We start from the raw sequence: 164,783 nt of genomic DNA, 5'->3' as shown, positions 1-164,783 counted from the left end.
CCAGCCACAACCAACCCGCAGCCAACGACGAAGCCCACCCCCCAGCAGACACCCGAACCCCGCCAACTCCGGCCACCCCAAACCCCCCAAGGGGCGCGGGGAACTGCGCGCCCAGCCACAACCAACCCGCAGCCGAGCCCAAGCCGAACCACAGCCCCCCAGCCCCCGCCCCCCAGCGGAGCGCCTACGCGTTCTTGAACTCCTGCCGCTGCCGACCCAACCCCTCCACCTCCAGCTCGACCACGTCCCCGCCCCGCAGATACGGCTTCGGCTCCGGCTGGCCCATGGCGACGCCGGCCGGAGTGCCGGTGTTGATGACGTCCCCGGGGTACAGCGTCATGAACTGGCTGACGTAGCGGACGACTTCCCCCACCGGGAAGATCTGCTCGGCCGTGGACCCGTCCTGCCGCAGCTCACCGTTGACCCACAGCCTCAGCCGCAGCGCCTGCGGATCCGGCACCTCGTCCGCCGTCACCAGCCAGGGGCCGAGCGGGTTGAACGTCTCGCAGTTCTTCCCCTTGTCCCAGGTCCCGCCCCGCTCGATCTGGAACTCCCGCTCGGAGACGTCGTGCGCCACCGCGTACCCGGCGACGTGCGCGAGCCCGTCCTCGGCCGACTCCAGGTAGCGGGCCGTACGCCCGACGACGACGGCCAGCTCCACCTCCCAGTCGGTCTTGGTGGACCCGCGCGGTACCAGCACGGTGTCGTTCGGCCCGACGACCGTGTCCGGGGCCTTGAAGAAGACGACGGGCTCACCGGGCGGCTCGGCGCCGGTCTCCCGGGCATGGTCGTGGTAGTTGAGCCCGATGCACACGATCTTGCCGATCCGGCCGAGCGGGGGCCCGATCCGCAGCCCCGCCGCGTCCAGCACGGGCAGCTCACCGGCCTCGGCCGCCGCCCGGACCCGGCCGAGCGCGCCGTCGTCGGCGAGCAGGGTGCCGTCGATGTCGTCCACGATCCCCGACAGGTCCCGCAGGGTCCCCCCGGCGTCGAGCAGCGCCGGGCGCTCCGCCCCGGCCGTACCGACTCGCAGCAGCTTCATCGTCACAATCTCCCTCGATCGCGGGCGCCCGGCGGATGGGTGCAGCCATCGCAGGACTGGTCGATCCTCCAAGTCCACTGTCCAGTCCGCAAGACCTTGTTCAGGTACTGGACCGTGCGCAGTCAGCCGGCGGCGGCCATGGCACCGGCCTCGGCGCCGGCGGCGGACCTGCGCGCCTGTGGCCGTCGGGAATAGCCTGGAGGAGCGGCACCGCGACCGGACGGACCCGTTCCGACGCGCTCCGGTCCGACGCGATCCACGGGTGACGTGGGAGCAGGGGGACGCAGAACCGCGGGGGACGTGACGAGGGAGGCGTAAGCCATGCCCTGGAATCTGAACGGCACGTATCTGGAGAGCTGCAACTGCGACACGGTGTGCCCCTGCACCACCTCGGGCCTCACCGCACCGGCCGACCACGAGCGCTGCCAGGTGACCTTCGCCTTCCACGTGGACAGCGGGAACGTGGACGGGGTGGACGTCGCCGACCGCAACGTCGCCGTCTTCATCGACGCGCCCCGGGTCATGGCCGACGGCGGCTGGCAGGCGGCGCTGTACCTCGACGCCTCGGCGGACGACGACCAGGCGGACGCGCTGGGCAAGGTCTTCTCCGGGCAGGCCGGCGGGCCGATGGCGGCGCTCGCCCCGCTCGTCGGCGAAGTCCTCGGAGTGGAGCGCGTCCCCATCGACTACCGCGACGACGGCCGGCGTCACTCCGCGCGGGTGGGCGACGCCATCGACATCGAGATCGAGGACCAGATCGCACCGCAGTTCGGCGAGGACGGTCCGGTCATGGGCCTCACCGGCATGTTCCACCCGGTGAACAGCACGCTGACCATCGCCCGCTCCCGCCGCGCGACGGGCAGCGGCGTCCACGGCCGGTCCTGGGACTTCTCCGGAGGCAACGGCCACTCGGCGCCCTTCACGTGGTCCGCGTGACCGGTCGGCCGGTCGCCGTCGGCAGCAGGGCGGCGGCCCCCTCCGCGCTGCTGCTGGTCGCGGCGGCCGCCGCCTGGGTCTGGCTGGTGACGCGCTGGGGCGGCACGCCGGCGATGCCCGGCACCATGGGTCTGGGCCTGCCCGCATTCCTGGCCGTGTGGACGCTGATGACGGCGGCCATGATGCTGCCCGCGACGGCGCCCGTGGCCGGGCTGTACGCCCGCACGATCGCCGCTCACCGGGTCCCGCGCATGGTCGCCTTCACCGTCGTCTACCTGCTCGTCTGGACCGCGGCCGGGCTGCCCGCCTACGGTCTGGCCGCCGCCCTCGGCCGGGTGACGAGCCTGCCCGCCGTGGCGGGGACCGCGGCGGCCGCGGCCGTCTTCGCGGTCAACGGCGTCTACCAGCTCACCCCCCTCAAGGACCGCTGCCTGGCGAGGTGCCGCTCGCCGGTCGGGACGATGCTGCGCTACGCCTCGTACCCGCCGCCCTGGCGCGACGTTCGCGCCGGACTGCACCACGGGGCCTTCTGCCTGGGGTGCTGCTGGTCGCTGATGCTGGTGCTGGCGGCCTTCGGCGTGATGAACCTGTGGGCCATGGTGGTGCTGGCCGCCGTGATCTCCGTCGAGAAACTGGCTCCGGCCGGCCACCTGGTGGCCCGCGCCGTGGGCGTCACCTCGCTCGCGCTGGCCGTCGCCGTCTTCTGGGTTCCGGCGCTGGCCCCGGCCCTCACCGGCGGCGGCATGACCGGAATGTGAGGGCGCGGGCCTCGCCCGCCGGCCACCCACGTACTCCACCCGTGTCACCGGTCGGCAGTACGGTGTCACCCATGCGCCCCGACACGCCTGCCGAGAACGTCGACCACAACGCCGAAGCGGCACGCCTGGAGCGGATCGCCGGCATGTACCCCGAGGACGCCGAGGCCCTGCTCCTGCGCGCCGCGGCACACCTGGAACTGTCCGGCGACCGCCCCGCCGCGACCACGCTCTACGACCGCCTGCTGTCCTCAGCGGACGGACTGGACGACCCCCACCTCGTCCGCGCCCTGAAGGCCTCGAACCTCTGGGAGTACGACCACGAGGCGGAGGCCAGGGCGATCATCGACGGCATCCGCGCGTCGGCTCCCCGCAACCCGGCCCCCTGGGTGATCGTCGCCGAGTCCCTGGAGTCGCACGACGAGCTGGAGGCGGCGGAGGAGACCTTCACGCAGGCGGCCGGCCTCCTCCTGCCGGACGGCACCGAACCCCCGTACGCCACGCACCCCCTCCTCTACGGCCGCCACCGCGTCCGCCGCATGCTGGGCCTGCCCCACGACCACTGGGACACCCTCGCGGACACCCTGCACACCTCCCCCGTCTCCCTGGACGAGCTCCACGACCCGAAGCGGGTCTGGTCCCTGGGCTCGGACAACCCGGCGGAGCTGGCCGCGGAGATCTCCCGCCTCAACGCCGAGCTGGGCGCCTACCGGGAGGCGCTGTCCCGTCCCTTCCCGGTGGCGGTCCTGCACTGGCCGGCGGCCGAACTGGCGGAACTGCTGGCGGCCTACGCCGACCTGGCCACCGAGTACCCCTCCCACGACGCCCACCTGGCGACCATAGAGGCCTCCCTCCGCGAACTGGCGTCCTCGGGCACCCCCAACCTGGGCATCGTCACCGGCACGGTCCCGTCCTACGAGGCCTTCGCCGCCTCGGAGGGCACGAGCCCGTCCGACCCGGCCCTCCTCCCCCAGTACGCCACGACCCTCGCGGCCCGCGGCCGAGCCATCGCCTGGCCCCCACAGCGCACGGCCTCCTGCTGGTGCGGCTCGGGCGAGGCTTACGGCGAGTGCCATGGAGCCTCGGAGCCGACGGCAGCCGTATAAGGGGTCAAGCCTGACGGAACGAGGTGTAGGGGGCGGATCCGGCCATGCCCCAATCCTGGCTGGCCAGTTACGTCCTCTTCGCCGCCTTCTGGATGTCCGTCGGTGCCCATGCCGACCGGCGCATCTTTGGTCTCTGGGTCGACTCGACGTGTGGGGCCTGCGAAACCTAGCCGTGTCGGTCTTGGCTACTGCGGCGATCACTACTCAGTGGGGCGCCTCGTGGTGGTGTCTCATTCACGGGTGCGGGTGGCCGGTGAATCGCCCAGCCCAGCCCGGGACGAGTCCCTCTTCACGCGGCAGTCAGGAGCTTTGCGATGGGCCCACGGCTAAGCGTGCAGGTGACCAGCAGTCCCTGACGGCTGTGTGCGCTCTGACTAGCCCCGGACTACCCTCGCCTCTGTGTCAGAAGATCTCACGTGGGACGCTCCGGAAGGCTCCTGGGCCTCGTCTGCGGCCCGGCGTCGAAACATGCAGGCCATTCGCAGCCGTGACACAAAGCCGGAGAAACTTATCCGGCAGCTAGTCCACGCTCAAGGATTGCGCTACCGCGTCGCCGCACGGCCGTTGCCAGACCTTCGCCGGACGGCAGACATGGTATTCCGCCCGGCCAAGGTCGCTGTATTCATCGACGGCTGCTACTGGCACGGCTGCCCGGAACACTATGTTCCACCACGCACAAACCCCCGCTACTGGTCCGAAAAGGTCTTGCGTAACGTCCAGCGGGATCGCGACACAGATCAGCACCTTGAGCAGGCCGGGTGGCTCGTACTTCGCTTTTGGGAGCACGAGCCACCAGAAGTTTGCGCCACTCAGATCGCCGATACGGTAACTGCTAGGCGATCCGGCGCAAGACGCACCTAAACCAGCAACTCCATCTGCCGCAAAGAATTTTCCGCTAGGCTGCTCTCTTCGGTATCCATCACATACGCTTCGAGCAGATCATCACGATGCTCGGGTCGCAGCACTGCGGCGATCGATCGTCCGACGGCTTCAGCAACCGGGGGCGGGAACGCGTTGCCGACTTGACGGTATCGAGCCGTCTTTTTCCCCTGGAAAATCCAGCCCTCCGGAAATCCCTGGATCTTGGCTGCCTGCTGAACGGTCAGCATGGGCCCAGCATCCCTGAAGAGGTCCCGCTCAGGCGCGCACTGGTCAGGGTCATTCGCGACACCCATAGCATCCACCCCCAATGCGCTCCAGGCACGCTTCGCCCTGGTAGGCCCTAGGTCAGCGCCGCCATGCTTCCGCGATCCACCCACCAAGGTAGGCGCGATGAACTTGCCGTAGGCTTTATTATGCCAGGCATTGTAAACGGATTCACCCGTCCGCTCCCCTGGCTTAGCAAGTTCACCCCTCTCATTGTTGTCCCAGTACGCCCAGCAGCGCTCATACATGCTTTCATTCAGAGCGCCGAACACTGTCGCTTCGTCACCCTCAAGCCTGAGAGGCCATTCAAATTCCGCGCCAGCTTCTGCAGCATCTTCATGGATCGCGACAAGAATAGCCCTGGGTCGGAGCTGAGGGACCCCGAAGTAGCGTGCATCCATCCTGCGCCAGACGCTACGCATGACGCCATTCTGCTTCTCAGTCGACCAGTGGTCTTCGACTTTGGGGACCAGGTAGCCGTAGTTCCGCAGTTCATTAAGGATAAATCTGCGGTAATCGATGAAAACCTCCGGAGGCTCAAGAATCCCCCGCACATTTTCAATCATAATGGCCTTGGGCTTAAGCTTCTTGATAATTTCCAGGGCCGCCGGGAAAAGGTCTCGCTCGTCATCTTTACCCAACCTCTTCCCCGCCAAAGAAAACGGAGGACAGGGGACACCGCCGGCCAGCAAATCCAAGTCGCCCGGTGAGATGCTTAGCGCCTTAAGCTCCCGAGAATTGAGGAAATCATTTACGTCCATGGGAGCGAGAGAAGCAGCCTTCTCCGACGTCCATCCAGGCCAGGCCCCGACGTTTGCCTTGAGAGTCTCGACTGCGTGCGCGTCCCACTCGACGAGAGCCAAGTGATCGAAACCTGCCTTGTGCAGCCCAACGGCTTGCCCGCCAGCCCCCGCGCAGATCTCGATCGAGGTCAGTGACGGGGTGAACTGCGGACGCTGAGGGCCGCTGGCGCGCATGGCGCTCCTCCTGGTGGCTCATGGATCGTTCCGTCAAGTGCCCGTGATCAACCGCCGGCCACTTGACATCAAGAGTTTCCCACTTCCGCGCCCTTGCGGGGAACAAGCCTGCAAGCGAGGGCCCGGTCATGACCGGCCCTGCCAGATCGAGCCGGGCCGGGAAACCAAAGTACAGAACCTACCTAGTCCCTATGTGCCGAAGCAAGGCTTCGATATCGCTTGGCGCCAGCCCCGCCGCAACCGACGGTTCCTCTTCCAAGTCAGCAAGCTGCTGCACCGTAGGGTCGTCCAGGATGCGCCCCATGAACTCAAGCTTCTGGTCAAGACGCACCTCCACCACCTCATCGACGGTGTCGCGCGCAGCAAGCACCGTAACCCTGGTGTCCGTCTCCGGTGCCAGTCCAAGGCGATGGATCCGGTCCAGGCTCTGCAGGAAGCGCCCTGCCATGAAGTCCCGGTCAACATAAACTGCGTCGTGACAGACATGGTGAAGGCTGATGCCCTCACCCAGTGTCGCGGGGTTGGAGATGAGCACCATGCAGCCCGGGTCCTCGCGGAAGCGGCGCAGTTGCTCCTCCCGGTCCGCCGTACCTCCGTAGACCACGGCCGGGCCGTACTTCTCCAGCATCCTTTCCAAGGTTGTCAGGCTGCGGACGAACGTCGTCCAGACCAAAGTCTTGCGTCCCCGGGCAGCGTTTTCGGCGACGATGGTCACCGCTTCTTTGTACTTGGGGGAGAGTTCGTAGTCCGGGAGGTTCTGCATCAGCGAGTACAGCGAGCTGTCCTGAGGTATGTCCAGCGGGGGCAACTGGTACGCCAACGGCTCATAACGGCTGGCTCCCTCCAGCAGGAGAGCCGGGCTCGTCGCCGCCATAAGCAGCCTTAGCGCCGTCTTGCCCAGCGCACTGAGATCGTCCCGCGCTGTGCCGTTGCTCACACCGCCCACCAGTGAGTCGTAGATCTCTTTGTGCAGCGGCGGCATGTCCACGTACCGCATTCGCAGTTGCATGGGCGGCAGGCCCAGCTCCTGCTTGGTGGTTCTGGTGAACAGAGGCCGAAGTACGGAACTGGCGTACGCGAGGTCACCGCCCGCCACGGCCTGGACAACGGTGCGCTGCCCGTGGCCTGGCCACACGAAGCCAAGCAGGTTCTCTAGATCCTTGGAGCCGTTTGGCGCCGGCGTGCCGGTAAGGATCATCCGCCGTGCCGCAAGGGGACCCAGAGCCATGCACGCGGCACCATACGTGCCTCTCGCACCAAGCTTCATCCTGTGCGCCTCATCAAGGATGATCATGGAAGGGGCGGCCTTCAACCAGCCGGCGAGTCTCGGCAGGGAGCGGTCCAGACGCTCATAGTTGACGATGAGAACCTCGGCCCACTGGTCCATCGAACCGTCTAGCACGTTCGTACGCAGCGGATATCTGAGACACACCGCCGTCTCATATTGCCAGGACTCATACGCCGACTTCGGGCAGACCACCAGCAGTCGGCTGACTTTCCCCTGTTCCTTCTGCGCTGCATAGACCGCCAGACCCACGCGAGTCTTCCCTGCGCCTGGCACACTGAAGTTCGCCCCGTGCTGCAGCGACAGAAGCTTGGCGATGTCCCGACGCTGAAACTCACTTAGCTCCGCCTGCCAGGTGTCTCCCAGCAGGTTCGGCACCGCGTCCGGAGTGACCTCACCGCGCGCTTCCGTACCCGCGAGCCGCGCCTGCACCGTGTTGGCGTCCTGTATGACACCGGACACCAGGTCGCGCAGTTCCGGAGACCACTCGACGCCAGTGTGATGCGGCCATCCACTGAGAGCGCCCAGGTTGGCTAGCAGTTCATCGAGAGCGACCGACGCACTGAGCGGGCTCATCTGGCCGCCCGTGCGAAAACGGGCAACCAGTTGGACGAGGTCCTCGCGGTATTCGTCGGTGGTCCTCAGAATGACCTGGGTCCGCGTCTCATCGAATCCGAGACGCAGGGAGGTTCCGGCCGAGTCCGTCACCGCGACTCCTCCGACGACACAGCCTTGAGCAGCCAGGCCACCCCGTCGCCGGGAGTGGGCAGCCCACGGCCGGCCTGTTGAGCGAGCTTGCGCAAACTGCTCCGCAACTTGAGGACCGCCTCGTCGAAGGCTTCTTCGTCCAGGCTGCGGGACGTGCGGGCTTGAACTAGGTCCATGACGCACTGGTCGATACTCGCACTCGCTTCCGCCAGCCGGGCCGGCGCGAGCTGCTTGCGCTTACGCAGTCGCGCGCTACGCCCGGCGGCCTCGATCGCCTCGTCGAACGCCTTCCTGGCGTCGTCGAGAACGGCCTGGCTCTTCCCCTTCTCGCTGTCGGCCAGGCTTCCTCCCGAACTGCGCACGGCAGCGGCGGCCCTGAGAAGCCCATCGTTGAGCGCCCGCGCCTCCGAGACAGCCGAGGAAGCACCCGGAACCGTCAGCCCCAGCCCAGGAATGGGTACGGCGTCCTCGCCGCTCACCTCGGTTCTTAGGAGGCCTGGCAGCGTGTCAGCAAGGTAGTCCTCCTTCAGGAACTCCTCGTCGATGTGCCTGACGTCTGTCTTGGAGAAGTCGAGAAGGATCGCAGCCAAGCGCCACTCCTTGAGGATCTCCGCCTGGTCACGGTCGACGCCCTCCAACTTCACGTACAGCCGGTGCAGTTCCTTGAGACGCTCCTGGGCACCTTCCCAGTCGACCAGACGCAGCGCTACGCCCCCGCCGCTCCTGCTGCGGTCGATCAGTTCCTTGATGGTGCTGAGAATCCACCGTTCCTGGTGATACGTCTTCACCAGGATCCGGAACTCCTTGGCGATCTGCTCGGGCGTTCTGCCTAGCGACGCCTGCTCTTCCATAGCGAGCAGCCGGTTGATGTACGTGTAGTCACGGCGGTGATCCATCCGCAGCTGCAGCGACAGCTCGACAGCGTTGATGTCGGCCCAGGTGAACGACTCAGGAAGCACCCCCACTCGCATCGTCTGTACGCGAAGGTCCCGTAGCGCCACCGCACGCGTATTGCCGTTCACCAGAATGCCCTGGTGGGTAACGAGCCCGGGATCGTTCTGCCCGAACTGCTCCAGGCTCTCCTTGAGCTTGTCGAAGTCGGGATCGCGCAGATTGGGATCGGTGGGCGAGGCCTTGAGGAGGAACGTGAGGTACTCCTGGCTGTCCTGCGTCCAGGGGTCCTTATCAAGTGCCTCATCGGCGTCCGCGTTGTGGCTGCGCTGGGCACGGATTCTGTGCGTGCCCGGGTTGAGGTACAGTCCGCTGAGCGGAAGGTCGATCACCTCTACATGGGCATGCTGTTCGTTCCAGTCAACCCTTACGGTCTCCCTGGTCCCACCGGCGGCCTTGGCTTCCTGGACCTTCTTCTTGATCAGTTCACTGAACTCGGCCGCTCTCGGCGGCGGCGAAAATTCCCTCAGCACTGTTTCTCGTCCCTCTGTCTTCGCTGTTCTGCGCTCAGTCGTCCATGCCGTCAGCCGCGTCGGCATCGTCGAGCGCACCGGCGACGGCCTTTCGGGCCTCTTCGGGCAGGGTCCGGTACAGACCCCACAACCTGTCGATCGGCTCCGGCGACCGCCGGTCAGCAGCGATCCAGCCGGCCAGGATCCGCCTCTCCATCGGTGACAAGTCCTCGACGAGTTCAAGCAGCGCCTCCAGGTTCACCTCACGGTCGCCGCTCCCCGAGCCGCACCGCTTGCATTCGGTGACCAACTGATGCTCCTCTGACCCGTCAGCCAGCACGACCTTGCGGCGTGCGACGTTCAGCACAGCCTGCGTCACGTCATCGTCGCCGTACTCCTCACCTGACGCGATGCCACAAGACCGGCAGAGGTAGCCGTCCGCCTGGAACACTTTCTGCCGCTGTGCCGCGGTGAGGCTGTTTTTGTGCCTGGGTGTCTTCGCCTGGCCCGGGATCCAGACGTCAGCGCCCCGGGAGACAAACCGCTGTTCGTCCTGCTTAAGCGACGGGTCATCGCGGCTGAAGTCAATGCGCCAGCCGTAGTCACGCAACTGCCGGATGCGTCGGTCGATCTGCGCAACATCGGAGAAGGCGGAGCGCAGATCGGCCTTCGTGAAGATGTTGCCCTCCCCTACCTCAGTGGCGAGCCACAGCGCGGCACGCGCCATGCTTCCGACCTTGCGGTTCCCGTCCAGCTTCTTCTGCCACGACGGCAGTGACATCCAGCACCTCCGGATCGTTCACATCACATACCGCCTTGAATGCCCACATCAAGAGCGAACGGTATGCAAGCGGAATACGCCCCCCACTAACTGGCGGTTCCCAACAGCTCTCAGTCTTCCACTGCAACCCGAATGAACGTCCAGCCCCAGCACACTTGCTCAGCAACTAGCAAGGGCGCACCGTCAGCCCCATGCACAATGGCGCCCGAGGGCGGCAGCGTTGATGGAACGTCGACGGTGAGGCGGAGAGGAACGGACATGGCACGTGCTGGAGTTGCAACAGGCACAGCCAAGTGGATGGACAAGCAACTCCACAGTGACGTACGTCCACACATGCGGAATCTCGCCGAGGCGCTGCAAGCGCTCTGTCGGCATCTGCTTCCTGACAAAGTGGCCAGAAGCACAGGAAGGCGGCTGACTCAGGCAAAAGCCGCCAGCCGCATACACTGCTGCGAGAGTTCTTTGTCCAGGTTTCTGAGGGGACAATCCCTACCGGACCTGGCAATCGTGAAGGCGCTACACAGAGCCGCGTGCTCTGACGCTGGCAACGAACAGGCCGTCAGCGTGACCATCGAGGCGCTGACACTGCTGCATGAGAAGGCAGAAGCGGAACGGAATCGCCGGGGCGATGAGAGGCTGACTGCTGAGGTAGACGCTCTGACCGAGCAGTTGCAGAGAGCGGAGTCCGATCGCAGGACTCTCCAGCAAAAGGTCGCAGAGTTGGCCGCGCTGCGCGACGAGATCGCCGATCTGAGAGGAGCGGTCAAGGAGCTCAAGGCCATCAGAGCCGGCTTGCAAGCGCGTCTTGCGGCACGAACCTCACCGGGTCCGCTGCCGGTCCCCCGCCGCAGGGGGGACCGGCAGCGGATGCGAACAGATGTTGCCGCCGTACGCAGTCTGGCCGCACAAGCGGGGAGGCTCGACATGGAGGGCCGGGCAGAAGTCGCGCTTAGGCTGCTGCGTCGATCCACGGAAGTCCTTAACCCACTGGAGACGGCGGAAGTTCTCCTGCTCCTGCGTCACCGACAGCATGACGAACTCGCCGACAACCTCATTCACGTCTACGGTCGCGACCAGGGCGACCAGGATGTGCTGCACGTGGCACTAAGCCTGCACGAACAGGGCTCCTTTACAGACGTCGGCGCGATACTGCATGCGGCGCTGGAGTGACCGCCGGCTCAGCCGCGCTGACGGGTGCGGCTGAGCTGCCGGCATCGGCCTATGCCGCCTCTGCCTCGAAGTGCATCTGGGCCCGGTCCAGCACGTCATCCGGGTCTAGGCCGCGTGCGGACGTCCAGTGCAGCAGATCGGCGATCAGCTCGACCGCTGACTCCTCCAAGACCACTTCACACCGCCCCGGCCAAGCTGCCCCTCCGCGCTCTCGATAGTTCTCCAGCGCGCCGACTGCACGCTCCATCCGCAGGCGCACGGCCCCAGAGCCCAGCTCGATCTCACACCACACGGACTTGCCCAGTGCTGAGACGACAGTCCCCCAGTCCACCGACATTGCAGCGAGCATGTGTAGCCCGCGGCCGCACTCCGCGTCGCAGTCGGCGATGCGCGGAGAGGGCAGGGAGCGGCTCTTGTCGTGCATCTCAACGCGCAGCCGCTCGCCCTTCCACTCAAGAATCAGGGCCGCTGGTGTGCCCTCACCCACATGCTTGATGACGTTCGTCGCCAACTCCGTTACGACGAGCTGGGCCGCATCGCTAACTGCTGGCACGCCCCACTGGCCGAGCTGCGTGTCGGCTGCTCGCCGCAGCAGGCGTACTTCCGCCGGCAGTGCCTCAAAGGGCAGCACACAGCGGCGCTGGCAGTCCTTGGTCTCGATGGCGGGCATAAGCACTTCTCCCTCCCGTGCCACACGCATGCTGCGCCTGCCGTGTCGGAACGGCTGCATCGCGTAGCTGTCCGTCACCGAGGATGCCAGAGAGAACTCTCAATATGTAACTTCTCATAGCTCTCTATCGAGTGAATCGCATAGTGGCTCGACCACGGGGTTACCTAGCCTGTTCAAGCCCCGAGCGACTGCCCGGGTTACGCGCTGGAGGAGTTCCATGTCCGTAAGGGCCACCACACGTCGCCGTCAACTCGGAGCCACGTTGCGCAAGTTGCGTGCTCGTAAAGGCATGACCCTTGAAGAGGCGGGCGGGCTGGTCGGCGTATCGAAGGCAACGGTCAGCCGCTATGAGACGCAGGCGGGGCCGGTGAAGTGGATCATCGTTGACGCACTCTGCCGACAGTACGGAGCTACTGACTCCGAGCGAGAAACTGTCGTGAAGCTGGCCAAGGACGCCAAGCAGCAGGGCTGGTGGAGTTCGTTCGCCGACTCCATCCCGGAGAGCATGAACCTGATGCTCACCCTTGAGGACGAGGCGGTACGTGAGGACCACTTCTCCTGCGTCTACGTCCCGGGCCTTCTCCAGACCCGCGCATACAGCACCGCGCTGCAGAAGGCCAACGAGATCCCCTTGGAGCCGGCAGAGATCGAGCGGCTGGTGGACATCCGCATGAAGCGGCAGGAGATTCTCACCCGGCCGAAGCCGTTCCGGCTGTGGGCCATCCTCGACGAGTCCGTGATCCGCCGGGTCGTGGGCTCGTCCGAGACCATGAAGGAGCAGCTCGGGCGGCTTCTCGAAGTCAACGAGTCGCCGCATGTCACCCTTCAAGTGCTGCCGTTCTCCAATGGGGCGCACGGCGCCGCTCTCGGCAGCTTCGTGATCATCGGCGGTACTGAGTCAGCTCTTGACGTGGTCTACGTGGACTTCCACACCGGCTCCCTCTTCCTGGAGAAGGACGAGGAACTGGAGCGATACAGACTTGCGTTCGAGTACCTTCGCGCACAAGCGTTGGACATGGAGGCTTCCTCCACCCTGATCCACCGCGCACGCAAGGAGCTCTAGATGCCTTTCCGTCCTTTCGCCCCTCACGAGTTCGCGTGGTTCAAGTCGTCTTACAGCGGTGCGAATGCAACCGAGTGCGTTGAGTGCGCGTACGCCGACGACGGCACGCTCGTCCGTGACTCGAAGCGGACGGATGGTCCCGCATTGAGAGTGAGTGGTGAGACTTGGCGCTCGTTCATAAACGCTCTGACACGGGGCTCGCTCGGATAGACCCAAGCAGGCATCGCGGATTGCGCACGCGGCCCGCCGGCCTCCCGCCGTGCGAGCCGGGCCAGTCGTGTCGGGGACACAGGTCCGCTGGCTGAGGGCCTGCCGGTCCCGTTCTCAGTCTTGGTTGTTCGGCGTGGGATCGTCGTCCGGCGTCGTGGGCTGTGAAGGCTTCTTGGTCTGGCCGGGGGCGCTCGGGTTGGCGGAGGGCGGGTGGGATGTGTTGCCGGGCTGGTGAGCGGAGGGGCTTTGGGGGGCGGGGGCGGTGCTGCTGGTGTCGGGGGACGTGTCGGGCGTCGTCGCCGTCCGGGAGGGCGAGGGGAGGGTCCTGGAGGCGGGCTGGGCGTGGGAGGCGGCCGGAGTGGGCGGGCCGGAGGCCCCGGGGGTGGGCCGGGTGGGTGTCGAACCGATCGGCCGGGAGGCCGGGCGGGGGGCGGCCGGCGGGGCGGTGTTGGACTGGCCGCCGGGTATCGCCGTGCCGGCCTTGCCGCCCTTGCCGGGCGCCGGGTGGTCGGGGGTCGTCGCGGTGGAGGTCGCGTCGGCTCGGTCCTGGCTGGTTCCGCCGGCGCCCGGGGACATGGAGAAGGCCGTGCCCAGGGTCACCGAGAGGGCGGCCAGGGCCGTGCCCACCGCCAGGCGGCGGCTGTGCCGGCGGCCGTCGGCGGCCCTGGCGGGCTGTCGTCCGGTGGCCGCTGCCGCGGGTGCGTCCGCGCGGCCGGGGCGGGCGGCCGCCGTCCTCAGCTTCTCCGTGCGGGCCGGGCGGGTCGCCGCCCCGCCCGGCGCGTGGGCCGCGGAGGGCGCCGTGACCGGCAGCGGGCGCGGGGCGTTGTGCGCGGTCAGGGCCGCGAGGGTACGCGCGCACTGCTCGGCGTCGGGGCGTGCCGCCGGGTCCTTGGCGGTCATGGCGCGCAGCAGGTCCGCCAGTTCGGGCGAGATCCAGGCGGGAAGTTCGGGGGCGCGCAGGAGTCGGGCGACCGCGGCCTCCAGGGGGGTGCCCGGGTACTCCATTGTTCCTTTCAGGCATTCCAGCAGGACCAGGCCGAGCGCGTAGACGTCGGCGGCCGGACCGACGCACCCGCCCTCCACCTGCTCGGGAGCCAGGTAGGCGGCGGTGCCGGTCAGCACGTCGGGGGCCGTCTGGCGGGTGGCGTCCGCGAGGAGCGCGATGCCGAAGTCGGCCAGGTGGGGTTCGCCGGCCGGGTCGAGCAGGACGTTGGACGGCTTGACGTCGCGGTGCACGATGTCGGCCCGGTGGACGTGGGCGAGTGCCCGGGCGAGGCCGGCGCCCAGCGCGGCCACGCGCGCCTCGGGCAGCGGGCCGCTCTCCAGGACGCTGTGCAGCGTGGGGCCTTCGACCAGTTGCATGACCAGGTACGTACGGTCGTCCTGGCGGCCGGAGTCGTAGACCGTGACCAGCCCGGGGTGCTGGAGGCGGGCCAGGAGGACGGCCTCCGCGGTGAGACGGTCCTCGGTCTGCGGGCCCGGGCCCGGCCGGAACACCTTGACGGCCACGGGTCGTCCGAGGCGCGTGTCGACGGCCTCGTAGACGTCGGCCATGCCGCCCGATCCGATTCTCTCGCCCAACCGGTAGCGTCCGGTCAGGACGTGAGGGGACCCCGGTTCCGCTGCGACCGGCGCGGGGGCCGGCGGGACTGCCGTTCGGCTGGCCTTCATCTAAGTCTCCGTTGCTGTCACCTCGTGCCGGGCTCGGCCATGGGCCGTACTTCGAGCCGGGTACCCGAGCACGTGTCAGGTATCCGGACGAAGTCGCGGGTTCGGAGTACGTCGTGGCGGTGGCCGGGGTCCGCCGGGCGGCCGGGACGTGAAGTACGTCCAGCGGCCGGGGCATGAAGTACGCCCGGCGGCGGGGCGTGAAGTACGCCCGGCGGCCAGGCGGTCGAACGGCCGGGGGCCACCGCTAGGCTCTCGGTGCATCCTGTGACGAAGAGCCGATACGGGGGTTCCGCGATGAGCGCGACCGTCACCGCCGTCAGCAGCAACGGCGCGTACTCCTTCACCAAGCCCAACCGGGAGCGGATCACCCTGCTCGCCGGCCTCGGGGTCGAAGGTGACGTGCACGCGGGGGTGACGGTGAAGCACCGGTCGCGCGTCGCCCAGGACCCGACGCGGCCGAACCTCAGGCAGGTGCACCTCATCCACGAGGAGCTGTTCGAGGAGGTCGGGGCGAGCGGGTTCCAGGTGGCGGCCGGGGAACTGGGCGAGAACATCACCACCCGGGGGATCGATCTGCTGGGGCTGCCCACCGGGGCGCTGCTGCGCATCGGTGACAAGGCCGTCGTGGAGGTGACCGGGCTGCGCAATCCGTGCCGACAGATCGACGACTTCCAGCGCGGGCTGCTGAAGCAGGTCGTGGGGCGCGACGCGGACGGGCGCGTCCGGTACCGGGCCGGGGTCATGGGTGTGGTGAAGGTGGGCGGCGTCGTGCGCGCCGGGGACGCCATCTCCGTGGAGCTGCCCGACGGGCCGCACCGGGCGCTCGAGCGGGTCTGACCGTCCGGCCGCTCGACCGCGTGGGCGGTGCCGGGCGCCGCCGTCGGCCGTCGCCGGGTGGACGACGGTGGTGGTGGTGCGGCGCCCGGAAGCGGTGGGGAGGCCGGGAAGCAGGCCGGAGTGAGCTATGCCGTCGCGGCGAGGTCCGCGCGGCCGAACAGCAGGGCGTAGCCCGGGGGGAGCTGGCTGAGGACCCGGGTCGTCAGGGGCTCGCCCACGGTGTCCGCCAGGACGCCGAGGACCGAGGTGACGTCCCAGCGGGCCGTGGCCGGGGTGGCGTCCTCGTCGAGGTGGTCCGCCACGGACTCGACGAACTCGCGTGCGGACACCGGGGTGTTCGCGGGGATCTGGGCGGCGACCAGGGTGCCCGCCTGCCTGGGCAGGGCCTGTGCGAGGGCGACCCGCTCCTCACCGGTCACGTGGCCGCCCAGGGCGGTGAGGACGGTACGGGTGACTCGCTCGGCCTCGGCCGTCGTCGGGTACTGACCGGCCTCGCGCACCGCCTCGGTGAGTTCCTCCCAGCGCGCGTCGTCGGCGCCGGACTCCGGGGTGAGCGGACGCAACGACGAAGCCGCGGCGGGAGCGGGGGCGGGGATGGTCGTTCTCGGCTGCGGGGTCGTCACGGTCATCGTGGTGGATCCTCCTCGGGAACACTTCGGGACACCGGAAGCCCGGTACCCCCTGACGCGGCGTGCATGGGCTGCAATTCGGCCAAAGTGCGGCAAGTGGTGGCATGCGGTCCGCGCTGCCCGCGCTGCCGGTGCGGTCGATGGAGTCCGTGCCGCCGGTGCGACGCGGGCAGTTCATGCGGCTCATGAGCGCCCTGCGGCTGATGTGGGACGTCGTCCGCCCCTGGCGCGGCGGGCCGGTGAGCGGCCAGGCAGGGGCGAACGGCGGCGCCCCGGGCCCCCGTCGGGGGTCACGGGGCGCTTGGGATGCGGCCGGGTTTCGGTCAGCCGGTGATCTGCTTGCGGTCGCTGTCGCCGCCGCTGATCCGGATGCGGCGCGGCTTGGCCTGCTCGGCCACCGGGATGCGCAGGGTCAGGACGCCGGCCTCGTACGAGGCGTCGATGCGCTCAGTGTCGAGGGTTTCGCCGAGGAACAGCTGACGGGTGAAGGTGCCGGCCGGGCGCTCGGCGACGATCATCTCGGCGTCCTGCGGAGCGGGGCTGCGACGCTCGGCGCGGACGTTGAGGACGTTGCGCTCGACGTCCAGCTCGATCGTCTCGGGGTCGATCCCGGGAAGGTCGAAGTGGACCAGGAAGTCGTCACCGGAGCGGTAGGCGTCCATCGGCATGGCCGTCGGGCGGCCGGCGGTGGCGGGGGCGCCGAAGACCTGCTGTGCGAGTCGGTCGAATTCACGGAACGGGTCCGTACGCATGAGCATCACGGCTCACTCCTCTCATCAGGTGCCGGGGTGCGATGCCCTACGCCTTCTTATATAGCCCGAAGCCGGAAAGTTGACAAGCCTCGACTCAGCTACTCGGAGCCGAACGGGCGCGCGCTAGTCTCGGGCCTGGTGTGAACGCAGACGAATCACACCAAGACGACACCAAGACGTGACGACGTACATGGAGGCAGCTCATGGCCAGGGTTCCCAGCGCGGTGGTCGCAGCGACCGGGCTCGTCGGCGGATACGGCGTCGCCCGCTGGACCGGGAAGCGGCAGCTCGGCGGGGCCGTCCTGGCCGCCGCCGGGGCCGCCGCCGCGCAGCAGTGGCGCAGGCGGGCGGGCGGGAAGGCCGCCGGCGCGCTGACCGCCGGGTACGTCGCCGCGTTCGCAGGGTCGCACCCGCTGGCCAAGAAGGTCGGCGCCTGGCCGTCCGTCCTCGGCGTCGCGGGCGTCGTCGCCCTGGCCTCCTGGGCCGTCGCCGACCGACGCGGCTGAGCCGGCGGCCCGGCTGAGCGGTACCGGCCGGGGGCGGCCGGGACCGGCCGGGCGGCTTAGGAAACACGGGCGAGCAGAGGGACCGACCGACCGGGCGAGCACAGGGGCCGACCGAACGGGCCGGACCACGGCCCGGGAGGGCCGGGCGGCCCTGACGGAGTCGAACGGCGGCGTCCTGGCCCGTCACGGCCTCCCCGGCCGCGCGGCCTCCGGCACCACCCCCGCCGTCTCCCCCGCCTCCGAGCCAGCCACCACCCCCGAGCCCGCCCCCGCCCCCGCGCCGGACCCCGCCGGCCGGAACGACCGCCGGTACGCCTGCGGGCTGGTCCCCACCACCCGGCGGAAGCGTTCCCGGAAGGCCGTCGGGGAGCCGAAGCCGGCCTGCACCGCGATCCGCTCCACCGGGTACGGGGTCGTCTCCAGCAGGTACTGCGCCCGCCGCACCCGCGCCCGGTGCAGCCACTGCAGCGGTGTCGTACCGGTCTGCTCGCGGAAGCGGCGGTTGAGGGTGCGGCTGCTCATGCGGGCCCGCACCGCGATCTCGTCCAGGGTGAGTTCGCGGTCGCAGTTGTCCTCCAGCCAGGTCAGCAGCGGCTCCAGGGTCGCGCCGGCCGGCGCCGGGGGCAGGTCGTGCACGATGAACTGGGCCTGCCCGCCCTCACGCTCCAGCGGCATCACGGACATCCGGGCGGCGTGCGCGGCGACCGCCGAGCCGTGGTCCCGGCGGATCATGTGCAGGCACATGTCCAGGGCCGCGGCGGCGCCCGCCGAGGTCAGGAACTGGCCGTTGTCGACGTAGAGGACGTTCGGGTCGACGGTGATCCCCGGGTACCGCTCCGCCAGCTCCCGCGCCGCACGCCAGTGGGTCGTGGCACGCAGCCCGTCCAGCAGCCCGGTGGCCGCGAGGACGAACGCGCCCACGCAGATCGACGCGACGCGCGTGCCGTTCGCCGCCGCCGCGCGCACCGCCTCCGTCACGCCCGGCGGGAGCGGCAGCGCCGGGTCGGCGACGCCCGGCAGGACGATCGTGTCCGCGTCCGCCAGCGCCTCGATGCCGTAGGGCGCGCGCACCGCGAAGACGCCTCCGCCCGCGCTCACCTCCCCCGCCCCCGACCCGGCCCCGGGCGAGCAGACCCGCACCCGGTAGGCGGCGCGGCCGTCGGGCAGCCGGGCCCAGCCGAAGGCGTCGATCGGGACGGAGAGGTCGAACGGGATCACCTGGTCCAGCGCCAGGACGGCCACGGTGTGCATGGCGGGAACGTAGCCGTACGCCGGGTTCCCGCCAACTCGTGGAGCCGGGCCCCGTCCTCTTGTACCCGTCCGGAGCCGGGCGGCGAGAATCCGTTGGGTACTGGCAATCCGGCCACTGCCGCGTGATCGCCGGGGCCGCCTAGCCTCCTGCCGTGACCAAGTTCCTCCTCGCCGTCCACGTCATCGCCGCGATCGTCGCCATCGGGCCCGTCACCGTCGCCGCGAGCATGTTCCCGCCCGCCGCCCGCCGCGCCCTGACCGCACCGGACGACGACCGGGCCGCCGAGACGCTGCGGCTGCTGCACCGGATCTGCCGGGTGTACGCCGTCGTCGGTGTCGTCGTCCCGGTCTTCGGGTTCGCCACCGCGAGCGGCATGCACGTGCTCGGCAGCGCCTGGCTGATCGTGTCCATCGCCCTCACGGCGCTGGCCGCCCTGGTGCTGGGCGCGCTGGTGCTGCCCGCCCAGAGCGCGCTGGTGGAGGGCGGCGGCAGCCGTGGGAACACCGCACGGCTCGCCATGTTCACCGGCGTGTTCAACCTGCTGTGGGCGGCCGTGACGGTGCTGATGATCGTGCGGCCGGGATCCACGACCGGAGCGTGAGGTCGGGCCCCGGCCCCACCCGGCCGCGGCGTCCGGCCCGCACACGCTCCGCCGGGGCCGAGCCGGCCCGCCAGGGCCCGTCCTACAGCTCCGCCTGGCCCGCGCCCTTCAGCGTGTTCAGGTCGAAGACGTCGCCCATCTTGGCGAAGCCCAGGTCACTGGGGTGCAGATGGTCGCCGGAGTCGTACTCGGGGCGCAGCCGGCGCGCGTCGTACGGGTCCCGCAGGGCCTGGTCGAAGTCGACCACCGAGTCGTACACCCGGCCCGACCGGATCTGCGCGTTGACCTCCCGGCGCACCTCCTCGCGGGCCGGCGTCCAGCCGCGGTGGCCGTAGAACGGCATGAGGGTCGCGCCGGCCACCCGCAGGCCGCGGGCGTGCGCCTGGCGGACCAGGGTGCGCAGGCCCTCGGTGATCCGGTCCGGGTCGGCGAGGGCCGGATTGCGGAGGATGTCGTTGATGCCGAGGTCGATGACGACGACCTTCACCCCGGTCCGGGACAGCGCGTCCCGGCCGAACCGGCCGAGCCCGCTCTGGTTCTCCGCCGGACGGCCGAGACCGTCCGCCAGCACCTGGTTGCCGCTGATGCCCTCGTTGACGACGCCGTAGCGCGGCAGGGCCGCACCGCCCGCCACCGCCGTGTGCAGCCGGCCCGCGAGGACGTCCGTCCAGCGGCGGTTGGCGCCGACCGTGGACGTTATGCCGTCGGTGATCGAGTCGCCGAAGACGACCACCGTGCCCGTCGCCTCGTTGCTCAGCACGTCAAGGCCCGTCAGATAGCGCCAGTAGGGCGTCTGTTCGGTGTAGGCGGCGCCCGTCGCGTCCTCCGTGCGGTCGCCCTGGGCGACGTACGACAGCTGCTGCGCGTGCGGGTGGTAGGTGACCGGGCCCGAGGGGGTCGGCGAGTACGTGGTGACCAGCACGTCCGAGCCGTGCGGGATCACCACCTGCACGGCGTCGCTGGACACCTGGCCGCCGGCCGGGATCACCACGCTGGTCACGCCGTCGAAGGTCAGCCGGCGCATCGTCGCCGCGTCGGCCTCGGCGGTGCCGTGACCCGCCGCCACGGCCAGGGAGGCGTGCGTGATGGGCAGCGGGGACTGGCCGTAGAGGTTGGACAGCGTGATGCGGGCACTCGTCCCCGCGGTGCTCGCGTGCACGACGTTGCGCACCGAACGGCCGGCCAGTCCGGCGGTCTCGGTGCCCGGCTCGCCGCCCACGGGCGCCGTGGACCAGGCACCCACCCAGGTGCCGGTCGACGCGGGAGCGACGGAGGAGCCGTGGCGCGGGCGGCCGCCCGCGAAAGTGCTGGTGGAAGTGGTGTCGCCCGTGGCCACCGTGACGTAGATGGCTGCGCACACGGCCACGGTCAACGCGACCAGCGCACTCAATACGGCATAACCATGACGCTTGGTCATGCTTGCGTTGTTCTCCTCGGGAGATGGGAGCCCAGGGCTCCGATCCGGATGGATCCATGATGAGTCATGGGTCCGGGAGACCTGACAGGACCCTGCCCGAACCCCCCTGCGGACAGACGCCGGGAACTTGTGTTTCGTTCCGGGAGTCGGTCAGGAAGGGACAATTGTGCGCGGGATCACCGCACAGGCGGACTACGGGTGGAGCTGATGGAACGCACCGAGACACGAACAGCGGACCGGACGACGGCACAGCAGGCCGCGTCGCACCGGACCATGACCGCCTTCACCCCCGCCGACGAGGAGCGGCGGCGCGGCGTACGGCAGATGAAACTCACCGCGACCGGACTGCTGCTGTTCGTCGCCCTCGTCTACGTGCTCGCCAGACTCGCCACGCACCAGGGCGCCGGGCCCTGGGCGGGATACGTCGGCGCCGCCGCCGAGGCGGGCATGGTCGGCGCGCTCGCCGACTGGTTCGCCGTCACCGCCCTCTTCCGGCACCCCCTCGGGCTGCCCATCCCGCACACCGCGATCATCCCCACCAAGAAGGACCAGCTCGGCGTCTCCCTCGGCGAGTTCGTCGGCGAGAACTTCCTCTCGCAGGACGTCGTGCGCCAGCGCCTGAGCGCCGTCGGCATCGGCAGCCGGCTCGGCACCTGGCTCGCCGAACCGGAACACGCCGACCGGGTCACCGCCGAGCTCGCCACCGCGCTGCGCGGCGCCCTGACCGTCATGCGCGACCGGGACGTCCAGGCCGTCGTCACCGAAGCCGTCACCCGGCGGGCCGACATCCAGGAGATCGCGCCCGGCCTCGGCAAGATGCTCGAACGGATCGTCGCCGACGGCGGCCACAAACGCGTCGTGGACCTCGTCGTCGCCCGCGCCCACGACTGGCTGGTGCTGCACCGCGCCGACGTGATGACCGCCGTCGAGGGCGGAGCGCCCGGCTGGACCCCGCGCTTCGTCGACAAGAAGGTCGGCGACCGCGTCTACAAGGAACTGCTGCGCTTCGTCACCGAGATGCGCGACATGCCCTCCCACCCGGCCCGCGGCGCCCTCGACCGCTTCCTCACCGACTTCGCCTCCGATCTGCAGTCCGACACCGACACCCGCGCGCGCGTCGAACGCCTCAAGGCCGACATCCTCGGCCGCGGCGAGGTCCAGGACCTGATCGCCTCCGCCTGGACGGCCGTACGCTCCATGATCGTCGCGGCCGCCGAGGACGAGCGCAGCGAGCTGCGGCTGCGGGTGCGCGCCGCCCTGCTCTCGCTCGGCACCCGGATGGCGAGCGAACCGAAGGTGCAGCGGAAGGTCGACGGCTGGGTGGAGGGCGCCGCCGTGCACGTCGTCACCACCTACCGCAAGGAGATCACCTCCCTCATCACCGACACCGTCGCCGGCTGGGACGCCGAGCACACCACCCGCAAGATCGAGGCCCACATCGGCCGCGACCTGCAGTTCATCCGCATCAACGGCACCGTGGTCGGCTCACTGGCGGGCCTGCTCATCTACACCCTCACCCGCGCCGTGGGCGCCTGAGACCGGGCCCCCGCGCCCGCTGCCGCCGCCGCTCCTCCCCCGGGCCCGCGCCGGGCCTACTCCGGCGCCGCCCGGGCACCCGTATCCCGTCCTTCGACGTGGAGGGGAGCCCATGGACACAGCCGCAGCACCGGCACCGCGAAGCGGCCGGACCATCACCACGAACATCCCGGCCCGGCTCGACCGCCTGCCCTGGTCCCGGTGGCACTGGTCGATCGTCATCGGCCTGGGCACCGTATGGATCCTCGACGGCCTCGAGGTCACCGTCGTCGGCAACATCGCCAGCCGGCTGTCCGAACCGGGCAGCGGGCTGAGCATCAGCTCCGGGCAGATCACCGGCACCGCCGCCGCGCTCTACGTGGCCGGCGCCTGCGTCGGCGCGCTGTTCTGGGGCCGGCTCACCGACCGCTTCGGCCGCAAGAACCTCTTCATGATCACCCTCGGGGTGTACCTCGCGGCCACCGCCCTGACCGCGGTGTCCACCGAGGCCTGGTGGTTCTTCCTCTTCCGGTTCCTCACCGGCTTCGGCATCGGCGGCGAGTACGCGGCCATCAACAGTGCCATCGACGAGCTCATCCCCGCGAAGTACCGCGGCCGCGTCGACCTCATCATCAACGGCAGCTTCTGGCTCGGCGCCGTCGGCGGCTCCCTGCTGTCGATCCTCGCCCTCAACACCGACCTGCTCCCCGCCGACATCGGCTGGCGCCTCACCTTCGCCCTCGGCGCCGTCCTCGCGCTGGTCATCCTCCTGGTGCGCAGGCACGTCCCGGAGAGCCCGCGCTGGCTGCTCATCCACGGCCGCGACGCGGAGGCGGAGGACATCGTCACCGGCATCGAACGCCAGGTGCGCGACGAGAAGGGCGAACCCCTCGCCGAGCCCGAGGGCGAGCTGGAGATCCACCAGCGCAAGAACGTCACCTTCGTCGAGATCGCCCGCACCGTCCTCGGCCGGTACCGCAAGCGCGCCGTCCTCGGCTTCTCCCTCTTCATCGGCCAGGCCTTCCTCTACAACGCCATCACCTTCGGCTTCGGCGCCATCCTGACCAAGTTCTTCGACGTGCCGGCCGACCACACCGGCTACTACTTCGCCGTCATCGCCATCGGCAACTTCTGCGGCCCGCTGCTGCTCGGCCACCTCTTCGACACCGTCGGCCGCCGGGTGATGATCTCCTCGACGTACCTGCTGTCCGGCCTGCTGCTGTTCGGCACCGCCTGGCTCTTCGACCGCGGCTCCCTCAGCGCCGGCACCCTCACCGCCTGCTGGTGCGCGGTGCTCTTCTTCGCCTCCGCCGGCGCCTCCAGCGCCTACCTGACCGTCTCCGAGATCTTCCCGATGGAGACCCGGGCGATGTCCATCGCCTTCTTCTACGCCATCGGCACCGCCGCCGGCGGCATCAGCGGCCCGCTGCTCTTCGCGGACCTCACCAACACCGGCAAGGTCGGCGACACCGTGCTGGCCTTCCAGATCGGCGCGGGCCTGATGTGCGCCGCCGGCCTCGTCGCCGCGTTCCTCGCGGTGAACGCCGAACGCCGGTCCCTCGAGGACATCGCCCGCCCGCTGACCGCCGCCGCGGGCAAGGCCAAGGTGGCGGCCCGCCCGGCCCGCGGCTCCCAGGGCCCCTCGGCGCCGCCGGCGGCCAGCAGGCCCTGACATCGGCCCACAGGCCCGCACGGCGGCCGGCGCTCACGCCGGTCAGCGCCCGCGCGGCATGAGGCCCCCGGGGTCCGGCACCCGTACAGCCGGTCCCCGGGGGCTTCGTCCGTCAAGGGATACTGGCCCCCATGACCCGCCTGATCCTCGCCACCCGAAACACCGGAAAGATCACCGAACTGAGGGCGATCCTCGCCGAAGCAGGCCTCCCCCACGAGCTGATCGGCGCCGACGCCTACCCCGACATCCCCGACGTCCGGGAGACCGGCGTCACCTTCGCCGAGAACGCCCTGCTCAAGGCCCACGCCCTCGCCCAGGCCACCGGCATCCCCGCCGTCGCCGACGACTCCGGTCTCTGCGTCGACGTGCTGAACGGCGCCCCCGGCATCTTCTCGGCCCGCTGGGCGGGCGCCCACGGCGACGACAAGGCCAACCTGGACCTGCTGCTGGCGCAGCTCTCCGACATCGCGGAGGAGCACCGGGGCGCCCACTTCGCCTGCGCGGCGGCGCTGGCCCTCCCGGACGGCACGGAACGCGTGGTCGAGGGACAGCTCAGGGGCACCCTGCGGCACGCCCCGGCGGGCACGAACGGCTTCGGCTACGACCCGATCCTCCAGCCGGACGGCGAGAGCCGCACCTGCGCGGAACTGAGCCCCGACGAGAAGAACGCCATCAGCCACCGCGGCAAGGCGTTCCGGGCGCTGGTGCCGGTGGTGCGCGAGCTGCTGGGCTGACACGCCGAAGCCCCCCACCTCGGCTGCGCGGGTGGGGGGCGGTGCGGCGGTGCGGCCGGTGGGATTCGAACCCACACGGGTGTGAACCCACTGGGACCTAAACCCAGCATGACTGCCAGTTCCATCACGGCCGCCTGAGGCGCGGCCTACTCTACTGTGCCGCCCCGCGCACCGTCCGCCCCGCGGCGGCAACTGCCCGCCGCCGTAGGGCCGGGGGGCCGGACCTCAGATCCCGAGGTCCTTGATGATCTTGGCGACGTGGCCGGTGGCACGGACGTTGTAGAGGGCTCGGTCGACCTTGCCCTCCTCGTCGACGATGACCGTGGAGCGGATGACGCCCATGTAGGTCTTGCCGTAGTTCTTCTTCTCGCCGTAGGCGCCGTAGGCCTCGGTGGTCTTCTTGTCCGGGTCGGCGAGCAGCGTGATCCTCAGCGACTCCTTCTCGCGGAACTTGGCCAGCTTCTCCGGCTCGTCCGGGGAGATGCCGATGACGTCGTAGCCGGCGTCGGCCAAAAGGGAGAGGTTGTCGGTGAAGTCGCAGGCCTGCTTGGTGCAGCCGGGGGTCAGCGCCGCGGGGTAGAAGTAGACGATGACCTTGCGGCCCTTGTGGTCCGACAGGGACACCTGGTTGCCGTCGGCGTCGGGGAGGGTGAAGGCGGGGGCCACGTCGCCGGGCTGGAGTCGCTCGCTCATCGCTCCAGCGTAACGGGGGGCGTTGCGGTGCGGCCTGACGGGGAACTGACAGACTGTCCAGGACAGCATCAGCAGACTTCGGAGGCCGTACGGTGGCGGACACGTCGGACACCAGAACCCCGGCAGAGATCGAGGCGGACATCAGGCGCCGCCGCGAAGTGCTGGCCGAGACGCTCGACGAGATCGGGGTGCGGGTGCATCCGAAGACGATCGTCGGGGATGCCAAGGCCAAGGTGGCCGCCAACATCGACCACACGGTCGGACGTGCGTACGTGCAGGTCAACCGGGTGGTGAGTGAGGTCAGGGCGCAGTTCGTGGACGAGCGGGGCGCACCCCGTCTGGAGCGGGTGGTGCCGGTGGCGCTGGTCGCGGTGGGGCTGGTCGGCCTGCTCGCGCTGGGTGTCCGGCGGCGCGGCCGCTGAGCGGCTCGGCGACCCGGGCTCGTACGGGCGTGCCGAAGGCAGGTAGGTTCGAAGCGTGAGCGCCAACAGAAACGTGCAGAGCACCCCCCATCACGACAAGCTGCCCATTCGGATGCTGCATGACCGGGTGCTGGTCAAGCAGGAGACGGGTGAGGGTGAGCGGCGGTCGGGCGGCGGCATCCTGATTCCCGCGACGGCGGCGGTCGGGCGGCGGCTGGCCTGGGCCGAGGTGGTCGCGGTCGGTCAGAACGTGCGGACCGTGGAGCCGGGTGACCGGGTCCTGTTCGACCCGGAGGACCGGGCCGAGGTCGAGGTGCGGGGCGTGGCGTACGTGCTGATGCGGGAGCGGGATCTGCACGCCGTGGCCGCGGACCGGTTCGAGGGCTCGGAGGACTCCACGGGCCTGTACCTCTGAGGTTCAGGACCTCCGGTGTTCCGGACCTCCGGGGTTCCGGACCTCCGGAGTTCGGGGCAGCCGGCTCCGGCCGGCCGTGAGTGCGGGAGAGGGCTGGTGACCATGGTCACCAGCCCTCTCCTCGTGGTTTTGCTATGTTCGAAGGAGCCCGACGAGACGCGCCGTACCGGGATGCAGGCAAAGACGACGCACCAGTGATGGGTTCGTCTGCCGGAGGTGTGTCGTCGTGGCGTGGGTTCTGTTGATTGTCGCCGGTCTGCTCGAGGTGGCCTGGTCGGTGGGGATGAAGTACACCGACGGTTTCACCAGGCTCGTGCCGAGCGTGCTGACGGGTGCCGGGATCGTGGCCAGCATGGTGCTGCTGTCGTACGCCGCCAAGTCGCTGCCGATCGGTACGGCCTACGGCGTGTGGGTCGGGATCGGGGCGGCCGGGGCGGCGGTGCTCGGCATGGTGGTGCTGGGTGAGCCGGTCACCGCCGCCCGTGTCTTCTTCGTGTGCCTGCTGCTGGTCGCCGTGGTGGGGCTGAAGGCGACCAGCGGTCACTGAGGAGCGGTCCTAGGGCTGGCCCCCGGTGGCCCCGGTGTCGGTGCCGCCGCCCGTGTCGAGACCCCCGGTGTTGCCGCCGGGTGTGCCGCCGCCGGTGTCCGTTCCCCCGCCCGTGGTCGGGCTTCCGTTCGTGCTCCCGCCCGTGGTGGTTCCGCCGCCGTCGGCGGTGTTTCCGCCGGTGGTGGTGCCGCCGTCGGTGGCGGGGGTGCCGGTGCCGCCGCCGGTGGTGCCGGGGGTGCCGGTGGTTGTGCCGTCGGTGCTGGGGGTGGAGGTGCCGTCGGTGGGCGTGCCGGTGGTGCCGCCGTCGTCCTGGCCGCCGATGCTGGGGTCGGCGGAGGGGTCGGCGGGGGCCTCGGTCCGGTCGGCGCCCGGCTGGAGCTGGAGGTCGAAGTCGCTGACCGGCTTCCCCTTCAGCGCGTCGCGGGTGTACTGGGCCCAGATGGCGGTGGGCGGGCCGCCGCCGTTCATGCGGGGCTGGCCCAGCGCGTAGTACAGCGACTTGTGGGCCGCGGTGACCGGGTCCTGGCCCATGACGGAGACCACGGTGGCGAGTTCCGGGGTGTAGCCCGCGAACCAGGCGGCGGTGTCCTCCTCGGCGGTGCCGGTCTTGCCCGCCGCGGGACGGCCGGCGGCCTGGGCGGCGACGGCGGTGCCGTTGTCGACGACGCTCTGCAGGATCGAGGTGGTGGTGTCGGCGGCCTCGCGGGTGACGGCCCGCTTGGTCTGCCGCTGGGGCAGCTCGACCTGCTGGGTGCCGTCCTTGGTGACCTTCTCGACCATGGTGTACGTGGCGCGCTGGCCGTGGTTGGCGAGCGTGGCGTAGGCCTCCGCCATGTCGAGGACGCTGGCGGTGGCGGTACCGAGGGCGATGGACGGGTAGGGCTGGAGGTCCTTGGTGTGCTCGGGGATGCCGAGTTCGACGGCGGTCTGCTTGACCCTGTCGGGGCCGACGTCGACGGCCATCTGCGCGTAGACGGCGTTGACGGAGAGGTCGGTGGCCTTGCGGACGGGGATGTCGCCGTAGGACTTCTCGTCCTCGTTGGCGGGGTTGTAGGCGCCGCCGGGCCAGCCCTGCACGGGGCGCCTGGTGGTGCCGTCGTAGACGGTGTTCGGGGTGATGGGCCGGCCGTCCTGGGTGGTGGAGCTGTTCTGGACGGCCGAGGTGAACACGAAGGGCTTGAAGGTGGAGCCGACCTGGAAGTCGCCCCGGGTCGCGCCGTTGGTGAACTGCTTCACGTAGTCGATGCCGCCGTACATGGCGACGATCTTGCCGGTCCTGGGGTCGACGGAGGCGCCGCCGGCGCGGACGTAGTTGTCGGCCTTGCGGTTCTTCTTGTCGAGCTTGGAGATGAGCTGGTCGTCGACGGCCTTGACGAAGGCGTTCTGCCGGTTCTTCTGGATGGTGGTGGTGATGCGGTAGCCGCCGGCCGCGAGCTGGTCGGCGGTGACGATGTCGTTGCTGATCAGGTACTGCCGCACGGCGTCGACGAGGTAACCACGCTGGCCGGACAGGCCGTTGGGCACGGTCTGGTCCCTGGGTGTGGGGAACTTCAGGCCCGCGCGCTCGCCCTTGCCGAGCCAGCCCTCCTTGACCATGCCGTCCAGGACATAGTTCCAGCGGGCGACGGCGGCGGACTTGTTCTCGGGGTGCGCGACGACGTCGTACTCGCTGGGGGCGTTGACGAGGGCGGCGAGGTAGGCGGCGCGGGCCGGGTCGAGGTCCGCCGCGTCCTTGCCGTAGTAGGCCTGCGCCGCGGCCTGGATGCCGTAGGCGCTGCGGCCGAAGTAGCTGGTGTTGAGGTAGCCCTCGAGGATCTCGTCCTTGGACTTCTCGCGGTCCAGCTTGATCGAGATGAAGAACTCCTTGGCCTTGCGGGTGACGGTCTGTTCCTGGCCCAGGTAGTAGTTCTTCACGTACTGCTGGGTGATCGTCGAACCGGACTGCTTGCCCTTGCCCAGGGCCGTGTTCCAGCCGGCGCGGAGCATGGCCTTGGGGTCGACCGCGGACTCGGAGTAGAAGTCGCGGTCCTCGGCGGCGAGTACGGCGTGCTGGGCGGCCTTGGAGACGTGCGCGAGGCTGACGTTCTCGCGGTTGACCTTGCTGTCGCGGGTGTCGCGGGCGAGCTGGGAGCCGTCGGAGTAGAGGTAGACGTTGCTCTGCTTGGTGGCCAGGGCGTTGGCGGACGGGATCTGCACGAGCGAGTAGCCGAGGAAGAGCAGGCCGATGATCAGCATGACGCCGATCACGAACGTGCTGAGCAGCATGCGCCAGGTGGGGAAGAGGCGGCGCCATCCGGTCCGCTTGGGACGCTTGGGCTTCTTGCCCTTGCCGCCTCCGTCTCCGGTGCCGCCGCCGGTGCCGCCGCTGTCCGCGAGGGCGGTGGTGGCGGGTTCGGTGTCGGTGGTGTCGGTGGCGGTGCTCCTGCCGGCGGCCGCTGCGGCGGTGGCGCCGGCGGCCGCGGCCGGTCCGGCCTTCGCCGCGCCGCCACTGGCCATCGCGGCCCGGGCGCCCTTGGCCGCGCCGCTCGCCGCGCCGGCCTGACCTCCCTCGGCGGCGCCGCCGGCCATGGCGGCGCGGGGGCCCTTGCCGGGGCCACCGGGGGTGCCGGGCCGGGCCGCGTCGCCGCGCGCACCGGCCTGCGCGGCGCCACCGGCCGCGCCGGCTCCGGGGTTCTTCCGGGCGCCGGCGGCCGCACCGGCCTGGGCGCCCGCCGCGGTGGTGCCGGTGCCCGGCTTGGCCGGCTCCGGCGTGCTGGGGGCCTTGACCTTGCGGAGGACCTGGGTCGTCTCGGGCGCCTGGGCGTCCGCGGGGCCCTGCGGGCCGCCGGACGGCTTGCCGCCGTCGGCCTTGCGGGCGGCGTCGCCCTTGCGGGCGGCGTCGGCGCCCTGGGCGGCGGCGGAGGCGCGGGATGTGTCGACGCGCCGGAGCACCTGGGTGCTCTCGGCCGCTTCGGACTCCTGGGCCCCGGACGCCTTCGGGCCCTTGGACCCGGCGGACGGCGACTGCGCGGCCTGGCCGGGCACCCCGGGACTCCGGGTGGCGGCGGACCGCCCGGCAGCGGTGTCCTGGGCGCCGTCGGCCTTCGCGGAGCCCCGCGACGGGCCCGCCTGACCGGGCACACCGGGACGCCGGGGCACGGCGGAACGCCCGGCCCCCTGCCCCTCGGAGCCCTCACCCTCACCGGACCGCGCCGGCTGCCCGGCCGCGCCGGACCTGTCCGGCGCCTGCGGCTCGCCCGACTGCTGCGGCACACCGGCGCCCCGGGACCCGCCGGAACGCCCAGCGGTCCCCCGGTCCCCGGCGCCGTCGCCGGACGCCTCGGACTTCCCCGACTGCTGGGGCACACCGGGCCGCTGCGAGCCCCCGGCACTCTCGGCCCCGGGCTTCCGGGACCCCTCACCCTTGCCCGGCGCCTGCGGAGGCACACCGGGGCGCCGGGCGCCCTCGGACGTCCCGGATCCCTGCGGCCTCACCGGCCGCTGGGGCAGGCCGGAACCCGGGGACCCGGCGGAACGCTCCGCTCCCGGCCCTCCGGCACCCTCGCCCTTGCCGGGCTCCCGGGACTTCCCCGACTGCTCGGGCACGCCGGGGCGCTGCGGGCCCTCGGCCGCCTGCTGCCGGGCGCCCCCGGCCTCGCCGGACGCCCGCGGGGGCACGCCGGGGCGCCGGGGGCCGGACTCGCGGCCCTCGGCGGACTCGGGCTTCCCGGGCTCGCGTGACTGCCCGGCCTGCTGGGAGGGCAGGCCGCCCTGGGGCTCGCCGGGTGTCCCGGCGCCGTTGCTCCCCTCGCCCGTGCGGCCCTTCCGGCCCAGTTGGGCGGCCAGGGCCGCGCGGCGGGCCCGGGCGGCCTGGTCCACGCCGGCGCCCGGCGAGGGCTGACCGCCGGAGGCGGGGCCGGCCTGGTTCCCCTGGCCGCCGCGAGCCGAGCCGTCCCGGCCCCGGTCCTGGCCGGAACCGGCTCCGGTGCGCTCCGGCTCCGCCCTGCCCGGGCGGTCCGCGTCCCCTCCCTGTTCGCGCTTGCTGCCCAGGTCCCGGTCGTCGCCGTCCCCGGGCCGGGTGTTCCCGGTGGCACCGCCGCCGGCCTCGCCGGGTCGGGCGGGCCCTGCAGCCGGCCTCGGTCGTCCCGGCGCCCCGCCCTTGTTCGGCTGCTGCGGCTGCGGCTCGTCGCTCATGTCGTGCACGGACTCCTGTTTCGCGTCGTACGTTTCCCGTACGCCTCGTACGCCTCTGCGGCCCCCAGTTTGAAGACTCTCGCACCTGGCGATCCGTTCCCGGATTCCGGCACGCTTCCGGCACGAAAATGCGTGGCCGGCCGCCGGGCCTCCGGACTAGGCTCCTGCGCTTCGGTGTCGAGCGGTCCGGGGAGGTTGACTGGCGTGGGCGCGGGACGGTTGTACGCGGCCGTCGCGACGGGGGGATTCAGACGGTACGCGACGTATAGGGCGGCCACGGCGGCAGGGGTGTTCACGAACACGGTCTTCGGACTGATCCTCGTCTACACCTATCTGGCGCTGTGGGACGCGAAGCCGCACCTCGGGGGCTATGACCAGGCGCAGGCCGTCACGTTCGTCTGGCTGGGGCAGGCTCTGTACGCGACGCTGGCGATCCAGGGGGGCGGCTTCGAGACCGAGTTCATGGAACGCATCCGTACGGGTGAGGTCGCGATCGACCTGTACCGGCCGGTGGACCTGCAGATGTGGTGGCTGTCGAACGACCTGGGCCGGGCGCTGTTCCAGCTGCTCGGACGCGGGGTGGTCCCGTTCGTCTTCGGGGCGCTGGTCTTCCCGACGGCGCTCCCGCACGAGGTGGGCACCTGGCTGGCGTTCCTGGTCGCCGTGGCGCTCGCGATGGTCGTCAGCTTCGGGATCCGCTACCTGGTGGCGCTGACCGGCTTCTGGCTGATGGACGGCACGGGGGCGCTGCAGGCGCTGATGGTCACCGGCATCTTCTGCTCGGGGATGACGCTGCCGCTCAACGCCTTCCCCGGGACGCTCGGCGAGGTCGTACGGGCGCTGCCGTGGGCGGCGCAGGTGCAGGTGCCGGCGGACGTGCTGATGGGGACGGCCGATCCGCTGCCCTCCTTCGTCTTCCAGGCGGTGTGGGCGGTGGTGCTGCTGGCGGCGGGGCGGCTGGTGCAGAGGGCGGCGGCCCGGCGGGTGGTGGTCCAGGGTGGGTGAGTACGACACGGTGCGCGGGCAGGACGCGGTGCGTGAGCGCGACGCGGTGCGCCGGCAGGACGCGGTGCGCGGGCGCGACAGGGCGGGTGGGTACAACCCGCTGGCCGAAGGGCTGCGCGCCTACCGGCTGATCGCCGGGATGTGGATCCGTTCGACGCTGACCTACCGGTTGTCCTTCGCGCTGACCGCGTTCGGCGGGCTGGTGGTGACCGGCCTCGACTTCGTGACGATCATGCTGATGTTCTCCAGGGTCGACGTCCTCGGCGGCTACTCGCTGCCCGAGGTGGCGTTCCTGTACGGGCTGTCGGCGACGTCCTTCGGCATCGCGGACCTGGTGATGGGGTCGGCGGCCCGGCTGGGCACCCGGGTGCGCGACGGCACGCTGGACACCCTGCTGGTGCGGCCCGCGCCGGTGCTGGCGCAGGTCGCCGCCGACCGGTTCGCGCTGCGGCGGGTCGGCCGGTTCGGCCAGGGGGCGCTGGTGCTGGGCTACGCGCTGGTCGCGTCGGACGTCACCTGGACGCCGGTCAAGGCGCTGATGGTGCCGGGGATGGTGGTCTGCGGCGGGGTGATCTTCTGCGCGGTGTTCGTGGTGGGCGCGGCCTTCCAGTTCGTGGCGCAGGACGCGTCCGAGGTGCAGCACGCGTTCACGTACGGCGGTCAGACGCTGCTGCAGTACCCGCCGACGGTGTTCGGCAAGGAGCTGGTGCGGGGCGTGACCTTCATGTTCCCGCTGGCCTTCGTCAACTGGGTGCCGGCCGCCTACGTGCTGGGCAGGCCGTATCCGCTGGACGGGCTGCCGGAGGGGGCGGCGTTCGCGCCCCCGCTGGTGGCGGCGGTGTGCTGCGCCGCAGCGGGGCTGGCGTGGCGGGCGGGTCTTCGGTCCTATCGGAGTACAGGGAGTTGACGGTGGACGCGTTCATCGAGGTGGACCGGGTCGAGAAGGTCTTCGACGTGCGGCGCAAGACCGGGTTCATGAGGCGGGAGCGGCGGCAGGTGCGGGCGGTGGACTCCCTCTCGTTCACCGTGGCGCGCGGCGAGATGGTCGGTTACATCGGTCCGAACGGGGCCGGGAAGTCGACGACGATCAAGATGCTGACCGGGATCCTCACGCCGAGCGGCGGCCGGCTGCGGGTGGCGGGGATCGATCCGTCGCGGGAGCGGACCCGGCTGGCGCACCGGATCGGTGTGGTGTTCGGGCAGCGGACGACGCTGTGGTGGGACCTGCCGCTGATCGACTCCTACCGGCTGGCGCACCGCATGTACCGGATCCCGGACGCCCGTTACCGGGACAACCTGGACCGGTGCGTCGAACTGCTGGAGCTGGGCGACCTGTTGGACGTGCCGGTGCGGCAGTTGTCGCTCGGGCAGCGGATGCGCGGCGACATCGCCGCGGCCCTGCTGCACGATCCGGAGGTGCTGTACCTGGACGAGCCGACGATCGGCCTGGACGTGGTGTCGAAGGCCAAGGTGCGGGGCTTCCTGAAGGAGCTGAACGCCGGGAGCGGCACGACGGTGCTGCTGACGACGCACGATCTGCAGGACATCGAGCAGTTGTGCTCGCGGGTGATGGTGATCGACCACGGGCGGCTGATGTACGACGGCGCCCTGGCCGGGCTGCACGAGGCCGGGGAGGGCGAGCGGACGCTGGTGGTGGATCTGGAGCGGGAGCTGCCGCCGATCGAGGCGCCGTCGTGCCGGGTGGTGCGGGTGTCGGGGCCGCGGCAGTGGCTGGCGTTCCCGGCGGGGCAGTCGGCGGCGCCGCTGGTGGCGCACATCGCGGCCGAGTACCCGCTGGTGGACCTGTCGGTGCGGGAGCCGGACATCGAGGCGGTCATCGCGAAGATGTACGCGGAGAAGGCGGTCTCGTAGGCTGCTGCCATGACCGACGACGCAGTCCCGGACCTCCGGGCGTCCGACGCCGACCGTGAGCGGGTCGCCGAGGTCCTGCGCGACGCCCTCGCCGAAGGCCGCCTGGACATGGGGGAGTTCGAGGAGCGGCTGGAGGCGACGTACCAGGCGCGTACGTACGGCGAGCTGGCGCCGATCACCCGTGATCTGCCGGCCGGCGCCGCCGCGGCGCCCGCCGCGGTCTCCTTCAGCAAGGCGCCCGCCGGGCAGGACGGCTGGGCGGGCCGGATCGTCGGGGGCGAGGGTTCCTCGGCGGGCGGGTTCGCGGTGCTGTCGGGGTTCGAGCGCAAGGGCCGCTGGACGATGCCGAAGCGGTTCAACTGTTTCGCCTTCATGGGCGGCGGCGAGATCGATCTGCGGGAGGCGTACTTCGCGGACCGCGAGGTGGAGATCAACTGCGTGGCGGTCATGGGCGGGGTGCAGGTGATCGTGCCGCCGGGGGTCGAGGTCGTGGTGCGGGGCGTCGGCGTGATGGGGGGCTTCGAGCACCCGAGGGACGACGGTCCGCCGGAGCCGGGCGCGCCGCGGGTGATCGTCGGCGGCTTCGCCTTCTGGGGCGGGGTGGGCGTCGAGCGCAAGGTGACGCGGGCCGAGCGGCAGCGGCTGAAGGAGCAGCGCCGGCGGGAGCGGCTGGAGCGCAAGGAGGCCCGGCACGAGCTGCACCGGGCCCGGCGCGAGGACCGGCGCCGGTACTAGCCGCGGCGCCCAGGCACCGTCAGCCCCGGACGGCGTGCAGGCGCGCCGCCCCGGGGGGTAAGGCGCGCCCCCAGAACCCGGACTGTCCCCACCTAGGAGGTGCACACCTTGGTCAGCTCGCCGGCGGCGTCCGTGACGGGGCTGACGTCGGGTGTGCGGTCGCCGTCGGCGATGGCGGCGCGGACGTTGCCGACGGCTTCGGAGAGGTCGTCGACGGCCTTGTTGACGTCGGCGTCGTCCGTCTTGTCGCCGATCCTGCGGAGGTTCTTCTCGATGGAGTCGAGGGAGGCGTCGGCCTGAGTGGGGTCGTCGCCGGCGTTCTCCACGGCCTGCTGGAGGTCGGTGACGCTGTCGGCGATGGAGTCGGCGGTCTGTACGCAGTCCAGGGCCTTGTTCACGGCGTCGCAGCCGGTGGTGAGGCCGGCGGTGAGCGCGGCGGTCGCTACGGCGGCGGCGACGGCGGTGAGCCGGCTTCGGCGTCGGCTGGCGGCCATGGTGGTGTGTCCCTCCCCTGGTACGGCTGGCCGGGCGCACAGTGCTGAGCCGTGCGCCCGTACCCATACGGACGTCGGGGAGGGTGCGGGGGTTGCCCTCGCGGGGCGGGCTCTTTGGCGGTCCCTTTACTTTGCCAGGGTGGCGTCCAGCGCCGCCCGCTGGGCCGCGGCGAGTTCGCCGCAGCCGTTGACGGCGAGGTCGAGCAGGGCGTCGAGTTCCTGGCGGGCGAAGGGCTGGGCCTCGGCGGTGCCCTGGACCTCGACGAAGCGGCCGTCACCGGTGCAGACGACGTTCATGTCGGTCTCGGCGCGCACGTCCTCCTCGTAGCAGAGGTCGAGCAGGGGCACGCCGCCGACGATGCCGACGGAGACGGCGCTGACGGTGCCGGTGAGCGGCTGCCGGCCGGCCTTGATCAGCTTGCGGCCCTGGGCCCAGGCGACGGCGTCGGCCAGGGCGACGTAGGCGCCGGTGATGGCGGCGGTGCGGGTGCCGCCGTCGGCCTGGAGGACGTCGCAGTCGAGGACGATGGTGTTCTCGCCGAGCGCCTTGTAGTCGATGACGGCGCGCAGAGAGCGGCCGATGAGCCGGGAGATCTCGTGGGTGCGGCCGCCGATCCTGCCCTTGACGGACTCGCGGTCGCCGCGGGTGTTGGTGGCGCGGGGCAGCATGGCGTACTCAGCGGTGACCCAGCCCTCGCCGCTGCCCTTGCGCCAGCGCGGGACTCCGTCGGTGACGGAGGCGGTGCAGAGGACCTTGGTGTCGCCGAAGGAGACGAGGACGGAGCCCTCGGCGTGCTTGCTCCAGCCGCGTTCGATGGTGACCGGGCGGAGCTGTTCGGGGGTGCGGCCGTCGATTCGAGACATGCGCCGAGCCTATCCGCACGCGCGGAAGGGGCCCCTCCCGCGTCGGGAAGTGCCCCTTCCAGGTGAACCGGGAGGCTCACATCATGTCTTCGATCTCCGCGGCGATCGGGTCGGCGTCGGTGCCGATGACGACCTGGATGGCGGTGCCCATCTTCACGACGCCGTGGGCGCCGGCGGCCTTCAGGGCGGTGTCGTCGACGAGCGAGGGGTCGGCGACCTCGGTGCGGAGCCGGGTGATGCAGCCCTCGATCTCCTCGATGTTGTCGATGCCGCCGAGGCCGGCGACGATCTTCTCAGCCTTGCTGGCCATGTTGCTTCTCCCTGATCCGAACCGCTTTGTCGCAGTAACCCACAGTTGGCCCATCTTCGCGAGCGGTCGTGCGGTACGTGCCCAATGATGGCGATCACCACAGCGGAACCGTCCGCCGACTGGTCTACACCACCGGAGGGACGGTCGCCAAACCGGCTTGCGCGCCGAAGGATTCGGCCGCCGGGCCGGGGTGCGAGGCCGAGCGGTTCAGGGAGGACCCCGATGAGCGCCGACAGCGCCGAGAGCACCGCCCGCCCCGCGCGCGTACGGCTGCAGCGGCTGTACCAGGGCCTGCAGAAGATGGGCCGCAGTCTGCAGCTGCCCATCGCGGTGCTGCCGGCCGCGGGCATCCTGATCGGGCTGGCCCAGCCGGGCGTGGTCGGCGCGGGGGGCCTCGGCTGGACCACGGTCTCCAAGGTGATGCTGGGGGCGGGCGGCGCGCTGCTCGACGGCTCGCTGGGGCTGCCGCTGCTGTTCTGCGTGGGCGTGGCGATCGGCATGGCCAAGAAGGCGGACGGCTCGACGGCTCTCGCGGCGGTGGCGGGGTTCCTCGTCTACTACGGGGTGCTGCACGAGTTCCCGCAGGACTGCCCGGCCGGCTCGAAGGCGGTCGAGCACGTCGGCTGTCAGGTGGGGAACGGGACGGTGACGGCCTTCACCTTCCAGAACCCGGGCGTCTTCGGCGGCATCGTGATGGGCCTGCTGGCCGCCTTCTTCTGGGCCCGCCTCCACCGCACCCGGCTGGTGGACTGGCTGGGCTTCTTCAACGGCCGCCGGCTCGTGCCGATCGTCATGTCGTTCGTCGCCATCCTCTTCGCGGGTCTGTGCCTGTGGGTCTGGCCGCCGGTCGGCGCCGGGCTGGAGGGCTTCGGCCAGTGGCTGCGCGACGCGGGGTCCTGGGGCGCGGGGCTGTTCGGCGTGGCCAACCGGGCGCTGCTGGTGATCGGGCTGCACCAGTTCCTGAACGTGCCCCTGTGGTTCCAGTTCGGCAGCTACACCACGCCGGACGGCACGGTGGTGCACGGCGACATCAACATGTTCCTGTCCGGCGACCCGGACGCGGGGCAGTTCACCTCGGGGTTCTTCCCCGTCATGATGTTCGCGCTGCCGGCGGCGGCGCTGGCGATCACGCACTGCGCGCGGCCGGAGCGGCGCAAGGAGGTCGGCGGGCTGATGCTGTCGGTGGCGCTGACGTCGTTCGTGACGGGCATCACCGAGCCGCTCGAGTACTCCTTCCTCTTCGTCGCGCCCGCGCTGTACGCCGTGCACGCGGTGCTGACCGGGGTCTCGATGGCGGTGACATGGGCGCTCGGCGTGCACGACGGCTTCGCCTTCTCGGCCGGTCTGATCGACTACGTCATCAACTGGCACCTGGCGACGAAGCCGTGGCTGATCATCCCGGTCGGCCTGTGCTTCGCGGCGGTGTACTACGCGGTCTTCCGCTTCGCGATCACCAGGTTCGACCTGCGGACACCGGGGCGGGAGCGGGCGGAGGAGGTGGAGGACGTCACCAAGGCGTAGCCGCCCCGCAGGGGCACTGCGAGTAGCGCGGCGGTGACGGGAATCGCGGGTTCCTTACACCGCCTTCATCGTGCTACAACAGGTCTACACCACTGAGTGGTGTAGACCAGAGACGCCGCCGTCCTCCCTCCCCACGCACGGGCGGCGCCATGCCCACATGGAGGAAGTTGTGACCACGGCCAGCGCCGCTCCCGCGGCCGAGAAGAAGAAGGGCGCCGGCACGATGGCTGTGCTGCAGCGCATCGGCCGCAGCCTCATGCTGCCGGTGGCGGTGCTGCCGGCCGCCGCCCTCCTGGTGCGCCTCGGCAACACCGACATGCTGGGACGGCCGTCGTTCCCGACGTTCCTCACCAAGATAGCGGGCTTCATGGCCGCCGGCGGGAACGCGATCCTCGACAACATGGCGCTGCTGTTCGCCGTGGGCATCGCCATCGGCTTCGCCAAGAAGTCGGACGGCTCGACGGCGCTCGCGGCGGTCGTGGGCTACCTGGTCTTCAAGAACGTGCTGGGCACGTTCACCGACAAGAACCTGCCGAAGGTGGCGACCGCCGTCGACGGCAAGGTCGTCATGGTGGACGCGCCGGTGGACGCCAAGGTGCTCGGCGGTGTGGTCATGGGCATCGTCGTGGCCCTGATCTACCAGCGCTTCTACCGCACCAAGCTGCCCGACTGGGCGGGCTTCTTCGGCGGCCGGCGCCTGGTCCCGATCCTGTCGGCGTTCGCCGGCCTGCTCCTCGGCATCGTGTTCGGCTACATCTGGCCGGTCCTCGGCACGGGTCTGCACAACTTCGGTGAGTGGCTGGTGGGGTCGGGCGCGGTCGGCGCCGGCATCTTCGGTGTGGCCAACCGCGCGCTGATCCCGATCGGCATGCACCACCTGCTCAACTCGTTCCCCTGGTTCCAGGCCGGCGACTACCACGGCAAGAGCGGCGACATCGCCCGCTTCCTGGCCGGCGACCCGTCCGCCGGGCAGTTCATGACCGGCTTCTTCCCGATCATGATGTTCGGCCTCCCGGCGGCCTGCCTGGCGATCGTGCACTGCGCCCGCCCGGAGCGCCGCAAGGTGGTCGGCGGCATGATGTTCTCGATCGCGCTGACCTCGTTCGTGACCGGTGTGACCGAGCCCATCGAGTTCACCTTCATGTTCATCGCGCCGGTCCTGTACGGCATCCACGCGGTCCTCACCGGCGTCTCGCTGGCGCTGACCTGGGCGCTGGGCATGAAGGACGGTTTCGGGTTCTCGGCGGGCGTGGTCGACTTCGGGCTGAACCTGGGCATCGCGACCAACCCCTGGGGCCTGGTGCTGGTCGGCCTGTGCTTCGCGGCCGTCTACTACGCGGTCTTCCGCTTCGCGATCGTCAAGTTCAACCTGCCTACGCCGGGCCGCGAGTCCGACGAGGAGTTGGCGGAGCTGCAGAAGGCCGAGGCCAAGTAGCCTCCCCCGCACGGCGAAGGCCCCCGGAACCGATCGGCTCCGGGGGCCTTCTCCGTCGTCTGCCGGGGCGTCAGATCTCGTACGTCGCCGCGGGCGCCGCCAGGTCCACCCGGCCGGTGAAGACCTCACGGGCGTGGGTCAGGTTGAGCTGGGGGTCGGTCCACGGCGGGATGTGGGTGAGGACCAGGTGGCGGGCGTTCGCGCGGGCCGCCGTCTCGCCGGCCTCCCGGCCGTTGAGGTGCAGGTCCGGGATGTCTTCCTTGCCGTGCGTGAACGCGGCCTCGCACAGGAACAGGTCGGCGTCCCGGGCCAGCTCGTCCAGCGTCCCGGTGACGCCCGTGTCGCCGGAGTACGTCAGGACCTTCCCGCCGTGCTCGATCCGGATGCCGTACGCCTCCACGGGGTGCCGCACCCGCTCGGTGTGCACGGTGAACGGGCCGATCTCGAACGTCGAGGGCTTCACCGTGTGGAAGTCGAAGACCTCGCTCATGGAGGAGGCGGAGGGGGTGTCGGCGTAGGCCGTGGTCAGGCGGTGCTCGGTGCCCTCGGGGCCGTAGACCGGCATCGGGGCGCAGCGGCCGCCGTCGAAGCGGTAGTAGCGCGCGACGAAGTAGGCGCACATGTCGATGCAGTGGTCGACGTGCAGGTGGCTCAGGAAGATCGCGTCGAGGTCGTAGAGACCGCAGTGGCGCTGCAGCTCGCCGAGGGCGCCGTTGCCCATGTCGAGGAGCAGCCGGAAGCCGTCGGCCTCGACGAGGTAGCTCGAGCAGGCCGATTCCGCGGATGGGAACGACCCCGAGCAGCCGACGACGGTGAGCTTCATGAAGCAGAAACCTCCGTTGGCGGAAGGCGGCGGACGGGGAGCCGGCGAAAGGGGCCGGGGGCAGGGCAGACGGGGGTCGTGCGGTCCGTCGAGCGTAAGGCGCGAAAGCGCGGGTCGCTCCTCCGCCAGGGGCCGTTGTGGGCGAACTCACCTGTGCTGTCACCGGTTCGGCTGGACCCAGGGGCGCATAAGAACGGAAGAGGGCGCGCAATGCCGGGCGCGCGCCGGTAACGTCGTCCTCATGGACACGTCCTGGTGGCTGGCGCTCGCGGCGGTGGTGCTGCTCGCGCTGGTCGCCACACTCGTCGACGGCTGGGGGCGGGGCCGGCGGCCCGGCGGGCGCAGGCTGCGGCCGCCCGGACGCCCCGGGACCCGGGACCGCTCCCGGACGCGCCCGCACCCCGGCGACATCTGGTGGGCGAACGTGCCCTACGAGGACCGCGCGGAGTCCAAGGACCGCCCCTGCCTGGTGCTGGCGGTGCGCGGCAACCGGGCCACCGTCGCGAAGATCACCAGCAAGTACCACGACGAGCGCGCCGGGGTGATCCCGCTGCCGCCCGGCGCGGTCGGCGACGCGCACGGGCGGCCCAGCTTCCTGCAGACCGACGAGCTGCGGGAGGTGCCGGTGGGGGACTTCCGGCGCCGGGTGGGCGTGGTCGACCCGGTGCTGTGGGACCAGGTGCGCCACCTCGCGGGCTGAGCCGCGCCGGGCCGGCCGCGGGGCGGCTACTGCTGCCGGACCGTCACCGTGACCTTCCATTCCTGGACGCCCTCGCAGGAGACCTGGCCGGTGGCGGTGGGCTCGGGGCACATCGGCCGGGAGGACGTCAGTTCCGCGGTGCCGGCGGCCGCCGCGCGGTAGGCGGCGGTGGCGTCGCCCGGCTGGATGACGAAGCCGGAGTTGATCGCCTCCAGGGCGGTGCCGCTCGCCGCGACCGGCTTCCAGGGGCGGTCCTTGCTGCCGTCGAGGGTGAGCCGCAGCTCGCCGCCCTTGGTCAGGCAGAGGGTGCGGCCGTCGTCGGCGGCGGTCAGCTCGGCGTGGGAGACGCACCCGCCGGACGGCGGTGTGCCGGTCGCCGACGGTGACACCCTGCCGCTGCCGCCCCCGGTGTCGTCACCGCCGTCCCCGCCGCTCTGCGAGCCGCAGCCCGCGAGGAGCAGGGCGGCTGCCGCGAGGGCGAGGGTCGTCGTTCGACGCATGGGGTCCGCCTTTCGTCCGTGGCCGGCCGTCCGGCCGCTGGTACGGATGTGACGTACCACCGGCGCGGACGGATCCCGCGTGCGGAGGGCGGAATTCCCCTCGGGTGGCGAAACCTATGCCCAGAGCTGGCCGTGCAGCGTCTCGATGGCCTCTTCGGTGGTGGCGGCGGTGTAGACGCCGGTGGAGAGGTACTTCCAGCCGCCGTCGGCCACGACGAAGACGATGTCGGCGCTCTCGCCCGCCTTGACCGCCTTCCTGCCGACGCCGATCGCCGCGTGCAGGGCGGCGCCGGTGGAGACGCCCGCGAAGATGCCCTCCTGCTGGAGGAGCTCGCGGGTGCGGGTGACCGCGTCGGCCGAGCCGACCGAGAAGCGGGTGGTGAGGACGGAGGCGTCGTAGAGCTCGGGGACGAAGCCCTCGTCGAGGTTGCGCAGGCCGTACACCAGGTCGTCGTAGCGCGGCTCGGCGGCGACGATCTTCACGTCCGGCTTGTGCTCGCGCAGGTAGCGGCCGACGCCCATGAGGGTGCCGGTGGTGCCGAGGCCGGCGACGAAGTGGGTGACGGAGGGCAGGTCGGCGAGGATCTCCGGGCCGGTCGTGGCGTAGTGGGCGCCCGCGTTGTCCGGGTTGCCGTACTGGTAGAGCATCACCCAGTCGGGGTGCTCGGCGGAGAGTTCCTTGGCGACGCGCACGGCGGTGTTGGAGCCGCCGGCGGCCGGGGAGGAGATGATCTCGGCGCCCCACATGCCGAGCAGGTCCCGGCGCTCCTGCGAGGTGTTCTCCGGCATCACGCACACCATGCGGTAGCCCTTGAGCTTGGCGGCCATGGCGAGGGAGATGCCGGTGTTGCCCGAGGTGGGCTCCAGGATGGTGCAGCCCGGGGTCAGCCGGCCGTCCTTCTCCGCCTGCTCGATCATGTGCAGGGCCGGGCGGTCCTTGACCGAGCCGGTGGGGTTGCGGTCCTCCAGCTTGGCCCAGATGCGGACGTCGTCGGACGGCGACAGCCGCGGCAGGCGCACCAGAGGGGTGTTGCCCACCGCGGCCAGCGGGGAGTCGTAACGCATCGGGATCAGGCCATGCCACCGGCGACGGCCGGCAGGATGGTCACGCTGTCGCCGTCGGCCAGCTTGGTGGAGATGCCGTCGAGGAAGCGGACGTCCTCGTCGTTGAGGTAGACGTTGACGAAGCGGCGCAGCTGCTCGCCGTCCACGATGCGGGCCTGGATGCCCGGGTGCCGGGACTCGAGGTCGGCGAAGAGCTCGGCGAGGGTGTCCCCGGTGCCCTCCACCGCCTTCTGGCCGTCGGTGTACGTGCGGAGGATGGTCGGGATGCGGACCTCGATGGCCATGGCGTCAGGGCTCCTGTCGAAAATGAGTCAGGTCGGTGGGCGCGACAGCGCGGGCGTCTCATGTACGCGGAGTGGGCGCCGCCGGCTCACGGCCGTACGGCGGCAGAGGCGTGCGTCAACAGATGGCGCTTGCGAGCCTGCACAGGTCGACGTGCAGCCGCGCCACGAGCAGCGTGCCCGGCGTCTTGTCGCTCACGTCTCGGTCAACCATGAGGTCATCGTATCGATTCCCGCCCCCGCACCCGGAGTGCCGTCCCACACTTCGGATGGCCCTCGGCCACTGGCTGAGACCGCCGGGATCGGCGCGCCCGCCGGAGCGCCGGTCAGTACGCCTGCACGACCTTGACCTCCTCCTCCGTGACCTCGCCGTCGAGGATGCGGAAGGAGCGGAACTGGAAGTCGCCGAGGCCGTCGGCGTCGGCGGTGGAGACCAGGACGTAGTGGGCGCCGGGCTCGTTGGCGTAGCCGATGTCGGTGCGGGAGGGGTAGGCCTCGGTCGCGGTGTGGGAGTGGTAGATGACCACCGGCTCCTCGTCGCGGTCGTCCATCTCCCGGTAGAGCTTGAGCAGGTCCTGGGAGTCAAACTCGTAGAAGGTGGGCGAGCGGGCCGCGTTCAGCATCGGGATGAAGCGCTCGGGGCGGCCGGCGCCCACCGGGCCCGCGACGACGCCGCACGCCTCGTCCGGGTGGTCCTCGCGCGCGTGGGCGACGATCTGGTCGTGGAGGGCCTGGGTGATGGTCAGCATGGGGGCCAGGATAGGCGGACGGGCCGCCCCGTACCGAGGTCCGGTACGGGGCGGCCCACATGGTGGACGCCCTGAGCGGTGGCGGCCGGGACTGCCACGAGTACTCCCGGCGGCCGGACATCCTGGGGGAAGGTTTCTCCTAGGCGGTCAGCCGACCTTCTCGTACGTCCGCTCGTCGCGGTCCGCGATCTGCGGGGCGCGGGACTTCAGGACCATCCAGCCGATGCCGAGCGCGACCGCCCAGCCCGCCATCACGTAGAGGCAGACCCGGGAGTCGGCGTCGTAGGCGATCAGGCCGGTGACGAAGAGCAGGAACACGATGGCGATGTAGGAGCACACCGCGCCGCCCGGCGCCGGGAAGGAGGAGGCGGGCAGCCGGCCCGCGACGACCGCGCGGCGGTAGATGACGTGGCTGACCAGGATCATCAGCCAGGTCCAGATGCCGGCCGCGGTGGCGACGGAGGTGACGTAGCCGAAGGCCTTCTCCGGGACGACGTAGTTCAGGACCACGCCGATGCCCATGAAGAGCACCGAGACGGTGATGCCGAGCGCCGGGGTCTTGCTGGCCGACAGCTTGCCGAAGGCCCGCGGGGCCTCGCCGTTGTCGGCCAGGGTGCGCAGCATGCGGCCGGTGGAGTACATGCCCGAGTTGCAGGAGGACAGGGCCGCGGTGAGCACCACGAAGTTGACGATGCCCGCGCCGGCCGGGATGCCGATGACCGCGAACGCCTTCACGAAGGGACTGACGCCCTCGGCGAATTCGGTCCACTTGACCACGCAGAGGATGACGGTCAGGGCGCCGACGTAGAACAGGGCGATGCGCCAGGGCAGGGTGTTGATCGCCTTCGGCAGGGTCTTCTCGGGGTTCTCGGACTCGCCCGCGGTGACGCCGACCAGCTCGACGGCGAGGTAGGCGAACATCACGCCCTGCAGGGTCATCAGCGAGGAGCCGACGCCCTTCGGGAAGAAGCCGTCGAACTGCCAGAGGTTCGCCACGTGCGCGGTGTCGCCGGCGGCGCTGAAGCCGAAGGTGAGCACGCCGAGGCCGATCACGATCATGCCGATCAGGGCGGTGACCTTGACCATGGAGAACCAGAACTCGATCTCGCCGAACAGCTTGACCGAGATCAGGTTGGCCACGAACAGGACGACGAGGAAGACCAGGGCCGTGACCCACTGCGGGACGGCCGGGAACCAGTAGTTGACGTAGATGGCCGCGGCCGTCAGCTCGGCCATGCCGGTGACCACCCACATCAGCCAGTACGTCCAGCCGGTGAAGAAGCCGAAGAACGGGCCGAGGAACTCACGGGAGTACTCGGCGAAGGAGCCGGAGACGGGGCGGTAGAGCAGCAGCTCGCCCAGGGCCCGCATGATGAAGAAGATGATCGCGCCCGCGAGCGCGTACATGAGGATGAGACTGGGGCCCGCCTTGGCGATGTTCGCCCCGGCGCCCAGGAACAGGCCGACGCCGATGGCGCCGCCGATGGCGATCATCTGGACCTGACGGCTGCCGAGCCCGCGCTCGTACCCCTCTTCGGGGGCTTCTGTGACCCTCTCGGAGGCCATGTGTGGTGCGCCTTTCTCCATGCCGACCCGGACCTTTCGTCGGCCCCGGATCGGGTTTCGATCCCCCCGGATGATGGAGTTGGGCGGGGTTTCGGGAACCCGCCCGTGCCTGGCCGGCGGTTGCCGGCTCGGTGGCGCACCCGGCCGGACATGGGTGGTGTCGGCCGGGCGGTCGTGAAGATTTATCACGGCCGCAATATTGGGCACAGGGGGCGGTTGTGACGCACCACACAGGAAGAAGCGGACAAAGAGCGCTCGAACGCGTGAAAACCGGCCACCACGGTGACGCGATCGTTATCCGGATTTGAGTGTCCTTTGAGCGAACACGAAATCAGGATGATCAGGGCATCAAGGTCGTCACGAGGGTTTCCTGGAGCCCGCCGAGCCACAGATAGGCCATCACCATCGGCTTGCGCGGGTCGTCGTCCGGCAGCCCGTAGAGCAGCTCGGTGTCGTCCTCGTCGGTGATCTCCAGCCGGGCGCCGATCGCCAGGCGGAGGTCGTTGAGGGCGCCGAGCCACCAGCGCGACTCGTCCGGGGTGAGCTTGAGGACCGCCCCGCCGGCATCCGCCGCGTTCAGCGCGTCGAGGGTGCGGATGACCGCGAGAGCGTTCTCCCGCTTGCCGGCGCGCAGGTCGTTCTCGGTGTAGCGGCGGAACTCGGCGGAGTGCGCCTGTCGCTCCTCCGCCTCGGCCGGGGAGGCGGGCGCCCGCTCCGGGTCGCCGTAGGCGTCGGGGAAGAGCCGCCTGAGGACCGGGTCGGCGGGCGGCTCGCTCGGCCCCTCGGCGAACAGCTCGGCCAGCGGGTCGCCGCCTGCGTCCTCGGCGGGGCCGGGGCCGATGAGCTCGAGGAGCTGCACGGCCAGCGACCGGATGATGGAGATCTCGACGTCGTCGAGCGCGACGGCCGCGCCGCCGCCGGGAATCGGTTCGAAGGTTCCGGGCATGGAGGGGATCGCTACTTCCGGTCCTGCTGGAGGGTGGCCCACAGTCCGTAGCCGTGCATCGCCTGCACGTCGCGTTCCATCTCCTCGCGAGTGCCGCTGGAGACGACCGCCCGGCCCTTGTGGTGGACGTCGAGCATGAGCTTGGTGGCCTTGTCCTTCGGGTAGCCGAAGTAGGTCTGGAACACGTAGGTCACATAGCTCATGAGGTTGACCGGGTCGTTGTGCACGATCGTGATCCAGGGGACGTCGGGCTCGGGTACGGCGAAGACCTCCTCCGCCGACTCGGTGCGTTCGATCTCTACGGGCGCGGGTGACGTCACACAGCCCATGCTGCCACGCGGGCCAGTATTCGTCACACTGACGAAATGGGGGTACGATCCTGCCATGAACACAGCGGACCTTGGGCTGCCGGTGGACGTTCCCTCGACGGCGCTCTTCACGGACCAGTACGAGCTGACGATGCTGCAGGCCGCGCTGAAGGCCGGTACGGCCGAGCGGCGCAGCGTCTTCGAGGTCTTCACCCGGCGGCTGCCCCCGGGTCGCCGCTACGGCGTGGTGGGGGGCACCGGACGCGTGCTGGACGCGGTCGAGAACTTCCGCTTCGACGAGGACCTCCTCGGCTTCCTGCGGCAGCACGGCATCGTCGACGAGGAGACCCTGAAGTGGCTCGCCGGCTACCGCTTCAGCGGTGACGTGTGGGGTTACCCCGAGGGCGAGGTGTACTTCCCGGGCTCGCCGATCCTGCGGGTCGAGGGCTCCTTCGCCGAGTGCGTGCTGCTGGAGACGGTGATCCTCTCGATCCTCAACCACGACTCGGCGATCGCGGCCGCCGCGTCCCGGATGGCCTCGGCGGCCGGTGACCGGCCGCTGATCGAGATGGGCGCCCGCCGCACCCACGAGCTGGCCGCCGTGGCCGCCTCCCGGGCCGCCTACGTCGGCGGCTTCGCGACCACCTCCGACCTCGCGGCCGGCTTCCGGTACGGCATCCCGACCGTCGGCACCTCGGCGCACGCCTTCACCCTGCTGCACGACCGGGAGCGGGACGCCTTCCAGGCCCAGGTCGACTCCCTCGGCCGGGGCACCACGCTCCTGGTGGACACCTACGACGTCGCCGCGGCCGTCCGCACGGCGGTGGAGGTGGCCGGTCCGGAGCTGGGCGCGGTGCGCATCGACTCCGGGGACCTGCTGCTCGTCGCGCACCGGGTGCGGCAGCAGCTCGACGAGCTGGGCGCGACCGGCACGAAGATCGTCGTCACCTCCGACCTGGACGAGTACGCCATCGCCTCGCTCGCGGCGGCGCCGGTGGACGCGTACGGCGTCGGCACCCAGCTCGTCACCGGCTCCGGGCACCCGACCTGCTCGATGGTCTACAAGCTGGTCGCCCGGGCCGAGTCCGCCGATCCGGCGGCGCCGATGGTGCCGGTGGCGAAGAAGTCCACCGGGGGCAAGACCTCCGTCGGCGGCCGCAAGTGGGCGGCGCGCCGGCTGGACCGGGACGGGATCGCGGAGGCCGAGGTCGTCGGCACCGGGCCGGTCCCCGCCGAGCTGGCCGGACGGCAGCTCCTGGTGCGGCTGATCGAGAACGGCGAGGTCGCCGCGCGCGAGCCGCTGGACGTGGCGCGCGAGCGGCACATCGCGGCACGCGGCGCGCTGCCGCTGTCCGCCACGCAGCTCTCCCGGGGCGAGCCCGTGCTCCCGACGGAGTACGTGCAGGGCGGGTCGGGTAGCTAGAAGCAGGACAGACCGTTCGCTCCCCCGTCCGTCGGCCCCCTCCCGCGGGGACCGTGAAGTCTCTAGGCTCAGTTACTCAACCGGACAGTCGAAGGACACCCACCATGCGCCGCGCCTTGATCGTCGTAGACGTGCAGAACGACTTCTGCGAGGGAGGCAGCCTGGCGGTCACCGGCGGCGCCGACGTGGCCGCCGCCGTCACCGAGCTGATCGGGCAGGCGGCGGGCACCGGCTACCGCCATGTGGTGGCCACCCGCGACCACCACATCGCGCCCGGCGGTCACTTCGCCGACGACCCCGACTTCGTCCACTCCTGGCCCGCGCACTGCGTCGCGGGCACCGAGGGGGTCGGCTTCCACCCGAACTTCGCACCGGCCGTCGCCTCCGGCGCGGTGGACGCGGTCTTCGACAAGGGCGCGTACGCGGCCGCCTACAGCGGCTTCGAGGGCGCCGACGAGAACGGCGTCCCGCTGGCCGAGTGGCTGCGCGCCCGGCACATCGACGAGGTGGACGTGGTCGGCATAGCCACCGACCACTGCGTCCGGGCCACCGCGCTGGACGCGGCCCGCGAGGGCTTCCGCACCCAGGTCCTGCTGGACCTGACCGCGGGCGTCGCCCCGCAGACCACGGAGCGGGCCCTGGAGGAGCTGCGCGCGGCCGGGGTGGAACTCACCGGCAAGCCGGTGGTCGGCGGCTAGGAGCCGTCCGGCATTCGCGCCGGATCAGCCCGCAGCGTCCGGTGCCGCGCATCGCGAGGCGGAGGGCCGCCGTGGTACTGGATGTACCTGGGCGTACCCGACGACGTGCGCCCGGGGGCGGGCTCAGCCGCGCCGGGCCACGGCGGGGGCGGGTGTGCGCAGCAGGGCGCGGATCGGGTGCCACAGCTCGGTCACCGCGACACCGCCGTCCGGTGCCGTGCGCCATATGAGGCCGTCGGGGTGGTGCAGCACCGCCGTGATCTCGTCCGGGGTCGGCGGGGCGGTGTTGCCGCGCAGGTAGATCGCGCGCAGGCCCAGGTTGCGCAGCCTGGTCAGGGCTCGGGCGCGGTTCTGGGCGTGCACCAGGACGCGCACCCCGGCGGGGCCGCCGGCCGGGCTGGGGCTGGGCAGGTTGAGTGCCACCACCACCGTGCCGTTCGGCAGTTTGCTGAAGCCTCCTGCGGCCATGCGGTCACATCCCCGTTCCGGTCGGTGTCAATAAGCGATCCACAGGACGCACCTAAACACGATCGGCGGCGACCCGCCAGGGGGTCACCGCCGATACGCTTTTGACCTGCGGATATATCCGCTACTTCACCGCCGGGCCGACCTCGAGGTCGATCGTCGAGCCGCCGTGGGCCTGCTTGACGATCTTGATCTTGGTGTTGGTGTCAGTGATCTTGACGCCACCGGTCGGGTTCGCCGGGTCGTAGTAGGTGCTGGTGTGGTCGTTGAAGACCGGCACACCCTTCTGCGACTTGATCTTGAGCGCCTTGTCGGCCTTGTGCAGCGTGATGCCGTCCGTGGCGTCCAGGCTGAACGGCGAGTCGTAGGCCTGGATCCGGTTGCGCAGCAGCGTGCCGTCGGACCACTTCAGCGCCTTGTAGTGCGCGTCCACGGGCAGGATCAGACCGGTGCCCGGGTGGCTGTTGACGTTGGTGTTGTTGTCCGCCTGGGAGGTGTCCCACTTCCAGATCAGCAGGCCGTTCTGGTACGGGTAGTGCTCCACCCAGTCCGGGCGCGACGAGAAGCCGAAGTTGTACGGGCCGACCTTGAGGGTCTTGTCGTACGACACGTACTGGCGGTTCTCGGCGATGTAGTACTGGCTGTAGTCCCTGGTGAAGGACGCGCCGACGCGGGAGAAGCCGTTGGCGGTCCAAGCGGGGTCCGCGGACTCGGCGTTGTCGGAGAACACCGGCGTGCCGTCGGCGGTCACCGTGATCTCGTCGGCCGTGAAGCCCTTCAGGGCCACGCCGCCGTCGGTCTGGTAGCGGAAGCGGAGCTGGATGTTCTGGCCGGCGTAGGCGTCCAGCGGGTACGACAGCTTCTTGTAGCCGGCGACCGTGCCGGTCAGGGCCGGCTTGTCGGAGGCGTCACGCGGGATGGGCTGGCCGTCCACCGTGCCGTCGATCGCGGTCCAGTTGGCGCCGCCGTCGGTCGACACCTCGGTGTAGAGGAAGTCGTACTCGGACTCGATGTCGTACCAGCCGTCGAGCGAGAGGGTGGCGGACTTCTTGCCCGTGAGGTCCACGGAACGGGTCAGCGTGTTCTTGAGGTCGTCGCCGCTGCCGCTCCACCACTGGGTGGCGCCCTCGGCCGGGGTGACGATCTCGGTCTTCACGGCCTTCTTCGGCAGCGAGACCACCAGCGCCTGGCGGTACTTGGTGTTGTACTCGGCGACGCCCAGCTTGTGCCACGACTTCACGCCCGCCTTGGCGGTGTCGTAGTTCAGCCAGCCGAGCTGCAGCTTGTCCCAGGCGTTCATGTCGCCCGGCATGTCGCCGATGGCCTCCTTGCCGGTTCCCAGCCAGGAACCGGAGGACATCAGCGTCCAGAAGCCGGTGGAGTTGTCGCCGCCGGCGGTGTCGTACTCGTCCGGCAGACCGAGGTCGTGGCCGTACTCGTGGGCGAAGACACCGAGGCCGCCGTTCTCCGGCTGGATGGTGTAGTCGCCGACCCAGACACCGGTGTCGCCGACCTGCGTGCCGCCGAGCTTGTTGTCGCTCGGGCCGGTGGCGCCGGCGTCGGTGCCGAAGGCGTACCAGCGGTGCGCCCAGATGGCGTCCGTGCCCTGGGCGCCGCCGCCCGCGGACTCGTCCTCACCGGCGTGCACGAGCTGGAAGTGGTCGACGTAGCCGTCGGGCTCGTTGAAGTTGCCGTCGCCGTCGTAGTCGTAGCGGTCCCACTGGTCGTACTTGGCCAGGTCCGCCTTGATGTCGGCGTCGGACTTGCCGGCCTTCTTCTGGTCGGCGACCCAGGCGTTGAGGCCGTCGCGGACGACGTTCCACACGCTGGAGCAGTTGGTCTGGCCGCAGGCGTTGTTGCCGTAACGGGCCTCGTTGTAAGGGACCTTGACCCAGTCCGAGACCTCGCCGTCCACGGAGTAGCGGCCCGAGGACTGCTTCTCGTAGTACTTCTTCAGCGACTCCGTCTTCGAGCCGGTGCCGAAGTAGAGGTTCTGGAAGTGCTTCTGGTTGTAGTCCTGCTGCCAGGCCGTGGAGTTGTCCTTCTTGCGGTCCGGCTTGGCGATCGTGTTGTGCAGCGGGCCGGCGGTGCCGCCGTACCGCGGGTCCGTCTGGTCGCCGAACTCCACCAGGATGGTGAAGATCTTGTCGGTCTTCTCCCGGCTCAGCTCGACGTACTTGCTGTCGCCCTTCTTGCTCTTGAGCTGGACGACCTTCGAGCCGTTGCGGTCCTTGGCCTTCGCCTTGCCCGCTATGAGCTGGTTCAGGGCCTCCTGACGCTGGGCGCGCTGCGTCTTGCTCAGCGGGCCGTCGAGGTCGTGGGCCTTCTGGTTCACCGGGGCCGGGTCGTGCCGGTTCGCGGCTGCCGACGAGGGCTGGGTGCTCGCCTCGGCGACCGCGAAGGTCGCGTAGGTGGCGGAGGCCGTCGCGAGCGCCACACCGATGGCGGCGACTCTGAACGTCCAGGGTCTGCTGGTCACTTGAGTTCCTCCCCCGCGCCGCGCGCACGGACAGGGGGTTCCCGGTTCATGGAGAGTTCCGTGCGCGCACGTTCAACGCGTGTATCAAGTGACGTAATTTGACTAGAGGTTTAGAAGAAAAAACAGACCTTGACTTGAGCAGGACAAGTGCACTATGCGGAGACGAGGTTCGCTTTACGAACGCCTCGGGGTGTCGGCCGACGGGCGCGTGGGACCGTCCGCTTGCCGGACCCATGACTCCGTGCGCCCCCTGTGCACCGGTACTGTGGGTTAGGTCATGCTTACCGGGCGCGCGGCTCGGGCATGCACCGCGAAGAGAGTCGAACGGCACCCCGAATCCCCCGAGATGTTTCCGAGGACACGATTGCCATGCCTCGTCCGACCGCCGCACAGCTCGCCTACGGTTCGTGCACCGTGATCCTGTCGACACTCGCCATGCTGCTGCTGTCCCAGGCGAGTTCCGGCCTCGCGGTCTCTGTCATCGCCCTGGCCGCGCTGGCCCTGGGGCTGCTCGTCGCGATGACGGTCCCCCTGCCGGGGGCGCGCGCCGCCGAGCGGCCGGCCGAGCCGGCGCGGGAGGGCGAGCGGGTCCCGACCAGGCTCTGAACGACGCACACGCGAGCGGCGGATCCGTGGCGTCCACGGATCCGCCGCTCGCCGCCCCGCGTCCCTCAGCGGGTGCTGACCTCCACCGTCTTGGCGGCCTTGTCGTGCAGCCCCTGCTTGTACGGCTTGTCGAAGTAGCTCCAGCCGCCGCAGATCACCGTCCAGACGCAGGCGCAGCAGAAGGCGAACGGCAGCCACAGCACCAGGGCGCGGATCAGCGAGGTCTGCGTCGAGGGCGTGGCGCCGTCGTTCAGGTTGGCCACCCGCATCCCGAGCCACTTCTTGCCCAGGGTCTGCCCCGACCTGGCGATCAGGATCGTGTCGTAGGCGACGTAGAGGACCGCGGCGACCAACGACTGCCAGAGCGACCGGCCGACCTCGGCCCGGTTGCCGTTCACGTCGTACTGGTGCACGCCGAGGGGCCAGGTGACCAGCCAGACGGCGATGCCCACGAGGATCATGTCGATGATGCGGGCGAGGGTGCGCCTGCCGTTTTCGGCGAGCGGGGGCATGCCGGCGAGCGGGTCGGCGTGGCCGCCGTACGGGCCGCCGCCGTAGGGACCTCCTCCCCCGTAGGGGCCGCCCGCGCCGTAGGGGCCGCCTGCGCCGGGGGGTCCGCCTCCGTAGGGGCCGCCGCCGTGGGGCTCACCGCCGCCGTAGGGGGGCGGCTGCTGTCCGCCCCAGTGCGGCGGGGGCTGCCCGCCCTCGCCCGGGGGCGGCTGTCCGCCGGGCGGCGGGGGCTGCCGGTCGCCGGGCGGGGTGTCGTACGGCGAGCCCGTCCTCCCCGGGTCCGACGGGGGCCGCTTCTGGAACGGGTCGTCCTCGGGAGGCTCGGCTCCGGAGCCGGGGGGCGGTTCACTGCTCATGGCCCGAGTGGACCGCGAACGCACCGGCTCCGCACCCGGCGGACGGCCGTACGGGGTACGGGGTACGAGGTACGGGGCAGCCGTCAGTCCGCGACGAAGGTGTGGGCCGCCTTGTCGTGCCAGCACTGGCGCCAGGGCCGGTCGAACAGGCCCCACAGCACGCCGATCAGCCCGATCCCGAGCAGGCCGGGAACGCTGTAGACCAGCCAGCGGCGCAGGGCCGCGCCGAACGCGGGAGGCTCGTGCGCCTCGATGTCCCGGACCTCGATCCCGCACAGCTTCTTGCCGAGCGTACGGCCCCACCTGGCGGTGGGCAGCACCTCGTACAGCACGCCGAAGACGAGCAGGATGCCGACGACGATGGCGAGCGCGGTGCCGGTCGTGCCGTCGATCAGCCAGACGGTGACGGTACGGCCGGACAGCCTGGCCTCGTCGATCTTGTCCTGGATGTGGTCGGCCGCCCGGGTGCCCAGCGGCACGGCGGCGGCCGCGGTGACGGCGCCGACGACCAGGTTGTCGACCAGCCGGGCCGCGAGGCGTTTGCCGAGGCCGGCCGGGCGGGCCGCGGCCTGCCGGCGGGCCGCGGCCTGGAACACGTCGTCGACCGGCGGCTTCCACGGCGCCACGGGCTGCTCGTCCGATCCCCCGGCCAGCCGGTGCACCTGCTGGGGCCAGGAGGCCTGGCCGCCGCCCGGCCCGGCGGTCAGCGGGGTGCCGGACCCGGCGGACCGCCCGGGCGCCGACTGGTGGGGAACGGCCTGCTGGGGCGCGGCCTGCTGATGTCCCGTCTGCCGCGGTGCGGTCTGCGGGGAGGCCGCCTGCTGGGGCACGGCGGGGGCCGCGGCCGCCGGGGGCTGGGACCCCTGCGGGGACTGCGCGCCCGCACGCGCGGCGGCGGCCTTCCCGGCGCCGAAGCCGGGACCCCCGGCCGGGCCCTGGGCACCGGTGCCGGCGGGACCAGCCGGCCCCGCCTGCGGCGCCACGGCCGGCCCCTGGGGGTTGAAGGCACCGGAGGCCGCACCGGGGCCAGGGGCTCCATGGCCCGGGGCTCCGGGTCCCGTGGCGGCCGGTCCGAAACCGGGGGCGCCGCCCGCGTGCGGGCCGGCGGACGCGCCGGACCGCCCGCCCCGGGCGGGGTTCGGCTCCTGGCCCGGCACCTGACGGAAGGTCATGGTGCCGGAGTCCTGGACGGCGGCGGGGCCGGGGACCGGACGCCGGAAGATGAAGGTGCCGCTGGGGTCGGGCTCGTCGTCGGCCGGCGGGATCGACGCCGTGCCGTCGGTACGGGCCGCGTGCCCGGCCGGCTGGGACGGGGGGTCGGCGGGGACCCTCGGGTCGGCGCCCCAGGCGGACGCCTGCGAACCGCCGGACCACTCCCCCGCGGGCTCCGGCTGCGGGTCCTCGTCGAAGAAGTGCGGGCCCGTCTCCTCCACGGCCGGGACCGCCGGGCTGAACCCGGGCGGCGGAGCGAGCGGTTCACCGTCCCGCGGCGCCGGCCGGCTGGTGCCCGGCACCCAGGAGGCGCCGTTCCAGTACCGGACGTAACCGGGGATGGACGGGTCCGGGTAGTAGCCCTCGCGGGGCCTGTCGTCACCGGGGGCCGGGGTTGGGGCGCTCATGTCCGTCGTCCCGTATCTGCTCGGGGGTGGTAAGGGGCTCCACATCTATCAGACCGGGGCATCCCGCACCGCCAGTCCCGCCGTACCCACCCCTTTCCGGGCAACGGCGTGCACGGATCCGCGCACCGGATCGGGGAAACTTCCCCGGACCCGCGTAATGGCCGCGCCCCTGTCCCCTCTCCCCCTGCGCGGGCCCACGTCCGAGCGGCCCCGGAAGAGAGGAAACACAGGTCATGCAGCAGACCGTGGTGGAACGGGAGCTGGAGATCCAGCTCGTCCTGTCGCCCGGGCGCAGCGTCCCGGTGCCGGCCCGGCTCGGTTACCGGTCCGGCGACCCGTACGCCGTGCACCTCACCTTCCACACCGACTCCGAGCACCCCGTCGAGTGGACGTTCGCCCGGGAGCTCCTGGTGGAGGGGGTGTTCCGGCCGTGCGGGCACGGGGACGTGCGGGTGTGGCCGACGAAGGCGGAGGACCGCGGCGCCGTCCTGGTCGCGCTGAGTTCGCCGGACGGCGACGCCCTGCTGGAGCTGCCGGCCACGCCGGTGTCCGCGTGGCTGGAGCGGACGCTGCGGGCGGTGCCGCCGGGCACCGAGGACGGGCGGCTGGGCATCGACGACGAACTCGACGAGCTGCTCGCCCGGTGAGGCCCGGCGGCTCAGAAGAGCTTGCCCGGGTTGAGGATGCCGAGCGGGTCGAAGACCCCCTTCACCGCGCGCTGCATCTCCACCCCGACCGGTCCGATCTCCCGGGCCAGCCACTCCTTCTTGAGCACGCCCACTCCGTGCTCGCCGGTGATGGTGCCGCCGAGTTCCAGACCCAGGGCCATGATCTCGTCGAAGGACTCGCGGGCCCGCCGGGACTCCTCGGGGTCCTGGGCGTCGAAGCAGACGGTGGGGTGGGTGTTGCCGTCGCCGGCGTGCGCGCAGACGCCGATGGTCAGGCCGTACTTCGCGGCGATCCGCTCGACGCCCTCCAGCATCGCGCCGAGCTTCGAGCGGGGCACGCACACGTCGTCGATCATCGTCGTGCCCTTGACCGCCTCCAGCGCGGTCAGCGAGAGCCGCCGGGCCTGCAGCAGGAGTTCGGACTCGGCGGCGTCGTCGGCGGGCACCACCTGGGTGGCGCCGGCGGCCTCGCACAGCGCGCCCAGGGCGGCGAGGTCGGCGGCGGGGTCCGGGGTGTCGAACGCGGCGAGCAGCAGCGCCTCGGTGGTCTCCGGCAGGCCCATGTGGGCGAGGTCGTTGACCGCCTTGACGGTCGTACGGTCCATCAGTTCGAGGAGGGACGGCACGTGCCCGCCCTCCATGATCCGGCAGACGGCGTCGCAGGCGGCGGCCGAGGAGGCGAACTCGGCGGCCAGCACGAGCTGCTGGGGCGGCTTCGGCTTCAGCGCCAGCACGGCCCGCACGACGATGCCGAGGGAGCCCTCGGAGCCGACGAAGAGCCGGGTCAGGTCGTAGCCGGCGACGCCCTTGGCGGTGCGCCGGCCGGTGGACATCAGCCGGCCGTCGGCGAGGACGACGTCCAGGCCGAGCACGTACTCGGCCGTCACCCCGTACTTCACGCAGCACAGGCCGCCGGACGCCGTGCCGATGTTGCCGCCGATGGTGCACATCTCCCAGCTCGAGGGATCCGGCGGGTAGTACAGGCCGTACTTCTCCACCTCGCGGGAGAGCGCCGCGTTGACGACGCCCGGTTCGACGACGGCGATCCGGTCGACCGGGCTGACCTCCAGGATCCGGTCCATCCGCGTCAGGGACAGCACGATGGAGCCGTCGGTGGCATTGGCGCCGCCGGACAGTCCTGTGCGGGCGCCCTGCGGGACGACCGGGACGCGCAGCTCGGTCGCGGTCCGCATGACGTGCCGCACCTCCTCCACGGTGCGCGGCAGCACGACCACGGCCGGGGCGCCGGAGGGGCAGAAGCTCGCCATGTCGTTTGCGTAGGAGGCCGTGACGTCGGGATCGGTCAGCACGGCCTCCGGCGGCAGGCCGGCCAGCAGCAGGTCGGTGAGGTTGCTCGTCACTTCGTCGCGGGGCGCTTCGATACGGCTCACGATCACAGCGTGACACCCGGGGCCATCGGTGTGAACCCCGTCCGTGCCGCCCTTGGGCCACCCGGATGTGCCCGGCGTACTGCCGCACAGTGAACCGTATGGAGATCCGACAGTACGGCAGCTCCGGCCCCGGTCCGTCCGCGGCGGCCGGGCCGCCTCCGCCGCGCCGTTCCCGGCGTCTGCTGCGGCGCCTGCTGGTCACCGTGCTGGCGGGCTCGGCCGCCGCGGGCGGGGCGCTGATGCTGCTGCCGCACGAGCCCGCGGCACCGCGGCGGGCGGCGCCCCCCGCCGCGGGGCCGCGGGCGCAGGCGCCCGCGCTGACGGCGGCCGCGGTCACCACCGGCGTCCCGGCCGCGCTGCCGGACCTCGCGGCGCTCATCGGCCGGCAGGAGAGCGCGGTGCGGGCGCGGCCGCGGGACGCGCGGGCCTGGGCGGTGCTGGGAGCGGCGTACGTGCAGCGGGGGCGGCGGGCCGCCGACGCGGCGGACTATCCGCGGGCCGAACGGGCGCTGCGGACCGCGCTGGACGCCGCCGGCACCCGGCCGGCCGAACGGGCGGCGGCGCTGGGCGGGCTGGCCGCGCTGGCGAACGCGCGGCGGGACTTCCCGGCGGCGAAGGGGTACGGCGAGCAGGCGCTGAAGCTGACCCCGAAGAGCTGGCCGGCGTACCCGCCGCTGATCGAGGCCTACACCGGGCTCGGCGACTACGAGGCGGCCCGGGGCGCCCTGGACAAGCTGCTGCGGCTGCGCACCGCGGCGGCGGACCGGCCGGCGGTGATGGCGCGGGCCTCGGCCGTCTACCGGGACCGTGGCTGGCGCGAGGACTCCGTGGCCCAGCTGACGGACGCGGCGGCGGCCGCCCGGACCCCCGCCGAACAGGCCGCGTACCTGGCCGGGGTGGGGCAGCTCGCCTGGGAGCGGGGCGACCGGGAGGACGCGCTGCGGCACTTCGAGGCGGCCCTGCGGCTGGATCCCGACCAGCGGGCGGCGCTGTCCGGGAAGGCCCGGACGCTGGCCGCGCTGGGCCGCGCCGACGAGGCGGTCGCCGTGTACCGGGCCGCCCTCGCCAAGCGGCCGGACCCGCGGGACGCGCTGGAGCTGGGCGAGCTGCAGGAGTCGCTGAAACGGTCCGACGACGCCGAGCGGAGTTACGGCGTGCTGCGCGAGCGCGTCCGGCGGTCGGCGGCGGGCGGGGTCGACGAGGAGCTGCTGACCGGGCAGTTCGAGGCGGACCACGCCGACGCGGACGACGCGGTGAAGCGGCTGCGCGCGGAGTGGCGGCGCCAGCCCGGGATCGAGGTGGCCGACGCCCTCGGCTGGGCGCTGTACCGGGCGGGAGAGGAGACCGAGGCGCTGACCTACGTCTCGATCGCCACGGACAAGGCGAAGGGCGGCGGTGTGATCAGCGCCCTGTACGCGTTCCACCGGGGCATGGTCGAACGCGAGCTGGGCAAGGACGGGCCGGCCCGGCGGCACCTGGAGGAGGCGCTGCGGATCAACCCGTACTTCTCGCCGCTCGGGGCACCGCGGGCACGGGAGGCGCTGCGGGGGCTCGGGAAGGTCTCCGACGAGCCCCCGCCGGACGACGTGTCCTGAGGGGACGCCGCTACAGGTTGCCGCGCTTCTCCTGCTCGCGCTCGATCGCCTCGAACAGGGCCTTGAAGTTGCCCTTGCCGAAGCCCATCGAGCCGTGCCGCTCGATCAGTTCGAAGAACACGGTCGGCTTGTCCTGGACCGGCTTGGTGAAGATCTGCAGCAGGTAGCCGTCCTCGTCGCGGTCGGCGAGGATCTTCAGCTCGCGCAGGGTGTCGACCGGGACCCGGGTGTCGCCGACCCACTCGCCGAGGGTGTCGTAGTAGGAGTCCGGGGTGTCGAGGAACTGGACGCCGGCCGCGCGCATGGTCCGCACCGTCTGCACGATGTCGTTGGTGTTCAGCGCGATGTGCTGGACGCCGGCGCCGCCGTAGAACTCCAGGTACTCGTCGATCTGGGACTTCTTCTTGGCGATCGCGGGCTCGTTGATCGGGAACTTCACCTTGAGGGTGCCGTCCGCGACGACCTTCGACATCAGCGCGCTGTACTCGGTGGCGATGTCGTCGCCCACGAACTCCTTCATGTTCGTGAAGCCCATGACCTTGTTGTAGAACTCGACCCACTCGTTCATCCGGCCGAGCTCGACGTTGCCGACGCAGTGGTCGACGGCCTGGAAGGTGCGCTGGGCGGGCTGCTCGACGATCGGCTCGGCGGCCACGTAGCCGGGCAGGTACGGGCCGTCGTAGCCGGTGCGCTCGACCAGGGTGTGGCGGGTCTCGCCGTAGGTGGCGATGGCGGCCAGGACGACGGTGCCGTGCTCGTCCTTCACCTCGTACGGCTCGGCGACGGAGCGGGCGCCGTGCTCGACGGCGTAGGCGTGGGCGGCGCGCGCGTCCGGCACCTCGATGGCCAGGTCGACGACGCCGTCGCCGTGCTCGGCCACGTGCTGGGCGATGAAGTGGCCCCAGGGGGTGCTCGGCTTGATCACCGAGGTGAGGACGAACCGTGCCGAGCCGTTCTCCAGCACGTAACTCGCGGTCTCCCGGCTGCCGTTCTCCGGTCCGGAGTAGGCGACCAGCTTCATGCCGAAGGCGCTGGAGTAGTAGTGCGCGGCCTGCTTGGCGTTGCCCACGGCGAAGACGACCGCGTCCATTCCCTTGACCGGGAAGGGGTCGGCCTGCCGTGCGGTGTCGGGAGCGTGGTCTGTGGTCTGCGTCATAGCGGAAGGGTGGACCCGGCCTGCAAGGTGCGCAATAGTTCGCGTAATCGCTGGGCAATGTGTTCAGCACGATGGCGGAACCAGCGGGCTTTCTGTACAGGATGACCATCCCCGGGAGGTGCTGTGGCGATCGATCGCCTGGACGGCCGGATCATCGTGCTGCTGGCGCGGGAACCGCGGATCGGGGTGCTGGAGATGTCCCGGCGGCTCGGGGTCGCCCGGGGCACGGTCCAGGCGCGGCTGGACCGGCTGCAGTCGAACGGGGTGATCCGCGGTTTCGGCCCCCAGGTGGACCCGGCGGCCCTCGGCTACCCGGTCACCGCGTTCGCCACGCTGCAGATCCGGCAGGGCCAGGGGGCCGACGTACGAGCCCACCTGACGACCGTGCCGGAGGTGCTGGAGCTGCTGACCACCACCGGCAGCGGGGACATGCTGTGCCGGCTGGTGGCACGGTCGAACGCCGACCTGCAGCGGGTGATCGACCTGGTCGTCGGCTTCGACGGCATCGTCCGGGCCTCCACGGCGATCGTCATGGAGAACCCCGTTCCGCTGCGGATCATCCCGCTGGTGGAGCAGGCCGCCGCCGGCGAGTGAGCCGGCGCCCGCACCGGGGACGCGGCGCCGGCCCGGCCGGGGCCCGGCGGGATTTGTCAGACAGGCCTTAGCAGCTCGGGACCCCGCTCCCGCCCTTCTCCAGGGCCACCAGGGAGTTCACCGCGCCCTTGAGCGTGGTCACCGGGATCAGCCGCAGGCCCTTGGGCAGTTCCGACTTGGCGTCGGCGCACTCCGCCTTCGGCACCAGGAAGACGGTGGCCCCGTCCCGCCGGGCGGCCTGGGTCTTCAGGGCCACTCCGCCCACCGCGCCGACCTTGCCGGCGGCGTCGATCGTGCCCGTCCCGGCGATGGTGCGGCCGCCCGTGAGGTCGCCGCCGTGGCCGTCGCCGTGCAGCGTGTCGATGATCCCCAGCGTGAACAGCAGCCCCGCGCTGGGCCCGCCGACGTCGGCGAGCTCCAGCCGCACCTTGACCTTGTCGGGGCTCAGGTCCAGGTAGTCGAGCGCCGCCCGGGTTGCCGCGTCCTGGGACTGCCGCATCTGCTTCTCGTTGTACTTCTCGATCTCCTTGACGGAGTTGCCGCTCGGGTAGACCGCGTCCCGGGGCATCACGGCCCGGTCGGTGCGGAACCAGTTGCCGAGCACGTCCGCGAGCGACACCCGGGTGTCCGGGCCGGTCGCCTCGATGGTCGTCATCCGCAGCTGCCCGCCGGTCTCGCGGACCGGCGCGCCCTTGACGGTGATCACCTGGGTGCTCCGGTTCTTGCCGAGCACGTCCGCCGTCATCCCGGGCTGCGCCACCGAGAACGGCAGCGGCGCGAACACCGCCGTGGCGAGCAGGGCCACGACGGGCAGGGCGCAGACGGCGACGGCCTGGGGACGCGTGAGACGTGAGAGCACGCATTCAATCTACGTGACCCCCCGGTGGCGGCCCACCACAGCTCAGCGCAGGGCCTCCGCGACCTCCCGGGCCGCGTCCATCACCCGCGGTCCCACCCGCTCCGGCACGGCGTCCGCCAGCATCACCACGCCCACGCTGCCCTCGACCCCCGTGACCCCGACCAGCGGCGCCGCCGCCCCGCAGGCGCCCGCCTCCAGCTCCCCGTGCGTCAGGGTGTAACCGGGGTCGGTCTGCGGCGACTGCCGGGCGGAGAGGATCGCCCGGCCCGCGGCCCCCCGGTCCAGCGGGTGCCGGAAACCGGCCCGGTAGGCCACGTGGTAGTCCGTCCACGTCGGCTCGACCACCGCGACGGCCAGCGCCTCCGTCCCGTCCACCAGCGTCAGGTGCGCCGTCGCGCCGATGTCGTCGGCGAGCGACCGCAGCGCGGGCAGCGCCGCCTCCCGTACCAGCGGATGCACCTGCCGGCCGAGCCGCAGCACCCCGAGTCCGACCCTGGCGCGCCCGCCGAGGTCACGCCGTACCAGCGCGTGCTGCTCCAGCGTGGCGAGCAACCGGTACACCACGGTCCGGTTGACGCCCAGTTTGTTGGAAAGCTCGGTGACGGTCAGCCCGTGGTCGGTGTCGGCCAGCAGCTTGAGGACACGCAGTCCCCGGTCGAGCGTCTGGGAGGTCTCCGCGGTCACGACGCCCACTCCTTCGGCGGTGAGGTCGGCGGACCCCGGAGCGACGGATGCGACACCGAGTCCCGACGGCGACGCGCTTCAGAGGCCGCCGGTCGGCAGGACGGTCCGGCGGCTCCGGGCCATGTCGCTTCACGGCTGCGCTCCGCGGCGGCGCTGCCACGGGGCGTGTGCGTAGCGGGACAGTAGCGAAGCCGGTTCGCTGAGCGGAAGTCTCCGTCCAGAATCCGGGCAGTGCGGCATCCGGCCTGCCAGGATTCGTCCCCATACGCACACGCAGCAGGTACACACACGCAGCAGCTTTTACCTCATGCGGGTGGCCCACTCCTGCACCTTGGCGATCCGCTGCCGCAGCTGCCCCGCCGTGGCCTCCGCGCTGGGCGGTCCCCCGCACACCCGGCGCAGCTCGGTGTGGATGACACCGTGCGGCTTGCCGCTCTGGTGGACGTAGGCGCTCACCAGGGTGTTGAGCCGCTTGCGCAGCTCCATCATCTCCTTGTGGCTGACCACCGGCCGGCGTTCGGCGGGCAGTTCCAGCAGGTCGGCCTCGGTGTCCGGCTTCTTGCGGCTGTGCGCGATCTGCCGGGCCTGCCGCTTCTGCAGCAGCAGTTGCACCTGGTCGGGCTCCAGGAGGCCGGGGATGCCGAGGTAGTCCTGCTCCTCCTCGCTGCCCGGGTGGGCCTGCATGCCGAACTCGGCGCCGTCGTAGAGGACCCGGTCGAAGACGGCCTCGGACTCCAGCGCCTCGAAGGAGAACTGCTCCTGCTCGCCGGTGTCCTCGTCCTGCTGCTTGTTCGCCTCCTCCATCTCCTTCTCGGATTCGGCGTACGGGTCCTCCTCGCCCTCCTTCTTCGGCTTGTCGAGGGCGTGGTCGCGTTCCTTCTCCATCTCGTTGGCGAAGGTCAGCAGGTCGGGCACGGTCGGCAGGAACACGGACGCGGTCTCGCCGCGCCGCCGGGACCGCACGAAGCGGCCGACGGCCTGCGCGAAGAACAGGGGTGTGGAGATGGTGGTGGCGTACACGCCCACCGCCAGCCGGGGCACGTCGACGCCCTCGGACACCATGCGCACCGCGACCATCCACCGGTCGTCGCCGCCGCTGAAGTCGTCGATCCGTTTCGAGGCGCCGGCGTCGTCGGACAGCACGAGGGTCGCCTTCGTCCCGGTGATCTCCCGGATGAGCTTGGCGTAGGCGCGGGCGGACTCCTGGTCGGAGGCGATGACCAGGGCTCCGGCGTCCGGGATGCCCTTCCTGACCTCGGTCAGCCGCTGGTCGGCGGCGCGCAGCACGCTGGGCATCCACTCGCCGCGCGGGTCGAGGGCGGTGCGCCAGGCCTGGCTGACGGCGTCCTTGGTCATCGGCTCGCCGAGCCGGGCGGCGATCTCGTCGCCGGCCTTGGTGCGCCAGCGCATGTTGCCGCTGTAGGAGAGGAAGATGACGGGCCGGACGACGTGGTCGGCGAGGGCGTTGCCGTAGCCGTAGGTGTAGTCGGCGGCGGAGCGCCGGATGCCGTCCTGTCCCTCCTCGTACGTGACGAAGGGGATCGGGTTGGTGTCGGACCTGAACGGCGTACCGGTCAGCGCCAGCCGCCGGGTCGCGGGCTCGAACGCCTCCAGACACGCCTCGCCCCAGGACTTGGAGTCACCGGCGTGGTGGATCTCGTCGAGGATCACGAGGGTCTTGCGCTGCTCGACCCGGTTGCGGTGCAGCATCGGGCGGACGCCGACGCCCGCGTAGGTGACGGCGACGCCGTCGTAGTCCTTGCCGAGCGGGCCCGCGCTGTACTCGGGGTCGAGCTTGATGCCTATCCGGGCCGCGGCCTCGGCCCACTGCTTCTTCAGGTGCTCGGTCGGCGCGACCACGGTCACCTGCTGCACGACGTGGTGGTGCAGCAGCCAGGAGGCCAGGGTCAGCGCGAAGGTCGTCTTGCCGGCGCCGGGCGTGGCGACGGCGAGGAAGTCGCGCGGCTGCTCCTGGATGTACTTCTGCATCGCCCCCTGCTGCCAGGCACGCAGCTTGCCGGCGGTGCCCCAGGGAGCCCGGCCGGGGAAGGCCGGCGAGAGGTGGTGGGAGTGCGTGGAGGAAGCGGTCATGGATGCGGGCCCGGCGGGCCCTCCGTTGGGGGCGGCGGCGGGTGACGGGCGGGCGGTGGTAGTCACGGTCTCCGTGGATCAAGGGGTAGGACGGCTCGGCTACGTCTGACAACCGGGCCACCCTACCGGCGCCCCGGCGGCGCCGACGCGCGAACGAAGCCGCGTCGCCCCCGGGTGGGACTCACGTCACAGTCGGCGTGCGAGACCCGGTAAGAACGCCGCGGCCCCCCGTCTCAGTCGGAGGTCCGCAGCCGCCGCGTCACCCACGCCCCGGCCAGCGCCACCGCCGCCATCGGCAGGAAGACGGCGGCGAAGGCGGCCGGGTGCGAGCCGCCGGACGCGGTGGTGGACGTGGTGGCCGCCGCACCGCCGCCCAGGGCCGCGAAGGCCGCGCCGGTCGCCGCGAGCAGGACGACGTTGGAGAGGGCGTCGGAGATCTGGAGCGCGGCCGAGTTGGCGCCGGCCTGGCTGGGCGCGGAGAGCTTGAGCAGCAGCACACTGGTCGAGGAGATCACCAGGCCCATGCCGAAGCAGCCGAAGCCCCAGGCGACGGCGACGGTCCAGACCGGCACGGAGTGCAGCAGCACGCTCGGCGCGGTGACGATCGCGGCGGCGACCAGCACCATGCCCCCGGTCATCAGCCGCTCCCGGTACGGCTCCACCCGCGGCCGGGACTGCACCCACGAGCCCAGCGCCCAGGTGAGCCCGCCGGCCGCCAGCGAGAACCCGGCCAGCGTCGGCGACAGCCCCCGCTGGGTGACCAGCATCAGCGGCACGAAGGACTCGGCGGCGATGAAGGACCCGGCGGACACCCCGCGCAGCAGCACGACGGAGGGCAGGCCGCGGGTGGCGCGGTAGGTGCCGCGCGGAAGCAGCCCGAGTACGGCGGGCACGAGCAGGGCGGCGCCGGCGAGCCCGGGGACCAGCGAGAGCCACCGCAGGTCCTGGGCGGCGTACTGCAGGAGCCCCGCGCCGAGGGAGATGGCGAGGGCCAGCCGGATGCGGCGGCGGTCGAAGGAGGCGGCGCCGTCGGCGCCGTCCACCGGGCCCGCGGCCTTGCGGTGTATCTGCGGCAGCGCGAGCGCCAGCGGGAGGACGACCAGGACGGGGATGCCGAGGAAGACCCACCGCCAGCCGAGGTGCTCGGTCACGGCGCCCGAGGCGAGCGGGCCGACGATGGAGGGCACCACCCACCCGGCGGCGAAGGCCGCCATGATCGCGGGGCGCAGCCGCTCGGGGTAGGCGCGCCCGACGACGACGTACAGCGCCACGATGACCAGCCCGCCGCCGAGGCCCTGCACGGCCCGCCCGAGGATGAACACCCACATGGCCCCGGCGGTCCCGGCGACGACGAGCCCGGCGGCGAAGGCGGCGATCCCCGTGGTCAGCGCGCCCAGCGGACCGCTGCGGTCGGACCACTGACCGGCGAAGACCATCCCGAACAGGCTGGTGGTGAAGTAGCCGGAGAACGCGAACGCGTACAGCGCCAGACCGTCCAGCTCGCGCGCCGCCACGGGCATCGCGGTGCCGACGGCGGTCGCCTCGAAGGCGATGAGCAGCACGACGGAGACGATGCCGACGCTGAGCGCCCGGTAGTCCCGACTCAGCACTCCAGCGCCGTCCTTCTCGACGGCATCACTCACAACCACGGTGTCACGGGACTCGAGGGCACTCATGGTCGTCAGAGTAAGGCTCATGGTCGCGTTTGACCCCTGTCGGTGGTCCCGCCTCCGGTCCGACCTTGGTCGTAGACCCCGCTCCCCCGCTTCGTGAACGGCGTATGGCAGTCCCGTTGCGGGGGCGCGGTTCTCCTTGAGCGGGCCGCCGGCCCCGCCGTACGGTCGGTGCACCGAGTTCGGCCCGCCGTGAGGGCGACCGACAGGACCGTGTGCCCGAGTGGTTCAGGGAGTCGCCTGCAAAGCGACTTACGCGGGTTCGATTCCCGCCACGGTCTCCAGTGAGGGCCGGCCGGCCAGGTGCCGGCGGCTGGAGCACACCGGCTAGAGCACGCCGCCCGCCTCGTCGCGGAACAGTTCGGTCCAGTGGTGCCGGCCGGTGTCCGGCAGGGTGGCCGCGGGGTCCACCGCGGTCAGGGTGTGGATCATGGCCGTGGCCAGGTGGTCGTAGGCCCGGGTGGTCAGCTCGTTCGACAGGTGCTCGTCGATGGTGCGCTCGTGGTGCAGCAGCCACAGCGTGAAGGCCAGGGTGGAGACGTCGGTGTTCAGGGGGTGGAGCGTGGCCTCGGGCTCGCTGAAGGCGAGCACCGCGCCCGTTCTGCCGTCGACGACCAGGCTGTTGTCCTCGATCAGGTGGCCCAGGCGGATCAGGTGGCCCGCGTGGGCGGGGAGCACGTCCAGGGGGTAGTCGTCGCAGCGCTCGCCGGTGAAGTACTCGGTGAGCGTCGGCAGCGGGACGTCGGTGTCCGCGCGGAAGACGACCGCCTCCTCGGGCAGGCCCGTCTCGCGCAGGAAGCGGCGGGTCGGCTCGTGGGTGAGCGTGCCGGGGAAGTCGACCTCCTCGAAGCGGGCCACGCGGCCGTGGCCGAACTCCTGCTCCAGCAGGCGGGCCGGGACGTCCAGGGTGAGGCCGGACGTGGTGCCCGGTCCCGCGACGAGGGCCAGCGGGCGGATCAGGGCCGCCGCCTTCCAGTAGGGCGGGATCCGGCCGTCCGTGCCCTCGGCGAACAGCGCGAGCAGACGGCGCGAGGCCTCGGTCACCGTCCTCGGGCCGTACTTGCCCGCCAGGGACGCGAAACGGCCGCGCAGCCCCGCCAGTTCCTCGGTGACGGCGGCGAAGCGCAGCAGGGTGGCCAGCGAGGGCGCGAAGGGGCGCGGGGCGGACGGGCCGGTGAGGTGGGCCGTCGTCAGCTCGCCGGTGCCGCCGTCGAGCAGGATCGACTCGCGCCGGGCGCCGGCCGGGTTCAGCAGTTCGCCGATCACCAGGCGGTCGCGCAGCTCCTCCGCCAGGCGGAAGGGGCCTTCGGTGGCGTCGGCGAGGGTGCGCAGGCCGTGCGCCCGCAGCGGGGAGAAGGTCAGCAGGGCGGTGTCCGCGGGCAGTCCGGGTCCCGTGAGCAGGCCGCGGGTCGGCGCGTGGGTGACGTGACGGCCCAGTTCCGCCTCGGTCAGTGTGATCGCCGGGATCCCGGCGTCGGTCGTGCTCATCGCTCCCCCGCGATCGTCCCCGTGCGTGCCTGTGTGCGTGCGTCGTCGTGCGCGGCGCCCGGGCAGGTGCCCCCGACTGCTCCGCACACTACGCGGCACCACTGACAACGGCTCTCACCTGGTAGGACGCCGGACGGACCGGATGCGTTGCCCGCCGGGCCCGGGCACGGCCGCCGCCGTGCCCGGGGGTGTGGTCACTGGGACGTGACCACGGCCGCCTGCGGGCGGATGGGCAGGCGGTTGACCGGGCGGCCGGTCGCCGCGCGCACGGCGGAGGCGATGGCCGCCGGGGACGTCACCACCGGGACCGCGCTGACCGGCTTCGCGCCGAAGGGCGCGACCACGTCCCGTTCCTCGACCAGCTTCACGATCCGGATGTCCGGCGCGTCCAGGGCGGTCGGCAGGGCGTACCCGGTCAGGTCGGGGTGGCGGATCAGGCCGCGCGGGGTGCGCAGGTTCTCGGTGAGCGCGATGCCCACGCCCTGGGTGACGCCCGCCTCGATGCGGGCGGCGAGCTGGGCGGGGTTGAGGACGCGGCCGACGTCCTGGGCGACCGCGAGCTCCACCACCCGGACCGAGCCGATCTCGATGTCGACGTCCACCACCGCGCGGATCGCGCAGAAGGCGAGGCCGACGAAGGCGTCGCCCTGGCCGGCGGCGTCCAGCGGCTCGGTGGGGTGCGGGCGGCACTGGGCGGTGGCCCACAGTTCCTTGCCGTCCAGGGCCTCGGTGACCGTGGTCGACAGCACCCCGTCGTAGGAGGTGATCTTGCCGTCGGTGATCTGCAGCAGCTCGGTCGACATGCCGAACTTGTGCGCCAGCGGCTGCAGGAGCTGGGTGCGGACCATCTTGGCCGCGCGCTCCACCGCCCCGCCCGACACCCAGGTGTGGCGGCCGCGGCAGCCCGCGCCGGCCGGGGGCTGGTCGGTGTCCACGGGCGCCACGTGCACCTCGTCGACGCCGAGCGTCTCCTGGACGATCTGGCGGGCGAGGGTGGTGAAGCCCTGGCCCGTCTCCACCGCGGCGCAGAGCACGGTCGCCACGCCGTCGTGCACCTTCACGGTCGCCGTGGAGACCTCGTCGGCGCCCTCGGCGCCGAGCATGTGCACCATGCCCAGGCCGTAGCCGACGCCCCGGCGCACCGCGCCCGGCTCGCCCGCGCCCTCGGGGCCGCCGGGCAGCAGCCACTCCTCCTCGGGGGTGTCCTTGGGCAGCTCGGGCAGCGGGAAGTCGCGGACCGCCTGCAGGAGTTCGGCCACCGGGGCCGGGCAGGTCACGGTCTGGCCGATGGGCAGGACGTCGCCGGTCGCGAGCGCGTTGCGCAGCCGCAGCTCGGCCGGGTCGAGGCCGAGCCTCTTCGCCAGCTTGTCCATCTGCGCCTCGTAGGCGGCGCACACCTGCATCGCGCCCTCGCCGCGCACATGGCCGGAGGGCGGGTTGTTGGTGCGCACCGCCCAGCCCTCGATGAAGGCGTTCGGGACGACGTACGGGCCGCACGCGAAGGAGACGGCGGCGGCGAGGGCCTCGGCGGAGGTGTCCGCGTAGGCGCCCGCGTCGAGCAGGATCTGCGCCTCGACCTTGACGAGCCGGCCCTCGGCGTCCGCGTGGTGGCGGTAGCGCAGCAGGGTCGGGTGGCGGTGGGCGTGGCCGAGGAAGGACTCCTCGCGGGTGGCGGTGAGCTTCACCGGGCAGCCGGTCTTCAGGGCGAGCAGGCCGAGCGGGAGCTGGAAGCCCTGGTCCTCGCGGTCGGCGGTGGCGCCGGGCACCCCGGTGACGACGATCTTCACCCGGTCCGGGGTCAGTCCGTAGCAGGCCGCGGCCGTGTTGCGGTCGGCGTGCGGGTCGGTGGAGGCGAGGTACAGCTCCACCCCGCCGTCGGGCCGCGGCACCGCGAGGCCGGCCTCGGCGCCGATGGGGGCCGGGTCCTGACGGCCGATCCGGTACTGGCCCTCGACGACGATCTCGCCGGCCGCCTCCGGGTCGCCGTGGTGCAGCGGGATGTGCCGGATCAGGTTGCCGTCGGGGTGCAGCGGCTCGGCCTCGAAGGCGTGCTCGGGATCGGTGACCGGGTCGAGCACCTCGTACTCGACGATGACGGCCGCCGCGGCCATCCGCGCGGTGTCGGGGTGGTCGGCGGCGACGGCGGCGATGGGCTCGCCGTGGTGCCGTACGACCTCGGAGGCGAACACCGGGCGGTCCGGCGTCCCCCGGCCGTGCCGGGGGGTGCCGGGGATGTCCTCGTGGGTGACGACGGCGCGGACGCCGGGCATCTCGCGCGCGTGGGTGGTGTCGATGGAGACGATGCGCGCGTGCGCGTGCGGGGAGCGCAGCACGGCCGCCCACAGCAGCCCCTCGGCCCACAGGTCGGCCGCGTAGGGGAAGGTGCCCTCGGTCTTGGCGCGGGCGTCGGCGTGCGGCAGCGAGGCGCCGAGGCCGTGCGGCGGCGACTCGGGGTCGGCGGCGGGGGGCGCCGCGGTGGTGGTCGCGGTGGCGGCTTCGTTGCTCACGCCTGGCCTCCGTCCTGGCCGTACTGCTGGTCGTGCGGTCCCGGTGCGCCGAAGGTGCCGGGGCGGTCGAAGAGCCCCGGTGACTCGAAGGCCGCCGGGTTGACGCCGCCGGCGCCCGGACCCGCCTGGTGCGGGATGCGCGCGGCGTCGGGGTCCGCGCCCTCGTCGCCCGCGGCGTGCGCCTCGCGCTCGGCGACGACCTCCTGGACGGCGTCCAGGACGCCCCGGTAGCCGGAGCAGCGGCACAGGTTGCCGCACAGGGCCTGGCGGGTCTCCAGCTCGGTCGGCGCCGGGTTGCCCTCGAGGAGGTCGTGCAGGGTCATCGCCATGCCGGGCACGCAGAAGCCGCACTGCACGGCCCCGCACCGGGCGAGCGCCCGCTGCACGTCGGAGGGCTGCCCGTCGGCGGCCAGGCCCTCCACGGTCCGTACCTCGCTGCCGGCCGCGGTGACGGCCGGGACCAGGCAGGAGGCCACCAGACGGCCGTCGACCTGCACGTTGCAGGCGCCGCACTCGCCCTGCGAGCAGCCGTCCTTGGCCCCGGCGAGGCCGAGCCGCTCGCGCAGGACGTACAGCAGGGACTCGCCGATCCAGGCGTCGGTGACGGGCCGGTCGGCGCCGTTGACCCGCAGGACGTAGGAGGCGAGGGGGTGGTCGTCGTGCGGCGGGAGGGCGGCGGGGTCGTCGCCGGGCGCGGCGTCCTGGTCCGGGGCCTCGGCGGCCGCCGCGTCCGCGGGCGCCTCGTCCTGCGGCGCGGTCGCGGCGGTCGCGGTGCCGGTCTCCTCGTGCCCGCCGGACTCCTCCGCCCCGTCGGGCAGGTCCGCCGGGGCGGCCGGCACGCCGGCCGGGTCCGCGGGGGCCGCCGGGTCCGCGGCGGCCGGCGGCGCGGCCGTGTCCGCCGCTTCCGGGGCCTCGGGGTCCGCTTGGTGACCGGCGGGCCCGTCGTGCCCTTCCGGGCCGCCGGCAGGGCCCTCAGGGGCCCGCGCGGCCGGCGCCGGGTCGTAGGGCGGCGCGAACTCCGGTGCCGTGGAGGCGTCGTCGGAGCGGGGCGCGTATTCCGCCTCCGGGGCCGCGTCGGCCTGGTGGGGCGCGAACTCTGTTCCCGGGGCCGCGTCGGCCGGGTGAGGCGCGAACTCCGGGGCCGGGGAGGCGTCTTCCGGGCGGGGCGGGAACTCCGTTCCCGGGGCCGCGTCGGCCGGGTGCGGCGCGAACTCCGGCTGCGGGGCGGCGCCGGCCGGGCGGGACGCGTAGTCCGTCTCCGGGGAGGCGTCGTCGGAGCGGGGCGCGTAGTCCGTCTCCGGGGCCGCGTCAGCCTGGTGGGGCGCGGCGCCGGGGTCCGGCTCGCCCCACGGCTGTCCGGCGGCCTCCGTGGCCCAGGGCGCGGGCGCGCCGCCGGGGAGGGTGGCCGGCGGGGTGCCGCCCCACTGCTCGACCAGCGAGGACGTGGTGAACTCGCCCGACTCGTCGGGGAGATCGCCGCCGGCGACCGGGATGGACCACTGCCCGGTGACGTCGTGACCGGGGGCGGGCGGCGCCGCGGGCTCCTCGAAGGTCCACTGCTGGGTCGCCGCGGGCCGGTAGGTGAACCGGTCGTCCGGGCCCGGCTCCCGGTGCACCGCGTTCGGGTCGGGCCACCGGCCGCCGCCGTCGGGCGCGGGCCACGCGCCCGCGGAACCGTCCGGGGGCGCCGCCGTTATCCGCGGCGGGACGTAGCCGTGGCCGGGCGCGGCCAGGGGGCTGTCGCCGGACAGCAGGGCGTCGATGCCGCCCTCCGGGAGCTTGACGAAGGCGGTGGCGCCGTCGTCGTAGTCGCCCTGGGGCAGCGGGTCCCAGCGGCCGCCGCTCTGCGGGGCGCCCTCTCCGTGCTGGTCGTCGGTCACGACAGCGCCCTCCCCAGTGCTCGTCGGGCCAGCGCGGCGACGGTGCGCCGCAGGTGCAGTACGGCGGGCGGCAGCGGGACAACGGTGCCGTCCGGCTCGGGGACAGGGTCCGGGATGCAGGCCGCTGCGACGTACTCGCCGAAGGCGCTCAGCGCCTCCGGCACAAGCGCGCGGTCGTTGTCCCAGTCGATGAGCTGGGCGACCCACTGCTCGGCGTCCAGGGGGCGCAGCGGCATCGGCGCTATGGCGCCGACGGCGCAGCGCACCCCGCGCCGGGCCGGGTCGAGCACCACCGCCACCGAGGCCGCCGCCCGGCCGGGACCGGTGCGCCCGGTCGCCTTCAGGAAGACCTGCGGGGCGTGCAGCAGCGGCACGCGCACGTAGCCAATGAGTTCGCCGCCGCGCAGCATCTCCACGCCGGCCAGCAGATGCGAGACCGGGATCTCGCGGCGGGCCCGGTCCGGGCCCGCGATGATCAGCGTCGCCTCCAGGGCGGCCAGCACCGGCAGCGCGTCGCCGGTGGGGGCGGCCGAGGCGATGTTGCCGCCCAGGGTGCCCGCGTTGCGGATGTGCGGCGGTCCGGCGGCGCGCGCGGCGGCGGCGAGCGCCGGGATCAGGGCCGCGAAGTCGGGGCGGCCCATGCGCGCGTGCGTGAGTCCCGCGCCGAGCAGCGCGTGTCCGTCCTGGTACTGCCAGCCGCGGATCTCGCTGATCCGTCCGAGGCCCACCAGGGCGGCGGGCCTGAGCTGGCCGGAGTTGACGGCGGCCATGAGGTCGGTGCCGCCCGCCACGGGGACGGCGGCCGGCATGGCGGTCAGGGCCGCCACGGCCTCGTCCAGTGTCGTGGGCAGCGTGACGGCCTGCCCCGCCTGCGGTGCGTGCGTGGTCAAACCGGCTGCCCCTTCCCGCTGCCCCACCTGGTCCCACCTGTGTGGCCGTACGGTACGTGCTCACAGGGCGGACGTGGCAACTCTGGCACATCTTCGCGAGTGCCGGACGCGGGGGTCCGCTAGGAGGCATTCGCCCACCTCACCGGGGACTTGTTCCGTTTTCGAACGACATCGGCGGTGCGCGCCCATTGCCACTCTTCGGTGACTGCGCCGCGTTTTCCGTCATTCGTTCTACGCGCACCAGTTCCGCCGGGCAGGGGCGGGCGGCAGGCACCGGCCAGGGCCCTAGCGGTTCGGGGGCGGCCCGTCGATCGGGCGGCCGGGGACGCCGGGGCGCCGCTGCCACGGCCGGGGCCCGGTGGGCGGCCGGTAGCCGACGCCGAGGGCGTCAAGTCGCCGGTAGTGGGCGGCCATACGGCGTTCGAAGTCCGCGAAGTCCCGGTCCGCCGGCGCGGGCAGCCGGCTCCAGGCGACCTCGGCGAGGGCGGCGAGCCTGGGGAAGGCCTGGTAGTCCACGCGCGCGCTGTCCTCCATCACCTCGGTCCACAGGTTGGCCTGCGTGCCCAGCACGTGCCGGGCCTCCTCGCCGGTGAGTTCGGCCGGAACCGGCTCGAACCGGTAGACGTCCTCCAGGGTGCGCACGAAGCCGATCGGCACCGGTTCGTCGTCCCCGGGAGCCTGCCGGTGGTCCAGGTAGACGTACTGCTCGGGGCACATGACGACGTCGTGCCCGGCCCGCGCGGCGGCGACCCCGCCGCCGTAGCCGCGCCAGGAGGACACCGCCGCGCCCGGCGCGAGTCCGCCCTCCAGGATCTCGTCCCAGCCGATGAGGCGGCGCCCGCGCTCGGCGAGCCAGGTGCCGAAGTGGCCGATGAACCAGGCCTGCAGCTCGTCCTCGTCGGCGAGCCCGAGGTCCGCGATCCGCGCCTTCGCGGCCGGTGACAGGCGCCACTGGTCCTTGCGGCACTCGTCGCCGCCGACGTGCACGAACTCGGAGGGGAACAGTTCCAGTACCTCCTCGAACACCCCTTCGTAGAACCGGAGGGTGGCGTCGCCGGGTGACAGCACGTTGGCGGAGATGCCCCAGTCGTCCCAGACGGTGAGGGCGGAGGTGTCCACCACGTCGGCGTTGCCGAGTTCCGGGTACGCGGCGATGGCGGCCTGCGAGTGGCCCGGTACGTCGATCTCCGGGACCACGGTGATGTGCCGTTCGGCGGCGTAGGCGACGATCTCCCGGATGTCGTCCCGGGTGTAGTGACCGCCGTGCGGCTTCTCCTCCCACAGCGGTGAGGCGCGGTGGCCGAATCTCGTCCGCGCCCGCCAGGAGGCGACCTCGGTCAGCCGCGGATACCGCTCGATCTCGATCCGCCAGCCCTGATCGTCCGTCAGGTGGAAGTGGAAGACGTTGAGTTTGTGCGCGGCCATCAGGTCCAGGTACCGCAGCACGCCCTCCTTGGGCATGAAGTGCCGGGCGACGTCCAGCATGAGGCCGCGCCAGCCGAACCGCGGGGCGTCCTCGACGGTGAGCCGGGGCAGTTCCCAGTCCCGGCCGGGGCGCAGCGGCGCGCGGCGGAACGCGTCGGGTCCGAGCAGTTGCCGGAAGGTCTGCGCGCCCCAGAAGACGCCCGCGGCGCTGCCGCCCTGGATGCGGGCCGGGCGGCCGTCGGTGACCAGGCGGTAGCCCTCGGGGGGCAGGTCCGCCTCGATGCTCAGCACCAGGCGGTCCTCCCGGCCGTCCGCCTCCGGCAGCGGCAGGCCGGTCGCCGCGCCGACGGTGGCCCGCAGCCACCGGGCGACGCCCTCCGTGCCGGGCCGCGCCTCCAGCGCCGTGCCGGCGCCGATCCTCGTGCGCCCGGCGGTGTCCGCCGAGCAGTGCGCCGGAGCCGGTACCAGGTCCGCCATGTCAGTCACATCGGTCCTCGACGAAGGGATGCGTTCCCGCCGGGCACGGCGTCGCGGCACGACGCCTGCTTCGCGGTTGTGCGACACCGAGGAGGCTATGGCCGCGCGAGCGCGCCGACAAGAGGTCTGGACCAGTTGGCGGCCGAAAAGCACAAAAGCCCCCGGATCCGCGCCGGTGGCGCGTCCCCGGGGGCCCGGAAGCCTTCAGGCGGTCGGCGGGCGGGCGCCTACTTGTCGCCGCCCTTGTCGTCGCCGCCGCTGCCCATGGACTCGTAGATCTCCTTGCACATGGGGCACACGGGGTACTTCTTCGGGTCGCGGCCCGGTACCCACACCTTGCCGCACAGCGCCACGACGGGGGTGCCGTCGAGGGCGCTCGCCATGATCTTGTCCTTCTGGACGTAGTGGGCGAAGCGCTCGTGGTCGCCGTCGCCGTGGGACACCTGTGGCGTCGGCTCTACGAGGGTCCCCGTACCAGTCCCGCGCTCGGGCTCGAGAGTGCTCATATCGCAAGGGTACTGAAGGCAGGGGGGATCAGTTGAGCGAAGGGTCGTCGGGATACGTGGCGACCATCGCCAGCTCGTTGCGCTGGCGGCGCAGCACCTCGCGCCAGAGGGTCTCCGGCGCCGGGCAGGACACGTCACCCGGCTCGGACTCCACGACGTACCAGGCGCCCTCCACCAGTTCGTCCTCGAGCTGTCCGGGGCCCCAGCCGGCGTAACCGGCGAAGATCCGCAGGGAGCCGACGGCCGGGGCGAGCAGCTCCGGCGGGGCCTCCAGGTCGACGAGTCCGATCGCGCCGTGCACCCGGCGCCAGCCGAGCGGGGCGCTGTCCCCGTTCGAGCCGCCCGGGATGACCGCGACGCCGAGTGCCGAGTCCAGCGAGACCGGACCGCCCTGGAAGACCACCTGGGGCTCGCCCGCCAGATCGGCCCAGCCCTCCAGGATGTCGCCGACGTCCACCGGGGTGGGGCGGTTGAGGACGACACCGAGGGAGCCCTCCTCGTCGTGGTCGAGAAGGAGCACGACCGCACGGTCGAAGTTCGGGTCCGCCAGGGCGGGGGTTGCCACGAGCAGCCGCCCTGTGAGCGAGGACACCTCGGTCATGCCAGACATGATCCCGCATCTTCCCCCGCCGTGGGGAGCCAATCGGCGTGCGCGGGTGAACGCAGCTCAGGAGCGGTCGGGGCGCGCCCGCGCCGGTGACCCCACGTGCCCGGCGGTGAACGGTTCGTGTTGTGACACAGCTATGACGCCGCTGCGCGGTACTTGGGCTTACTGGACGGGGGTAGGAGGCGATTACCCTGTCTCTCCGGCCCCTGCGCAAAGTGATCGGCCGGCCCCTGCCCGACTCATCGGAACGCGAGTTACATGACCGTCAACGACGATGTCCTGCTTGTCCACGGCGGAACCCCGCTGGAGGGCGAGATCCGTGTCCGCGGTGCGAAGAACCTCGTACCGAAGGCCATGGTCGCCGCCCTGCTGGGCAGTGCGCCGAGTCGACTGCGCAACGTTCCGGACATCCGTGACGTGCGTGTCGTGCGCGGCCTGCTGCAGCTGCACGGGGTCACCGTCCGCCCGGGTGAGGAGCCCGGTGAGCTGGTCCTCGACCCGACGCACGTGGAGAGCGCGAACGTCGCCGACATCGACGCCCACGCGGGTTCCAGCCGTATCCCGATCCTCTTCTGCGGCCCGCTGCTGCACCGTCTGGGCCACGCGTTCATCCCGGGCCTCGGCGGCTGCGACATCGGCGGCCGGCCCATCGACTTCCACTTCGACGTGCTGCGGCAGTTCGGCGCGACCATCGAGAAGCGGGCCGACGGCCAGTACCTGGAGGCGCCGCAGCGGCTGCGCGGCACGAAGATCCGGCTGCCGTACCCGTCCGTCGGCGCGACCGAGCAGGTGCTGCTGACGGCGGTGCTGGCCGAGGGCGTCACGGAGCTGTCCAACGCGGCCGTCGAGCCGGAGATCGAGGACCTCATCTGCGTGCTGCAGAAGATGGGCGCGATCATCGCGATGGACACCGACCGCACGATCCGCATCACCGGTGTGGACAAGCTCGGCGGCTACACCCACCGCGCCCTGTCGGACCGTCTGGAGGCGGCCTCCTGGGCGTCGGCGGCGCTGGCGACCAACGGCGACATCTACGTCCGCGGCGCCCAGCAGCGCTCGATGATGACGTTCCTGAACACCTACCGCAAGGTCGGCGGCGCCTTCGAGATCGACGACGAGGGCATCCGCTTCTGGCACCCCGGCGGGCAGCTCAAGTCCATCGCGCTGGAGACGGACGTGCACCCGGGATTCCAGACCGACTGGCAGCAGCCGCTGGTGGTCGCCCTGACCCAGGCGACGGGCCTGTCGATCATCCACGAGACGGTGTACGAGTCCCGGCTCGGCTTCACCTCGGCGCTGAACCAGATGGGCGCCCACATCCAGCTCTACCGCGAGTGCCTGGGCGGCTCCGACTGCCGCTTCGGCCAGCGCAACTTCCTGCACTCGGCGGTCGTCTCCGGGCCGACGAAGCTGCAGGGCGCCGATCTGGTCATCCCCGACCTGCGCGGCGGCTTCTCGTACCTCATCGCGGCCCTGGCCGCCGAGGGCACCTCCCGTGTCCACGGCATCGAACTGATCAACCGCGGCTACGAGAACTTCATGGAGAAGCTCGTGGAGCTGGGCGCGAAGGTCGAGCTGCCGGGCAAGGCGCTCGGCTAGCCGGCAACCGAAAGGGCGGCCTCCCTCGGAATGAGGGAGGCCGCCCTTTCGGCGTCTTTGGCTGAGGCGCCCCAAGGGGCGCGGGGAACTGCGCGACCAGCCACAGCGAACCCGCGGTCACCCGCGGCGCTGCGTCAGAACGGCGCTCCAGTCACCCGGCGCCACCCAGCGGAGCGGCTTCCGCTTACTTGCCCTTGGCCGCTTCCTTGAGCTTGGAGCCCGCGGAGACCTTCACGCTGTAGCCGGCCGGGATGTTGATGGGCTCGCCGGTCTGCGGGTTGCGCGCGGTGCGAGCGGCACGGTGGGTGCGCTCGAAGGTCAGGAAGCCGGGGATGGTGACCTTCTCGTCGCCCTTGGAGACGATGTCGCCGACGACCTCGGCGAACGCGGCCAGAACGGCGTCGGCGTCCTTGCGGGTCACCTCGGCGCGGTCGGCCAGCGCGGCCACCAGCTCACTGCGGTTCATGTTGTTACTCCCGTGTTCTTCTTGCCGTTGAGGCGTGAGGTGAGATCGATGCCGATGCGCTCGCGCCCAAAGACGCATCCTGCCCCTACCTGCGGCGGTAATGCCAATCCGGCACCCGTAGGAGTCGTGAGAACACCCTAGGGAGTCACACGAAAAGCGCCTGCTCGGCCGTCACCCTAGAGGGCGTCCGCCAGTGGGAGGTTCCACGACGCGCCGGTGCGGGGGCTGCCGTGTCGATCCTCACAGCCCCTGCACCCTACGGTACGGCGCCTAGGACGCCGCGCCGACGGCCTTCGCCGCCTCCCGGACCGCACCGGCCACCGCGCCCGCGACCTTGTCGTTGAAGACGCTCGGGATGATGTAGTTCGGGTTCAGCTCGTCCTCGGTCACCACGTCGGCGAGCGCCTTCGCGGCGGCGAGCATCATCTCGGTGTTGACGGTACGCGACTGGGCGTCCAGCAGGCCGCGGAAGACACCCGGGAAGACCAGCACGTTGTTGATCTGGTTCGGGAAGTCGGAGCGGCCGGTGGCCACCACGGCGGCCGTCTGCCGGGCGATCGCCGGGTCGACCTCGGGGTCGGGGTTCGCGAGCGCGAAGACGATGGCGCCGTCGGCCATGGCGGCCACGTCGTCGCCGTCCAGGACGTTCGGGGCCGAGACGCCGATGAAGACGTCGGCGCCGTGCACGGCCTCCTTCAGGGTGCCGGTGAGGTTCTCCGGGTTGGTGTTGTCCGCGATCCAGCGCAGCGGGGAGTCGGCCGGGGCGTCCACCAGGTCCTCGCGGCCGGAGTGGACGACACCGCGGATGTCGGCCACCACGGCGTTCTTCACGCCGGCGGCGATCAGCAGCTTGAGGATGGCGGTGCCGGCCGCGCCCGCCCCGGACATCACGACCCGGATGTTCTCGATCGCCTTGCCGGTGCAGCGCAGCGCGTTGGTCAGGGCGGCGAGGACGACGATCGCGGTGCCGTGCTGGTCGTCGTGGAAGACCGGGATGTCGAGGGCCTCGCGCAGCCGGGCCTCGATCTCGAAGCAGCGGGGGGCGGAGATGTCCTCGAGGTTGATGCCGGCGAACCCGGGGGCGATCGCCTTGACGATCTCGACGATGGCGTCGGTGTCCTGGGTGTCCAGGCAGATCGGCCAGGCGTCGATGCCGGCGAAGCGCTTGAAGAGGGCCGCCTTGCCCTCCATCACGGGCAGCGCGGCCTTCGGGCCGATGTTGCCCAGGCCCAGCACGGCGGAACCGTCCGTCACGACAGCAACGGAGTTGCGCTTGATGGTGAGGCGGCGGGCGTCCTCGGGGTTCTCGGCGATCGCCATGCAGACCCGGGCCACGCCGGGCGTGTAGATCATCGACAGGTCGTCACGGTTGCGGATGGGGTGCTTGGACGCCATCTCGATCTTGCCGCCGAGGTGCATCAGGAACGTACGGTCGGAGACCTTGCCGAGGGTGACGCCCTCGATGCCCCGCAGCTTGCCCACGATCTCGTCGGCGTGGGCCGTCGAGGTGGCGGCGATGGTGACGTCGATACGGAGTTTCTCGTGGCCGGACGCGGTGACGTCGAGGCCGGTGACCGAGCCTCCGGAGGACTCCACGGCGTTGGTGAGCTGCGAGACGGCGGTTCCGCTCGCGGGCACCTCCAGCCGGATGGTCATCGAGTAGGAGACGCTGGGCGCCGTTGCCATGGCCGACTTCCTCTGCTTTCACCGTGTCGCGAGTTGTGCCGTCCGATCGTCGCACCTACCCCTGAGTACGTGGTAGTCGCCCCGGATTGCGGACGTTGTGTTCATGACGGCACGTCTTTTCGGAAAACAACTTCCACAATACGAGAGGTGATCGGCCAAAGAAAGAGGCCCACGTCACATCGGACGTGGGCCTCTCTCACGTTCATGACACCGACCCGCCATGCTCGCCTCGCGGCAAGTGGTCCCTCTGAGGGACGAAGGTTGGGCCCGGGGGCTTGGATCGGGCCGGTGCCACGTCAAGGCTAACAAACAGACGCCGGAGGCCCATTCCCGGCGCGGGGACTTCCTCGAGATCAGTCCCTTAGCAGGTCCGGGACGCCCGCCGCGTCCGGCTCGTCCCGCTCGCCGGAGACCACCGTGAGCTGCTGGGTGGCCCGGGTCAGCGCGACGTACAGCACGCGCAGTCCGGCCGGCGACTCGTCGGCGATCTCCGCCGGTGAGACGACCACCGTGGCGTCGTACTCCAGGCCCTTGGCCTCCAGGCTGCCGAGCGCCACCACCCGGTCGCCGAGCCCGGCCAGCCAGCGGCGGGCCTCCTCGCGCCGGTTCATGGCGACGACCACCCCGACCGTGCCGTCAACCAGGCCGAGCAGCCGCTCGGCCTCCGCGCGCACGGTCTTCTCCAGGGCGTCGCGCGCGCCCGCGCCGGATCCGTCGCCCACCGTCACGAAACGCGGCTCGACCCCGGTGGACCGCACCGCGGAGGGCGACTCGGAGCCGGGCATGGCGAGGGCCAGCACCTTGGCGGCCAGCTCCGCGATCTCGGCGGGGTTGCGGTAGTTGACGGTGAGCCGGAAGCGGCGCCGGGGACGGGTGCCGAGCGCCTCGTCGCGGGCCTCTGCGGCCTCGTCCGGGTCGGACCAGGAGGACTGCGCGGGGTCGCCGACGACCGTCCAGGTGGCGTGCCGGCCACGGCGGCCGACCATCCGCCACTGCATCGGCGTGAGGTCCTGGGCCTCGTCCACGATGACGTGGGCGTACTCGGTGCGCTCCTGGGCCAGGCGCTCGGCCCGCTCCCGCTGGGTCTCCTCGCGCACCGGCATCAGCTCGTCCAGACCGGTCAGCTGGTCCAGCGGATCCAGTTCGCGCTTCCTGCGCGGCCGGGCCGGGGCGCCGAGGATCGCCTGCAGCTCGTCCAGCATGGCGATGTCGTGCACCGAGCAGCCCTCCCGGCGCAGGGAGCGGGCGACCTTGCGGACCTCGCCGGGGTTGAGGATCCGGCGCGCCCAGCGGCCGAGCCGCCGCTCGTCCGCCATGGCGTCGAGGACGCCCCTCGGGGTCAGCTCCGGCCACCAGGCGTCGAGGAAGGCGATGAACGGGTCCTCGCCGGCCACGTCCTCGTCGAAGGAGGACCGCAGCTCGGCGGCCAGCTCCGGGTCGGTGTGCCGGCCGGCCGCGCCGGACCTGGCCCACAGCGCGTCCAGGAGCAGCTTGCGGGCGCGCGGGCGCAGCAGGTTGACCGGCGCGGTGCCGCCGAGGGCGGTGCGGCGGATGCCCGCCAGTTCGTCGGCCTCCAGTTCGAGGCGGCGCCCGAAGGCCACGACCCGCAGCCGCTCCGGCGAATCGTTCAGCTCCAGCGCGCCGCGGGCGGCCTTCCGCAGCACCTTCAGCATGCGGTACGAGCCCTTGGCGCGGGCCACGGACGGGGAGTCGTACAGCGTGGCCTCGGCGCCGTCGACGAGCGAGCCGATGGCGCGGATCGCGACCTGGCCCTCCTCGCCGAGCGAGGGCAGCACGCCCTCGGTGTAGGCCACCAGCAGCGGGGTCGGCGAGACGATCAGGATGCCGCCCGCGTAGCGTCTGCGGTCCTGGTAGAGCAGGTAGGCGGCGCGGTGCAGGGCGACCGCGGTCTTGCCGGTGCCGGGGCCGCCCTCGACGTAGGTGACGGAGGCGGCGGGGGCGCGGATGACCAGGTCCTGCTCGGCCTGGATGGAGGAGACGATGTCCCGCATCGTGTGACTGCGGGCCTGGCCCAGGGCGGCCATCAGGGCGCCGTCGCCGATGACGGGCAGTTCCCGCCCGTCGAGGAACGCCCGCAGCTCGGGGCGCATCAGGTCGTCCTCGACCCCGAGGACCCGGCGGCCCTTGGAGCGGATGACCCGGCGGCGCACGACCCGGCCCGGGTCCCGGGGGGTGGACCGGTAGAACGGCGCGGCGGCCGGGGCCCGCCAGTCGATGACCAGCGGGGCGTAGTCCGCGTCGAGCACGCCGATCCGCCCGATGTGCAGGGTCTCGGCGATGTCGGCGGTGTTGTCGGGCCGGACCGCGCCCTCGGCCGGCTCGACCGCGGTGTAGGCGCCGTCGGGGCCCTTCTTGCCGTCCTTGCCGGCCAGCAGGTCGATCCGCCCGAAGAGGAAGTCCTCGAACTCGTTGTTGAGCCGGTTCAGGTGGATGCCGGCCCGGAACACCTGGGCGTCCCGCTCGGCCAGTGCGCCCGGCGTGCCGACCTGGCCGCGCTTGGCCGCGTCGTTCATCAGGAACTCGGCCTCGTGGATCTTCTCCTCGAGACGCCGGTACACCCGGTCGAGATGTTCCTGCTCGACGCTGATCTCCCGGTCACGAACGGAATCCTGAGCGTCGTGTACCGAGCCGACCGCGGACTGCTGAACCTGAGCGGCCACCGGGCCCCCTTCTGACGTGCTGGGCAGCCGTCAACCGTACGCGAAGGGGACCCGGCAAGGCTACGTGACTACGCGTCCGCCCGCGCGGGACTACGCATCCACCTGCACGAGCTTCTTGCCGTCGAAGGTGGTCACCTCGAAGTGATCGATCTCGTCGGGCTTCAGCGCGGTGCCGCCGCCGATGTACAGCGGTTTGCGGGACTCCGGGGCCTTGGCGTCCGGGATGCCGTAGCCCCACTTGGGCACGGACCAGGACCCCAGGGTCTGGCGGTCGCCGTTGCTGCTGACGGCGACCAGCGAGCACTTCAGCGGCCCCTTGACGCCCTTGAGCTCGAGGACGGCCGAGGTGCCCCAGTCCTTCTCGCCCATGGCGACGGTCGCGCTGGCGCCCGTGGTGCTGTCGCTGCCGCTGTGCTTGTCCGGGAGCTGGTCGAACGTCGTCTGCGCGGTGGCCGCCAGCGGCCTGGCCGTCTGCCCCTGGTCGCCGCCGTTCACCGCCATGACGGCCACCGGGCCGCCGATGATCAGCGCGGCGGCGGCCGCGACCAGGTAGAAGCCCTTGCGCCGCTTGCGCGCACGCCGTTCGGAGACCTCGTCGACCAGCTTCTCCACCAGTCGCGGGCTGGGCCTCGCGGACAGCGACTCGCCGATCGCCGGGGTGCTGCCGGAACCCGGCAGGTCCGCCAGCGCGGCCAGCATCGGCTCCATGCCGGCCAGCTCGTCCAGTTGCTGGGCGCACCACTCGCAGCTGGCGAGGTGCGCCTCGAAGGCGGTCGCCTCGGCGTCGTCGAGGAGCCCGAGGGCGTAGGCGCCCACGGTCTCGTGCTCGCTCGGCACCGAAGATCCCTGACTGGGGCTCATGGGTCCAGAAATACCCGGACCACCCGGGCCGAATCCTTGCATTCCCCCGTACCCGCTGCTCATCACGCCGTCACCCCCCGCTCCTCCAGTGCCAGCTTCATCGACCGCAGGGCGTAGAACACCCGGGAGCGCACCGTGCCGCTCGGGATGCCCAGCGTCTGGGCCGCCTCATTGACCGTACGCCCCTTGAAGTACGTCTCGACGAGGACCTCCCGGTGCGCCGGGGTCAGGTCGTCGAGCGCGTCCGACAGCGTCATCAGCCACAGCGCCTTGTCGATCTCGTCCTCCGCGGGGATGACCTCCAGCGGCGACGGATCGACCTCCTGCGGCCGGGCCTGCCGGCTGCGGTGGCCGTCGATGACGATGCGGCGCGCGACCGTCACCAGCCAGGGGCGTACCGAACCGGTCGCCCGATTGAGCTGACCGGCGTTCTTCCAGGCACGGATGAGCGTCTCCTGCACGACGTCCTCGGCGCGCTGCCGGTCTCCGGCGACCAGCCTGAGGACGTAGGCGAGCAGGGGTCCGGCGTGTTCGCGGTAGAGCGCACGCATCAGCTCCTCGTCGGGTTCCGAGGGCTGTGAGGACATGCGATGTCGGGCCCTCGATCCACGTTCATTGGCCACGGCCGCATCCTTGCGCACGCCCACCTCCGGTGTCCGGGGGTTCCCCCAGTCGGTCGCTCGCCCACCGGTACGGACAGCGGCGGCCCGCTGTTCAAAGTGAGGTGACAGTTTTCCCGGAGACGGCCGCCGGAGGGGGACATGCGCACACATTCCCACCGCATGATGTTTACATTTCCGGCACATCGCCACGGCGGCCCCGCTGCCCGGGCGCACGGGCCGCCAAACCGGGTGTTGCGCACATCACTCGGCACGCGGCAAGGGCGTTCGCCGCCGCTTCGCGGCAGAAGGGACGTACCGGGCGGTCAGGTTCGCGCGAGGGCCGCCCGCCGCCGGTGCCGGGCCACCCGCTCCCGGTTGCCGCACACCTCGCTCGAGCACCAGCGCCGCCGGTGCCCCCGGGAGGTGTCCAGGTACACCAGGGGGCAGCTGTCGCCCTCGCACTCGCGGACCGCGGCCCGCGCCACGGGGTCGGTGAGCAGTTCCACGGCGTCCCGCGCGACGAGCGCCAGCAGCCCCGCGCACTCGGGCGCCCGGGCCAGCTCCCGCACCAGCGCGCCGTCCGCGCCGCGCACCGCGCGCGGGGCCGGCGGCGCGGCGCGGGCGGCCTCGTTGAGCCGGCCGAGCGCACGGTCGTACGGCCGCCGGTCCGCCGGGCCACTGCCACTGCCGCTGCCACTGCCACTGCCACTGCCACTGCCACTGCCACTGCCACTGCCACGCAGCAACTGCTGCACGTCCGCGCGCAGTTCCCGGAACCGCGCCGGCCAGGAGGCGTCGGCGTGCCCCAGCGGGGTGCCGGGCGGCACCAGCCCGGCGGCGGCGATCCAGGCGCGCAACGGCTCGACCGCGTCCAGCCGTTCGGCCGGATGCGCGGTCGCGAGGAGGTCCAGGCAGATCCGACCGGCGTCGAACCGCGGCTCGTTCGGGGCCGGGGCCGTACTCAGCGTCATGTGCCTGCCACCGCCTAGGACAGGGGGACCGTTGCGTCGCTCCCCTTCACAGTGCCCGTGCCGCCCGGCGCGCGGAAGCCTTCGGACGGTCTTCGCGGCGGCTTCCCGGCGGATCCGCGGGGCGGCCCGCGGCTCAGGCGTCCGCGTACTTCGAGTCCGCGGCCGGGTCCAGGGCCAGCCGGTAGCCCCGTTTGACCACCGTCTGGATCAGCCTGGGCGTGCCGAGGGCCGTGCGCAGCCGGGCCATCGCGGTCTCCACCGCGTGTTCGTCGCGCCCCGCGCCCGGCAGCGCCCGCAGCAGTTCGGCGCGGGCCACCACCCAGCCCGGCCGCCGCGCCAGCGCCCGCAGCAGCGCCATGCCGGCCGGCGGCACCGGCCGCAGCTCCCCGTCCACCAGCACCGCGTGGCCGCGAATCGCCACCTGGTGCCCGGCGACCGGCAACGTCCGTGCCCGCGTGGGCAGTTCCTGGCACAGGAGCTGTACGAGCGGCCCGAGCCGGAACCGCTCCGGCTGCACCGTGTCCACGCCCCGGGCCTGCAGGGGCAGCGCGGTCACCGGGCCCACGCAGGCGGGCAGCACGTCGTGGCCGAGCGCGGCCAGCAGCTCGCCGAGCAGCCCGCGCTCCTCGGCCCGCGACAGCAGGGACGCGGCGGCGGGCGCGCTGGTGAAGGTGAGCGCGTCCACCGCGCGGGCCACGACGGCGTCCAGCAGCCGGTCGACGGGTCCGAGGTCCTCCGGCGGCATCCACCGGTACACCGGCACCGGGACGACCTCCGCTCCCCCGGCCCGCAGCGACTCCACGAACCCCGGCAGCGGCTCGCCGTGCAGCTGTACGGCGAGCCGGCGCCCGTCGACGCCCTCCTCCAGCAGCCGGTCGAGCACCTCGGCCATGGACTCGCTGGACGGCGACCACGACTCGGTCAGCCCGGCCGCCCGTACGGCCCCCTTCACCTTGGGCCCGCGGGCCAGCAGCTCCACGCCCCGGAGGCGTTCGAGCAGCGCCTCCCCGAGCCCCCATCCGTCGGCGGCCTCGATCCAACCCCGGAAGCCGATCGCGGTGGTGGCCACCACGACGTCCGGCGCCCGGCCGAGCAGCTCCTCGGTGGAGGCGAGCAGTTCGCCGTCGTCGGCGAGCGGCACGATGCGCAGGGCGGGCGCGTGCAGCACGGCGGCGCCGCGCCGCTGGAGCAGCGCGCCCAGTTCCTCGGCACGGCGCGCGGCGGTGACGCCCACGGTGAACCCGGCGAGGGGTCCCGGTTCGGGGTGCTGCTGTTCGTCGTCCATGGCTCTCCTAGCTGACCCGCATGCCGAACGAGCCTGTCAACGGCGCGTGACAGGCTCGGTTCGGCTCGATGTCCGCGGTGTTACGTCACACCTCGGCGTAGCCGAGCTGCGGCTTCGTCCCGGCGGTGCCGGTGGGTACGGCCCGGGTGGCCGGACGGCGAAGGTATACGGCCCACGTCACCGCGAAGCAGACACCGTAGAAGACGAGGAAGGCGACGAAGGCGCCGGTGCCGGAGCCGTAGGACAGGAAGGACTGCCGGAAGGCCAGGTTGATGCCGACGCCGCCGAGCGCGCCGACGGCCCCGATGAGCCCCATCGAGGCGCCGGACAGCCGCCGTCCGTGGGCCGCCGCCGCCTCGCCCGTGAGTCCCCCGGCGAGGGCCTTGGCCTGGAAGATCCCGGGGATCATCCTGTACGTCGACCCGTTGCCGAGTCCGCTGAGCACGAACAGCACCACGAAGACCGGCACGAACAGCGCCGGCGACTTCGTCATGCTGGCCACGACCAGGAGGGCGGTGGCGGCGGCCATGCCGACGTAGTTCCACAGGGTGATCCGCGCCCCGCCGTACCGGTCGGCGAGGCGCCCGCCGACGGGCCGGATCAGGGAGCCGAGCAGCGGGCCGATGAAGGTGAGGTACGCGGCCTGCAGCGGGGTGCGCCCGAACTGGCTGGTCAGCACCTGCCCGAAGGCGAAGCTGTACCCGATGAACGAGCCGAAGGTGCCGACGTAGAGGAAGGACATGATCCAGGTGTGGCGGTCCTTCGCGGCGTCCAGGGCGGCGCCGGTGTCGTTCCTCACCGAGGCGAGGTTGTCCATGAACAGCGCGGCGAGGACGGCGGCGACGACGATCAGCGGGATGTAGACGCCGAGCAGGACCCGCGGCCCGCCGCCCGCCCCGATGACGGCGAGGGCGACGAGCTGGATGACCGGCACGCCGATGTTGCCGCCCCCGGCGTTCAGGCCGAGCGCCCACCCCTTGCGGCGCAGCGGGAAGAAGGCGTTGATGTTGGTCATGGAGGAGGCGAAGTTGCCGCCGCCGACGCCGGCCAGCAGTCCGGTCAGCAGGAAGGTGGAGAAGGACGTCCCCGGTTCCATCACCACGAAGGCGGCGGCCGACGGGACGAGCAGCAGGCTCGCCGAGATGACCGTCCAGTTCCGCCCGCCGAAGACCGCGACGGCGAAGGTGTACGGCACCCGCGCCACCGCGCCGACCAGGGTGACGGCGGAGGTGAGCAGGAACTTGTCGGCGGGGGTGAGTCCGTACTCGGGTCCCATGAAGAGCACGAGCACGGACCACAGGGTCCAGACCGAGAACCCGATGTGCTCCGCCAGCACGGAGAACCACAGGTTCCGCCGGGCGACCCGCTCCCCGGTCGTCTGCCAGAACCCCTCGTCCTCGGGGTCCCAGCGTTCGATCCAGCGACCGCTGCGACGGATGGGGGCCGGACCTGTCATGACGCCTCCACGGTGCTCCGGGACTCGGTGGTTCGCGGTGATGAGTCCCGAAGGTAGGGAGGACGCGTTTCCTGGCTGTGGCCGTGGGTGACCGGCAGGGAACTTCGCTCTCACTCGCCCGGCGCGGGCGCCGTGAGGGCGCCTGCCGGGGCCGGGGGGGCCGGTGCGGTCGGGCCGCTCAGGCCGCCCGGTGCGCCGCGTCGCGCGGACGCCGGCGCCTGGGGGCCGAGCCGTCCGGCCACAGGCGCGGTCTGCGCTTGGCGGCGAGGTCCTCCACCCAGCCGAACCAGACGATGCAGCTCGCGATGAACATCCAGGTGATCGCGAGAACCGGCCAGGGGCTCTCCAGCAGCCAGGAGAAGTGCAGGTCCATCACGTCGAACTGCCACAACTGGTCCCACAGCGTGGCGGCGACGAGGATGCACAGGTTGTGCCAGAGGTAGATCGTCACCGCTCTGGAGTTCAGCAGGGTGATCAGCCGGTCGAAGGGGCGCAGCCAGCGCGGCCACTGGGTCCAGGACGGGCTGACGTGCAGGAGCAGCAGCACGGTGGCGAAGGACCAGAGGGACTGCGCGAACGGGATGTCGTCCAGGTCGTGGCCCTCTTTGAAGCCGTGCGTCAGGGCGTACCACAGGCCCAGGAGCGCGATGGCCGGGGCCACGGACGGGACCATGTAGCGCGGGATGCGCTTCAGGACGCCTTCCTGGTGCGCCATTCCCAGGATCCAGCAGGCGCCGAAGGTGCTGAAGTCGGTGAGGGCCGAGGGGATGCGCTCACCGGGCAGGTTGAGGTAGCCGAACTCGAAGGCCGCGGAGAGCGCGATCGGCGACAGGATGGTCGCCCAGGGCAGCGCCCGCAGCGCCCTCAGCAGGAACGGGGACAGCAGGACGTACCAGAGGTAGGCGCGGATGTACCAGAGCGGACCGGCCAGTTCGGATCCCCAGTCCTCCCCGAGGATGCCGTGGATGCCGCGCAGGCCCTCGGCGTAGGGCGGGTCGCTCACCGGCAGGATCCAGAAGCCGAGGTGCAGCCACCACCAGCCGGGGTGGCCGTCGTCGCCCGGGCTCCAGCCCTGCAGCACCATGCCGGTCACGCCGATGGCGCCGAGCAGCCACAGCGGCGGCAGGAGACGGCGCAGGCGGCTGCGGACGACCTGCACCGCCGGGCGCTTGAGCGAGCGGGCCATGAGGTTGCCCGCCAGCGCGAACATCACGCCCATGGACGGGAACACGACCGGCAGCCAGGCCCAGCCCATCAAGTGGTAGAAGACCACCCGGAAGAGCGCGACCGCACGCAGCAGGTCGAAGTACCGGTCGCGCACCGGGGTGCGCCGCTGCTGCCCGGGCTCGGCGGGCGGGGCCGGCTCGTCCATGGCGGACGGCAGGGTGGGTACGGTCACGTGCTGGGCTTCCTGGGTCGTCGTCGGGAGCGGTGCCGGCGGGGCGGGCGGAGGGGCCGCGGTCCACGCGGGCCGCGTGGCGAGGGGCTCGTGGGCGGGCCCCGGCGGCCGGGCGCCCGGCCGCGGTCCGGGGCCGAAGGGGGGCGTCGTCACCGGGCCGGCCTCCCGCCCGCCACCGGCGGTCCGGGAACGGGCGCGGCCGGCGGGGCCGACACGCCGCCCTTGCGCCGCAGCTTCTGCCAGCGCAGGCGGCCGCCGGTGAGCGCCGTGATCCAGGACTGCAGCAGCACGACGTACATGAGCTGGCGGTAGAGGATCTGCTGCAGGGGCAGCGAGACCAGTGGCGTCAGCGGTTCGCGGTCGAGGACGAAGGCGTACGCCGCGCAGGCCGCCTGGACGGCGAGGACGCCGAACCAGGCCCCGATCGTCTTCTCGGTGGGCCCGAAGACCAGGCCGTAGACGAGGAAGACGTCGATCAGCGGGGCCAGCAGCGGGGCCACGACCATGAACAGGGACACCAGGGGCAGGCCGACCCGGCCGAACCGCCCGGAGGGACCGCGTTCGACGACGGCGCGGCGGTGCTTCCAGATCGCCTGCATGGTGCCGTACGACCAGCGGTAGCGCTGGGACCACAGCTGCTGGACGGACTCCGGGGCCTCGGTCCAGGCCCGGGCCTTCTCGGCGTACACCACGTGCCAGCCGTCGCGGTGCATCGCCATGGTGATGTCGGTGTCCTCGGCGAGGGTGTCGTCGCTCATGCCGCCGACCCGTTCCAGCGCCGAGCGGCGGAAGGCGCCGACCGCGCCCGGGATCGTCGGCATGCAGCGCAGGACGTCGTACATGCGGCGGTCGAGGTTGAAGCCCATCACGTACTCGATGTGCTGCCAGGCGCCGATGAGCGTGTCCTTGTTGCCGACCTTGGCGTTGCCGGCGACCGCGCCGACCCGCGGGTCGGCGAAGGGCTGCACCAGTTCGCGCACGGTGGCCGGCTCGAAGACGGTGTCGCCGTCCATCATCACGATCAGGTCGTGACGGGCGTTGGCCATACCGCGGTTGAGGGCGGCGGGCTTGCCCGCGTTGAGCTGCCGGATCACCCGTACGTTGGGCAGTCCCAGCCCTTCGACGATGCGGGCCGTGCCGTCGGTGGACCCGTCGTCGATGACGACGACCTCGATGGGATGCTCGCTGCGCATCAGCGAACGGACCGTGTTCTCGATGCACTTGGCCTCGTTGTAGGCCGGGACCAGCACCGACACGGGTTCGGTGACGGGGTGCCGTCCCCAGCGGAACCCGCGCCGGCGGGTGCGGCGGGCGTGCAGCGCGGACAGCAGCAGCATGCCGCCGAAACGGGCGAGCACGAGGGAGCCGATGACCGCGAGGCACACGACCAGGGCTCCGGTGGCCCGCTCCGACGCCTGCACCAGGAATATCCAGGCCTTGCCCTTCCACAGGTCCAGGCCGGTGACCGGGGTGGACGCGCTCGGCGCGTCCAGCGCCTCGGTGAGGTTCTGGAACCGGTAGCCCCGCGACTGGAGTTGGGGCAGGAACCGGTCCAGCGCCTGGACCGTCTGGTGCCGCTCGCCGCCGGAGTCGTGCATCAGGACGATCGCGCCCTTGCCGCCCTTGGGCGTGGCCTTGCGGATGATCTCCTCGACCCCGGGCCGGCGCCAGTCCTCGCTGTCGGTGTCGTTGACGACGGTGAGGTAGCCGCGGCCACCGATGTACTTGGTCACCGGCCAGGACCTGTCGTCCATGGCGTCGGCGAACGAGGAGTACGGCGGCCGGAACAGGGAGCTGCGGATACCGGCCGCTCCGGCCAGCGCGAGCTGGCTCTGGGACAGCTCCCAGTCGATGCGCCGCTCGGAGTGGTACGACAGGTCCGGGTGGTTGAAGGTGTGCAGGCCGACCTCGTGGCCCTCGTCCACCATGCGCTTGACCAGCTCCGGGTAGCGGGAGGTCATGGAGCCGGTGACGAAGAAGACCGCGTGCGCGTGGTGCTTCTTGAGGATGTCGAGGACCTTCGGCGTCCAGACCGGGTCCGGGCCGTCGTCGAAGGTGAGGACGATGCGGTGGTCGGGCACCCGCAGGCTGCCGGTGCGGCCGCCCCGGGTGTCGATGACCGGGCCGCCGTCGAGCACCTTCTCGGGCACCTTGTCGCTGGCCGCCTCGGGCCGCACGCGGAAGTCCGCGAGGATCTCGTTGTGCACGTAGCCGCGCAGCATGAGCATCGCGAGCGTGGCGATCAGGACCAGGACGGACAGCAGATAGCGCAGGGGGAGCCATCTGCGCCTGGGCAGGGAGGAACGGGGACGGGAGTGTGACGGCATGGGGCGGCTTCGCTGATCAGAGGTGGGGACGCAGGGTGGTGGGGAAGACCGGGTGGTGGGCCTCGCGCCCCTTGCCACCGGCGGTGGAGTGCGAGGGACCGGGAGAGGCGCCGGTGCCCGGGGTGGACGGGGCGGGGGTCGAACCGGCCGGGGACACCGGGGAGGTGGACGGCTGCCCGGCGCCGGGGCCGGCGGACGTGCCGGCTGCCGGCTCCTCGCCCGCGGACGTGCCCGATCCGGAACCCGGTGTGGAACCGACGGTGCCCGGTACCGCGCCGGCGGGCGCCGCCGGGGACTCGGCGGAGCCGGCGGGGGCGCCGCTCCCCGGCGTCGGGTCCGTCGAGGCGCTGGGCAGCGGCGGGGCGTCCACCTGGCTGGCCGGCGCGTTCTCGTCCTGGCCGGGCACCGGGACCCACGGCGCGTCCGAGCTCCCCGAGAACAGGGTCGCCACGATGATCACGGCGTACACCGCGCAGGCGAGGCCGACGAGCATGCCGAGGCGGCGGAAGGTGCGGCTGCGGCGGCCGGACTCGTCGACGAAGACGGGGCCGTCGGCGCTCTCGCGGCGGGCGCCGCGCGCGGCGCCCGGGACCGGGTTCAGCCGGACGTCGCCGAGTTGGACGGCGTCCATCTGGACCGTCACCTCGTGCGGGTCGTGCGTGGGGTCGGCGGCGGTGGGCTGGGCGGGGATGCCGGGGAGGGGCTCCTCCCAGGGGGTGTGCCGGGGCTCGGCGGTACCGGGCCCGGCGAGGTCCGCGACCCGCACCCGGCGCAGCACCGTGGTCTGCTCGGGGTCGTGGGAGCGGGTGCCGCCGGGCTCCGCGGCGCGGCGGAGGTCCGGGGCGGAGTGGTCGCCGGCCCGCGGGAGTACGGCCGTCCCGTCGGCCTCGGTCGGGGCGGCTCGTCCGCCCCGGCGTATCCCGGCGGCCGGGAAGGCACCGGGGCCGGGGGCCGCACCGGGGTACGGGAACGCCGCGCCGGACGTGTGACCGGCCTGGGGGTGACCGCCGCTGTGGAAGGCCCCGGTCTCCGGGTGGGACTGGGGGTGACCGCCGCCGTGCGGGGGCCCGGTCTCCGACGGGAACTGGGGGTGGCCGCCGCCGTGGAGGGCCCCGGAATCCGGGCGGACCTGGGTGTGACCACCCGTCACATGGTTGCTCCAGGGCGCGGATGCGGTTTCGGGCCACTCCGGTTGGGCGTCTTCTCGCCACTCTTTCACGTGCGCACATCCCCCCACGGGACAGTTCCGGGTGCGCATCGACACCGAGCACCCGCCGTTCGAACCAGGCCCCCACCCAGCCCGAGCGCCCCCTTTACCACACCGTGCTCGGGCCATGAATGTAGCGCATGCGGAGGATCCGTGTTCGCCACGTGCCGCTTAATGGACGCCCATCACATCATCATCCGCGGCTGGAATCCATCGGTCGGCGGGGCGCCTCAGCCATCCCTCGGCCCGCGCGATGTCACTCGCGGCCCTGCGTAGGGCCGCCAGACCGGGGTGAGTCAGCCCTTTGCGCCAGACAAGGGACACGGGCGAGAGCGGGACCGGATCGACGAGGGGCCGCAGCACCGAACGGGGCATGGCCGGAAAGCCCACCACCGCCAGGATCGCGTTCCGGGTCTTGGCCATGATCCGCTCGAACTCCTCGTCGCCGACCGGCAGCGGCAGGGGCGGCGCGAGCCGGATGCCGCGTCCCTCGAAGAGACGGAGCGCCAGGTCGGTCCACTCCCGGGTGCGCGGGTTGCCCGCCCCGGCGTACACCGTCTCCCCGGCCAGCGCCGCCAGCGGCACCTCCGGCAGGGCGGCCAGCGGGTGGTCGTCGGGCAGCACGACGGCCATCGGCTCGTAGCGCACCGGCTGTTGCGCGAGCCCCGACCGCAGGGCCGGGTCGAGGCCGGCGAAGCGCCCGAAGGAGACGTCAAGACGGCCGGCCAGCAACTCGGCCGCCGCTCCGGTGAGACCGCTCTCGTAGCGGGCCATCAGCTCGCATTCCGGGGCGAGTTCCCGGGCCCGGTGCAGCACCCGGCGGCCGGTGACCAGGCCGGCGGAGTTGAGGTCGACCAGCAGCGGCCTGGCCTGGCCGAAGGCGGCGAGCAGGTCGTCCTGGGCGGCCAGGACCCGCCGGGCGTGCGGCAGCAGCCGCTCGCCGTCCGCGGTCAGCGTCACCTGCCGGGTGGTCCGTACGAACAACTCCGCGCCCAGCTCGCGCTCCAGCCGCCGCACGTCCCGGCTCAGTGCCTGCTGCGCCACGTACAGGCGGGCCGCGGCCCGGGTGAAGTGCAGCTCCTCGGCGACGGCGACGAAGGCGCGCAGCAGGCGCGGTTCTATGGCGGCGGGAGCGGGCATGGCGGCGAATCTACCTCGCCGATTCACAACGCGGACGCGTGAGTCGGCCCCGAGAAGGTGTTGGACCGGGTGATCCGCTCCGGGCCACCGTTGCACCATGCCGAGACAGACCGCCGAAGAAAGCCGGATACCGGACGGGCAGCACTTGGAGAGGGGGGCGGGGCGGCTCCGCGGATACCGCGGGCTCTTCTCCCGCCCCGGCACGCTCGCCTTCACCGCGGGCAACCTCGTCGCCCGGCTGCCGATGGGCATGTTCAGCGTGAGCGCGGTCGTGATGATCGCCGGGGCCCGGGGCTCGTACGCGCTCGCCGGCGCCGTCACCGCCGTCGGCCTCGCGGCGACCGGGGTGGCCGGGCCGTGGATCGCGCGGCTCGTCGACCGGCACGGGCAGGCCCGGGTAGCCGTGCCGGCCACCCTCACGGCCGTGCTGGGCAGCCTCGCCCTGCTGCTGTGCGTGCGCTACGACGCCCCGGACTGGACGCTGTTCGCCGCCTACGCGGCCACCGCCGCCACCCCCAACATCGGCGGCCTGTCCCGCGCCCGCTGGGCCCACCTGCTGCGCGAGGATTCCGCCGCCCTGCACACCGCCAACTCCTTCGAGCAGGCCGCCGACGAGCTGTGCTTCATGCTGGGCCCGGTGCTGGCCTCCTTCCTGACCGGCACGTTCTTCCCGGAGGCGGGCACGCTCACCGGAGCCGTCCTGCTGCTGGCCGGCATGCTGCTGTTCACCGCGCAGCGGGCGACCGAGCCGCCGCCGCAGGCCCGTTCGAAGGCCCGGTCGCCGTTGCGCAGCCCGGGGATCCCGGCGCTGCTCGCCTGCTTCGTGGCGACCGGCATGGTGTTCGGTTCGATGGAGGTCGTCACCATCGCGTACGCCGACGCCCAGGGGCACCGGGCGGCGGCCGGCCTGGTGCTCGCGCTGCAGGCGGCGGGCTCGTGCGCGGCCGGTCTGCTGTACGGGGCCCTGAAGCCGGCCGGACTCGGCCTGCCCCGCTGCCTGCTCGCGATGGCCGTCCTGATGACCCTGCCGTGGCTGGCCGCCACCACCACCGGGTCCCTCGTGGTTCTGGGGGGCGCGCTGCTGGTGGCGGGCATGGCGACGGCGCCGACGATGGTGACCGCGATGACCCTGGTGCAGTCCCGCACCCCGGCCGGCCGGCTCAACGAGGGCATGAGCCTCGTCGTCACCGGCCTGCTCACCGGCATCGCCTGCGGCTCGGCCACCGGCGGCTGGGCGGCCGAGCACGGCTCGCCGGCGACGGGCTTCGCGGTGCCCGCGGCCGCGGCCGCCCTGGCCCTGGTCATCGGCGTGTCGCAGCGGCGCACGCGGGCGGCCGGACGGGCGCCGGCGTAACGGGCGGACACTCACCGGGCGAGCGGGCGCTCCGGCTGGTTCGATGGTCGGGTCGGCGGTGCGTGGCGGAGGAGGTGCTGATGCGTGGCCGGCTGGCTGTCACCGGAGAACGTGACCGAAGTGACCCGGGTACTGGACCTGAGCGGGGTGTTCGCCAACGGCACGCTCGGCGGGGTGCTGGCGCGCAGCCGCCGGCTGGACCTCTTCGGCTTCCTGGTCATCGGCATCGTCTCCGGCCTGGGCGGCGGAATCCTCCGCGACACCCTGCTGCAGCACGGGACGCCCGTCGCCCTGACGGACTACAGCTACCTCACCGTCGCCACCGCGGGGACCCTGCTGGCCTTCATGGCCGACCTGAGCCGTCACACCTCCGGCTGGGCCTTCAACATGCTCGACGCCGTGGCGCTGAGCGTCTGGGCGATCGCCGGGGCGCAGAAGACCCTCTCGGTCGGTCTCGGCTGGCTGCCGGCCGTGCTGCTGGGCACGATCACGGCGGTCGGCGGCGGCGCCATCCGGGATCTGCTGCTGGCCCGCACCCCCGCCATCTTCGGCGGCAACCCGCTGTACGCGACCGTCGCCGTGCTGGTGAGCGGGGTGATGGTCCTGTGCAGCCGGCTCGGCGTGCCCGTCGTCGGCATCCTGGCCGGGATCGTGCTGGGCGTCTCGCTGCGGCTGGCCGCGCTGACCCGGGGCTGGCGGCTGCCGGGCAGCCGCGACTGGCGGCCGCCGGCGTCGCGCGGCCGCGGCTCGTGACCCGACGCGCCCGGGGCCGGGCGGCGGGAGCGCGGGCCGGGCGGGACGGGCGAAGCTGGCGGGACCGGCGGGGCTGGCGGGGCGAACGGGCCGGGCGGGGCGGGGCGGGCTGGGCCGGGCGGGGCGGGCCGAAGGGAACGGGCGCGGGACGGGCGGGGGCGCCAGCCATCGAGGAAGAGGAGCACCACACAGCCATGAGCATCAAGGATCGCGTGGACGAGGTCGTAGCCGGGCTCGGCGGCATCCGGCCCGAACTGGAGGGTTTCTACGAGGACCTGCACGCCCACCCGGAGCTCGGCCACCAGGAGCACCGGACGGCGACCCGGGTGGCGGAACGCCTGGGGAGCTGCGGTTTCCAGGTGCACGACGGGGTCGGCGGCACCGGCGTGGTCGGCGTGCTGGCCAACGGGGACGGTCCGACGGTGCTGCTGCGGGCCGACATGGACGCGCTGCCGGTGCGCGAGGAGACCGGCCTTCCGTACGCCAGCAAGGCCGTCGGCAAGGACGCGTCCGGCCGGGAGGTGCCGGTGGCGCACGCCTGCGGCCACGACATGCACGTCACCTGCCTGCTGGGCGCGGCCCGGCTGCTGGCAGCCGCCCGGGACGCGTGGCGGGGAACGCTGGTGGCCCTGTTCCAGCCGGCCGAGGAACCGGGTGACGGCGCCGACGGGATGCTCGCCGACGGACTCACCGACCTGGTGCCGCGGCCGGACGTCGCGTTCGCCCAGCATGTGCTGCCCTATCCGGCGGGACGGGTCGGCACCCGCGCCGGGTCGTTCCTGTCGGCCGCGGACAACATCCGCGTCACCGTCCACGGCAGGGGCGCCCACGGCTCGGCGCCGCAGGCCGCGATCGACCCGGTGGTGATGGCGTCGATGATCGTCGTGCGGCTCCAGACGATCGTCTCGCGCGAGCTGGCCGCCACCCGGCCTGCGGTGCTCACGGTGGGCTCCGTACAGGCGGGCACGAGCGGCAACGTCATCCCCGAGTCGGCGGAGCTGCTGCTGAACGTGCGCACCTACGACGAGGAGACCCGCCGGGCCGTCCTGGCCGCGGTGCGCCGGATCGTGACGGCCGAGTGCGCCGCCTCCGGAGCGGACCGCGAGCCCGAGGTGGAGGAGGGCACCCGCTTCCCGCCGACCGTCAACGACGCGGCGGCGACCCGCGAGGTGGCCGCGGCCTTCGCCGAGGTGTTCGGGGAGCACGCGGGCACGGCCGAACTGCAGAGCGCCAGCGAGGACTTCAGCCGCATCCCGGACGCGTTCGGCGTCCCGTACACCTACTGGGCCCTCGGCTGCGTCGACCCGGACGCCTACGAGGCGGCCCGACGGGGCGGCACGGTGGCGCGGGACATCCCGGTCAACCACAGCTCCCGGTTCGCGCCGGTCCTCCAGCCCACCCTGGACACGGGCGTACGAGCGCTGGTCACGGCCACGCTGAGCCGGCTGGCGGCACGGGACGGCGCGTGAGTTCCCGGACCGTGCGCGCGGGACGACGACGAAGGCCCCGCCGCTCGGGAGCGACAGGGCCTTTGCCTACATGGGATGAGTGGAGATGGCGGGAATCGAACCCGCGTCCAACGGTGCGGAACCAGGGCTTCTCCGTGTGCAGTCCGCTTCGCTTTTCTCGGCCCCGGCGATCACGCGAACAAGTCGCCGACGGGCCCAGTCACTGTTTGGTTTCCCTCTTCACCCCGTGACCGGGATCAAGGTTTAGTCCCCTAGCTGATGCCAGGATCCGGGTCGGGAACAGCCCCGGGCTGACACTCCTATGAGAGTTCGCTAGCTGCTAATTAGGCAGCGAGGGCGAACGAGGAGGAATCGCGCTTGGTATTGGCGATTATTTTTTTCGGCCTGTGGTTTACGAGATCATGGCCGCTTCCTCGACACGCTTCCCCTGCTTCGACATCCGCTGTCGAAACCGATCATCCCCATGTTGATTTTTCAATCCCCTCCGGAGAGGGGGCGCGCACCCTCCATGGGGTGCGTTGCCATCGTACGTGACCAACGCGGGTCGGTGCCAGCCTATTCCCGCCGGTCGCGCCGGTCGCGCCAGTCGCGCCGGTCCGGAGGCTAGGCCCGCTGCTTGCGCCGGACGGCCGACATCGCCCGGTCCGCCTCCCGCCGGTCCTGCTTCTCGCGCAGGGTCTGGCGCTTGTCGTACTCCTTCTTGCCCTTCGCCAGCGCGATCTCGACCTTGGCACGGCCGTCCTTGAAGTACAGCGCGAGGGGCACGATCGTGTGACCCGTCTCCTGGGACTTGGCCTCCAGCTTGTCGATCTCGTCGCGGTGCAGCAGCAGCTTCCGCTTGCGCCGGGCGCTGTGGTTGGTCCAGGTGCCCTGGCTGTACTCCGGCACGTGCACGTTGTGCAGCCACGCCTCGTGCCCGTCGAGCTGCACGAACCCGTCCACGAGCGAGGCCCGCCCTTGGCGCAGCGACTTCACCTCGGTCCCCATGAGCACGAGACCGGCCTCGTACGTGTCGAGGATGAGGTAGTCGTGCCGCGCCTTCTTGTTCTGCGCGATCAGCTTGCGCCCTTTTTCCTTAGCCATAGTGCCGACCATTTTCGCACCATGGAGGGGGTGCGGGGGAAGCGCATTACGCGAGGGCTACGAGGGATCCCCGAGACCGCCCAGGACCGTCTCGGCCCGCCGCAGCGCCTGCGGCCCCGCCTCCAGGTCGGGGGTGATGCCCCGGCCGTCCACCGCCCGGCCGGCGGGGGTGCGGTAGTGGCCCACGGTCAGCTCGGCCACCGAGCCGTCGGGCAGCTCGGTGGGCATCTGCACGGAGCCCTTGCCGAAGGTGCGGGTGCCGATCACCACCGCGCGGCCCCGGTCCTGCAGGGCGCCGGTGAGCATCTCGGCCGCGCTCATCGTGCCGCCGTCGACCAGGGTGACCAGGGGCCGGGTGGTGTCGCCGCCGGTGTCGGCGTGCAGGGCGCGCTGGGCGCCGTCGACGTCGTAGGTGGCGACAAGGCCGCCGTCGAGGAAGGCGGAGGCGGTCTCCACGGATTCGGTGACCAGGCCGCCGGAGTTCCCCCGCAGGTCGAGGACGACGCCGGCGCCGGCCGGGGCCCGGCGCACCGCGGCCCGCACGGTGTCGCCGGATCCCTTGGTGAAGGCGGCGACCTTGATGACGGTGACCCTGCCGGGCAGCTCGCGTACGGTCACCGGGTCCGTGGACAGCCTGGCCCGGCGCAGGGTCTCGGTCCACGCGCGCGCGCCGCGCTGGAGGCCGAGCCTCACGGTCGTGCCGGCGGCCGCGTCCTCGGCGTCGCCGCGCAGCAACGAGACCACGTCGGTGACCGGCCGCCCGGCCACGTCCGTGCCGTCGACGCTGCGCAGCCGGTCGCCCCTTCGGATCCCGGCGCCGGCCGCGGGCGATCCGGGCTGCACCCGACTCACCTCGATCCGGCCGTCCGGCTCGGCCCGCGCGAACAGCCCGGTGCCCGTGTACTGGCCGTCCAGGGCCTCCAGGAACTCCTGGTACTCGTTCTCGGAGTAGACGGCCCCCCAGCGGTCCCCGCTGCGGCTGACGGCCCGCTCGGCGGCCTCCATGGGCGACTTGCCGTCGGCCATCGCCTTGGCGGCGGCCCGCCGTACGGCCTCGTGACGGGTGGCCGAAGGCGCGGGCGCCGACGCGGACTTGGGGCCGGACCGGGCGCCCTGGCCGGTGTCCGGGAAGGAGCCGGTGGCGGCGCCGGCGACGAGGGCGCAGGCGAAGACCAATGCCAGGGCGGCCCCGCGGCCGGTGCGGCGGGGCTGACAGAACGGGTCACGGCCTGACATGGCGGCGAGTCTAGGACAACTGCCAAGGGCCGTACGGACGGAAGCCCGTACGACCCTCTTGGGATGCGTCACACCTTCAGGTACTTGCGCAACGCGAAGAACGCAGCCAGAGCGGGCATCAGCACGCTGGTGGCGAGGATCAGCGGCAGCTTGGTCAACACCGCGTCCCAGCCGACGAAGTTGATCAGCGTGAGCTTGTTGGACAGGGCCATGCCGTGGTCGATGGTGAAGTACCGCCCGACGACCAGGAAGATGCAGGCGAGGCCACCGCCGATGAGCCCGGCGACCGCGGCCTCCATGATGAACGGCGCCTGGATGTAGAAGCCCGAGGCGCCGACGAGGCGCATGATCCCGGTCTCACGCCGGCGGCTGAACGCCGAGACGCGCACGGTGTTGACGATCAGCAGCAGCGCGACGAGCAGCATCAGCGCCATCACGCCGAGCGCCGCCCGGTTCATCAGGTTGAGCAGCTGGAAGAGGTTGTCCAGGATGCCCTTCTGGTCCTGCACCGACTGCACTCCGTCACGCCCGTTGAACGCGGTGGCGATGACCTGGTACTTCTGCGGGTCCTTGAGCTTGATGCGGTACGACTCCTGCATCTGGTCCGGCGTCAGCGAACCGGCCAGCGGGGAGTTGCCGAACTGCTCCTTGTAGTGCTTGTACGCCTCGTCCTGCGACTCGTAGGTCACCTTCTCGACGATGGCCATCTTGCCGAGGTCGGTACGGATCTGCTTCTTCTGGTCCTCGGTCACCGCGCCCTTGGCGCAGTTGACGTCCGACTGCGCGTCGCTCTTGTTGCACAGGAAGATCGAGACGTTGACCTTGTCGTACCAGTAGCCCTTCATGGTGCTCACCTGGTCGCTCATCAGCAGGGAGCCGCCGAAGAGGGCCAGGGACAGGGCGACGGAGACGATGACGGCGAAGGTCATCGTCAGGTTGCGGCGGAGACCGACACCGATCTCCGACAGGACGAACTGGGCGCGCATGGCGTCGGATCTAGCCTTTCCGTGGACGTGACTGGGGCGGCGGTCAGTGCTGGTAGCCGTAGACGCCGCGGGCCTGGTCGCGGACGAGGCGGCCCTTCTCCAGCTCGATGACGCGCTTGCGCATCTGGTCCACGATGTTCTGGTCGTGCGTCGCCATGATGACCGTGGTGCCCGTCCGGTTGATGCGGTCGAGCAGCTTCATGATGCCGACGGAGGTCTGCGGGTCGAGGTTGCCGGTCGGCTCGTCCGCGATCAGCAGCTTGGGCCGGTTGACGAAGGCCCGCGCGATGGCCACGCGCTGCTGCTCACCACCGGACAGTTCACCCGGCCTGCGGTCCTCCTTGCCGCCGAGCCCGACGAGGTCGAGCACCTGCGGCACGGACTTGCGGATCTCGCCGCGCGACTTGCCGATGACCTCCTGCGCGAAGGCCACGTTCTCGGCGACGGTCTTGTTGGGCAGCAGGCGGAAGTCCTGGAACACCGTCCCCAACTGGCGGCGCATCTGCGGCACCTTCCAGTTGGAGAGGCGCGCGAGGTCCTTGCCCAGGACGTGCACCTGGCCGTGGCTGCACCGCTCCTCGCGCAGGACGAGCCGCAGGAAGGTCGACTTGCCGGAGCCTGAGGATCCCACGAGGAAGACGAACTCGCCCTTCTCGACCTCCAGGGAGACATCCCTGAGGGCTGGGCGGGTCTGCTTGGGGTAGACCTTGGAGACGTTGTCGAATCGGATCACGGATGCACCACGGGTCGCCGGGGGTAGATGAGCGTGACCATACGCGAACCGGGAGTCCCCCCGCAGGGCCCGGTCGCGGTTGGTAGCGGCTTGTGCGTTTTTGTACAGCACCGGATTCGGGCTTCCCGGAGCGCCCGCGCTTCTTGTGGGGGAACCTGGCACAGTGGAGGGGGGAACGTTCTGGTTCCCGGGTGCGTTGTACGTGTGAAGGCCGGTGCAAGGAGGGCGAGCGCATGACGTACGACCGGTTGGTGTGCGCGAACTGCGCGTCGCCCGTGAGTGAGGGCCGGTGCCCCGTGTGCCGTGCCAACCGCGAGCGGCTGCAGCAGGAGGGCTTCTTCGCGGGCCTGAACCCCATGGCGCTGATCGCGCTGCTCGCGGTGCTGATCGCCGCGGTGGCGCTGCTCGCCCACCAGGCAGCGTAGGAAGACCGGACGAGACGGCCGAAGGGCCCGGAGCGCGAAGCTCCGGGCCCTTCGTCACGTGCGCTGTGCGCGGAACGTCGCCGTACGGCTACGTTCAGGCGGCGGCGCCGCCCCGGCCGTTCACGAGCCGCGGCAGGAAGCGGAAGCCGATGCCGCCGGCGATCATCGTCGCGGCGCCGACCAGCAGGAACGCGGTCTGTCCGGCACCGGTCTCGGCGAGCTGCTTGTCGCCGCCCTGGGCCGTGGTGTCCGAGCCCGTGTCGGTGAGGGCGGAGGAGCCCTCCTCCTGGGCGGCGTTGTCGTTGCCGCCGCCCTGGGGCGCGCTGCCGCCGGTGGAGCTGCCGCCGCCGGTGCTGCTGGAGCCACCGCCGTTGCCGTTGCCGCCACCGTTGCCGTTGCCGCCGTTGCCGTGACCGCCGCCGTTGCCGCCCGTCGTGGTGGTCCCACCCGTCGCGGTACCACCGGTCGACGTCGTGCCACCGGTCGACGTGCTGCCACCGGTGGACGTCGTGCCACCGGTCGACGTGCTGCCACCGGTGGACGTCGTGCCACCGGTCGACGTGCTGCCACCGGTGGACGTCGTGCCACCGGTCGACGTCGTGCCACCGGTCGACGTCGTGCCACCGGTCGACGTGCTGCCACCGGTCGACGTCGTGCCACCAATGGTGACGGTGCCACCAATGGCGGTGCCACCGGTGCTGGTGGTGCCCCCGGTGCTGGTGGTGCCGCCGGTCGTGGTGGTGCCACCGTCGGTGCAGATGCTGACCGGGCAGTCGCCAGTCGTCCCCTCGTCTTCCCCACCCTCGGTGCTCACACCCAGCGTGAGCGGCCCCGCCTGGACTCCGAGGTCCAGGGCGGAGGCGGCGCCCGCTGCGGTGAGCGAGGCGCCGGCCGCGATCACGGCGCCGGCGGCTATCCGCGCGACCCGGATCCGCGTCTTCTTCGTCATGTGGTTGCTACCCCCAGTAGCTGTCGTCAATGAGGCGGCGCATGGGGCGTGCCGTGATCGACGGAGGCAGCCGTGACGAGATCCGCGTCAATTCCCCCGGTTCACATGCGCCCCAGAGATACGCATGCCGCGTTTCACCCTTCCGAGTTTTCAAGGCATCGTCAAGGTCGTTGCGGGCGCAATGTCCGACCGGGCGGCGTTTGCCGCGACTTGGAACCCGTGAGTGTGATGTAAAACCCAGACAAATGACAACTGCCGCCTCGGGGGCGGCAGTTGTCATGTCGACAAGGTTACTTCTCGGCCTGCTTGCGCCAGCGAATGCCGGCCTCCAGGAATCCGTCGATCTCGCCGTTGAAGACGGCCTCGGGGTTGCCGACCTCGTGCTCGGTGCGCAGGTCCTTGACCATCTGGTACGGGTGCAGCACGTAGGACCGCATCTGGTTGCCCCAGGAGTTGCCGCCGTCGCCCTTGAGGGCGTCCATCTTGGCCTGCTCCTCCTGCCGGCGCCGCTCCAGCAGCTTCGCCTGGAGGACGTTCATCGCGGTCGCCTTGTTCTGGATCTGCGAGCGCTCGTTCTGGCAGGAGACCACGATGCCGGTGGGCAGGTGGGTGATGCGGACCGCGGAGTCGGTCGTGTTCACGCCCTGGCCGCCGGGGCCGGAGGAGCGGTAGACGTCGATCCGCAGCTCGGACTCGTCGATCTCGACGTGGTCGGACTGCTCCACGACGGGGAGCACCTCGACACCGGCGAAGGAGGTCTGGCGGCGGCCCTGGTTGTCGTAGGGCGAGATGCGCACCAGGCGGTGGGTGCCCTGCTCGACGGAGAGGGTGCCGTAGGCGTACGGCGCCTGCACCGCGAAGGTGGTGGACTTGATGCCCGCCTCCTCCGCGTACGACGTCTCGTAGACCTCGGTCTTGTAGCCGCGCTGCTCGGCCCAGCGCAGGTACATGCGCTGGAGCTTCTCGGCGAAGTCGGCGGCGTCGACGCCACCGGCCTCGGCGCGGATGTTGACGAGCGCCTCACGGGAGTCGTACTCGCCGCTGAGCAGCGTCCGGACCTCCATCTCGTCCAGCGCCTTGCGGACGGCGGTCAGCTCGGACTCGGCCTCGGCGCGGGTGTCCGGGTCGTCCTCCTCCTCGGCCATCTCGAAGAGGACGGCGAGATCGTCGATCCTGCCGCGCAGCCCCTCCGCCTTCCTGACCTCGGCCTGGAGGTGGGAGAGCTTGCTGGTGATCTTCTGCGCCTCGTCCGGGTTGTCCCACAGGGACGGCGCGGCCGCCTGCTCCTCGAGCACGGCGATGTCTGCCCTCAGCCTGTCGAGGTCCAGGACGGCCTCGATCGACTCCATGGTCGAGGAGAGGGACTTCAGCTCTTCGGATACATCGACGACTGCCACGCATCCAGCGTAACGGCTCCGCCGAGCGGCCAGGGCAGGGCGGCTCGGCGGAGCCGCCCGGGCGCGGGTGCCGCCCGCGCCCCGCCGGTGCCGTGCCGCCCGGTGGTCAGGGCGTCGACGTGCTGTGGGTGTCCGCCGGCGGCTCGTCTCCCGACGTCGCCGCCCACGCCCCCACGCCGACGGCCGCGGCCAGCACCACCCCCGCCACGCCCAGGGTGATCCGGCGCCGCCGCACCGCCGCCCGGTGCCGGGCCGAGCCCGGGCGCGGCGCGCCCGTCGCGCGCGGGATCCGGGCCGTGCCGTGCGCCCCGCCGGCCAGCTCGTCCGGGGCCGGCACCCGCATCGAGGTGTGGGTGTCCCGGTTGGAGTCGGGTCTGGCGCCGGGCACCAGGGACACCGCGCCGCGCCGCCGCACCGGCTCGCCGCCGGCCGGGTCGCGCACCACCGGGTCCTCGGCCTCCTCCGCGGACTCGGCGTCCGGCTCGTCCACGTCCAGCGGGGGCATCCCGGCCAGCAGGGGGAGCTGCTCCCGCAGGCGGGCCGCGAGCTCCGAGGCGCGCAGCCGGGAGGCGGGCGCCTTGGCCAGGCACTGCACGAGGAGCTGCCACAGTTCCTCGGGGATGCCGGGCAGCGGTACGACGGTCTCGGTGACGTGCCGGCGCAGCACCGCGCCGGGGTGGCCGCCGCCGAACGGCGTGAAGCCGGCCAGGAGTTCGTAGAGGACCGTGGCGAGCGCGTAGATGTCCACGGCGGCGCGCGGGGGCAGGCCCTCGACGATCTCCGGGGCCAGGTAGTCCGGGGTGCCGATGATCTTCGTGGCGCGGGTCCGCTTCGGGGAGTCGATCAGCTTGGCCACGCCGAAGTCGGTGAGCAGTGCCGGGTGGGACCCGCCGGGGCCGAGCGGGCCCTGCATGTCCAGCAGGATGTTCTCGGGCTTCACGTCCCGGTGCACGATCCCGGCCGCGTGGGCCGCGGCGAGCCCGTCGGCGACGTCCGCGACGATCGCCACGGCCGACTCGGGCGCGAGCCGCCGCTCGCGCTCCAGACGGGTGCGCAGGTCGGTGCCGCGCACCAGGTCCATCACCAGGGCCAGGTCGTTGCCGTCGACCACCAGGTCGCGCACGGAGACGATGTGCGGGTGCTCGAGGCCGAGCAGCGCGGTGCGCTCCTGCACGAAGCGCCCGACGAGCTCCTGGTCGGACGCGAGGTCCTCGCGCAGCAGCTTGATCGCGACGGGCCCCTCCGGCCCCTCACCCAGCCACACCGTGCCGGCGCTGCCCCGCCCCAGGATCTGGTTGGCGGTGTACCGGCTGCCGATCTTCCGTGCCAAGACTGCTCCTACCGACGCGTGTTGTCCTCAAAACTACGCGCCGGAGGAGCCAACCTTCACCGCCGGGGCGGAAATCACCCGCCGGATGTCGACAAATTCCCAAACTCGCGTTCAGTTGCCGCTTGTGGAGGAGCCGTCGAGCTGCTTGACCCAGTCGCCCACCTGGCCGGCCCAGTCGCTGAGCTGCTGCCAGTAACCCCGGCCCTGGCCGACCCAGCTGTGCAGCGGGGTCAGCTCCCAGACCAGCCAGCTCGCGACGACCAGGATGACGATCGTGAACAGGCAGCCCTTCAGGCAGCCGAGCCCGGGGATCTTCATCGGGTTGGCGCTGCGCTGCCGCGGCGCCCGGGGCTCGCGCGCGGGCCGCTGCGGCTCCGGGGCGGGGGGCGCGTACCGCTGCGGCTGGCGCTGCGGCTGCCGCTGCGGGGCGTACTGCTGGGGCTGCTGGTCCGGGTAGCCGTACGCGGCGTGCGGCTGCTGCCGGCCGCGGGGCTGCGGCTGCTGCGGGCGCCCCTGCGGGGCCTGGCGCGGCTGCTGCTGGGGGCGGGCCACCTGCCGCTGGGGGCGGCGGCGCAGCGGGTCCTCGTCCGGGCCGAGGTACTGGACCTGCGTCTGCTCGTTGCGGTCCCGCGCGGCCCGCAGCTGGTTCTGCCAGGGGTGCGGCTGGTCGGGCTGCCCGCCCTGCGGGCCGGTGTTCGGCAGCACCGCCGTCGGGTCGGCGGCGCCGGTGTTCGGCAGCACGGCGGTGGGGTCGGCGGCGCCGGCCGGGCCGCCGGTGTGCGGCAGCACGCTGGTCGCGGCGTTGGGGTCGTACGCCCCCCGCGGCGCGTTGGTGGGCAGCACCTGGGTGGGGTCGGCGGCGCCGGGCGCCCCCGGGACGGGGGCCGGGGCCGGGTCGGGGGCGAGCAGGGCGCCCACGCCCTCGGCGGCGGCGATCTGCGCGGCGTTCGCGTGCACGCCGACGCCTTCGGCCACGACCCGCAGCCCGCGCGCGAGGTTCTCCGCGCTGGGCCGCTCGTCGGGGTTCTTGCGCAGGCAGCGCTCTATGACCGTCCACAGCGGGTCCGGGACGGTGGAGGGGCGGCGCGGTTCGGCGCTCAGGTGCTGGTGCAGCACCTCCAGGGCGGTGCCCCCGGAGAACGGCGGGCGGCCGGTGACCAGTTCGTACAGCAGGATGCCCGCGCCGTAGATGTCCACGGCGGAGGTCTGCGGGCGGCCCTCGGCGGACTCCGGCGCGACGTACGCGGGCGTGCCGACGAACTCGTGGGTGCGGGTCAGGCCCGGGGAGTCGGCCAGGCGGGCGATGCCGAAGTCGGTCAGCATCGGGTGCATGCGGCCGTCGTACTGCTGGAGCAGCACGTTGGCGGGCTTCAGGTCGCGGTGGACCACGCCGTCGGCGTGGCTGGCGGCGAGGGCGTCGGCGATCTGCGCGGTCATCAGCGCGGCGGCGACCGGCGTGAAGGGGCCGTTCTCGCGGAGGTAGCGGTGCAGGTCGGGACCGTCGACGAGGTCCATGACGAGGGCCAGCAGATCGCCCTCGACGACCAGGTCGCGGACCCGCACGATGTTCGGGTGGGTGAGCCTGAGCAGGACGGAGCGCTCGCGCAGGAAGCGCATCACGATGTCCGGGTCGCTCGCCAGCTCCTCCTTGAGGACCTTGATCGCGACCGTCTCTCCGGGCTGGCCCGGCACGGCCGCCTCGGCGCCCGCGGTCTCGCGCTGGCGGGCACGCCAGACGGTGCCCGTGGCGCCGCGTCCGAGCGGCTCCTCGAGCAGGTACTTGCTGCCGACTGGCCGCACGTCACGCGCTCCCTGCTGCTTGCTTGCCGGTGTTCCGTATGCCGACCCACTGTAGTGCCGGTCCACTGGGCACTACGTAAGCGTTCCCGACGATGTTCGCCGGTCCGCCCGGACCTCGCCCGTCGGAGTCCGGGCCCGTGGGTTCCGGTTTGAGGGGAAGACGCTCGCCCCGGTCTCCTGGTTGCCGGGTGCCGCACGTGACCGATCTCAACTGATCGTCGGCGCACCACCGGTCAGGCACTTTTGTGGGCAGAGCTGACCATTCAAGATCACTTGGCACCGGATCGTGGGCACGTTGTCAGTGACAGGTGCGAGGATGCGTGCAGTACTGGCCGACGTGCTCGTGCGGGGGGTGGGGTAGTCCGCGCCCGGGCAGAAGGGACCGCTGACGGCGATGCAGATCCGGCTGACCGTCGTAGATCCGCTGGGCCCGTCCCCGCAGCGGGGCCGCGCCGTGACCCGGGACGTGCTGGTGACGGCGCCGGCGGGCACGGACCTGGCCGCCGTGGCGTCGGGGCTGGCCGCCGCGGTCGCCGGAGAGGGCGGCGCCGGCCGGGACGCCACAGGCGCCCCGGTGGTGCTGTACGCGGGCGCCGAGCGGCTGGACGCGCGCCGCCGCGTCCTGGGCGAGCCCCCGCTGGTCGACGGCGCCGTGCTGTCCCTGGGCGCCCCCGCGGCCGCGGAGCCGCACCCCGAACTGGACGACGCCCCGACCCAGCTGCACGTGGTCGCCGGGCCGGACGCGGGCGGGGTCCATCTGCTGCACGGCGGCCGGATCACCGTGGGCCGTTCCGCCGACGCCGACGTCCCGCTGGACGACCCGGACGTCTCCCGGCTGCACTGCGCGGTCACCGTCGGCGCCGACGGCCGGGTCTCGGTCACCGACCTGGGCTCCACCAACGGCACCACTCTGGACGGCACGCGCGTCGGCGAGCGCCCGGTGCGGTTCCCCGCGGGCGCGCTGCTGCGGCTCGGCGAGTCCGCCCTGCGCGTTACGCCGTCCGGGGGCCCCGGGGCGCGCACGGCGACGGTGCCGGACGGTGAGGGCCGCCTGCGGGTGCTCCCGGAGGACCCGCGGGGGCACGCGGCCGACCCGCGGGGGCACGCGCGCGTGGAGCCGCCGTCCGCGAGCGGCGTGGACCCGTCCGGACCCACCCGCCACGGCTACGGCTCGGCCGGCGACGGCCCCGGTCACGACCGCACCCGGGCGGAACCCCTGGTTCCCGGGCAGGCGGGAGCGCCGGGCGCCGAGAGCCTGGGCGCGACCCACGGCGCGGGCGGCGGCGACACGCACGCCGGACCGCACGGCGTCGGCCTGCCCGGCGGCGCCGAACTCGCCGGGGACGACGAGGACACCGGCCCCGGCACCCGCAAGGGCACGCCCCTGCGCGGCACCGACGTGCCGCCGGGAGTGCGACGGCGCGGCGGGCTCGGCGCCTGGGCGCGGCGGCTGGCGGGCGGACGCGGCGAGCAGCCGGCCACCCGGCCGGAGGAGTACGGCACGGCGGCCGGCGAGGCCGCCGCCGCGCACACCGGAGCGCCCCAGCGGCCCGAGACCTGGCCGGACCCGGCCGCGCTGCTGCTCACCGCCCTGGGCCCGGGGCCCCGGCTGTGGGAGCGGGGGCCGGGGCACCCGGAGGCGCTGACCGTGCGGCTCGGCACGGCGGACCGCGGCGCGCCGGACGGTTCGGGCGTGCTGCCCGCCGTGCCGGTGACCGCCGCGCTGCGCGAGGCCGGCGCGCTGGGCCTCGCGGGGCCGCGCCCGCGGCTGTCCGGGCTGGCCCGCGCGGCACTGGCCCAGCTCGCCGCGCTGCACTCCCCCGATCTGCTGGAGATCGTGCTGATCAGCGCGGACCGCGCGCGTCCGCTGGCGGAGCGCACGGCGGAGTGGTCCTGGCTCGGCTGGCTCCCGCACGTCCGCCCCGGCCACGGCCAGGACTGCCGCCTGCTGCTGGCCTACGACCGCGAGCAGGCGGCGGCCCGTACGGAGGAGCTGCTGCGCCGGGTGGCGGAGTACGCGGCGACGGGCCGGGGCACCGCCCAGCCGGCCGCGCCCCGGACGCCGGCCCAGGCCCAGACCCCGACCCACGCCCAGGCTCCGGCCGAGCACGGCGCCCCCGGCACCGGCGTCACCGAGCGGCCCGGCGCCCCCTCCGTACCAGGTCCGCGGCAGCACGACGCTCACCCGGGCCCGGCCCACCCCGCCCCGCCCGCCGCCGCGACCGGCACGGCCTTCGGCACGGCGTCGGCTTTCACGGCACCGCCGGGCGGCCACGCCGGCCCCGCCCCGTGGGCCGCCTCCGGGCCCGCCGACCCACGGTCCGGGGCGGCGGCGCGCCGCCCCTCCTGGGCCAGGGAGGACGCCGGCCCGGCCGGGACCGGCGGCTTCCCTGGCCCGTACACGGTCGTCGTCGTGGACGGGGACCCGGGAGGCGCGGCCCTGACGGAGTCGCTGGCGCGGCTGGCCGTGGCCGGGCCGAGGGCCGGGATCCACGTGGTGTGCCTCGCCGAGACCGAGCCCGCCTCCGCCGCGTCGCCCGTGACCCGGACCTACGAGGCCGCCTGCGAGGCCACGCCGGCCTTCCGGTACTGCGGGGCCGCCGCCCTGCTCGGCGGTGACGTCGCGGGCGCGCTCCACCTGATGCGGGTCGCGCCGACCGGCCCGGTCGGACCGGGCACCCTCGCCACCGTCGACGCCGTCTCGCCCGCCTGGGCCGAGCGGTTCGCGCGGGCGCTGGCGCCGCTGCGGCCGGACGGCCCGCTCGCCGAGCCGCACGCGCGCGTGGCCGTGCCGCTGCCGACGTCCGCGCGCCTGCTGGACGAGCTGGGTCTGGCCCGGGCCACCCCGGCCTCGCTGATGGCCCGCTGGGCGGACGCGGCCGACGACACCGCGTCCCCGGCGGGCCGGGCCCGGGCGGTGCTGGGCGCCGGTCCGCACGGCCCGCTCACCGTCGACCTGGTGGCCGACGGCCCGCACCTGCTGATCGAGGGCCCGGCCGGCAGCGGCCGTACCGAGCTGCTGCGGACGGTGGCCGCCTCGCTCGCCGCGGCCGAGCGGCCCGACCGGCTGGGCATGGTGCTGATCGACGGCCGGGACGGCGTCGGCACCGGCGCGGGGCGCGGCGAAGGCCTGCGCGTCTGCACGGACATACCCCATGTGACGACCCACCTCATCGCCAACGACCCCGTGCGCATGCGGGAGTTCGCGCAGTCGCTGACCGCGGAGCTGAAGCGGCGCGCGGAGCTGCTGGGTCTGGCGGACTTCGCCCAGTGGCACTCCGGGCGCGAGGTGTCCGGCCAGATCGTCGCGCAGCGCACGCCGAACGGCCGGGGCCCCGGTTCCGGTGCCGTCGCCGGCGCGGCGGACGCGTCGGGGGACATAGAGGCGCCGCCCAGCTCCACGCTGCGGCTGCGGCCCGGCGCCGCCGCGCGGCAGCGCGCCGAGACGGCGCCGCCGCTGCCCCGGCTCGTGGTGGTCGTCGACGACCTCGACGCGCTGGTCTCCCCTGCGCTCGGCTCGCCCGGCCGCCCCGCCGCCGGGTCGGTGCTGCGGGCGCTGGAGGCGGTGGCCCGGGAGGGCGAGCGGCTCGGGGTGCACCTAGTGGCGACGGCCGGTACCGGCGGCCGTACCGCGGAGACGGAACCGGCCAGGCGGGCCACCCTGCGCATCGCGCTGGACGCGCCGGCCGCCGGGCGCACCGGCGCCGCGCCGGCCGCCCCGGGCCAGGAGCCCGGCGGGGAACCGGCGCCGGGGCGGGGCCGGCTGACGTACCCGGACGGCAGGACCGTGGGCTTCCAGGGCGGCCGGGTCACCGGCCGGATCCCGCGCACCGCGACGCAGCGGCCCACGGTGGTGCCGCTGGAGTGGCAGCGCATGGGCGACCCGCCGGCCCGGCGGCCGGTGCGGGAGCTGGGCAACGGCCCCACCGATCTGGCCCTGCTGGCGAGCGCGGTGCAGCGGGCGGCCCGGGAGGTGGCGGCAGCACAGGTGCCCTCGCTGCTCTGAGCCGCGCGGAACCCCGGACGCATACCCCGTTGATCACGAGCCGGTCACGATGGGCCGCTGGACGGCGCAGGCGCTCTTGCCGCCCGCGCACGGCCCGGCGTAGACCGGACCGGACGGGACAGAGTTCTGACGTTCAACGGAGAACGACGAACGGGGAAGTGATGCGCAGCAACAGCGGCACCATCCGGACACGCAGGGCCGTCACCACACTCGCCGCGCTGCTCGCGGGAGCCCTCACGCTGACCGCCTGCTCCGGCGGCGACAGCGACAAGAAGGGCGACGGCGACACGGGCGGCGGGGCCACCGGCTCCACCCTCAGACTGCCGAAGCTGAACGGCGCGAAGCTGGAGGTCGCCGCCGTCTGGACCGGCACCGAACAGGCGAACTTCAAGAAGGTCCTCGCGGAGTTCGAGAAGCGCACCGGCGCGAAGGTGACGTTCGTGCCCGCACAGGACCCGATCATCAACTTCCTGGGTTCCAAGATCGCGGGCGGTCAGCCGCCGGACGTGGCGCTGCTGCCGCAGCCGGGCGCCATCAAGCAGGCCGTGCAGAAGGGCTGGGCGAAGCCGCTCGGGGCCGACGCGCTCAAGGAGCTGCGGAAGAACTACTCGCAGGGCTGGCAGGACATCGGCAAGGTCGACGGCAAGAGTTACGGCGTCTACTACAAGGCCGCCAACAAGTCCCTGATCTGGTACAACGCCAAGGCCTTCGAGAACGCGGGCGCCAAGGAGCCGAAGACCTGGCAGGACCTGCTGACCACCGCGCAGGCGGTGTACGACTCCGGTGTCACCCCGTTCTCGGTCGGCGGCGCCGACGGCTGGACGCTGACGGACTGGTTCGAGAACGTCTATCTGTCCCAGGCGGGCCCGGAGAAGTACGACCAGCTCGCCCAGCACAAGATCAAGTGGACCGATCCCTCGGTGAAGCAGGCGCTCACCACGCTCGCCCAGATCTGGGGCAAGAAGGACTACGTGGCGGGCGGCGCGGACGGCGCGCTGCAGACCGAGTTCCCGGCCTCCGTCACCCAGACCTTCACCGGCGGCGACCAGCCGAAGGCCGCCATGGTCTACGAGGGCGACTTCGCGCAGGTCAACATCGGCGACACCAAGGCCAAGGTGGGCACGGACGCGAAGGTGTTCCCGTTCCCCGCCGTCGGGTCCAGCGCGCCGGTGGTCTCCGGCGGTGACGCGGCCGTCGTGCTGAAGGACTCCAAGGCGGCGCAGGCCCTGGCCACCTTCCTGGCCTCCCCGGACGCGGCGACCATCCAGGCCAAGCTCGGCGGCTACCTCTCGCCGAACAAGAACGTGCCGGACTCGGCGTACCCGAACGAGGTGCAGCGCACCATCGCCAAGGCGCTGATCGCCTCCGGCGACGACTTCCGCTTCGACATGTCCGACCAGGCCCCGCAGGCGTTCGGCGGCACGCCCGGCAAGGGCGAGTGGAAGGACCTGCAGGACTTCCTGAAGAACCCGAAGGACGTCGCGGGCACCCAGGCGCGACTGGAGAAGGACGCGGCGGCCGCGTACGGGAACGGGAGCTGATCCGGCGATGGCGTCGGCAGCGGCGGCCGGGGCCCCACCGGGCCCCGCCGCGCCCAAGAGCCGCAAGAGCGTGACCGGCACCCGCCGGACCGTGGCAGCCCTGTTCCTGCTGCCCGCCCTGGTGCTGCTCGGCGCGCTCGTGGTCTACCCGATCGGGTACTCGGTCGTCCGCAGCTTCTACAACGCCTCCGGCGACGGCTTCGCCGGGTTCGACAACTACAAGGCGCTGTTCACGGACGACGGCATCCGCACCGCGCTGAAGAACAACGTCATCTGGGTGGTGTTCGCGCCCACGGTCTCCACCGCGCTCGGCCTGATCTTCGCGGTGCTGACCGAACGGGTGCGCTGGGGAACGGCGTTCAAGCTGGTCGTCTTCATGCCGATGGCGATCTCGATGCTTGCGGCCGGGATCATCTTCCGGCTGGTGTACGACCAGGACCCGGACAAGGGCGTCGCCAACGCGGTCTGGGTCGGGGTCCACGACACCTTCGCCCAGTCGTCGGCGTTCCCGAAGGCGCACCCGGGCCGCCAGTCGCCCCTGAAGGCGGACGGCGGCGGATTCATCACCTCGGCTCCCGTGCACGCCGGGCAGCCGGTCACGCTGCCGCTCGTCGGGGTGGCCCCGGAACAGATGCCCGGCGGCGCGAAGAAGGCCGTGGCCGCCAGGGCGGAGCCGGGGAAGATCACCGGTACCACCTGGCAGGACTTCACCCGCGGCAAGGGCGTCGGCCGGCTGGGCGCGCCCGACCCGTCCGAACTGGGCTACGCCGGGATGCGGATCGAGGCGGTGAAGGACGGCACGGTGGTGGCCTCCGCCGAGGCCGCGGGCGACGGCACCTTCACGCTGCCCGCTTCGGCCGACGGGGCGCTGCTCCGGCTGCCGGCGAGCAACTTCAAGGAGCCGTACAACGGCGTCGACTGGCTGGGCCCGGCGCTGGTCACCCCGGCCGTCATCGGGTCGTACGTGTGGATGTGGGCGGGCTTCGCGATGGTGCTCATCGCGGCCGGGCTAGCGGGCGTGCCCCGGGAACTGCTGGAGGCGGCGCGCGTGGACGGCGCCAACGAGTGGCAGGTGTTCCGCAAGGTCACCGTGCCCCTGCTCGCGCCGGTCCTCGCGGTGGTCGTGGTCACCCTGATGATCAACGTGCTGAAGGTCTTCGACCTCGTCTACATCATCGCCCCCGGCTCCTCCCAGGACGACGCCAACGTGCTGGCCCTGGAGCTGTACCGCAAGGGCTTCGCCGAGGGCCAGCCGGGCATCGCGAGCGCGATCGCGGTCTTCCTGCTGCTGCTGGTGATCCCGCTGATGCTGTTCAACGTCCGCCGGCTGCGGCGGGAGGTGCGGCGATGAGGACACCCGCGCCCCGGCCCGGCCGGGGGTCCGGGGGTCGCCCCCCGGGAGAACACAGCAACGTCCGCCGGCTGCGGCGGGAGGTGCGGCGATGACGGCTACCGCCGGAAGGATCGGGAAGGTGACATCCACCGACACTGCCGCGCCGGCCCGGGAGTCCTGGGCCGCGCGGATCACCGGGCGGCTCAGCGGCGGGCTGGTCCGCGTGTTCCTGCTCCTCGTGGGCCTGTTCTGGCTGGTGCCGACCATCGGCCTGCTGATCTCCTCGCTGCGTGCGCCGGAGGACATGAGCGCGAGCGGCTGGTGGCAGGTGTTCGCCAAGCCGTCCGAGCTGACCTTCGACAGCTACCGGAAGCTGCTGGAGAACGGGGACATCACCCACTCCCTGGTGAACACCGTGCTGATCACGGTCCCGGCGACGGTCCTGGTCGTGGTGCTCGGGTCGCTGGCGGGCTACGCCTTCGCGTGGATGGAGTTCCCGGGCCGCGACTGGTGGTTCCTCGGCGTGGTCAGCCTGCTGGTGGTGCCGGTGCAGGTGGCGCTGATCCCGATCGCGGAACTCTTCGGGGACATCGGCCTGTTCGGGACCATCCTCGGGGTGATCCTGTTCCACGTCGGCTTCGGCCTGCCGTTCGCGGTGTTCCTGCTGCGCAACTTCTTCGCGGAGATCCCGAGGGAACTCCTGGAGGCGGCCCGGCTGGACGGCGCCGGTGAACTGCGCCTGTTCGCCCGGGTGGTGATGCCGCTCGGCGGCCCCGCGATCGCGAGCCTCGGCATCTTCCAGTTCCTGTGGGTGTGGAACGACATGCTGGTCGCGCTGGTGTTCACCAAGTCCGGCTCGCAGCCGATCACGGTCGCCCTGCAGACACAGGTACGGCAGTTCGGCAACAACATCGACGTGCTGGCGCCCGGCGCGTTCATCTCGATGGTGATCCCGCTGGCCGTGTTCTTCGCGTTCCAGCGGCAGTTCGTCTCCGGGGTGATGGCGGGCGCGGTCAAGTAGCAACGGAGTACGAGCGGTTGGAGGGGCGGGCCCGCCGTGGCCCGCCCCTCGGCGCGTGCGCGGGGCGTGCGCGGTGTCCCCCGAACGCGGTACGGACCGTGACCAATTCACTCCATCGGCCGTTCCCGGGCAAGACGCCCGTGCCGACCGACCCATGGATGCCCCGTGCCCAGGTTCACTGTGATTGTCCCCGCGTACAAGGTCCAGGCGTACCTGCCGGAGTGTCTGGACTCGGTGCTCGACCAGTCGTTCCCCGATCTGGAGCTGATCGTCGTGGACGACCGCTCCCCGGACGCCTGCGGCGCGATCGCCGACGAGTACGCCGCCCGCGACCCCCGTGTGACGGCCGTGCACCTGGCGGAGAACCAGGGCCTCGGCCGCGCCCGCAACGCGGGCATGGCCCGCGCCACGGGCGACTACCTGCTCTTCCTGGACAGCGACGACACGCTCGCCCAGGGCGCGCTGCGCGCGATCGCCGAGCGGATCGAGGAGACCGGCGAGCCCGACCTCCTGGTCTTCGACTACGCGCGCACCTTCTGGAACGGCGAGGCGGTCCGCAACCGGATGGCCGCCCAGCTGACCCAGGACGGACCGGCCCCGTTCCGCCTGGAGGACCGCCCGGGGCTGCTGCGGGTGCTGATGGTCGCCTGGAACAAGGCGTACCGGCGGGAGTTCGTCGCGGAGCGGGGCTTCGCCTTCCCGCCCGGCTACTACGAGGACACCCCCTGGACCTTCCCGGCCCTGATGGCGGCGGAGTCGATCGCCACCCTGGACCGGGTGTGCGTGCACTACCGGCAGCGCCGGCAGGGCAACATCCTGGGCACCACCAGCCGCAAGCACTTCGACGTCTTCGAGCAGTACGAGCGGGTGTTCGCGTACGTCGACCGGCACCCCGGTCTCGACCGGTGGCGGCCGGAGCTGTTCGGCCGGATGATCGACCACTACGTCACGGTCCTCACCCGCCGGGACCGGCTGCCGCGCGGCAGCCACGCCGAGTTCCTGCGCCGGGCCAGGACCCACCACCGCCGGTACCGCGTCCCCGGCGGCCGGGCGCAGGCCCGCTCCCGGCTGCGGCACGCGCTGGTCCGCTTCGGCATGCACCGCACCTTCCGCGCCCTGCGCCCGGCCGCCGCGCTCCGGCGGCGTTCGCTGCGGTGTGCCGGCAGGCTGGCCCGGGCGCTCAGGGCCGGCGCGCTGCGGCTGCACTACGGGATCCAGCTCCGCCTGCCGCTGCGCGCCGACCGCGCGGTGTTCGCCGCCGCCCCGGGGTCCGGCGCCGGCCCGGCCGCTCTGGAGGAGGCGTTCCGCGCGTACGCCCCGCACATCCGCACCGACTGGCTCGCCGGCCCGGAAGTCCGGCACCCGGTCGCTCCGGGCCCGCGCCGGCCGCGTCCGGGCACGGCCGCCGGCTGGACCGCGCTGGCCCGGGCCAAGTACCTGGTGCACGACGGCCACTTCGGTCACGGGCTGCGCAAGCGCCCGGGCCAGGTCTTCGTCCAGACCGAGCAGGGCACTCCGCTCGGGCACATGGGCCTGGACCTCCAGGAGCGCCCGGCCGCCGCCCGCGGCACCGACTTCGAGGCGCTGCTGCGGTCCGTCGACCAGTGGGACTACGTGCTGTCCGGCAACCGGCACACCACCTTGACCTGGGAGCGGGTCTACCCTGGCCGCTACACCACGCTGGAGTACGGCTCCCCGCGCAACGACGTCCTGCAGCGGGCCACCGAGGCGGACGTGACCCGGCTGCGCGAGGCGCTGGGCGTCCCGGAGGGCGCGGTCGCCGTCCTGTACGCGCCCGCGCACCGCGACCACCGCCGCACCCAGCGCCCGCCGCTCGACCTGGAGCGGATCCAGCGCCGGCTCGGCCCGCGTTTCGTGGTCCTCGACCGCTCCCCCGCCCCGCGCGCCGGCGGCTCCCGCGGCGCGGACGGCCGGATCATCGACGTCTCCGGGCAGCCGGACGTGGCGTCCCTGTTCCTGGCCGCGGACGCGCTGCTCACCGACTACTCGCCCCTGATGTTCGACTACGCGTGCCTGGACCGGCCGATCGTGGTGCACACCGGGGACTGGGACGTCTACGAGGCGACCCGGGGCGTCTACTTCGACCTGCGCGCCTTCCCGCCGGGCGCGGTGGCCGCCGACGAGGAGGAGCTGGTCGAGGTGTTCTCCACCGGACGGTGGCGCGACTCCGGCTCGGGCCGGCTGCGGGCGGCCTTCCGGGAGCGGTTCTGCCCGTACGACGACGGCCGCGCCGCCGAGCGGGTCGTCCGGCGGGTCGTGCTGGGCGAGACGGAGGGGCTGCCGGCGTTCGTGCCGCTCGCCGAGCGCAGGCCGGCGCCGTCCGCAGCGGCCGCCCCCGCGCGTTCCCCGCTCGTCACCGTGCCGCAACCTTCCGGCTCACACACCGTCACCGAGAGCCGCTGAACAGCGTTGTTCTTCCGGGAGCGCCCATGCCCCTCAGTACGACGCGGCCCACTCCGGTCCGGCCGTCCACCTGGCGTCCCGCCGGACGGCCCGGCCGCGTCGGCAAGACAACGGAAAGAGCAGAATGCCCCGATTCAGCATCATCGTCCCGTCCCACGGGGTCGCCGGCCGGCTGTCCCAGGCGCTGGACTCGGTCCTCGGCCAGTCCTTCGGCGACCTCGAGCTGATCCCGGTCTGCGACGCGCCCGGCTCCCCGGCCGCCGCGGTGGCCGCCGCGCACGCCGGGCGGGACTCCCGGGTGACGCCGGTCCACTCGCCGCCGTCCGCCGGTCTGAGCGGGGCCCGCAACGCGGGGATGCGGGCGGCGGGCGGCGCGTACGTGCTGTTCCTGGACGGCGACGATCTGCTGCTGCCGGGCGCGCTGGCGGCCCTGGACGCCCGGCTGGCCGAGACCGCCGGCGTCGACGTGCTGTACGCCGAGCACGAACGGACCCCATGGTGGGAGGGCGAACCCGCCAACCCGGCCGCGCCGCTGCTGGCGAAGGCGCCGAAGGGGGCCTTCGCCCCGGACCGGTTCCCGGAGCTGACCGGCCTGCGGCTGCCGGCCTGGGGCACCGCCTACCGCCGGGCCTTCCTCATCGAGCACGGACTCGCCTTCCCCGAGGGCCACTTCACCGACCTCGGCTGGTGCGGGCTGACCGGCATCGCCGCCGGGCGGATCGCGGTGCTGCGCCGGGCCGTCGTACGGCACCGGGCGCGCCGCCAGGGCAGCCGGCTCAACCTGCCCGGGCCGCACCAGCACACGCTGCTGGACCAGGTCGAGCTGGTGCTGACCCGGGCGGCCGCGGCGGGACTGTCCGCCGGGCGGGCGCGGCCGGTGTTCGACCAGCTCTTCGCGCAGGTGCTGAAGACCGCGTCCCGCCCGGAGCGGCTGCCCGGCGGGCACCGCGCCTTCTTCCGCCGGGCGGCCCGGCTCTACCGGGCGCACCGGCCGGCCGGCCACCGGGCGCCGGCCGGCAGCCTCGGGGTGCAGCACCGGCTGCTGGCGACGGGCGCGTACTCCGCGTTCCGGGCACTGCGGGGCGCCAACCGGGTGGCGGCCCGGTCCGCCGGGCTGCTGCCGCGCCCGCGCATGCTGCGCACCCGGCTGCGCTACGCCCGTGACCTGCGCCGGCCCCTGGATCCGCGGCTCGCGGTGTTCTGCGCGTACTGGGGCCGGGGTTACGCCTGCAACCCGGCCGCGATCCACGCCAAGGCCTGGGAACTCGCCCCGCACATCCGCGCGGTGTTCCTGGTCGAGGCGGACCAGGTCCACGCGGTGCCGGAGGGCGTCGAGCACGCGGTGATCGGCTCCCGCCGCTACTGGGAGGTGCTGGCCCGCGCCACGTACCTGGTCAACAACGCCAACTTCGCCGAGGGCGTGGTCAAGCGGCCGGGCAGTGTGCACCTGCAGACGCAGCACGGTACCCCGCTGAAGACGATGGGGGTGGACCAGTCGACGTACCCGGTGGTGGCGGCGCGCTCCGGCAGCTTCACGAAGCTGCTGGGCCGGGTGGACCGCTGGGACTTCAACCTGTCCTCCAACAGCCACTCCACGCGGATCTGGGAGCGCGCCTTCCCCGGCTCCTACGAGCAGCTGGAGTACGGCTACCCGCGCAACGACGTCTTCTACAGGGCGACCGCCGCCGACGTCGCGCGCGTACGGCGGGAGCTGGGCGTGCCGGAGGGGGCGACGGCCGTGCTGTACGCGCCGACCCACCGCGACCACCACACCGGCTTCGAACCCGGCCTCGACCTGGAGGCGTTCTGCGAGGCGGCCGGCGAGGACGTCGTCGTCCTGCTGCGCGCCCACTACTTCTACGACCGCGGCCGCCCGGCGGGCTCGGGACGGGTCATCGACGTCACCGCGCACCGCTCCTCGGAGGACGTGTGCCTGGCCGCGGACGCGCTGGTGACCGACTACTCCTCCATCATGTTCGACTACGCCAACCTGGACCGGCCGATCGTGGTGTACGCCGACGACTGGGAGGTCTACCGGGAGACCCGGGGCGTCTACTTCGACCTGCCTGCCGAGCCGCCGGGGCCGCTCGCCCGGACCCCCGGCGAGCTGGCCCGGGTCTTCTCCGACGGCTCGTGGGCGGGGCCGGAGTCCAGGGCGCTGCGGGCCGCGTTCCGGGAGCGGTTCTGCCAGTTCGACGACGGGCTGGCCGCCGAACGCGTCGTACGCCGGGTGCTGCTGGGCGAGCCGCCGGAGGCGATCCCGCCGGTGATCCCGCTCGCCGAGCGCGTCCCCGCCCCCGCCGCCGCGACCCTCGTGAGGAGCTGACCCGTGCCCCGCTTCAGTCTCATCGTCCCCTGCTTCAAGGTGCAGGGCTTCCTGCGCGAGTGCCTGGACTCGGTGCTGCGGCAGTCCTTCGGCGACTTCGAGCTGATCGCCGTGGACGACCGCTCACCGGACGGCTGCGGTGCGATCCTGGACGAGTACGCGGCCCGCGACCCGCGGGTGAAGGTGCTGCACCTGCCGGAGAACGCCGGTCTCGGCCGGGCCCGCAACGCCGGGCTGCCGCACGCCACCGGCGACTACCTGTTCTTCCTGGACAGCGACGACACGCTCACCCCGGGCGCGCTGGGCGCCATGGCCGACCGGCTGGCGGAGGCCGCCGACCCGGACGTGCTGGTCTTCGACTACGCGCGCACCTACTGGTGGGGCGGCACCCGGCGCAACGCGCTGGCGCACGTGCTCGCCGAGGCCGGCGCGGAGACCTTCACGGCGGCCGCCCGGCCGGAGATCCTGGACCTGCTGATGGTGGTGTGGAACAAGGTCTACCGACGCGGCTTCGTCGAGGAGAACGGCTTCGAGTTCCCGCCCGGGTACTACGAGGACACCCCCTGGACCTTCCCGGTCATGCTCAGCGCCCGGCGGATCGCCGCGCTGGAGCGGATCTGCCTGAACTACCGGCAGCGCCGGCAGGGCAACATCCTGTCCACCACCAGCCGCAAGCACTTCGACGTCCACGGGCAGTACGAGCGGGTCTTCGCCTTCGTGGACGGGCGCCCGGAGCTGGCGGGCTGGCGGCCGTACCTGCACCGCAAGATGAGCGAGCACTGTCTGGACATCCTCGCCAAGCCGGACCGGCTGCCGCCCGGGGACCGGGCGGAGTTCTTCCGGCGCACCGCGGAGATGTTCCGCCGGTTCCGGCCCGAGGACGCCCTGGTGGACGGCGAGGTCGCCGTACTGGAGGGCGGTTACGCGCGGTACCTGCTGCGCCGGCGGGCGGAGCGGGCCGCACGGGAGGCCGTGCGGCGGTCGGCTCCGGCCCGGCGGGCCGTGGGCGCCCGGGCCCGGCGCGGCTGGACCCTGCTGCACGCGCACCGGCCGCTGGACGAGCACCTGGTGGTGTACTCGGCCTCCTCGCACCAGGGCGTGCTGGGCGATCCGGCCGCCGTCTACCGCAAGGCGCTGGAGATCGCCCCGCGGTTGCGCGGGGTGTGGGTGGTGCGCGACGAGGAGGCCGCCGGGCGGCTGCCGGCCGGTGTCGAGCACGTGCTCGTGGACTCACGGCGCTGTCTGGAGATCACCGCGCGCGCCAAGTTCTTCGTCAACGACGTCAACTGGCCCGGCACGCTGGTCAAACGGCCAGGCAGCGTGCACGTCCACACCCACCAGGGCACCCCGCTGAAGTACAGGGGCGCCGATCTGCTGGACAAGCCCGGCGCCCGGCTGGGCTTCGACGTGCCGCAGATGCTGCGCCGGGCCGACCGCTGGGACTACAGCCTGGTCGCCAACCGTCATTCGGAGCTGGTCTGGGAGCGGGCCTACCCCTGCCACTTCACCTCGGTGCGCACCGGCAGCCCGCGCAACGACGTACTGGTCGGCGCGGCCGACGGCGCGGGCGCCGGCTTCCGGCTGCGGCACGGCATCCCGGCGGACCACACGGTGGTGCTGTACGCGCCGACCCGCCGGGACTACCGGCGCGGCGGGCACGTGGACCGGATCGACCTGGCCCGGTTCGCGGCCGACCTGGGCGAGGGCAGCACGCTGGTGGTCCGGCTGCACCCGACGCTGGCGGCCGGTCCGGCGCGCGGCATGGGCCTGACCGAGTTGGCCCGGCGGGGGGTCGTGGTCGACGCGACGGACGAGCCGCACGTCGAGGAGGTGATGCTCGCCTCCGACGTGCTGGTCACGGACTACTCGGCGCTGATGTTCGACTACGCCAACCTGGACCGGCCGATCGTGGTGCACGCCGACGACTGGGCCGCGTTCACCGCGAGCCGGGGCGCGTACCTGGACATCACCGCGGAGGCGCCGGGCCGGGTGTCGCGCTCCTACCGGGAGCTGATCGGGCTGTTCACATCCGGATCGTGGCGGGACGAGGAGTCCCGGCGGCTGCGGGCGGACTTCCGGGCCCGGTTCTGCGAGTTCGACGACGGCCGGGCCGCCGAACGGGTGGTGCGGACGCTGCTGCTCGGCGAGGCCGTGCCGCCCGGGCCGGGGTCCGTGCGGATCCCCGGCCAGGCGGCCGGCGCCGGGCTGCCGGCCGCGCAGGCGAGGCCGGCGGGGCGCCGGTGACGGGTCCGGCTACTCGATGACGAGGTCGACCTCGATGTTGCCGCGGGTGGCGTTGGAGTAGGGGCAGACCTGGTGGGCGGTCTCGACCAGCTTGCGGCCGGTCGCCTCGTCCACGGTCTCGGGCAGCTCCACGCGCAGCGTCACCTTCAGGCCGAAGCCCTCGCCCTGCTTGCCGATGCCCACCTCGGCGGTCACCGCGGCGTCGGTGACGTCGACCTTCGCCTGGCGGCCGACGAGGCCGAGGGCGCTGCCGAAGCAGGCGGCGTAACCGGCGGCGAAGAGCTGCTCCGGGTTGGTGCCCTGGCCGTCGCCGCCGAGCTCCACCGGCGGGGCCAGCTTGACGTCGACCTTGCCGTCGGAGGAGACGGCGCGGCCGTCGCGGCCGTGGGTGGCGGTGGCGACAGCGGTGTAGAGCGCGTCCATGAAGACCATCCCTCTGGAAGTCGGTTGCGTTCCGGCGGCTCCGGTCGGGGCCGCCTCACGGCCATAAGTAGAGCACACAATTAAGTTGTGCACAACTGAATGGCTCGCCGGCGCTACCCTGTATCCATGAGCACCTCGCCGACCCCGCAGACCCCGCCGGCCGCCGCCGTCCCGGACACCGAGTGGCTGCGGCTGGACCGCCAGATCTGCTTCTCCCTGCACGCGGCCTCCCGCGCCTTCAACGGCGTGTACCGCGTCGTCCTCAAGGACCTGGGGCTCACCTACCCCCAGTACCTGGTGATGCTGGTGCTCTGGGAGCACGGCGATCTGCCGGTGAAGAAGCTCGGCGAGCACCTGCGACTGGACTCCGGGACGCTGTCCCCGCTGCTCAAGCGGCTGGAGGCGGCGGGTCTGGTCACGCGGGAGCGCAGCGCGCACGACGAGCGCTCGGTGCGGGTGGGGCTGACCGGCCAGGGCGCGGCGCTGCGCGAGCGGGCCCTGGAGGTGCCGCGCCGCATCGCGGCGGCCACGGGCTTCGAGCTGGCGGAGATCGGCGAGCTGCGCGAGCGCCTGGACCGGCTCACCGGCGCGCTGGACGCGGCGGCCGCGGCGGAGGCCCGGCGGGGGCGCTGAGTTCGGCGGGACCGCTGAGCCCGGCGGGGGCCCGGCGGACGTAGAGCCGTACCGCCACCTCGCCCACGACCGACTCCCCGGCCGGCGTGAACTCCCCCGCCAGCACGGCGGACTTCGTCCGCTCCACGGGGCTGCCCGGCCGCCACCGCCCGGCCAGCACGTCCCGGTCGGCGACCACCCAGACCCGGTCCAGCCGGGCCATCCGCCGGCGCAGGTCCGGCGGCCCCGCCTCCCGTCCGTACAGGGTTCCGGACACGGCCGCGGACTCCGTCAGCGCCACGTCCCGCGCCCCGCGGAACGCCGCGGGGTAGGTGAGGGCCGTGTTCCGCGTCTGCTCCGGCAGGAACAGCACCGCGTCCCCCGGGCGCAGCCTCCGGTCGGCGGCCCGGGCGACGGCGGCGAGGTCGTCGGGGCGGCGGGCCGGGTCGCGGTCGGCGCGCAGCAGGGGGAGCTGATGGGTGAGGACCAGCAGGACGGCGGCCGCACCGGCCAGGGCGGCGACGCGGGCGCCCGCGCGGGGCGGCAGCAGCCGGTCCGCCCCGGCGGCGACCAGCAGCGGCGCCCCCGACAGGGCGTAGAGCACGTACCGGTCGACGTACAGCGGCGACAACTGCGACACCAGCATCAGCGTGGCCGGCGGCACCACGGCCAGCGGCGCGGCGACACCCGCGCACGTCGGCACCCCGCGCCGTCCGGCCGCCGCCGGCAGAGCCACCAGGGCCAGGCACAGGCACACCCAGAACACCGGGTCCGCCGGCCCGAGGAACGTGCGCAGCAGCCCCAGCGCCGTCGCCCGCGTCGGCGGCCGCAGCCAGGCCACCTGCGCCGACTGGGACTCGGACACCAACACCATCGGCAGCAGCGCGAGCCCGGCCAGTGCCGCCGCGCGTCCCCAGCCCCGCCACACCCGCGGGGCCACCCGGGCCAGCGCCAGCGACACGGCGTGGGCGGGAAGCAGCAGCACGGCGAACTCGTGCAGCCAGCAGGTGAGGGCGACGACCGTGCCGTAGGCCCACCACGAACCCCCGCGCACGGCTCGTACGAACAGCAGCGTCGCCGCCGTGGCGCCGGCCGCGACCAGGGCGTACGAGCGGCCTTCCTGGGCGTAGTGGCCGGCCATCGGCGAGACGGCGTACAGCAGTCCGGCCCAGAGCCCGACGCGCGGCCGCGCCAGCCGGGTGCCGAGCGCGGCCACCAGGCCGGCGGTCGCGGCCGCCGCGCACACGGAGGGCAGCCTGAGGACGACCTCGCCGGGGTGGACGGACAGGACGGCGTGCATGAGGAGGTAGTACAGGCCGTGCACCGCGTCGACCTCGTGCAGCAGCCGCCAGATCTGCGGCACGGTGCGGCGGGCCACCTGGAAGGTGACGGCCTCGTCGCGCCACATCCCGCCCCGGTCGAGCCCCCAGCCGCCGAGCGCGAGCATCACCAGCGCGGGCACGCACACGGCGACGGCCCGCCGGACCCGGGCCGGACCGCCCGGCGGGGCGCCCGGCGGGGCGGCGGCGGACCCGGTGGCCGCCGCCGGGGTGCCGTGCGGCCGCGGTTGCGCAGGAGACCCGAGGCTGACCACCGCACCATCTTTTGCGATTAGCCAATCTTTGCGGGGTAATGACGGCGTATCAGCATGAATACACCATCCACGCGGATTAGGCTCCCGCGTGATGAACCGTCTCCGTGTCACCCCCGGCCCGGTCCTCGCCCTCGCCGCCGTCTGGCTCGTCACCCGTGCCCTGATGTCGTGGCTGCTCACGCACGACAGTTCGCCCCTGCTGGGCGGGGGCGCGGTGCCGCGTGAGGTGTGGCGCCTGTACTTCCACTGGTACGGCGTGCTGGCGCACGGCGCCTTCCCGACCCACGACAGCACCTGGCAGTACCCGCCGGGCGCGGGCGTGGTGCTGCTGGCGCCGGGCCTGCTGCCGTGGCTGACTTACTTCCAGTCGTTCGTGGCGCTGGTGCTGGCCGCGGACGCGCTGATCGCGGTGGCCCTGGTCCGGGCGGGCAGGCGGCCCGGCGGGAGCCTGCTCGGCGCGGCCGTGTGGACCTGCGGTCTGCCGCTGCTGCTGCACCTCCCGCTCGCCCGCTACGACCTGCAGGTGACCGCGCTGGCCGTGGCGGCCCTGCTGTCGTCGGGGCGCTCCCGGCGGGTGGGCGGTGTCCTCGCGGCACTGGGCGCGCTGGTGAAGGTGTGGCCCGCGCTGGTGCTGCTGGGCACGCCCCGGGGTGACGCGACCCGCACGGCGTGGGGCTGGGCGGCGGTCGGCGGAGGGCTGGGACTGGCCCTGCTCGCCGCCTCGTTCAGCCATCCGCTGGCGTTCCTGCGGGAGCAGGGCGGCCGGGGCGTGCAGATCGAGTCGCTCGGCGGCACCGCGCTCAACCTGGCGCGCCGGGCCGGCTGGCCCGGCAGGGCCCGCTACCAGTACGGGGCGATCGAGCTGGTCGGACCGCATGTGCACACCGTGGCCACGCTCAGCCTCGGGCTCACCGCCGCCGCGCTCGGGCTGCTGGTGCTGTGGCGGCTGCGGGCACGGCACTGGAGCCCGGCCACACCGTACGACGCCGCGCTCGCCGCGGTGCTGCTGTTCACCGTCACCAGCCGGGTCATCAGCCCGCAGTACCTGATCTGGCTGCTGGGCCTGGCCGCCGTGTGCCTGGCCTCCCGGCACACCAGCCAGCGCCCGGTGGCCGTACTGATCCTCGCGGCGAGCGCGCTCAGCTCGGTGGCCTATCCGGTGCTCTACCGCGAGGTGGTGGCCGGCACCTGGACCGGCTGCCTGCTGATGCTGGCCCGCAACACGCTGCTGGCGGCGGCCGCGGTGCTGTCCTTCGTGCGGCTGTGGCGCGCGGCCCGGCCGCCGGCCGGGGAGCCCGCGCCCGCGACGCGGCCCCGCCCGGATTCCGGCCGTCTCCCGGATCGGGCACTAACCGGCCCGTAACGGGGTAATACAGACTTCCTAAGTTCCCGGCCCGTGGACCCCATGAGTACAGACCCGCAAGCCCCGGACAAGCAGCCGGCACCCCAGGTCGGCGTCGTCGTGATCGGCTACAACGACGCCGGCCACGTCGCCGGCGCCGTGCGCTCCGCGCTCGCCCAGGGGCCGGCCGTCGGCGAGGTGGTCGCCGTCGACGACTGCTCGAGCGACGGCAGCGGCGAGCTGCTCGACCGGCTGGCCGCCGGGGAGCCCCGGCTGCGGGTGGTGCGCCGGGACGTGAACAGCGGCGGCTGCGGCACTCCGCGCAACACCGGGATCGACGCCGTGACGATGCCGTACGTGATGTTCCTCGACAGCGACGACGTGCTGCCGCCCGGCGCGGTGGACGCGCTGCTGCGGGGCGCCACCGGAGCGGGCGCCGAGGTGGCGGGCGGACTGTGCGTGCGCCGCGAGCTGCCCTCGGGACGCGAACAGCCGTGGCAGGCGGCGCTCTACTCGGCGCCCGCCGTCCTCGCGCGCCCCTCCCAGCGCCCCCGGCTCGTCCACGACACCCTGTGCGTCAACAAGCTCTACCGCACCGGCTTCCTGCGCGAGCACGGCATCCGCTTCCCCGAGGGCCGCTTCCTCTACGAGGACTTCGTCTTCACCGCGCGCGTGCTGGCCGCCGCGCCGCGCGTGGCGCTGGTGCCGGAGCGCGTGTACGTGTGGCACGTGCGCCGGTCGGCCGAGCGGCTGTCGCTCTCCCTTGACCGGGAGGACATCGCCAACTGGCGGGCGCGCACCCGGGCGTGCGCGCTGGCGTACGACATCCTGCTGGGCGCCGGGCAGAAGGCGCTGGCGCGGGCCGCGCGCGCCAAGTTCCTCGACCACGAGCTGCGCATGTACCTCCGCGAACTGGACCTGCGCGACGCGCACTACCGGCGCGCGTGGTGGGCGCACACCCGCGAGTACCTCGCGCGCTACGACGCCGCCGACTGGGAGCTCAACCCGGCGGCCCCCGGACGGCTGCTGGGCCGGGTGGTCCTGGCGTCGCCCGAGCCGCGCGACCTGCCCCGCCTGCGGGAACTCGCCGCCCGTCCGGCCCGGCTGCTCCCCCCGTACGCCCGCGCTCCCGACGGCACGCCCGTCTGGGCGCCCGACCTGACCCAGGTCACCCTCGCGCCGCTGCTCGCCCGGCCCACCGCCCTCCTCCCGCTCGCGGTGGACGCGGAACTACGTCCGCGGACGCGTCGGCTGCGTCTGCGCCTGCACGAGCTGTACGGGCGGACGGCCGGTGCCGGTCCGCGGGAGGTGGACGTGCAGTGGCAATCCCGGCGGGACGGGAGATTGGCCCGGCGCGCCACCGCGGCCTTCACGCCCGCCGGTCCGGAGCGCTGGACGGCCGAGGTACCCGTCGACCCGGGCGGGCTCGGCACGGGCACCTGGGACCTGCGCCTGACCGTGCGGTTCGCGGACGGCGCGGCCCGCGAGGCCACCGCGCACGCCCTCGCGGGCGACGGCCTGCTGCGCCGGCGCGCCGTCCCCGACGCCCGGCACGGCCTGGTGCTGGTCCAGCCGTACGCGACCCACTCCGGAGCACTGGCCCTGCGTGTGGCGACCGGAGTACAAGGAGTCGTGACGGTGGCCCGCGGCCGACTGCGCCGCCTGTTCCACCGATCGCACGGGACCACGAGCCGCCGGCCGTCACCGGCCGGCCACTGACGAGGGGACGGCCGAGATGACCTGGCTGATCACCGGCGGCGCCGGTTACATCGGGGCGCACGTCGTCCGCGCGATGGCCGAGGCGGGCGAGCGGACCGTGGTCTACGACGATCTGTCCACCGGTGTCGCCGAGCGGGTACCGGCCGAGGTGCCCCTGGTGCGGGGCTCGACCCTGGACGCGAGTACGGTCTCCCGTACGCTCGCCGGGCACGGCGTCACCGGTGTCGTCCACCTCGCGGCGAAGAAGCAGGTGGGCGAGTCGGTGGAGCACCCGCTGCGGTACTACCGGGAGAACCTGGAGGGCCTGCGCGTCCTGCTGGAGGCGTCGGTGGCGGCCGGGGTGGCGTCGTTCGTCTTCTCGTCGTCCGCCGCGGTGTACGGCATGCCGGACGTGAACCTGGTCACGGAGGAGACTCCCTGTCTCCCGCTCTCCCCCTACGGCGAGACCAAGCTCGCCGGTGAGTGGCTGGTCCGCGCCACGAGCCGGGCCACGGGGCTGGCGACGGCGTCGCTGCGCTACTTCAACGTGGCGGGCGCGGCCGTGCCCGCGCTGGCCGACACGAGCGTCACCAACCTCGTCCCCATGGTCTTCGAGAAGCTCACCGAGGGCGTGTCCCCGCGGATCTTCGGCGACGACTACCCGACCCCGGACGGCACCTGCGTCCGCGACTACATCCACGTGGTCGACCTGGCCGAGGCGCATGTGACGGTCGCCCGCGCCCTGCGCTCCGACCCGGGCCGCACGCTGACCCTCAACATCGGGCGCGGGGAGGGCGTGTCGGTCCGCGAGATGATCGACCGCGTCAACGCGGTCACCGGCTACGACCGCCCCCCGTCCGTCGCCGCCCGCCGCCCCGGCGACCCGGCCCGGGTGGTGGGCTCCGCCGACCGCATCGCCACCGAGCTGGGCTGGCGGGCCAAGTACGACGTCCAGGACATGATCGCCTCGGCCTGGGAGGGCTGGACGCACCTGCATCCGCAGGCGGCGCGCTCCTAGGCCGGGCCCGCCGGGGTGCCGTCAGGGCCGCGCCGGCCCGGACGGCACCCGGCGGAGCGCCGGCTCACAGGGCCGTGAGCGCCGCCGCGGTGGCGCGGGCCAGGTCGTCCAGGTAGTCCTTCGGCAGCTTGGGTGACCTGATCACCACCGAGCGCCAGTAGAGCGGGCCGGAGATCAGGTCGAGCGCGAGGTCGGTGTCCAGGCCGGACCGCACCTCTCCGCGCCGCTCGGCCGCGGCCACGATCCGGCTGGCCACCGAGTCCTGGCCGTCCCGCACCGCCTTCTGCAGCGCCTCGGCGATCTCGGGGCTGCGGGCCGCCTCCGCCTGCAGGTCGGGGATGATCTGCGAGGCGACGGGGTGGCGCAGGGCGCGGGACGTGACGGCGTAGAGCAGGCGGAGGTCGCCCTCCAGCGAGCCGGTGTCCGGGACCGGGAGCCCCAGCACGGCCATCGCCGAGACCACGTCGAGGACCAGGTGCAGCTTGGAGCGCCACCGGCGGTACACCGCCGTCTTGCCGACGCCCGCCCGCCGTGCGATCCCCTCGATGGACATCCTGGCGTACCCGACGGCCGCCAGTTCCTCGAAGACGGCCGCCCGGATGGCCTCGGTCACGTCCTCCCGGAGCACCGCGGCTCCCGCTGGGGCCCGCCGGCGCGGACGCTTCGGGGTCTCGTGGGCGTTCGTCGTCATACGGACCAGCATAGGGCGTGACGACGAAACGGTTGCGTTCCGACGTGGGATGGTTCTACTCTCACGTTGCGACGATACGGTCCCGTCCCGACGTAAGAGAACGTGAAGAGAAGCGTAAGGAAACGCCGGACGACGGACGGGGACCGCACAGGCCCGGCGACCGCCGGACGCACCCCCCTCCCCCGAGCGAAAGCAGCGGATGTGAGCCAGGTCCTCCACACACCGCCCCCGACCCGGATCCCGGCCGAGGACGACCTCGCGGCGCTGGCCGCACGGCACGGCCTGTCGGTCAGCGGCGCCCGCCCCTCCCTGCCGGCGTACGTCCGCCAGCTGTGGGCGCGCCGGCACTTCATCACCGCCTTCGCCACCGCCAAGCTCACCGCCCAGTACAGCCAGGCGAAGCTCGGCCAGGTCTGGCAGGTCATGACCCCGCTGCTGAACGCGGCGGTCTACTACTTCATCTTCGGCGTGCTGCTCGGCACCAAGCACAACGTCCCCGACTACGTGCCGTTCCTGGTCACGGGCGTGTTCATCTGGACGTTCACACAGAGCTCGATCATGTCGGGCACCCGGGCCATCGCCGGCAACCTCGGCCTGGTGCGCGCGCTGCACTTCCCGCGCGCCGCGCTGCCGATCTCCTTCGCGCTGCAGCAGCTCCAGCAGCTCCTGTTCTCGATGGCCGCGCTGGTCGTCATCCTGCTCTGCTTCGGCGTCCCGGTCTCCGCGTCCTGGGTGCTGGCGATCCCCGCCCTGGTGCTGCAGTTCACGTTCAACGCCGGGGTGTCGATGGCGGTGGCGCGCATGGGCGCGAAGACCCCGGACATCGCCCAGCTCATGCCCTTCGTGCTGCGGACCTGGATGTACGTGTCCGGCGTGATGTGGAGCATCGACAAGATCGACGCGAACGATCACCTGCCGCACGTCGTCAAGCTGCTGCTGGAGCTGAACCCGGCCGCCGTCTACATCGACCTGATGCGGTTCGCGCTGATCGACAGCTTCCACACCCTGCCCCCGCACGTGTGGGCGGTCGCGACGGGCTGGGCCCTGCTCGCCGGGGTCGGCGGCTTCATCTACTTCTGGAAGGCTGAGGAGACCTACGGCCGTGGCTGAGCAGACCGGAACCACCAGCGAGCAGATCCCCACCGTCGTCGCCGACCGGGTCGACATCGTCTACCGGGTCAACGGCACCGGCGCTGGGCGCGGCACCGCCACCGCCGCCCTCAACCGCATGCTGCGGCGCAAGCAGGCCGAGAAGGCGGCGGGCGTGCGCAAGGTGCACGCGGTCAAGCAGGTGTCGTTCGTCGCCTACAAGGGCGAGGCCATCGGCCTCATCGGCACCAACGGCTCGGGCAAGTCGACCCTGCTGAAGGCCGTCGCCGGCCTGCTGCCCGTGGAGAACGGGCACATCTACACCGACGGCCAGCCCTCGCTCCTCGGCGTCAACGCGGCGCTGATGAACGACCTCACCGGCGAGCGCAACGTCCACCTCGGCGGACTGGCCATGGGCATGTCCCGGGAGGAGGTCAAGGAGCGCTACGAGGAGATCGTCGACTTCTCCGGGATCAACGAGAAGGGCGACTTCATCACCCTTCCGATGCGGACGTACTCCTCCGGCATGGCGGCCCGGCTGCGCTTCTCCATCGCCGCCGCAAAGGACCACGACGTGCTGCTGATCGACGAGGCCCTGGCGACCGGCGACCGCTCCTTCCAGAAGCGCTCCGAGGCCCGCATCCGCGAGCTGCGCAAGCACGCCGGCACGGTCTTCCTGGTCAGCCACAACAACAAGTCGATCCGGGACACCTGCGAGCGGGTGCTGTGGCTGGAACGCGGCGAGCTGCGCATGGACGGGCTCACCGAGGACGTCCTCAAGGAGTACGAGGCCTTCACCGGCGACAAGAGCGACAAGCCGGCCCGGAAGCCCGCGCGGAAGGCGGAGCCCAAGACGGCCGCGGCCACCGCGTAGCGACGGAAACCCCTTGGGTTCAGGCTCGTTTCACCGGTGGGGCCCGCATCCCGCGGCCCTCTCACCCCGGGCGTGGTTATCCTTTTCATACGGCTAGTGACAGTATGTTATGAAAGGTGCCCCCGAGAGACGACGAGCCCAAGGAGCCTCCGCGATGCCCCACCTCAGCGTCATCGTCCACGGGCCGAACACCCAGGGGCACCTGACCGAGCTGCTGGCAGCACTGGAGACCCGCCCGCTGCCGGACATCGAGGTGATCGTCGCCGCGGTCGGCGACTGGGCACGGGAGACGGCCGAGGAGCACGCACCGGAGACGATCGTGGTGCCGCTGCCCGCGGGCACCGGTGAGGCGGAGGCCCGCGCGGCGGGTGCCGCCCGGGCCTCCGGCCGCTGGCTGCACTTCGTGCACGCCAAGGACGGGCTGCCGGCCGGCGCTTCCCGGATGGTCGCCGAGCGCGCCGCCGAGCTGGACGACACGGTCGACGTGCTCCTCTTCGACCACGTCACCACCACCTGGAAGACCTCGGCGGCCCCCTCCTCCGGCGGCCGCCACCTCGCCGCCGCCGGCCGCGCCGACCTGCCCCTGGACGAGGCGGCCGACCTGCTGCGCCTCGCCCCGCTGCTCGGCACCCGCGCCCTGCGCGCCGAGTTCTGGCGGGCGCACGAGGAGGCGCTCACCACCGACGACGAGCCGTACGCCGCGTACGCGGCCCTGCTGCACGCCCGCCGCGTCGCCTGCCTGAACCAGGTCGCGTACGACGACCGCCGGCTGCGGCCCGAGAGCCTGCCGCCGCTCGCCCCCGAGGACCGGTACGCGCTGATCGACCGCTACGAGTCGCTGCTCCCGCTCACCAGGGAGCGCCCGCCGGCCCGCGCGGTGCTGTACGACCTGATGGTCCGCGACCTGCTGCGCACCTTCGCCCGGGAGGACCTGCCCGACCCGGTGGCCCGCGAGTTCTTCCGCCGGGCCTCACTGGCCGCGGTCCGCTGGCGCCCCGAGAACCACCACCGGCCGGCCGGCCTCGAAGGCGTCCGGCACACACTGCTGGAGGACGGCGCGTACACCCGCTACCGCGCCTTCCAGGCCGCCAACCGCACCCGGCGCACGGCCCGCAAGGCGGTACGCGAGCGCAAGCGCCAACTGGGCACGCGACTGCGCGACCAGCAGTACCGCAGGGCGCTGAGCCGCCCGGTCGACCCCGGACTGGCCGTCTTCGCCGCCTACTGGGAACGCGGGGTCGCCTGCAACCCGGCCGCGATCGCCGCCCGGCTCGCCGAACTCGCCCCGGACATCCGCCGGGTGTGGGTGGTGAACAAGGAGAACGCGGCCCTGCTGCCGCCCGGCACCGACCACGTCATCCCCGGCACCCGCCGCTACTGGGAGACGCTGGCCACCGCCAAGTACCTGACGAACAACGTCAACTTCCCCAACGCGGTGGTCAAGCGGCCCGAGGCGATCCACCTCCAGACGCACCACGGCACCCCGCTCAAGCGCATGGGCCTGGACCAGCGGGACCACCCGGCCGCCGCCAAGGGCCTGGACTTCGCCGCCCTGCTGGCCCGCGTGGACAAGTGGGACTACAGCGTCAGCGCCAACAGCCACTCCACCCGGATGTGGGAGCGCGCGTACCCGGCCCGCTACACGTCCCTGGACCACGGCTATCCGCGCAACGACGTCTTCTACTCGAGCGGGGCCGAGGAGGTCCGTGCCGCCCGCGCGCGGCTGGGCATCGCCCCCGGCACGAAGGCCGTCCTCTACGCCCCCACCCACCGCGACTACGAGGCCGGCTTCACGCCCCGGCTCGACCTCGCCGCCCTGGCCGACCGGCTCGGCGACGACACGGTCCTGCTGGTGCGCGCCCACTACTTCTACGGCGGCGCCGCCTCCCCGCTCACCGGGCTGCGCCGCTCCGGCCGGATCATCGACGTCTCCTCCTACGACCCGGTCGAGGAGCTGTGCCTGGCCGCCGACGCGCTGGTCACGGACTACTCGTCGATCATGTTCGACTACGCCAACCTGGACCGGCCGATCGTGATCCACGCCGACGACTGGGAGACGTATCGCACCACCCGGGGCGTCTACTTCGACCTGATGGCCGAACACCCGGGCCAGGTCGCGCGCACCCAGGAGGAGCTGACCGAGATCTTCACCTCCGGCGCCTGGCGCGACGAGGGCGCGGCGAAGGCGCGGGGGGCGTTCCGGCGCCGGTTCTGCGAGTACGACGACGGCCGCGCCGCCGAACGGGTCGTACGGCGGGTCTTCCTCGGCGAACCCGAGGAGGCGCTGCCCCCGGTGCTCCCGCTGGAGCGACGCACGCCCGCCCCGACCCCCGAGGAGGCCACCGCATGACGCTCCCCGACGTCACGGTCACCGTCATCGTCTTCAACGACGCCGCCCGCCTCCCCCGGGCGGTCGCCTCGCTGCGCGCCCAGACCCACGCCAACATCGAGATCGTCATCAGCGACGACCACTCCACCGACGACACGCCCGCCGTGGCGCGGGAGCTGGCCGCGCGGGACCACCGCATCCGCTACCTGCGCCTGCCGGAGAACAGCGGCGGCTGCAGCGCGCCGCGCAACCGGGCCATCGAGGTCGCCCGGGCGCCGTACCTGATGTTCCTGGACAGCGACGACGAACTCCCGCCCCGCGCCGTGGAGTCGCTGCTCGCCGCGCACCGCGAGCGCGAGGTGGACTTCGTCATGGGCGCGGTGCGGCGAGTGCGCGTGGACAACGGGCGCCGCTCGGTCTGGATGCCGCACCTGGTCTGCGAACGCCGCACGCTGGACGGCATCGAGGACGACCCGCGGCTGCTGTTCGAGCACCTGTCGACGAGCAAGATGTACTCGCGGGCGTTCCTGGACCGCCACGGGCTGCGCTTCCCGGAGGGCATCCACTACGAGGACCAGTTGTTCTCGGCGCAGGCCTACTGCCTGGCGAAGGCCTTCACGATCATCCCGGACCCGGTGTACGTCTGGTACATCGAGCCGTTCGCCGCGCAGTCGGCGGCGTCCATCTCCAACCAGCGGCACAAGATCTCCAACGTCCGCGACCGGGTGCACGTCCAGCGCCTGATCGACGACTTCCTGGTCGAGAGCGGGCACGGGGCGCTCCGGGAGGACAAGGACTACAAGTTCCTCAAGCACGACTTCCGGATGTACGCGGGCGACCTGCCGTACCGCGACGACGCGTGGCTCGGGGAGTTCGCGCAAATCATGAACCCCTACCTGGACACGCTGGCGGACGGCGCGTTCGTCCGCCTGCCCCGCCCGGAACGGGTGGTGCTCCAGCTCCTGCGCGACGGACGCCTGTCCGACGTCCGGCCGGCGGCGCGCGGCCTCGGCCACAACGTGGCCCCGCGGCACGTCACCGCCGACGCCTCCGGCGCCGTCTTCTGGGGTGACGCGCCGCCCTCGACCGACCTGGCCCGCCGGGAACTGGACGTCCGTGACCTGGAGCTGGACACCCGGCCGTTCACCAGCGCCCAGTTCCGCCACGAGATCATCGAGCTGGCCCCGGGCCCGGGCGCCTGTCTGGACCTCACCATCCGGACGTTCGACCCCGGCCTGCGCCTCCCGGTCGGCCCGCAGCGCGCGAGCCTGCTGCTGAGCCCGGGCCGGCGCCGGCTGACGGTCCCGTTCCGGCTGGACCCGGTGCGGCCGGGCGTCTTCGAGGGCCGGGTCCGGCTGGACCTGGCGGCGGCGCCGCTGCCCGTCCAGGGCTTCGACGGCGTACGCCACCCGCTGCTCCGCCTGTCCCAGCAGGGCCTGGCCAACTCGGGCCTGCTCCTGGCCCCGCTGGACTTCCCCCCGGTGCGGGCCCGCGTCAGCCGGCGCTCCGGGCTCACCACCCACGAACTCACCGTCGAACCCGAGGGCCGCAACCCCGGCCGCCTCCAGATCCGCTGGCGCCCCCTCACCCTGACCGCCCACGTGATCCGCCCCCTGACCCAAAGACTCGCCCACCCCAAACTCCGCAACGCAGCCCGCCTGGCCGCCAGCATCCTGAAGTAGCCCCGCCCAGTCAGCTGCGGGCATGCGTGCCCGCGTAGCTGCGGGCATGCGTGCCGCTAGGGGCGGCACGGGTGGGCGCAGCGGCACCCCGCAAGCGCGGGCAAGCGAAACACCCCCTGGCCCACCACAACACCGAGCACCCAAACAACACCGGTCACCGGCACCGCACAACACCGGTCACCCGCACCTCACAACACCGGTCACCCGCACCTCACAACACCGGTCACCGCAACCCCCGCTCCAACCCCCCTCACCGCACCGCGTACAACACCTGCCCCCCAGGCCCCCCAGCCACCCGCCGCAACCACGGCTCCGCATCCCCCCGCCCCCCGACCACCCACCGCACCCCGTACTCCCGCAGCACCCCCCGCCGCCCCGAGGCCCCAACCCCGACCCCACCCCCGGTCCCGGACTCAGCCCCGGCCCCCGCCGAGAAGTACCGCCGCACCGCCTCCCCCCGCACCCCCGCCGACGGCAGAAACACATCCGGATACCCAGGGGCCACCGTGTACGCCCCGTACGCCGGAATCTGCCGCGAGGCCATCGTCCGGGCCATCACCACGTCCCCGTACCCCACCCACGGCGTGATCCAGTGGTACCCCGCCCACGGCGCCCGGTACTTCGCCGCGACCACGCCCGGCAGCGCGTCCCGCCCCGTCACGTACCCCAGCGTCCCCACCTGCGTCCAAGCGCCCACCAGCAGCGCGGCGCCCAGCGCGCAGGCCCATCCGGCCCGCACCGCCCGCCTCCCCGCCGACACGGCCTCCAGCGCGGCCGCGAGTTGGGCCGGGATCAGCGCGGCGGGCAGCGCACGGCCCCACGAGTAGTGCCCGCTCAGCCCGCCCGCCGCGAACACCAGCGTGCCGAGCAGGAAGAACAGCACCAGCGGATCCCGGCGGTCCCGCCGCCACCGCGCACCGAGCGCCGCCACCCCGAGCAGGACAAGACCGAACCGCGCGGCGAGGTGCCCGTACAGCGGCCGGTGGATCGCCTCGAGACCGGCGCCCGCGGAGAACAGCGCGAAGAAGTCGTAGTACGGCCACACCCACAGCAGCACCAGCCCGCAGGCGGCGGCCGCGCCGAGCCGCACCGCCCGGGACCGGTCCGGCCGCGCGGCGATCACCGTGGCCAGCGCGCCGAGGGACGCCACGACCCCGGTGAACTGGTGACAGAGCAGGATCAGCGCCCACAGCGCGCCCAGACCGAGCCAGACGCCCCAGCCGGCCCCGGTGCGCAGCGCCCGGCTGAGCCACGCCCAGAAGTGGAAGGACAGCCCGAGCGCGAACACGCTTGGATACGACACCGTCAGCGCCAGGGAGTTCAGCCCCAGGAAGCCGCTCCAGTAGAACAGCAGCGGTCCCCACAGGAAGACCAGGCTCAGGAACGCCAGGGCGGGCGCCGCGCGATGGCCGCTGAGGGTGCGGACGTAGCGCCACACGCCGGTGGCAAGCAGCCCCAGCCCGACGACCGCGCCGACCCGCAGCACGTCGAACACCGACAGTCCGGTCAGCCGAGCCAGACAGCCCAGCAGCAGCATCCAGGGCGAGTAGTACGGGCTCGGCGTGTCGGCGTCGACCAGCGGGTTGCCCGGGTGCAGCGGGCTGTGCCGCAGCCGCTGCACGGTCGCCGCGTGCATGCCGAGATCGCCCGCCCAGGGAAGACGGACGATCACCAGGAGCATCAGGACCAGCACGAGCGCCGCGGCGACCAGGGGCAGCGCCCGCCCGGCACGCGCGGCGCCGGGCGACGCGGCACGCATGATGCGCGACCGCTGCCGGGCGGTCCTCGGTGAGGTCGCTGTCACAGCGCGACCCTACCGGAAACGCCCCGATCACTCCGAAACGGGGCATTCACCCCGTAATGGAGAAGCAAAGCGCCCCGGGCCAGGACCGGCCCGGGGCGCCTTCACAGCCTTACGGCCTCGGCCGCCGCCGCGGTCACGAGTGCGAGCGCAGCAGCGTCCGCATCGTCCGCATCGCCACCGACAGGTTGGCGAGGTCGAACTCGTCGGAGCCGCGGATCTCCACCAGGGTGGTGCGAGCGCGGGAGAGCAGAGCGGCGTTCTTCTGCTCCCACAGCTCGAAGCGCTGCTCCGGCGTGGCGGTGCCGTCGCCGACGGCCAGGACGTCCGACGTCAGCGCGGCGTGCGCCGCGTACAGGTCCTCGCGGATCGCCGCACGGGCCATCGACTGCCAGCGGTCGTTGCGCGGCAGCTCGATGATGCGGTCCATGAGCTGGGTGATGCCCAGCCGGTCGGCGAGGTCGTAGTAGACGTCGGCGACGTCCAGCGGCTCCTTGCCCATGCGGTCGGCCACCGAGACGATGTCGAGCGCCGGGAAGGCGGAGGAGAACCCGGCCACGCGGGTGGCCAGCTCGTCCGGGACACCGGCGGCGGACAGCTCGTCGAACACGTGCTGGTACCAGTCCTGGTCCGCGCCGCGCAGCAGCTTCGGCAGCTGCTGCCAGACCTGCTCGACGCGCTCGGCGAAGAACTCCACCGTCTCGGCGAGCTGCAGCGGCTGCGGCCGGTTGTTCAGCAGCCAGCGCGTGCCGCGCTCGACCAGGCGGCGCGAGTGCAGCCGGATGCGGGTCTGGACGGCCGCCTCGACCTTGTTGTCCAGTTCCTCGACCGCGTCCCACACCGGGGCCGAGCAGAAGATCGCGCGGGCCGCGGTCTGGGCGCGGACGATCTCCTCGAGCGAGGCCCCGGTCTCCTCGCGCAGCCGGTGCAGATACGTCGTACCGCCCGTGTTGACCGTGTCGTTGACCAGCACGGTCGTGGTGATCTCACGGTGCAGCGGGTGGCTGTCGATGCCGTCCGGGAACCGCTCGCGCAGCGCCGTCGGGAAGTAGGCGTGCAGCAGGGTGCGCAGGTACGGGTCGTCGGGCAGCGAGGTGTGCAGCAGCTCCTCGGCGACCGTGATCTTCGTGTACGCCAGCAGCACGGCCGTCTCCGGGCCGGTCAGGCCCTGGCCCTGGGTGAGGCGCTCACGGATCTGGCGGTCGGTGGGCAGGAACTCCAGCGCCCGGTCGAGGTGCCCCTCGCGGACCATGTGGCGGATGAACCGCTGCTGCGCGTGCAGCATGTCCTTGGACTGGGCGAGGGCGTTGGCGAGCGCCGTGTTCTGCGCGTAGTTGTTGCGCAGCACCAGCGTGCCGACCTCGTCGGTCATCTCTGCGAGCAGCTTGTTGCGCTGCTTGACGGTCATGTCGCCGTCGGTGACCAGGCCGTTCAGCAGGATCTTGATGTTCACCTCGTGGTCGGAGGTGTCCACGCCGGCGCTGTTGTCGATCGCGTCGGTGTTGATCCGGCCGCCCTGCAGGGCGAACTCGATGCGGCCGAGCTGGGTCAGGCCCAGGTTGCCGCCCTCGCCGACGACCTTCACGCGCAGGTCGCTGCCGTCGACGCGGATGGCGTCGTTGGCCTTGTCGCCGACGTCGGCGTTCGACTCGGCCGACGACTTCACGTACGTGCCGATGCCGCCGTTCCACAGCAGGTCGACCGGGCTGTGCAGGATCGCCTTCATCAGGTCGGCCGGGGTCATCTTGGAGACCTTCTCCTCGATGCCCAGGGCCTGGCGGATGTGCGCGTTGAGCGTGATCGCCTTGGCGGTGCGCGGGAAGATCCCGCCGCCCGCCGACAGCAGCTGGGTGTCGTAGTCGGCCCAGCTGGAGCGGGGCAGCTCGAACAGGCGGCGGCGCTCGGCGTAGGAGGTGGCCGCGTCCGGGGTCGGGTCGATGAAGATGTGCCGGTGGTCGAAGGCCGCGACCAGACGGATGTGCTCGGACAGCAGCATGCCGTTGCCGAACACGTCACCGGACATGTCGCCGATGCCGACGACCGTGAAGTCCTCGCTCTGGGTGTCCACGCCCAGCTCGCGGAAGTGCCGCTTCACGGACTCCCAGGCGCCGCGCGCGGTGATGCCCATGCCCTTGTGGTCGTAACCGGCCGAGCCGCCGGAGGCGAAGGCGTCGCCGAGCCAGAAGCTGTACTTCCCGGCGACCTCGTTGGCGATGTCCGAGAAGGTCGCCGTGCCCTTGTCGGCCGCGACCACCAGGTAGGTGTCGTCGCCGTCGTGCCGTACGACGTCCTGCGGCGGGACGACCTCGCCGGCCACCATGTTGTCGGTGATGTCGAGCAGCGCCGAGATGAACGTCCTGTAGCTGGCGATGCCCTCGGCCAGCCACTCGTCCCGGTCCACGCTCGGGTCCGGGAGCTGCTTGGCGACGAAGCCGCCCTTGGCGCCGACCGGCACGATGACGGTGTTCTTCACCATCTGCGCCTTGACCAGGCCGAGGATCTCGGTGCGGAAGTCCTCACGGCGGTCGGACCAGCGCAGGCCGCCACGGGCGACCTTGCCGAAGCGCAGGTGCACGCCCTCGACCCGCGGCGAGTACACCCAGATCTCGTACGCCGGGCGCGGCGCCGGCAGGTCCGGGATGGCCTGCGGGTCGAACTTCATGGAGACGTAGTCGTGCGGCTCGCCGTCGTGCGCCGTCTGGAAGAAGTTGGTGCGCAGGGTGGCCTTGATGACGGTCAGGAAGGACCGCAGGATGCGGTCCTCGTCGAGGCTCGCCACCTGGTCCAGGGCCGCGTCCAGCTCCTCCAGCAGCGCGTCGGTGATCTCCGATCCGGCCTTCTGCCGGTCCGGGGACATCCGCGCCTCGAACAGGGAGACGAGCAGCCGGGTGGTGTGGACGTTGTCGCGGAGGGTGTCCTCCATGTAGTCCTGGCTGAAGGTGGAGCCGGCCTGCCGCAGGTACTTCGCGTACGCGCGCAGCACCATGGCCTGCCGCCAGGTCAGCCCGGCGCTCAGTACGAGGGCGTTGAACCCGTCGTTCTCCGCCTTGCCGGTCCAGGTGGCGGCGAAGGCGTCCTGGATGCGCTCGCGGGCGTCGTCGCCGAAGTGGTCGGTGCCGGCCGGCGACTTGGGCATGCGCAGGCCGAAGTCGTAGATCCAGGCGGTGGTGCGGTCGGCGCAGCGCAGCTCGTACGGCCGCTCGTCCACAACCTCGACGCCGAGCCGCTGGAGCACCGGCAGCACCGCGGACAGGGAGACCGAGTCGCCCCTGCGGTAGATCTTGAAGCGGCGCTCGTCGGGGGCGGCGCCGACCGGCTCGTACAGGCTGAGGGAGAAGTTGTGGCCCTTCTCCTCGCTGAGCCGCTCCAGGTGGACCAGGTCGGCGACCGCGGCGCGCGGGCTGTGGTCGGCCTTGTAGCCCTCGGTGAAGGCGTTGTTGTAGCGGCGCAGCAGCTCGGCGGCGCGCTCCTCGCCCAGCTCGGCGGTGAGCGCCTCGGCGAACGCGTCGGCCCAGGAGCGGGCGGCCTCGACCAGCCGGGCCTCGATGCGCTCCTTGTCCGCGTCCGAGAGCTGGGGCAGCTCGGTGCCCGCGGGGACGCGGACGACGAAGTGCAGCCGGGACAGGATCGACTCGGTGTTCCAGGCGGTGAAGTCGACGCTGATGCCGCCGAGCTCCTCCTTCAGGATGTCGATGATCCGCAGCCGGACGCCGGTGGTGTAGCGGTCGCGCGGGAGGTAGACGAGGGCCGAGTAGTAGCGGCCGTACTCGTCCTGCCGCAGGTACAGCCGCAGCCGGCGGCGCTCCTGCAGGTACAGGACGCTCGTCGCGATGGACTGCAGTTCCGCGACCGGGGTCTGGAACAGCTCGTCGCGCGGGTAGGTCTCCAGGATCTGGAGCAGGTCGCGGCCGTCGTGGCTCTCCGGCGAGAAGCCGGCGCGCTGCAGGACCTCGGCGACCTTGCGCCGGATGACCGGGACCCGGCGGACCGACTCGGTGTAGGCCGCGGAGGAGAAGAGGCCGAGGAAGCGGCGCTCGCCGACCACGTTGCCGTCCGCGTCGAACTTCTTGACGCCGATGTAGTCCAGGTACGACGGCCGGTGCACGGTGGCGCGGCTGTTGGCCTTGGTCAGCACCAGCAGCTTGTGCTCGCGGGCCTTGGCGCGGGCGTCCGCGGGCAGCCGCTCGAAGGAGGGGCTGACCGGGTGCTGCTCGTCCTCGGAGTGGTGCGGGTCGGCGCGCAGTATGCCGAGACCGGTGCCGGGCACGGCGGCCAGGCAGTCGTCGCCGCGCAGCTCGTACTCGCGGAAGCCGAGGAAGGTGAAGTGGTCGGCGGAGAGCCAGCGCAGCAGCTCGCGGGCCTCCTCGGCCTCGGCGGCCGGCAGGTCGCCGGGCAGCGGCTCGCTCTCCAGGCCGTCGGCGATCCGGCCGGCCGCGTCGCGCATCTTCTCCCAGTCCTCGACGGCCTCGCGGACGTCGGACAGGACGCGCAGCAGGTCGGCGGTGATCTGCTTCAGGTCGGCGCGGTCGGTCTCCCGGTCGATCTCGACGTGGATCCAGGACTCGATGTGCGCGTCGTGCGGGAGGTCGCCGGTGGGCGAGGTCGGCAGGACCTCGATCAGCTTGCCGGTGACGTCGCGGCGGACGACGAACTGCGGGTGGATGACGACGTGGATGCCGCGGCCCTGACGGGTCAGCTCGTTGGTGACCGAGTCGACGAGGAAGGGCATGTCGTCGGTGACGACCTCCACGACGGTGTGGCTGCAGGTCCAGCCGTTCTCCTCCACCGTCGGCGTGTGCACCCGGACGTTGGCGGTGCCCTGCGGCCGGTTCTCGGCGAGCCGGTAGTGCGAGACCGCGGCGCCGAAGACGTCGACCGGGTCGCGGTCGGTGAGGTCTTCCGGGGCGGTGTGCAGGTAGTAGCGCTGGAGGAACGCGTGCACGGCTTCGCTGTCGGGCATGCCGGCCGTGCCCTCGCCCGTCGCCGTCGTCCCGGTCGGAAGGTGCCCCCCGACCGGACTGTTCTCAGCTACCCGGGCCGCCCGTTCGAGCAGCTCGGCCTTGGCTTCGTCCAGCTTGGTCTGCATTGTCCTCTGGCTCCTGTCGCGCGCCGTTGCGTGACGTAGAAGGAAATACGGTCTCTTTCCCTCCGGCTCGACGCCACGGCCCGGGGTGTCCGGTCCGATCCGACGCTATGCCGCGAGGTGAGAAGAGCGGGGGGTATTCGGCCATTTTCGGCATGCCCGCCGGATGTGACGCCGCTCCCGGCGCCGCCGGTTCGTGGGCCGCCGTCGGCGCTCCGGGGGCTTCGGCGCCCCCGCCCCGTCCGCGAAGACCAGCGACCGCCGCCCGGCCACGGAGGTGCTCCGTGCAACCCGGGCGCGGGGCAGGGGCAGCGTCGCCCCCGCGAGCTATCGCGCTGATCACGCCACAAGGCTATCGCTCCTTCCCCGGGGGTCGTCATGAGCCGTATGTGTACAAAACCGAGGGGTGAAGTTTGACGTTCTGCACAGGGGTGGGCCGGGGACGGGTGGCGTATCCGGCGACGGGCGGAGCACGGGCACGGGTCCGGCGGATGCCGGCCGGGGGTACCGGGTCGCGTCACGGTGCGGTGGGCCGCACCCTGAAAGCGACGGGCCCTCTTGGAAAGCGCGCCGTGTGCGGGCACCTTGCCCAGGACAGCGCCCGTCCCCGTGCAGGGGGGGCCGTGCCCGCCCAGGAGGAGCCGACATGTCCGCGAAGATCCTCGTCGTCACCGGCGACGCAGCGGAGTCCCTGGAAGTCCTCTACCCGTACCAGCGCCTGCGCGAGGAGGGCTACGACGTCCACATCGCGGCTCCCACCCGCAAGACGCTCCGGTTCGTCGTCCACGACTTCGAGCCCGGCTTCGACACCTACACCGAGAAACCCGGCTACACCTGGCCCGCCGACCTCGCCTTCGCCGAGGTCGACCCCGGCCAGTACGCGGCCCTGGTCATCCCCGGCGGCCGTGCCCCGGAGTACCTGCGCAACGACCCGGAACTGCGCAAGATCCTCAAGGCGTTCTTCGACGCGGACAAGCCGGTCGCGCAGATCTGCCACGGGCCGCTGCTCACGGCCGCCGTCGACAGCCTCAGCGGCCGCAGGGTCACCGCCTATCCCGCCCTGGAACTCGACATGCAGGCCGCCGGGGCGCACTTCGAGGACACCGAGACGGTGGTCGACGGCACCCTGGTCTCGGCCCGCGCCTGGCCGGACCACCCGACCTGGATGCGGGAGTTCCTCGCCGTGCTGAGGACCAAGGCCCCGGTGACGTGACGGCCCGCCCCGCCGCAGCGCGGAGCGCCCGCACCCGGGCTCGCGCCCGGGCCGCGCTCAGGCCGCTATTCGATGTGCCTCGGCGACCGCCTCGGCGAGCGTGTCCACCACCGGGACCCCGGCTTCCTCCAGGCTGGCCCTGCTGTGCGACCCGCCGGTGTAGAGCACGGCCCGCGCCCCCACGTGCCGCGCGGCCACCGCGTCGTCCGCCGCGTCGCCGATCACGACGGTCCGCGTGGGCCGCACCCCGGTCAGCGCCCGCAGGTGCCGCACCATGTGCTCGGCCTTGCTGCCGCCGGAGGGTCCCGTGCGCCCGTCGACCCGCAGGAAGTGCGCCTCGATGCCCAGACCCCGCACCAGCGGCACCAGTTCCTCGTGGCCGTACATGCTCAGCAGCGACTGGCTGTTCCCGTCGGACCGCCAGCCGGCCAGCAGCTCGGCCGCCCCCTCGGTCAGGCCGCAGCGCACCCGGTGCTCCGTGTAGTACCGGTGGAAGACGCCGTCCATCAGCTCCCACTCGGCGTCCGTGGGCAGCCGCCCGAGCAGCCGCTCGTAGAACTTGGGCACCGGCACGCAGTACAGCGCCCGGTACTGCTCCAGCGTGATCGGCGCCAGCCCCAGCTCGGCGAAGGCCGCGTTCGTCGCCCCGATGATCGCGTCATTGTCGTGGAAGAGGGTTCCGTTCCAGTCCCAGACGATGTGCGCGCTTGCGTGCATCCCCATGTCCAAGACCGTACCCGCCCCCACTGACAATGGGGACGGGCCGGGAACGGACGGCAGGGCCGAGGCTCCGGGCGAACCGGGCGGGCCGGGCGTCGCGCGGCGGAGGCCGGGCATCGCGCGGCGGAGGCCGGGCATCGCGCGGCGGAGGCCGGGCATCGCGCGGCGGAGGCCGGGCATCGCGCGGCGGGGGCCGGCTTTCGCAACGAACCCTAGGCGCGGTCCACCAGCGCGGGGATCTCCTGGGTCGCGTACCAGAGCAGCTCGTGGTCCTCGGCGCCGTCCACGACGAACTGCGCGTCGTCGTCCCCGGCGTCGGCCGCCTCGAGCGCCGCCGCGGCCGCCGTCACGTCCTCCTCCGCGTCACCGGCGTCGACGTGCACCGCGGCCGCCTTGGCCAGGGGCACGGGACCGGTCACCGTCACCTCGCCCAGCGCGGCCGGATCCAGCCCCCGGTCGGGGTCCGCGGCGGCGGCGCCGTCGGCCACGTCGACGGCGACCACGACCCGGCGCCGTTCGGCGTCCGGATCGGCCGCCAGCAGCCGCAGCGAGGCCAGCGCGGCCCGGCTGAGCGCCGCGTACTCCAGCTCCTCGATGTCGTCGGAGACGTACCACTCGCGCAGCGCGGGCGTGACGCCGTATGCCACGAAGTGGTCACTCCCCAGCTCACCCGTCTTGTGCGCCTCGGCGAGACCGGGGAGGGTCAGGGGGACGTAGACGCGCATGGCTGGCCGCTCTTTCCTGGTCACCGACGGGCCTTCAGGATACGTGCGCCCGTCCCCTTTCGAGTTCCCGCCCACACCCCCGACGGCGTCCACCCGGCGCCCCGCACCTCACCCGGTCCCACCGCCTGTTACCGCGGATTCCGGGAGTCCTCACCACTCGGATAGGTGAACTTGCGCGGCCCCCGCCACGCACCCCGCCTTCCTTGCGGCGCCGGCCCCCGCCCCCGTACAAGGTCCCCACCAGCGAGTTACCGCCCGGTACGTTCCGGGCCCGCAGAACGGGGACTCCCATGAACAAGGTCATGAGCCGCGGCACCGCCCAGCCCCGCCCGCGCCACCGCCCTCCGACCCGCCACGACTCCCGCCGCCCGGGCGGCGCGCCGCCCCGCAACCCGGTCCGGGGCCGGGCCGCCACGGCGCCGGTGACGGCCGTGGCGCAGCCCCGCCCCACCGACGTCTTCGCCGACCGTCTGCTGGCCGTCCTCAGCGGCCAGCGGCCCGTGCACTGGATGCTCCGGCACACCGCGGGACGCGCCTACGACGAGCTCGCCCGCCTGGCCGAACGGGGACCGCTGCGCGCCCGCGGTACCCGTCCCGTCGTCCGCGACATCGGCTACTACGTCCCACGCACCGGCGCCCTGGAGGTCTTCGCCCGCATCGCCGCGGGCAATCACCTCCGCGCGATGGCCTTCCGCCTGGAGCAGGGCCCGGACCACCGCTGGCGCTGCACAGCGGTGGAACTGGGCCCCAGGCCCCGCCACGCCCCCAAGGGCTGAGCAGTTACGCGTCCGCGCCTGCCACGCCTGCCTGCGGGCACCAGGCCCGCGCGGCGACGGAGGCCCGCCCTGGCCGGCTGCGGGTAGGCGTGCCTTCCCCAGCGCCTGAAGGGCCTGGGAGCCCTCAGGGCGACACGCCTGGGGGTCGGGGGCCCCATCCCGCCACGCGTGGGCGGTGGGCCCCACCTCTCGATGAACCCGGGACACGCAAGCCGAGGGGCCAGGCTCCCGAAGGAACCTGGCCCCGAAATCACCGGCTGAAGCCCCGTAGGGAGCTGGGGAGCCCTACTTCTTGCGACGCCGCCCGCCCTTGGCCTGCCGACGCCGCTCCGCCCGCGTCAGCCCGTCGGACTCGGAACGCACGGGCTCGTCGTCCTCGAGGTCCCGCTCCAGGATGCCGCCCTCACCGTCCACGGTCGGCGCGGAGAAGTGCAGGTCCCGGCGCTGCGGGACGTCCAGGCCCTTGGCCCGGATCTCCGGACGCGCGCCCGCCTGCGCCGGCACGTGGTCCTGGACACCGTCCGCGACCGGCTCGGCCGCCTCGACCGGCACCTCCTCGACCTGCTGCTCGACCTGGACCTCCAGGTTGAACAGGTAGCCGACGGACTCCTCCTTGATGCCCTCCATCATCGCAGTGAACATGTCGAAGCCCTCGCGCTGGTACTCGACCAGCGGGTCCTTCTGTGCCATCGCGCGCAGGCCGATGCCCTCCTGGAGGTAATCCATCTCGTAGAGGTGCTCACGCCACTTGCGGTCCAGGACCGACAGCACGACCCGCCGCTCCAGCTCACGCATGATCTCGGAGCCGAGCTGCGTCTCGCGGGAGGCGTACTGCTCGTGGATGTCGTCCTTGATGGACTCGGAGATGAACTCGGCGGTCAGACCGGCCCGGTCGCCGGCCGCGTCCTCCAGCTCCTCGACGGTGATCTTCACCGGGTAGAGCTGCTTGAAGGCGCCCCACAGGCGGTCCAGGTCCCAGTCCTCGGGGAAGCCCTCGGCGGTCTCCGCGGCGACGTAGGCGTCGATCGTGTCGTCCATGAAGTGCTGGATCTGCTCCTGCAGGTCCTCGCCCTCCAGGACGCGGCGGCGCTCGCCGTAGATGACCTCGCGCTGCCGGTTAAGCACCTCGTCGTACTTCAGGACGTTCTTACGGGTCTCGAAGTTCTGCTGCTCGACCTGCGACTGCGCGGACGCGATCGCGCGGGTGACCATCTTGTTCTCGATCGGCACGTCGTCCGGCACGTTCGCCATCGACATCACGCGCTCGACCATCTGCGCCTTGAACAGACGCATCAGGTCGTCGCCCAGGGAGAGGTAGAAGCGGGACTCGCCGGGGTCGCCCTGGCGGCCGGAACGACCGCGCAGCTGGTTGTCGATACGGCGCGACTCGTGCCGCTCGGTGCCCAGCACGTAGAGCCCGCCGAGCTCCTCGACCTCTTCCTTCTCGGCCTTGACCGCTTGCTCGGCCTTCTCCAGCGCCGCGGGCAGGGCGTGCGCCCACTCCTCGATGTGCTCCTCGGGGTCGAGGCCGCGCTGCCGCAGCTCCGCCTCGGCGAGGTCCTCGGGGTTGCCGCCGAGCTTGATGTCCGTACCACGGCCGGCCATGTTGGTGGCCACGGTCACGGCGCCCCTGCGGCCGGCCTGCGCGACGATCGACGCCTCACGCTCGTGGTGCTTGGCGTTCAGCACCTCGTGCTGGATGCCGCGCTTGCTGAGCTGCTGGGACAGGTACTCCGACTTCTCGACCGACGTCGTGCCGACGAGGATCGGCTGGCCCTTCTCGTGCTTCTCGGCGATGTCGTCGACGACCGCCTCGAACTTGGCCACCTCGGTGCGGTAGATCAGGTCCGACTGGTCCTGGCGGACCATCGGCTTGTTGGTCGGGATCGGGACGACGCCGAGCTTGTAGATCTGGTGGAACTCGGCGGCCTCGGTCATCGCCGTACCGGTCATGCCGGAGAGCTTGTTGTAGAGGCGGAAGAAGTTCTGCAGGGTGATCGTGGCGAGCGTCTGGTTCTCGTCCTTGATGTCCACCCCTTCCTTCGCCTCGATCGCCTGGTGCATGCCCTCGTTGTAGCGGCGGCCGGCGAGGATACGGCCGGTGTGCTCGTCGACGATCATGACCTCGCCGTCGATGACGACGTAGTCCTTGTCCTTCTTGAAGAGTTCCTTGGCCTTGATGGCGTTGTTCAGGTAACCCACGAGCGGGGTGTTCACCGACTCGTAGAGGTTGTCGATGCCCAGCCAGTCCTCGACCTTGCTGACACCGGACTCGTGGATGGCGACCGTGCGCTTCTTCTCGTCGACGTCGTAGTCGCCGGTCTCCTCCAGGCCCTTGAGCGGGTTCCCGGCGTCGCCGCGCTTGAGGCGCAGGACGAGCTTGGCGAAGTCGCCGTACCACTTGGTGGCCTGGTCGGCCGGGCCGGAGATGATCAGCGGCGTACGGGCCTCGTCGACGAGGATGGAGTCGACCTCGTCGACGATGGCGAAGTTGTGGCCGCGCTGGACGAGTTCGTCCTTGGACCACGCCATGTTGTCGCGCAGGTAGTCGAAGCCGAACTCGTTGTTCGTGCCGTAGGTGATGTCGCACGCGTACTGCTCGCGGCGCTGGGCCGGCGTCATGTTGGCGAGGATGCAGCCGACGTCGAGACCGAGGAACTTGTGGACGCGGCCCATCATCTCGGAGTCGCGCTCGGCCAGGTAGTCGTTGACCGTGATGAGGTGGACGCCGTCGCCGGACAGGGCGTTCAGGTACGCGGGCAGCGTGCCGACGAGGGTCTTGCCCTCACCGGTCTTCATCTCCGCCACGTAACCGAGGTGGAGCGCGGCGCCGCCCATCAGCTGCACGTCGTAGTGCCGCTGGCCGAGGACGCGCTTGGCCGCCTCGCGGACGGTGGCGAACGCCTCCGGGAGGAGGTCGTCCAGGCTCTCACCATCGGCGTACCGCTGCTTGTACTCCTCGGTGAGGCCACGCAGCTCGGCGTCGGAGAGGTCGACGAAGTCCTCTTCGATGGAGTTGACCTGGTCCGCGATGCGGTGCAGCTTGCGCAGGATCTTGCCTTCGCCTGCACGCATGATCTTCGAGAGGACGGACACGGGGGCTGGTCTCCTTGCCGGTCGGGCCTGGGACGGTCGGTTTTCCTGACGTACTGAGCAACGGCCATGGTATGCGAGGACCCGGCCGCGCCGGGAGGCCTGGCGACGCCACGGCTGCTTCACCGTGGACAACGGACGGCCACTGCGGATAGTGCCGCATGGCGGCAGGGATTTGCGCGAAATGTGACTGTCCGCTCACACAGGGCCAAAAACCCTGGCGTGGCGCGTGCGCTCCGCACAGAATCTGCCGATGGAACCCGTCACGCTCACCACCGACCGCCTGCTGCTGCGCACTGTCGGTCCCGACGACACCGAGGCGGTGTACCGGGCCGCGCAGGATCCGGTCATGCAGCGCTGGATCTCCCAGTTCCCCTCCCCTTACTCGCGCGAGCACGCCGAGGCCCTCACCGGGCAGATCGTGCCCGACGGATGGGCCGGCGACTCCATGTACACCTTCGGCCTCTTCCTCCGCGGCGAGGCGCCGGGCGGAGAGGGGCCGGGCGGCGCGGAGCTGACGGGCATGCTCGGCATCACGATGCGCGCGTTGGGCGTCGGCGAGGTCGGTTTCTGGGCCGTCCGGGAGCACCGCGGCCGTGGCTACGTCGGCGAGGCCACGCTGGCCGCCGCCCGCTGGGCCTTCACCGCCCTGTCCGTCGACCGCCTGGAGTGGCGCGCCGAGGTCGGCAACGTCGCCTCGCGCGCGGTCGCCGAGCGCGCCGGGTTCGCCGTCGAGGGCACCCTGCGCTCGGGCGTCAACAACAAGGGGGTACGCCGCGACTGCTGGGTGGGCTCCCTGCTCCCCTCGGACCTCGGCCTGCCGTCGACGGCGCCCTACCTGCCCGCGCGCACCTGACCGCTCCCCGGTGAACCGCGGTCGGTGCCCGATTGTCAGTGCCGGCCTCTATCGTCCGACTCATGACGACCCTTCCGCGTCCCACCACCACCCTCACCGCGGACGACGCCCGCCGTATCGCCCTGCGGGCCCAGGGCTTCCTCGGCGCGCCCGACCGGCGGGCCGGCGTCCGCGGGGTGCTCCGCCACCTCGGCGCGGTCCAGCTCGACACCATCTCGGTGCTCGCCCGTTCGCACGAGCTGATCCCCTACGCGCGGCTGGGCGCGGTCGGCCGCAGAACCGTCGAGGCCGCGTACTGGAAGACACCGGAGCACGGCGCGTCCGCGGCGCCCCACGCCTTCGAGTACTGGTCGCACGCCGCGTGCATCCTCCCCGTCGAGGAGTGGCCCCACTTCGCGTTCCGCCGGCGCGCCTACCGCGACCGCCCGCACTGGAACCACCAGCTTCCCGACGGGGTCTACGACCAGGTCATCAAGCAGCTCCGCACGGAAGGCCCGCTCACCGCCACCGAGCTGGGCGGCGCCAAGAGGACCAGCGACTGGTGGGACTGGTCCGGCACCAAGGTCGCCGTCGAGCGCGCCCTGATGTACGGCGAGGTGGTGTGCGTCGAGCGCCGCGGCTGGAAGCGGGTGTACGACCTGGCCGAGCGGGCGATCCCGGACGCGCTGCTGCACGACGAGCTGGACGACACCGAGTGCGTGCGCCGGCTGGTCCGGCTGGCGGGCGAGGCCCTGGGCGTGGGCACGCGCGCGGACATCGCGGACTACCACCGCCTCAAGGGCGAGCAGGTCGAGGCGGTGATCGCCGACTCGGGTCTGGTGCCGGTGGAGGTGGCGGGCTGGTCCAAGCCGGCCTGGGCGGACCCGGCCGCGCTCGCCGCGCCGCCGCGCGGCAGGCACCGCACCACCCTGCTCTCCCCGTTCGACTCGCTGGTCTGGGAGCGGGCGCGCACGGAGCGGATCTTCGGCTTCACCCACCGCCTGGAGGCCTACGTGCCCAAGCAGAAGCGGGTGCACGGCTACTTCGCGATGCCGGTGCTGGCGGGCGGCCGGCTGGTCGGCCGTGTCGACCCGGCCCGCGAGGGGCGCACGCTGGTGGCCCGGCAGGTCACCCTGGACGGCGCGAAGGCGGTCCCGGCGGTGGCCCAGGCGCTGGTCGAGGCGGCGACCTGGGTGGACTGCACGGACGTCCGGGTGGAGCGCGTGGACGCGCCCGAGCTGCGCGAGCCGCTGGCCAGGGAGCTCGCGGTCCTGCTCGGCTGAGGCCGGCTAGCGGATCTCGAGGATCTTCTCCCGCATCGCGTAGACCACCGCTTCCATCCGGGAGTGCAGCTGCAGCTTCTCCAGGATGTTGCGCACGTGGTTCTTCACCGTGTTCTCGGAGATGAACAGCTCCTTGGCGATGTCCCGGTTGTTCATCCCGGTGGCGACGAGCTTGAGGACCTCGAGCTCACGGTCGGTCAGCCGCGGCGCCGGCACCAGCCGGCGCTCGTCGGTGCGCTGGATCATCGACTTGAACTCGGTGAGGAGCTTCGAGGCCATCGACGGGCTGATCTGCGACTGTCCGTCGGCCACCGCGCGGATGGCGGTGGCGACCTCGTCCGTCGAGATCTCCTTGAGGAGGTACCCGGTGGCGCCGGCCTTGATCGCCTCGTAGAGGTCGGCCTCCTCGTCGCTGATCGTCAGCATGATGATCTTCGCGCTGGGGGCGACCTCCTTGATGGAGGTGCAGGCCTCGATCCCGCCGCGCTTGGGCATCCGCACGTCCATCAGCACGATGTCGGGCAGCAGGTCGGCGGCCTTGTCGACGGCCTCGGCGCCGTCGCCCGCCTCGCCGACGACCTGGATGTCCTCCTCGGCCGCGAGCACGATCTCCAGACCGCGGCGGAAGAGGGCGTGATCGTCCACCACCAGGACTCTGATCGGTTCCTTGCGTGGCGCGTCCGTGTCCTGGTCCGTTCCGATGACAGCGTCGCGGGCGTCCGCGCCTCGCATCGGTCCGAAGGTGTCCGCCATCGTTCCTCCCCCTGAAGGCTGTGGCCTGTGGTCCTGTGCCATCGCCAACCCAAGGCAGCGGCCCACCGGTTGGGCCGGTGCGGCCATGATTCCATGCCCGGACGTCACGGAGGTGACGAGCGGGGCGCCAAGTGGGCGCACACGGGTGCCCCTGGGGGCGCACACGCGCTTCCAGGGGCACCGGCTCAGCGTGGGCCGGGTGGATCAGCCACCCAGCGTGCCGCCCGCCGCGGGCGGTTGCGCCTCAGCCACCATCGGGTCGGTGCTGAGGTGGATGACGCCGTAGTCATAGGCGTGTCGCCGGTAGACGACGCTCGGCTCCTTCGTCTCGGAGTCGACGAACAAGTAGAAGTCGTGGCCGACCAGTTCCATCTCGTAGAGAGCCTGGTCGAGGCTCATCGGGGAGGCGACGTGGGTCTTCTCGCGGACGACGAGGGGGCCTTCGCCCTTGACCTCGAGCGAGCCGATCTTCTTGGTCGGCACTCCGTCCGTGTCTTCCTCATGGACGGGCATCCCGTTGCCGTTGAGCGTCGCGGCGCCGGGGACGTGGTCGGCGACCTCGGCCGCCGGGATCCGGCGTGCGCCACGGCGCGAGAACCGCTTGTCGTGCTGCTTGCGCAGCCGCGCGTCCAGTTTCTCCGCCGCCAGATCGAGTGCCGCATACGGGTCACTGGCCGCTGCCTCCGCCCGGATCACCGGGCCACGGGAGCGGAGGGTGATCTCCACTCGGTCGCAACGGTCGGCCTGACGAGGGTTGGGCTCCTTGGACACCTCGACGTCGAGGCTGATCACCTTGCCATCGAGCTTCTGGATCTTCTCCAGCTTCAGCTTCTCGGCCACGTGCTTGCGGAACCGCTCGGGCACCTCGGTCTTGCGGCCCTTGACGACGATGTCCACGCAGAACTCCGTTCCCGGATCGCTCCGCTCCGTCGGCGGAGCATCTCCCTTTTGCACCCGGTCCCGGTGAGCACCGGAACCTCGGACTCGGTGACTTCCACCTCCTCCTCCCCCAAGGGCGAGATCTCCACCCCGCCGGCGCGGGTGATTGCGCAAAACCCGCTGCACGGCATTGCGATTGAAGAGGTGTGGCCTGCGCCTTTCCTCACAACCGAACATATCTCGCCCGGGCGGATGGCGTCACCCTCTACTGCGGCGTACCTCCGTTCAGGTGAATTAACCCCGTTACTACCTGCAACGATGCAACTTCTCGGTCAGTTCCTGGTCTTTTCGAAAGAATCCGGGGGAGCGGCGATCACGGCCGCGCGGAGCGTCTCTCCAGCGGCGTTCCGTGCCGTATTTTCCGGTGCACCATGCACCCACTGCCCCTTCTCCGGCCGTGCCCCGATCCGTCGTTCCTCCCTACCTTCCCGGGTTGCGGCGACGTACACAGCGGTTGCGCCATCGCGGTGGATTACGGCCACCTCCCGCAGGGCCCGCGCCGCCTCCGCGAGGCTAGCCCCGGTCGTGATCAGGTCGTCGACGAGCACCACAGGGCCCCCGGCCAGCAGGCGCGCCCCGCCCGCCGTCACCTCCAGCGCGCCCGCGAGGTTCGCGAGGCGCCGGCGCGCGTCGAGTCCCGCCTGGTCCGCCACCGCCCGCCGCTGCCGCAGCACGGCGGCGACCCGGGCCGGTGTCCCGGTGCGCCGCAGCTCACCGGCCGCCGCGAGCGCCATCCGCCGCACCGGGTCGTGCCCGCGCGCCCGCACGGCCCAGCGGGCGGAGGGCACCGGCACCAGCAGCACCGTCGCCTGCCCACGCCGCAGCGCCGGCCCGTCCGCGACGCCGCCCCCGAGACCCGCGCGCACGCTCCCGGCCAGGGCCGCGCCCAGGACCCCGGCGAGCGCGAGCGCGCCCCGCTCCTTGTGGGCGAGGAGCAACTCCCTTACCGCTCCCCCGTAGGGCGCCGCCGCGTGCACCGCCGGCAGCCCCGGCGGCTCCGGCAGCGGCCGCACCCGGCGTGGCGCGGTCCGCCGCAGAGCCGTTCGGCAGCGCCCGCACAGCGCCGTACGAGGTGCTCCGCAGCCCGCGCAGTCGGCCGGCAGCACCAGGTCGGTGAAATCCCGCCACCACCCCCGCATGCGCACCACTGTGCCGAGGTCCGGGAAGGTCCGCCACCCCTGTGGACGACGCCCTGTGGACAACCGGGCCAACCCGGGCTCAGCCCGGATAGACCGGCGCCGTCCCGTCCTTGTCCACCTTCTGCCACTGCGCCCCGGACGGCAGCCGTACGACGCCGTCGACCTCCGAGTAGGCCACCAGCGGCACCCGCTCGTCCTCGGACGCGGCGATCGCCACCACACCGGACAGGGCGGCCGGCGCCGGACCGTCCAGGGTGGAGCCGTCGACCTGCACGTACCGCATCTGGTGGACACCGCCCTGTTCGAGGCCGACGGCGACCAGCCGGCTGTCCCCGGCCCAGGACATGGCGGTGATCTGCTCCAGATCGGGCGCGGCGGACCGCAGTTCGACGACCGCGGGACGTTCCCCGGAGTCCTCGTCGCGTGCGACCCGGCCGATGAGCAGCGACTGCTTGCCGTCCTTCTCCACGACCAGCGCGACCCGCACCCCGTCGGCGGCCACCCGCACGTCCCGGATGCGGCCGGGCAGCTCGGGGACGGTGACCCGGACGGGTTTGCCGACGCCCTGGTCCATGACGAACAGCTTCGGGTCCCGCGGATCGCGGTCGGCCACCCACAGGTCGCCGCCGGCGTCCCAGCTCGGCGTCGTGAGCCGGTCCTTCGGATTCACGCCCAGGCTGCTGACCACCGGGTTCCCGAGCGATCCGTCCGGCTCCAGCGAGGACACGTAGAGGTTCCTGCCGTCCGCGTCGACCCCGGCGACGGTGTGCTCGTCCCGCGAGACGGCCACCGACCCCAGTTGCCGCTCGCCCCGGCCCAGCGGGCCCGGCACCGGGACGGCGCTGGTGCCGGTGCCGCCGGCTCCGGTCGGCAGCCGCACCAGGCGGTGCTTGCCGTCGAGGAAGTACAGGTTGTCGGGGCGCTGGGCCGAGGCGTGCCAGGCGGCCGCCTCGGCCCCCTCCTCGTCCAGGTCGCACAGCCGGCGCCCGCCCGGTCCCTGCAGCTCGACCGACTCCAGCGTCGGCGTCAGGTTCCGCAGCGTGAAGAGCAGCTGGGTCGCCATCTCCGTGCACCGGTCGGACCCGACCCGCGCCGCCTTGGCGTTGAGCGGCACCGTCAGGTTGTTCCGGTCGTCCGGCGCGAGCCCCGACACGCCCTTCCGCAGGGCCGTACCGGTCGGGAAGCTGGACCTGACCACCGGCCCGAGCCAGCTCGTGGGACCGGTCAGCAGGGACCGGACCACCTGGGTCACCGGGTCCACCTTGCTGCGCACGAACACCGGGTCGGCGACCGCGACCGGCTCCCCCGTCGTCCGGACCGTCGTGTGCGAGGCGAAGTAGTACTTGCTGACCGACGTGTAGTTGCGCTGGAAGTCCGTCTTGCCCATGACGACGCCCTGGGGCAGCGAGTCGATGCGCCACTGTCCGCTCTTGGCGTCCTTGGCGAGGTGCACCCGGTTGCGGTAGGAACCGTCGGCGGGCGCGTAGGCCTGCTGTGCGTCCACGGTGGCGACACGGGTGCCCGCGAGGACGTAGGTGAGCGTGTCGGCCGCCTCCCGGCCAGCCGGCTGGTGGTCTGGGACGACGCTCGGCCCGTTCGCGAGGACCGTGGCCGACCGCTCCGGCCGCCAGGTGCGCGCGGCATCGGCGGTCAGATACTTGCGTGCGGTGTCGTACTCGGGATCGTCGCTGGTCAGCGCCTCGAGGAAGCCCTGCATGATCTCGCTGGGCTCGGCGTCCTCGGCGGGCGGCATGGCGAACACGCGCACACCGGTGTCCTGCCGCGGTGTGGACTCGACGTCCCGCAGGTCCCCGCTGTCGGGCATCGACGCGCATCCGGACAGCAGAACGGCCCCGCAGACTGCGTAGGCCACCGCGCGCCCCGGCCGGTGCCGGGCGCCCCCCTCGCGGTCATCGCCCACGAAATGCCTCCCCTGGCTCGGTCGCGTCCTCGGGTCCGGTCCGATCGGCACCGCCCGCGTCTGTGTCGGCCGCCTGCCGCGCGCCCTGCCCTTCCTCGGGGCGCCGGGCGCCGCCGGCCGGGCGGGGCACCACGCGCGCGCCGTTGCCGGGCAGCGCGCTCGGGTCGACGGCGGGCGTCACCGCGGTCAGCCGCGAGGCGCTCGCGGGCAGCGGCGGCCGCCGGTCGCCGCCCGGCTGCACCGGAACGGTCGCCCGCTTCTCCTCGCCGCCGCGGGACAGGCCGGCGTCGTCGAGTCCGCGGTTGCGCCGCGAGTCCTTGGGTTCCAGCGGTATCGGCGAGCCGCGCAGGGGCTCGTCCGCGGTGCGCGGCAGCGTCAGCCGGAACTGGGAGCCGCCGCCCGGCTCGCCCCAGGCCTGCAGCCAGCCACCGTGCAGCCGGGCGTCCTCGAGGGCGATCGACAGGCCGAGGCCGGTGCCGCCGGTGGTACGCGCGCGTGCCGGGTCGGCCCGCCAGAAGCGGCTGAAGACCCGGGTCGCCTCGCCGGGCTTGAGGCCCACGCCGTAGTCGCGCACCGCGACGGCGACCGCACCGCCGGCGGCGGCGAGCCTGACGACGACGTCCTTGCCCTCGCCGTGCTCGACGGCGTTGACGACGAGGTTGCGCAGCACGCGCTCCACGCGCCGGGCGTCGGCCTCGGCGACGACGGGCTGCTGGTCGCCGGCCACGCGGATGCGGGTGCCCTTGCGCTCGGCGAGCGGCTCGGCGCCGCCGACCACCCGCCGCACCACCTCCCGCAGGTCTATCGGCTCGGCCTCGAGCGACGCCGCGCCCGCGTCGAAGCGGCTGATCTCCAGCAGGTCGGCGAGCAGCGACTCGAACCGGTCGAGCTGGTCGGCGAGCAGCTCGGCCGACCGGGCGGTCACCGGGTCGAAGTCCTGGCGCGCCTCGTGGATGACGTCGGCGGCCATCCGCACGGTCGTCAGCGGTGTGCGCAGCTCGTGCGAGACGTCGGAGACGAACCGCCGCTGCATCCGCGACAGGTCCTCCATCTGCTGGATCTTCACCTGCAGGTTCTGCGCCATCTTGTTGAAGGCCTCGCCCAGGCGGGCGATGTCGTCCTCGCCGGTGACCTTCATCCGCTCCTGCAGCCGCCCGGCGGACAGCCGCTCCGCGATCCCCGCGGCCATCCGCACCGGCGTGACCACCTGCCGCACCACCAGCCAGGCGATGGCCCCGAGGAGTACGACGACGAAGAGTCCCGCGGTCGCGAGCGTGCCCTTGACCAGGCTCAGGGACTTCTCCTCCTGCGTGAGCGGGAAGAGGTAGTACAGCTCGTACGGGTTGCCGTTGGGGTCGTTGACCTGCTTGCCGATGACCAGCGCCGGCTGGGACTCCTTGGCGTTGGAGTAGACGATCCGGGTGTAGCTCTGGGCGGCCGTCGTGCTGCTGTTGACGCGGTCGCGCAGGTCGGCGGGCACGCTGGAGGACGGGTTGACGTACCCGGAGCCGCGCGGGCTGCGCCCGCCCCCGCTGTCGTCGCCGACGGGCAGCGTCACGACGTCGAAGGCGCCGGCGCCGCCGCTGGACAGCGACTCGACGAGGTCGCTCATCCACTGGATGACGTTCTGCGACTGGCGTCCGTCGGCGGTGTCGGTGTCGTCACCGGACACCGGGGCCGTGCCCGTGCCGCCGACGGCCTCGTCCGCCTTCTGCTTGGCCACCGCGAAGCCGCCGGTGGCCTGGCTCTGCGAGGCCTTGACCTTCGCGTCCAGCAGGCCGTTGCGCACCTGCCCGATGACGACGAAGCCCAGCAGCAGCACGACGCCCAGGGACATCAGCAGGGTCGTGGCGACGACCCTGAGCTGGATGTTGCGCCGCCACAGCCGCATGACCGGCAGCAGCGGGCGGCGCACCCAGCGCATGAACAGACGCAGGACCGGGCTGCCCTGGACTCCGCCCTGCAGCAGCCCGCCCTCGAAGAGGCGTCCCCAGCGCGAACCCGCCGTCTTCCGTCCGACAGGCCGCTCGGGACGGCCCCCGGACCGGCCGGGGGCCGAAGCGGCACTGTCCCCGGACATGTCAGCTCGGTCCGGCCTTGTAGCCGACACCACGGACGGTCACCACGATCTCCGGCCGCTCCGGGTCCTTCTCGACCTTGGAACGCAGTCGCTGGACGTGCACGTTGACGAGCCGCGTGTCCGCGGCGTGCCGGTAGCCCCACACCTGCTCGAGCAGCACCTCGCGGGTGAACACCTGCCACGGCTTGCGGGCGAGCGCGACCAGCAGGTCGAACTCCAGCGGGGTCAGCGCGATCGACTGCCCGTCCCGCTTCACCGAGTGCCCGGCCACGTCGATCACCAGGTCACCGATGGTGAGCTGCTCCGGCGCCGGCTCCTCGGACCTCCGCAGCCGCGCCCGGATACGGGCCACCAGCTCCTTCGGCTTGAACGGCTTCACGATGTAGTCGTCGGCGCCCGACTCCAGGCCCACGACCACGTCGACGGTGTCGCTCTTGGCCGTGAGCATCACGATCGGCACGCCGGACTCGGCCCGGATCAGGCGGCAGACCTCGATGCCGTCCCGGCCGGGCAGCATCAGGTCGAGCAGCACCAGATCGGGCTTCGACTCACGGAAAGCGGCCAGCGCCTTGTCGCCGTCGGCTACGAAAGACGGCTCAAAACCTTCACCACGCAGCACGATCCCGAGCATCTCGGCCAGTGCGGTGTCGTCGTCGACGACAAGGACTCGTCCCTTCATAAACGACATCATCCCATTCTCGTAACGACGACAGAGGCGCAGGTGAGGCAGCTCACTGGCCCGTGACGATAGTCGTACTGCACCGTCACTGTCTGCCCCGGGGCCGCCCGACCCGTCGATCATGCCGCAACCGGACCGCCCCCGGGCCTCCTCGGACCGGCGGCTCCCCTGCGGCCCAGCGGGATCGAGCAGCGCCACACCGCACCTGGGGCCGGACCGGCCTGTCGCGGCCCCTCCGCCCACGCCGGGCAGCGGGGCGAAGGGGCCGCGATCGTCGTCGCGTCCCGCCTCAGCCCGGCGTCACCTGACGCGACCGGGAGCACAGCTCAGCGAGCGCCTCGGCCGTCACGGGCGAGACCACGCCCTCCTCGGTGACGATGGCCGTCACCAGCTCGGGCGGCGTCACGTCGAACGCCGGGTTGTACGCCTGCGTTCCCAGGGGCGCCACCGCGATGCCGCCACCGGCTCCCGCCACCGGCATCTGGGGGGCCAGGACGTCGGTCACCTCGTACCCGGGGCGCTGCTCGACCTCGATGGACGACCCGTCCGAAGTCCCGGGGTCCACCGTCGTCACCGGCGCCACCACGATGAAGGGCACGTGGTGGTACCGGGCGAGCACCGCGAGCGGATAGCTCCCCACCTTGTTCGCCACCGAGCCGTCGGCCGCGATCCGGTCCGCCCCCACCAGCACCGCGTCCACCTCGCCCGCCGCGAACAGCGACCCGGCCGCGCTGTCGGTGAGCAGGGTGTACGCCATTCCGCGCCGCGCCGCCTCGTACGCCGTCAGCCGGGCGCCCTGCAGCAGCGGACGCGTCTCGTCCACCCACAGCCTGCGCAGCCGCCCGGCCCGGTGCGCGGCCAGGGCCACCGCGAACGCCGTGCCCTCCCCGCCCGACACCAGTGATCCGCTGTTGCAGTGGGTCAGGACGCGGTGCCCGCCGCCCGGCAGCAGCTCGTCCAGCAGCGTCAGCCCGTGGACCGCCATGCGCGCGCTGGCCTCGGCGTCCTCCTGGTGCATCGTGCGCGCGGCGGCCAGCGCCGCCGTCGCCGCCGCCGTCGGGTCACCGGTGGTGGCGAGCGCCGCGCGATGGGCGGACGCCGCCCTGTGCACCCCGATGGAGAGGTTCACCGCGGTGGGCCGGGCGCTCTCCAGCGCCGCCGCGGCCTCATCGACGTCGAACCCCCGCGCGGCGGCGAGCGCGACGCCGTACGCCCCGGCGATCCCCAGCAGCGGCGCCCCGCGCACGGCGAGCGAGCGGATCGCCTCCACCAGCGCCGGCGCGTCCGTGCACACCAGCTCGACCTCCTCGGCCGGCAGCCTCGTCTGGTCGAGGAGGACCAGCACAGGACCTTCAGGCGGTTCCTCCCATCGGATCGCAGGTATCTCGGCCGGCCGCTTGTCCTCGCCGGATTGCGCGTACTGATCAGCCATGCGGTCAGTCTGCCCCGGAACCGGCGGACAATTGAAGGAGTCCGGCGCCTACCGCGGCCGGTCGTCCGGCGACCACCCCGTGGCACGATGGCTGCCAACCTGCCGCCGCGCCCGCGGACGGGCACCGTGAAGGAGCTTCGATGACTGACACTCCGGGCTGGGCCTCGCCCGGATCCGCCCCGTCGCCCGACGGGCGGGAACCCGGCGCGTCCGGTCCCGCCGGACCCGCCGACCGCCCCGGCCCCGCCGAGCCCGCCGCGCAGCCGGGCCCGGACCCGCAGGCACCGGGCGCGAAGTGGTCCGACCAGCAGCCGCCACCCGGCCAGTGGTCGGCGCCCACCGGCGCACCGGGCCCCGGCCAGGCCCCGCCGCCCCCGCCGCCGCCCGGCACAGCCTGGGGCGGCGGCCCCGGAGGCGGCCCGTACGGCGGCCCTCCCGGCGGTTACGGAGGCCACGGCGGCTACGGAGCTCCCGGCGGCCACGGCGGGCCCTGGGGCGGCGGCTGGGGCGGACCCCCGCCCGCGGCCAAGCCCGGCGTCATCCCGCTGCGCCCGCTCGGCGTCGGCGAGATACTCGACGGCGCCGTCTCCACCATGCGCACCTACTGGCGCACGGTCCTCGGCATCTCGCTGACGGTCGCGGTGGTCACCCAGCTCGGCCTGATCCTGCTGCAGGGCCTCCTGCTGAACGACAGCGAGACCGCCGACATCCTCAGCGACCCGGGCTCCTCCGGGAGCGAGGTGCTCCGGGCCCTCGGCGCGCTCATGGCCGGCACCACCGTCGTGGTCGTGATCTCCGTCGTCGGCTCCATCGTCGCGACCGCTCTGCTGACGACCGTCACCAGTCGCGCCGTCCTCGGCAGGCCGGTCAGCACCGGCGAGGCCTGGCGGGACGCCCGCCCGCAGGTGCCCAAGCTGTTCGGCCTGCTCCTGCTGCTCGGCGTCATCTCCGCGGGCGTCGTGTTCGGCGGCGCGCTGCCCGGCATCCTCGTCCTCGCCCTCGGCGGTAACGAGGGAGCCGGCATCGCCCTGCTCGCCCTCGGCATGCTGGCCGCCCTCGTCGTCGCGATCTGGCTCACCGTCCGTTTCTCCCTCGCCTCCCCCGCGCTGATGCTGGAGCGGCAGAGCATCGTGAAGTCGATGAGCCGCTCCGCGAAACTGGTCCGCGGTTCCTGGTGGCGCGTCGTGGGCATCCAGCTGCTCGCCGGGATCATCGCCAACATCGTCTCGTCGCTCGTCGTGATCCCCTTCACCCTCATCGCCGCCGCCGTCAGCGGCGAAGGCATGACGAGCTTCTTCACCACCGGCACCCAGAACGCCGGCTGGACCTTCCTCGTCATCAGCGGCATCGGCTCGGTGATCGGCGCCACGGTCACCCTCCCGATCAACGCGGGCGTCACCGTGCTGCTGTACATCGACCAGCGCATCCGCCGCGAGGGTCTCGACATCGAGCTGGCCCGCGCCGCAGGCGTCCAGGAACACGGCGCCGGCGTGCCCGGCCCCGTACCGGGGAGCTGATGCGGTGAGCCTGACGGGGGGAGTTCTCGCGGCGGCCCCGGCCCTGCCGGGCGCCGCCGGTTCGGCCGTACGCGGCCTGCTGGGCGCCACCGCACGCACCGGTGCCCTGACGGCGGGCGGCTCGGGCGACGAGCCGCCGGTCACCATCCCGCGCGACCCGGCGCGGGAAGCCGCGCGCCGCGAGCTGTCGAAGCGGATGTACCACGAGAACGACCCCGGGCTGATCCAGCGAGCCCTGAACGCGTTCTGGGACTGGCTCGGCCACCTGCTCGACACCGCCGCGGCCGCGACACCGGGCGGTGCGCTCGGCCTCCTCGTCGTCGTCCTGTTCGCCGTGGCCGTCCTGGCCGCCCTGTGGTGGCGCCTGGGCACTCCGCGCCGCCCGCCCGTCTCCACCGCCACCCTGTTCGACGACCGCCCCCGCAGCGCCGCCGAGCACCGGGCGGCGGCCGAGGCGCACGCCGCCCAGGGCCACTGGAACCAAGCCGTCCAGGAGCGCATGCGGGCCATCGTCCGCTCCCTGGAGGAACGGACCCTGCTCGACGTGCGCCCCGGCCGCACCGCCGACGAGGCCGCCGACGAGGCCGGCCGAACCCTTCCCGCGTTCACCGATCGGCTGCGCCTCGCCGCCCGGCAGTTCGACGACGTCACATACGGCGGCCGCCGCTCCGACGAGCAGACGTACCAGCGCATCGCCGAACTCGACCACGACCTGGAACACAGCCGGCCGGACCTCACGAACAGCACCGCGAGCACCGCCCACAGCACCGGCCAGGGGGCCGCCCAATGACCACCGGGGCCACGCTGCCGGCCACCTCGACGTCGCCCACCGCCCGCCAGGTGTGGACGCGCTCGCGAGGCATCGCACTCGCCGTGGTGCTGATCCTGGTCACGGCCGTGGCGATCGCCGCCGTCCGCTCCCAGACCCGGCACGGCGCACTCGACCCGCGCTCCCCCGTCCCCTACGGAAGCCGAGCCGTCGCGGAACTCCTCGCCGACCGGGGCGTCTCCACCCGGGTCGTCACCTCGCTCGGTGCGGCACGCGCCGCGACCGGGCCGGACACCACCCTGCTGGTCGCCGTCCCCGATCTGCTGACCCACCGGCAACAGACCCGGCTGCACTCCGCCACCGCTGCCTCCGGCGGCCGCACCGTCCTCGTCGCACCCGGAAGCTGGTCCGTCGAACGACTCGCGCCGGGGGTCACCGCGGACCCCGCCACCAGCGCCCGCTCGGCGCTCGCCCCGGACTGCGCCCTCCCCGAGGCCCGGCGCGCGGGCAGCGCCGACACCGCCGGCATCCGCTACACCACCACCCACCTCGACGCCGACTCCTGCTACCCCAGCGAACGCCTCGCCACCCTGCTCCGCGTCCCGGCGGCCTCCGGAAAGGGCGACACCGTCATCCTCGGCTCGCCCGGCATCCTCTACAACAAGCGGCTCGACCAGCAGGGCAACGCCTCGCTCGCCCTGCAGCTCCTCGGCTCCCGTCACCATCTGGTCTGGTACCTCCCCTCGCTCTCCGACAGCTCGGCCACCGGCGCCGGCAGCCAGAAGAACTTCCTCGACCTGCTTCCGTCCGGCTGGCTCTGGGGCACCCTGCAGCTCTTCATCGCAGCGGCGCTCGCCGCCTTCTGGCGGGCACGCCGGTTCGGCCGGCTGGTGCCCGAAGAACTCCCCGTCGCGATCCGCGCCTCCGAGACCGCCGAAGGCCGCGCCCGCCTCTACCGCAGGGCCGACGCCCGAGATCGCGCGTCCGCGGCTCTGCGCTCCGCCGCCCGCACACGCCTCGCCTCACTCGTCGGCGTCTCTGTGACCCAGGCGCACGCGCCCGAAGCCCTGCTCCCCGCCCTGTCCGCCCACCTCCACGGCGACGGACAGGAGCTGCACTCCCTCCTCTTCGGGCCGCCGCCCGGCGACGACGCGGCCCTCATCTCGCTCACCGACCGACTCGACGCCCTCGAAAGAGAGGTACGCCGTCCATGATGGACCCGACCACTGACAACGCCGGGAACACCGGGAACCCGGGCGACGCCCGGGCCTCCCTGGAAGCCCTGCGCGCCGAGATCGCCAAAGCCGTGGTCGGCCAGGACCCCGCCGTGACCGGTCTCGTCGTCGCCCTCCTGTGCCGCGGACACGTGCTCCTGGAGGGAGTCCCCGGAGTCGCCAAGACGCTGCTCGTCCGCGCACTGGCATCGGCACTCGAACTCGAGACCAAGCGGGTCCAGTTCACGCCCGACCTGATGCCCAGCGACGTCACCGGCTCCCTCGTCTACGACACGCGGAGCGCCGAGTTCTCCTTCCAGGCCGGCCCGGTCTTCACCAACCTGCTGCTCGCCGACGAGATCAACCGCACCCCGCCCAAGACCCAGTCCTCCCTGCTGGAAGCCATGGAGGAACGCCAGGTGACGGTCGACGGCACACCACGCCCGCTCCCCGAGCCCTTCCTGGTCGCCGCCACCCAGAACCCGGTCGAGTACGAGGGCACCTATCCCCTCCCCGAGGCCCAGCTGGACCGCTTCCTCCTCAAGCTGACCATCCCGCTGCCCTCCCGTCAGGACGAGATCGACGTCCTGAGCCGCCACGCCTCCGGCTTCAACCCCCGCGACCTGCGCGCCGCCGGCGTACGCCCGGTCGCCGGGCCCGCCGAGCTGGAGGCGGCACGCGCCGCCGTCGCGAAGACCAGCATCTCCCCCGAGATCACGGCCTACGTGGTGGACATCTGCCGCGCCACCCGCGAGTCGCCCTCCCTCACCCTCGGCGTGTCCCCGCGCGGCGCGACCGCCCTACTGGCCACCTCACGCGCCTGGGCCTGGCTGACCGGCCGCGACTACGTCATCCCCGACGACGTCAAGGCGCTCGCCCTGCCCACCCTCCGGCACCGGATCCAGCTGCGGCCCGAGGCCGAGATGGAGGGCGTGACCGCCGACTCCGTCATCAACGCCATCCTGGCCCACGTCCCGGTCCCCCGCTGATGGCACTCACCGGACGCGCCGCCCTCCTGGCGGCCCTCGGTTCCCTCCCCGTCGGCATCCTGGAGCCGGGCTGGACGGGCATCCTCGCCGTCAACGGCTCCCTCGCCCTGGCCTGCGCCTGCGACTTCGCCCTGGCGGCTCCCGTGCGGCGCCTCGGCCTGTCCCGCTCCGGCGACACCTCCACCCGCCTCGGCGAGACCGCCGACGTCACACTCACCGTCACCAACCCGACCAGCCGCCCCCTGCGCGCGCACCTGCGGGACGCCTGGCCGCCCAGCAGCTGGCAGCCCGGCACCGAGGTGGCGGGCTCACGGCACCGCCTCGACGTCCCGGCCGGCGAACGCCGACGCGTGACCACCCGGCTGCGCCCCACCCGGCGCGGCGACCGCCAGGCCGACCGCGTCACCATCCGCTCCTACGGCCCCCTCGGCCTCTTCTCCCGCCAGGGCACGCACAAGGTGCCCTGGACGGTGCGGGTTCTGCCCCCCTTCACCAGCAGGAAGCACCTGCCGTCCAGACTCGCCCGGCTGCGTGAGCTCGACGGCCGCACGAGCGTGCTGACCCGCGGCGAGGGCACCGAGTTCGACAGCCTGCGGGAGTACGTCCCCGGCGACGACACCCGCTCGATCGACTGGCGCGCGACCGCCCGGCAGTCCACCGTCGCGGTACGCACCTGGCGACCCGAGCGGGACCGTCACATTCTGCTGGTCCTCGACACCGGCCGGACCTCCGCCGGGCGCGTGGGCGACGCTCCGCGCCTGGACGCCGCCATGGACGCCGCCCTGCTGCTGGCGGCGCTCGCCTCCCGGGCCGGCGACCGTGTCCAGCTCCTCGCCTACGACCGCCGGGTACGCGCCCGGGTCCAGGGCCGCGCGGCCGGCGATGTCCTGCCCGCCCTGGTCAACGCGTTGGCCACGCTGGAACCGGAACTCGTCGAGACGGACGCGCGCGGGCTGACGGCGACGGCTCTGCGCACGGCCCCCCGCCGCTCCCTGATCGTGCTGCTGACGACGCTCGACGCCGCCCCCGTGGAACAGGGCCTGCTGCCGGTGCTCCCCCAGCTGACCCAACGCCACACGGTCCTGGTCGCCTCGGTCGCCGATCCGCACATCGCGAGCATGGCGCAGGCACGAGGGAACACGGAGGCTGTCTACGAGGCCGCTGCCGGGGCCCAGGCGCAGACCGAACGGCAGCGCACGGCCGAGCAGTTGCGTCGGCACGGGGTGACGGTCGTGGACGCGACACCCGATGATCTGGCCCCTGCGCTGGCGGACGCCTATCTGGCCCTGAAAGCCGCCGGCCGACTCTGACCAAAAAGCAAGCCGGCCCCCCAGGGGCCGGACAAGGTCCTGAACGCAGAAAACCCCCGCATCTTTCGATGCGGGGGTTTTCCCAATATTTGTTCGGCGGCGTCCTACTCTCCCACAGGGTCCCCCCTGCAGTACCATCGGCGCTGTGAGGCTTAGCTTCC

General features: G+C 72.4%; 135 protein-coding genes, 2 tRNA genes, 1 other RNA gene and 1 riboswitch. Of the genes, 59 read left to right on the top strand and 79 right to left on the bottom strand.

What is annotated here, in order from left to right; genetic code table 11:
* Nucleotides 1-184: 184 nt before the first annotated feature.
* Nucleotides 185-1,042, bottom strand: a complete 858-nt coding sequence (locus tag TNCT1_RS30535; RefSeq protein ID WP_143638527.1) for a fumarylacetoacetate hydrolase family protein — start codon at nucleotides 1,040-1,042, stop codon at nucleotides 185-187.
* Nucleotides 1,043-1,363: 321 nt separating this feature from the next.
* On the opposite strand from TNCT1_RS30535, the gene TNCT1_RS30530 reads away from it, so the two are divergent.
* The 4 genes from TNCT1_RS30530 (at nucleotide 1,364) to TNCT1_RS30515 (ending at nucleotide 4,700) form a co-directional block, all read left to right on the top strand.
* Nucleotides 1,364-1,978 (top strand): DUF1326 domain-containing protein, encoded by a 615-nt coding sequence (locus tag TNCT1_RS30530; protein ID WP_143638525.1) that lies wholly within the window; start codon nucleotides 1,364-1,366, stop codon nucleotides 1,976-1,978.
* Nucleotides 1,975-2,736 carry a DUF2182 domain-containing protein gene (locus tag TNCT1_RS30525; protein ID WP_143638523.1) on the top strand — a complete coding sequence of 254 codons (762 nt, stop codon included), beginning with the start codon at nucleotides 1,975-1,977 and terminating at the stop codon, nucleotides 2,734-2,736. Before TNCT1_RS30530 ends, TNCT1_RS30525 begins: the two co-directional genes overlap by 4 nt.
* 71 nt (nucleotides 2,737-2,807) lie before the next feature.
* Nucleotides 2,808-3,839 (top strand): SEC-C domain-containing protein, encoded by a 1,032-nt coding sequence (locus TNCT1_RS30520; protein ID WP_143638521.1) that lies wholly within the window; start codon nucleotides 2,808-2,810, stop codon nucleotides 3,837-3,839.
* Nucleotides 3,840-4,238: 399 nt separating this feature from the next.
* The gene (locus TNCT1_RS30515; protein WP_143638519.1) at nucleotides 4,239-4,700 is read left to right on the top strand and encodes a very short patch repair endonuclease; all 462 of its coding nucleotides are present in this window, start codon (nucleotides 4,239-4,241) and stop codon (nucleotides 4,698-4,700) included.
* Here TNCT1_RS30515 and TNCT1_RS30510 read toward each other — a convergent pair.
* The 4 genes from TNCT1_RS30510 to TNCT1_RS30495 form a co-directional block, all read right to left on the bottom strand.
* Entirely contained in the window at nucleotides 4,697-5,962 is a 1,266-nt protein-coding gene (locus TNCT1_RS30510) for a DNA cytosine methyltransferase (protein WP_143638516.1), read from the bottom strand. The two genes, TNCT1_RS30515 and TNCT1_RS30510, sit on opposite strands and share 4 nt — an antisense overlap.
* A gap of 178 nt (nucleotides 5,963-6,140) precedes the next feature.
* Complete coding sequence (locus TNCT1_RS30505; RefSeq protein WP_143638514.1) at nucleotides 6,141-7,955, bottom strand: DEAD/DEAH box helicase; 1,815 nt, start codon at nucleotides 7,953-7,955, stop codon at nucleotides 6,141-6,143.
* A complete protein-coding gene (locus tag TNCT1_RS30500; RefSeq protein ID WP_143638512.1) occupies nucleotides 7,952-9,379 on the bottom strand; it encodes a hypothetical protein in 1,428 nt (475 codons plus the stop codon). The genes TNCT1_RS30505 and TNCT1_RS30500 overlap by 4 nt, the downstream gene beginning before the upstream one ends.
* 34 nt (nucleotides 9,380-9,413) lie before the next feature.
* Nucleotides 9,414-10,139 (bottom strand): hypothetical protein, encoded by a 726-nt coding sequence (locus tag TNCT1_RS30495; RefSeq protein ID WP_143638510.1) that lies wholly within the window; start codon nucleotides 10,137-10,139, stop codon nucleotides 9,414-9,416.
* Nucleotides 10,140-10,703: 564 nt separating this feature from the next.
* Between TNCT1_RS30495 and TNCT1_RS30490 the strand changes: the two genes are divergently transcribed.
* Nucleotides 10,704-11,309, top strand: a complete 606-nt coding sequence (locus TNCT1_RS30490) for a hypothetical protein (RefSeq protein ID WP_143638508.1) — start codon at nucleotides 10,704-10,706, stop codon at nucleotides 11,307-11,309.
* 49 nt (nucleotides 11,310-11,358) lie between these two features.
* On the opposite strand, the gene TNCT1_RS30485 is transcribed toward TNCT1_RS30490, so the two are convergent.
* Nucleotides 11,359-11,979 (bottom strand): ATP-binding protein, encoded by a 621-nt coding sequence (locus TNCT1_RS30485; RefSeq protein WP_143638506.1) that lies wholly within the window; start codon nucleotides 11,977-11,979, stop codon nucleotides 11,359-11,361.
* Nucleotides 11,980-12,196: 217 nt separating this feature from the next.
* Here TNCT1_RS30485 and TNCT1_RS30480 point away from each other — a divergent pair, with 217 nt between their 5' ends.
* Nucleotides 12,197-13,042 (top strand): helix-turn-helix transcriptional regulator, encoded by an 846-nt coding sequence (locus tag TNCT1_RS30480; protein WP_143638504.1) that lies wholly within the window; start codon nucleotides 12,197-12,199, stop codon nucleotides 13,040-13,042.
* Nucleotides 13,043-13,252 carry a DUF397 domain-containing protein gene (locus tag TNCT1_RS30475; RefSeq protein WP_143638502.1) on the top strand — a complete coding sequence of 70 codons (210 nt, stop codon included), beginning with the start codon at nucleotides 13,043-13,045 and terminating at the stop codon, nucleotides 13,250-13,252.
* A gap of 114 nt (nucleotides 13,253-13,366) precedes the next feature.
* Here the strand turns inward: TNCT1_RS30475 and TNCT1_RS36735 are convergent, their stop codons facing one another.
* Nucleotides 13,367-14,923 (bottom strand): protein kinase, encoded by a 1,557-nt coding sequence (locus tag TNCT1_RS36735; RefSeq protein ID WP_373920515.1) that lies wholly within the window; start codon nucleotides 14,921-14,923, stop codon nucleotides 13,367-13,369.
* A gap of 294 nt (nucleotides 14,924-15,217) precedes the next feature.
* Between TNCT1_RS36735 and TNCT1_RS30465 the strand changes: the two genes are divergently transcribed.
* The gene (locus TNCT1_RS30465) at nucleotides 15,218-15,760 is read left to right on the top strand and encodes an MOSC domain-containing protein (RefSeq protein ID WP_143638500.1); all 543 of its coding nucleotides are present in this window, start codon (nucleotides 15,218-15,220) and stop codon (nucleotides 15,758-15,760) included.
* A 125-nt stretch (nucleotides 15,761-15,885) separates the two neighbouring features.
* Here TNCT1_RS30465 and TNCT1_RS30460 read toward each other — a convergent pair whose 3' ends face one another.
* Both TNCT1_RS30460 and TNCT1_RS30455 read right to left on the bottom strand, forming a co-directional pair.
* Nucleotides 15,886-16,389, bottom strand: coding sequence for a DUF2267 domain-containing protein (locus TNCT1_RS30460; protein WP_143638498.1), 504 nt, complete (start codon nucleotides 16,387-16,389; stop codon nucleotides 15,886-15,888).
* Nucleotides 16,390-16,712: 323 nt separating this feature from the next.
* Nucleotides 16,713-17,147: an Hsp20/alpha crystallin family protein gene (locus tag TNCT1_RS30455; protein WP_174266506.1), complete on the bottom strand. Its 435-nt coding sequence runs from the start codon at nucleotides 17,145-17,147 to the stop codon at nucleotides 16,713-16,715.
* A gap of 197 nt (nucleotides 17,148-17,344) precedes the next feature.
* Here TNCT1_RS30455 and TNCT1_RS30450 point away from each other — a divergent pair, with 197 nt between their 5' ends.
* The gene (locus TNCT1_RS30450; protein ID WP_143638494.1) at nucleotides 17,345-17,647 is read left to right on the top strand and encodes a hypothetical protein; all 303 of its coding nucleotides are present in this window, start codon (nucleotides 17,345-17,347) and stop codon (nucleotides 17,645-17,647) included.
* A gap of 183 nt (nucleotides 17,648-17,830) precedes the next feature.
* Here TNCT1_RS30450 and TNCT1_RS30445 read toward each other — a convergent pair whose 3' ends face one another.
* Nucleotides 17,831-18,898, bottom strand: a complete 1,068-nt coding sequence (locus TNCT1_RS30445) for a GlxA family transcriptional regulator (protein WP_143638492.1) — start codon at nucleotides 18,896-18,898, stop codon at nucleotides 17,831-17,833.
* 152 nt (nucleotides 18,899-19,050) lie between these two features.
* Between TNCT1_RS30445 and TNCT1_RS30440 the strand changes: the two genes are divergently transcribed.
* Nucleotides 19,051-19,500, top strand: coding sequence for a hypothetical protein (locus TNCT1_RS30440; protein WP_143638490.1), 450 nt, complete (start codon nucleotides 19,051-19,053; stop codon nucleotides 19,498-19,500).
* Between the two features lie 82 nt (nucleotides 19,501-19,582).
* Here TNCT1_RS30440 and TNCT1_RS30435 read toward each other — a convergent pair whose 3' ends face one another.
* The gene (locus TNCT1_RS30435) at nucleotides 19,583-20,917 is read right to left on the bottom strand and encodes an SGNH/GDSL hydrolase family protein (RefSeq protein ID WP_143638488.1); all 1,335 of its coding nucleotides are present in this window, start codon (nucleotides 20,915-20,917) and stop codon (nucleotides 19,583-19,585) included.
* A 207-nt stretch (nucleotides 20,918-21,124) separates the two neighbouring features.
* On the opposite strand from TNCT1_RS30435, the gene TNCT1_RS30430 reads away from it, so the two are divergent.
* The 3 genes from TNCT1_RS30430 (at nucleotide 21,125) to rdgB (ending at nucleotide 24,838) form a co-directional block, all read left to right on the top strand.
* The gene (locus tag TNCT1_RS30430; protein ID WP_143638486.1) at nucleotides 21,125-22,453 is read left to right on the top strand and encodes a DUF445 domain-containing protein; all 1,329 of its coding nucleotides are present in this window, start codon (nucleotides 21,125-21,127) and stop codon (nucleotides 22,451-22,453) included.
* 112 nt (nucleotides 22,454-22,565) lie between these two features.
* Nucleotides 22,566-24,104 carry an MFS transporter gene (locus TNCT1_RS30425; protein WP_143638484.1) on the top strand — a complete coding sequence of 513 codons (1,539 nt, stop codon included), beginning with the start codon at nucleotides 22,566-22,568 and terminating at the stop codon, nucleotides 24,102-24,104.
* 131 nt (nucleotides 24,105-24,235) lie between these two features.
* A complete protein-coding gene (gene rdgB, locus TNCT1_RS30420; protein WP_143638482.1) occupies nucleotides 24,236-24,838 on the top strand; it encodes an RdgB/HAM1 family non-canonical purine NTP pyrophosphatase in 603 nt (200 codons plus the stop codon).
* A 50-nt stretch (nucleotides 24,839-24,888) separates the two neighbouring features.
* Here the strand turns inward: rdgB and TNCT1_RS30415 are convergent.
* Both TNCT1_RS30415 and bcp read right to left on the bottom strand, forming a co-directional pair.
* A tRNA-Leu gene (locus TNCT1_RS30415) sits at nucleotides 24,889-24,972 on the bottom strand.
* Nucleotides 24,973-25,063: 91 nt separating this feature from the next.
* Nucleotides 25,064-25,531 carry a thioredoxin-dependent thiol peroxidase gene (gene bcp / locus TNCT1_RS30410; RefSeq protein ID WP_143638480.1) on the bottom strand — a complete coding sequence of 156 codons (468 nt, stop codon included), beginning with the start codon at nucleotides 25,529-25,531 and terminating at the stop codon, nucleotides 25,064-25,066.
* 92 nt (nucleotides 25,532-25,623) lie between these two features.
* On the opposite strand from bcp, the gene TNCT1_RS30405 reads away from it, so the two are divergent.
* The 3 genes from TNCT1_RS30405 to sugE all read left to right on the top strand — a co-directional run bounded on the left by TNCT1_RS30405 (nucleotide 25,624) and on the right by sugE (nucleotide 26,915).
* Nucleotides 25,624-25,953: a DUF3618 domain-containing protein gene (locus tag TNCT1_RS30405; RefSeq protein WP_143638479.1), complete on the top strand. Its 330-nt coding sequence runs from the start codon at nucleotides 25,624-25,626 to the stop codon at nucleotides 25,951-25,953.
* A gap of 112 nt (nucleotides 25,954-26,065) precedes the next feature.
* A complete protein-coding gene (locus TNCT1_RS30400; protein ID WP_143638545.1) occupies nucleotides 26,066-26,368 on the top strand; it encodes a co-chaperone GroES in 303 nt (100 codons plus the stop codon).
* Between the two features lie 122 nt (nucleotides 26,369-26,490).
* A riboswitch (guanidine-III (ykkC-III) riboswitch) is annotated at nucleotides 26,491-26,561 on the top strand.
* A gap of 33 nt (nucleotides 26,562-26,594) precedes the next feature.
* Nucleotides 26,595-26,915, top strand: a complete 321-nt coding sequence (gene sugE / locus TNCT1_RS30395) for a quaternary ammonium compound efflux SMR transporter SugE (RefSeq protein ID WP_143638477.1) — start codon at nucleotides 26,595-26,597, stop codon at nucleotides 26,913-26,915.
* Between the two features lie 9 nt (nucleotides 26,916-26,924).
* Here sugE and TNCT1_RS36040 read toward each other — a convergent pair whose 3' ends face one another.
* A complete protein-coding gene (locus tag TNCT1_RS36040) occupies nucleotides 26,925-29,483 on the bottom strand; it encodes a transglycosylase domain-containing protein (RefSeq protein WP_216856687.1) in 2,559 nt (852 codons plus the stop codon).
* 1,809 nt (nucleotides 29,484-31,292) lie between these two features.
* Between TNCT1_RS36040 and TNCT1_RS30385 the strand changes: the two genes are divergently transcribed.
* From TNCT1_RS30385 to TNCT1_RS30370, 4 genes are all read left to right on the top strand, one after another.
* Nucleotides 31,293-32,093, top strand: a complete 801-nt coding sequence (locus TNCT1_RS30385) for an ABC-2 family transporter protein (protein ID WP_143638475.1) — start codon at nucleotides 31,293-31,295, stop codon at nucleotides 32,091-32,093.
* Between the two features lie 139 nt (nucleotides 32,094-32,232).
* Complete coding sequence (locus tag TNCT1_RS30380) at nucleotides 32,233-33,000, top strand: ABC transporter permease (RefSeq protein WP_143638541.1); 768 nt, start codon at nucleotides 32,233-32,235, stop codon at nucleotides 32,998-33,000.
* On the top strand, nucleotides 32,997-33,965 hold the full coding sequence (locus TNCT1_RS30375) for an ATP-binding cassette domain-containing protein (protein WP_143638473.1): 969 nt from the start codon (nucleotides 32,997-32,999) through the stop codon (nucleotides 33,963-33,965). Before TNCT1_RS30380 ends, TNCT1_RS30375 begins: the two co-directional genes overlap by 4 nt.
* A gap of 9 nt (nucleotides 33,966-33,974) precedes the next feature.
* On the top strand, nucleotides 33,975-34,700 hold the full coding sequence (locus TNCT1_RS30370) for a DUF1707 domain-containing protein (protein WP_143638471.1): 726 nt from the start codon (nucleotides 33,975-33,977) through the stop codon (nucleotides 34,698-34,700).
* Between the two features lie 92 nt (nucleotides 34,701-34,792).
* Here the strand turns inward: TNCT1_RS30370 and TNCT1_RS30365 are convergent, their stop codons facing one another.
* The 3 genes from TNCT1_RS30365 to TNCT1_RS30355 form a co-directional block, all read right to left on the bottom strand.
* Nucleotides 34,793-35,194 carry a hypothetical protein gene (locus tag TNCT1_RS30365; RefSeq protein WP_143638469.1) on the bottom strand — a complete coding sequence of 134 codons (402 nt, stop codon included), beginning with the start codon at nucleotides 35,192-35,194 and terminating at the stop codon, nucleotides 34,793-34,795.
* 126 nt (nucleotides 35,195-35,320) lie between these two features.
* Entirely contained in the window at nucleotides 35,321-36,058 is a 738-nt protein-coding gene (gene rph / locus TNCT1_RS30360; RefSeq protein WP_143638467.1) for a ribonuclease PH, read from the bottom strand.
* A gap of 76 nt (nucleotides 36,059-36,134) precedes the next feature.
* Nucleotides 36,135-36,368 carry a glucose PTS transporter subunit EIIB gene (locus TNCT1_RS30355; RefSeq protein ID WP_143638465.1) on the bottom strand — a complete coding sequence of 78 codons (234 nt, stop codon included), beginning with the start codon at nucleotides 36,366-36,368 and terminating at the stop codon, nucleotides 36,135-36,137.
* 222 nt (nucleotides 36,369-36,590) lie between these two features.
* Between TNCT1_RS30355 and TNCT1_RS30350 the strand changes: the two genes are divergently transcribed.
* Together TNCT1_RS30350 and TNCT1_RS30345 are read left to right on the top strand one after the other, a co-directional pair.
* Complete coding sequence (locus TNCT1_RS30350) at nucleotides 36,591-37,889, top strand: PTS transporter subunit EIIC (protein WP_143638463.1); 1,299 nt, start codon at nucleotides 36,591-36,593, stop codon at nucleotides 37,887-37,889.
* A 169-nt stretch (nucleotides 37,890-38,058) separates the two neighbouring features.
* Nucleotides 38,059-39,324, top strand: a complete 1,266-nt coding sequence (locus TNCT1_RS30345; RefSeq protein ID WP_143638461.1) for a PTS transporter subunit EIIC — start codon at nucleotides 38,059-38,061, stop codon at nucleotides 39,322-39,324.
* Nucleotides 39,325-39,394: 70 nt separating this feature from the next.
* On the opposite strand, the gene TNCT1_RS30340 is transcribed toward TNCT1_RS30345, so the two are convergent.
* A complete protein-coding gene (locus TNCT1_RS30340; protein WP_143638459.1) occupies nucleotides 39,395-40,147 on the bottom strand; it encodes an MBL fold metallo-hydrolase in 753 nt (250 codons plus the stop codon).
* A 241-nt stretch (nucleotides 40,148-40,388) separates the two neighbouring features.
* Here TNCT1_RS30340 and TNCT1_RS30335 point away from each other — a divergent pair, with 241 nt between their 5' ends.
* Nucleotides 40,389-40,847: a type II toxin-antitoxin system PemK/MazF family toxin gene (locus TNCT1_RS30335; protein WP_143638457.1), complete on the top strand. Its 459-nt coding sequence runs from the start codon at nucleotides 40,389-40,391 to the stop codon at nucleotides 40,845-40,847.
* A 26-nt stretch (nucleotides 40,848-40,873) separates the two neighbouring features.
* Here TNCT1_RS30335 and TNCT1_RS30330 read toward each other — a convergent pair whose 3' ends face one another.
* From TNCT1_RS30330 to clpS, 8 genes are all read right to left on the bottom strand, one after another.
* Entirely contained in the window at nucleotides 40,874-41,347 is a 474-nt protein-coding gene (locus tag TNCT1_RS30330; RefSeq protein ID WP_143638455.1) for a hypothetical protein, read from the bottom strand.
* A gap of 114 nt (nucleotides 41,348-41,461) precedes the next feature.
* Nucleotides 41,462-42,412, bottom strand: a complete 951-nt coding sequence (locus tag TNCT1_RS30325) for a PLP-dependent cysteine synthase family protein (protein WP_143638453.1) — start codon at nucleotides 42,410-42,412, stop codon at nucleotides 41,462-41,464.
* A gap of 5 nt (nucleotides 42,413-42,417) precedes the next feature.
* On the bottom strand, nucleotides 42,418-42,696 hold the full coding sequence (locus tag TNCT1_RS30320) for a MoaD/ThiS family protein (protein WP_143638451.1): 279 nt from the start codon (nucleotides 42,694-42,696) through the stop codon (nucleotides 42,418-42,420).
* 115 nt (nucleotides 42,697-42,811) lie between these two features.
* Nucleotides 42,812-42,907, bottom strand: coding sequence for a putative leader peptide (locus tag TNCT1_RS37010; protein WP_348652465.1), 96 nt, complete (start codon nucleotides 42,905-42,907; stop codon nucleotides 42,812-42,814).
* Nucleotides 42,908-43,019: 112 nt separating this feature from the next.
* Nucleotides 43,020-43,442 carry a Mov34/MPN/PAD-1 family protein gene (locus tag TNCT1_RS30315; RefSeq protein ID WP_143638449.1) on the bottom strand — a complete coding sequence of 141 codons (423 nt, stop codon included), beginning with the start codon at nucleotides 43,440-43,442 and terminating at the stop codon, nucleotides 43,020-43,022.
* Nucleotides 43,443-43,589: 147 nt separating this feature from the next.
* Nucleotides 43,590-45,008: an amino acid permease gene (locus tag TNCT1_RS30310; RefSeq protein WP_143638447.1), complete on the bottom strand. Its 1,419-nt coding sequence runs from the start codon at nucleotides 45,006-45,008 to the stop codon at nucleotides 43,590-43,592.
* A gap of 340 nt (nucleotides 45,009-45,348) precedes the next feature.
* Nucleotides 45,349-45,954 (bottom strand): DUF2017 domain-containing protein, encoded by a 606-nt coding sequence (locus TNCT1_RS30305; RefSeq protein WP_143638445.1) that lies wholly within the window; start codon nucleotides 45,952-45,954, stop codon nucleotides 45,349-45,351.
* A gap of 11 nt (nucleotides 45,955-45,965) precedes the next feature.
* Nucleotides 45,966-46,283 carry an ATP-dependent Clp protease adapter ClpS gene (clpS, locus tag TNCT1_RS30300; protein WP_143638443.1) on the bottom strand — a complete coding sequence of 106 codons (318 nt, stop codon included), beginning with the start codon at nucleotides 46,281-46,283 and terminating at the stop codon, nucleotides 45,966-45,968.
* A gap of 55 nt (nucleotides 46,284-46,338) precedes the next feature.
* Between clpS and TNCT1_RS30295 the strand changes: the two genes are divergently transcribed.
* Together TNCT1_RS30295 and TNCT1_RS30290 are read left to right on the top strand one after the other, a co-directional pair.
* On the top strand, nucleotides 46,339-47,685 hold the full coding sequence (locus TNCT1_RS30295) for a nicotinate phosphoribosyltransferase (RefSeq protein ID WP_143638441.1): 1,347 nt from the start codon (nucleotides 46,339-46,341) through the stop codon (nucleotides 47,683-47,685).
* Between the two features lie 104 nt (nucleotides 47,686-47,789).
* Complete coding sequence (locus TNCT1_RS30290) at nucleotides 47,790-48,383, top strand: nicotinamidase (protein WP_143638439.1); 594 nt, start codon at nucleotides 47,790-47,792, stop codon at nucleotides 48,381-48,383.
* A gap of 123 nt (nucleotides 48,384-48,506) precedes the next feature.
* Here TNCT1_RS30290 and TNCT1_RS30285 read toward each other — a convergent pair whose 3' ends face one another.
* Nucleotides 48,507-48,851 carry a hypothetical protein gene (locus tag TNCT1_RS30285; protein WP_143638437.1) on the bottom strand — a complete coding sequence of 115 codons (345 nt, stop codon included), beginning with the start codon at nucleotides 48,849-48,851 and terminating at the stop codon, nucleotides 48,507-48,509.
* Between the two features lie 121 nt (nucleotides 48,852-48,972).
* On the bottom strand, nucleotides 48,973-51,327 hold the full coding sequence (locus tag TNCT1_RS30280; RefSeq protein WP_143638435.1) for an immune inhibitor A domain-containing protein: 2,355 nt from the start codon (nucleotides 51,325-51,327) through the stop codon (nucleotides 48,973-48,975).
* A gap of 369 nt (nucleotides 51,328-51,696) precedes the next feature.
* Here TNCT1_RS30280 and TNCT1_RS30275 point away from each other — a divergent pair, with 369 nt between their 5' ends.
* Complete coding sequence (locus tag TNCT1_RS30275) at nucleotides 51,697-51,933, top strand: hypothetical protein (protein ID WP_143638433.1); 237 nt, start codon at nucleotides 51,697-51,699, stop codon at nucleotides 51,931-51,933.
* 65 nt (nucleotides 51,934-51,998) lie between these two features.
* Here the strand turns inward: TNCT1_RS30275 and TNCT1_RS30270 are convergent, their stop codons facing one another.
* The gene (locus TNCT1_RS30270) at nucleotides 51,999-52,799 is read right to left on the bottom strand and encodes an RDD family protein (RefSeq protein ID WP_143638431.1); all 801 of its coding nucleotides are present in this window, start codon (nucleotides 52,797-52,799) and stop codon (nucleotides 51,999-52,001) included.
* A gap of 83 nt (nucleotides 52,800-52,882) precedes the next feature.
* On the bottom strand, nucleotides 52,883-54,418 hold the full coding sequence (locus tag TNCT1_RS30265) for an RDD family protein (RefSeq protein ID WP_143638429.1): 1,536 nt from the start codon (nucleotides 54,416-54,418) through the stop codon (nucleotides 52,883-52,885).
* A 233-nt stretch (nucleotides 54,419-54,651) separates the two neighbouring features.
* Between TNCT1_RS30265 and TNCT1_RS30260 the strand changes: the two genes are divergently transcribed.
* The gene (locus tag TNCT1_RS30260; RefSeq protein ID WP_143638427.1) at nucleotides 54,652-55,065 is read left to right on the top strand and encodes an SsgA family sporulation/cell division regulator; all 414 of its coding nucleotides are present in this window, start codon (nucleotides 54,652-54,654) and stop codon (nucleotides 55,063-55,065) included.
* Nucleotides 55,066-55,076: 11 nt separating this feature from the next.
* Here the strand turns inward: TNCT1_RS30260 and TNCT1_RS30255 are convergent, their stop codons facing one another.
* Nucleotides 55,077-56,483: an FAD-binding oxidoreductase gene (locus tag TNCT1_RS30255; RefSeq protein WP_143638425.1), complete on the bottom strand. Its 1,407-nt coding sequence runs from the start codon at nucleotides 56,481-56,483 to the stop codon at nucleotides 55,077-55,079.
* A 92-nt stretch (nucleotides 56,484-56,575) separates the two neighbouring features.
* Here TNCT1_RS30255 and TNCT1_RS30250 point away from each other — a divergent pair, with 92 nt between their 5' ends.
* Nucleotides 56,576-58,072, top strand: a complete 1,497-nt coding sequence (locus TNCT1_RS30250) for a lipopolysaccharide assembly protein LapB (RefSeq protein WP_143638423.1) — start codon at nucleotides 56,576-56,578, stop codon at nucleotides 58,070-58,072.
* 10 nt (nucleotides 58,073-58,082) lie between these two features.
* Here TNCT1_RS30250 and hppD read toward each other — a convergent pair whose 3' ends face one another.
* On the bottom strand, nucleotides 58,083-59,228 hold the full coding sequence (gene hppD, locus TNCT1_RS30245; RefSeq protein WP_143638421.1) for a 4-hydroxyphenylpyruvate dioxygenase: 1,146 nt from the start codon (nucleotides 59,226-59,228) through the stop codon (nucleotides 58,083-58,085).
* Nucleotides 59,229-59,351: 123 nt separating this feature from the next.
* Here hppD and TNCT1_RS30240 point away from each other — a divergent pair, with 123 nt between their 5' ends.
* Nucleotides 59,352-59,822 (top strand): Lrp/AsnC family transcriptional regulator, encoded by a 471-nt coding sequence (locus TNCT1_RS30240; RefSeq protein ID WP_143638419.1) that lies wholly within the window; start codon nucleotides 59,352-59,354, stop codon nucleotides 59,820-59,822.
* Nucleotides 59,823-59,889: 67 nt separating this feature from the next.
* Here the strand turns inward: TNCT1_RS30240 and TNCT1_RS30235 are convergent, their stop codons facing one another.
* From TNCT1_RS30235 to TNCT1_RS30220, 4 genes are all read right to left on the bottom strand, one after another.
* Nucleotides 59,890-60,681, bottom strand: a complete 792-nt coding sequence (locus TNCT1_RS30235; RefSeq protein ID WP_143638417.1) for a S16 family serine protease — start codon at nucleotides 60,679-60,681, stop codon at nucleotides 59,890-59,892.
* A 42-nt stretch (nucleotides 60,682-60,723) separates the two neighbouring features.
* Nucleotides 60,724-61,365 carry an IclR family transcriptional regulator gene (locus tag TNCT1_RS30230; RefSeq protein WP_143638415.1) on the bottom strand — a complete coding sequence of 214 codons (642 nt, stop codon included), beginning with the start codon at nucleotides 61,363-61,365 and terminating at the stop codon, nucleotides 60,724-60,726.
* 300 nt (nucleotides 61,366-61,665) lie between these two features.
* Entirely contained in the window at nucleotides 61,666-63,456 is a 1,791-nt protein-coding gene (locus tag TNCT1_RS30225) for a DEAD/DEAH box helicase (RefSeq protein ID WP_143638413.1), read from the bottom strand.
* A 233-nt stretch (nucleotides 63,457-63,689) separates the two neighbouring features.
* Nucleotides 63,690-65,132 (bottom strand): MFS transporter, encoded by a 1,443-nt coding sequence (locus TNCT1_RS30220; RefSeq protein ID WP_143638411.1) that lies wholly within the window; start codon nucleotides 65,130-65,132, stop codon nucleotides 63,690-63,692.
* Between the two features lie 206 nt (nucleotides 65,133-65,338).
* On the opposite strand from TNCT1_RS30220, the gene TNCT1_RS30215 reads away from it, so the two are divergent.
* A tRNA-Cys gene (locus tag TNCT1_RS30215) sits at nucleotides 65,339-65,413 on the top strand.
* Between the two features lie 43 nt (nucleotides 65,414-65,456).
* On the opposite strand, the gene TNCT1_RS30210 is transcribed toward TNCT1_RS30215, so the two are convergent.
* The 7 genes from TNCT1_RS30210 to TNCT1_RS30180 all read right to left on the bottom strand — a co-directional run bounded on the left by TNCT1_RS30210 (nucleotide 65,457) and on the right by TNCT1_RS30180 (nucleotide 74,903).
* The gene (locus TNCT1_RS30210) at nucleotides 65,457-66,617 is read right to left on the bottom strand and encodes an SUKH-4 family immunity protein (protein ID WP_143638409.1); all 1,161 of its coding nucleotides are present in this window, start codon (nucleotides 66,615-66,617) and stop codon (nucleotides 65,457-65,459) included.
* A 194-nt stretch (nucleotides 66,618-66,811) separates the two neighbouring features.
* The gene (locus TNCT1_RS30205) at nucleotides 66,812-69,124 is read right to left on the bottom strand and encodes a xanthine dehydrogenase family protein molybdopterin-binding subunit (protein WP_143638407.1); all 2,313 of its coding nucleotides are present in this window, start codon (nucleotides 69,122-69,124) and stop codon (nucleotides 66,812-66,814) included.
* Nucleotides 69,121-71,004 (bottom strand): 2Fe-2S iron-sulfur cluster-binding protein, encoded by a 1,884-nt coding sequence (locus TNCT1_RS30200; protein ID WP_143638405.1) that lies wholly within the window; start codon nucleotides 71,002-71,004, stop codon nucleotides 69,121-69,123. Before TNCT1_RS30200 ends, TNCT1_RS30205 begins: the two co-directional genes overlap by 4 nt.
* Nucleotides 71,001-71,894 (bottom strand): xanthine dehydrogenase family protein subunit M, encoded by an 894-nt coding sequence (locus tag TNCT1_RS30195; RefSeq protein WP_143638403.1) that lies wholly within the window; start codon nucleotides 71,892-71,894, stop codon nucleotides 71,001-71,003. Before TNCT1_RS30195 ends, TNCT1_RS30200 begins: the two co-directional genes overlap by 4 nt.
* 285 nt (nucleotides 71,895-72,179) lie before the next feature.
* Nucleotides 72,180-73,796, bottom strand: coding sequence for a beta-N-acetylhexosaminidase (locus TNCT1_RS30190; RefSeq protein ID WP_143638401.1), 1,617 nt, complete (start codon nucleotides 73,794-73,796; stop codon nucleotides 72,180-72,182).
* A gap of 227 nt (nucleotides 73,797-74,023) precedes the next feature.
* Nucleotides 74,024-74,302, bottom strand: a complete 279-nt coding sequence (locus tag TNCT1_RS30185) for a DUF3039 domain-containing protein (protein ID WP_143638399.1) — start codon at nucleotides 74,300-74,302, stop codon at nucleotides 74,024-74,026.
* Between the two features lie 28 nt (nucleotides 74,303-74,330).
* Nucleotides 74,331-74,903, bottom strand: a complete 573-nt coding sequence (locus tag TNCT1_RS30180) for a YqgE/AlgH family protein (RefSeq protein ID WP_174266504.1) — start codon at nucleotides 74,901-74,903, stop codon at nucleotides 74,331-74,333.
* 264 nt (nucleotides 74,904-75,167) lie between these two features.
* On the opposite strand from TNCT1_RS30180, the gene murA reads away from it, so the two are divergent.
* Nucleotides 75,168-76,508: a UDP-N-acetylglucosamine 1-carboxyvinyltransferase gene (gene murA, locus TNCT1_RS30175; protein ID WP_143638395.1), complete on the top strand. Its 1,341-nt coding sequence runs from the start codon at nucleotides 75,168-75,170 to the stop codon at nucleotides 76,506-76,508.
* 184 nt (nucleotides 76,509-76,692) lie between these two features.
* On the opposite strand, the gene TNCT1_RS30170 is transcribed toward murA, so the two are convergent.
* From TNCT1_RS30170 to TNCT1_RS30115, 12 genes are all read right to left on the bottom strand, one after another.
* On the bottom strand, nucleotides 76,693-76,974 hold the full coding sequence (locus TNCT1_RS30170; RefSeq protein ID WP_067001509.1) for an HU family DNA-binding protein: 282 nt from the start codon (nucleotides 76,972-76,974) through the stop codon (nucleotides 76,693-76,695).
* Nucleotides 76,975-77,244: 270 nt separating this feature from the next.
* On the bottom strand, nucleotides 77,245-78,660 hold the full coding sequence (locus TNCT1_RS30165) for an NAD-dependent malic enzyme (RefSeq protein ID WP_143638393.1): 1,416 nt from the start codon (nucleotides 78,658-78,660) through the stop codon (nucleotides 77,245-77,247).
* 353 nt (nucleotides 78,661-79,013) lie between these two features.
* Nucleotides 79,014-81,341 (bottom strand): UvrD-helicase domain-containing protein, encoded by a 2,328-nt coding sequence (locus TNCT1_RS30160; RefSeq protein WP_143638391.1) that lies wholly within the window; start codon nucleotides 81,339-81,341, stop codon nucleotides 79,014-79,016.
* A gap of 90 nt (nucleotides 81,342-81,431) precedes the next feature.
* Complete coding sequence (locus tag TNCT1_RS30155; protein WP_235902965.1) at nucleotides 81,432-82,202, bottom strand: anti-sigma factor; 771 nt, start codon at nucleotides 82,200-82,202, stop codon at nucleotides 81,432-81,434.
* A gap of 62 nt (nucleotides 82,203-82,264) precedes the next feature.
* Complete coding sequence (locus TNCT1_RS30150; protein ID WP_037932079.1) at nucleotides 82,265-82,849, bottom strand: sigma-70 family RNA polymerase sigma factor; 585 nt, start codon at nucleotides 82,847-82,849, stop codon at nucleotides 82,265-82,267.
* A gap of 278 nt (nucleotides 82,850-83,127) precedes the next feature.
* Nucleotides 83,128-83,775, bottom strand: coding sequence for an ABATE domain-containing protein (locus TNCT1_RS30145; RefSeq protein ID WP_143638389.1), 648 nt, complete (start codon nucleotides 83,773-83,775; stop codon nucleotides 83,128-83,130).
* A 133-nt stretch (nucleotides 83,776-83,908) separates the two neighbouring features.
* Complete coding sequence (locus TNCT1_RS30140; RefSeq protein ID WP_143638387.1) at nucleotides 83,909-85,060, bottom strand: uroporphyrinogen-III synthase; 1,152 nt, start codon at nucleotides 85,058-85,060, stop codon at nucleotides 83,909-83,911.
* 85 nt (nucleotides 85,061-85,145) lie between these two features.
* Nucleotides 85,146-86,516 (bottom strand): NarK/NasA family nitrate transporter, encoded by a 1,371-nt coding sequence (locus TNCT1_RS30135; RefSeq protein WP_143638385.1) that lies wholly within the window; start codon nucleotides 86,514-86,516, stop codon nucleotides 85,146-85,148.
* A gap of 178 nt (nucleotides 86,517-86,694) precedes the next feature.
* Nucleotides 86,695-87,888, bottom strand: a complete 1,194-nt coding sequence (locus TNCT1_RS30130) for an acyltransferase (protein WP_143638537.1) — start codon at nucleotides 87,886-87,888, stop codon at nucleotides 86,695-86,697.
* A 176-nt stretch (nucleotides 87,889-88,064) separates the two neighbouring features.
* Complete coding sequence (locus TNCT1_RS30125; RefSeq protein ID WP_143638383.1) at nucleotides 88,065-90,242, bottom strand: glycosyltransferase; 2,178 nt, start codon at nucleotides 90,240-90,242, stop codon at nucleotides 88,065-88,067.
* A gap of 16 nt (nucleotides 90,243-90,258) precedes the next feature.
* Complete coding sequence (locus TNCT1_RS36470) at nucleotides 90,259-91,392, bottom strand: hypothetical protein (protein WP_235902964.1); 1,134 nt, start codon at nucleotides 91,390-91,392, stop codon at nucleotides 90,259-90,261.
* A 228-nt stretch (nucleotides 91,393-91,620) separates the two neighbouring features.
* Nucleotides 91,621-92,589, bottom strand: a complete 969-nt coding sequence (locus TNCT1_RS30115; protein WP_143638381.1) for a LysR family transcriptional regulator — start codon at nucleotides 92,587-92,589, stop codon at nucleotides 91,621-91,623.
* A gap of 97 nt (nucleotides 92,590-92,686) precedes the next feature.
* On the opposite strand from TNCT1_RS30115, the gene TNCT1_RS30110 reads away from it, so the two are divergent.
* The 3 genes from TNCT1_RS30110 (at nucleotide 92,687) to TNCT1_RS30100 (ending at nucleotide 96,165) form a co-directional block, all read left to right on the top strand.
* Entirely contained in the window at nucleotides 92,687-93,943 is a 1,257-nt protein-coding gene (locus TNCT1_RS30110; RefSeq protein ID WP_143638378.1) for an MFS transporter, read from the top strand.
* Nucleotides 93,944-94,027: 84 nt separating this feature from the next.
* The gene (locus TNCT1_RS30105; RefSeq protein ID WP_143638376.1) at nucleotides 94,028-94,696 is read left to right on the top strand and encodes a trimeric intracellular cation channel family protein; all 669 of its coding nucleotides are present in this window, start codon (nucleotides 94,028-94,030) and stop codon (nucleotides 94,694-94,696) included.
* 194 nt (nucleotides 94,697-94,890) lie between these two features.
* On the top strand, nucleotides 94,891-96,165 hold the full coding sequence (locus TNCT1_RS30100; protein ID WP_143638374.1) for an amidohydrolase: 1,275 nt from the start codon (nucleotides 94,891-94,893) through the stop codon (nucleotides 96,163-96,165).
* A gap of 77 nt (nucleotides 96,166-96,242) precedes the next feature.
* Here the strand turns inward: TNCT1_RS30100 and ssrA are convergent.
* The 5 genes from ssrA to ftsE form a co-directional block, all read right to left on the bottom strand.
* Nucleotides 96,243-96,628: a transfer-messenger RNA gene (gene ssrA, locus TNCT1_RS30095) on the bottom strand.
* 140 nt (nucleotides 96,629-96,768) lie between these two features.
* Nucleotides 96,769-97,248, bottom strand: coding sequence for an SsrA-binding protein SmpB (smpB, locus tag TNCT1_RS30090; RefSeq protein ID WP_143638372.1), 480 nt, complete (start codon nucleotides 97,246-97,248; stop codon nucleotides 96,769-96,771).
* A gap of 57 nt (nucleotides 97,249-97,305) precedes the next feature.
* The gene (locus TNCT1_RS30085) at nucleotides 97,306-98,484 is read right to left on the bottom strand and encodes a S41 family peptidase (protein WP_174266502.1); all 1,179 of its coding nucleotides are present in this window, start codon (nucleotides 98,482-98,484) and stop codon (nucleotides 97,306-97,308) included.
* 68 nt (nucleotides 98,485-98,552) lie between these two features.
* Complete coding sequence (gene ftsX / locus TNCT1_RS30080; protein WP_143638370.1) at nucleotides 98,553-99,470, bottom strand: permease-like cell division protein FtsX; 918 nt, start codon at nucleotides 99,468-99,470, stop codon at nucleotides 98,553-98,555.
* 43 nt (nucleotides 99,471-99,513) lie between these two features.
* A complete protein-coding gene (gene ftsE, locus TNCT1_RS30075) occupies nucleotides 99,514-100,203 on the bottom strand; it encodes a cell division ATP-binding protein FtsE (RefSeq protein ID WP_020940379.1) in 690 nt (229 codons plus the stop codon).
* Between the two features lie 233 nt (nucleotides 100,204-100,436).
* Between ftsE and TNCT1_RS30070 the strand changes: the two genes are divergently transcribed.
* A complete protein-coding gene (locus TNCT1_RS30070; protein WP_143638368.1) occupies nucleotides 100,437-100,628 on the top strand; it encodes a hypothetical protein in 192 nt (63 codons plus the stop codon).
* A 94-nt stretch (nucleotides 100,629-100,722) separates the two neighbouring features.
* Here the strand turns inward: TNCT1_RS30070 and TNCT1_RS30065 are convergent, their stop codons facing one another.
* The 4 genes from TNCT1_RS30065 to TNCT1_RS30050 all read right to left on the bottom strand — a co-directional run bounded on the left by TNCT1_RS30065 (nucleotide 100,723) and on the right by TNCT1_RS30050 (nucleotide 106,104).
* Nucleotides 100,723-101,577 carry a hypothetical protein gene (locus tag TNCT1_RS30065; RefSeq protein ID WP_143638366.1) on the bottom strand — a complete coding sequence of 285 codons (855 nt, stop codon included), beginning with the start codon at nucleotides 101,575-101,577 and terminating at the stop codon, nucleotides 100,723-100,725.
* 290 nt (nucleotides 101,578-101,867) lie between these two features.
* Nucleotides 101,868-102,974, bottom strand: coding sequence for a peptide chain release factor 2 (prfB, locus tag TNCT1_RS30060; protein WP_143638364.1), 1,107 nt, complete (start codon nucleotides 102,972-102,974; stop codon nucleotides 101,868-101,870).
* 106 nt (nucleotides 102,975-103,080) lie between these two features.
* The gene (locus tag TNCT1_RS30055; RefSeq protein WP_143638362.1) at nucleotides 103,081-104,304 is read right to left on the bottom strand and encodes a serine/threonine-protein kinase; all 1,224 of its coding nucleotides are present in this window, start codon (nucleotides 104,302-104,304) and stop codon (nucleotides 103,081-103,083) included.
* 111 nt (nucleotides 104,305-104,415) lie between these two features.
* Nucleotides 104,416-106,104 (bottom strand): serine/threonine-protein kinase, encoded by a 1,689-nt coding sequence (locus TNCT1_RS30050; RefSeq protein ID WP_143638360.1) that lies wholly within the window; start codon nucleotides 106,102-106,104, stop codon nucleotides 104,416-104,418.
* 394 nt (nucleotides 106,105-106,498) lie between these two features.
* Here TNCT1_RS30050 and TNCT1_RS30045 point away from each other — a divergent pair, with 394 nt between their 5' ends.
* The 7 genes from TNCT1_RS30045 (at nucleotide 106,499) to TNCT1_RS30015 (ending at nucleotide 120,999) form a co-directional block, all read left to right on the top strand.
* Nucleotides 106,499-110,110 carry an FHA domain-containing protein gene (locus TNCT1_RS30045; protein WP_143638358.1) on the top strand — a complete coding sequence of 1,204 codons (3,612 nt, stop codon included), beginning with the start codon at nucleotides 106,499-106,501 and terminating at the stop codon, nucleotides 110,108-110,110.
* Nucleotides 110,111-110,271: 161 nt separating this feature from the next.
* On the top strand, nucleotides 110,272-111,651 hold the full coding sequence (locus tag TNCT1_RS30040) for an ABC transporter substrate-binding protein (protein ID WP_143638356.1): 1,380 nt from the start codon (nucleotides 110,272-110,274) through the stop codon (nucleotides 111,649-111,651).
* 7 nt (nucleotides 111,652-111,658) lie between these two features.
* The gene (locus TNCT1_RS30035) at nucleotides 111,659-113,002 is read left to right on the top strand and encodes a carbohydrate ABC transporter permease (RefSeq protein ID WP_174266501.1); all 1,344 of its coding nucleotides are present in this window, start codon (nucleotides 111,659-111,661) and stop codon (nucleotides 113,000-113,002) included.
* A gap of 91 nt (nucleotides 113,003-113,093) precedes the next feature.
* Nucleotides 113,094-114,005, top strand: a complete 912-nt coding sequence (locus TNCT1_RS30030) for a carbohydrate ABC transporter permease (protein WP_143638354.1) — start codon at nucleotides 113,094-113,096, stop codon at nucleotides 114,003-114,005.
* 165 nt (nucleotides 114,006-114,170) lie between these two features.
* Nucleotides 114,171-116,429 (top strand): bifunctional glycosyltransferase family 2 protein/CDP-glycerol:glycerophosphate glycerophosphotransferase, encoded by a 2,259-nt coding sequence (locus TNCT1_RS30025; protein WP_143638351.1) that lies wholly within the window; start codon nucleotides 114,171-114,173, stop codon nucleotides 116,427-116,429.
* Nucleotides 116,430-116,553: 124 nt separating this feature from the next.
* The gene (locus tag TNCT1_RS30020; protein WP_143638349.1) at nucleotides 116,554-118,755 is read left to right on the top strand and encodes a CDP-glycerol glycerophosphotransferase family protein; all 2,202 of its coding nucleotides are present in this window, start codon (nucleotides 116,554-116,556) and stop codon (nucleotides 118,753-118,755) included.
* Between the two features lie 3 nt (nucleotides 118,756-118,758).
* A complete protein-coding gene (locus TNCT1_RS30015) occupies nucleotides 118,759-120,999 on the top strand; it encodes a bifunctional glycosyltransferase/CDP-glycerol:glycerophosphate glycerophosphotransferase (RefSeq protein ID WP_143638347.1) in 2,241 nt (746 codons plus the stop codon).
* 9 nt (nucleotides 121,000-121,008) lie between these two features.
* Here the strand turns inward: TNCT1_RS30015 and TNCT1_RS30010 are convergent, their stop codons facing one another.
* Entirely contained in the window at nucleotides 121,009-121,422 is a 414-nt protein-coding gene (locus TNCT1_RS30010) for an organic hydroperoxide resistance protein (RefSeq protein WP_143638345.1), read from the bottom strand.
* 126 nt (nucleotides 121,423-121,548) lie between these two features.
* Here TNCT1_RS30010 and TNCT1_RS30005 point away from each other — a divergent pair, with 126 nt between their 5' ends.
* Nucleotides 121,549-122,055, top strand: a complete 507-nt coding sequence (locus TNCT1_RS30005; RefSeq protein WP_235902962.1) for a MarR family winged helix-turn-helix transcriptional regulator — start codon at nucleotides 121,549-121,551, stop codon at nucleotides 122,053-122,055.
* Here TNCT1_RS30005 and TNCT1_RS30000 read toward each other — a convergent pair.
* Entirely contained in the window at nucleotides 122,003-123,628 is a 1,626-nt protein-coding gene (locus TNCT1_RS30000; RefSeq protein ID WP_308789295.1) for a glycosyltransferase family 39 protein, read from the bottom strand. The two genes, TNCT1_RS30005 and TNCT1_RS30000, sit on opposite strands and share 53 nt — an antisense overlap.
* 91 nt (nucleotides 123,629-123,719) lie before the next feature.
* Here TNCT1_RS30000 and TNCT1_RS29995 point away from each other — a divergent pair, with 91 nt between their 5' ends.
* From TNCT1_RS29995 to galE, 3 genes are read left to right on the top strand one after another with little or no spacing between them, the layout of a single operon-like run.
* Nucleotides 123,720-124,991 carry a glycosyltransferase family 87 protein gene (locus tag TNCT1_RS29995; RefSeq protein WP_174266500.1) on the top strand — a complete coding sequence of 424 codons (1,272 nt, stop codon included), beginning with the start codon at nucleotides 123,720-123,722 and terminating at the stop codon, nucleotides 124,989-124,991.
* A 42-nt stretch (nucleotides 124,992-125,033) separates the two neighbouring features.
* The gene (locus TNCT1_RS29990) at nucleotides 125,034-126,689 is read left to right on the top strand and encodes a glycosyltransferase family 2 protein (protein WP_143638339.1); all 1,656 of its coding nucleotides are present in this window, start codon (nucleotides 125,034-125,036) and stop codon (nucleotides 126,687-126,689) included.
* Between the two features lie 16 nt (nucleotides 126,690-126,705).
* Complete coding sequence (gene galE, locus TNCT1_RS29985; RefSeq protein WP_143638337.1) at nucleotides 126,706-127,686, top strand: UDP-glucose 4-epimerase GalE; 981 nt, start codon at nucleotides 126,706-126,708, stop codon at nucleotides 127,684-127,686.
* Nucleotides 127,687-127,750: 64 nt separating this feature from the next.
* Here galE and TNCT1_RS29980 read toward each other — a convergent pair whose 3' ends face one another.
* Nucleotides 127,751-128,377 carry a TetR/AcrR family transcriptional regulator gene (locus tag TNCT1_RS29980; protein ID WP_143638335.1) on the bottom strand — a complete coding sequence of 209 codons (627 nt, stop codon included), beginning with the start codon at nucleotides 128,375-128,377 and terminating at the stop codon, nucleotides 127,751-127,753.
* Between the two features lie 201 nt (nucleotides 128,378-128,578).
* Here TNCT1_RS29980 and TNCT1_RS29975 point away from each other — a divergent pair, with 201 nt between their 5' ends.
* From TNCT1_RS29975 to TNCT1_RS29960, 4 genes are all read left to right on the top strand, one after another.
* Nucleotides 128,579-129,487 carry an ABC transporter permease gene (locus tag TNCT1_RS29975; RefSeq protein WP_143638332.1) on the top strand — a complete coding sequence of 303 codons (909 nt, stop codon included), beginning with the start codon at nucleotides 128,579-128,581 and terminating at the stop codon, nucleotides 129,485-129,487.
* The gene (locus tag TNCT1_RS29970; protein ID WP_143638329.1) at nucleotides 129,480-130,340 is read left to right on the top strand and encodes an ABC transporter ATP-binding protein; all 861 of its coding nucleotides are present in this window, start codon (nucleotides 129,480-129,482) and stop codon (nucleotides 130,338-130,340) included. Before TNCT1_RS29975 ends, TNCT1_RS29970 begins: the two co-directional genes overlap by 8 nt.
* A gap of 154 nt (nucleotides 130,341-130,494) precedes the next feature.
* Nucleotides 130,495-132,690 carry a CDP-glycerol glycerophosphotransferase family protein gene (locus TNCT1_RS29965; RefSeq protein WP_143638327.1) on the top strand — a complete coding sequence of 732 codons (2,196 nt, stop codon included), beginning with the start codon at nucleotides 130,495-130,497 and terminating at the stop codon, nucleotides 132,688-132,690.
* Complete coding sequence (locus TNCT1_RS29960; protein ID WP_143638325.1) at nucleotides 132,687-134,351, top strand: glycosyltransferase family 2 protein; 1,665 nt, start codon at nucleotides 132,687-132,689, stop codon at nucleotides 134,349-134,351. Before TNCT1_RS29965 ends, TNCT1_RS29960 begins: the two co-directional genes overlap by 4 nt.
* A 250-nt stretch (nucleotides 134,352-134,601) precedes the next feature.
* Here the strand turns inward: TNCT1_RS29960 and TNCT1_RS29955 are convergent, their stop codons facing one another.
* The gene (locus TNCT1_RS29955; protein ID WP_143638529.1) at nucleotides 134,602-136,110 is read right to left on the bottom strand and encodes a hypothetical protein; all 1,509 of its coding nucleotides are present in this window, start codon (nucleotides 136,108-136,110) and stop codon (nucleotides 134,602-134,604) included.
* A 178-nt stretch (nucleotides 136,111-136,288) separates the two neighbouring features.
* The gene (locus TNCT1_RS29950; RefSeq protein ID WP_143638323.1) at nucleotides 136,289-141,238 is read right to left on the bottom strand and encodes an NAD-glutamate dehydrogenase; all 4,950 of its coding nucleotides are present in this window, start codon (nucleotides 141,236-141,238) and stop codon (nucleotides 136,289-136,291) included.
* 643 nt (nucleotides 141,239-141,881) lie between these two features.
* Between TNCT1_RS29950 and TNCT1_RS29945 the strand changes: the two genes are divergently transcribed.
* Entirely contained in the window at nucleotides 141,882-142,448 is a 567-nt protein-coding gene (locus TNCT1_RS29945; protein WP_143638321.1) for a DJ-1/PfpI family protein, read from the top strand.
* 57 nt (nucleotides 142,449-142,505) lie between these two features.
* Here TNCT1_RS29945 and TNCT1_RS29940 read toward each other — a convergent pair whose 3' ends face one another.
* Both TNCT1_RS29940 and TNCT1_RS29935 read right to left on the bottom strand, forming a co-directional pair.
* Nucleotides 142,506-143,171, bottom strand: a complete 666-nt coding sequence (locus TNCT1_RS29940; protein WP_143638319.1) for an HAD family hydrolase — start codon at nucleotides 143,169-143,171, stop codon at nucleotides 142,506-142,508.
* A gap of 209 nt (nucleotides 143,172-143,380) precedes the next feature.
* Nucleotides 143,381-143,893, bottom strand: coding sequence for a hypothetical protein (locus tag TNCT1_RS29935; RefSeq protein WP_143638317.1), 513 nt, complete (start codon nucleotides 143,891-143,893; stop codon nucleotides 143,381-143,383).
* 290 nt (nucleotides 143,894-144,183) lie between these two features.
* On the opposite strand from TNCT1_RS29935, the gene TNCT1_RS29930 reads away from it, so the two are divergent.
* Nucleotides 144,184-144,669 carry an Rv3235 family protein gene (locus tag TNCT1_RS29930; RefSeq protein ID WP_143638315.1) on the top strand — a complete coding sequence of 162 codons (486 nt, stop codon included), beginning with the start codon at nucleotides 144,184-144,186 and terminating at the stop codon, nucleotides 144,667-144,669.
* A 285-nt stretch (nucleotides 144,670-144,954) separates the two neighbouring features.
* Here TNCT1_RS29930 and secA read toward each other — a convergent pair whose 3' ends face one another.
* Nucleotides 144,955-147,765 carry a preprotein translocase subunit SecA gene (gene secA / locus TNCT1_RS29925; RefSeq protein ID WP_143638313.1) on the bottom strand — a complete coding sequence of 937 codons (2,811 nt, stop codon included), beginning with the start codon at nucleotides 147,763-147,765 and terminating at the stop codon, nucleotides 144,955-144,957.
* A gap of 250 nt (nucleotides 147,766-148,015) precedes the next feature.
* Between secA and TNCT1_RS29920 the strand changes: the two genes are divergently transcribed.
* Nucleotides 148,016-148,618: a GNAT family N-acetyltransferase gene (locus tag TNCT1_RS29920; protein WP_143638310.1), complete on the top strand. Its 603-nt coding sequence runs from the start codon at nucleotides 148,016-148,018 to the stop codon at nucleotides 148,616-148,618.
* A 62-nt stretch (nucleotides 148,619-148,680) separates the two neighbouring features.
* Nucleotides 148,681-149,880 carry a winged helix-turn-helix domain-containing protein gene (locus TNCT1_RS29915; protein ID WP_143638307.1) on the top strand — a complete coding sequence of 400 codons (1,200 nt, stop codon included), beginning with the start codon at nucleotides 148,681-148,683 and terminating at the stop codon, nucleotides 149,878-149,880.
* 6 nt (nucleotides 149,881-149,886) lie between these two features.
* On the opposite strand, the gene TNCT1_RS29910 is transcribed toward TNCT1_RS29915, so the two are convergent.
* The 7 genes from TNCT1_RS29910 to mtnA form a co-directional block, all read right to left on the bottom strand.
* The gene (locus tag TNCT1_RS29910; protein WP_143638304.1) at nucleotides 149,887-150,633 is read right to left on the bottom strand and encodes a response regulator transcription factor; all 747 of its coding nucleotides are present in this window, start codon (nucleotides 150,631-150,633) and stop codon (nucleotides 149,887-149,889) included.
* Nucleotides 150,634-150,837: 204 nt separating this feature from the next.
* Nucleotides 150,838-151,530, bottom strand: coding sequence for a ribosome hibernation-promoting factor, HPF/YfiA family (gene hpf / locus TNCT1_RS29905; protein WP_143638300.1), 693 nt, complete (start codon nucleotides 151,528-151,530; stop codon nucleotides 150,838-150,840).
* Between the two features lie 314 nt (nucleotides 151,531-151,844).
* Nucleotides 151,845-152,711 carry a ComF family protein gene (locus tag TNCT1_RS29895; RefSeq protein WP_143638296.1) on the bottom strand — a complete coding sequence of 289 codons (867 nt, stop codon included), beginning with the start codon at nucleotides 152,709-152,711 and terminating at the stop codon, nucleotides 151,845-151,847.
* Between the two features lie 79 nt (nucleotides 152,712-152,790).
* On the bottom strand, nucleotides 152,791-154,632 hold the full coding sequence (locus TNCT1_RS29890) for an LpqB family beta-propeller domain-containing protein (protein ID WP_143638294.1): 1,842 nt from the start codon (nucleotides 154,630-154,632) through the stop codon (nucleotides 152,791-152,793).
* Nucleotides 154,622-156,712 carry an MtrAB system histidine kinase MtrB gene (gene mtrB / locus TNCT1_RS29885; protein ID WP_143638292.1) on the bottom strand — a complete coding sequence of 697 codons (2,091 nt, stop codon included), beginning with the start codon at nucleotides 156,710-156,712 and terminating at the stop codon, nucleotides 154,622-154,624. Before mtrB ends, TNCT1_RS29890 begins: the two co-directional genes overlap by 11 nt.
* Nucleotide 156,713: 1 nt before the next feature.
* Nucleotides 156,714-157,403: a two-component system response regulator MtrA gene (gene mtrA, locus TNCT1_RS29880; protein WP_187279108.1), complete on the bottom strand. Its 690-nt coding sequence runs from the start codon at nucleotides 157,401-157,403 to the stop codon at nucleotides 156,714-156,716.
* Nucleotides 157,404-157,680: 277 nt separating this feature from the next.
* Nucleotides 157,681-158,823, bottom strand: a complete 1,143-nt coding sequence (gene mtnA, locus TNCT1_RS29875) for an S-methyl-5-thioribose-1-phosphate isomerase (protein ID WP_143638290.1) — start codon at nucleotides 158,821-158,823, stop codon at nucleotides 157,681-157,683.
* 140 nt (nucleotides 158,824-158,963) lie between these two features.
* Here mtnA and TNCT1_RS29870 point away from each other — a divergent pair, with 140 nt between their 5' ends.
* From TNCT1_RS29870 to TNCT1_RS29850, 5 genes are read left to right on the top strand one after another with little or no spacing between them, the layout of a single operon-like run.
* A complete protein-coding gene (locus tag TNCT1_RS29870; protein ID WP_143638288.1) occupies nucleotides 158,964-160,340 on the top strand; it encodes a glycerophosphoryl diester phosphodiesterase membrane domain-containing protein in 1,377 nt (458 codons plus the stop codon).
* A gap of 4 nt (nucleotides 160,341-160,344) precedes the next feature.
* Nucleotides 160,345-161,130, top strand: a complete 786-nt coding sequence (locus TNCT1_RS29865; protein WP_143638286.1) for a DUF4129 domain-containing protein — start codon at nucleotides 160,345-160,347, stop codon at nucleotides 161,128-161,130.
* A complete protein-coding gene (locus TNCT1_RS29860) occupies nucleotides 161,127-162,323 on the top strand; it encodes a DUF4350 domain-containing protein (RefSeq protein WP_143638284.1) in 1,197 nt (398 codons plus the stop codon). The genes TNCT1_RS29865 and TNCT1_RS29860 overlap by 4 nt, the downstream gene beginning before the upstream one ends.
* Nucleotides 162,323-163,312 carry a MoxR family ATPase gene (locus TNCT1_RS29855; RefSeq protein WP_143638282.1) on the top strand — a complete coding sequence of 330 codons (990 nt, stop codon included), beginning with the start codon at nucleotides 162,323-162,325 and terminating at the stop codon, nucleotides 163,310-163,312. The genes TNCT1_RS29860 and TNCT1_RS29855 overlap by 1 nt, the downstream gene beginning before the upstream one ends.
* Nucleotides 163,312-164,622, top strand: a complete 1,311-nt coding sequence (locus tag TNCT1_RS29850) for a DUF58 domain-containing protein (protein ID WP_143638280.1) — start codon at nucleotides 163,312-163,314, stop codon at nucleotides 164,620-164,622. Before TNCT1_RS29855 ends, TNCT1_RS29850 begins: the two co-directional genes overlap by 1 nt.
* Nucleotides 164,623-164,783: the final 161 nt, after the last annotated feature.

It is taken from the genome of Streptomyces sp. 1-11 (genome assembly GCF_007176755.1).
Classification (GTDB): Bacteria; Actinomycetota; Actinomycetes; order Streptomycetales; family Streptomycetaceae; genus Streptomyces.
The sequence above is the reverse complement of the archived record's forward strand: the minus strand, read 5'-3'. Positions and strand labels throughout refer to the sequence as shown.

Coding starts and splice junctions, on each gene's coding strand:
- TNCT1_RS30535 (WP_143638527.1), bottom strand. CDS start 1,042: ATGAAGCTGCTGCGAGTCGGTACGGCCGGGGCGGAGCGCCCGGCGCTG.
- TNCT1_RS30530 (WP_143638525.1), top strand. CDS start 1,364: ATGCCCTGGAATCTGAACGGCACGTATCTGGAGAGCTGCAACTGCGAC.
- TNCT1_RS30520 (WP_143638521.1), top strand. CDS start 2,808: ATGCGCCCCGACACGCCTGCCGAGAACGTCGACCACAACGCCGAAGCG.
- TNCT1_RS30510 (WP_143638516.1), bottom strand. CDS start 5,962: ATGCGCGCCAGCGGCCCTCAGCGTCCGCAGTTCACCCCGTCACTGACC.
- TNCT1_RS30495 (WP_143638510.1), bottom strand. CDS start 10,139: ATGTCACTGCCGTCGTGGCAGAAGAAGCTGGACGGGAACCGCAAGGTC.
- TNCT1_RS30485 (WP_143638506.1), bottom strand. CDS start 11,979: ATGCCCGCCATCGAGACCAAGGACTGCCAGCGCCGCTGTGTGCTGCCC.
- TNCT1_RS30480 (WP_143638504.1), top strand. CDS start 12,197: ATGTCCGTAAGGGCCACCACACGTCGCCGTCAACTCGGAGCCACGTTG.
- TNCT1_RS30475 (WP_143638502.1), top strand. CDS start 13,043: ATGCCTTTCCGTCCTTTCGCCCCTCACGAGTTCGCGTGGTTCAAGTCG.
- TNCT1_RS36735 (WP_373920515.1), bottom strand. CDS start 14,923: ATGAAGGCCAGCCGAACGGCAGTCCCGCCGGCCCCCGCGCCGGTCGCA.
- TNCT1_RS30465 (WP_143638500.1), top strand. CDS start 15,218: ATGAGCGCGACCGTCACCGCCGTCAGCAGCAACGGCGCGTACTCCTTC.
- TNCT1_RS30460 (WP_143638498.1), bottom strand. CDS start 16,389: ATGACCGTGACGACCCCGCAGCCGAGAACGACCATCCCCGCCCCCGCT.
- TNCT1_RS30455 (WP_174266506.1), bottom strand. CDS start 17,147: ATGCTCATGCGTACGGACCCGTTCCGTGAATTCGACCGACTCGCACAG.
- TNCT1_RS30450 (WP_143638494.1), top strand. CDS start 17,345: ATGGCCAGGGTTCCCAGCGCGGTGGTCGCAGCGACCGGGCTCGTCGGC.
- TNCT1_RS30445 (WP_143638492.1), bottom strand. CDS start 18,898: ATGCACACCGTGGCCGTCCTGGCGCTGGACCAGGTGATCCCGTTCGAC.
- TNCT1_RS30435 (WP_143638488.1), bottom strand. CDS start 20,917: ATGACCAAGCGTCATGGTTATGCCGTATTGAGTGCGCTGGTCGCGTTG.
- TNCT1_RS30430 (WP_143638486.1), top strand. CDS start 21,125: ATGGAACGCACCGAGACACGAACAGCGGACCGGACGACGGCACAGCAG.
- TNCT1_RS30425 (WP_143638484.1), top strand. CDS start 22,566: ATGGACACAGCCGCAGCACCGGCACCGCGAAGCGGCCGGACCATCACC.
- rdgB (WP_143638482.1), top strand. CDS start 24,236: ATGACCCGCCTGATCCTCGCCACCCGAAACACCGGAAAGATCACCGAA.
- bcp (WP_143638480.1), bottom strand. CDS start 25,531: ATGAGCGAGCGACTCCAGCCCGGCGACGTGGCCCCCGCCTTCACCCTC.
- TNCT1_RS30400 (WP_143638545.1), top strand. CDS start 26,066: ATGCTGCATGACCGGGTGCTGGTCAAGCAGGAGACGGGTGAGGGTGAG.
- TNCT1_RS36040 (WP_216856687.1), bottom strand. CDS start 29,483: ATGGCCGGCGGCGCCGCCGAGGGAGGTCAGGCCGGCGCGGCGAGCGGC.
- TNCT1_RS30380 (WP_143638541.1), top strand. CDS start 32,233: ATGTGGATCCGTTCGACGCTGACCTACCGGTTGTCCTTCGCGCTGACC.
- TNCT1_RS30370 (WP_143638471.1), top strand. CDS start 33,975: ATGACCGACGACGCAGTCCCGGACCTCCGGGCGTCCGACGCCGACCGT.
- TNCT1_RS30365 (WP_143638469.1), bottom strand. CDS start 35,194: ATGGCCGCCAGCCGACGCCGAAGCCGGCTCACCGCCGTCGCCGCCGCC.
- rph (WP_143638467.1), bottom strand. CDS start 36,058: ATGTCTCGAATCGACGGCCGCACCCCCGAACAGCTCCGCCCGGTCACC.
- TNCT1_RS30355 (WP_143638465.1), bottom strand. CDS start 36,368: ATGGCCAGCAAGGCTGAGAAGATCGTCGCCGGCCTCGGCGGCATCGAC.
- TNCT1_RS30350 (WP_143638463.1), top strand. CDS start 36,591: ATGAGCGCCGACAGCGCCGAGAGCACCGCCCGCCCCGCGCGCGTACGG.
- TNCT1_RS30340 (WP_143638459.1), bottom strand. CDS start 40,147: ATGAAGCTCACCGTCGTCGGCTGCTCGGGGTCGTTCCCATCCGCGGAA.
- TNCT1_RS30335 (WP_143638457.1), top strand. CDS start 40,389: ATGGACACGTCCTGGTGGCTGGCGCTCGCGGCGGTGGTGCTGCTCGCG.
- TNCT1_RS30330 (WP_143638455.1), bottom strand. CDS start 41,347: ATGCGTCGAACGACGACCCTCGCCCTCGCGGCAGCCGCCCTGCTCCTC.
- TNCT1_RS30325 (WP_143638453.1), bottom strand. CDS start 42,412: ATGCGTTACGACTCCCCGCTGGCCGCGGTGGGCAACACCCCTCTGGTG.
- TNCT1_RS30320 (WP_143638451.1), bottom strand. CDS start 42,696: ATGGCCATCGAGGTCCGCATCCCGACCATCCTCCGCACGTACACCGAC.
- TNCT1_RS37010 (WP_348652465.1), bottom strand. CDS start 42,907: ATGGTTGACCGAGACGTGAGCGACAAGACGCCGGGCACGCTGCTCGTG.
- TNCT1_RS30315 (WP_143638449.1), bottom strand. CDS start 43,442: ATGCTGACCATCACCCAGGCCCTCCACGACCAGATCGTCGCCCACGCG.
- TNCT1_RS30310 (WP_143638447.1), bottom strand. CDS start 45,008: ATGGCCTCCGAGAGGGTCACAGAAGCCCCCGAAGAGGGGTACGAGCGC.
- TNCT1_RS30305 (WP_143638445.1), bottom strand. CDS start 45,954: ATGCCCGGAACCTTCGAACCGATTCCCGGCGGCGGCGCGGCCGTCGCG.
- clpS (WP_143638443.1), bottom strand. CDS start 46,283: ATGGGCTGTGTGACGTCACCCGCGCCCGTAGAGATCGAACGCACCGAG.
- TNCT1_RS30295 (WP_143638441.1), top strand. CDS start 46,339: ATGAACACAGCGGACCTTGGGCTGCCGGTGGACGTTCCCTCGACGGCG.
- TNCT1_RS30290 (WP_143638439.1), top strand. CDS start 47,790: ATGCGCCGCGCCTTGATCGTCGTAGACGTGCAGAACGACTTCTGCGAG.
- TNCT1_RS30285 (WP_143638437.1), bottom strand. CDS start 48,851: ATGGCCGCAGGAGGCTTCAGCAAACTGCCGAACGGCACGGTGGTGGTG.
- TNCT1_RS30275 (WP_143638433.1), top strand. CDS start 51,697: ATGCCTCGTCCGACCGCCGCACAGCTCGCCTACGGTTCGTGCACCGTG.
- TNCT1_RS30270 (WP_143638431.1), bottom strand. CDS start 52,799: ATGAGCAGTGAACCGCCCCCCGGCTCCGGAGCCGAGCCTCCCGAGGAC.
- TNCT1_RS30265 (WP_143638429.1), bottom strand. CDS start 54,418: ATGAGCGCCCCAACCCCGGCCCCCGGTGACGACAGGCCCCGCGAGGGC.
- TNCT1_RS30260 (WP_143638427.1), top strand. CDS start 54,652: ATGCAGCAGACCGTGGTGGAACGGGAGCTGGAGATCCAGCTCGTCCTG.
- TNCT1_RS30250 (WP_143638423.1), top strand. CDS start 56,576: ATGGAGATCCGACAGTACGGCAGCTCCGGCCCCGGTCCGTCCGCGGCG.
- hppD (WP_143638421.1), bottom strand. CDS start 59,228: ATGACGCAGACCACAGACCACGCTCCCGACACCGCACGGCAGGCCGAC.
- TNCT1_RS30225 (WP_143638413.1), bottom strand. CDS start 63,456: ATGACCGCTTCCTCCACGCACTCCCACCACCTCTCGCCGGCCTTCCCC.
- TNCT1_RS30220 (WP_143638411.1), bottom strand. CDS start 65,132: ATGAGTGCCCTCGAGTCCCGTGACACCGTGGTTGTGAGTGATGCCGTC.
- TNCT1_RS30210 (WP_143638409.1), bottom strand. CDS start 66,617: ATGAGCACGACCGACGCCGGGATCCCGGCGATCACACTGACCGAGGCG.
- TNCT1_RS30190 (WP_143638401.1), bottom strand. CDS start 73,796: ATGGCGGACCTGGTACCGGCTCCGGCGCACTGCTCGGCGGACACCGCC.
- TNCT1_RS30185 (WP_143638399.1), bottom strand. CDS start 74,302: ATGAGCACTCTCGAGCCCGAGCGCGGGACTGGTACGGGGACCCTCGTA.
- TNCT1_RS30180 (WP_174266504.1), bottom strand. CDS start 74,903: ATGACCGAGGTGTCCTCGCTCACAGGGCGGCTGCTCGTGGCAACCCCC.
- murA (WP_143638395.1), top strand. CDS start 75,168: ATGACCGTCAACGACGATGTCCTGCTTGTCCACGGCGGAACCCCGCTG.
- TNCT1_RS30170 (WP_067001509.1), bottom strand. CDS start 76,974: ATGAACCGCAGTGAGCTGGTGGCCGCGCTGGCCGACCGCGCCGAGGTG.
- TNCT1_RS30165 (WP_143638393.1), bottom strand. CDS start 78,660: ATGGCAACGGCGCCCAGCGTCTCCTACTCGATGACCATCCGGCTGGAG.
- TNCT1_RS30155 (WP_235902965.1), bottom strand. CDS start 82,202: ATGAGCCCCAGTCAGGGATCTTCGGTGCCGAGCGAGCACGAGACCGTG.
- TNCT1_RS30145 (WP_143638389.1), bottom strand. CDS start 83,775: ATGACGCTGAGTACGGCCCCGGCCCCGAACGAGCCGCGGTTCGACGCC.
- TNCT1_RS30140 (WP_143638387.1), bottom strand. CDS start 85,060: ATGGACGACGAACAGCAGCACCCCGAACCGGGACCCCTCGCCGGGTTC.
- TNCT1_RS30135 (WP_143638385.1), bottom strand. CDS start 86,516: ATGACAGGTCCGGCCCCCATCCGTCGCAGCGGTCGCTGGATCGAACGC.
- TNCT1_RS30130 (WP_143638537.1), bottom strand. CDS start 87,888: ATGGACGAGCCGGCCCCGCCCGCCGAGCCCGGGCAGCAGCGGCGCACC.
- TNCT1_RS30125 (WP_143638383.1), bottom strand. CDS start 90,242: ATGCCGTCACACTCCCGTCCCCGTTCCTCCCTGCCCAGGCGCAGATGG.
- TNCT1_RS30115 (WP_143638381.1), bottom strand. CDS start 92,589: ATGCCCGCTCCCGCCGCCATAGAACCGCGCCTGCTGCGCGCCTTCGTC.
- TNCT1_RS30110 (WP_143638378.1), top strand. CDS start 92,687: ATGCCGAGACAGACCGCCGAAGAAAGCCGGATACCGGACGGGCAGCAC.
- TNCT1_RS30100 (WP_143638374.1), top strand. CDS start 94,891: ATGAGCATCAAGGATCGCGTGGACGAGGTCGTAGCCGGGCTCGGCGGC.
- smpB (WP_143638372.1), bottom strand. CDS start 97,248: ATGGCTAAGGAAAAAGGGCGCAAGCTGATCGCGCAGAACAAGAAGGCG.
- TNCT1_RS30085 (WP_174266502.1), bottom strand. CDS start 98,484: ATGTCAGGCCGTGACCCGTTCTGTCAGCCCCGCCGCACCGGCCGCGGG.
- ftsX (WP_143638370.1), bottom strand. CDS start 99,470: ATGCGCGCCCAGTTCGTCCTGTCGGAGATCGGTGTCGGTCTCCGCCGC.
- TNCT1_RS30070 (WP_143638368.1), top strand. CDS start 100,437: ATGACGTACGACCGGTTGGTGTGCGCGAACTGCGCGTCGCCCGTGAGT.
- TNCT1_RS30065 (WP_143638366.1), bottom strand. CDS start 101,577: ATGACGAAGAAGACGCGGATCCGGGTCGCGCGGATAGCCGCCGGCGCC.
- TNCT1_RS30045 (WP_143638358.1), top strand. CDS start 106,499: ATGCAGATCCGGCTGACCGTCGTAGATCCGCTGGGCCCGTCCCCGCAG.
- TNCT1_RS30040 (WP_143638356.1), top strand. CDS start 110,272: ATGCGCAGCAACAGCGGCACCATCCGGACACGCAGGGCCGTCACCACA.
- TNCT1_RS30035 (WP_174266501.1), top strand. CDS start 111,659: ATGGCGTCGGCAGCGGCGGCCGGGGCCCCACCGGGCCCCGCCGCGCCC.
- TNCT1_RS30030 (WP_143638354.1), top strand. CDS start 113,094: ATGACGGCTACCGCCGGAAGGATCGGGAAGGTGACATCCACCGACACT.
- TNCT1_RS30020 (WP_143638349.1), top strand. CDS start 116,554: ATGCCCCGATTCAGCATCATCGTCCCGTCCCACGGGGTCGCCGGCCGG.
- TNCT1_RS30010 (WP_143638345.1), bottom strand. CDS start 121,422: ATGGACGCGCTCTACACCGCTGTCGCCACCGCCACCCACGGCCGCGAC.
- TNCT1_RS30005 (WP_235902962.1), top strand. CDS start 121,549: ATGAGCACCTCGCCGACCCCGCAGACCCCGCCGGCCGCCGCCGTCCCG.
- TNCT1_RS29995 (WP_174266500.1), top strand. CDS start 123,720: ATGAACCGTCTCCGTGTCACCCCCGGCCCGGTCCTCGCCCTCGCCGCC.
- TNCT1_RS29990 (WP_143638339.1), top strand. CDS start 125,034: ATGAGTACAGACCCGCAAGCCCCGGACAAGCAGCCGGCACCCCAGGTC.
- galE (WP_143638337.1), top strand. CDS start 126,706: ATGACCTGGCTGATCACCGGCGGCGCCGGTTACATCGGGGCGCACGTC.
- TNCT1_RS29980 (WP_143638335.1), bottom strand. CDS start 128,377: ATGACGACGAACGCCCACGAGACCCCGAAGCGTCCGCGCCGGCGGGCC.
- TNCT1_RS29965 (WP_143638327.1), top strand. CDS start 130,495: ATGCCCCACCTCAGCGTCATCGTCCACGGGCCGAACACCCAGGGGCAC.
- TNCT1_RS29960 (WP_143638325.1), top strand. CDS start 132,687: ATGACGCTCCCCGACGTCACGGTCACCGTCATCGTCTTCAACGACGCC.
- TNCT1_RS29955 (WP_143638529.1), bottom strand. CDS start 136,110: ATGCGTGCCGCGTCGCCCGGCGCCGCGCGTGCCGGGCGGGCGCTGCCC.
- TNCT1_RS29950 (WP_143638323.1), bottom strand. CDS start 141,238: ATGCAGACCAAGCTGGACGAAGCCAAGGCCGAGCTGCTCGAACGGGCG.
- TNCT1_RS29945 (WP_143638321.1), top strand. CDS start 141,882: ATGTCCGCGAAGATCCTCGTCGTCACCGGCGACGCAGCGGAGTCCCTG.
- TNCT1_RS29940 (WP_143638319.1), bottom strand. CDS start 143,171: ATGGGGATGCACGCAAGCGCGCACATCGTCTGGGACTGGAACGGAACC.
- TNCT1_RS29935 (WP_143638317.1), bottom strand. CDS start 143,893: ATGCGCGTCTACGTCCCCCTGACCCTCCCCGGTCTCGCCGAGGCGCAC.
- TNCT1_RS29930 (WP_143638315.1), top strand. CDS start 144,184: ATGAACAAGGTCATGAGCCGCGGCACCGCCCAGCCCCGCCCGCGCCAC.
- TNCT1_RS29920 (WP_143638310.1), top strand. CDS start 148,016: ATGGAACCCGTCACGCTCACCACCGACCGCCTGCTGCTGCGCACTGTC.
- TNCT1_RS29915 (WP_143638307.1), top strand. CDS start 148,681: ATGACGACCCTTCCGCGTCCCACCACCACCCTCACCGCGGACGACGCC.
- TNCT1_RS29910 (WP_143638304.1), bottom strand. CDS start 150,633: ATGGCGGACACCTTCGGACCGATGCGAGGCGCGGACGCCCGCGACGCT.
- TNCT1_RS29895 (WP_143638296.1), bottom strand. CDS start 152,711: ATGCGGGGGTGGTGGCGGGATTTCACCGACCTGGTGCTGCCGGCCGAC.
- mtrB (WP_143638292.1), bottom strand. CDS start 156,712: ATGTCCGGGGACAGTGCCGCTTCGGCCCCCGGCCGGTCCGGGGGCCGT.
- mtrA (WP_187279108.1), bottom strand. CDS start 157,403: ATGATGTCGTTTATGAAGGGACGAGTCCTTGTCGTCGACGACGACACC.
- mtnA (WP_143638290.1), bottom strand. CDS start 158,823: ATGGCTGATCAGTACGCGCAATCCGGCGAGGACAAGCGGCCGGCCGAG.
- TNCT1_RS29870 (WP_143638288.1), top strand. CDS start 158,964: ATGACTGACACTCCGGGCTGGGCCTCGCCCGGATCCGCCCCGTCGCCC.
- TNCT1_RS29860 (WP_143638284.1), top strand. CDS start 161,127: ATGACCACCGGGGCCACGCTGCCGGCCACCTCGACGTCGCCCACCGCC.
- TNCT1_RS29855 (WP_143638282.1), top strand. CDS start 162,323: ATGGACCCGACCACTGACAACGCCGGGAACACCGGGAACCCGGGCGAC.
- TNCT1_RS29850 (WP_143638280.1), top strand. CDS start 163,312: ATGGCACTCACCGGACGCGCCGCCCTCCTGGCGGCCCTCGGTTCCCTC.